Genomic DNA, 230,686 nt, shown 5'->3' on the forward strand with positions numbered 1-230,686 from the left:
ACCACGCCCGCCACATTCTGGTGCGCGTGGATGACCAGCAGAACGATGCCGCCGCCAAGGCGAAGATCGATACCCTGCGCGCGCGCATCGCTGGCGGCGCGGAGTTCGAGACCGTGGCCCGCGAATCCTCGGAAGACAACAACAGCCGTGGCCAGGGTGGTGATCTGGGCTGGTTCCCGGCCGATGCCTTTGGCCCGGACTTCGGCCGCCAGGTCACCAGCGTCGCTGATGGCGGCGTCAGCCAGCCGTTCCGCACCGACGCCGGCTGGCACATCCTGCAGCGCGTGGAAACCCGCCAGACCGATGTCGGCGTGGACAACCAGCGTGCGCAGATCCGCGAGACCATCGGCCGCCGCAAGTTGGAAGAAGAGTACAACCGCTTCCTGCAGGAGCTGCGCGGCGAAGCCTACGTGAGCTTCCGCAGCGGCGATCGTGCCGAGAGCACGGCAACGCCGCCGCAGGCCTGAGTCATGCGTCCCGAGCTCGGGCTGGTCCCGGGCGAACCGGCCGGTATCGGCCCGGAGCTCTGTGTCAGGCTGGTCCAGCAGCCGCGGCAGGATTGCCGCCTGCTGGCCTTCGCCGACCCCGACACCCTGCAAGCAGCGGCAGCCCAGCTGGGCCTGCCGCTGCAGCTGCTGGGCGAAGATGAGCAGGCACGTCTGCCAGGCGACCTGCGGCTGCGCGCCGTTCCCAATGCCCGCCCCTCGCGCTTCGGTGCAACCGACCCGGCCAATGCCCGCGCGGTGATCGACGCCCTGCTGGGCGCCGGACACGCCTGCCTGTCCGGCCAGCTGCATGGCGTGGTCACCGGACCGGTGCACAAGGCGGTGATCAACGATGGCGGCATTGCCTACAGCGGCACCACCGAGCTGCTGGCCGACCAGGCCGGCGTCTCCGTGGTGATGATGCTGGCCAATGACATCGTGCGCGTGGCACTGGCGACGACCCATCTGCCGCTGCGCGAGGTGGCCGATGCCATCACCGCACCCGTGCTCGAACACGCCCTGCGCACCGTGCACCATTCGCTGCGTGCGCGGTTCGGCGTGGACCGACCCCGCATCGCGGTGCTCGGCCTGAACCCGCATGCCGGTGAAGACGGCCACCTCGGCCGTGAAGAGCTGGACCTGATGATCCCGTTGCTGCAGCGCCTGCGCGCTGAAGGCATGGACCTGATCGGGCCGCTGCCAGCGGACACCGCCTTCCTGCCGTCGCGGCTGAGCGGTTTTGACAGCGTGCTGGCGATGTACCACGACCAGGGACTGCCGGTATTGAAGTACTCCGGGTTCGAGCAGGCCGTGAACCTTACGCTGGGCCTGCCCTACCCCCGCGTGGCGGTCGACCATGGCACCGCTCTTGAGCTGGCAGGCCGTGGCGTGGCCGATCCTTCCAGCCTGATGGCAGCCACCACGCTGTGCGCTCAGCTGGCAGCGCAGGGGCTGGCACCAGGCTGAGCACGTCTATCGCGCTGGAAAGGTGACGGGCACCGGCGTCGCGCATAAACTGAGCGCATGAATCCGCATTCCCCCGCTGCGCCGGCGTTCACCGCCCCGGCCAAGAAGCAGCTTGGCCAGCACTTCCTGGCCGACCGCCATTACATCGACAAGATCGTCATGGCCGTCAATCCCAAAGGCGACGACCGGCTGGTCGAGATCGGGCCGGGCCAGGGCGCCATTACCCTGCCGCTGCTGCGCCAGCATCCGCGGTTGACCGTGATCGAGTTCGACCGTGACCTGATCGAGCCCTTGACCGCCGCCGCCGCTCCGCTGGGCGAGCTGACCATCGTCCCCCGCGACGTGCTGCGCGTGGACTTCACCGAGCTGGCCGCCGGCGAGCCGATCCGTCTGGTTGGCAACCTGCCCTACAACATTTCCTCGCCCATCCTGTTCCATGCGCTGGAGCATGCGGCGGTGATCACCGACATGCACTTCATGCTGCAGAAAGAAGTGGTCGACCGCATGGCGGCAGGCCCGGGCAGCAAGGTCTACGGGCGCCTGAGCGTCATGCTGCAGGCGTACTGCCAGGTGATCTCGCTGTTCGTGGTGCCGCCGGGCGCGTTCCGGCCGCCGCCGAAGGTGGATTCCGCCGTGGTGCGGATGATCCCGCGCGACCCGGCCACGGTGGGCATTGACGATCCGCGCCGTTTTGCCGACGTGGTGCGTGCCGCGTTCGGCCAGCGGCGCAAGACGCTGCGCAATGCGCTGAACACGGTGGTGTCGGCCGAGCAGTTCGCTGCCGCCGGCGTGCGTCCCGATGCGCGTGCCGAGCAGTTGGAAGTGGCCGAATTCATCGCCCTCGCCAACGCCTCCTGATCAGATTGCCAAGATTGCCCGAATGCAAGACGCCGAACCCTATGCCATCGCCGTGGAAGTCGCGCCACGGTTTCTCGACGACCAGTCCGCCCCGGAAGACGGGCGCTATGCGTTCGCCTATACCATCGTCATCCGCAACCGTGGACGCGTTGCCGCGCGTCTGGTGAGCCGCCACTGGCGCATCACCGATGCCAACGGCCGTGTCGAGCACGTCGACGGCGATGGCGTGATCGGCGAGCAGCCCCGGCTGCGGCCAGGTGAAGACTTCCGTTACACCTCCGGCGTCATGCTGGGCACCGAACATGGAACGATGCAGGGACATTACGAGATGGTTGCCGACGACGGTACCGAGTTCACCGCGCCGATCGCAGCCTTCGTGCTGTCCATCCCACGAACCCTGCACTGAGACGGAGGCCGGAACATGAGTGTGTGGGCCATCGGTGACCTGCAGGGTTGCTATGACGTGACCCAGCGGCTGCTGGAAAAGATCCGCTTCGACCCCGCGCAGGATACCTTGTGGTTCGCCGGTGACCTGGTCAACCGGGGTGGCCAGTCGCTGGAGACCCTGCGTCTGGTGCACTCTTTGCGCGAGCACAGCGTGGTGGTGCTGGGCAATCACGATCTTTCGCTGCTGGCGGTGGGTTCGCGAACCGAGGAGGAGCAGCGCAAGGTCAACCCGGACCTGCTGCGCATCGTCCAGGCCGAAGACCGCGACACGCTGCTGGAGTGGCTGCGCATGCAGAAGCTGGTGCACGCCGACCGCGAGCTGGGCTGGATGATGGTCCACGCCGGGCTGGCCCCGAAATGGACCACACAGCTCGCCGAGAAGCACGCACACGAAGTGGAAGTGCAGCTGCATGGCAACGGCTACCGCAAGCTGTTCCGCAACATGTACGGCGACAAGCCGAGCTGGACCCCCGGGCTGGCCGGCCATGACCGCAGCCGCGCGATCATCAACGTCCTCACGCGCATGCGTTACTGCACCCCGCGCGGCCGCATCGGCATCGAAGACAAGGGCACCCCGGGCACGCAGGAACAGGGTCTCTACCCTTGGTTTGAAGTGCCGGGCCGGGTCGAGCGTGACCTGAAGATCGTCTGCGGACACTGGTCCGCGCTGGGCCTGACCATCACCCAGGGGGTGCATGCCATCGACACCGGTGCCGTCTGGGGGGGCAAGCTCACCGCACTGCAGCTGGACACCGACGAACTGCGCGTGGTGCAGGTGCCCGGCCGCGACGTGCCGGCACCCTCCAGACCGGCCCCGCGCCCGCCGCGCGCAACGCAGGAGCGCGGTGGTGCAGCGGCACCGGCAGGCACACCTGCCGCATCGCGCGGCCCTCGCCGCCGCCGTGGCCGCGGTGGTGGTGGCGGTGGCAACAAGCCGACCCCACCCGCAGCATGATGATGCCGGGCGTTGCCCGGCGAGCGCTGACCGGACGGCAGCCACGTAGCGCCGGGCTCTGCCCGGCGAGCGCGCAGCGCGGCTTCAGCGTAACCCTGACCGAAGAGCAGCCACGTAGCGCCGGGCTCTGCCCGGCGAGCGCGAAGCGCGGCTTCAGCGTGACCTGACCGAAGTGCAGCCACGTAGCGCCGGGCTCTGCCCGGCGAGCGCGAAGCGCGGCTTCGCCGTGACCTGACCGAAGTGCAGCCGGGCAGAGCCCGGCTCTACGGTCGGCGACCGCGAAGCGTCGAGGTTTGCAGGCCGCCTCAGCGGCGGGTGTAATGCACGAAGCGGAACGCGTAAGCGTGTCGCTCGTCCGCAGGATGCAGCTGGCTGTCCTGTTGCTGCCACTGCGTCAGGTCGATCGGGGGGAAGTGGGTGTCGGCGATCACCTCCGCGTCCACTTCGGTCACATACAGATCGGTCGCCTTCGGCAACAGGTGGCGATAGACCTCGCCGCCGCCGATCACGCACAGCTCCTGCGCACCTTCGGCCTGCGCCGCATCCAGCGCCTGCTCGAACGATGCCACGGCCTGCATGCCGGCATACGGCACCTGCCCGCTGCGGGTCAGCACCAGATTGGTCCGCCCCGGCAAGGCGCGGCCAAGCGACTGCGCGGTCCTGCGCCCCATCAGGATCGGTCTGCCCAGAGTGAGCGCCTTGAAGTGCCGGAAGTCGTCAGGCAGGTGCCACGGCATGGTGTTGCCCTGGCCGATGCCCAGGTTGCGATCAACCGCCACCACCATGGAAACCTTCATCGCGTTGCTCATACCGCAACCGGCGCCTTGATCGCCGGGTGCGGGTCATAGCCGTCGATGCGGATGTCATCGAAGTTGAACGCGAACAGGTCATCGACTTCCGGGTTGAGCCAGAGCGTCGGCAACGCCCGCGGTTCGCGCGCCAGCTGTTCGCGCGCCTGCGCGTAGTGGTTCGAATACAGATGGGCATCGCCGAGCGTGTGCACGAAATCGCCCACGCCCAGCCCGGTGGCCTGCGCCACCATGTGGGTGAGCAGTGCGTAGCTGGCGATGTTGAACGGCACGCCGAGGAAGATGTCACCGCTGCGCTGGTACAGCTGGCAACTCAGCTTGCCGTCCACCACATAGAACTGGAACAGGTTGTGGCAGGGCATCAACGCCATCTGCGGAAGCTCGCCCACATTCCAGGCACTCACCACCAGCCGACGCGAATCCGGGTTGCGCTTGATCTCCTCCACCAGCCATTGCATCTGGTCGATGACCTGGCCGTCGGCCGCTTCCCAGCGCCGCCACTGCTTGCCGTAAACCGGGCCCAGATCGCCGTTCTCATCGGCCCACTCGTCCCAGATGCGTACCTGGTTTTCCTTGAGATAGGCGATATTTGTGTCGCCTTTGAGGAACCACAGCAGTTCATGGATGATCGACCGCAGGTGCAGCTTCTTGGTGGTCACCAGCGGGAAACCTGCATTGAGGTCGAAGCGCATCTGCCAGCCAAACACGCTGCGCGTGCCGGTGCCGGTGCGATCGCTTTTCTCCGCACCATGCTCGAGCACATGCGACAACAGGTCGAGGTAGGCTTTCATGCCTTGCCCTCGACAACCGTCGCCGGCTGCAGGACCGGCGCGCGACGCGACATCGCCAGCAGCACCAGGCCCAGCGCCACCAGCGGCAGGCTCAGCAGCTGGCCCTTGGTGAACCAGCCAAAGGCGAGGTAGACGCCGTTGTCCGGCATGCGCACGAACTCGACCGCGAAGCGGAACACGCCATACAGCAGGGCGAACAGACCCGACACCAGGTAGCGATGACGTGGCCTGGCCGACACCGTCCACAGCACGACGAACATCACCAGCCCTTCCAGCAGCGCTTCGTACAGCTGCGAAGGATGGCGGGCGTAGGGGTTGAGCGCACCGGTGGCGAACTGCGCCTGCAGCGTGGCGGTGTCGAGCTGGTTGAGCGGTGCCGGCAGACCCGAGGGGAACACCACGCCCCAGGTACCGTCGGTGTACTTGCCCCACAGCTCGGCGCCGATGAAGTTGCCGATGCGGCCAAAGCCCAGGCCCAGCGGTACCAGCGGCGCGACAAAATCCATGGTGTCGGCAAAGTGCGTGCGGTGTCGGCGCGACCACCACCAGCTGGCGACCAGTACACCCAGCAGGCCGCCATGGAAGCTCATGCCGCCGTCCCACACCTTGAACAGCAGCAACGGATCGTGCAGCACGTCGCCGAGCGCATAGAACAGCATGTAACCGACACGGCCACCCACGACCACGCCCAGCATCGCGTAGAACAGAAGGTCGGAGAAGCCGTTGGCATCCACCCCCGGCAGGCGGCCGGCCGCGACCCGGCGCTTGCCCAGCCACCAGGCCGACGCGAAGCCGAGCAGGTACATCACGCCGTACCAATGAACAGAAAGCGGACCCAGCTTCAGCGCGATGGGGTCGATGTCGTGGAAGTAGATCATGGGGTTGGCACAGGACCGGGGGATACCCCGCCCATTCTAGACGCTGCGTCAGCGCAAGCGCGCGGGCGGCCCTGCCAGGCACGTGACGACAAACGGCTGGCATTCACTGGAAGCAGCGGCGAAGGCTCTCTCCGCCCATCCGGGTGCATCAACGGCGGGGCTGCGCGGGCGCAGCCCCCGCCAGCCTCACCAGTCGCCGGCACCGGCCACGTGATGCGCGCGCGCACGGCGTCGCATCAGCAGGTTCAGCCACTCCACCAGCACCGAGAACCCCATGGCCGCATAGATGTACGGCTTGGGCACGTGCACGTCCAGGCCATCGAGCACCAGCACCGCACCGACCAGCAGGATGAACGCCAGCGCGAGCATCTTCACCGTCGGGTTGGCATCGATGAACCGGCCCAGCGGGTTGGCCGCCAGCAGCATCACCGCCACCGACAGCAGGATCGCCGCCACCATCACCGGGATATGGTCGGCGATGCCGACTGCGGTGATCACCGAGTCCAGCGAGAACACGATGTCGATGATCGCGATCTGCAGGATCACCATCCCGAACACGCCCGATGCCTTGGTCGTGGTCGGGTCCTGGTCCTCACCGCCGGAGATCATCTCGCGGATCTCCATCACACCCTTGATCAGCAGGAACAGTCCACCAATGATCAGCACCAGGTCGCGGATGGAAATGCCCATGCCCGCCACCGTGAACAGGTTGGCCGACATGTGGGCCAGATAGGCCAGCGACACCAGCAGCAGGATGCGCGTGATGCACGCCACCGCAATGCCGAGCTTGCGCGCGAACGGACGGCGCTCTTCCGGCAGCTTGCTGACCGCGATGGAAATGAAGACCAGGTTGTCGATGCCCAGCACGATTTCCAGCGCGCTGAGCGTGAACAACGTCAACCAGACATTCGGATCGGCGAGAAACTCAAGAGACATGGCGGATAGACCAGAAAGTAAGGGAAATCAGAACAGGCGCGGGAGCAGGATCAGGCTCCAGCACAGCACCACATTGACCATCATCACAAACACCGCGGCCGACCCCATGTCCTTGGCCCGGCCAGCCAGCTCGTGGATCTCGCTGCCATAGCGCTCGATCACCGCCTCCACGGCGGAATTGAGCAGCTCCACGGCCAGCACCAGCAGCAGCGAGCCGACCATCAGCACGCGCTCCACCGCGGTGTCGCCCAGCCACAGCGCCAGCGGCGCCAGCACCACCAGCAGACAGACCTCCAGCCGGAACGAGGATTCGTACAGCCAGGCCGCGCGCAGCCCCTGCCATGACCAGCGTGCGGCCATCAGGATCCGCCGCGGCCCGCGCGGCATGTGCCCGAAGTTATCAGCCACGGCTACGCGCTCCGGCAAGGAAGGACGGCCCCTCACCGGTGGGCGACAGGCGTGGAAGGACGTGACTGGACATCATGGCAGGCAGCAGAGCATCAAACCGCCATTTTGCCACATCTGGTCCAAGCGCCCTGCCAGGCGTCCGTTTCCGCCAGCGCGCTCTATGATGGAAGGCTGATCCCCTGCTGGAGAATGCGATGAACCGTTCCGCCCCGCTGCTGGGCCTGTGCCTGGCGCTGTCCCTGGCCCCGGCAGCCTTCGCGCTGACACCCGCCCGGCAGCCGCAGGTCCCCGAACAGGTTTCCAACGTGGCCTGGGCCGGCGACATGCAGGCGTTTGCCGCCGCCGACCGCACCGCGCCGCCGCCGAAGGGTGGCATCGAGTTCATCGGCAGCTCGTCGGTACGCATGTGGGAATCGCTGGCGCAGGATTTTGCCGGCCAGCCGGTCTTCAACCGCGGCTTCGGGGGCTCGGAGGTGCGCGACAGCACCTGGTATGCCGGCCAGATCGTGGTGCCTTACGCGCCCTGCAAGGTGTTTCTGTACGCCGGCGACAACGACCTCAACAGCGGCCGCAGCCCGCAGCAGGTCCGTGACGATGTACTGGCCTTCGTCGAGCGCGTGCACCGTGACCTGCCCGCCACCGTGGTGGAGTACATCTCGATCAAGCCAAGCCCGTCGCGCGAGCATCTGCTGCCGGGCATCGTGGAGGCCAACGCGATGATACGCAGCGCCCTGGCGACGCTGCCCAACACCGGCTACACCGACATCTATACGCCGATGCTGGGCGCCGAAGGCAAACCCGATCCGTCCCTGTTCCAGGCCGACATGCTGCACATGACGCCGGCCGGCTACGCCATCTGGACGCGCACGTTGGCGCCGAAGGTGAGCTGCCCGGCGCCGATCAGCGGAACCTGATCGACGCCTCGGTGCCCTCGCCCGGCTGGCTGGTCACCTCGACCTGCCAGCCGAAGCGGGTGCACAGACGCTGCACGATGGACAGGCCCAGCCCGGTGCCCTGCGGCCGGCTGGGCTCAGCGCGGTAGAACGGCTCGAAGGCCCGCGCCAACGCATCGGGAGACATCCCGATGCCGGTATCGCGTACGCGCACGCGGTCCGGCTCGACAAACACGTCGATACGGCCGTCGTCGGTGTAATTGCACGCATTGCGCACCAGGTTGCTGACCACCACCTGCAGCACGCGTGGCGGCCCGTGCAGCTCCACCGGACCATCATGGTGCAGCTCGACGTGGACCGGGCGCCCGACCATCAGCTCGATGGCATTGTCCACTTCGTAGCGAACCAGTTCGACCACATCGAACCGTTCCATCTGCGGGGCTACATCGGCCTCGCGTGCCAAGATGAGGAAGGCATCGATCACAGCTTCCATGTCCCGCCCGGCGCGCTGGATCCGCTCCAGACTGCGGCGCTGCCGCTGGCCGGTGGACTCATCGGCCAGGGCCATGTCACTGGCCACCCGGATCACCGTCAGCGGCGTGCGCAGCTCATGGCTGGCATCACGGGTGAAGTTGCGCTCGCGGGCCACCTGCTCGCTGACCCGCGTCGCCAGCGAGTGCAGCGCGGCCGCCAGCTGCCGGGTTTCACCCTGCACATCGGCGGGCAGGTGTTCGGGCGCCAGGTCCTGTGCATCAGGATGGCCGGCGTCCCAGCGCGACACCCGTCGCGCCAGCCAGTCCACGGGTGAGACCAGGCGTCGGGAGGCGCGGTAACCAATCCAGCTGGCGCCATACACCGCCAGAAGTGTAAGCAGCACAGGGACGATGCCGAACCAGAACGCCAGCAGCTCGGCGCGTGAGCGCAGGAAGACCAGATACAGGCGCCCCTGCGGCTGCTCGTCAACCCAGACCAGCTGGTCATCCTCGGCCAGTTCGTGGAAGCCAGGCGCCAGAGCGCGCAGGTTGGGCGGCAGGGTCAGGCTCGACTGCCCCGCTTCCACCAGATACCCGCGGATGTTGCGCGTGTTCGGCGGCGGTTGGCTGGCTGACGCGTCGTGCAGGGTCCAGTAATACGCCGCCTCCTCGCGCAGTACCGAACCGACCAGGCTGTGCTTGATCACCAGCGACACCAGCCATGCACCGAGCACGATGCCCAGGCTGGCCAGCAGGGCCTGCATGATGAAGGTGAGTCGGATCTTGCGCGGCAGGCCGTGCGGCATCAGGAAGGGGTCACTGCGGGGAACGCTGGGGGCCGATTATAGGCAGCAGCCATGTCAGCCACCCGTGCACGGCCCGGAGGACGGCAGCCCATCGCTTCAGGATGGGCTGCCGACTGACTTCAGGACATCGGCTGGGCGATATCGGCGATGCGGTAACCCGCGCTCTGCACGGTATGCAGCAGCGGCCGGTCGAACGGCTTGTCGATGATCTTGCGCAGGTTGTACAGGTGGCTGCGCAGGGTATCGGAGTCCGGCAGGCCGTTGCCCCAGATCTCGCGTTCGATCTCCTGCCGGGTCACCACCCGCGGCGACTCGCGCATCAGGATGGTCAGCAGGCGCAGGCCAATCGGCGAGAGCTGCAGCTCTGTGCCCGCACGGGTCGCGCGCATGCTTACCGGATCCAGCACCAGGTCGGCGACCTTGAGCACTTCCGAACCTACCTGGCGACGTTCCCGACGGATCAGCGCACGCAGGCGTGCTTCCAGTTCCTGGATGGCGAACGGCTTGGTCAGGTAATCGTCGGCGCCGAAGCCCAGCCCGGTCAGCTTGTCATCCAGCGTGTCGCGGGCGGTCAGCATCAGCACCGGTGTCGACTTGCGGGCGTCGTTGCGCAGACGACGGCAGACTTCGATGCCGTCCAGGCGCGGCAGCATCAGGTCAAGCACCACGACGTCATAGCTGTTTTCGGCCGCCAGGCGGTAGCCATCGAGGCCATCCTGTGCGTAGTCGACCTCGAAGCCGCGGCCTTCCAGGTACTCGCCGATCATCTCGGAAATATTGCGGTTATCTTCCACGACCAGCACGAGGCCGGAGGTTTCCTTCGTCTGACGCATGTTCTTCCCTCTAACTTCAGCTTTGTGAAACATGCACCAGCCGCAGTGCACAGCGCGTGAAGCAAACCGGCACTACAACAACGGCTTCAGCAAGGGCCACACATTGTCCAGAACGTGGGGTTGTGCGGCGGCGGTCGGGTGCAGTCCATCGGCCTGCATCATGCCCGGTTGCAGGGCCACCCCTTCGAGCAGGAACGGCAGCAGCGGTGCCTTCTGCGCAGCGGCCACTTCGCGATAGACCGCCGCCAGACGCTGCCGGTAGGCCGGTCCGTAGTTGGGAGGCACATCGATGCCCAGCAGCAGGACCTTGGCACCAGCGGCCTGGCTCGCCTGCACCATGGCCTGCAGGTTGCTGCGGATCTGCGCAGGACTCAGCCCGCGCAGCGCATCGTTGCCGCCCAGCGCGATGACCACCACCGATGGTTTTTCCCGGTCCAGCAGTGCGGGCAGGCGCGAACGCGCACCGGCGGTGGTCTCACCACTCATGCTGGCGTTGACCACCGTCGCCGACTGCACGCTGAGCCGCCGTTGCAGCAGGTCCACCCATCCGCTGCCGGCCGGGATATTGTGGGCAGCACTGAGGCTGTCGCCGAGCACCAGCACCTTGGCCGTTTGACCTTTGGCACAGGCCAGCGCGGGCAGCAGCAGCAACCATGCCAGCAGCAACGTCGTCGCGCCCCAGTGGCGGGCCGGTTCCATCTTTCGCATTGGAGTCTCCTCATCGACAGTCTGTCCCCCCGCAGCCCGCCCATCGCCATCGCCGTCGAACAGGTCGGCAAATCCGTGTCAGGCCCGGAGGGTGAAGTCCACATACTGGACAACATCAGCATGACGGTCCATGAAGGAACCTCGGTGGCCATCGTGGGCGCCTCCGGTTCGGGCAAGACCACCCTGCTCGGGCTGCTGGCCGGACTGGACCTGCCCAGCCAGGGCCGCATCACCCTGGCCGGCAGCGAGCTGGGCAGGATGGATGAAGAACAACGTGCCCAGCTGCGTGCGCGCGAGGTCGGCTTCGTCTTCCAGAGCTTCCACCTGCTGCCGGCACTGACCGCTGCCGAGAACGTGGCGCTGCCGCTGGAGCTGGCCGGGCGCGAGGAGCCTGCGCGCGTGCAGGAGGTGCTGCAGTCGGTGGGTCTGGGCCATAGGGCCCGCCACTACCCGCGCCAGCTCTCCGGCGGCGAACAGCAGCGTGTGGCGCTGGCCCGCGCCTTTGTCACCCGCCCGCGCATTCTGTTCGCTGATGAGCCGACCGGCTCGCTGGACCAGGCCACGGGCCAGCAGGTGAGCGACCTGTTGTTCGCGCTCAACGCCGAAGCCGGCACCACCCTGGTGCTGGTCACCCACGACCTGCGCCTGGCACAGCGCTGCCAGCACGTGCTGCGCATCGACAACGGCCGGCTCCAGGCCGAGCCCGCGCAGGCCCCGGCATGAACGTCCTGCGCCATGCGCTGCGATCATTACGCCGCGAGGCGCTGGCTGGCGACCTGCTGACCGTGTTTGCCGCGCTGGTGCTCGGGGTGGCCGTGATGACCGCCGTGGGCACGCTGGTCAACCGGGTGAATCTGGCGCTGGCCTCGAGCACGGCCGAGATGCTCGGCGGCGACCTGGGACTGAGCGGGCGCAGCGAACCCCCGCCGGAACTGGCCGCACAGGCACGCGAGCGCGGCCTGCGCACCACCCGCATCGCCAGTTTCGGCAGCGTACTGTTCCACGGCGATGCCAGCCAGATGGCCACCATCAAGGCGGTTGAAGCCGGTTATCCGCTACGCGGCGCGCTGCGCGTGCGGCTGGCCGGGGCCGGCCAGCTGCTGGACGCTGCGGCTGCCCCGGCGCCGGGTGAGGCATGGGCCGATCCCCGCCTGCTGCAGGCGCTTGGGGTGCAGGTCGGCCAGTCGCTGGAGTTCGGCAGCGGCAGCGTGCGCATCGCCGGCAGCCTGGAGTCCGAGCCCGACGCCTCGGCCGACCTGCTGACACTGGCACCGACCCTGATGGTCAATCGCGCCGATGTGGAGGGCACCGGCCTGCTCGGTCCCGGCAGCCGGGTCAGCTACCGGCTGATGTTTGCCGGCGCGCCGGACGCCATTGCCAGCTTCCGCCAGTGGTTGCAGCCGCAGGCCAAGGGGTGGCGGGTGATCGGTCTTGCCGACACGCAGCGTGGCGTGCGCGAGGCGTTTGAGCTGGCAGGCCGCTTCCTGGGCCTGAGCGCACTGCTGGCCGTGCTGCTTTCCGGTGTGGCCACGGCACTGGCGGCCAACCGCTTCGCCCTGCGCCGCATCGACCAGGTGGCGGTGCTGCGCTGCCTGGGCGCCCGTCAGCGCGACGTCCTGCTCGGCCTGGCGCTGCAGTTGCTGCTGCTGGCGATTCCGGCGTGCATCGTGGGCGTGGCCGTCGGCATGGCCGCGCAGCAGGGGCTGGTGCAGATCCTCGGTGAACTGGTGCCGCAGCGGCTGCCCCTGCCCCAGGCGACGCCGGCGCTGACCGGTGCGGGCATCGGCCTGGTGCTGCTGCTCGGGTTTGGCCTGCCGCCGCTGCTTCGCCTGCGCAACGTGGCGCCGATGCGCGTGCTCAACCGCAGCTTCGCCACCCTGCCGCCGACCTCGCTGCTGGTCTATCTCGGCGCGCTCGCCGCCAGCCTGACCCTGACCGTGCAGGTGACCGGCGACCTGAAACTGGCGCTGTGGGTGCTGGGCGGGCTTGCGGCGCTGGCCCTGCTCGCCGCTGCCGGCGGCTTTGCCCTGCTGCAGCTGGTACGCGGCCTGCAGCATCGCCTGCATGGCAACTGGCGGCTGGGTCTGGCTGCGCTGACCCGGCGTCGCCTGCTGGCGGTGATGCAGCTTGTCGGCCTGTCACTGTCACTGTGCGCGCTGCTGATGCTGGCCGTGGTCGGCCCGGGGCTGCTGCAGCAATGGCGCGACCGGTTGCCCTCGGACACGCCGAACTATTTCCTGATGAACATCCAGCCCGACCAGCGCGACACGGTGCAGGCCGCCCTGCGCGCGCAGGGCGTCGACGATGCGGACATGGAGCCCTTTGCCACCGGCCGGCTTGTCGCGCTCAACGGCAGGCCACCGCAGCGCGCGGCGCGCACCGACGCGCAGGCACCGGACAACACGGGCCAGTCAGCACAGGACGGCACCGACGAAGACAACGAGCGCCCCCTCAACTTCAGCTGGCGCGGTTCCTTCCCGCCGGCCAACACCCTGTTGCAGGGGCGCTTCTGGACGGCAGACAGCACCGCGGCCGAAGCCTCGGTCGAAGAAGGCTGGGCCAAGCGCTACCAGGCTGGGCTGGGGGATGTCATCACCGTGCAGGCCGGCGAGCAGCAGCGTGACTACACCATCACCAGCATCCGCAAGGCGGACTGGAACAGCTTCCGGGTCAATTTCTTCGTTCTGCTCAACACGAAGGCGGTCGGCGACACACCGTACAACCTGATCTCCGCCTTCCACCTGCCGCGCGCGCGCGCCGGCGGGCTGGCCGCACTGGTGCGCGAGCTACCCAATCTGTCGCTGCTGGATATCGACAGTGTGATCGGTGAGGTGCGCCAGGTGATGGACCGGGCCACCCAGGCCATCCAGCTGGTGATGGGCTTCAGCCTGCTCGCCGGCCTGCTGGTGCTGCTCGCGGCCCTGCAGTCCACCGCCGCCGAGCGCCGCTACGACAGTGCCGTGCTGCGTACGCTGGGGGCCACCCGGCGCCAGCTGCGCGGCGCGGTGCTGGTCGAGTTCGGTGCGCTGGGGCTGCTGGCGGCGCTGCTGGCCGTGGGCGCGGCGGCCATCATCGGCATGCTTGTGGCACGCGAAGTGTTCGACCTGGCGCTGTCTCCGCCATGGCCAGGGCTGTTGACCGGCGGCGCTGCAGGTATTGCGCTGAGTCTGCTGGCAGGCTGGTGGGGCACCCGCGCCATCCTGCATACACCGCCGGCCCTGGCATTGCGCCAGGCCTGATCCGGGCCCGCTGGAAGGGGACGACCGTTGGTCGTTCCCTTTTCTGGCAGGTGACGAGCGTTGGTCGTCACGCTTTCGACCTTGCGCCGGTCCGCCAGCGCCAATCCGGTCATATCTGACAGCCGACTGCGGCAAACGCCAATGACCCCGCCCAACGCGTCGCGGGAAGATCGGTGCGTCATCAGCTGCCGCTCGAGACCGTCATGCCACTGCCCATCCTTCTGCTGCTGGCCCTGCTGGCGCTGTCACCGCCCGCTCCGGCACGCGCCCAGCCCTCCCCGTTCGTGCATCCTGGCATCCTGCTCGATGCCTCGGCCGTCAACGCCACCCGCGCGGATCTGGCGCGGCAGGAACCGATCAAAACGGCAGCGCTTGCCGCCATGCGCGCCCATCCGCTGGCGTCGCTCGACCACCGCCCACAGCCACACGCGGCCGTGATCTGCGGCCCGTTCGACAAACCCAGCATCGGCTGCCGTCAGGAACGCGATGATGCCAAGGCCGCTTACACCCACGCGCTGTTGTGGGCTTATCTGGGTGAGCCTGCCCACGCCGACAAGGCGATCGCCATCATGGACCAGTGGGCCGATACGCTGGTCGACGGCCACCAGGACAGCAACGCGCCGTTGCAGGCGGCCTGGGCGGCGCAACTGTGGACCCGCGCCGCCGAACTGGTACGTCACACCAGCGACCGCTGGCCGGCCGACCGTGCAGGGTACTTCGGCCAATGGCTGCTGACCCAGTACCTGCCGGACATCGAGCGCATGGGGCCCTGCCCCGGCGGCAACTGGTTCGCCAGTGGCATCGAGGCGCGGATGAACATCGGTGTGTACACCGATCACCAAGACCTCTACGAACAGGCGAGCGTGCAGTGGCAGCAGCGCCTGCCGACCTACGTCTACCTGTCCGCAGACGGCGCCACACCGCAGCCCCGGCCCGGCTGCGGCACACCGCTGGACCGGCTCTGGTTCGGCCAGACGGTGATGGCCGATGGCCTGGCCGAGGAAACCTGCCGCGATCTGGAGCACACGGCCTACGGGCTTGCGGGCTACCTCAACGCGGCTGAGACCGACCGTATCCAGGGAGGCAATCTCTTTGCCCTTGGCGCCGAGCGGCTGACCCGCGCGATGGAGTTCCACACCCGGCTGATGCGCGACGGACAGGTGCCGGACTGGCTGTGCAGGGGCAAGCTGGTCAGCAGCATGGCGGGCACGCTCGAGCTGGGTTACCAGCATTACGCAGTACGCGCGAGGACGTCCCTGCCGGCCACGGCGGCTTGGCTGCGCGGCCAGCGGCCCAGCCGTGGCGACTTTCACTTTCTCTGGGAGACGCTGACCCACGGTGCGCCACTTGCGCAATAAAGCTGCCAGCCGCGCCTGGACAGGCCTATGCTTTGCGCTTCATCCCCAAGGCGCCCCGCCATGCCGTTCACTGCCTACCTGTATCCGGTCCTGCTGCTGATTGCCAGCAACATCTTCATGACCTTTGCCTGGTACGGGCACCTGAAGTTCAAGACCGCTCCGCTGATGACCGTGGTGCTGATCAGTTGGGGGATCGCGTTCTTCGAGTATTGCCTGCAGGTGCCGGGCAACCGGATGGGCAGTGCGGTGTACTCGGCGCCGCAGCTCAAGGGCATGCAGGAAGTCATCACCCTGCTGGTGTTCGCGGTCTTCTCGGCGTTCTATCTGGACCAGCCGCTGAAGTGGAACCACTGGGCGGCATTCGCCCTGATCGTGATTGCGGCGCTGCTGATGTTCAAGGAGTAAGGCCGGCCGTGCTGCAGCACGCTCCGGTGCGCCATGACACGGCCCGCCTGCGTCAGTGTGCGGGCTGCGGTGGAAAGCCGCTCGGGTGCTTCGCGCCGGGTTGCCGCGTTGCTGCAGACCCGGCACCCGGGCCGTCGTCCAACGACATCGCGGCTTCGGCCCCCTCAAGCCGCGCGATGCGCTGCGCCGTGGCAGCGCCCAACGGTGACAGGCGGGTCGCGCTTGCGCCCAGGCCATGGCCCTGCTCCACGGCATGCAGCCGCAGCGCGCGCACACGCCAGCGCTGGCCGCCAAGACTGCCAGCCAGGCGGCGCCACAGCCGCTCGCCGACGCTGGCATCGCCGCTCGCTGGCGCCTGCACGGGCAAACCCGCCACCAGACGGTCCCAGGCGAGGAAATCACTGTCGGGCAGCAGATACAGCCGCCACACACAGCGTCCGCGGGCATCCGCAAAACAGAGGCTTTCGTACACGCCCTCGCTGTCCACACGGTGACAGGCGTGCACGGCGACGGCCTGCTGCCATCCAGACAGTTCACCGCCCTCCGCGCGGAACAGGCACAGCACACTGCCCAGCTGAGCGAGTTGGGCGGAGGCAGGCCATCCCGCCGCCTTGGGCAGTGGCAAGGCGGCGGACACAGGCGGACGCAAGGCGGACAGGGCTCGGCTCATGGGATCACCCGGGGCTGATGCGGCTGGCCAGCACGCGATGGCCAACCACGATGAGGCAGGCAGGGTCTGCGGGAAGCAGCGCAGGCACCGCCAGCAACAGGGCAGGAGCCCCCGGCCGCCGGCGCCGCCAGAGCGGCACACCGGAAGCCGAGGGGGAGAGAACAGTGGGGGCGGCCGCCCGCTTCGCGTTCCCACGTAGGCCACGCGGGGTCGCCGGGAGGGGGAAAGGCAGCCGCCCCGTTTACTTGGTCAGGATCAGCTTGTCGTTGCTGGTATGGCGCAGGCGATAGAAGCGGTCGCCATGCTGGATCAGGATTTCGCGCCGCCCCTTGAGCAGGGCTTCACTGTCGATTACTTCCTCGGCGGGTACCGGGCGGATCGGACGATCACGGAGGGTCAGGGTTGCAGGACGCAGCAGCACAGCTTGAGCGGTCATGGTCTGGACTCGTGCGAGGGACGATTCAAATGATAACGATTCTCAGTTCGCAATCAACAACCATTCTCGATTCCATTGATCAGATTTATTATCGCCGCGCCGCTTTCGATAGTCCCTGCCTATTAGCGCGGGCGGGCGCCGGTCTCATGCGCCCGCCGCATGCCTCATTGCGCGAACACGGCTTCGACCCTGGCCCACACCGCAGGCTCCAGCGTGTCGACCAGGTCCAGGGCCTGCAGGTTCTGCAGCAGCTGCTCCACCCGGCTGGCGCCCAGGATGACGCTGGAAACCTGCGGGTTGCGCAGGCACCATGCGATGGCCAGTGCGGCCGGCGGCAGATCAAGCTCGGCGGCCAGCGCACTGTATCGGCGCAGCTGCGCCAGGCGGGTATCGCCGTCACTGCCCAGCACCAGCTCCTGCAGCCACGCCATCGACGCCAGGCCCAGACGTGCATCGTCAGGGAAGCCCTCGTTGTACTTTCCGCTCAACAACCCGGAGGCGAGCGGTGAGAAGGTGGTGGTGCCCAGCCCGGCGCGCTCGTACAGCGGGGCATATTCCTGCTCCACGCGCTGGCGGTGCAGCAGGTTGTACTGCGGCTGCTCCATCGACGGCCCCTGCAGGTTGTGCCGTTCGGCGATGTCCAGCGCCTGCTGGATCTGCACGGCCGACCATTCCGAGGTGCCCCAGTACAGCACCTTGCCCTGGCGGACCAGCGTGTCCATCGCATGGACGGTCTCGGCGATCGGCGTCGTCGGATCCGGGCGGTGACAGTAGTAGAGGTCCAGATAGTCCACCCGCAGGCGCTTGAGCGCGCCGTGGCAGGCGTCGGTGATGTGCTTGCGCGACAAGCCCTTCTGGGTGGGTCGCGGGTCGGCCGCGCTGCCGAAGAACACCTTGCTCGATACGCAGAAGCCGTCGCGCGGCAGCCGCAGGTCGGCGATCACATCGCCCATCACCTGTTCGGCGCGGCCGTTGGCATAGCTTTCGGCGTTGTCGAAAAAGTTGATGCCATGGTCCCACGCCGCCGCCACCAGATTGCGTGCCTGGTCCCGCGCGATCTGGCTGCCGAAGGTGACCCAGGCACCAAAGGACAGGGCCGAAAGGTGGAGCCCGGTGGCGCCCAGACGTCGATATTGCATGTCCAATCTCCTGCTGCAGCCCCGCATCGAGGGGCCATGGGGCGCCCATTCTAACCGTCGGCGCAACCTGCCTCAGGCCCCGCCGTTGCAGGCCCGATCGCCGTTGATCGGTGCCCGCGGGATGCTTTTTCCTTGCCCCGGCCCCTGCCCTGCACTAGGCTTCCCGTTTTTCGCGCCCCCAGGGGAAGTCAGATGGTCGAGGGTTTGGGCAGGATCGGCTTCGGCCTGTTCGGCCTGGTGGTGCTTGTGTGCATCACCTGGTTGTTCTCCAACAACAAGCGTGCGGTGGACTGGAAACTGGTCATCACCGGTATCGTGCTGCAGATCGCATTCGCGGCCCTGGTGATCCTGGTGCCGGGCGGCCGCGATGTGTTCGACGCCCTGGGCCGCGGCTTCGTGAAGGTGCTGAGCTTCGTCAACGAAGGCTCGGGCTTCATCTTCGGCAGCCTGATGAATGTCGAAAGCTACGGCTTCATCTTCGCCTTCCAGGTGCTGCCGACCATCATCTTCTTCTCCGCGCTGATGGGCGTGCTGTATCACCTCAACGTGATGCAGGCCATCGTCCGCGTGATGGCCTGGGCCATCACCAAGGTCATGCGCGTGTCAGGTGCGGAAACCACCAGCGTCTGCGCCAGTGTGTTCATCGGTCAGACCGAGGCGCCGCTGACCGTGCGCCCCTATATTCCGAAGATGACCCAGTCCGAGCTGCTGACGATGATGATCGGCGGCATGGCCCACATCGCCGGCGGCGTGCTGGCCGCGTATGTGGGCATGCTCGGCGGCAACGACCCGGTGCAGCAGGCCTTCTATGCCAAGCACCTGCTGGCTGCCAGCATCATGGCCGCTCCCGCCACGCTGGTCGTGGCCAAGCTGCTGATTCCGGAAACCGGTACCCCGTTGACCCGTGGCACGGTGAAGATGGAAGTGGAGAAGACCTCCAGCAATATCATCGACGCCGCCGCCGCCGGCGCCGGCGACGGCCTGAAGCTGGCCCTGAACATCGGCGCCATGCTGCTGGCCTTCATCGCGCTGATCGCGCTGATCAACGCCCCGCTGACCTGGCTCGGCGATGTCACCGGCCTGGCCGCTGCACTGGGTCGGCCGACCAATCTGTCGACGATCTTCGGCTACCTGCTGGCCCCGATCGCCTGGGTGATCGGTACGCCGTGGGCCGACGCCACCACCGTTGGCTCACTGATCGGCCAGAAGGTCGTCATCAACGAATTCGTCGCCTACAGCGAGCTGTCGCGGATCATCGGCGGCCAGGTGCCCGGCGTGACCCTGTCCGATGAAGGTCGCCTGATCGCCACCTACGCGCTGTGCGGCTTCGCCAACTTCAGCTCGATCGCGATCCAGATTGGCGGCATCGGTGGCCTGGCTCCGGAACGCCGTCACGATCTGGCCAAGTTCGGCCTGCGTGCGGTACTGGGCGGTACGATCGCCACCTTCATGACCGCCACCATCGCCGGCGTGCTGACCCACTTTGGCTGATACCTTCCTGTACCAGCCCCGTTTCACTGAGAACAGTTCCCCTATGAGCAGTAATGTCGTCGTCGTCGGTTCCTTCAATGTCGATCACGTGTGGCGGTGCGAGAACCTGCCGGCACCGGGTGCGACCATTGCCGGTCGCTACAGCACCGGCCCGGGCGGCAAGGGGTTCAACCAGGCCGTCGCGGCCCACCGTGCGGGTGCACAGACCACCTTCGTCTGCGCCCTCGGTGACGACGCCGGTGGCGCCATGGCGCGTGATCTGGCGGCCAAGGACGGTTTCGCGCTGGCCGCCGAGGCCAGTGCCGAGCCGACCGGTACCGGTGGCATCTACGTGGACGCGCGCGGCCGCAACACCATCGTGATCGGACCGGGGGCGAACGCAGCGCTGAGCATCGACTTCATCGGCCAGCAGCAGCCGCTGCTGTCGACGGCCAAGGTGGTGCTGGCGCAGCTGGAATCGCCGGTGGAAACCATCGAGGCGGCGCTGGCATTGGCCCGTGAGGCCGGCGCGACCACGGTGCTCAATGCGGCCCCGGCCGATGCGCCGTCGAGCATCGGTCTGCTCAAGCTGGCTGATGTCATCACCCCGAACGAGACCGAATTTGCTTCGCTGCTGGGCCGCCATGTCGGCGAGCGCGTGGAAGCCGACGATGTGGCCGCGCTCGATGGTGCCAGCCTGCACGCGCTGTGCCGCAAACTGGTCGGCAATGGCACCGTGGTGGTGACGCTGGGTTCGGTGGGCGTGTTTGTGTCCCATGCCGAAGACACCCTGCGCGGCGATACGCAGCCGTATTACCGCGTGGGTGCCGAGCAGGTGCAGGCGATCGACACGACAGGCGCAGGCGATGCCTTCAACGGTGCTCTGGTGGCCTCGATGGCGCAGGACCCGGAGGCCCCGTTCGCACGCCACGTGCGATTCGCCAACCAGTTCGCCGGCCGGTCGACCGAGAAGGAAGGCGCCGCCGAAGCCATGCCGCACTTCACCCCGGCAGACGTCTGACGGCAGGCGTCCCCGGTAGGTGACGACCGTTGGTCGTCACGCTTCTGGCCCTGCTCACCCGCTCCCCCGGTAGGTGACGATCGTTGGTCGTCACCCTCCCTGGCCGGCTGCAACGGTGTGACGACCGACGGTCGTCACCTGCCCGGAGCCGCCCTCCTCGTCCGGCGGTCGTCCCCGGCCCGGTCAAGCATCTGCTGATGCCGGTATGGCATGAGCTCGGTGCCGATAGGCCTGAACAGGCCCCTCGCTGGCGCCGCCGCGGCGGGCCCTGCAGCCTACAATGGGCGGATGCAGATCGGCCCCTACACCATTGCCCCCAACGTCGTGCTCGCGCCGATGGCCGGCGTCACCGACAAGCCCTTCCGCCTGCTGTGCAAACGGCTTGGCGCGGGGCTTGCCGCTTCGGAAATGACCATCAGCGATCCGCGCTTCTGGAACACACGCAAGTCGATCCACCGGATGGACCACGCCGGCGAGCCCGACCCGATCAGTGTGCAGATCGCGGGCACCGAGCCGCAGCAGCTGGCCGAAGCGGCGCGCTACAACGTCGACCATGGCGCGCAGATCATCGACATCAACATGGGCTGCCCGGCCAAGAAGGTCTGCAACGCCTGGGCCGGCTCGGCGCTGATGCGCGACGAGACACTGGTGGCGCGCATTCTCGATGCGGTGGTCAAGGCCGTCGAGGTGCCGGTGACACTGAAGATCCGCACCGGTTGGGACTGCGACCACCGCAATGGCCCGGCCATCGCCCACATCGCCGAGGACAGCGGCATCGCCGCGCTGGCCGTGCATGGGCGCACCCGCGACCAGCACTACACCGGGCAGGCCGAGTACGAAACCATCGCGGCGATCAAGGCCGCCCTGCGCATCCCGGTCATCGCCAATGGTGACATCGACTCCCCGCAGAAGGCGGCGCGGGTGCTGGCGCTGACCGGCGTGGACGCGGTGATGATCGGCCGCGCGGCACAGGGCCGGCCGTGGATATTCCGCGAGGTGGCCCATTATCTGGCCACCGGCAGGGAGCGCGCGCCGCCGACCCTGTCCGAGGTCCGCGACATCCTGCTCGGGCACCTGCGGGCCCTGCACGACTTCTACGGTGAGCCCCAAGGTGTGCGCATCGCGCGCAAGCACCTGGGATGGTACGCCAAGGACCGTCCGGAAAATGCCGCGTTCCGGGCGGTGGTCAACCGCGCCGAGGACCCGGCCAGCCAGCTGGCCTTGACCGCCGATTACTTCGACCAACTGATCGCCGCCGACGCGGCGGTTTCCTCTGCTGCCTGAGTGCTGGACATGACCCCGCCGATTTCTTCGCCTACTTACCTGCATGGCTTCTCCGGCACCGAACAGGAGCGCCTGGTGACCCAGGCGCGCCTGCTGGAGCCGACCCTGTTCGGCCAGATCGATTACAGCGGCGCGCGCCGGCTGCTGGAAGTGGGCAGCGGCGTGGGCGCACAGACCGAGATCCTGCTGCGGCGCTTCCCCGAGCTGCATGTGACCGGCGTCGACCTGAGCGAGGCGCAGCTGGCCGCCGCCGCCGCCAATCTGTCACGCACCCCATGGTGCAGCGACCGTTACACCCTGTTGCAGGCCGATGCGGGCGAGCTGCCGTTCGGCGCGCGCGAATTCGATGCCGCCTTCCTGTGCTGGGTGCTCGAGCATGTGCCCTCGCCTGCCCGCGTGCTCAGTGAAGTGCGCCGCGTGCTGGCACCGGGTTCGCCGGTCTACATCACCGAGGTGATGAACGCCTCGTTCCTGCTGGACCCCTATTCGCCGAACATCTGGCGCTACTGGATGGCCTTCAATGACTTCCAGTACGACCACGGCGGCGACCCCTTCGTCGGCGCCAAGCTGGGCAACCTGCTGCTGGCCGGCGGGTTCCGCGATGTGGACACGCAGATCAAGACCATCCACCTGGACAACCGCGAGCCGGCCCGGCGCAAGACCATGATCGCGTTCTGGGAGCAGCTGCTGCTGTCGGCGGCCGAACAGCTGCTGCAGGCCGGGTCGGTGGATGTGGAGACGGTGGAAGGCATGCGCCGCGAGTTCCGGCTGGTGCAGAACGACCCCAACGCGGTGTTCTTCTTCTCGTTCGTACAGGCGCGCGCGATCGTTTACTGAGGCCTGCGTACAGGTCGCGGCGGCCCTGCCGCGCTGCGCGCGGGACCCGACCGTAGGGTTGGCTCTACCCTGCACCGATCGTGCCTACGCGGGCTCGTGCCACATCCGCTGCCACAGGGCCACCAGCCGCGCACGCAGCGCCGCCCGCGCCTGCGGGCTGCTGTAGTCACTGCGTACCTGCTCAGGCACGACGGCGTGCCATTGCCCATCGCGCCACTCGGCGACGATGAAGTTGAAGGTGTAGTCCGGCTCCAGCCCCATGCGCAGGTCGCTCAGCAGCAGCCGGCCGTCCACCACCTGGGCACGCATGAAACCCCGGTTGAACCAGTGCAGCCGCTGCACGGCAGGCAACCCGGCGACCTGTTGCAGTGCCGATGTATCCGATGTGTACGCCTGGAACAGCATCGGGCCGCGGTCGGCCAGCACCGAGCGGTCGCCCACCACATAGCCTTCCGGGGTCATCGCCACCACGCGCCACAGCACGGTAGTGAACGGCATCGGCACCGAGAACCGCGGCGCGTCAGCCAGCCCCATCGCGGCCAGACGCTGTTGTGCAGCCTCGTCTACCTGCGCCTTGGCGACCAGACTCCAGCCCAGATAGCCGGAGCTGATTGCCAGCGCGGCCACCAATGCCTTGCCGGCCAAAGGGCGGGACCGCGCGAACCAGGCCACCGCACAGCCGACCAACAACCACACGGTATAGAGCGGATCGATGATGAATACACTGGAGACCATCGTCGGCGACGGCGTCAGCGGCCACCACAGCTGCGTTCCATAGACGGTCAGCGCATCCAGCAACGGATGGGTGACCAGCGCCAGCTGCATCGCCCAGAACCAGCGCTGCGGCGCCTGCGCCACCCGGCCGTGGCCGAAGCGCTTGAACAGCCACCACAACGCCGCTGCCACCCAGGGCAGCACCAGCAGCGAGTGGCTGAAGCTGCGGTGCTCGGTCATCACGGCCACCGGGTCGGCTGCGCGCAGGCCCAGCCACAGCGCATCCAGATCCGGCAGCGTGCCGAGGGCGGCACCGGCGAGCAGGGCCGCGCGGCGATGGCCAGGCGGGGCGATGGCGGCGGCAACCGCGCCGCCCAGTACGATCTGGGTCAAGGAGTCCATCGACCGATGCTAGCAGCCCCGGGGGCCAGACCAGTCGCCGCGCGGGAACGCGGGCGTCATGCCCGTGGAACGCTGGCCTGCAGCACACGCATCAATGCGCGGTAACCCCTTGTCGGCAAAGGCACGCCACCTTAACCACGGGCAACCCGTTGGGGTACACAATGCACAGCGGGCCCACCCCGTGTATCATTCGCGCCCATCTTTCCATCCGAATCAAGGGATATTAGCCTGATGTCGAGCTTCCTGTTCACTTCCGAATCGGTCTCTGAAGGCCATCCGGACAAGATCGCCGACCAGATTTCCGACGCGGTTCTGGACGCGATCCTTACCCAGGATCAGCGCGCACGCGTGGCGTGCGAAACCATGGTCAAGACCGGCGTTGCCATCGTGGCCGGCGAGATCACCACCAGCGCGTGGATCGACCTGGAAGCCCTGACCCGCAAGGTCATCCTGGACATCGGCTATGACAGCTCCGACGTCGGCTTCGACGGCGCTACCTGCGGCGTGCTGAACCTGATCGGCAAGCAGTCGCCGCACATCGCCCAGGGCGTGGACCGCAAGAAGCCCGAAGAAATGGGCGCTGGCGACCAGGGCCTGATGTTCGGCTATGCCACCAACGAGACCGACAGCTACATGCCGGCGGCGATCCACCTGTCGCACCGTCTGGTCGAGCAGCAGGCCAAGGTGCGCAAGAAGCGCAACTCGCCGCTGTCGTGGCTGCGCCCGGACGCCAAGAGCCAGGTCACCCTGCGCTATGACGAAAACGGCCAGGCCAGCGCCATCGACGCGGTGGTGCTGTCGACCCAGCACGCCCCGGGCATCAAGCAGAAGGACCTCATCGAGGCCGTCCGCGAAGAGATCATCAAGCCGGTGCTGCCGGCCAAGTGGCTGCACAAGGGCACCAAGTTCCACATCAACCCGACCGGCAAGTTCGAGATCGGCGGCCCGGTGGGCGACTGCGGCCTGACCGGCCGCAAGATCATCGTCGACACCTACGGCGGCTGGGCCCGTCACGGTGGTGGTGCCTTCTCCGGCAAGGATCCCTCCAAGGTCGACCGTTCGGCCGCCTACGCTGCCCGTTACGTGGCCAAGAACGTGGTCGCCGCCGGCCTGGCCGACCGTTGCGAAGTGCAGGTCTCCTACGCCATCGGCGTGGCCGAGCCGACCTCGATCTCGGTCACCACCTTCGGTACCGGCAAGATCGCCGACGACAAGATCGAGAAGCTGATCCGCAAGCATTTCGACCTGCGCCCGTACGGCATCATCAAGATGCTCGACCTGGTCCACCCGATGTACCAGCAGACCGCCGCCTACGGCCACTTCGGCCGCAAGCCGAAGGAGTTCAGCTACATCAATGGTGCCGGTGAGTCGGTGACCGCGACGGCCTTCTCCTGGGAGAAGACGGACCGCGCCGCCGCCCTGCGCGCCGACGCCAAGCTGAAGTAAGCAGGATGAAGGGCCGCGCAAGCGGCCCTTCTCTTTGTGGTGGAGCCGACCCCATGGTCGGCTTTCTTTTTGCCTGCACGCCGAGGCAATGCAGTCAGGCATCGCTCGGCTCCACAGCCACGCGGCGCGGCCGATACAATCGACGCATGACCACCGATTTCAAACCCCACCAGCTGTCGATGACGGTACTGATGTCACCGGAGATGGCCAATTTCTCCGGCAAGGTGCACGGCGGTGCGATCCTGCGCCTGCTCGACCAGGTCGCCTATGCCTGTGCCAGCCGCTATGCCGGGCGCTACGTGGTCACCCTGTCGGTGGACCAGGTAATGTTCCGGCAGCCGATCGCGGTGGGCGAACTGGTGACCTTCCTGGCTTCGGTCAACTACACCGGCACCTCGTCGATGGAGATCGGGGTCAAGGTGGTTGCCGAGGACATCCTCAAGCGCAGTGTGCGCCATGCCAACAGCTGCTTCTTCACCATGGTGGCGGTGGACGAGGACGGCAGGCCAACCGCCGTACCGCCGCTGCAGGTGGAAGGCAGCGACGAGCGCCGCCGCCATGCTGCCGCGCTGATCCGGCGGCAGCTGCGCCAGGAGATGGAACAGCGTCATCTGGAGCTGCTGGCGTCCAATCCGCCGGCGCCGCAGGAGTAGCCGCCATGGCCGGGCAAAGCCCGGCTTGATGAGCAGTCGCTGCCAGGCAGAGCCCGGCACCACGTCAGCCGGTGTTCTGCACGCCCTGCGAGACACCGTTGACGCAGGCCACCAGCGCGCGCAGCAGGGCGTCATCCTCACCGCCACGGGCACGCCAGCGTTGCAGCAGATCGACCTGCAGCACACTGATCGGATCCACATACGGGTTGCGCAGCCGGATCGACTGCGCCAGCCGGGGATCGTGCTGCAGCAGTGTTTCCTGCCCGGTGAGCGCGAGCACCCAGCGTTCGGTGAGTGCCCACTCCCGCTGCACCTGCGGGAAGAAGTCGGCATGCAGCTCGCCGGCCAGCAGCGAGAACTGCTCGGCGATGGTGATGTCGCCCTTGCTCAGCACCATTGCGATGTCGTCCAGGAAGGTGCGGAAGAACGGCCAGTCGCGGGCCATCTGCACGAGCACCTGCTCATGGCCTGCGTCGACGGCGGCCTGCAGGCCGCTGCCCACGCCGAACCAGCCGGGAATCACCGAGCGGGCCTGACTCCATGCAAACACCCAGGGAATGGCGCGCAGGTTGGACAATGCCGCGTCCTGGCCCAACCGCCGCGAGGGCCGCGAGCCGAGGGTCATGCGCTCGATCACATCGATCGGTGTGGCGCGGCGGAAATAGTCCATGAAGCGCGCCTGGCCGACAAACCGCCGGTACGCCTCGCTGCTCGATGTGGCCACCTGGTCCATCACCGGGCGCCACTGCGCCTCGCGCGCGTCCGCCGCACGGGGGCGCAGACTGGAACGCAGCACCGCGCCAGCGGCTTGCTCGAGCGAGCGCAGCGCCAGCGCGCGGATACCGTACTTGCGATGGATCACCTCGCCCTGCTCGGTCACGCGCAGACGGCCATCGATGCTGCCCCGCGGCGAGGCATCCACCGCGTGGGTGGTCTTGCCACCGCCGCGGCTGATCGAGCCACCGCGCCCGTGGAAGAACGTCAGCCGGATGCCGGCGTGGCTGGCCACTTCCAGCAGTTCCACCTGCGCCCGCTGCAGGCCCCAGCGCGAGGCGGCGATGCCACCGTCCTTGCCGCTGTCCGAATACCCCAGCATCACCATCTGCACATCATCGCGGGCGCGCAGGTGGGCTCGGTAAACGGGGTCCTGCAGCAGATCGGTCAGCGTCGCGGTGCCCTGCCTGAGGTCGTCAACGGTTTCAAACAAGGGCGCGATGTCCAGGGGCACCTCATCGTGCTCATCGACCAGGCCGCCGCGGCGTGCCAGCGCCAGCACGGTGAGCACGTCACCCCGGTCGTGCGCCATGGAAATGATGTAGCTGCCCAGCGCGTCCGCGCCGTGCCGCCGGCGGGCATCGGCCAGCGCGGCAAACACCGCGTCCAGCCGTTGATTGCCCTCCTCGTCAACCTTCGGCAGCGGCGTTTCGCCGCTGGCATACGGGCCCAGCAGCGCAGCGCGCTCGCGCGGTGCCATGGTTTCCCATTCCGCTTCATCCAGCGCCAATGCCAGCGCACGTGCATGCACACTGGACTCCTGCCGCACGTCCAGTCGCGCCAGATGGAAGCCAAAAGTCTTCACCCGCCACAGCAGACGCTGCACGGCAAAACCACCGGCGTGCTCGCCACGGTTTTCCAGCAGGCTGTCCAGCATCAGCTGCAGGTCATCCACCAGCTCCTGCGGGCCGGCGTAGGCGGCCTCGGCATCATCGATGGTGGCCTGCAGCCGCGCGCGCATGCGGTCATTGAGCAGCCGATAGGGCATGTCGGCGTGGCGCGGCCGCGACTGCACCTGCGGCAGACGCTGCATGTACTCGTCCACGCGCTGCTGCAGCGCGCGGCTTACACCGACCCGTTCGGTCGACTGGCTGAGCAGGCTGGCCAGCTGCAGCAGGTCCTTCTGGTAGCGGCCCAGCACCGCCTGCCGCTGCGCCTGCAGCGTGTTGGCAATGGTGTCGGCATCCACGTTCGGGTTGCCGTCCATGTCGCCGCCCACCCAGGTGCCGAAGCGCAGCAGCCGTGGCAATGCGAGGCGCTGGCCGTAGGTGTCCTGCAGCGCCTGCTGCAGCGATTCGTAGAACACCGGAATGACCCGGTACAGCACCTGCACCAGATAGAAGCCCACATGCTCGCGCTCGTCGTCGACGGTGGGCCGCACCGGCGAGGAATCGGTGGTCTGCCACGAGGCGGTCAGGGCCATGCGGAAACGCGCTGCGTCGGCAGCGGCTTCGCCCGGCGTGCGCTGCCCATCCAGGTTGTCCACCAGGCTGGCGACCATCAGCTGCTCTTTTTCCAGCAGCGCGCGGCGTACCGCTTCGGTGGGATGGGCGGTGAACACCGGCTCGATGTCGATGCGCGGCAGCCACTGCGCCAGTTCGTCCAGTTCGACGCCCTGGGCTTTGAGCTGCTGCAGCGCGTCCTGCAGGCCATCGGGCTGCGGCGCGGCGGTGCCGGCGCGCTGGTAATCCCGACGACGACGGATGCGGTGTACCCGCTCGGCGATGTTGACCACCTGGAAGTAGGTGCTGAATGCACGCACCAGGGTTTCGGCATCGTGCGGTGCACGACCGGCCAGTCCCTGCGCCAGATCGGACAGGGGCGCCTGCTGCTCACGTCGCGCGATGGCGCGGGTGCGGACCCCTTCCACGTCGTCGAACAGGGTCTGCGACACCTGTTCGACCAGCAGGTCACCAACCAGCGCGCCCAGACGGCGCACATCATCGCGAAGCGGAAGATCGGGGGAAGCAGATTCGATGCTGCTGCGGAACTCGTTCATCGACAACGCACACGCCTCACGCAGGGGAGCTGGCTCCAGCCTACCCCAGTTCCCGTGACAGCCCGCAGGTGGTTTCAGCGGTAACGCCACACCATCGCGCTGCCGGGCCCTGCGGCCCGGCAGCACAGGCGGTCAGCGCTTGGCCTTGGCCTTGATCGGCGCGCCCGGACCGATGGTCTGCTCCAGCCAGCGCTCGCTCTCGGCCAGCATGGTCATGATCGACTCGCGTGCGCGGTAGGCATGCGACTCATTGGGCAGCATCACCAGCCGCGAGGTGCCACCGAGCCCCTTGACCGCCGCGAACATGCGCTCGCTCTGCATCGGGAACGTACCGGAGTTGTTGTCGTCCACGCCGTGGATGAACAGGATCGGGTCCTTGATCTGGTTGGCATAGTTGAACGGCGACATCTTCTGGTAGATGTCCTGGGCCTGCCAGTAGTTGCGTTCCTCGGCCTGGAACCCGAACGGCGTCAGCGTGCGGTTGTAGGCACCGCTGCGGGCGATGCCGGCCTTGAACAGACGCGTATGCGCCAGCAGATTGGCGGTCATGAACGCACCGTAGGAATGGCCGCCGATCGCGATGTGGTCGCGGTCGGTGACACCACGCCGCACCACTTCGTCCACCGCCGCCTTGGCATTGGCGACCAGCTGTTCGATGTAGGTGTCGTTGGGCTCCTTGTCACCCTCACCGATGATCGGCATCGACGGACTGGCCAGCACCACGTAGCCCTTGGCCAGGAATGCCTGCGGGCCCCAGTAGCTGACCGCATTGAAGCGATAGGGCGAATCGGTGACCTGGCTGGCCGCAGCCGCGCTCTTGAACTCGCCCGGGTAGGCCCACATCAGCAGCGGCCGCGGCCCTTCGCGCCTGGGGTCGTAACCTGGCGGCAGCAGCAGGGTGGCGGTGAGCTCCACGCCATCGGCGCGCTTGTAACGGATCTGCTCCTTGCTGACCCCGCGCAGGGCCGGCAGCGGATGGCTGACCTGGGTAAGAGCACGCGCCGCGGCGGCCGGATCGGCCAGCGACTGTACGTAGTAATTGGCTGGCTGCTCGGGGCTTTCGCGGGTCAGCAGCAGCGCACTGGCATCGTCGCCGAGCAGGGCCAGCGGCAGTGCATAGTCCGGTGCCTGCGAGTGGAACAGACGTTCGGTTTTTCCGCTGGCCAGGTCCATGCGGTCGACAAACGGGCGGTCGCCCTCCGGCGAGGCACCAGCGCCATACAGATAGATGCTGCCGCCGTCGGTGCTGGTCTGCAGCAGCGCGCGACCGTTGTCGTCACGCAGCACCGCCGGCCGGCCCGGATCGTTGTAGCGATCCTGCGCATCGCGGTCAAACAGCAGCCGCGGCTCGGCGCTGCCGCCCGGCGCGATCACCCAGGTCTTCGTGCGGCGGGTCTTCCACCAGCTCTCATTGAGCAGGGCCAGGTCGTCGTGCCCCCAGGTGATGCCGGCATAACGGCTGCCCAGCTGGGCCAGGGTAACCGGGGCGGTGTCGAATGGCGCGGCCTGCATCATCACCGCATCGCGGATCTTCGCCTCACGGTTGGGATCGCCGCCGTCCTGCGCTTCAGCCCACACCAGCGTCGCCGGCGCGTCGCCGCGCCAGCTGATGTCGCGGACCCCGGTTACTTCGGCGTCGTTGCCGGTCGGCAGACCTTCCACCAGCGGGCGGTTGGCGACCGTGTGCACCAGCTTGCCGCTGCTGTCGAGCACCTCGATACGGCGCGGGAAGCTGCTCACCGGCACCACGTACGAGTACGGACGCACCGCACGCTGGCTGAGCAGGTAGCGACCATCAGGCGAGAGGCTCAGGTCCAGGTAGATACCGGCCATGCCGACCGGGCTGCTCTGGCCGTCAAGGCCGATGCGCATCGGCTGGGCGGTGGCGTAATAATCAAACAGCGCGGCATCGGCCTGGTTGCGCAGCAGATCCTGATAGGTACGGATGGATACCACGCCGCTGCCCTCGGTGGTCTGCTGCACGGCCGGCCCGGTGGGGGTGGCGTCGCCCGGGGGCGGTGCGCCGGCATTGGCCACCCGGCTCATCACCAGCAGCCCACGGCTGTCGGGCAACCACTGGAAGCCATCGCCGAGCACGGTGTTGAGCTCGCCGCGCAGGCGCCGCGCGCTGGCAGCCGCCACGTCCACCAGCCACAGTTCGTTGGCGCCGGTAGCCGCATCGACCTGGTTGAAGGCCAGCCACTTCTGGTCGGGCGACCACGCCAGGCTGGCCACTGCCAGCTTGCCGGGCAGGCCGCTGATCTGCCGCGGCGCGCCGTCGGCGATGTCCAGCAGCCACAGTTTCTGGCCATAGCTGAAGCGGCTGTCGGAGAACGTGCGCGGATTGATCCGGCGGCCTGCCAGCTTCAGCTCGGGCTGCGCCACGACCTCGATGGAGGGCAGCGAAGGCATCTGCAGCATCGCGCCGACATCACGGCGCGGCGACAGGTACAGCGTCGGCGAGCGGGGCTGATCGACCACCGCCTGCAGGGCGGCCGAGGGCAGCTCATAGCCCGTTGCGCCGTTGGCGACGACCACCCCTGGGGTATCGGCCAGCACGGCCGGGGCCACCGCGAGCAGGGCCATCGACAGGACCAGACCGGACCAGAGGCCAGGCCGGCGGCGCATACGCTTGTTCATCTGCTATCCCTTGGATGCGTGCAAACCACCGACCTTAACAGCCCCTGCGCGCGCGCCCACCTGCCGATGGTTGGGGGCGGGCCCGAAGGCGATATACTGGCGGTCTTCCCTCACCGAGGGGCGCTGCGACCGGAGCCTTGGGCCCGGCCAGGCTCGGTGGGCGGTGACGTGACAACGGCGCCCGGCCAGACGAACCCTCTCGTCCTAAACCGGAGCAATGAATGAACGCTGTTGCAAAGACCTTCTCCACCGAAGGTGATTACAAGATCCGCGACATCGGCCTGGCCGACTGGGGCCGCAAGGAACTGGACATCGCCGAGCACGAAATGCCGGGCCTGATGTCGATCCGTCGCAAGCATGCCGCCAGCCTGCCGCTGAAGGGTGTGCGCGTGACCGGCTCGCTGCACATGACCATCCAGACCGCGGTGCTGATCGAAACGCTGAAGGACATCGGCGCCGACGTGCGCTGGGCCTCGTGCAACATCTTCTCCACCCAGGACCACGCTGCCGCGGCCATCGCCGCCACCGGCACGCCGGTGTTTGCCTGGAAGGGCGAGACGCTGGAAGAGTACTGGGACTGCACGCTGGACGCGCTGACCTTCACCCTGCCCGACGGCACCCTGACCGGCCCGGAACTGGTGGTTGATGATGGCGGCGATGTCACCCTGCTGATCCACAAGGGTTACGAGCTGGAAAACGGCAGCGACTGGGTCAACACCGCGTCCTCCTCGCACGAGGAACAGGTCATCAAGAACCTGCTCAAGCGTGTGGCCACCGAGCGTCCGGGTTACTGGGGCCGCGTGGTGAAGGACTGGAAGGGCGTCTCGGAAGAGACCACCACCGGCGTGCATCGCCTGTACCAGCTGGCCCAGGCCGGCACCCTGCTGATCCCGGCGATCAACGTCAACGACTCGGTCACCAAGAGCAAGTTCGACAACCTCTACGGCTGCCGCGAGTCGCTGGCCGACGGCCTCAAGCGCGCGATGGACGTGATGCTGGCCGGCAAGGTTGCCGTGGTCTGCGGCTACGGTGACGTCGGCAAGGGCTGCGCCGCGTCGCTGCGTGCCTACGGCGCGCGCGTCATCGTCACCGAGATCGACCCGATCTGCGCCCTGCAGGCGGCGATGGAAGGCTACGAGGTCAACACCCTGGAGTCGACCCTGGGCCGCGCCGACCTGTACGTGACCACGACCGGCAACAAGGACATCATCCGCATCGAACACCTGAGCGCGATGAAGGACCAGGCCATCGTCTGCAACATCGGCCACTTCGACAACGAGATCCAGGTCGATGCGCTGGTGGCCTTCCCGGGCGTGCAGCACGTCAACATCAAGCCGCAGGTGGACAAGTACGTGTTCCCCAACGGCAATGCGATCTTCCTGCTGGCCGAAGGCCGCCTGGTCAACCTCGGCTGCGCAACCGGCCACCCGAGCTTTGTGATGTCCAACAGCTTTGCCAACCAGACCCTGGCACAGATCGACCTCTGGGCGAACAAGGACAGCTACGAGAAGAAGGTCTACCTGCTGCCGAAGAAGCTGGACGAGGAAGTGGCGCGCCTGCACCTGGAGAAGATCGGCGTGAAGCTGACCACCCTGAGCCAGGAACAGGCCGACTACATCGGCGTGCCGGTGGAAGGCCCGTTCAAGCCGGACCACTACCGCTACTGATCGAACCCGCATGCCGGTCCATGGCCGGCAGCGCGGCGCGATGTACCACGGAACGGGCGCCTTCGGGCGCCCGTTCTGCGTTGGGCGGCCGCTCTGCAGATGCGGTCAAGGCACCGCGCATCCGGTGCGTTAGCATGCCCGCATGACCCCCGCCATCAACCTGCTCAAGCGCGAGAACATCCTCCATCACGTGCGCAGCTATGCGCACGATGCTGCGGCCGCCTCCTACGGCAGCGAGGCGGTGGAGGAACTCGGCCTGGACCCCGCGCAGGTATTCAAAACCCTGCTGGCCAGTACCGAAACCGGGGAGCTGCTGGTGGCCATCGTGCCGGTGGCCGGACAGCTGGACCTCAAAGCCCTGGCCGACGCCGCCGGCTGCCGCAGGTGCGCGATGGCGCCAACCGATGCAGCACAGCGTGCCACCGGCTACCTGGTCGGCGGCATCAGCCCGCTCGGGCAGAAGAAGCGCCTGCGCAGTTTTCTCGATGCCAGCGCGCAGGCCCTGGCGACCGTGCACGTGAGCGCAGGCCGTCGCGGACTGGAAGTGGAACTGGCCCCTGCCGACCTGCTGCGCCTGACCGCAGGCCGTTACGCGCCCATCGGCAAGGCCCGTTGATGGACACAGCCGATGCCCTGCTGCAGGACCTGCTCAGCGGTGATACCACGCGCATCCATGCGTCGACCTGCGCGGTCGCGGTGACCTTCGATGCGGCGCTGCTGGATGCGCTGGCACCGCATGCCGACCGCATTGAAAGAGCCTGCGAACGGGTCGCGCTGGGCGGCGCGCTGGTGACCAACCAGGTGCATCTGCAGGCTGCGCTGCAGCGCCTGCGTTACTGGCACGCGAGGACCGGCTGCCTGTGTGCGCTGTTGCCCGGCTATCTGTTCTTCAATCCCCAGCGCCTGATCGAGCAGGGTCAGATGCAGCTGCTCTGTGCAGGCGAGGCGGAAGATGGCTGGGGTCAATGCCATCAGGTGGCATGCGCACGCTGTGGACAGCACTGGCAGGCCACCGACCGCGAATACCATTACCGGTGGTGGGAGTGGAAAGCGCGCTGAGGCTCGCCGCGATGCCGGCGCGTCAGGGCCGCCAGTTGGCGTTGTTTTCCCAGAACTGCACCGCACGCTGGTAAGCGGCGCGGTCCAATGGCACGCCCGACCCGCCCTCGTCCACACCCAGCGCATTGCGCATCATGGTGATGGGCGCCATGGGGATCTCCTCCGGCTCGGCGGTGTAGATGCAGCCCACAACGCCCCACTCCCCGTCGATCGGCGAGCCCTCCCTGGCCAGCTGCTCAGCGCTGTACAGGATCACCACCAGATAGTTGGCCCGCGGCGCCTGGACGCCCTCGAACCAGCGCACCAGCACGGGCAGCTCATCGCGGTTGCGCGCCTCATAGCCGCTGCGCAGCAGATGCCGGTTCTCGTCGGTGATCGGCACCGTCAGACACCGCGTGCTGGTCCAGTTCTCGTAGACGAACAGTTTGCAGAACGGCGCGTAGCCATCGAGCACCTTCAGCGGCGCATGCGCATTGAGGTGCGCCTGGAACTGCTCGGCAGTGATGTCCTGGATCGTATTGGCGCGCGGCACACGCGGAAACAGGCGCGGACGGGCGAACTCGGTGAGGATGAACGACATGGCGTGCTGCAGGAAACAAAGGCGGCCACAGGATGCCATGCAACGCCGCCGCACAACCAGCCTGACGGTGTTCCGCAGCAGCGGGCCCAGAGGCGGCGCACACCGATCGGGCCGTCGAGGTGACAGGGCGCGCGGCACGGCGCAGGCCACCTGTGCGAGGTCATTACATCCATCTTGATGTAGCGATATACTGAGTCCGGACCCGCCGCTGTCGATGCTGCCATGACGCCCCTGAGTTTCGAGTTCTACCCGCCCAAGACCGATGAGCAGCGCGCCCAGCTTGACCGCACGGCGGCCCGGCTCAAGGCTTACGCCCCGGAGTATGTGTCCTGCACCTTCGGCGCGGGCGGCTCCACGCTGAGCTATACCTCCGAGACGGTACGCCACCTCAAGCAGCACCACGGATTCGACTCCGCCCCGCACCTGTCCTGCGTCGGCGGCACCCGCCAGGAGATCCGCGAGCTGCTCAAGCTGTACCGCGCGATCGGCTGCCATCGCATCGTCGCCCTGCGCGGCGACCTGCCCTCGGGCATGGGCCACCCCGGTGACCTGCGGTATGCAGCAGAACTGATCGACTTCATCCGCAGCGAGCACGGCGATGCCTTCCACATCGAGGTCGGCGCCTATCCGGAAACCCACCCGCAGGCCGTCGACGCACTGGCAGACCTCAACTACTTCAAGGCCAAGGTGGACGCGGGTGCCGATGCGGCGATCACCCAGTACTTCTACAACGCTGACGCGTACTTCCACTTCGTCGACCAGGTGCGGCGGCTCGGTGTGGAGATTCCGATCGTCCCGGGCATCATGCCGATCTCCAACTTCAGCCAGCTGCGGCGCTTTTCCGAGCAGTGCGGCGCCGAGATACCGCGCTGGATCAGCCGCCGCATGCAGGCCCATGGCGATGACAGCGAATCGATCCGCCGCTTTGGCGCCGAGGTGGTGGCCCAGCTGTGCCAGCGTCTGCTTGAGGGCGGTGCCCCCGGCCTGCACTTCTACACGTTGAATCTGGCCAAGCCGACAACGTCGGTGCTCAAGCTGCTGCGCAGCTGACGGCCTGCCTCAAGCCGGCCATAATCCGGAAATCGCAGCGATACCCTGGGCGCCGTTCCTGCGGGCGGTGGTGATGTCGTCCACGCCCAGACCACCCAGCGCATAGATCGGCAGGGAAACCTGGGCGCGCAGTGCGGCGAACGCCTCCCAGCCCATCGGCACCGCGCCGGGATGCGAGGCGGTCGCCTGCACCGGCCCCAGCACCGCAAAGTCGCAGCCCAGGCGCTGCGCGGCCTGCAGCGCTGGCAGGTCATGGCAGGAGGCGGCCACCAGCTGGTCCGCAGGCAGGGGCCGTGCGGCCAGCGTATGCAGCTGCTCGCTGCCCAGGTGCACGCCGATGCCCAGTTCGCGGGCCAGGGCGATATCGCGGTTGAGCAGCCACTGCACGGGCCTGCGCTGGCCTTTCACTGCATCGGCGACGAGCGCCGCCCACTCGGGGTGGTCCTGACCGGGGCGCAGCTGGATACGCTGCAGGCCACTGTCCACGGCGCGCTGCAGTTGCTGCTGCCATTGCAGCGCATCGACTGCGTTAGCGCCAACCGCTGGGGTGATCAGATAGCGGTCGGGATGACGCAGTGCGGCGACCACCGGCAGGTCCGCCGGTGGCATGGAGTAGCGGCCCAGCTTCTCCGGTGCCACCCACGTGATGGCCTGGCCTTCGCGGCCACGCGGGCTGCCCTTCCAGCTGCGGATGTGCCGTACCTCCAGCACCAGATGCTTGTCCGGGTAGCGCTGCGGCACATCCATGATCCAGTTGCCGACGTCAGCCTCGATGCCCAGCTCTTCGCGCAGTTCGCGCACCAGCGCCTGCTCGGAGCTTTCACCGGGCTCACGCTTGCCACCTGGAAACTCCCAGAGGCCCGCCATGTCGCGGTTGTCGGTACGGCGGTTGAGCAGGATGCGGCCACGGGCGTCGGTGATGACGCCAGCCACTACGTGGATCGATCGTGTCGGGGAAGGCATGGTGGGAGGATAAAACAGAAACGCCCCGCACTGGGCGGGGCGTCCGGCGGAAGCACGAAGCTCCCGCAACAGAGGCCGGACAGACCCGGCCCTGCCTGCGTTGGGTCAGTTCAACTGGCCGTGGCAGTGCTTGTACTTCTTGCCGCTGCCGCACGGGCAGGGATCGTTGCGGCCGATCTTCGGCTCGTCGCGCTGCGCCTGGCCAGCATGCTGCGCCGCTTCCACCTGTGCAGCTTCCTCGTCGGCACTGTAGCTGCCGGCGTCCTGGTGCTGGAACTGCGACTGGCTCAGGCGCGCCTGCGCCTGCTGGCGCTCGGCGGCTTCCAATGCGGCCACTTCCTCGTCGCTGCGGATGCGCACACGCGAGAGCAGGGTCACCACTTCGCGCTTGACGTCTTCCAGCATGCCCGAGAACAGCTCGAACGCTTCCTTCTTGTACTCCTGCTTGGGCTGCTTCTGCGCATAGCCGCGCAGATAGATGCCCTGGCGCAGGTAGTCCATGCGCGCCAGATGCTCCTTCCAGCTCTGGTCGAGCACGGTCAGCATGACGTGCTTTTCCAGTGCCCGCATGGTGTCCTGGCCCACGCCGGCTTCCTTCTCGGCAAAGTGCGCGTCCACACGCTCCTGCACCTTCTGGACGATGCCTTCGGCGTCCAGTTCCTCGTGTGACTTGACCAGCTCGGTCAGCGACATCTGCAGGCCGAACTCGGATTCCAGGGTAGCCTCCAGCCCGCGCAGATCCCACTGTTCGTCGATGGAGTTGGGCGGCACGAAGCGAGCGACCACGTCGTAGATCACATCGCCGCGGATACCCTCGACGTTCTCCTTGAGCGACTCGGCGTCGAGAAGTTCGTCGCGCTGGCCGTAGATCACCTTGCGCTGGTCGTTGTTGACATCGTCGAAATCCAGCAGGTTCTTGCGGATATCGAAGTTGTGCGCTTCGACCTTGCGCTGGGACTTCTCGATGACCCGGCTTACCAGACGATCCTCGATGACGTCGTCATCCTTCATGCCCATCATGCGCATCATCTTCTGGACACGCTCACCGCCGAAGACACGGATGAGGTTGTCTTCCAGCGACAGATAGAAGCGCGACGAACCAGGGTCGCCCTGGCGGCCCGAACGGCCACGCAGCTGGTTGTCGATACGGCGGGATTCGTGGCGCTCGGTGCCTACGATATGCAGACCACCGGCCGCCTTGACCGCGTCGTGGCGTTCCTTCCAGGCCGCCTTGACCGCCGCCTTCTGTGCTTCGGTGGCGTCCTCGCCGAGCTCGTGCAGTTCGGTTTCCAGCGAGCCGCCCAGCACGATGTCGGTACCACGACCGGCCATGTTGGTCGCGATGGTCACCGCGCCAGGACGGCCGGCGTTGGCCACGATGGTCGCTTCGCGGTCATGCTGCTTGGCGTTGAGTACCTCGTGATGCACGCCGGCCTTGCGCAGGTGCTCGGAGAGCATCTCCGAGGTTTCAATCGACGTGGTACCCACCAGCACCGGCTGGCCACGCTTGTTGCAGTCCTGGATGTCGGCCAGCACGGCGTTGAACTTGCCTTGGCGGTTGAGGAACACCTGGTCCGGTGCGTCCTTGCGCAGGGTCGGCCGGTTGGTGGGAATCACCACCACTTCCAGCCCGTAGATGCTCTGGAACTCGAACGCTTCGGTATCGGCCGTACCGGTCATGCCGGACAGCTTCTTGTACATGCGGAACAGGTTCTGGAAGGTGATGCTGGCCAGGGTCTGGTTCTCGCGCTGGACCGGCACGCCTTCCTTGGCCTCCACCGCCTGGTGCAGGCCGTCGGACCAGCGGCGGCCGGACAACGTGCGGCCGGTGAACTCATCGACGATGACCACTTCGCCGTCGCGCACGATGTAGTCCACATCGCGCTGGTAGATCGCATGCGCGCGCAGCGCGGCATTGAGGTGATGAACCACTGCCAGGTTCTGCGGTGCGTACAGGCCGTCGGTCTCGGCGTCGAGAATGCCCGCTTCGACCAGCAGACGCTCGGCGTGCTCCATGCCCGCCTCGGAAAGATGGACCTGCTTGCCCTTCTCGTCCACCCAGAAGTCGCCCTCGCCGTCTTCGGCTTCCTGCTTGATCAGGTTGGGCACCACCCGGTTGACGCGGATGTACAGCTCCGGGGAATCGTCGGCCGGACCGGAAATGATCAGCGGCGTGCGCGCCTCGTCGATCAGGATCGAGTCGACTTCGTCGACGATGGCGTAGTGCAGCTCACGCTGGTAGCGGTCGGCCCGCGACAGCGCCATGTTGTCGCGCAGGTAATCGAAGCCAAATTCGTTGTTGGTGCCGTAGGTGATGTCGGCGTTGTAGGCCTCGCGCTTGTCGCTGTGCGGCATGCCCGGATACACCACGCCCACGCTCAGGCCCAGCCAGTTGTACAGCTTACCCATCTGCGCCGAGTCACGGCGGGCCAGGTAGTCGTTGACGGTGACCACGTGCACGCCCTTGCCTTCCAGCGCGTTGAGGTACACCGGCAGCGTCGCCACCAGGGTCTTGCCCTCACCAGTGCGCATTTCGGCGATCTTGCCCAGGTGCAGCACCATGCCGCCGATCAGCTGGACGTCGTAGTGGCGCATGCCCATGACGCGGCGGCTGGCTTCGCGGCAGACGGCGAAAGCTTCCGGCAGCACCTTGTCCAGGGCCTCACCGTCGGCGATGCGCTGCTTGAACTCCGGCGTCTTGGCCTGGAGCTGCTCGTCGCTGAGCTTCTCCATCTCCGGCTCCAGCGCATTGATCTTGGCGACGATGCGGTTGAGCTGGCGCAGCTGTCGTTCGTTACGACTGCCGAAGACGCGGGTAAGCAGGCTGTTGATCATTGAAGGAACCGGGTTGTCAGGTGAACGCCGCACGGTTCCAGGGGGGGATCCGTCCGCCGCAAACGAAACAGGGCGCCTGGCGCCCTGTCGGTGGCTACATCCATTGTAGCTTGGGACGGCCCCGCGGGGTTTCAACCTCCGCAGGCACCGTCTGTCCTGTTCTGGCCGTATCAGCCGCGCGAGACGCGACCGACCGGTGTATTGCCACCGTCGCCGAGGAACTTGCGCGGGTTGACCACGCGACCGTTCTCCCAGACCTCGAAGTGCACGTGGGCACCGGTGGAACGACCCGTCGAACCGGCCTTGGCCACTTCCTGTCCGGCCCGCACCAGGTCGCCCGGCTTCACCACCAGGCGGGAGTTGTGCGCGTATCGCGTCACATAGCCGTTGCCATGATCGACGTCGACCACGTTGCCGTAGCCGCCCTTCACGCCCGAGAAGCTGACCACGCCATCGGCCACCGACATCACCGGGTCGCCGACGCGGGCATGGAAGTCGATGCCCTTGTGGCTGCCCACACCGCGACCGAACGGGTCGGCGCGGTTGCCGAAGCCGGAGGTCACGTAGCTGTTGCGGATCGGCATGCGCGAGGGCACCGCGTTCTGCTGCAGCTGGTGGTCGAACATCAGCGATTCCATCACCGACAGCTGGCGGCCTGAAGCAGCAAAGCGCTGCTCCAGCACCTGTAAGTCGGCGTTGACGTCGTTGACCGGGATATCGGCCACCGGACCGCCGGCATCGCCGTCACCCAGACCCGGAGTCTCGTTGAAGTCGAACTCGCCGTCTTCCAGCTTGCCCATGGCGGTCAACCGCTCGCCCAACGCATTGAGCCGGGTAGCCTGCGCCTGCAGCTCGCCCAGCCGGGCGGCCAGGGCGTTGACCTGGGTCTGCGCATCGGCGCGGACCTTGGCCAGCTCCTGCTCCTGCTGCGCGACCTGGCTGCGCAGGTGCGCATCGCCGAGCAGGTTGGCGCCCATGCCACCGGCAAAGCCGATAATGCAGCCGACGCCGAGCACGCTGCCCAGCAGCGCGCGCGGACGGTCCTCGAAGTAGTGCTGTAGACGCGTGAACGCCGTTTTGTTCCTGCTTTCACGCGTTTTGATTACGATCTTTTTGAATGCCATCTGTGAGTTTTCATGTCAGAGCCGAAATCCAGCGTCCGTACCGCGTCAGCACCGAAACCGGCGCTGGATGCGGTCATGGCGGACAAATCCGGGAATCCGCTGCGTCGGGCCTTGTGGCTCGATGCGCTGGACCGGCAGTTGCGCCCCCACTTGCCGCCTGCGCTGCGCAACCATTGCCGGCTTGCGAACACACGCGACGAACACCTCGTTTTTCTCGTCGACTCCCCCGTCTGGCACGCCAAGCTGAGGCTTGCCGAGGCGCAGTTGATCGACGCGGCCCGCTCCATCGGGCTGAAGGCCACCAAGGTGACCATCAAGACTGCGTCCCCCGTTCCCGTGCGCTCCCCAGCACATGACAACCAGAACGGACCCCACGCAGTTTCAGCCGCCACGCACAAAGGGCTACGCGACGCCTTGGCAAGCCTGCAGGACGTTCTCCCCAAGGGAAAACGCTGACGACCACGGGTGCATCCTGCCCCGCTCCCCGCGCGTCACGGCGATGTAGCCGTGGCGTGAAACTTTTACGAGTGCCGGGGGGCATCCTAACGGGCTCACCCCGTCCAGTCGTTAGGGTTTTGTTATTTATTTGTTAAGTTCAGGCTTTACATGCCCGGGGTTCACGAACTGTGACCTTCATCCGCGCCGATGTTCCCTACACCTCGTGAAGACCAGAAACGACGACGCCGCCCTGCGGCGGCGTTCGTTTCACGCTGGGCCATCCCCTTTCTTTCAGGCGTAAGCGGGGCTGCCGTAGGCCACCGGCTCGGCTGCGGTCGGGGCTTCGTAGCTCACCCATTCCCACGCGCTGGCGTCGGCGATCAGGGCGCGAACCAGCTTGTTGTTCAACGCATGGCCCGACTTGAAGCCCTCGTAGGCGCCCAGCACCTGGCCGCCGGCCAGATAGAGGTCGCCGATGGCATCGAGAATCTTGTGGCGCACGAACTCGTCCGCATAGCGCAGGCCGTCTTCATTGAGCACGCGGAACTCGTCCAGCACGATGGCGTTGTCCATCGAGCCACCGAGGCCGAGATTGCGCTCGCGCATGTATTCCAGGTCGCGCATGAACCCGAAGGTGCGGGCGCGCGAAATTTCCTTGGCGTAGGCCGTGGTCGAGAACTCGATCTCCTGGCGCGACTGCTTGGCCGGAATCATCGGGTGGTCGAACTGGATGGTGAAGCCCAGCTTGAATCCTTCGTACGGACTGAAACTGGCGACCTTGTCGCCTTCGGTGACTTCCACTTTCTTCAGCACGCGGATGAAACGTTTGGGCGCGTCCTGTTCCTGGATGCCGGCCGACTGCAGCAGAAACACGAACGGACCGGAGGAACCGTCCATGATCGGCAGCTCGGCCGAGGACAGCTCGACGATGATGTTGTCCACGCCCAGACCGGCCAAGGCCGACATCAGGTGTTCGACGGTCTGGATCTTGGCATCGTGGCAGGTCAGGCCGGTACACAGGGTGACCTCGGTGACCAGCTCGGCTTTGGCTGGTACTTCCACCACCGGCTGCAGATCCACACGGCGGAACACGATGCCATGGTTGACCGGTGCCGGGCGCAGGGTCATGTAGACCTTGTCGCCGCTGTGCAGGCCAACGCCGGTGGCGCGGATCGTGTTCTTGAGGGTGCGTTGCGGGATCATGGATGTGCCAGATGCAGGCGGCCGGCCGCTATGGCCACGCCAGAAGAGTTGCCTAGATTAACACGGGGCCGCCCCTACCCTGGCTGAAACCCGGCAGGACGCAGCAGCGCACCTTGCGGCGCACGTCGGCAGGGCAGCCGGGCCGATCCTGGCCCGGCGCCTGCAACAAGGACATGGTGACCGTTCACCGGGGAGGACAAGCCCCGGTGGCGGCGATCAGTCCGCCTGGCGGCGCAGGAATGCCGGGATGTCCAGGTAATCGTTGGGCAGTTCGGCCGCGGCCGGTGCAGCGGCCGGGCTGCTCGATGCGGCCGGGCTGGAGGCTGCCACGCTGTCGCTGCTCGCGCGGCGCAGACCCAGGCCCACGCCGCCGACGGCCTTGGCCACAGCGTCGCCACCGTTGTCGAAGTCGGCGAACTCCGGCTGACCGGTGGTGGCATTGCGCACCAGCTTGATCGGTGCACGCTCGCCCGGACGCTGGCTCTTGGTGGCGGCCACGCGGTTCAGGCCGGTAGCCACCACGGTCACGCGCACTTCGTCCTGCATGTCCGGGTCGAGCACGGTACCCACCACCACGGTGGCGTCTTCCGAAGCGAAGCCATCGATGGTGCGGCCGATCTCGTCGAACTCGGCCATGGTGAAGTCGGCGCCGGCGGTGATGTTGACCAGGATGCCGTTGGCACCGGCCAGGTTCACATCGTCCAGCAGCGGGTTCTGGATCGCCGATTCGGCAGCCGCCTGCGCACGGTCGTCGCCGCGGGCGGTGCCCGTACCCATCATCGCCAGCCCCATCTCGGACATCACGGTGCGCACGTCGGCGAAGTCGACGTTGATCAGGCCCGGACGCACGATCAGATCGGCGATGCCCTGCACGGCGCCCTGCAGTACGTCGTTGGCCGCGCGGAACGCCTGCACCATGGTGGCGTTGCGGCCGAGCACGGTGATCAGCTTCTCATTGGGGATGGTGATCAGCGAGTCGCAGTGCTGGCTCAGCTCCTCGATGCCCTTCAGCGCCACCTGCATGCGGCGACGGCCTTCGAACGGGAACGGCTTGGTGACCACGGCAACGGTGAGGATGCCCATTTCCTTGGCAAGCTGTGCCACCACCGGCGCCGCGCCGGTGCCGGTGCCGCCGCCCATGCCGGCGGTGATGAACACCATGTCCGCACCCTGCAGCGCATCCATGATGCGCTCGCGGTCTTCCAGTGCAGCCTGGCGGCCGACTTCCGGGTTGGCGCCTGCGCCCAGACCCTTGGTCACGTTGGTACCCAGCTGCAGCTGCAGCTTGGCACCGCAATTCTTGATGGCCTGCGAGTCGGTGTTGGCGGTGATGAACTCCACGCCATCCACACTGGAGTTGACCATGTGCGCTACGGCATTGCCGCCGCCGCCGCCCACGCCAACCACTTTGATCACCGCATTGGGTGCCATCTTTTCGATCAGTTCAAAATGCGCCATGTCCGTGTCCTCGTTGTATCCGCTTATCGGTGGCATGGGCGGTCTGGCCTCCTGCCTCTGCGCGCCATGATGCCGATGCGGCTGTGTGGGTTGTGTGTTGCCGGTGAAACTTTGTGGTGCCGGTGTTGCCGCCGGGCGAAGCCCGGATGAAACAGATTCCGCGTCAGAACTCGCCACGGAACCAGGTCTTGAGTTTTTTGAACATGCTGCCGGCGCGGCCGGTGGGCAGCGACGGGCGTCGGGGGTGTTCGATCTGGCTGCCCATCAGCAGCAGGCCGACGCCGGTGGCGTGCACCGGGTTGCCCACCACTTCACCGAGCCCGGTGACGTGCTGCGGAATGCCGACACGCACCGGCATCTGCAGCATTTCCTCGGCCAGTTCGACCACGCCTTCCATCTTCGAAGCGCCACCGGTGAGCACCATGCCGGCACGTACCAGTTCCTCGAAGCCGGAGCGACGCAGCTCGGCCTGGACCATCTCGAAGATTTCCTCGTAGCGGCCCTGCACTGCCTGGGCGAGCGAATGGCGCGGCATCCGGCGCGGCGGGCGGTCCCCCACCGACGGCACCTGGATGCTCTCTTCGGCAGTGGCGAGCTGGGCCAGCGCGCAGGCGTAACGCACCTTGATCTGTTCGGCTTCCGGAGTCGGCGTGCGCAGCATGTGCGCGATATCGTTGGTGACATGGTCACCGGCAATCGGCAGCGATGCGGTATGGCAGATCGCGCCCTGCACGAACACCGCGATATCGGTGGTGCCCGCACCCATGTCGACCAGCACCACGCCCAGCTCGCGCTCGTCGGCGGTGAGCACGGCCACGCTGGAGGCCAGCGAGGACAGCACCAGGTCGTCCACCTGCAGGCCGCAGCGCTGCACGCACTTGCTGATGTTGGCCGCTGCCGACTGCGCGCAGACCACCAGGTGCGCGTGCACTTCCAGGCGCACGCCGGTCATGCCGACCGGATTGCGGATGCCTTCCTGAGAATCGTCCAGCACATACTCGCGCGGGATGGCATGCAGGATCTTCTGGTCGGCGGGGATGGCCACGGCCTTGGCCGCATCCAGCACCCGGTCCAGATCACCCCAGGTCACTTCGCCGTCGCGGATCGGCACGATGCCGGGCGAATTCTTGCACTGTACGTGGTTGCCGGAAATGGAGGCGTAGACCGAGCGGATCTCACAGCCGGCCATCAGCTCCGCCTCTTCGACAGCACGCTGGATCGACTGCACCGTCGACTCGATGTCCACCACCACGCCACGCTTGAGCCCGCGCGACTCGTGCGAGCCGATGCCGATCACCTCGATCGGGTTGCCCGGCGAATACTCGCCCACCAGCGCCACCACCTTGGAGGTGCCGATGTCCAGGCCGACGATCAGCGATTTATCACCCTTGCGATTCATGTTCTTTCCTGCGTGTTCTTCGGCGCGTCAGCCGGCGGGGTTCCCCAGCTCAGCGTGAAACCGTTGGTATAGCGAAGGTCGGCGCGCTCGATCGGCGCCGGCTGGTTGGCCAGCTGTGGCAGCACACGGACGAAGCGCTGCAGCCGCGAACGCGCATCGTCGCGGCCGACGACCACCACCGTGCCGTTGCTCAGCAGCAGCGACCAGCTGCCGCGCGCGTCCATGCCCAGCCGCGTCACGTCGACACCGACCGGGGCGAACATGGCGCGCGCGTCGTTGTAGAGCTGCACCACTTCTTCGGTCTGGCTGTCCGGGCCATCCAGCTCGGGCAGCTTCAGGTCGGCGAGCTTGCGCGGGGTCGGGAACAGCTTGCCCTGCTCGGAGAGCAGCCGGTCCTGGCCCCAGCGGGCGAACGGCTTGTGCTCGACCAGGGTCACCTCCAGCACATCCGGCCACTGCTTGCGCACGCGCGCGCTCTCCACCCATGGCAGCGCTTCGATCGCGTCCTGCGCATCCTGCAGCTTCACCGCGAAAAAGCCGCTGCGCGCGTAGGGCATCAGCACTTTCTGCAGCTGTTCGGCCGGCACCCGCTTGAACTCGCCATGCACACGCAGTTTCGCCAGCGGCCAGCGTTCTGCGCCGACCCAGCCGTTGAGCACGGCCACGACCGGCAGCGAGACCAGGGTCAGCGCCAGCAGCCAGACGAAGATGCGCAGCACCACGTTCATGCGTGCGTGCTCTCCCCGTCAGCCGTCACCAGCGTCTGCTCCAGCACGCGCCAGACCAGCTCCTCGAAACCGATGCCAGCCTGCGCAGCCGCCTTGGGCACCAGCGAATGGCTGGTCATGCCCGGCGCGGTGTTCACCTCCAGCAGATAGAACCCGCCGCTGGCGCGGTCGCGCATCACGTCCACACGTCCCCAACCACGGCAGCCGGCGGCGCGGAAGGCGGCCAGTGCGATGCGGCCGATCTCGGCCTCATCCTCGCCGTCCAGGCCGGGGCACAGATACTGGGTGTCTTCGGCGATGTACTTGGCGTTGTAGTCGTACCACTGGCCCTTGGGCACGATGCGGATCGACGGCAGCGCCGTGTCGCCCAGGATGGCCACGGTCAGCTCATCACCGACCACCATCTGCTCCATCAGCAGCTGGCCGTCGTAGCGCGCAGCCAGCGCGACCGCCTCGTCCAGCCCGGCATCGTCGGTGACCCGGCTGATGCCCACGCTGGAACCTTCGTTGGCCGGCTTGACCACCACCGGCAGGCCAAGCTCGGCGGCGTTGGCGTGCACGTCGGCGGCGGTGACACGGCGGTACTGCGGAGTCGGCAGGCCCAAGGCCAGCCACACCTGCTTGGTACGGATCTTGTCCATGCTCAGTGCCGAGCCCAGCACCGGCGAGCCGGTATACGGCACACCGAAAGCCTCAAGCAGGCCCTGCACCACGCCGTCCTCACCACCGCCGTTATGGCCGTGCAGGATGTTGAACACGCGATCCACCGTGCCCGCGGCCAGGGCCTTGGCCAGTGCGGGAATGCCATCGATGGCAACCGCATCGACACCGCGCGCCTGCAGTGCCTGCAGGACGTTGCGGCCCGAGTCCAGCGAGACCTCGCGCTCGCTGGAAGTACCGCCGAGCAGCACACCGACGCGGCCGAAGGCCGCCGGATCGGTGCTGCGCAGCGGAGCGGAAACGGCAGCGCTCATTGCGCGTCCTCCACGATGAAACCGTCCACGGCGATCTGGCTGGCCACGGCGCCGATGTCACCGGCCCCCATCATCAGCAGCAGGTCGCCGTCCTGCAGCACGTCCGGCAGCATCTGCGCCAGTTCACTGGCCTTGCCGACCACCACCGGCTCACTGCGGCCGCGGGCACGGATCGCCCGCGCCAGCGCATGCGAGTCGGCACCGGCGATGGGCTCTTCGCCGGCCGGGTAGACCTGGCTCAGCACCAGTGCATCGACGCTGGAGAGCACGGCGGCGAACCTGTCGAACTGGTCGCGGGTGCGGCTGTAACGGTGCGGCTGGAAAGCAACCACCAGACGCTTGTCGGCCCAGCCGCCACGCGCGGCGGCAAATACGGCCTCAAGTTCACTGGGGTGGTGGCCGTAATCATCAATGATGCGCACCTTGGCGCCACTGGCGGTGGTGACTTCGCCGAGGTCGTTGAAACGACGGCCAACGCCGGCGAAACCTTCCAGTGCCCGGGCAATGGCATCCGGCGCCACCCCCAGCTGCCAGCCCACCGCGGCGGCGGCCAGTGCATTGAGCACGTTGTGCCTGCCCGGCAGCGCCAGCACGACTTCCTGGCTGGTGCCTTGCGGCAGGCGCAGCGTGAAGCGCATGCGCGGACCTTCCTGCACCACGTTCTCGGCGCGCACGTCGGCCTGTGGGCTGAGGCCATAGCTCATTACATGGCGCGGCGTGCGGCTGGCAAGTTCGGCCACTTCCGGGTCGTCGATGCACAGCACCGCCAGCCCGTAGAACGGCAGACGCTGCAGGAACTCGGCAAATGCAGCCTGCACGCGGGCAAAGTCGTTGCCGTAGTTTTCCAGGTGATCGGCATCGATGTTGGTGATGACCGACATCAGCGGATTCAGGCGCAGGAAGCTGCCATCGCTTTCGTCAGCCTCGGCTACCAGCCACTGCCCGCTGCCGAGCCTGGCATTGGCGCCAGCGGCCAGCAGCTGGCCGCCGATGACGAAGGTCGGGTCCAGACCGCCCTCGCTGAGCACCGCGGCGGTCAGGCTCGTCGTGGTGGTCTTGCCATGGGTGCCGGCCACCGCGATTCCGCGGCGGAACCGCATCAGCTCGGCCAGCATCGCGGCGCGCGGCATGATCGGAATGCGCTGGCTGCGCGCCTCCATCAACTCCGGGTTGTCTTCGCGGATCGCACTGGAGACCACGACGCAGTCGGTACCGAGCACATTGGCCGCCGAGTGACCGCGCATGATGCGCGCACCGAGACCGGCCAGACGGCGCGTGGCCGCGTTGTCCGCGTTGTCCGAACCGGACACCTCGTAGCCCAGGGTCAGCATCACTTCGGCAATGCCGCTCATCCCGGTGCCGCCGATGCCGACGAAGTGCACGCGCGGGAAAGCGCGCACCAGGTCGTTGGTGTCCTGCAGGCGGCGGATCATGCGCGTGCCCCCGGGAGCTCCAGGTGGCGGTGCGGGCGGTACGTCATACGGCTTCCTCAAGAATGATATCGGCGATGCGCTCTGCGGCATCGACCTTGGCCAGCGCACGCGCGGCCTGTGCCATCTGCATGCGGCGGGCGGCATTTTCGGTCATGTCGCGCAGCAGTGCCGCCAGCCCGTCGGCCAGCGTTGTGTCCTGCTTCAGCAGAACGGCCGCACCGCGCTCGACCAGATACTCGGCATTGCGCGTCTGGTGGTCATCCACCGCCGCCGGGAACGGCACCAGCACGCTGCCAACGCCGACCGCGCACAGTTCGGCCAGCGTGGAGGCGCCGGCACGGCAGACCACCAGGTCGGCCCATGCGAACGCTTCGGCCATGTCGGCGATGAACGGAGTGACCTCAGCGTGCACGCCTGCATCGGCGTACGCCTTGAGCGCCTCGTCATGCATCTTCTCGCCACTCTGGTGGCGCACCTGGATCTGCGCGTGCGCGCCCAGCGCCGCGATGGCCTGCGGCACGCCGCTGTTCAACGCGCGTGCGCCCTGGCTGCCACCGACCACGAGCAGACGCAGAGGGCCTTGACGGTCGGCCAAGCGCTGCTCTGGCGGGGTGATCGCTGCGATCTCGGCGCGCACCGGGTTGCCGACGGCCTCTTCGCGCTGGGCGAAGCTGCCCGGGAAGCCGGTCAGCAGGCGCCGCGCATAGCGCGAGAGAATACGGTTGGTCAGACCCGGCGCACGGTTCTGTTCGTGCACGATCAGTGGCAGTCCATGCAGCCGCGTGGCCAGCCCGCCCGGCCCGGATGCGAAGCCGCCGAAGGCGATCACGGCGCGCGGTTGCCGGTCACGGATGATCATGCCGGCCGCGCGCAGGGCGCGCATCAGGCGCCAGGGCGCAGCCAGCAGGGCCAGCTTGCCCTTGCCGCGCAGGCCGGTGATGGCCAGCGTGTCGAGCGGGATGTCGTGCTGCGGTACGAGCCGCGTCTCCATCGCGCCGGCCGCGCCCAGCCAAGTCACCGGCACGCCCCGCTCGCGCAGTACGCGCGCCACGGCCAGGCCGGGGAAGATGTGGCCGCCGGTGCCGCCGGCCAGAATCATCACCGGTCGGTTGGAGGTGCGCACAGCGCTCATCCCAGCCTCCCGAAGGTCGGTTCGATGCGTGCGTTGAGGCGACTGGTACCGCGGGTAGTGGCGTGCGGCTGTACAGCGGCGTGCTGTGCAGCGGCGGCCACGGCGCTGGCACTGGCCGCTGCCGCCGCCGGGGCGGCCGCGCGGCTGGCGCTTGCCGGCTCGGCACGCTCGTCAGCGGCGTCGCCGTATTCGTCGACGCTGCTCATGCGCACCGCCTGGCGGCGCTCGGCGCGCTCAAGCTCGTAGGACACGCGCAGCAGCAGACCCATGGCCACGCAGGTCATCAGCACGCTCGAACCGCCAGAGGAGATCAGCGGCAGGGTCAGGCCCTTGGTCGGCAGGATGCCCAGGTTCACACCGATGGACACAAAGCTCTGCATGCTGATCCACAGGCCGATGCCGAAGGCGATGTACCCGGAGAAATGCCGTTTCATTTCCACGCAGCGCATGCCCAGCCAGAACGTCCGGCCGACCAGCAGCGCATACAGCGCCACGATCAGGCAGGTGCCGGCGAAGCCAAGTTCCTCGGCGGTCACCGAGAAGATGAAGTCGGTGTGCGCTTCGGGCAGGTAGTACAGCTTCTGCACCGAATTGCCCAGGCCCACGCCGGTCCATTCGCCGCGGCCGACGGCCATCAGCGCGTTGGACAACTGGTAGCCGTCACCCTGCTGGTCCGCCCAGGGATCCAGGAAGGAGGTGATGCGGCGCATGCGGTAGGGCTCGAAGATCGCCAGCAGGGTCATGCCGATCATGCCGAACACGATGGGCATCGACATGCGCGGCAGGTTGACGCCCCCCAGCACCAGCATGCCTGCGGTGATCGCCAGCAGCAGGGTCGACGAACCGAAGTCGGGCTGCAGCAGCAGCAGCAGGACCAGCGCGCCGGCAACGCCCAGCGGCTTGAGCATGGCCGGCCAGGTGGCGTTGACCTCATCGCGGAAGCGCACCAGATAGCTCGACAGCCAGACGATGTAGAGCACCTTGACCGCCTCGACGGTCTGGAACTTGGAGATGCCGAGGTTGACCCAGCGCCGCGCACCGTTGACCGTGCTGCCCAGACCCGGCACGAACACTGCAAGCAGCAGCACGAAGCAGGCCAGCAGCAGCATCTGGTTCCACTGCTCGATGGAACGCAGTTCCATGCGCATCACCGCTGCTGCCAGCACCACGCCCACGGCGAGGAAGATCAGGTGCCGGTTGAGGTAGTAGAACGGACTGCTCATCAGCGCGATCGAGCTCGACGCGACCATCACCACGCCCAGTCCGGTCAGCGCGACGATCGCGCCGAGCAGCCACGGGTCAAAGCGGCCGCCGATGGCTTCCAGACGGGTGGCCTGGCGCGAGAGGTCGGTCATCAGCGCACCTTCAACGTGGCAAGGCCGATCAGCACGAGGACCACCGAGATGATCCAGAAGCGCACGATCACGCGCGGCTCGGGCCAACCCTTGAGCTCGAAGTGGTGATGGATCGGCGCCATGCGGAACACGCGCTTGCCGGTCAGCTTGAACGATGCGACCTGGATCATCACCGACAGGGTCTCGATCACGAACACGCCGCCCATGATTACCAGCACCAGCTCCTGGCGGACGATGACCGCGATGGTGCCGAGCACGGCGCCAAGCGCCAGCGCACCGATGTCACCCATGAACACCATCGCCGGGTAGGTGTTGAACCACAGGAAGCCCAGGCCGGCCCCGGCGATCGCCGCACAGATGATGACCAGCTCACCGGCACCGGGGATCTGCGGAATCTGCAGGTAGTTGGAGAACACCACGTTGCCCGAGGCGTAGGCAAACACGCCCAGCGCGCAGGCCACCAGCACGGTCGGCATGATCGCCAGGCCATCCAGGCCGTCGGTCAGGTTGACCGCGTTGGAGAAGCCGACGATCCAGAAGTAGGCAATGGCCACGAAACTGATACCGGCCAGCGGCAGCGCCACCGACTTGAACATCGGGATGTAGAAGGTCAGCGCCGAGGGCACGTCGGCGGTGTACAGCAGGAACAGACCCGCGGCCAGGCCGAAGATCGACTGCAGCAGGTACTTCCAGCGCGACTTCAGACCGTTCGGGTCGCGGCGCACGATCTTGATCCAGTCGTCATACCAGCCGATCGCACCGAAGCACAGCATCACCGCCAGCACGAGCCAGACGTAACGATTGCCCAGATCGGCCCACAGCAGCACCGACAAGGTCACGGTGAGCAGGATCAGCGATCCGCCCATGGTCGGCGTGCCGGCCTTGGAGAAATGGGTCTGCGGCCCGTCCTTGCGGATCGGCTGGCCACCCTTGAACTGGGCGAGGCGGCGGATGACCGCAGGGCCCATCCACAGCGACAGGAACAGCGAGGTCAGCGCCGCCAGGATCGCGCGGAAGGTCTGGTAGTTGAAGAGGCTAAAGGCGCTCTCCAGCTGCTGCAGCCAGCGGGCCAGTTCATACAACATGGGGTGATTCCTCTCCTTGCGCGAGCAGCGCGTCGACGATCAGGTCCATGGCACTGCCACGGGAACCCTTGACCAGGCAGCGCACACCCGCGTGCAACTCGTCCTGCAGCGCCTGTACCAGCGCGTCATGGGTGGTGAAAGCATGGCCGCCATCGCCGAAGGCGCTGGCGGCGGCGGTGCTGAGCGGACCCAGCGCGTAAAGACGCTTGATGCCTGCGGCGCGCGCGCGCAGGCCCGCCTGCGCATGCAGCGCCTCCGCCTCCGGACCCAGCTCGCGCATGTCACCGAGCACCAGCCATCCCTCGTTGCCGCTGCTGGCCAGTGCATCAATGGCGGCGGCGAGCGAGCCGGGGTTGGCGTTGTAGCTGTCATCGACCAGCACTGCGCCGTTGGCCAGGGTGTGGGCGATCTGCCGACCCGGTACCGGCTCGGCACGGGACAGTCCGGCTGCCACCCTGTCCAGCGCGATGCCGGCGGCCAGCGCAAGCGACGCGGCGGCCAGCGCATTGCTGACGCTGTGCCGGCCCGGCAGGCCGAGCACCACCTGCGCCTCGCCCTGCGGCGTGGACAGCACAAACTGGCTGCCGCCCTGCGCTAGACGGATCTGCCGCGCGGTGACGTCGGCAGTGTGCTCCAGGCCGAAGCGCAGCACGCCACAGCGCGGCGGCTGGCCGATCAGTGCCTGCTCGAACCAGGGCGCAAAGGCGTCGTCGGCATTGATCACCGCCACGCCATCGGCGGGCAGTGCGCTGTAGATCGCGCCCTTGGTTTCAGCCACGCCGCGCAGACTGCCCATCCGCTCGAGATGGGCAGCGGCGATATTGTTGACCAGCGCATAGCGCGGGCGTGCGATGTCGGTGAGGTAGGCAATATCGCCGGGCTTGCCCGCGCCCATTTCATAGACGGCGTAGTCGGCGTCTTCCGGCGCCTCGATCACCGCCAACGGCAGGCCGATCTCATTGTTGCGGTTGCCGGGATTGGCATAGACCACCTTGGCCTCAGCCTGCGCCACCTGCTGCAGGATCGACAGCAGCAGCGCCTTGACGCTGGTCTTGCCGTTGCTGCCGGTGATGGCAAAGATCTGCGTGGCGCGGTCACGCTGCATGCCTGCGGCGATGCGGGCAAGCGCGCGTTCGCTGTCAGCCACCAGCACCTGCGGCAGATCCAGCGGCAGCAGCCGCTCGACCAGCAGAGCACTGGCACCCTGTGCCTGTGCGGCATGGGCAAAATCATGACCGTCGAACCGCTCCCCGCGCAGCGCCAGATACAGGCTGCCGTGGCCCAGGGTGCGGGTGTCGTTGCTGATCGCATCGATGGCGACATCATCACCATGCAGTTCACCGCCGGCCCAGTGGGCGATCAGCGAGAGCAGCGTGCGCTTCATGCCCTGCCCTCCGCCGCCAGCACACCGGCCTTGGCCGCCAGCGCGGCCGCGGCAACCTCGGTGTCGTCGAAATCGTGGCGCACGCCGTTCACTTCCTGATATGGCTCATGGCCCTTGCCGGCCACCAGGATGATGTCACCGGTACCGGCGCGTTTGACGGCCAGACCGATCGCGCGGGCGCGGCTGCGCTGCACCGTGACCCCGTCCTGCCCGGTGAAGCCGGCCAGGATGTCAGCCACGATACGGTCACCGTCTTCGCCGCGCGGATTGTCGTCGGTGACGATCACCTCGTGGGCAAGACGCTGGGCGATGGCGGCCATCTGCGGGCGCTTGCCGGCATCGCGTTCGCCGCCACAGCCGAACACACAGAACAACCGGCCCTGCAGATGGCCCTGCAGACTCTGCAGCGCCTGCTCCAGCGCGTCGGGGGTATGCGCGTAGTCCACCACCACCGTCGGCAATCCATCCAGACCACCAAGGCGGTTCATCCGCCCGTGAATCGGCTGCAGCGCCGAAAGCACCTGCGCGATCGCGGCGGTTTCGTGGCCCAGTGCGTGCAGCGAACCGGCCACGGCCAGCAGATTGTCAACGTTGAACCGCCCCAGCAGCGAAGAACGCACCGGTTCGCGCGCATCGCCGATCACCAGGGTGAAGCCGATGCCACGTCCGTCGAGCACCAGTTCCTCGGCGCGCACCCGGGCGGCGGTCGCGCCGCGCGAGCTCAGTCCGATGCCCTGCACCTGCGGCGACAGCCCCGCCAGCAGACGCATACCGAACGGATCGTCGAGGTTGACCACGGCCGCCTTCAGGCCCGGGCGGTGGAACAGACGCGCCTTGGCACCGCCGTAGCTGGCCATGTCGCCGTGGTAGTCCAGATGATCGCGGGTGAGGTTGGTGAACACAGCCACGTCGTAATGCACCGCATCCACGCGACCCTGATCGAGCGCGTGCGAGCTGACTTCCATCGCCACGGCCTGCGCCCCCTGCCCGCGCAGGTCGGCCAGCAGCGCATGCATCTGCAGCACCAGCGGCGTGGTGAAACCGGTTGGCTGCACCGCCCCCACCAGCCCCGCGCCCAGCGTGCCGATGCTGCCAGCGCGGGTACCGAGCCGGTCCCATGCCTGCGCGAGCAGCTGCACGGTGGAGGTTTTACCGTTGGTGCCGGTGACGCCGACCATGGTCATCGCGCGCGACGGGGCGCCATGGAACTGGTCGGCCAGAGCGCCCATGCGCGCCCGCAGGTCGGGCACGGCGATGGCATCGGCCGGGGCGGGCAGCTCGTCCGGCGCCGGGGCCTCAAACAGGATGGCGCTGGCACCGGCCGCGCGCGCCTGGTCGACAAAGCCCAGCCCGTGTGCGCCGAAGCCGGCGATGGCAACGAAGGCATTGCCGGGGCGCACGGCGCGGCTGTCCTGCACCAGGCCGGTCAGAACCGGGTCGTGGCCCGCCAGGGCCACATCGGGAAGCAATTGCGAAAGCAGCATGGTCGGGCTCATTGCGTGCCTCCGGTCGGCGCCGGCGCCGTCGCGGGGGCGGGCGCCTGCACGTGCGGCACGGCGGCGTCGAATTCGGCGGCGGCGTCAGCCGGCAGCGGGGTGTTGGCCGGCGGCGCGGGCAGCACCGATGCCGCGTGGCCGGTCTTGCCGGACTGCTGGGCGACCAGCCAGGACTGGATGTCGTCCGGTGGCACGTCCATCAGGCGCAGCGCGCCTTCCATCACGTTGTGGAAGACCGGCGCCGAGACAAGGCCACCGTAGTACTTGCCGCCCTGCGGGTCGTTGATGACGATCACCGTGGCAAAGCGCGGGTTGGTCGCCGGCACGACACCGGCGAACAATGCGTTGTAATGGCCACGCTCATACCCGTTGGGGCCGGCCTTGCGCGCGGTACCGGTCTTGCCCGCCACGTGGTAGCCGAGCACGGCTGCCTGTTTGGCGCCGCCCTGGGTGACCACGGTCTCCATCATGGCCACTACGTCGTGCGCCACCTGCGGATCGATGACCTGGTGGCTTTCGTTGCGCTGGCCCTTTACGAAGGTCGGCGGGATCAGACGGCCACCGTTGCCCAGTGCCGAGTAGGCGGTGGCGATCTGCAGCGGGGTCACCGACAGGCCATAACCGTAGGACATGGTCGTCTTGGTCGCGCCATCCCAGTTGGTCGGGCGCCGCAGCGAACCGGCCGACTCGCCCGGGAAGCCGCTGCCCGGCCGGCTGCCATAGCCAAACGAATGAATCGAATCGTAGAACGACTGGTCCGGCATCTTCGCCGCGATCTTGGCCGCGCCGATATTCGAGCTGCGGGTAATCACGCCGGTCACGTTGAGCACACCGTTGTTGCGCGGCACATCGCGGATGGTGAAGCGCCCTACCGGCATGTAGCCCGGGTTGGTGTCGACGATGGTGTCCTTGGTGACCGCACCGGTCTGCAGCGCCGAGGCGATGGTCAGCGGCTTCATCGTCGAGCCCGGCTCGACCAGGTCGGTCACCGCGCGGTTGCGGCGCGTGTCGGGCACCGCACCCTGCAGCGAGTTCGGGTTGTACGTGGGCAGATTGACCATGGCCAGCACTTCGCCCGTGGCCACGTCCATGATGACGATGGAGCCACCGGCCGCCTTGTTCTCCACCAGCGCGTTGCGCAGCTCGCGGTAGGCCAGGAACTGGATGCGGCGGTCGATGCTCAGGGTCAGATCCTTGCCTGGCGTTGCCGCCCGCACCAGATCGCTTTCCACCGTTTCGCCCTTGCGGTTGCGGATCACCCGCTTCGCACCGGGCTCGCCACGCAGCCATTCGTCAAAGGCCAGCTCCAGCCCTTCCTGTCCACGGTCGTCGATGTTGGTGAAGCCCAGCACGTGCGCCATCGCCTCACCCTGCGGGTAGAAGCGGCGGAACTCGCGCTGCGAGGCCACGCCGGGAATGCCCAGCGCGACCACTTTCTCGGCATCGTCGGGATTGATCCGGCGGCGCAGGTACATGAACTCCTTGTCCGAACGCTGCGACAGGCGGCTGCTCAGGTCATCCACCGACAGCCCCAGGGCCTGGGCCAGTTCGGGAATGCGTTCGGGCACGCGCAGCAGTTCCTGCGGGTTGACCCAGATCGAGGCCACCGGCGTGGATACCGCCACCGGCTCGCCGTTGCGGTCGGTGATCATGCCGCGCGAGGTCTTGATCGGCAGCTCGCGCAGATAGCGCGCTTCGCCCTGGCGCTGGTAGAAGTCGCTGTTGATGATCTGCACGTAGGCCGCGCGACCGACCAGCGACACCGAGCACAGGCCAAGCGCCAGCGCGACCCAGCGCAGACGCTGGCGCAGGTTGAAGCTGTTGCGGGCGCGGTTGCGGCCGGACTTGCTCATGGGCGGACCACCACGACGTCGGCCGCCTCAGGGAACTTCATGCCCAGCTTTTCGCGGGCCACACGATCCACGCGGGTGGCTTCGGCCAGAGTGGCCTGCTCCAGCTGCAGACGACCGAACTCGATGTTCAGCTCGTCACGCACGCGCTCGGCACGCGCCAGTTCGATGAAGGTCTGGCGGTGACGATGGCGCACGAAGACCACACCAATCGCCGAGGCGATGGTGCTGGCCAGCAGCACGATGAGCAGCAGACGACTCACCCGGCCTCCCCGCACTTTTCCGCCACGCGCAGCACAGCACTGCGCGCGCGCGGATTGACCGCCAGCTCGTCCTCGTTGGCCTTCACCGCTCCGGTGACAAGCTGCAGGGTCGGCACGAAGGCCTGCTGCTCGGGCAGACGGCGGTTGCTTGGCGGCGCCTTGGCCAGCCGGTTCATGTACTGCTTGACGATGCGGTCTTCCAGCGAATGGAAGCTGATCACCGCCAGCCGGCCACCGGGCTTGAGCCGCTGCACAGCCGCGTCGAGGCCGGCCTCGAGGTCGGCCAGCTCACGGTTGATGTGGATGCGGATGGCCTGGAAGCTGCGCGTGGCCGGATGGATCTTGTCCTTGCCGCGCGGCATCACCGAAGCGATCAACTCGGCCAGCTCGGCGGTGCGCGCAAAGGCCTGCTTCTGCCGGCGGGCGACGATGGCACGGGCAATGCGCCGGCTCTGCCGCTCTTCGCCGTAGGTCCACAGCGTGTCGGCGATCTCGTTCTCTTCGGCACTGTTGATCCACTGCGCCGCACTGATGCCGCTGTCCGGGTCCATGCGCATGTCCAGCGGGCCGTCCTTGCCGAAACTGAAACCGCGCTCGGCGACATCCAGCTGCGGCGAGGACACCCCCAGATCCAGCAGCACGCCATCGAGCCCCTGCGCGGTCTGCTCCCACGCCAGCAGCTGGGCGAAGCTGCCGCGGAAAATGGACACGCGCGCGTCCGGCGCGAAGTCGCGCTCGGCAACGGCGATGGCTTCCGGATCCTTGTCCATGACCAGCAGACGTCCCTGCGGCCCCAGCTGCTCGAGCACGCCGCGGGCGTGGCCGCCACGGCCGAACGTGCCATCCAGATAGCATCCGTTTTCGATCACCCTCAGGCCCTCAAGGACCTGGGTGTACAGCACCGGCAGATGCACCGCCGGCGACTGCGACACCGGAAGGTGACCGGTCTGCGCTGTTGCGCGCACCCGGGCACCCCGGCTCACAATTTCAGGTCGAGCAACCCATCGCCCAGATCCTCGTCAGACAATGTCTGCTGGATCAGTGCGCGATGCGCCTGCTCGCTCCAAAGTTCGAATTTGTCGCCCATACCGAGCAGCACCGCCTTTTTTTCGATGCCAACAGCACCGCGGTGGCTGGCAGGGATGCTGATACGGCCATTGCCGTCCAGCTCCAGGTGCGCGGCCGAACCGACCAGCTTCTGCTGCAGCAGCCGGACCACGCGTTGGGTATTGGGTTTGGCCATGACATCGTCACGGACACGCTCCCACTCGCTTTCCGCGTACAGCCAGAGGCAGCCGGACTCGAACGGGTTGTACGTCAGGACCAGGCGATTGCTGCTCACGCGCGCGACAAGGTCGCGATATGCGGTGGGAACCGCCATGCGCCCTTTATCGTCAACTGTGATGGCCGTCTCGCCCTGGAACACGACGCCTGCACCTTTCCTTCGCCCGGTGAAACATTGAACCACGAAAACCCACAAAAAACCCGGTTTTCCCTCTGATGCCCACCTTAGCAGCGGCGGTTGGGTTGTCAACAACTTTGAGAAGACAAAATCGCCTTCGGCATCAATGGCTTGCAGCAATGTTTAGAGACTTGTTCAAGGCTTATCCACAAGTTGCTGTTTCGTCTCAAATTTTGAGATTGGGAAGTGATTCAGGCGCGTGCAGAGGGCGTGAAACCTTGGCCGCGCATTCATCCGGCGGTGACGCCCTGATGACATCGGCATGCGCAAAACGGCACACTGACGCGCATGTGCCTTCTTGCTATCGGCTGGTTGCGTCACCCGCGCTGGCGCCTGGTGATGGCAGGCAACCGCGACGAGTTCCACGCGCGCCCCACGCGGACGCTGGGTCGCTGGGACGACACCCCAGCGGTCATCGGCGGGCGCGATCTGCGCTCCGGCGGCGGCTGGGCGGGCATCGGACCGGAAGGCCGCGTTGCGGTGGTCACCAATGTGCGCGACCCGCAGGCCATCCAGGCCGGCCCGTCGCGTGGCGCCCTGGTCGCCGACTACCTGCGCGGGAGCGCCACCGCACCGGCGCATGCGGACCGTCTGGCGGAGGCCGCATCGGCCTACGCGCCGTTCAACCTGCTGCTCGCCGACCGCGACACCCTTGCCTACCTCGCCAATCACCCCGACGAGCGTCGCGATCTGCCGCCCGGGGTGCATGGGATGTCCAACGGCGCGCTCGACGCGCCCTGGCCCAAGACCGAGCGCCTGACCAGCGCTCTGCACCGTTGGCTTGCCTGCGGCAATGACGACCTCTCACCGCTGTGGGAGGCACTGGCGGACGAGCATCGGCCAGCGGACAGCGCACTGCCCGACACCGGCATCGGCCTGGAACGCGAACGTTGGTTGAGTGCCGCGTTCATCCGTGGCGACGACTACGGCACACGGGCCAGCACGGTGTTCCTGGTCGACCACGATGGGCACGGCCACGCCTGGGAACGTCGCTGGGGACCGCAGGGCCGGGCCGTTGGCCAAGAGCACGTCGCCTTCTGAGTGCAGGTGCCGGCGCGCGGCGCGGCATCGTGCTGTCCTGCAAACGCGTGGATGTGGGACAATGCGCGCGGCGGAGTCGGCCAGACAGTCGCGTCACCCCTTGCGGGTGCCGAGGAAAGTCCGGGCTCCACAGGGCAAGGTGCCAGGTAACGCCTGGGCGGCGCAAGCCGACGGAAAGTGCAACAGAAAGATACCGCCTACGTCTTCCTCGGAAGGCCGGTAAGGGTGAAATGGTGCGGTAAGAGCGCACCGCGAGTCTGGCAACAGACCGGCACGGCAAACCCCACCTGGAGCAAGACCAAATAGGGATCCATTGGCGTGGCCCGCGCTGGATCCGGGTAGGTTGCTTGAGCGTCGCGGTGACGCGGCGCCTAGAGGAATGACTGTCCACGACAGAACCCGGCTTATCGGCCGGCTCCGCCACTTTCTCCCCCGCCGCAGGTAGGTGACGACCGTTGGTCGTCACGCGTCTGCCTGCCGTGCTGCCGGGCAGAGCCCGGCACTACGCGCCGTCGGTAGGTGACGACCGTTGGTCGTCACACGTCTGCCTGCCGTGCTGCCGGGCAGAGCCCGGCACTACGCGCCGTAGAGCGCCTTGCGCGGGGCGCCGGTCAGTTCGGCAGCCAGCTTGGCCGCCGTCGACGGCGGCAGATGCTCGCTGAGCCTGGCATACACGCGGCGCCCGTATGCCAGCTGCGCCTGCTCATCGTCGGCCGCGCCCTGCACCATCACCACAAACTCGCCTTTGCGCTGGTTCTCGTCGGCCTGCACCTTCGCCAGCAGACCTGCCAGGTCGCCGTCGAGCACGGTCTCGAACAGCTTGGTCAGCTCGCGCGCGAGCACTGCCGGGCGCTCGGCACCGAACGCCTGCACCATGTCGGCCAGCGATTCGTCGATGCGGTGCGAGGATTCGTAGAACACCATCGTGCGCACTTCGGCGGCCAGCGCCTGCAGCCGCTCGCGGCGAGCACTGGCCTTGGCCGGAAGAAACCCTTCAAAGGTGAACCGGTCACTGGGCAGCCCGGCCACGCTCAGCGCGGCGATCAGCGCGCAGGCCCCGGGCACCGGGCTGACCTTGATGCCGGCCGCGCGTGCGGCGCGCACCAGCCGGAAACCCGGGTCACTGACCAGCGGCGTCCCGGCATCGCTGACCACCGCCATCGACTCGCCCGCCTGCAACCGCGCGACGATGCGCTGCGCCAGCGCCTCCTCGTTGTGCTCATGCAGGGCAACCAGCGGCTGCTGGATGCCAAAATGCGCCAGCAACTGACCCGTGCGGCGGGTATCCTCTGCACAGATCGCTGCCACCGTACGCAGCACCTCCAGCGCCCTCGGGCTCAGATCGGACAGGTTGCCGATCGGGGTGGCAACTACGTACAGCGTGGCAACAGTCATTTCAGCGGCGCTCCAGGGTCAAGGGTAGAATCCTAGCGTGTACCTGGCCACGGCCGCTGCCCCATCCGCATGGACCCGAACATGAACAAGCCCGTTGCACGGATTTCCGCCCTTTCGCTTTCGCTGCTGCTGCTCGCCGGTTGTGCCACCACCAGCCTGACCAGCACCCCCGAACCGGCGGAGCAGGCCCAGGCCCTGCAGCTGATCGAGCAGGGGCGTGCCCGCGATGCCGCCATGCAGCTGGAGGCCCTGGCCGGCACGCTGCGCGGCGGCGCCAAGGCCAACGCGCTGGCCGACGCGGCCTTTGCCTGGCACGAAGCCGGCGATGCCACGCGCGCGCGCAGCCTGCTGGGCCAGGTGACCCCGCGCCAGCTCAGCGGCAACAGCCGCCAGCGCTACCATCTGGTCACCGCCGAACTGGCGTTGGCCGACAAGCAGCCCGCCGCCGCGCTGGCCGCGCTGAGCGAAGCCGACAGCGCCGTGGCACCGGCCCTGCGCACGCGCTGGCAGCTGGCCCGCGCCGCCGCTCTTGCCGCCAACGGCGACGCCTTCGGCGCTGCCGCAGAGCATGCGCGGGCCCACCCGGCCCTGCAGGGCGAAGCACGTGCCGACAACCAGAACCGGATCGCTGCGCTGCTCGGCAGTCTGGACGACCGCACCCTGTCGGCGCGCGCCGCTGCCCTGGCCGCCAACGACCCGCTCTACAACTTCGCCGGCCGCGCCCTGCTGGCGCGTGGTCTTGCGCTGCCGCGTCCGTTCGATCGTGATGGCAGCAGCCAGTTCGACACCAGCAAGCGCCCGCCGGCAATGAGCGATGGCTACCGTCCGCCGGCGAAGATGGCGGTGCTGCTGCCGCTCACCGGCCGACTGGCCACCGCAGCCCAGCCGGTCCGCGATGGCCTGCTGACCGGTTACTACGGTGAGACACGGCGCCGACCGCAGATCGACTTCATCGATACCGCCGGCTCGCCGGCCGGTGCGCTGGCAGCCTACGACAAGGCCGTGGCCGCCGGTGCGGATTTCATCGTCGGCCCGCTCAGCCGTGAGGAAGTGGACGCGGTCTACGGCCGGGCGCAGCTGCCGGTGCCGGTGCTTGCCCTGAACCGCGGCAAGGATGCACCGCCCAGCGGCAGCGCCGGTTTCTCCCTCGCGCCTGAAGATGACGGCATCCTCGCCGCCGAGTACATGCGCGGACGCGAGCGCAGCCGCGTACTGGTACTGCACAGCAACGACGATACCGGCCGGCGCACCGCTGCGGCCTTCGCAGAGCGGTTCGGCCAGCGTGGTGGCGCCGTGCTGGCCACGGTACCGGTCTCGGAAAGCGTGGCCGACATCAGCGCGCAGCTGCGTGCCGCAGGCCAGGCCGATGGCGTGCTGCTGGCGGTGCGTGCGCCGCAGGCGCGGCAGCTGGCACCGCAGCTGGCCCTGGTCGGGCTGGGCGGCGCCAGCCGCATCGGCACTTCGCAGCTGGCCATCGGCAGCGGCAAGCCCGAGGAAGACGCTGCGCTGGACGGCATCGTGTTCCCGACCGAAAGCTGGAACGTGCGCAGTGTGGCCGGCCTGCCCAACGCGGCCAGCGTCGGCCAGATGCTGCCCAGCGCGCGCGGCGCGGCCGGCCGCCTGTTCGCCTTCGGCTTCGACGCGTGGAAGATCAGCGCCTACCTGGACACGCTGACCGAACAGGGTGGCATCGCCGGTGCCACCGGCACCCTGTATCTGGACGGTACCGGCAACGTGCTGCGTGTTCCGGCCTGGTCGACCTTCAATGGTGGCCGACCACAACCGGTCGCCAATGCCTACTGATCCCGCTTCGCGCGGAGCGGCCGTGGAAGCGGCCGCCGAACGGTATCTCTGCCAGGCGGGCCTGCAGCTGCTGGCCCGCAACGTCCGCTACCGGGGCGGTGAGCTGGACCGGGTGATGGAGGACGACGGCACCGTGGTGTTCGTCGAAGTCCGCTACCGCGCCGGCACCCGGTTCGGCGGCGGCGCCGCCTCGGTCGACCCGCGCAAGCAGCAGCGCCTGCAGCTGGCCGCCGCATTGTTCCTGCAGGCCCATCCCGAGCTTGCGGCGCGTCCCTGCCGGTTCGATGTGATCCACGCCTCCGGCGAGCCACCGCAACTGTACTGGCTGAAGGACGCGTTCCGCGCCGACGGCTGAGCCCCCCTGCTGATCCGGATCCACCGCGATGAACTCTCTGCTGCCCCAGGCCTTTGTCGAGCACCTTTCCCACCTGCTGGGTCCAGCAGGCTGGCGCACCGACGCGGCCAGCCTGCAGGCCCATGCACAGGACAACTCCTGGCGAAGCCAGCTGCCGCTGGGCGTGGCGCTGCCAGAGAACCGTGAGCAGGTGCAGGCGCTGGTGCGAGCCTGCCGCCAGCACGGTGTGGCCCTGGTCGCGCGCGGTGCCGGTACCGGCACCACCGGCGCGGCGGTGCCGCTGCCCGGCTCGGTGGTGCTGTCGTTCGCGCGCATGAACCGCATCCTCGCACTGCGTCCGGGCGACCGCTGTGCGGTGGTGGAACCGGGCGTGCTCAACGGCGAACTTCAACATGCGCTCGCGCCGCACGGCCTGTTCTGGGCACCGGACCCCTCCAGCGCGGAGATCTGCAGCGTGGGCGGCAATCTGGCCTGCAATGCCGGCGGGCCGCGCGCGGTCAAGTACGGCACCAGCCGCGACAACGTGCTTGGGCTGTTGGCGGTCACCGGCAGCGGCGAGCTGATCGAGTGCGGCGGCGCCTACACCAAGGACGCCACCGGCTACGACCTGACTCACCTGCTGGTCGGCAGCGAGGGCACGCTGGCCTTGATCGTGGAAGCGACCTTGAAGCTGACCGCGCTGCCGGTCGCCCAGGCCGGGCTGCGCGTGCTCTATCGCGACGCCGATGCCGCCGCGCAGGCGGTATCGCGGGTGATGGCACAGCCGGTGGTGCCGACCCGGCTCGAGTTCATGGATGCGCGCAGCCTGCAGCTGCTGCGCCTCAACGGTGCCGACGTGCCCGAGGCCGGTGCGATGCTGCTGATCGAGGCCGACGGGGACCACGACACCCTGCCCTACCTGCTGCAGGCCCTGGCCAGTGCCGCAGAGGGCGATGGCATGCTGGCGCTGGACGTGGCGATGGAAGGCAGCGCGCGCGAGAAACTTTGGGCAGCGCGCAAGGCGCTGTCACCGGCCCTGCGCAGCATTGCGCCGGGCAAGATCAATGAGGACGTGGTGGTGCCGGTCTCGCGCATTCCCGATCTGGTGGCCGGCGTGCAGGCGCTGGCAGTGCGCTATGCACTGACCATCGTCACCTTCGGCCACGCGGGCAATGGCAACCTGCATGTGAACATCCTGTACCACCCCGACGATGCCGATGAAAATGCGCGCGCACACGCCGCACTGCCGGAGATCTTCGCGCTGACGCTGGCCCTGGGCGGCACACTGTCCGGTGAGCATGGCATCGGTCTGGCCAAGCGCGACTTCATGGCCGAGGCCTTCACCCCGGCCACGCTGGCCACGATGCGCGCGATCAAGCAGACCCTGGACCCGGACGGCATTCTCAACCCGGGCAAGGTGCTGCCACCCGCATGAAGCGGGGCTCTGCGCGCTCGCCTCGTAGTGCCGGGCTCTGCCCGGCAGCTTTTAAAGCCGCGCTGCGCGCTCGCCGGGCAGAGCCCGGCGCTACGACGCCGGCCGAACGCCGATGAAGCCGCGCTGGTCAGCCGGCAAAATGCTGGTAGCCGCCCGGCCCCTGCACGCCATCGCCCTGCACGCCGCTGCCGGCCTGCATGACGCCGATACGGGTCAACGGCAGCTGCAGCTGATCGGCCAACACCTGCAGCACGCTACGCCGGGAGGGGGCTGCGGTGAAACACAGCTCGTAATCGTCGCCGCCGCGCAACACGCAGTCGCGCGCCTGCTCTTCATCGAAACTGCCTCGCAACGCGGCCGACAGGGGTAACGCGTCCAAGGCCAGCTGCGCGCCCATGCCACTGCGCGCCGCGATATGACCCAGATCCGCCAGCAGACCATCGGAGACATCAACCGCCGCGCTGGCGATGCCGCGCAGGGCAAGCCCCAGCGCTACCCGCGGCGTCGGACGCAGCAGGCGCTGACGCAGCTGCTCGTGGCCCGCGTCGGCGGCTGCCCGCTCGACGGCCAGCGCGCCGCGCTGCCACAGTCGCAGGGCCGCCGCAGCTTCGCCCGGTGTTCCGCTGATCCAGATGTCATCGCCGACCTGCGCGCCATCACGGCGCAGCGCGGCCCCGTGCGGCACCTGGCCGAATGCCGTCACCGACAACGACAGTGACCCGCGTGTGGTGTCCCCGCCCACCAGCCTCCAGTCATGCAGGTCAGCAAGAGCGAAGAAGCCGTCGGCGAACGCGTCGATCCATCCGGCGTCGGCCTGCGGCAGCGACAACGCCAGCGTTCCCCAGCAGGGCTCGGCGCCCATGGCGGCGAGGTCGGACAGATTGACTGCCAGCGTCTTCCAGCCGATGTCCGCCGGTTCGGTCTCCACAGGAAAATGCACGCCGGCGTTGAGCGTGTCTGCGGTGACGGCCAGCCACTGGCCCGCGGCGGGCTGCAGCAGGGCCGCATCGTCACCGATGCCGAGCACCACATCCGCGCGCGCTCCACTGCGCGCACGGATACGGTCGATCAGGGCGAATTCGGCCAGGGACATGGGCTCACCGCAGGGAGGCCGGGCCAGGCCCGGCACGAAGTCAGTGGCCAGATTCGGCCTTGCGCCACTCCACTGCCGCACGGTCGAGCACGCCGTTGACGTAGGTGTGGCCGTGTTCGGAGCCGAAACGCTTGGCCGACTCGATGGCTTCGTTGATCACCACGCGGTACGGCACGTCGGGACGGAAGCGCAGCTCATACGCGGCCAGCCGCAGTACCGCCCGTTCGATGGCGTCCACTTCCTCGATGGCACGGTCCAGATACGGTGCCAGCGCTTCATCCAGGTCGCGACGGTTGTCGAGCACGCCATGCACGAGATTCTCGAAGTACCCGAGGTCGGCGATTTCGCGTGCCTGCTCGTGGGCGAACTGCGCGGTCAGCGACTGGCCGTTGCCACCGGAAATCTGCCAGGCGTAGATCGCCTGCACAGCGCGGCGACGCGCGCGCGAGCGCAGCACCGGGTCAACGCCATCGCGGCGGACCGGCTTGCCGGAGGGCCTGCCCTGGGTGTTCTTGTTCATGGCAGTTTCTCCAGTAGGTTGACCATTTCCAGTGCCGCCAGCGCGGCCTCCTCGCCCTTGTTGCCGTGGCTGCCACCGGCGCGCACATGCGCGTCCTCGGCCTGTTCCACAGCCAGCACGCCATTGAGCACCGGCACGCCGAAGTCCAGCTGCACGCGCATCAGGCCCTCGGCACAGCGGTCGGCCACGTGTTCGTAATGGCGGGTATCGCCGCGGATCACGCAGCCCAGCGCAATGATCGCCGCATGCTGGTGGTTGGCCGCCAGACGTGCGGCCACCAGCGGAATCTCCCATGCTCCGGGCACGCGGATCACATCTACCGCTTCTTCAGCGATGCCATTGGCAGCCAGACTCTGCCGCGCACCGCTCACCAGCGCGTCGGTGATCGGGGTATTCCAGCGACTCACCACAATGGCAAAACGTGCCGGACCAGGAGTGCGGAGATCGCCTTCGAAATAGCTCATAGGGGGCTTGGGGTATTCAATAGAGGGAGATTCTAGCGTGGATGGGCCCCGGTCGTCGGGACCGGGACCCTACGGGCCTGGGCAGGCCCTGCTTCCGCTGCTTACAGGGTGACGGTTTCCACCACCTCAAGGCCATAGCCGGCCAGCCCCACCTGCCGGCGCGGCGTGCCCAGCACGCGCAGCTTGCCCAGGCCCAGATCGGACAGGATCTGCGCACCGGCGCCATTGCGCCGCCACTGGCCCACATCCTTGTCCTTGCCCGGCACCTGCGGCGCCGGCTGCTGGCGCAGGCGGGCCAGCAGCGCCTCACCGTCGCGCGGGGCCGACAGCACCACCATCACACCCGCCCCCTCGGCGTCGATCGCACGCAGCGCATCGGTGGCGGCCACGCCGAAATCATCGCGGCGCCAGTGCAGCAGGTCCGCCAGCGGGTTCTCCACCTGCACGCGCACCAGGGTCGGCGTGTCAGCGTCGGGCGTGCCGCGGACCAGTGCGAAATGCAGGTCGTGGGCGATCCGGTCGCGATAGGTCACCAGCGTGAACGCACCGAACTCGGTGTCGATGGGACGCTCGTCCACACGCTCGACGGTCTTCTCGGTGGCCAGCCGGTAGGCGATCAGGTCCGCGATGGACCCCATCTTCAGGCCGTGTTCGCGCGCGAAGACTTCCAGCTCGGGACGGCGTGCCATGCTGCCGTCGGGGTTGAGGATTTCCACCAGCACGCCGGCCGGCTCCAGCCCGGCGAGCATGGCCAGATCAACGCCGGCCTCGGTATGGCCGGCGCGGGTGAGCACGCCACCGGGCTGGGCGATCAGCGGGAAGATGTGGCCCGGCTGGTGCAGGTCGGCCGGACGCGCGTTGGGCTTTACCGCGGTGCGTATGGTATGCGCACGGTCATGCGCGGAGATGCCGGTGGTCACGCCCTCGGCGGCTTCGATGCTGACGGTGAAATTGGTCTGGAACTGCGCGGTATTGGCCTGCACCATCGGCGCAAGCCCCAGGTCGGCCGCGCGGCTGCGGGTCAGCGGAAGACATACCAGGCCACGACCATGGGTGACCATGAAGTTGATGTCGCTGGGCTTGACCAGCTCGGCGGCCATGATGAGGTCGCCCTCGTTCTCGCGGTCCTCATCGTCGACGATGACCACCATGCGCCCCTGGCGGATGTCCTCGAGAATCTCCGGGATGGGCGCAAAGTTCATGCGAAACCTCCTCGCTGCGACGCCGCTTCGGGCAGGGCGACAAGACGCTCCACATAGCGGGCGACCAGATCGATCTCCAGGTTCACCGCACTGCCCACCCCGGTGACCATGAACGCCGTATGCGCGACGGTGTGCGGAATCAAGGCCACTTCAAAGCCCTCCGCATCGACCTCGTTGACCGTCAGGCTGACGCCGTCGACGCAGATCGAACCCTTGCGGGCGATGTAACGCAGCAGCGACGCCGGCGCGGCAAAACGCCAGCGCTGCGCGCGCGCATCGTCATGGATGGACAGCACCTGGCCGAGGCCGTCGACATGGCCGCTGACCAGATGGCCGCCCAGCCGGTCGGTCGGACGCATCGCGCGTTCCAGATTGATCATTGCCCCGTCGGCCAGCTGGCCCAGCGTGGTCAGGCCCAGCGTCTCGGTGGAGGCATCGGCCTGGAAGCTCTGCGCGTCGAAGCCAATGACGGTCAGGCAGACGCCGTTGACCGCGATGCTCTCGCCCAGCTGCACATGCTCGAACGGCAGCGAGCCGACGTGGAAGGTGAAGCGGACATCGCCGCCGATGGGTTCACGTGCGGCCAGACGGCCAACACCTTCGATGATTCCAGTAAACAAGAACGTTCTCCGCGATGAGTGAGCGAAAAACGCCGCAAGGCAAACAGGCGGGCGCAGGGCCAGCAAGGCCCTGAAGCACCGTCTTCTTTCATCCGGACTGTGACCGTCGGCTCCGGCATTGGACCGGATCTGCTGACCCCCGGCGATGGACCGGGGCGCTCGCGGGCTCATGCAGGCGTCCGAAGACCCCCGCATCTACCGCCGGTGGGGAATCGCACCCCGCCCTGAAGACGTTTGATTGATGCCGGCAACCCGGCACGCGTATTGTAACAGCCCGGTTCCGACAGGGCTGAATGATCACCCGGGCTGGCCCCGGAGCAGAAGGGCCCGGCTAGACCGGCCGCAACCGCAGCCGCAGATCCTCACCCACCCAGCGCTGGTCCAGCACCTGCAACCGCCGCTGCTGCTGCATGCGCTCAATGCCCAGCCCGTCCAGCAGCGGCCGCCCCTGCTCACCCAGCAGCGTCGGCGCCTGGTACAGCAGCAGCTCATCCACCCAGCCGCCACGCAGCAATGCGCCGGACAGTGTCGCCCCCGCCTCGGTATGCACCTCGTTGACGCCGCGTGCGGCCAGCAGCGCCAGCATCGCCTCCAGATCCAGCCGACCGTCCACGCTCGGTACCGACGCAAAAGCGGCATCGGCGGCGTCCGGCGCGGACACCGCCGCATCGTGCAGATACAGGGTCGGTGCGCCACCCTGGCGCACGCGCGCACACTCCAGCGAACGCAGACGCGCATCCAGCACCACGCGCAGCGGCGGCATCACCTCGGCCTGCGCCAGCCGCACGGTCAGATGCGGGTCGTCGGCCAGGACCGTGCCGGCACCGGTCAGGATCGCACCGGCGCGCGCACGCCACTGCTGCACGTCCTCGCGCGCCGCCGGACCGGTGATCCACTTCGAACTGCCGTCGGCCATCGCGGTACGCCCATCCAGACTGCAGGCCAGCTTGACCCGCAGCCACGGGCGGCCGCGCTCGATGCGGGACAGAAAACCCTGATTCAGTTCACGTGCCTGCGCCGCGAGCAGACCCTGTTCAACCTCGATCCCGGCCTGGCGCAGCAGGTCAAAGCCGCCGCCATCGACCTGCGGAAAGGGATCGCGCAGGGCCGCCACCACCCGCCCGACGCCGGCCTCGATCAGGGCCAGCGCGCAGGGCGGCGTGCGTCCATGGTGGGCACACGGCTCCAGGGTGACGTATGCGGTGGCACCGCGCGCCTGGGCGCCTGCCTCGCGCAGGGCGAAAACCTCGGCATGGGGACCACCGGCACGCTGGTGCCAGCCCTGCCCCAGCACCTGCTCGCCCCGGGCGATCACGCAGCCCACCATCGGATTGGGCCGGGTCGTCCATCGCCCTCGTTCAGCCAGACGCAGGGCGTTGGCCATGTGCAGGTGATCAACAGCGGAAAAAGCGGTGCTGTCAGCGCGCATGCGGGCTCCTTGTCGCGGCAGGCCGCACGCGGCGAGCTCAGCCTTTCTTTTTCTTGGTCAGGGCGATCACGCCGCCCAGCAGTTGCAGCTGGTCGGTGCTGGCAGGGAGGTCGCGCTCAAGCTTCTCGATTTCCTCGCGGAAATCGGCCACGTCCTCGAAGCTGCGATACACCGAGGCAAAACGCACATAGCCCACGTGGTCGAGCTTGCGCAGTTCGTTCATCACGAACTCGCCGACGCGGATCGAGGGCACCTCGCGCTCGCCGCAGATGCGCAGCTGGTGGACCACTGCGCGCACCGCTGCCTCGATCTTCTCTTCGGCCACGGGACGCTTCTGCAGCGCGCGGTCAAAACCGGCCCGCACCTTGCGTATCTCGAAGATCTCCCGGCTGCCATCACTCTTGATGATCGCCGGCAGCTTCAGCTCGATCGTCTCCAGCGTACTGAAACGCTCGCTGCACGCCTCGCACTCACGCCGACGCCGGATCGTCGCGCCATCTTCAGAGACGCGCGAATCGATGACCCGGGTATCGGCATGTTGGCAGAACGGACAGTGCATGGAGCAGCCTTGCAGCGGAAGGACGTCATACCGTTGTCACGGCAGCGTCGCAACGGTACCTGACAAGCAGGATGGCAGCAAATCAACGCCGCCTGTGGTCACGTGCCTGCCCGCGCCCGGCATGCCGGGCGCGGAGCCGTGCTCAGCCGTAGACCGGGTACCTGCGGCACTGCGCGCTGACCGCATCGCGCACGCGTGCGATCACGGTCTCGTCGCTGGGGGCGTCGAGCACGTCGGCGATCCAGTTGGCCAGATCGACGCAGTCCTGCTCCACGTAGCCGCGCGTGGTCACCGCAGGCGTACCCAGACGCAGGCCCGAGGTCACAAACGGTGAACGCGGATCATTGGGCACCGAGTTCTTGTTGACCGTGATGTGGGCCTTGCCCAGCGCGGCCTCTGCATCCTTGCCGGAAACGTCCTTGCCGATCATGTCCACCAGCATCAGATGATTCCGGGTGCCGCCGGACACGATCCTGTAGCCGCGCGCTATCAGCGTGTTGGCCATTGCCTGCGCGTTCTTCACGACCTGGGTCTGGTAGGCCTTGAACTCCGGCTCCAGCGCTTCCTTGAATGCCACTGCCTTGGCTGCGATCACGTGCATCAGGGGGCCGCCCTGGATGCCGGGGAAGACGATCGACTGCAGTTTCTTCTCGATCTCCTCGCCAGCGCCCTTGGCGATGATGATGCCGCCGCGCGGACCGCGCAGGGTCTTGTGTGTGGTCGAGGTCACTACATGGGCATGCTCGATCGGGTTGGGATACACACCGGCGGCCACCAGACCGGCCACGTGCGCCATGTCCACGAACAGGTAGGCGCCGACCTTGTCGGCGATCGCGCGGAAGCGCGCCCAGTCGATCACCTGCGAGTAGGCCGAGAAACCGGCGACGACCATCTTCGGCTTGTGTTCGACGGCCAGTCGTTCGACCTCGTCGTAATCGATCAGGCCCTGTTCGTTCACGCCATACTGCACGGCGTTGAACAGCTTGCCCGACGCGTTGACCTTGGCCCCGTGGGTCAGGTGGCCGCCGTGGGCCAGGCTCATGCCCAGAATGGTGTCACCCGGCTGCAGCAGGGCGAAGTACACCGCCTGGTTGGCCTGCGACCCGCTGTGCGGCTGCACGTTGGCATAGTCGGCGCCGAACAGCTGCTTGAGACGCTCGATGGCCAGCTTCTCGGCCACGTCCACGTACTCGCAGCCACCGTAATAGCGCTTGCCCGGGTAGCCTTCAGCGTACTTGTTGGTCAGCTGGCTGCCCTGGGCCTCCATCACGCGCGGGCTCGCATAGTTCTCGCTTGCGATCAGCTCGACATGGTCCTCCTGGCGCTGGGCCTCGTCGGCGATGGCCTTGGCCAGGTCAGGGTCGTAGGTTTCGATGCGGGCGTCGCGCGGGAACATCGGGGTACTCCGGCAGGCAGGGAAGAAGACGGCAGCCTCCGATTGTAGGCCCTGCGGCCGAACCCGGCCAATGTCGCCCTGCCTGCCCCGCCATGCGGCGACGCATGGCAGGGCAGGACGCCGATCACCAGCGCGCGATCACCTTGAGGTCGGCAACGTCGCTGTCGGTCACCACCAGATAGGGCGTCTGACCCGTGCTGTCGATCTCGCACTGGCGCCAGCTGTCGCCGACGCTGTTGCAGACCTGCCGGCTTGCATGGCCGGCGCGCCATTCGTAAACGCGCAGCGTGGCGCCGCCGTTGCCGCCCCAGGTGCTGACGGTGGCCTTGCCTGCACCCGGGCGGATCATCGCGGCGAAGGGGCCCTTGCTCGCCACATGGCGATGGGCGCGTCCGTTGCGCAGCACCGGGTGGCGGTCGACCAGGCTGAACCGCAGCGTCATCGGCCAGCCTCCTGCCTGCAGGATGTAGCGGTCACGGCCCCCCTCGGGAAGCGGATTGCCGTGGAAGGTCAGATCGCTCAGCCCGTCAAGCAGCAGCTGACGGCGCACCGCGCCGGTGTCGGGGTCGACGATGGACAGCGTGCCGGACAGCTTCTGGCCGCGCCGGGCAGCCAGCACCAGCGTGGCGGCATCGTCGCCGCCGCTGCGGTCAACGTCGAATACGTGCCGGGCATGTGGCTGCAGGGTCAGCGGCCCGAACACGGCAGGCATCGGCAGCAGGGGCACCCCGGCGGCCGGGACCTGCCCCTCGGCGGTGACCGCCAGCGCAGGCATGGCCGAGAGGGTCAGAGGCAGGAGCACGCTGGCCATCAGGGCATGGACGGAAGACTTCATTCGGTGGACTCCGGGTTGTTGGAAAGACGAAGCAAGCATCCGCTGCCACGCGGTCCGCCCCCATCGCCGCCCCCCGCTGTCCTGCGTCAGGCCATGCCGTAAAAGACCGTCCGTCTCAACCCGCCGGTGCCGGCCCGCGCGAGCCGGAACCGGCCCGTTCAGCCACCGCGCCGCTGGCCACGTGCCTCGGTGAACGCGCCACGCCGCTGCAATGGCAGTGCAGGAAGCGATCGGCGATAATGGGAGGTCGCTGCGCGCCGCTCACCCGGTGACGCCCACTGCATCCAATCCCGCGGGTCCCGGCAACGGGTCCCGGCGCGTTGTCCTTCTGGGAGACTCCATGTCCTCGCAATACATCTACACCATGAACCGCGTGTCCAAGGTGGTCCCGCCCAAGCGGCAGATCATCAAGGACATCTCCCTGTCCTTCTTCCCGGGCGCCAAGATCGGCCTGCTGGGCCTGAACGGCGCCGGCAAGTCGACCGTGCTGAAGATCATGGCCGGCGTGGACACCGACTTCGAGGGCGAGGCCCGCCCGCAGCCGGGCATCAAGGTCGGCTACCTGGCCCAGGAGCCGGAGCTGGACCCGACCAAGACCGTGCGTGAAGCGGTCGAGGAAGGCGTGGGCGAGGTGCTGCAGGCACAGGCGGCGCTGGACGCGGTGTATCTGGCCTATGCCGAGGAAGGTGCCGATTTCGATGCGCTGGCCAAGGAACAGGAGCGCCTGGAGGCGATTCTGGCTGCCGGCGACGCCCACACCCTGGAAAACCAGCTGGACGTGGCCGCCGACGCACTGCGCCTGCCGCCGTGGGATGCCGTGGTCGGCAAGCTCTCCGGCGGTGAAAAGCGCCGTGTGGCGCTGTGCCGCCTGCTGCTGCAGAAGCCGGACATGCTGCTGCTCGACGAACCGACCAACCACCTCGACGCCGAGTCGGTGGAATGGCTGGAACAGTTCCTGGCCCGCTACACCGGCACCGTGGTGGCGGTCACCCATGACCGCTACTTCCTCGACAACGCGGCCGAATGGATTCTGGAACTGGACCGCGGCCGCGGTATTCCGTGGAAGGGCAACTACACCGACTGGCTGACCCAGAAGGACGAGCGCCTGAAGCAGGAAGACAACCAGGAGAAGGCACGCCAGAAGGCAATCCAGAAGGAACTGGAATGGTCACGCCAGAATGCCAAGGGTGGCCGCACCAAGGGCAAGGCGCGTCTGGCCCGGCTGGAAGAACTGCAGTCGGTTGATTACCAGAAGCGCAACGAGACCAATGAAATCTTCATCCCGCCGGGCGAGCGCCTGGGCAATGCGGTGATGGAGTTCAAGAACGTCTCCAAGAAGTTCGGTGACCGCCTGCTGTTCGACAACCTGAGTTTCCTGGTGCCCTCGGGCGCCATCGTCGGCATCATCGGTCCGAACGGTGCCGGTAAGTCGACCCTGTTCAAGATGATCACCGGCCAGGAGAAGCCCGACACCGGCGAGATCGTGGTCGGCCCGACGGTCAAGCTGTCCTACGTCGACCAGAGCCGCGACGCGCTGGAAGGCAATCACAACGTGTTCCAGGAAATCGCGGGCGGCCTGGACATCCTCAACATCAACGGTGTGGAGATCCAGTCGCGGGCCTATATCGGCCGCTTCAACTTCAAGGGCCAGGACCAGCAGAAGATGGTCGGCTCGCTGTCCGGTGGTGAGCGCGGTCGTCTGCACATGGCCAAGACCCTGCTGCAGGGTGGCAACGTGCTGCTGCTCGATGAACCGTCCAACGATCTGGACATCGAAACCCTGCGCGCACTGGAAGACGCGCTGCTGGAGTTCCCCGGCAACACCTTCGTCATCTCGCATGACCGCTGGTTCCTGGACCGCATCGCCACGCACATCCTGGCGTTCGAGGGCGACTCGCACGTGGAGTTCTTCCAGGGCAACTACCGCGAGTACGAAGAGGACAAGCGCCGCCGGATGGGCGACGACGCCGCGCCCAAGCGCCTGCGCTTCAAGGCGCTGAAGTAAGGCAACCGGAAAGGCCGCGCTCGCGCGGCCTTTCTCCTTTTACGGCCACCGTGCCGATGGTGACAGGCTGGCGCCCGGATCGGCCCGGTTGCCTGCCCCCCGTACCGGCCAACGACCGTCCTCCACCGATAGGCTCCACCATGTCCTTGTTTGAACGCCTGTTCCAGCTGCAGCAGCACGGCACCACCGTGCGCACCGAACTGCTGGCCGGGGTGACCACCTTCCTGACGATGTCCTACATCGTCTTCGTCAATCCGGAAATTCTCGGAACCACTGGAATGGACGCCGGCGCGGTGTTTGTTGCCACCTGTCTGGCCGCTGCGCTGGGCTCGACGGTGATGGCGCTGGCCGCCAATTTCCCGGTGGGCATGGCGCCGGGCATGGGCCTTAATGCCTTCTTCGCCTTTACCGTGGTCGGCGCGGCCGGGCTGCCGTGGCAACAGGCGTTGGCAGCGGTGTTCATCTCCGGCCTGGTGTTTCTGGTGCTGTCGCTCACTGGCGTGCGTGCCTGGCTGGTCTCGGGCATCCCGGCATCGCTGCGCTCGGCGATCGTGGCCGGCATCGGCCTGTTCCTGGCGATCATCGCGTTGCAGAAGTCCGGCGTGATCATCGGCAACGAGGACACGCTGGTCGCGTTGGGACCGTTGAACACCGCGCCGCCGCTGCTGGCGCTGGCCGGCTTCCTGCTGATCGCCGTGCTGGAAGCCCGCCGTGTCCGCGGTGCCATCCTGATCGGCATCCTGGCGGTGACCGGCGCCGGCTGGGCGCTGGGCGACGTGCAGTACCAGGGCCTGGTGTCGCTGCCGCCGAGCCTGGCCCCGACCTTCCTGCAGCTGGACCTGCCGGGGCTGCTGCACCACGACGGCGGCGCGCCGCTGGCGGTGCTGCTGCAGGTCGTGCTGGTGTTCGTGCTGGTGGAGGTGTTTGATGCCACCGGCACGCTGTACGGCGTGGTCGGCCGTGCCGGCCTGCTGAAACTGCCCGGCGGGCAGAAGCGCTTCGGTCGCGCCCTGCTGGCCGACAGCACCGCGATCGTCACCGGCTCGCTGCTGGGCACCAGCAGCACCACCGCGTTCGCCGAAAGCGCCTCGGGCGTGCAGGTGGGCGGACGCACCGGGCTGACTGCCCTGGTCGTGGCCGGCCTGTTCCTGGCCGCGCTGCTGTTCTCGCCGCTGGCCTCGATGGTACCCAGCTATGCCACCGCACCGGCTCTGCTGTTCGTGGCCGGACTGATGCTGCGCGAGCTGGTCGAGGTCGATTGGAGTGACCTGACCGAATCGGTACCGGCAGCGCTGTGTGCGCTGGCGATGCCGTTCACCTACTCCATCGCCAACGGTCTCGCGTTCGGCTTCATCGCCTATGCCGTGCTCAAAGCCGGTACGGGCCGCTGGCGCGACGTGCATCCGGCGGTATGGCTGGTGGCCGTGCTGTTTGCGCTGCGCTACGCATTGGAAGCCTGACCCTTCTGTAGTGCCGGGCTCTGCCCGGCTGCTGCCCCCCGGTTCAACATGAACCGCCGCGCTGCGCGCTCGCCGGGCAGAGCCCGGCGCTACAACAGCGCATCACGCGCGTGCCGTCGCGCAGGGCAAAGCCCGCCATCACGCTGCATCACAGCCCGCTGGCGAACGGTGACTGCAGCACCTGCGGTGCTTTGCCCAGACCGGCGCCGAGACGGTCCAGAAGGAAGCGCAGGTACAGGCTGGTGCCGAACTGGCGGTAGTCACGCGCGTTGTTGAACTCCATCCGCCCGCCAAGGAACAACTGATTGGACAGCTGCCACTCCGCGGCCGCGCTGAGGTTGTACGAGACCCCGGTCTTGGTCTGGCCGGTGTATACCGGATCGACGTACTCGGGCACCAGGCCCAGCAACGCCGCCATCGACGCGGCGTCATACGCGGCCTGCTGCATGGCCGCACTGGTGGGGAAGTAGTCGGCCGGCTTTTCCTCGAAGTGCTGCACGCCGACGCTGGCGTCCACCTGCCAGGTCAGCCCGGCGCGGGTGTTGCGGCCATTCCAGTGCACCGGGAAGCCGACGTCCACATACCGCTGCGGGCTGAAGTAACCGCCATGGCCATACGTGAAACCGCTGAGATTGCGGTCGTACTGCAGCGCGGTCACGTTCAGGCCTGCGGTCAGCGACTGGTCTTCGGTTTCCAGGGCGTGCACGTACACACCCACGCCCAGTTCCTGACGCTCGTTGCTGGCCACGTTCTCGCCTTCCAGCCGATGCCAGGACAGGCTCGCGTAGCCGCCGATCAGGCCGTTGTCCAGGGTGCCGCCCAGCTTGGCACCGGTGGCGGTGACCCCGCCCCAGCGCATCCCGGTGCGCGCATCCTCGACACCAGCGAAGGACAGCACGCTGTCGGTCACCGCGCGACGCGATGCTTCGCCGGAGTAGTTGAAACTCTCACCGATGCGTCCCTGGTAGCCCACGCCACCCACCACCTGGTTCTCATCAAAGCCCAGAGGCGAGGTGCCGACGTCCACCGCGAAGCCGCCGCGCTGGTACCCGACCGCCACTCCGACGCCAGTGGCGTCCTGCGGCGACATGCGGCGCGCGCCAGCCGCGTTGGCCACCATCGAATACAGCGTGTCCTGGAACGCCAGCGGACTCTGCCCGGCACTGCCGCCAGATGCCAGCGCCTGCAGCTGCGCCTGCTCGGCGGCGGTGAGCCCGCGCGCCAGATTGGCATTGCCCAGCACCTGCCGGGCGATGTCACTGATCGGCGTATTGGCCAGATCGCGCGACAGCACGAAGGCCGGCAGCGGATCGGCAAACACCAGCTGCAGCGCCTGGGCGCGGCGTTCGGCGGCCGTCAGCGCGCCATCGGTCTGGTTGTACAGCTCCTGGTAGCGCCCATTGTCCAGCGCGCGCTGCTCAAGCAGGTTGCGCGTGGCATTGCTGGCACCGTTGGTCAGCAGGGTCTGATACAGCGACGAGCCCACCAGCGAATCCACCGGCGTCCTGTCGGCGGCCAGCGCACCGGCCAGCGCGGCCTGGGGGCCACCCCCGAAGCGGCTGGTGGTGGCGTATTCGTCCTTGGCACGGCCCGCATCGAGGATGGTCGGGGTCACCGCCACGATCAGCTTGCCGTCGCCCACCGCAAAGCGGCCCTCCATCGGCACCTGCAGGTCATCGACCGCGCCCAGCCCGGCCTCGCCATCGCGGCTGCGGAAGCTGGCACCCACCGACAGGCTGCTGCTGTTTTCCGCGCGCAGATCACGCAGCTCACCCAGCACGCCCTGGCTGGCCACGTCGGCGCCGCGCTCGGCGCGCACGCGCCGCGATGCACCCGTGCCCGGCACCGGCAGGGCGAAGCCCGCTTCGCTCATCGGGGCCGGCAGACCGTCGGCATCGAACAGCGGTCCCATCGGCGCAGCGGCATACGCGCCGGCGGGCACCGTGGTTGTGGGCACGGACGAGGCCGTCCCACTGTCGAGCATCATCGCTGCCGGCAGCGGCTGCGCGCTGCTGCGCAGTGCGCGGCTGGGCTGTCCACGGTTCATGCCCGCAAACGGATTGAAGGCACCCGCTCCTCCGGCCAGACGCGCACCCGGCGCCGTCGGCAGACCATTGTCGTGGTAGCCGGACTGGCGTGCGGCCGCAGCCAGCGAGGCCTTGAAGTAACTTTCGGCACGGCGGTTCTTGCCCGCTGCCCGATACACCCGTCCGGCTGCTGCCAGCACATCCGGCGACTGCGGCGCCTGGGCCAGCGCTCGCTGCAGATAGGCCTCGGCACTGTCCATGTCGCGCAGCGCGGCGGCGCTGCCAGCGGCGGCCACCAACGCATCGGTATCGCCCGGCGCGCGCAGCAGCTGCTGCTGGTACAGGGCCAGCGCCTGACCGTGGTCACCGGCAGCCGAATAGAGCCGCGCCAGCGCGGCGATATTGCCCGGATCATCCGGACGCTCGGCCAGCGCGGGGGCCAGCACCGCATAGGCGCCTTCAAGATTGCCCTGTTCGCGCAGCGCATCCACCTGGCGCAGCACATAACCGCCGCGCAGGGTCTGCAGCTGTGCCTGCTGTGCAGGCGTCAGCTGCGCCTGGCCGAGCTGGCGCAGCAGCGAGGCCACCTCGCCATCGCGACCGCCACGCAATGCGATGCCGGCATACATCAGCTGCGCATCGGCGTTGGTCTCATTGCCTTCCAGCAGCTGGCGGGCCAGCACCATGGCGCGCTGCTGGCCACCGATTTCGGCGTAGCCACGGGCCAGTGCCACGATGGCCTGCGGATCGCGCGGCTGCGCGCCCAGCGTGGCTTCGGTGCGCGCCAGCAACAGCTGCGCTTCACCGGCGCGCGCCTGTTGGAACAGGGTGCGTGCCTGTGCCACCTGCCCTTCCACCCAGGCCTGGTTGCGCAGCGCGGCGATGGCCGGATCCCGCGCGGTCTCCGGGATGCGCTCGAGCAGCGCCTGCACCTGCGGCCACTGACCGCGTTCCTGGGCGTACAGGGCCTGCGCGTGCAGCGAGGCCACCGAGCTGTCGTCCAGCTCGCGCAGATCGGCCATTACCCGGTCCGCCTCGGCTGTACGGCCCATGCGCTGGTACAGCCGTGCCGTCTCCAGCCGCAGCCACGGATCGCGCGGCTGCGCCAGCAGTGCGCCTTCCAGCTCGATCTGCGCCATCTGCAGGCTGCCCGATGCCAGCGCTTCCTGGGCGCGCGCACGCGCCACGTTGGCACGCAGCGCCGACTCGCCACCGGCGCGCTCGCGCTGGGCCGGGGTCATACGTTCAAACAGCACCGCAGCCTCTTCAGCGCGGCCCTGCCGGCCGAGCAGCCCCACCAGCCCCTGCAGGGCGCCGGCATTGCCGGCGTCCAGCTCCAGCGCGGCGCGGTAGCCCTTCTCCGCCGCAGCCGGGTCGCTGGTCTCCTGCAACTGGGCCAGCGCGACCAGTCCAGCAGGTTCCTTCGGCAACAGGGCCACCGCTTCACGCAGGCTGGCAATGGCCTGGCTGCCAGACTGCTTCTGCGCCTGGGTCACCAGTGTCCAGTAGCGCGCTGCATTGGCGGCCTGCCGCCATTTGCCATCGCGGGCCACCGCCTGCCGCAGCAGTTCGTTGGCTTCTTCGAAACGTTCCTGGCGCAGGCGGACCGACCCCAGCCCGCCCAGCGCCTGCGCATCGCGTGGACGCGCGCGCAGCACCTGCGCGAAGCGCGCCTCGGCCTGCGCCAACTGGTTGTTCTCCAGCGCGCGGAAGCCTTCGCCGAGCAGCCGCTCGTTCGGGTCGGCCGCAGGCGCGGCCGCCTGCTCGCGCAGCTGCGCCTGCTTGGCGGCGACCTCGCGGTCGTTGGGCTGCACCGCCAGGAAGCTGGCATACAACGGGGCATCGGCGGTGGTGGCGTTGAGCCACAGCAGGGCCTGCCGCCATGCCGAACGCGCCGGGCCCGCAGTATCCTGGCGCTGCGCCAGCGTGCTCAGCTGGGCGATGCCCTCGCGACGGCTCGGCTCGCGATAGGTGAGCACCTGGGCCAGCGCCAGGCGCGCAGACGGCGAATCGACGCGCGCCACCAGCGCGCGCAGGCCATCGCGCGCGCGCGCCCAGCCCTCGGGCGTGCCAGCCAGCACCTGGTAATACTCCAGCGCCACATCGTCGGTGGGCCCACTGCCACCAAAGGCCTGGTCGTAGGCGCGCACGGCTTCTGCGTAACGACCGGCGGCTGCCGCCCGGCGCGCCACCTGCAGCGGATTGCCCCCCCCACTGCTGGAGCTGCCACCTAATGCGAGACGCAGACGCGTCGTCTGCGGTGCGCTCGGGTGACGCGCCTGCAGCAGCTGCAAGCGGCGCTGCGCATCAGCACGGCGACCCTGGTTGATGTCGATCAGGCCCAGCCCGAGCAGCGCATCAGGCTGATTGGCATCGGTGGCCAGCAGCTTGCGCCACGTGTCGGCCGCCAGATCCTCGCGGCCCTGGTCCTGCCAGTAATTGCCCTGGCTGACCAGCTGCTGGATCGAGGCGCTCTGCGCCCACGCCGGTGCGGAAAGCACGGACAATCCGGCCAGACCGACCAGGCACAGGGGCTTCAGGCGTTTGCGGAACATGCAGTACTCCAGGCGGGCTGCAGGCGCCCGTCAGCAGAAAAACGGTAACGCCCGTCGTGCCAGCCCTTTCCATACAGGATCAGCACGCGGTCGTAGTAATTGAGATCAGCGTCCGCAGGAATGCGCGCCAGCTCGTTGCGCAGCAGCGTCGGCTCGCCGGCAGCGGACAGGTACGGCAGCAGTGCGGCCGAGAACCCGACCGGTGCGGTACCGGTGCCAACGCCCTGCTTGACGTCGACTTTTTCGGCCAGCCGGCCCTGTGCGCGCAGCATCGACAATGGACCGGACAGCGCCTGCAGCATGCGCGCACGCAGCGGATCAGCGGGATGAATCATGCCCGCCCACAGGTAGCAGCGTATGGCGTCGTAGCTGCCGGTGCTGCCCTTGTCCGGATCGGCGACGAAGGCGCGACCGTTCCACGCCACCCAGTCCGGCGCGAAACCATTGGGCGCACTCTGCTCCATCAGCACCACGCTGCGCTCGATCAGGCGCCGCCACGGGCCCTTGGCATCGACCATGGCGAAGCGGCGCAGCACGAACAGCGGCAGATAACTGGGATTGAGCGTCCAGCGTTCTTCCTTGACGAAGCCCTGCACACCGGGCAGCAGCATCGTGCCAAAACCGGGCAGATCGACGATCTCGGCTTTGCGCATCAGGGCCAGGATGTCCTTGCCTGCCGCGGTGAAGCCCGGGCGGTTCCACAACCGACCCGCCTCGAGCAGCGCATAGGCGATCCACAGTTCGCCATCGGAGGCGGTGTTCGGGTCCAGTACCCGCCAGCTGCCATCGGCGGCCTTGCCCCACAGCCACGCCGGCAGGTTGATGTCGGCGCGCCCGGCGCTGAGGTTCTGCCGGGTCCAGGCCAGGATGCGGCCGAACAGCACTTGGTCGTTGGCCACCAGTGCAAAGAACAGACCGTAGGACTGCGACTCCGAGGTGCTGCGCAGATCGGTGTTGAAGAAGTCGATCACGCGTCCGCTTTCGTCGATGTTCCGCTGCACGAAGCTGGACCATTCGCGCCAGCTGTCCGGGCACGGCCGCGGCAGTGGCACGGCCTGCAACGGCAGCGGCAAGGCAGCCGTTGCCGCCGCAGCGGCGAGAATGCGCAGGAAGGCGCGGCGGGTGCCCGGTGCTGAATCGTTGGGCGAACTCATGCTCAACCCCCTCCTTCGATCAGACGCTTGCGGGTATGGCGCATCAGCATCCAGCGCGCCAGCAGCGCAAGCAGCAGGCTGCCGATGCCGACGATCAGCGCCAGCAGCAGCGGGTTGTGCGAGAAGTACCAGCGTGCCCAGGTCAGCGGCGGCAGGTGACCCACGTAATAGGTCTGGTTGCCGGCCAGGCTCAGCACCTTGCCTTCCTGCAGCAATACCACGCTGCCCTGGAACTGGCGCAGGGTGGCCGGCTTGAACCACGCGTCGAACAGGTCACTGACCCGGGCCGGATCGTCGGCGAGGATCGCCACCACGCTGCGGGCGCTGTCCAACGGTGACTGGAAGCCCATCATCACCACGTCGCCCGCACCCGGACGCACCGACACCTCGGCAGTGGTCTTCAGGTCGGTGCGGCGGGCATCGCTGGCAAACAGCAGCGGCATCTCGCGCGCTGCCCAGTCGGAGAGCGAGAACCGGCGCTCGCGCCCTTCGCCGATCGGCATCCTGCTGGCCCACTCACTGAACAGCGGCTGGTTGTTTCGCGAGCCCAGCACGATCAGGTCCAGTCCTGCATTGGCCTTGACCTCGGCCGCGCGCAGCACCTTGTTGCCCAGTGCGGGGTAGCCGGTGGAGGCCCCCATGCGGCCGAACAGCGTCAGCGCGTTGGCAACATCATCCACCGTGGCGTTGTCCGGCAGCACCAGGCCGGTTTCGGACAGGTCGGCCATGCGCGTGAACGGGAAGCCGGCATTGCCGAATGCGGCCAGGTTGGGCATCGCCATGTAATGGGCAAAACCGGACAGGTCGATGGTCGAGTCCTGATCGATGGCCGCCGATACGTCCGGGAAGGTGTTCTTGCACTCACCTGCCTGCGGACGGTCGAAGAAGAAGTGGAAGCGCAGCTGGCTGTTGGCCGAGAACGGGCCGGTGGGCAGCATCACCTTCTGCTCGATCGGCATCTCACCGCGCACACGCATCTTGTTCCACAGCATGCCGGCGGCCGAACTGGCATACGGCAGGCCGTTGAGCGGCAAGGTGGTGACGAAGGCGTCGTTGATGCTGATATTCAACTTCGATTCGTCGGCACCCTCGGGCAGGGTGTAGCGGTAACGCAGGTTCATCGGAATGCCCTGCTCCTGCCAGGTGAACAGGTCCGGCGGCAGCTGCAGGCCCACCCGTACCAGATCAGGATTGTAACCGCGCACGTTCAGTTCGCTGGGGCGCTCGACCAGCTCGCCAAACGGCACGGGGCGATCGCTGGGCACCCAGTTGGGCGCATCGTGCGGTCTGCGCGGGGCGATGGCCTTCAGCTCGGCGATGGTGGCACTGGCACCGGACAGCGGCGTGCCCAGCGTCAAGGCGGTGGCCGCCTTGCGCAGCTCCTCGGCATCGCGGCCCAGCACCAGCAACAGCTTGCCGTCGGGGTCGTTCGGGTTGTTCGTCACCGCCAGGGTCGGTCCATTGACCTGCGGCAGCTCCACCCCCTGCGGCACGTTGCGCGGCGTGGCCATCACCACCGCGTTGCCCTGCAGCGGAATGGCGTCGATGGCAGCGGAGAAACGCGCACCGCGGTAGCCGGCCAGGGCACCGAACCAGGAGGCGACGATGCCGGCCGACTCCAGCGTCGCGGTTTCCGGCTGCCCGGCGAACACGAACGGCAGCTGCAGCGTGCGGGTATCGCGTGCGTCGAAGAACGGTACCGGCAGCAGGGCCAGGTCGTTGTTCAACTGCAGCGGCACCCAGCCCAGCTGCAGCGTGCTGCCGCTGTCGATGTTGGCCCACAGGCTGGTGTGATCCGGGTCCTCGCACTCGCGGGTGTAGTGGCCGATCAGCTGCAGGTTGATCCGGTTGTAGTCGATGATCAATCGCGGATCGATCTCGATGTCACGCTCCAGTACCTGCCCTGCCTGCTCGGTGGGCACCGGGATGGTGGCCACGGTGACATCGTTGACGGTCACCTTCAGGTGCGACAGGTCGGGCAGCAGCGCGGGCGAATAGCTGTACTTCAGCTTGAGCGATGCCTGGTCGACCACCTGGTCATTGCGGATGGAAAACGGTACGCCTGCCACGCCCTGGATGCCGCGCAGGGTCATCTCATAGTCGATGCCCAGGTCACGCAGCGTCTGCTGGCTCTGGCGGCTGCCGCTGCCCGCCGCAACCGGCGGGACAGCCAGCGCATCCTGTGCGGCCGGCGCGGGGGTGACGGACATCCCGGCCGCATCGGCCGGTGGCTGCTGCGCATGCGCAGCGCCGAACCCCAGGGTCAGAGCGAACGCCAGCGCAGCACTGCGCGGCGGCAGCCAACGGCCGGCCAGAGCGGAACGGTTGCCACGAACGATCATGCCGAATCTCCGGAACGCGGGGTGGCAGGCGCGCTGCGGCGACCACCGGTAATGATGAAATGACCCAGACGGGCAAACCCGCGCGCACTGGCACGGGACACGTCGGCGAACGAACGCAGCAGGGTGTCGCGGTCATGGCGTCCCCACAGCTGCACCCAGATGTCGGCGCGGGCAAAGGTCGAGGTCACCAGCCAGCGCTCCTGTTCCAGGTCCAGCTTCTGGAACTGCAGGCTGATGCCCTGCCCGTCGCGGTCATGGCGGATCACCGCCGGCAGGCGCTCACTGCGACCGCGATTGCGCAGTTCGATCTGCACCTCGGTACCCGGCTGCAGCGGCTCGGCCTGCTCCAGCTGCACGGCCATGCCGCCGGTGGAGAAGTTGACCGTCCGGCAGGCAAGCGCGCGCCCGTCGGGCAGGTGCAGATGGGCCGGCATCGACAGCGGTACGCGGTGCGAGCGGCGGATCTGCCGCTGCTCGCTGGAGGTGGCGATGACCGCACCGAGCATGATCATGTTGTAGAGCGTCCAGCCCAGGTTCAACCAGATGGTATTGGTCTCACCGCTGGTGTCTGCCATCACCAGACGGACGATGCCGGTGATCACACCGGCCAGGTTCAACAGCAGCAGCAGCAGGTACGGACGGGCGATCTGCGCGTCGAAGTAGCTCTGCTCGACCAGGCCGCCCTTGGCGGTAACGTTGAACTTGCCGAGCTTCGGATTGATCACCGCCACCATGGTCGGGCGCAGGATGTACCACGCCAGGCAGGTCTCGTAGACCTCGTTCCACAGCAGGTGACGGTGCTTGCCCTGCACACGGATGTTGGTCAGGTTCGCCTGCAGGATGTGCGGCAGCGCGTAGGCCAGGATCATCAGCGCCGAGGCATGGATGACGTGCGCGCCAAAGAACAGGTAGGCCAGCGGCGCGGTAAGGAAGATGATGCGCGGCAACCCGTAGAAGAAGTGCAGCATCGCGTTGGTGTAGCACAGCCGCTGCGCCAGGCTCAGGCCTTTGGCCAGCATCGGATTGTCCACCCGCAGGATCTGCGCCATGCCACGGGCCCAGCGGATGCGCTGACCCACATGCGCGGACAGGCTTTCCGTGGCCAGCCCGGCGGCCTGCGGAATCGGGATGTAGGCACTGCGCCAGCCGGCCTTGTGCAGGCGGATGGCCGTATGCGCATCTTCGGTCACCGTTTCCACGGCCACGCCGCCGATGGCTTCCAGCGGCGCACGCCGGATCACCGTGCACGAGCCGCAGAAGAAGGTGGCATTCCACTGATCGTTGCCGTCCTGCAGCAGGCCGTAGAACAGCTCACCTTCGTTGGGCACGCGGCCGAAGGTGTCCAGGTTGCGCTCGAACGGGTCGGCGGAGAAGAAGTAGTGCGGGGTCTGCACCACAGCCAGCTTGGCATCACGCAGGAAGCCGCCCATCGACATCTGCAGGAACGAGCGGGTCGGTACGTGGTCGCAGTCGAACACCGCGACGAACTCACCCTCGGTTTTCTTCAGTGCGGCATTGATGTTGCCGGCCTTGGCATGACTGTTATTGGTCCGGGTCACATAGTTGACCCCGACCTCCGCACAGAACTGACGGAACTCCTCGCGGCGTCCGTCATCGAGCAGATGCACCCGCAGCTTGTCGGCCGGCCAGTCCAGCACGGTGGCTGCCAATACGGTGGTACGCACCACCGAGAGCGGCTCGTTGTAGGTGGGAATGAACACATCCACCGTGGGCCAGGTCGAGCGGTCTTCCGGCAGGGGAACCGGGTCGCGGTTGAGCGGCCAGGCCACCTGGAAGTAACCCAGCACGAGCACCACGTAAGCGTAGATTTCGGCCATCACCAGGCCGCTGCCCAGCACCAGGTCGAGAATGTTGCCGAACCCCAGCGTTTCGGTCAGCCGCCAGTACATGTAGCGGGTGGACATCACCAGCGACAGCCCCATCAGGATCAGCGGAATCAGCCGCCCCGGACGGTTGCGCAGGCACAGCGCGATGGCGAACACCGCCGCCGAGAACAGCAGCTGCTGGGTGACATCCAGCGGCACGGTGATCACGAAGGCGGTGAGGAACACCATGCCTGCGACCAGCACCGGCATGGCCAGCCGCGCAGGCAGTGAGGAGGGGGCCGACTTGGGGGGCTTGGTCATGTCACATCCACTTCAGCCGCGTACGCAGCCAGTCTTGATCGGGCATGCCTGGCCAGCGCCACCGTCGAGGTGACGCGCAGGCGGACGGGTTCAGCGCTGTCGCAGGCGCGCAAGCGGGCTCTGCGCGGCCGCGGGCAACGGGGCCGCCGCCAGCCGCGCGAACAGTGCGGATAGCGGTGTGGCCGGCGCATCAGCGGCCGGCAGGATGGCCTCGGCCACAGCCTTCCCTGCGACCTCCACCCGGCCCTCAGCCGACGCCGTTACGGCCGCTCGAGCCGCTTCGGTGGGGGCAGCGGCCTCGGCTGCAGCAGGCGCCACCTCGGGCACCGGCGGCGCGGCTGCGCGGGGCGCTGATGCAGGGGGCGAGAAATCGTGGTACTGCGGCGTGCTGTCACGCCGGCCCAGGCGCTTGAACAGGCCGGCAACATCGTCATGGCTTTCTGCATCGGTGGGCATGGTTGAGCTCATCGCAAAAGCGGAAGAAGAAGGCCGGTCAGGCCACGCGGGACAGCACGTAACGCTGCAGGTCGGCGGTGCCATTGCCCGCGTGGCCCACGTCCAGAGCGGGCAACATGCCAGCAGCGTTGAACCAGTGCCGGTAAGCGCCCTCGAGGAAGCCGCCGGCCCAGTCCGCGTCGGTGCCCAGCAGCGCCGACAGCGGCGATCCCAGATGCTCGATGCTGACCTGTGCCGATTGCTCGACGAAGCACACACTGCCCCATTGAGCCGCAGCCCAGACCTGATTGCAGGCCTGCTGCAGCTGGTCCAGATCGTCGCAGTCGGGCAACGGGTGCGACTGGGCAAAGCGTTCGCCCATGCGCGCCATCAACCGATGCAGCTCCGCGCCCGGCAGGGCGTCAGCGAACTCGGCTGCCATGGCCCGCAGAAAGCCGCGCCACTGCGGTGCGCACACCTGCGAACGGTAGTAATCCAAAGCTGCTGAAGTGCTCATCCCCAATTCCCAAGTCACCGGCCCGGCGACCTGCGAAGGTCCCCTACGCCGACTGGCGGCCCAAAGCGAGAAATGCTGACGCCATTGTTGCATAGGCCCCGCCACGCAACGATCACGTGTCCCATACAGCAACCTCGTGGCCGCAGGGTACGGCATCGCACGCGCACGCGCCAACAAGTGTGATGACCATCGCATTTCACTGGACCGAAACCCGAGGCAGGATGCCCTGCTGCGTCAGTTTCAGCCGTCCTGCGTCACCGGCAACTCGAACACCTGCCGCAGATAGGCCAGGTAGCCAGGGTCGTCACACATGCTCTTGCCGGGTGAATCGCTCAGCTTGGCCACCGGCTGCCCATTGCAGCGGACCATCTTGATGACGATGTTGAGCGGCGTGGGGCCGAGATCGTTGGTGAGATGGGTGCCGACCCCGAACGCTACCTGGCAGCGCCCGCGGAAGTAATCGAACAGGCGCATCACTTTCTGGATGTCGAGACCATCGCTGAAAACCAGCACCTTGCTACGGGGGTCGACACGACGGTGCTGGAAGTGGGCAAGCATGCGATCGCCCCAGTCGAAGGGATCGCCCGAGTCGTGGCGCACGCCATCAAACAGCTTGCAGAAATACATGTCGAAGTCGCGCAGGAACGCCTCCAGACCGACGACATCGGACAAGGCGATACCCAGATCACCGCGATACTCGCGGGCCCATGCTTCCAGTGCCGCCACCTGCGAGTCACGCAGCCGCGGCCCCAGCGCCTGGAACGCCTGCAGGTACTCATGGGCCATGGTGCCATGCGGGGTCATGCCGTACAGGCGGGCGAAATGCACGTTGCTGGTGCCCACCAGCTGCGGGCCCAGCGCATCGCGCAGCAGGGGCAGCAGACGCGCGTGCCAGTCACGCGAGTACCGTCGCCGCGTTCCGTAGTCGGCGATGCGGCAGTTCTCGAAGCCCGGCGTATCGCGCAGCAGCGCTGCCTTGGCCTGCAGCCGACGTTCGCCTTCGGCGATGTCCGCCGTCCCGGTATTGCGGAACCAGACCTCGTTGATGATCGCCAGCAGCGGCACCTCGAACATGATGGTGTGCAGCCACGGGCCGGTGATGTCCAGATCGATCTCGCCGGGCACGGTGGTCGACGGACGCAGCGAGATGTATTTGCGGTCAAGATGGAACAGGCCGAGAAAGTCGACGAAATCCGGCTTCACGAAGCGCAGCCCGCGCATGTAGTCGAGCTCGGCCGCGGTGAAGCGCAGGCTGCACAGGTGATCGATTTCCTCGTTGATCTGATCGATGTAGCGCGCCAGGTCGATTCCCGGGTTACGGCACTTGAACCGGTATTGCACCAGTGCGGCGGGGTGCTGGTGCAGCACCGCCTGCATCATGGTGAACTTGTACAGGTCGGTGTCGAGCAGGGATTGGATGATGGCCATGGGCTGATTATGCCCCCCGGCGCGTGAACCAGCGAACGGCACAGCCCCTTGTGGCTGGGGATGGTTGGCGACAGCCGAAGGCAAAGGCAAGGGCCAGGGCAACAGCGGGGGCGCTGTGAGCGGGCCGGGCGGGGCGGGTTTGTGGGGGACGGCAAAAACTGCATCCATGCGTGCCTTGTTTCGCGCCGTCCTGGCGCTCGACACCCCCACAAACCCGCCCCGCCCGGCCTGTGACAGTCCTCGTGGGCGTCAGCCACAGAAAAAAAGAAAAAAGAAAAAAGAAAAAAGCAAAAGCAAAAGCAAAAGCAAAGGCAGAAGCATCCATCTCCGGGGAGGGTGCCAGCGCAAAGGCGTGACGACCAACGGTCGTCACCTACCAGGAGCGGGGCAACAGCGCCTGTGCCGTCCGTCCATCGGGCTGTGTGCCGGTGGGCCGGGGCAGGTTTGCGGGGGTGTGGAGCGCCAGGACGGCGCGAGACAAGGCCCGCATGGACGCAGCTTTTGCCGTCCCCCGCCAACCTGCCCCGGCCCGCCTCACCAGCACAGAACAACAGCCGACGCTCTCAGCTGTTGCTGTTGCTGTTGCTGTTGCTGTTGCTGTTGCTTCTGCGGGGTGCAGGGGCGCAGCCCCTGCGTTACCTCATCAACAGTCGGGGGACCTGCAGCAGCGCGTGGGCCCAGATCGCCCCCCACACCGCCACCCGTACCGGCACGCTGCGCCGACGCGCTTCGAACTTGCAGAAATACCGCCACAACCCCCGATGCTTGTGCCATTCCACAAAGAACGGCCGCGACCGGCTGGATACCCCGCGCACGTGCAGCACCTGCAGATCATTGGCTACCGCCACCACCGCGCCGGCCTCGACCACACTGCGGCACAGGTCCAGGTCCTCTACATGCAGCCGGTAGCCCGCGTCCCAGCCGCCGACCCGCTCGAACAGCGCGCGCGGCATCAGCAGCAGTGCACCGGAGAGTGCCGGCACGCGCTGCAGCGGCTGGGTCGGATCACGGACGATCGCCAGCTTCCCGCCCTGCCCCGGCGAACGCAGCATCTGCAGGAAATCCGGCGCGCGGCGCCGTACCGCCGGGTCCGGCACGCCCTGTTCGTCGACCTGCTCGACGCCCAGCAGACAGTCCCCGAGAGACATCGCCCGCTGCTGCAGGTGAGCCAGCGTGGTCGGCGGCAGCATCACATCCGGATTGACGAAGGCCAGCCAGTCACAACTGGACGCGGCCACGCCCTGGTTGTTGGCCGTGGCAAACCCCGGGTTATCCGGATTGGCGATGAAACGCACACGCGGATCGGCACTGGCGTGGCGCTGCAGGATCTCCACGGTGCCATCGCTGGACGCGTTGTCGACCACACGGATCTGGGCGATGCCCTCGGCGGCACGCAGGTGCTGCAGGCAGGCGTCGAGCGTGCTGGCGCTCTGGTAGGTCACCACGATGGCGGCAATGCCGTTGTTCAAGCAGAAGGCTCCGGAGGCAGGAGGGCAGCAGCGGCGAACAGCTCGCCCTGCGACGCCGGCATTATCGTCTGTTGATAGCGCTGCTGCAGGGACTGCCGCGTTTCGTGCAGAGGGTCGCGCATCAGCATGCCGGCCAGCCGTGCGGTCCAGGCCGGCCAACGCGTGGCCAGGGCCTCCATGTCACCGGGCGCAGTGATGCCTTCGCCGGCACGGGCGACGAAGGCGGTCTCACACAGTACATTGCGCCAGCCAAGGCCGGCCATGCGCAGACTCAGATCGATAAGCGCTGCGGTCCAGCCTGCATAGCTGTCCACGTCCAGACGTCCGGCACGCCGGCGTGCGTTGCCGCGTACAAGCACCGCGTGGGTTTCCGCAGCCGGCAGCTCGGGATGCCGCGGCGGCAATCCGGCGCAGGCTGCCGCCAGCGCATCAAGCTGCGCAGGCCGCGGATTGACCTCGCCCAGACGCGGCCATGCCGCGCTCTGTCCGGCGTTGCTCCATGGGGTGGCGGTGGCGACCGCGGCATCGCGCTCAAAGCACGCGTGCAGGTGCGCGAGCCAGCCGGGTGCCGGCTCGCTGTCCGGCGCCAGCACCGCCACATCCAGCCCCTGACAGGCCTGCAGCATTTCATCCAGGTGGGCGACCTCGCCGAGCGGACGCGCCCGTCGGGTGTATTCGGCCTGCAGGGGGGTCTGCGCCAGCCAGTGCGCGATGACGTCCTGCGCGCGCGGTCCGGCCTGCGCGTCATCGGCAAGCCAGACGGCGGTGCCGGCAGGTGTGGACCGGTCCAGCGCAGCCAGGCACCGGTCCAGCGCGGTATCGTCCACGCCCAGCGGTAACAACACGATCGCCCCCATCCGGCCTCCCCTGCTGGCTGCGCGACCTGCCCGAAGCGACAGGTGCGATGCGCGCAAGGGTAGCAAAGCGCGACCTCCGGCGGAGGTCGCAGGGACTACAGAACCTTGCGCGACGGCTTGATCGGCTCCATGGCGCGGAACCGGCTGCTGTACTCGTCGGTCAGGTCGCGTGCCTCCTGCGGGTTGCGCACGATGGTCGGCGTCAGCAGGATGATCACCTCGGAGCGGTTGCTCACCCGGCTCTTCTGCCCGAACAGCGCGCCCACCAGCGGGATGCGGCTCAACCCGGGGATGCCGTTGTGGCCATCGGTCCCCGAGTCGGTCATCAGCCCGGCCAGCATGATGGTGTCACCGTTCTGCACCGCCGCCTCGGTGGACAGCTTGCGTGTGGCAATGCGGGGGTTGCAGTTGCGCTCCTGCGGGTTGCAGTTGGCCGGCACGTCGTCGGCGGTACTGACCTCCTGCACGATGTCCATGAACACCGTGCCATCGCGGGTGACGCGCGGCCGCACCTTGAGGATCACACCGGTGTCGATGTACTGCACCTGGCTGTAGGTATTGGTGCCAACCCCGGCGTTGATCGTGGTCGAGCTGATCGGCACCTTGTTGCCCACGTTCAAGGTGGCCTCGGCGTTGTTGCGCACGAAGATCGACGGCGTCTGCAGCAGGCGCACGTCGGTCACCGAGTCCAGTGCACTGACCACGGCGGCCGCGCCGTGGCGGGCCACCGTCCAGCTGGCGTTGCTGCCGGTGATCACACCAGCCAGGCTCTGCCAGCCGCCGCTCGGCCGCGCATCCAGGCCCAGGCCCGGCCCCTGCGGTCCAATGCCATCGCCGGCAAACGGCCGCGTCAGTGCGTTCTCGAAATACCAGTTGACCCCGTACTTGAGATCACCGCGCAACGCCACCTCCGCCACCTGCGCCTCGATATGGACCTGCATCGGCATCACGTCGAGCTTGTCGATCACTTCGCGGATGGAGCGCCAGGCCTGTGGCGAAGCGCGCACCAGCAAGGCGTTGGTTTCCTCCACTGCCGAGACCCCGACGGTGTCGCCGGCGATTTCCAGGCTGACGCTGGCATTGCCGGACTGGCGCTGCGGCAACTGCATGCCGCCGCCACTGCTTCCACTGCCACCTGTGCTGCCGCCGAAGCTCGAATCGCCGTCGTTGGACAGCTCACCACCGTTCGAATCGATGCGCGTGCTGCGCGCGCCCGGGGCCAGCGACGCACTGCTGTCGCCGCGCCCGGCCTGGGTCGAGAACGCTTCTGCCAGCCGCTCGGCCAGATCACGTGCCTTGATGTAACGCAGCTCATAGGTGAACAGCCGCGGCGCGCCGCCCGCCGTATCGATGCGATCAAGCCACTGCTGGATCTGGTCCAGGTAGCGCGCCTGCGGGGTGATCACCAGGACCGCGTTGGCGTTTTCCAGCGGCAGGAAGCGCAGCATGCCGGCACTCGGGGTACCGCTTTCCTCGCCGAAGATCTTCTCCAGATCGGCCGATACCTGTTCGGCGCGACCGGACTGGATCGGAAACACACCGACGGACATGCCCGACAGCCAGTCCACATCGAAGATCTCCACCGTGCGCAGGTAGTTCTCCAGCTCGTTGCGGGTACCGCCCAGGGTGATGACATTGCGGCCGCTGTCCACGTTGACGATCGCATTGGGGCGCGCATACGGCTCAAGCACCTTTTTCATCTCGCTGGCAGAGATGTACTGCAGCGGTACCACGCGCACCTCGAAGCCGCGTGCGCTGGACGCGGGCGCGGTGCTGGGCGCGACCGTGCCGGCCAGTGCCTGGTCGGCAGCCACGATGTTGTAGCGACCGCCGCTGTAGACCATGCGTGCGTTGTTCCAGCCCAGCACCATTTCCAGCAGGTTCATCGCCTGCGCCGAGGACACTGGCTTGGGCGTGGCCAGGGTCACCGTGCCCTGCACACCCGGCGCGATCACATAGTTCTGCCCCAGCATGTCGCCGAGGATCGCCTTGATCACGGCATGCAGCGACTCACCCTCGAAGTTGAAGGTGGCCGAGCCGCTCCCGGCCTGCGCCAGTGAGGGGGACGCAGCGGCTGCGGCAGGACGGTTGATCATCGTGCCACTGCCCCGGCGGATCACGGCCTGCGGCGCACCCCGGGTGTCTTCCAGCGCGGCGTCGCTGGCCGCGCTGCCGGCGGCAGGTGCGGTCACCGGTGCGGGACCGCGGTGCAGCTGAGGCGAGGACATGGAGGCGCACCCACCCAGCAGGGCAAGTGCGAATGAACAGACCACGTAACGCAGGCTCATGCTTTTCACTCTATCGGTTGGCGGCGCCGCCGGCAGGCGACCCCGACTGCTGTTTCTGTTGCTGTTGCTGTTGCTGAAGCTGCGCGCGGCGGGCACGGATGCGCTCGCGGATCGCGTTCATCTGCTCCTCGCTGGGTCCATTGGTCACGGCGGGCGCCGGTGCGGCGGCCGGCCCGGGCATCGCCGGCTCGGCGCGACCAGCGCCAGCGGCCGCGTCGCGGCGCTGGGTCCGCGCCGCATCCGGCAGCGGCGGCAGCGCGCGCTGCGCATCCTGTGCTCCCAGCACCGTCGGCGGCTGCCCGCCCTTGCCGTCGAACACCGCCAGCTCCAGCACCACAGCGCCTTCCGGGCCAAGCAGGGTGGCCCGCCGCGGCTCCAGCGCCAGCAGCTGCCAGCCCTCCACCGCCTCGCCGTTGACGTGCAGCCGCAGCGAACGGTCCTGCTCGTCGGTCAGCGTGGCCATGGCGAAGTCGCCCGCGAGCAGCACGCCGGTCAGGCGCACGCGTGAGGCGGAGGCCGCGTCGTCGGCACGCAGGCGGAACGGATGCGGCCGGCGATCCTCGCTGAACAGAGAACGCGCGCTGACCGCATCGAAACTTCCCGGCTCGGCCATCGGTGCCGCCTGCAAAGGGGGCAGCGTGGGCAACGGCGGCGGAACAACGTCACCGCGCCCCTGCGGTGCCACGCCTCCGCCCAGACCGAGCAGCGCGGCAACCCAGCACAGCGCGGAGACCACGGTGATCGCGGCGACGATCCAGGTACGCGGGGTGGAGGACTCAAGGCGCATCGCCCGTCTCCTCCAGCGGCACGTCGACCACCTCGGCCGCGTCCTCGACCACGTTTGGCGCAGCAACGTTCTCTTCGTCCCCCACCGACCCCGCCGCTGCGGCACCGGGCGAATCCAGCATGCCCGCCGGCGCAGGCGCAGGGGTGGCCGGTTCGGACGCGGCGCCTTGCAGCATCGGCTGCAGATAGCCCACCAGTTCGAAAGACACATCCAGCCCGGTACCGGTCTCCTGCGCGGAGGCCTGATAACGCTGCGCGAGTACGTTCAGGTTTTCCACGAACAGGCGCGGTGCGCCGGTTTCCAGCCCATGCAGCACCTGCGCCATCTCGGCCACACCGCAGCGCAGCCGCACCTGCAGGGCGACACGCGCGAATTCGCCGTCACCCCGGTTACCCGGCAGGGGCGTGCGGTTGCTCACCACACAGGCGCGGTTGCCGGGGCTGGCCTGGGCCACGGCCTCCTGCAGGCGTACGCCCAGGGTGGCAGCGGCGCTCTCTTCGGTGGCAGCGGTCAGCAGGCCGGGACGGGTGCGCAGCTCCTCCTGCACCTGTTGCAGGCGCTGGGCTACTTCGGGCCCCTGCTCCAGCTGCGCGGCAACCCGCTGTCCGCGCTCCTGCAGGGCCTCGATGTCCTGGTTGATCGCCATGAGCGGCGCGGTGAACCACGGGTGGATCAGCAGCAGATACGCCAGCGCCAGCAGCGCCAGCAGCAGACCCAACGCCAGCCAGCGGTCACGGCTGTTTGGCAGATGCCGCATCGGCAGTCTCCTGTACCGGTGCCGGACGGGTCGGCGCAGCCTGCAGCTCGGCGGTGAGGGTGAACCGGTCGCGGCCGTTGGCGGCCTGGTCCGCCTGCAGCACGCCGGTGAGGTTCACCCGCCGCCACAGTGGCGAGGGTTCCAGCAGTGACACCAGCTGATTGGCCTCGCGGGTCAGCCCGATCAACTGCAGGCTGCCGTTCTCGATGCCCATCTTTTCCAGATAGGTACCGGCAGGCAGCAGCTGGCTGAGTTCATTCCATACCTGGAGCGCGCCGGGTTGACGCGCACTCTTCTCGTCCAGGAACCGGGCGCCGTTCACCAGCGACTGCAGCAGGGCCCGCTGGTCGGAGACCTCGCGCGCCTGCCGCGCGCTCTGTTCGACCTGCGCGCGCAGACGGTCCGCCGCCGCTTCGCGGTTGTCCACCACGCGCTCGCCGGCCAGCATCAGCAGCACGGTGCTGACGGCAAGCAACAGAAGCTCGCGGCGGCGCTGCGGATTGACCTGTCGCCGCCGTTGGGCCGGCGGCAGCAGATTGATCTGCAATGCCGCGCCCTCATCGCCTGCCACGTCAAGCCCGGCAAGATCGGCGGCCAGTGGCCCCAGTTCCTGTTGCCACTGCTCAAGCTGTGGGCGCGGCAGGACCACCAGCTCGACGTCCACCTGTGAGTCTCCCACCGGCGCCAGTACCCGGACGTCGTGGACCACCTGATCGGCACGAAACGGCGTCTGCCGGTCAATCTCAAAACCCACCACATCGTGCAGGCGGGTCAGCGCGGCTGCCGGCAGGCGCAGGGGGCGACGCAGCACCTGCGCAGCAGGCAGCAGCCAATGGCGCGGCAGACGTCGCAATGGCGTCTCCAGCGCGGCTTCCAGCACGGCCGGCGGCGTTGGCCAGGGCAAGCGCGCGACGTCACTGCACACCGCAGCTATCTCGCGCTGCACGATCAGTTCCTCGCCCTGCCGACGCAGCAGCAGGCGTGCCGGCGACCATCCCAGCGCCCATTTCCAGCGCGCCGGCAACCAGGCCAGCAATGCCTCGCGCCACCAGCGCAGAAAACGGGACGTACGCAACGCGCCCTGCCCTGCCAGCTGGCTGATCCGTTCCTTCGGCCCAGTCATTGCGTTGCCATTCCCTGCTCCCAGTGAAGCACCGTAAACGCCTGCCCCAGGGCAGCATTCTGTGAATCGCGCACCACGGCACGTGTGACCGTCGTCCGGCCGGTGCCGTCAACGATGCTGCACTCGATACTATAGGTGCCGCTGCCGCTGGCAAGAGCCGGTGTCGCCGCGCCGTCCTGTTCGGCCGCCTCGGCCTGCCTGCGCTGGGCCAGAACCTGCTCGGCGTCCAGGCCCATCGCGGTAAGTACCGGGCCCGCCGCGACACGCGGATCGGGTTGTGCCGAGCGCCCGTGCACGGTGAGCATGGGACGCATGCTTGCGTAAAGCGATGCACGCATGCCCAGCACGCGCTGGAGCTCACCGGGGGTCTCGAAATTGCGGTTGCGCGGGCCATACGGCAGGCCGGCGGCGACATAATCGCGCACCTCGGCACCGCCGCCAGGCGGGCTGAGGTCGTCGGCGTCGCGCCAGTCAACGATGGCACCGGCCAGCTGCTGCGCCTGTGCGGGCGGCTCGCCGAGTGCGACCAGGAAGGCCTGCAGCAGAGTGAGATCGGCCAGATTGAGATTGATCTTGCCGGCCTCATCCTCGATGCGTATGTCCACCTGCATGTCATCGAAGCGCCACCGGTACCGCCTGCCATCGGCCTGCCATGCAGGACGCTGGGGATCGGCGCGCAGACGTGACACCGCATAGGCCACCCCCGCGCGCGCCACTTCCTGGCTGCGTGCGGCGTCGTCCTGCACCCGCTGCTGCAGATGTTCGGTGCGCGCACTGACCGCGAACGCGCCGACCACGGCGGTCAGCAGCGCGATCAGCCACAGCACCAGTACCAGCGCCGCACCGGCCTGGCGTGCCGCGCGCTTCATCGCCCACCAGCCTGGCCGGCGCGCTCGAGCGCGACCTGCAGCTCCGGCCAGGCTTGGCCGCGCTCGGGTACCACGTGGATCGACACCAGCACCGGCAGACGGCGGGTATCGTCCCAGCGCGGCAGCCAGTCGGTCCATTGGCCTGTTGCCGGATCGAGTCCGCGATAACGCATCGTGACCTCGCGCAGCTGCCCGACCAGCAGCTCGGGCCGGCGCGGCGGCTGTTCCGGGAAAAGCTGGCCGTCCTGCACCATCACCAGCCCCAGCTCCAGGCGCAGACCATCGGCACCTTTGGCAACCTGCAGGTCATGAAGATAGGGACCACCGCGCCCGAGATAACCGGGCAGGTCGGCGACAAAGCGCATGCCCTGCTCATCGCCGACGAAATACTGAGGCTCCCGGCCCGGGTCCAACGGCTGCAGCGGGCTGCGCAACGCCGCGCCGAGCTGGCGCCGCAACAGGCCCTGGACCGCGCGCATGCGCTCGCTGTCGGTAGCCATGACCTCACCGCGCTGGCTGATGGTCATCGCCGAGCGCACGGTGACAAAGGCCAATGCCAGGCCCGCAGCCAGCAGCACCGTGGCCACCAGCACCTCGATCAGGGTGAAGCCGGCAGCATGGCGCCTCACGTGCCCTGCTCCAGCGCGGGCGGCAGCAGCCGCAGGGTGCGCCACTGCAGCCGGCCCGCGCGCGCTCCCTGCCACTGCACCTGCAGCTCCAGCTGTACCAGCTGCGGCCCAGCCAACGGGGGCGCGGCAGCGGCGGCGCCGGCCTCCGGGCGGGGCTCCACATACGGGCTCACCTGCAGGGTCCAGCGGTAGGTCCCCTGCTCCCACTCCCCCTCGCGGCGGCCCACCGCCAGCGGTTCCACCACGCCGGCACTGGCCAGCAGTGACTGTGCGTGCAGCACCGCCCGCGCGCGCTGCGCGGCCATGCCGACCTGGCTGGCGGCCGAGGACAACGCCCCCAGCAGCAGGGTCAACGCCACGGCCAGCAGCGCGAACGCCACCAGCACCTCAAGCAGAGTGAAACCGCGGGCGGCGCGCTTCATGGCATCGCCTTCGGGCCGGATTCAACCTGCCCGGTCAGCCAGCCCACATCGATGCGCCAGCCGGCAGCGCCACGCTGCAGCTCGATGCGGCCCCCGCTGGAACCGCCGTCGGGGTGGAACTCGATCACCCCTTCGCCACGTGCGTCCTGCAGCTGCCCGGCGCCCTCGAAGTGGATCTGGAGCGCTTGAGGCAACGTGCCTTCGCGACCGTTGGCGGCGCGCCAGCGATGCTGCGCAGGTACGATCACAAAGCGCTGCGGCTGGCCGCGGGCAATGGCATGGGCGCGGGTGAAGCGCAGCTGGTTGGCCAGCTCCTTGCCCGCCGTGCGCAGTTGCAGGCCGGGCAGGCCCCGTGAAAACGCACTGGCGGTCACCAGCCCGATCGCGGCGATCAACGCGATGACCAGCAGCATTTCAAGCAGGGTCATGCCACCGGCACGCCCGCGCGCCGGCAGGCGCGACCTGCGATGTGGCACCCCCACCGGCATCGGCATTACTGCTCGTAGCGGATATCCGCATCGACGCTGCTGCCACCGGCCTTGCCGTCCTTGCCGAGGCTGATCAGCTCGTAATCCTGCCCTTCGCCAGGGGTGCGGTATTCCAGCGGATGGCCCCACGGGTCATTGAGGTCGGCACTCTTGGCATACGGGCCCAGCCAGCCCTGCACGCCCGCGGGAGCGTCGACCAGGTCCTGCAGCTGCGCCGGCAGCCGGTTGGTATCGAGCCGGTAGGTGTCGATCTTGCTGGCCACGGTCTGCACCTGGGCCTTGGCGATGTTGGCTTTGCCCCGGTCGGCACCACCGAGCACGCGACTGGCCACCAGGGTCAGCACCGCGCCGATCAGCACGATGACGATGATGATTTCCAGCAGGCTCATGCCCGACTGGTTGCGGGGAGAGGAAAAGCGGCGGAGAGAGCGTCGTTGCATCGTCGTAGATCCTGGGGTGACGGGGCCGTCGGTCAACCGATGGCGTTGGTGAGGTCATACAGGGGAACCAGTACCGCAATGATGACCACGCCGACCACCGAGGCCAAGACGAGGGTGATCATCGGGACCATCGCCGACAACAGGCGGTCGATGCTGCGCGCGGTGTCCTGTTCGAATGTGTCGGCTGTCTTGAGCAGCATGGTGTCCAGCGCACCGGACTCCTCGCCGACCTGGATCATCTGCAGCGCAAGCCGGGGAAAGCGCTGCCCACGCGACAGCGCCGTGGCCAAACCGCTGCCGTTCTTGACCGCCTCGGCGGCGGCATCGACGTCGGCGGCCAGCGCGCGGTTGCCCAGCACATTGCGTGCGATGCCCAGCGCCGCCAACAGCGGCACACCGTTGCGCAACAGCGTGCCCAGCGTGCGCGCCAGCCGCGCGCTCTCCAGCTTGCCGAGCAGCGGGCCGATGCCGCGACGCTGCAGCAGCCAACCGTCCAGCGTCAGCCTTGCCTGTGGCTGGCGCAGGCGACGCTCCACCAGCCAGACAACCGCCACCGGCACCGCCACCAGGTAGAACCAGCCATCGCGCACGACGCCGCCGGCCAGCAGTACCGCCTGGGTGAACCACGGCAGCGCCACATCCAGGCTTTCGTACATCTGCGCGAACTGCGGCACCACGTAGCCGAGCAGGAAAAGCAGCGCGGCACCCACCACCAGCAGCAGGATCGCCGGATAGATCAACGCGTTGACCACCCTCCCCTGCAGTTCGCGGCTGCGTTCGAGGTAATCGGCCAGCCGCTGCAGCGTTTCGTGCAGGCTGCCGCCGGCTTCACCGGCGCGCACCATGTTGACGTAGAGCCGGGAAAACAGGCCGTGCTGACGCTCCAGCGCGGTGGACAATGCCGCACCGCCGCGCACCGTGTCGCGGATCTCCTCGACCACGCGCCGGCTACGTTCGTCCTCCGGCGCGGCCAGCAGGATGGTCAGCGCGCGGTCCAGCGGCTGGCCGGCGCCCAGCAGGGTCGACAGCTGCTGGGTGAACTGCAGCAACGCGGCGCCCTGCATCGGGCGCGGCCTGAACAGCCCGCGCCAGGGCGCAGCACCTGCCACGCCCTCGGCGGCCAACGCGGTTTCCATCGGCAGATGACCCTGCTCCTGCAGGCGCAGCACCAGCTCGGCCTGGCTGGGCGCTTCCATCTGCCCGTCAACCAGTTCGCCACGGCCATCCAGCGCCTTGTAGCGGTACAGCGGCATGCTCAGCTTTCCTCGGTCACGCGCAGCACCTCTTCCAGCGTGGTCTGCCCTGCCAGCGCTTTGGACAACCCGTCTTCATACATCGTGCGCATGCCGGCCGCGCGCGCCAGCCGCTCGATCTCGCCCATGCCATCGCGGCGCATCACCGCCCGCCGCAGTTCATCGTCCATCACCAGAAACTCCATGATGGTGGTCCGACCGAGGTAACCGGTCGGCGCCAGCGCGGAAGGACGCGGCCGGTACAGATGGATCTCGCCATCCGGCTGCAGCCGGCGCAGATCGAAGCGTTCGATCTCCTCCGGCGAGGCCAGGTAGCGTTCGGCGTGCGTGGGCTCGAGCCGGCGTACCAGACGCTGGGCCAGGATGCCGTTGATGGTGGAGGTCAGCAGATAGTCTTCCACCCCCATGTCGAGCAGCCGGGTGATGCCACCGGCGGCATTGTTGGTGTGCAGGGTGGACAGCACCATGTGCCCGGTCAGGGCGGACTGGATGGCGATGCGCGCGGTTTCAAGATCGCGCATTTCACCGATCATGATGATGTCCGGGTCCTGGCGGACGATGCTGCGCAGCGCATTGGCAAAATCCAGGCCGATCTGCGGCTTGGCCTGGATCTGGTTGATGCCTTCGATCTGGTACTCGATCGGATCTTCAACCGTGATGATTTTGACATCGGCCGTGTTGAGCTGGCTCAACGCGGTGTACAGCGTGGTGGTCTTGCCGGAGCCCGTCGGCCCGGTCACCAGCAGGATGCCGTGCGGCAGGTCGAGCACCTTGCGGAACTGCGGCAGGAAGGCATCGGTGAAGCCGAGTCGATGGAAGTCGAACACCACCGTCTCGCGGTCCAGCAGACGCATCACCACGCTCTCACCGTGGGCAGTGGGAACAGTGCTCACGCGCAGGTCCAGCTCCTTGCCCTGCACACGCAGCATGATGCGACCGTCCTGCGGCAGGCGTCGCTCGGCGATGTTGAGCCGCGCCATGATCTTGATGCGGCTGATCACCGCGGCGGTGAGATTGGCCGGCGGGCTCTCGCCTTCCACCAGCACGCCGTCAACCCGGTAGCGCACCTTCAGGCGGCTCTCGAACGGTTCGACATGAATGTCCGACGCGCGCAGCTCCACGGCGCGCTGCATCACCAGGTTGACCAGCCGGATGACCGGCGCCTCCGAGGCGAGGTCACGCAGATGCTCGATGTCATCGATGGCGGCGCCTTCGCCGTCAGCGGTCTCCAGAATCGCGCCCATCGCGCTGCGGCCCTGCCCATACCAACGTTCGATCAGGTCATCGATCTCCGAGCGCACGCCGATGCGCGGCAGCACGGCCAGGCCGGTGGCGAGCGCCACCGCCTGTCGCGGATACGGATCGTGCACATCCGCCTGCCAGAGCTGCAGGCCGTTCTCGTCCAGCGCAACCGGGCAGACATGGAACTGCTTGAGGAAGCGCAGGCTCACCGGCAGGCCATCGGCGAGCGCCGGCGGCGGTGCGTCGGGCAGCGCTTTACCATCAAGCACCGGCAGATCGAACACCTCGGCACTGACCTGCGCCTGGTCGCGCTCGGACACCAGGCCCAGCCGCACCAGCAGCGCCACCAGGCTGCCACCGGCTTCGGCATGCAGCGCGCGCGCCTTGGCCAGGTCGTTCTCGCGAAGACGGCCACGCGCCAACAACGCGTCGATCAACGGCGCATCGATGCCATCGGGCAAACCGGGTTCAGCAACCGCGTTCACAGGGATCCTCCGCAAAGCCACGCTGACTGTAGCAGTTCGTCTGCAGGCTGACGCGCGCATGGGCTGTGCGCAGGCGTGTGCACGGCAGCACAGATCGCGCGGGACTGCGGCAAGCGGGACATTGACGACAACGGAAGATCTGCAGGACGGGACGGGGTGGTGAAGACGACACTGGCCCGCCGGCATGCAGCCGGCGGGCCAGCGCAGTGGCCTGCCTTACTGGGTCGCCATCAGGCTGACGCCGCTGTAGGCCGCCTCACCCACCACGCGGACGTAGTAGGTGCCTGCCACCGGCGCGGTGAAGCGCACCGACTCGGCATTGCCGGCACGGGTCGACCTGGCATCGTGCGCCGCAGCGGTGGGCTCCTGCCCGGCGCTCACATACAGCGAGATGTTGCCGGTACCACCGTAGGTGACGAAGCTGACCGGCTTGCCAGCGGCGGCTTCGAAGCTGTACAGCGTGCCGCTGCCGGCAGCACCGCTCAGCCCACCCAGCGCCACCTTGTTGGTCAGCGCGATGGCACTGGGACCGCAGTCTTCGGTGCACGGCTCGGCCAGGGCAAGGTCGAGTGCGGCCTTGGCATCGACGATGCCGGTGCCGATCGGGGTGGCGGCGGGAATGGCCACCGGGAACCGACGTGCCGAGTCCTTCAGCAACTGGCGCAGTGCCACCGGAGTCAGCGGCTGCTTGCCTTCGGCAATCAGCGCGCTCTGCACCAGCGCGGCCACCGCGGCCACGTGCGGCGCCGCCATCGAGGTACCAGCCTTGCCGCCGATGCCGTAGCCGGTGGTGGAACCGGCCGGCGGCGGTGCCGTGGTGCTGCTGGACACCGCCTGCCACACATAGCCGTTCGGGTTGCCTTCGTTGACACCGCCACCCGGGCCGGCCAGGTCCACGCCCGCACCGTAGTTGGAGTAGTAGGCGATGTTGCCGGTGATGCCGGTGGCGCCGACGGCGATCACGCCGCTGCAGTTGGCCGGGCTGGCGTTGGCCACGTTGCCGCCGTCGTTGCCGGCGGCCACCACGACCACGGTGCCGCGGCTGTTGGCAGCGGTGATCGCCTCCTGCTCTTCCGGCGAACAGGCACCGGCACCGCCGAGGCTCATGTTGATGATCTCGGCCGGGTTCTGGTTGGCCGGAATGCCGGGGACATCGCCACCGGAAGCCCAGACGATGGCGTCGACGATGTCGGCCGTGGTGCCGCCGCAGTAACCGAGCACGCGTACCGGCAACACGGTGGACTTGTACGCCAGGCCCGCTACGTCGATACCGTTGTTGGTCGCCTCGGCAATCGTGCCGGCAACGTGGGTGCCGTGCCAGGAGCTGTTGCGCACCGGCTGGCCGTTGTAGCAGTAGTTGGCGGTCGGCATCCAGTCACCGTAGTCGAGCGCACCCGGCACCCGGTCATCGGTGGGGCGGCGGGAAATCTCGGCATGGCTGATGAAGTCGTAGCCTTCCAGCAGGGTGCCAGCAGCAAAGTCCGGATGGTCCGGCAGGATGCCGGTGTCGAGCACGGCGACCACGATGCCCTCGCCCTGTGAGATGTCCCACGCCGCTTCGGCGTTCACACCGCCGACCGGATTGTGGAAATGCCAGTTGTACTGCTGGTAGCGCGGGTCATTGGGAACCAGGTTGGGGGTCACATCGTTGTCGGCGCGTGCTTCCACGGCCCAGCCCGGGCTGGAGGGCGCATCCACGGCGTACATGCGGCGGTTCGGCACCGCGCGCTCGACGCTGGGATCTGCACGCAGCTCGGCAAGCAGCTTGTCCAGGTCGGCGCCGCCGATGCCACGCTTGAGGCTGATCAGGTCCGAACCGGTGGCCAGACGGCGGGTCACCGTCGGCGCAAAGGCGGCGGTGCGCACCGATGCGTTGGCATTGAGCCCAGCCAGCGGAGCACGTGCCAGCGCCGAGTTGACCACCGCCAGTTTGGCCGAGGCATCACGCGAAGCCGCACTGCCGGCTCGGTACTTGACGATGATGCCGTCGACCTGGGCCGTGGCCGGGCCGGAGATCGGCCCGGTCGCCCTGGGCTCGGCAGCATGCACAAGACCGGTGCCGCACAGCGACAGCATGGCCACGGCCAGCACGTTGGTGCGGAGGTTCTGCTTGTTGATCACGTCGAAATCCTCTTCTGGGTAGATGTTGGAACCACCATCGGCCATCACTCCTTGCGACTACCCCTGGCCGGCCCAGCCAGGGTTGCCGTGACCCGCCCCCTCAGGCCTCTCACGAGTACGCGGTGCCGGTGCCTGCAACTGCAGGCACCGGCGTTGTCCACTTACCAGCCAAAGCCGGCGCCGACGCCGACCGAGCTGTCATCACTGCTGAACGCACCACCGAGGGTCACCGTGGCGCGGTCGCTGAGCGCACGCTGGTAGCCCAGCGACAACGCCGACTCTCCGCCCTGGAAACCGACACCGACGCCGACGCGGTTCTGCGTGCGGATGCCGGCAGCACTGGTGGCCATGTTGAGCATGGCCGCGCTCATCGCCCCCTGACGGTCGATGCGGCGGTCCATGTGCCGCAGGCGGCCGTCCACTTCGCCCTTGAAGATGTCGAAGCTGTCGGCCACCGCCTGCACGCGGGTGTCGGTATACCCGTTCGCCGTGGCCACGCCCTGGTCCAGCTGGCCCTTGTTGACCGCATCGGTGGCCTGTACACCGGCGGCCACGTTGGTGACCTGGCGTTCATTGCCGACGCTGCCAACCGAGACCGTGTCGGCACGGTCGGCCACCGAGCCCTGCCCCAGCGCCACCGAATTGGCCGCCGTGGCCGTGGCACCCTGGCCGACGGCGGTGGCGGAGGCGCCGCTGGCCACCGCACCATCGCCGATGCTGACCGCATCGACCGGTGCCACCGCCACCTGCGCGGTGCCCACCTTGGCGGCGGTCGGCGTGCCGGAAACGCGGGCATCACTGACCGGCGCGGCCTCGGCCGTCACCGCTGCCGGTGCCGCCGCCATCGCCATGCGCGACCGGCTGGCCACCGTGGCGGTGCCGCCGCTTCCTTCGGCCAGCTCGGTGACCTTGCGGTCGAGCGCGCCCAGTGCATCGCCGACGTTGCTGTAGCTGCTGCCCTGGATCACGTAGTTGGGCGCCACGAACACGCCCTGCAGGCCCACACTGGCCCCGCCGCCGAGGAAGCTGGCGATGTCGGTGAGCGACTGGAACAGCTGGCCGCCGTTGACCGCCTGACGGCTGCCACTGGCAATGCTGCCAGCGGCCACGTTGTCCAGCCGGGTGCCGTCCAGACCGGAAAGGGTCAGCGACTCGCGGTTGGCATCGTCATAGGCCACCGCATTGGCCGCTGCCGATTCGACGCTGCCGATGCGGTTGTCGAAGTCGCCCACCCGCGTCTCCACACTGCTCACGCGCTGGTTGGTGACATTGAGCTGCGAGCCGGTGACCGCATCGGTGCTGCCAGCGGCGATGCGCCCGTCGGCCACGTTGACGATGCGGCGCGTGGCCGGTCCGTTGCTGCCGTTGCCACCGCCCACCGACACCACGTTGGCCTCCACCGCCCGCGCGCCGGCGCCGAGCGCCACCGAGTTCGCACCGGATACCCCCGCCGAAGCGCCGATGGCGATGCTGTTGGCCCCGTTGCTGGCAAACGCGCCGTTGCCGATGGCCACGCCGTTGCTGGCGTTGGTCGAGGCCTGGCGTCCAATGGCGGTGCTGTTGGCGCCGCGTGCGGACGCCTCGGCACCCACGGCAGTCGCACCGGTGGCGTTGGCCACGCTGTTGGCGCCCAGCGCGGTGCTGCGCGTCGCACTGGCCTGCGCCGCTGAACCGGCGGCCAGCGCTTCGCTGCCGCTGGCACTGGCCACGCCCTCGCCACTGGCCTGGATGTGCTTGCCGGTGGCTTCGGCGGTGGCCGCCAGTGCCTTGAGCTGGCCGACGTTGGCCGCATCGGTGTCTTCGGTACCCGCCGCGACATGGGTGATCTGACGCTGGGTGGCCGCGTTGCCGACCGAGACCGTGTTGGCACGGCTGGCCTGCGAACCGGTACCGAGCGCCACGCTGTTCACGCCGCTGGCGGTGGTGTTGGCACCCAGGGCCACCGCATCTGCGGCGTCAGCCCAGGCGTTCCAGCCCACGGCGGTGGTCTGCGTATCGGTAGCCCAGGCACCGGCGCCGAAGGCCGCGGCACCGTCACCGCTGGCACGGGCCGCGATCTGCCCACCGGCCGCGCCGCCGACCGCCACGCTTTCGGTACCGCTGGCCTCGGCCTCGATACCCACGGCCACCGCCGAAGTGCCCGCTGCCACCGCGCCGAATCCGACCGCCGTGGTATTGGCCGCGTTGGCCACCGAGCCGTAACCCAGCGCAGTGGACAGCCGGCCGCTGGCCTCGCTGTAACCACCGTAGGCAGCGCTGCCATCGGCGGTGGCCGCCGCGCGGAAGCCGCTGCTGGTGGCCTGCGCACCGCTGGCAAGCGCTTCGGCACCGACCGCGCTGCTGTAGACCCCCGATGCCTCGGCTGCAGTGCCCAGTGCGGTGCTGCTTACGCCGCTGGCCTGGCTGTTGCTGCCCACCGCCACGCTGTCCACGCCGCTGGCCTGCGCAGCGCTGCCCAGCGCCGCCGCGTTGTCGGCGGTGGCCAGCGCGTTGAAGCCCACGGCGGTGGCGTTGCTGGCCACTGCGGTCGCGCCGCTGCCCAGCGCGGTGGTGCCGTCGCCGATCGCATTGCTCGCCTCACCGGCCGCCAGCGCGCTGTCACCCTCGGCCAGTGCACCGGCATCGCTGCTGTCACTGCCGGTTGCCTGGAAATAGCGGCTGGTGGTTTCGGCTGCAGCCGCCACCGCATTGAGCTGGTTCACGTTGACCGCATCGGTGCCTTCGACACCGGCGGCCACATGGGTGATGCCGCGCTCGCTGCCGGCTGCGCCGACCGACACCGTATCTGCTCGGTCGGCCACCGAGCCGGCGCCCAGTGCCACGCTGTTGTCAGCCTGGGCGCGGGCAAAGTAGCCCATCGCAACGCTGTCAGCGCCGGCGGCCGAGGACAACGTGCCGCTGGCAAGGCTGTAGTCGCCGCTGGCACTGGCACCGGCACCGACAGCGGTGGCGGCTTCGCCGGTGGCCTCGGTCTGGATCAGCAGGCCCCACCCCGGGATCAGGTCGACCGGGCCGCCGATGGCGGTGCTGCTGTTGCCGGTGGCCACGGTCTGCGTACCGATCGCGGTGGCGTAGTCGCCGATGGCATTGGCTACCGCACCGAAGGCCGCCGACTGGGCACCCACCGCATGCGCACCGACGCCGAACGAGGACGCGGCAAAGCCGCCCGCCGTGGCACTGGCACCCACCGCAGTACCCCCCACGCCGGCACTGGTGGCGCCGGTATCGACCGGGACGCCACCGCTGGTGATCAGCGCATTGCCCTCTTCATCGACCGCCACGCCACCGACCGCGACGGCGGCCGGTCCGGTGGCCTGCGCATTGTTGCCGAATGCCGCGCTGTTCTGGCCTGCCGCCAGCGCATTGAAGCCCACCGCCGTGGCATTGCTGGCCACAGCGGTGGCGCCGCTGCCGAAGGCCGAGGCACCGTCTGCCAGTGCGTTGCTGGCTTCACCTGCCGCCACTGCATTGGCGCCTGTGGCCAGGGCCCCGGCATCACTGTCGTCGCTGCCGGTGGCCTGGAAATACCGGCCGGTGGTCTCGGCGACCTCGGCCACCGCGTTGAGCTGGTCAAGATTCACCGCGTCGGTGCCTTCGCTGCCAGCGGCAACGTTGGTGACCACGCGCTCGGCGCCGGCGCTGCCCACCGACACACTGTCGGCACGGTCGGCCAGCGAGTCCGCACCCAGCGCGACGCTGTTGGCCGCCTGCGCGATGCTGGCGTTGCCCAGCGCGGTGCTGTTGGTGCCGGCCGACCACGCACCGCCGCCCAGCGCGGTGGAGTAATTGCCGGACGCTTCGGTCGGCAGCAGGCCGAGGAACGCGCCACCGACGGCCACGCTGTTGGTGCCGCTGGCCACACTGCCTTGGCCGGTCGCCGTGCTGTACGCACCGCTGGCCACGGCATCACCGCCCAGCGCCACACTGTTGGATCCGGAAGCGTCGGCGAAGCTGCCCAGCGCGGTGGCGTTGAATGCCGATGCGTTGGCATAGCCGCCCACTGCGGTGCTGTAACCGGCGGTGGCTTCAGCGGCGAAGCCGAAGCTCGCCGCCGTGGTGCCGGCGGCGATGCTTTCGGCACCGACCGCTACCGCACCATCGCCCTGGGCGCTGGCGAAATAGCCTGCCGCAAGCGACTCCACACCCGCTGCTTCGGAGAGGACGCCGCTGGCGGTGCTGCCGTCGCCGCTGGCCACACTGGCCGCACCAAAGGCCGCACTCTGCTCGCCGCTGGCCAGGCTTTCCGCACCGCTGGCGGTGGCGTACTCGGCAGTGGCCTGTGCGTTGGCGCCCTGGGCAAGCGCATTGTCCGCGCTGGCCACCGCATTGAAGCCGACCGCTGCGGCGTTGGTGCCCACCGACGTGGCACCGCTGCCAAGCGCGATGCTGCCATCGCCGATCGCATTGCTGGCTTCGCCGGCAGCCAGCGCGTTTTCACCTTCGACATAGGCACCGGCGTCGCTGGCGTCGCTGCCGTTGGCCTGGAAATAGCGGCCCGCCGCATCGGCCACTGCATTGAGCTGATCCAGGTTCACCGCGTCGGTGCCTTCGCTGCCGGCAGCGACATGGGTGATGACCCGTTCGTTGCCGCTGCTGCCCACCGCGACGCTGCCGGCGCGGGTGGCCTGCGAGCCGGCACCCAGCGCAATGCTGTTGCCAGCCGCTGCAGTGACCGTGGCGCCTGCGCCGAGCGCTATCGCGCTTTCACCCAATGCCTGCGAGTTGGTACCGGCGGCGATGCTGTTGATGCCGTTGCCCAGCGCCTGGTAGCCCAGCGCCACGCTGTAGTCACCGTAGCCGAACGCACCGCGACCAACCGCCGTGGAACTGTTGCCATTGGCCCAGCTGTTGTAGCCGATGGAGGTGGCGCCACTGGCAGCAGCCCATGCCGCCAGACCGAACGCGGAGGCATTGGCACCGGTAGCCCATGCGCCCTGACCGAAGGCACTGGCCCCGGCTGCGGTGGCGAAGCTGTAGCCACCCACCGCCGTGGCGCTGTCACTGCTGGCCCATGCACTGTCACCCAGCGCTACGGCATAGCTGCCGGTGGCCCGCGCTTTGTTGCCGCCAGCAAAACTGTTTTCAGCGGTGGCCTGCGCGCCTGCGCCGAACGCGTTGCTGTCAGCGCCGGTGGCCTGCGCCGCGTTGCCGACCGCTGTGCTGTTGGCCGCGGCGGTGGTGCCGGTCAGCAGCGGGCTGCCATCGGTGTCCACCAGCGGCTGGTTGTACTCGTCATAGGCCTGCCCCAGGCCACCGATGGCCACACTGCCATCGCCCTGCGCCGAGGTGTTGCGGCCCACTGCCACCGCGTCGTCACCGAAGGCGGCCGCACCGGCGCCCTGTGCCACCGCACCGGCGCCGATGGCATTGCTGGCCGAACCGGCCGCCAGCGCACCTTCGCCGTCGGCGAAGGCGCCAACATCGCTGCCCTCCTCGCCGATCGCAGCAAAGTAGCGCGCACCGCCCACGGCACTGGCTGCGACGGCGTCGAGCTGCGCCTTGTTTACGGCATCGGTGGCTGCACTGCCGGCGGCCACGTGGGTCAGCTGGCGCTCGCTGCCCACTGCACCGATGGAGACACTGTTGGCACGTTCGGCTTCCGAGCCCGCCCCCAGCGCCACACTGTTGCTGGCCACCGCATAGGCGTTCGCACCCAGCGCCAATGCGTTTTCCGCATCGGCCCAGGAGTTCCAGCCGATGGCCGTGCTGTAGGCCTCGGTGGCCCATGCACCCGCGCCGAGCGCGGTGGCACCGCTGCCGGCGGCCTGCGCCGCGTAAAGCCCGCCGGCCGAGCCGCCGACGGCCACGCTTTCGGCACCGGTAGCCTCGCTGTTCAACCCGACCGCCACCGCCGAGGTACCGGCCGCACTGGCGCCGAAGCCAACAGCGGTGGTGTTGGCGCCGGTCGCCGCCGCGCTGTAGCCCAGCGCGGTGGACAGCCGCCCACTGGCCTCGCTGTAGCCGCCGTAGGCCGAGCTGCCATCGGCCGAGGCCAGCGAACGGAACCCGCTGCTGGTGGACTGCGCTCCGCTGGCGACCGCCTCGGCGCCCAGTGCGCTGCTGTAGACGCCGCTGGCCTCCGCTGCGGTACCCAGTGCCGTGCTGCTGACCCCGCTGGCTGCGCTGTTGCTGCCAGCGGCAAGGCTGTCCTCGCCGGTGGCCTGCGCGCTGTCGCCCAGCGCAGCCGCGCTCGCGCCGCTGGCCAAGGCGTTGTAGCCGACCGCGGTGGCATTGTCGGCGACCCCGGTGGCGCCGCTGCCCAGTGCCGAGGCGCCGTCGGCCAGCGCGTTGGCGGCCTCGCCGATGGCCACTGCGTTTTCGCCCGCGGCCAGGGCACCGGCGCTGCTGTCATCGCTGCCGCTGGCCTGGAAATAGGTGCTGGTGGTCTGTGCCACCTCACCGACTGCATCGAGCTGCGCCTTGTTCACCGCGTCGGTGGCTTCGGTACCGGCAGCCACGTGGGTCACCTGGCGCTCGTTGCCATCGCTGCCCACCGCCACGGTGTTGTCGCGCACCGCCTCGGAGTTGGCGCCCAGCGCCACGCTGTTGCTGCCGCGTGCGGTGGCGTAGTAACCCACCGCCGTGCTCTGCGCGCCGCTGGCCCAGCTCTGCGCGCCCAGCGCGCTGGACTGCTGGCCGGGGGCGTAGGCGAAGTAACCCACGGCGACGGACTCATCGCCAGCGGCTTCGGTCAGCGTGCCGGTCGCGGTGCTGTTGTCACCACTGGCAATCGCGCCGGCGCCGACGGCGGTGGCGGCCTCACCGCTGGCCTGGGTCTGCACGAAGAAGCCAAGGCCGGGCAGCAGGTCGGCCGGACCGCCGATGGCCGTGCTGCTGGTGCCGGTGGCCACCGTCTGCGTGCCGACGGCGGTGGAGTAGTCGCCGATCGCATTGGACACCGCGCCCAGTGCGGCCGACTGCGCGCCTGCCGCGTAGGCGCCAACCCCGTAGGACGAAGCGGCAAACCCGCTGGCTTCAGCACTGGCACCGACAGCGGTGCCGCCGATGCCGGCGCTGGTCGCACCGGTGTCCACCGCCACGCCGCCATTGGTGATCAGCGCATTGCCGTCAGCATCCACGGCCACGCCGCCCACTGCGACCGCGGCCGGACCCAGCGCCTGCGCGTTGTTACCCAGCGCGGCGCTGTTCTGTCCGGCCGCCACCGCATTGAAGCCGACCGCCGTGGACTGGCCGCCTACGGCCGTGGCACCGCTGCCCAGCGCTGACGCGCCATCGGCCAGCGCGTTGGCGGCCTCGCCGATGGCCACTGCGTTCTCGCCGGCGGCCAGAGCACCGGCGCTGCTGTCGTCGCTGCCGGTGGCCTGGAAATACGTACTGGTGTTCTGTGCGACCTCGGCCACTGCATTGAGCTGGCCGACGTTCACCGCATCGGTATCCTCGGTGCCTGCGGCCACACTGGTGATCTGACGGGTGAGCCCGTATTCCACATCGCCCACCGAAACCGTGTTGACGCGCTCGGCGTAGGAGCCTGCACCCAGTGCCACGCTGCCGGTGGCCACCGCGCCTGCATTGGCGCCCAGCGCGGCGCTGTAGTCGGCGGTGGCGATGCTGAAGGCACCGACTGCAACCGAGGCTTCGCCACCACTGCCGGCGCCACGACCGACCGAGGTGCTGCCCTCGCCGACCGCCAGCGCACCGGCGCCCACCGCAGTGGCACCGTCATTGCGTGCTTCGGACAAGGCCCCCAGCGCGGTTGCCGCGCCGTTGGCGCTCTCGGCCGATGCGTGCGCCCCGAGTGCGGTATCGCCCAGCCCGTAAGCCGAGGCGCTCTGCCCCACCGCAACCGCGGCATCACCGAAGGCTGTCGCCGCCTGGCCGAAGGCGCTGGCGCCGATACCACCAGCGATCGCTTCAGTGCCGATCGCCGTGGTGGCGTTGGCCAGCGCCTGCGCGCTGCTGCCGGCCGCCAGCGCGCCTGCGCCATCGATCACCGCCGCATCGCTGTCATCGCCATTGCCATCGGCCTTGAAGTAGCGACGGCCCTCTGCTGCCGCACGCGCGATGGCCTGCGCCTGCGCGGCATTGGCCGCATCCAGCTGCGCCTTGTTGATCGCATCAGTGGCGGTCACCCCCGCCGCCACGTTGGTGATCTGCCGCTCGCTGCCTGCTGCGCCGACCGAGACCGTGTTGGCGCGGTTGGCGCGCGAACCCGCGCCCAGTGCCACGCTGTTGGCCGCACTGGCGGTGCTGCCACTGCCGATGGCCACCGCGTTGCTGCCCGACGCATTGGCGCTGCCATCGACCACGCAGTGGTCAACCAGCCCACTGTTCAACACCACGCAGTTGGCATTGCCACCGATCTCGACCGACTGCGCTTGCACAGCCGGCGTTGTCACGCCCCACCCCAGTGCCGCAATGATCGCCGCTCCCAGCAGCCCCGGAACCAGCCGCGGCTGACGGCGTTGGTCGGTGAGGCTGCCCGGCTGGTCCGAACTAGCCAGCTCCGATGCCACAACCAGCTGACCGAGTGCTTTGTTCCAGACCTTGCGATAAATCCGATTCATCGATACGACTCCTGTTTTGGCTGGTAGTGGCTGGCTTTGGGCAAAGCGACGCCAGCGCCGGGCGCATGGGCCCAACGTCCCCGAGGGGCGTGGTTTCGAGTGATTTACTGCGTTTGCCGGACGGCGGGCAGGTATCCAACAGCGGTGCGCGCAATCCTGCGGGAACGACTGACTGAACAGAAATGGAATGAGCGTTCAGTGTTAACGCGATTAGCTGAAAGCGTCAACAACTTGACGCGTGAAACTTCCCGAACGTGACGCACACCCCACTTCGGCTCGTTCATGTGAAGGCACGCTTTAGACGGCGTGATCGCGACATTAAGCCAAGATCGGCACAGTTACCCAAGCGTTACATGCTTTTCGCGCGCACCGCCTCGGTGCTGGTTGCAGGGTCGATGACCATCAACCTACGGCCACGTATTGACGCATGCGCGAGCGCGCGCGTGCCGAGGCGCTGTTTTTGTTCCAGTCACCATGAACTATGTGCGCAGCTGGCTGGCCCCAGCGAAGAGCGTGATGACCAACGGTCATCACCTACCGAAAGCAGGAGCGTCAGCGCTGTCAGTGTCCGTCAATGGGGATTGTCGCGGGCGGGCCGGTGCGGGTGTGCGGGGGCGTGGAGCGCCAAGGGCCCGCCCAACGCAGAACAGCGCAGAGCCGACGCTCTGCGCTGTTGCGGTTGCTGTTTGCTTGCCTGCGCTGCCGGGCAGAGCCCGGCACTACGTAGGCCTGTGTTGCCGGGCAGAGCCCGGCACTACGTACGCATGCGGGGTGCGGGGGCGCAGCCCCCGCAGAACACTCAACCGCACCAGACCCGGGCATTGCGGAACATCCGCAACCACGGTGAATCCCCCTGCCACTCAGCCGGCGCCCAGCTCATGTTCAACGCCCGCGGCGTCCGCTCCGGGTGCGGCATCATGATCGTGACCCGCCCATCATCGCTGGTCAGCCCGGTGATACCGTCTGGCGAACCGTTCGGGTTCAGCGGGTACTGGCTGGCGACGTTGCCATCGCCATCCACGTAACGCAGCGACACCCGGGCCGCCGCCTGGTCCACCGCACTGCCGAACACCGCGCGACCCTCACCATGCGCCACCGCCACCGGCAGGCGCGAGCCGGCCATCCCACGCAGCAGGATCGACGGCGACTCCACCACCTCCAGCAACGCCGTGCGCGCCTCGAACTGCTCGCTGGCATTGCGGCGGAACTGCGGCCAGTGCTCGGCGCCCGGGATGATGTCCTTCAGCTGGCTGATCATCTGGCAACCGTTGCACACACCCAGCGCAAAGCTGTCCTGGCGCGCAAAGAAGGCCGCGAACGCATCACGCAGCGCACTGCGCTCCAGTACCGAGGTCGCCCAGCCGCGGCCGGCGCCCAGCACGTCGCCGTAGCTGAAGCCACCGCAGGCCACCAGGCCATTGAAGTCGGCCAGCGACACCCGCCCTTCCACCAGATCACTCATGTGCACATCGAACGAGCGGAAGCCCGCACGTTCGAACACATTGGCCATCTCGATCTGACCGTTGACGCCCTGCTCGCGCAGGATCGCCACCTTCGGACGAGCCCCGCTGGCGATGAAGGGCGCGGCCACGTCATCGTCCAGCGCGAAGGCCAGCTTCGGCTTCAGACCCGGCGCGTTGAAGCTGCGCGCCAGCGCATGCTCCTGGTCGGCGCCTTCCGGGTTGTCACGCAGCTTCTGCATGGCATGGGTCACCGACCACCAGGCATCGAACAGCACTTCCCAGCGCCACTCCACCAGGTTCTCGCCGTGCAGCGACACCCGGACCACCGGCGCGGTGGTCGGACGGGCAATGCGCTGCGCACATTCGGTCAAGGCATGGCGTTCGATCAGGTCGGCAAATGCCGCGCGGTCCTCGCGCGCCACCTGCACCACCGCCCCCAGCTCTTCGTTGAACAGGCTGCGGAACGGATCATCGCCCCACGCATCGAGCAGGATCTCCAACCCCATGTGCGAGGTGAACGCCATCTCGCACAGGGTGGCAAACGCACCGCCGTCGCTGCGGTCGTGATACGCGCGCAGCAGGCCAGCCTGGCGCGCATCGCGGATGAGTTCGAAGAAGCTCCGCAGCCGCTGCGGATCATCCAGATCCGGCGCTGCACCGGCGAAGGCCGGCAGATCACTGTGATCGGCATGGACCTGCGCCAGGATCGAACCACCGAGCCGCTGCTTGCCGGCGCCCAGGCCGATCAGCCACAGCTCGCTGTCGATGTCACGCACAAGCAGCGGGGTCAGCTGCTGGCGAACGTCGGCCACCGGTGCGAATGCCGAGATCACCAGCGACACCGGTGACACGCTCTTGTGCGCCTGGCCCTGATCGTGCCACTGCGCCTGCATCGACAGCGAGTCCTTGCCCACCGGGATGCTGATGTCCAGCTGCGGGCACAGCTCCATGCCCACCGCCTTGACCGCGTCGTACAACAGCGCATCTTCACCGGGGTGGCCTGCGGCCGCCATCCAGTTGGCCGACAGCTTCACCGTATCCAGTGCATCGACCGGGGCCGCGCACAGATTGGTGATCGCCTCGCCAACCGCCATGCGCGCCGACGCCGCCGCATCAAGCAGGGCCAGCGGGGTGCGCTCGCCGATCGACATCGCTTCGCCGACCACGTCGTCGAACCCGGCCAGGGTGATGGCAACGTCGGCCACCGGCATCTGCCACGGGCCGACCATCTGCTCGCGCGCGGTCAGACCGCCCACGCTGCGATCGCCGATGGTCACCAGGAAGTTCTTCGAGGCCACCGTCGGATGTGCGAGCACGCGCAGGCCGGCCTCATGCAGGTCCAGGCCACCAGTCTTCAACACCGGCCAGCGCGGCGCCGGCGGATGCGCGGCGTCACGGTGCATCTTCGGTGCCTTGCCGAACAGCACGTCCATCGGCAGATCGATCGGCGCGTCGGCGGGGATGTTGCCCGGGGTCGCGCCGTAGGCAACCACCAGCCGCTCCTCGGCGGTGGCCACGCCGACTGCGGCGAACGGGCAGCGCTCGCGCGCGCAGAGTGCGGCGAACTCGGCAAGACGCTCCTGCGCCACGCCCAGCACATAGCGTTCCTGCGACTCGTTGCACCACAACTGCATCGGCGAGAGCGAGGGATCGTCGGTGGGCACCTTGCCCAGGTCGATCACACCGCCCACGTCCGAGTCGTGCAGCAGCTCGGGAATGGCATTGGACAGACCGCCGGCACCGACGTCGTGGAAGAACTTGATCGGGTTGTTGGTACCCATCGCCACGCAGCGGTCGATCACTTCCTGGCAGCGTCGCTCCATTTCCGGGTTGTCACGCTGCACGCTGGCAAAGTCCAGGTCCTCGGCGCTCTCACCGGAGGCCACCGAACTGGCCGCGCCACCACCCAGCCCGATCAGCATGGCCGGACCGCCCAGCACGATCACCGCATCGCCATCGCCAAGCCGGATCTTGTCCACCTGCACGCGGTCGATCGCGCCCAGACCACCGGCCAGCATGATCGGCTTGTCGTAGGCACGGGTGATGCCACCTTCAGGCAGCTCGAAGCTGCGGAAGTAGCCGAGCAGGTTGGGTCGGCCGAACTCGTTGTTGAACGCGGCGCCGCCCAGCGGGCCGTCCAGCATGATGTCCAGCGCCGGCGCCATGCGCGGGTTCAGCGCGCGCGGCGCTTCCCACGGCTGCGGCAGGGTCGGGATGCGCAGGTGCGAAACCGAGAAGCCGGTCAAGCCAGCCTTGGGCTTGCCGCCACGGCCGGTGGCACCCTCATCGCGGATCTCGCCGCCAGCACCGGTGGACGCACCGGGGAACGGCGCGATCGCGGTCGGGTGATTGTGGGTTTCCACCTTGATCTGGAAGGCGCTGGGCTGCACTGCTTCGCTGCGGTACTCGCCGCTGGCCGGATCGGGGCGATAGCGCGCCGCCGGCAGACCCTCGATCACCGCCGCGTTGTCGCTGTACGCGCTCAGCGTGTGCTGCGGGGTCTGCTGATGGGTGTTCTTGATCATCCGGAACAGCGAACGGTCCTGTTCCTGGCCGTCGATGGTCCAGCTGGCATTGAAGATCTTGTGCCGGCAGTGCTCGGAATTGGCCTGCGCGAACATCATCAGTTCCACGTCCGACGGCCTGCGGCCGAGCTGGCCGAAGCGCTCGCGCAGATAGTCGATCTCGTCCTGTGCCATGGCCAGGCCGAGGCGCTGGTTGGCCGCTTCCAGATCGTCCAGCGCGATACGCTCGAGTTCACCCCGCGCAGGGCTGTCGAACAGCGCCTGGCCCTGTGCCAGCGTCTCCAGCAGCGACTGGGTCATCGGGTCGTGCAGCGCCCTGGCCAGCGCCTGCTGCTGCGCCGGGTCGGCCGGCCAGCCCAGCACGTCGATGCGCATGCCGCGCTCTACCCGGCTGACCGGTTGGCCTGCGCCGCGCACCAGCTCGGTGGCCTTGCTCGACCACGGCGAACGGGTGCCCAGCCGCGGCACCACGAAGCGGCTGGTGGCACCGGCCGCAGCCGGCTCGGACGCGGTGCCCGCCTCGAGAATGCGGCACAGCGTGGCCGTATCGGCCGACGCGCTGCCTTCGGGCTGCAGGAAGTAGACGTGCCAGGCACCGCTGATGCGCAGATCGGGGGCGATGGACTGCAGGCGGGATTCAAGACGTTCGCGGCGGAACGGCGACAGGGCAGGCGCGCCCTCGAGGACCATCATGTCCGGGGAACCGTGGTTGGTAACGGGCCCGCTATTGTACCGGAAGCGTCGGCCCTGCCCTGTGCCGGGCGTCACCCGGCAGGGCGGGACCGGCGGCCCCTGCCCTGCCCAGGCCGTCGCTGCCTCAGCGACTGCCGCCGGCGGCGCGGGCGGCGCTGCGCTCCAGTGCGGCGCGCAGCTGCGCCGGGGGCAGGTAGCCGCCGAGCTGGCTGCCATCCGGGGCGAAAATCGCCGGCGTGCCGTTGACCCCCAGCTGCTGGCCCAACCGGTACTGCATGGCCACCGGGTTGGCGCAGTTGCGCGCCGGCACGGCCTTGCCCTGCTTGGCCGCGGTCAGCGCCTGGCGGCGGTCGCTGGCACACCAGACCGAGATCATGTCGGTGTAGTCCTTGCTGCCCAGCCCCATGCGCGGGAAAGCCAGGTACTCCACGGTGATGCCGTTGCGGTTCAGCTCCGGGATGTCCTGATGCAGGCGCCGGCAGTAACCGCATTCGATGTCGGTGAACACGCTGATGGTGTACTTGGCATTGGGTGCGGCGAACACGATGCGCTCGCCGTGGTTGGCGGTGTCCAGCAGCTTGCGGCGGTAGCCCAGCAGGCCCTCGCTGTTTACCAGCGCCTTGGCCTGGATGTCGTAGGGCTGGGACTGCATCAGGTAGCGGCCGTCGTCGGACACGTACATCACCTGGCCGGTGACCACGACCTCACGGAAGCCCGGGAACGGCGCCGCGCCGATGTAGTCGGGATTGAAGTTCGGGTCCAGCTGCTGCAGGGCGGAGCGCACGTTCTGTTCTGCATTGCCGCTGGCCGCGCGCGGGGCGGAAGCCGCTGCGGCCGGACCGGCAGGCGGGGCCGGCTGCGCGCAGGCGCTCAGGCTGAGGGCACCGAACAGGGCGGCAATGGCAACTCGAAGCATCGGGACATCCGCAGGATCATGAGGAGCGCCGATTCTCGCATATACCCCTTGCCGCGCCGGTGCGCTGCCGTGGCCGACGGTTCAGCCACGCGGGTGATGGCGGGCGTGCAGCTTCTGCAGGTGTTCGCGCGCGACCAGCGTGTAGATCTGCGTGGTGGACAGCGAGCTGTGCCCCAGCAGCATCTGCAGCGCGCGCAGGTCCGCGCCCCGGTTGAGCAGGTGGGTGGCGAAACTGTGCCGCAGCCCGTGCGGGCTGATTCGCTGGGGGTCGATGCCGGCCACCGTCGCGTGCCGCTTGACCAGATGCCAGAAGGCCTGCCGGCTCAGCGGGCGCAGACTGGGCTCGATGAACAGCGGCACCTGGCCATCGGCCGCGGCCGGGACCGGTCGTGACCCGGCCAGCTGCGGCCGCGCCTGCTGCAGGTAGCGCTCGAGCCAGTGCTGGGATTCCTCGCCGAGCGGCACCAGCCGTTCCTTGCTGCCCTTGCCGGTGACGCGCAGCACACCCTGACGCAGGTTGACCGCCGTGGCGGGCAGCCCGACCAGTTCACTCACGCGCAGGCCGGCGGCGTACATCAGCTCGAGCATGGCGCGGTCGCGCAGGCCAAGTGCGTCATCCACCGGCGGCGCGGCCAGCAGGGCGTCGATCTGGCTTTCGGCCAGCGCCTTGGGCAGCAGCCGGGGCAGCCTGGGCGGGTCGAGCAGCGCGGTGGGGTCCTCTTCACGCTGGCCCCGGCGTACCGCGTCGGCGAAGAACGCGCGCAGCGCCGAGAGCAGCCGCGCATTGCTGCGCGGCGACCAGCCATGGCGGGTGCGCCAGGCCAGATAATCGAACAGACCGGCACGGTCGATACCCTCCAGCCCGCCACCGGCACCGTCGCGCCAGCGCGCCAGTCCCTCCAGGTCGCGGCGGTAGCTGTCCAGGCTGGCACGGGCCAGGCCATGTTCGGCCCAGATCGCATCGAGAAAACGGCTGATGGCGCTGGCGTCGGCCGCGCGCAGTTCGGGCAGCTGCTGCACGAGCTGACGGCGCTGGGCCGGGGTGGTGACGGAAGACATGCGCGCAGCATACGAGGCGGGCGACGCCGACGACCAGCATTGCGTATGCTCCCGCCATGACCTCGACCCCGCCTGCGGCAGCACCGCGCCCTTCGGCCCTGCTGGGCTGGCGACTGCTGGCCCTGTTCTACGACCTGCTACCAGTGCTGGCGCTGTGGATGCTGGCCAGTTCGCTGTTTGTGGCCGCCTATCTGCTGGCCGGACATGCGGCGCGCGAGAACATCGCACCGTTCAGCACGTGGCAGTGGCTACTGTGGGCCTGCTGCTGGGGGCTGACCGGGGTATACGCCACGGTGAGCTGGCGCCGCGGTGGGCAGACGCTGGGCATGCGGCCGTGGCGCCTGTACGTGGTCACTGCCGACGGCGCTGTGCCAGGCTGGCGGGCGCTGTGGCTGCGCTTCGCGGTTGCGACGGTGTCGTTGCTGACGTTCGGGCTGGGGTTCTGGTGGGCGTGGCTGGACCCGGCGCGGCGTACCTGGCACGACCGCGCCAGCGGGACGCGGGTGTACCGCGGGCGGCCCGGGAGCCGCGCACGCTGACAGCAACGGAGCCCGGCACTACCCGGATTTGCGGCGGAACAGCAGGCCGGAGACCACCAGCATCACAATCGGAGGCAGCGCATAGGCGATGCGGTAGTCGAACTTCAGCGCACCGGCCATGCGGCCGAAGAACAGCTGCAGCAGCCAGAAGCCGAGCGCGAACAGCATGCCCAGGAACAGACGCTTGCCCATGCCGCCACTGCGCAGTGAGCCGAAGGCGAACGGCACGGCGGCCAGACACAGCGCCAGCACGTTGATCGGGTAGAACCAGCGACTCCAGTACACATCCTCAAAGTCGCGCGCATCCAGACCATTGCGCTCGCGGTACTCGATGCTGTTGCGCAGGTCGCCGACGCTCAGGTTGCGCGGCTTGGAGATACCCGTGGCCAGCGCGCCGGCGTCGAGCTTGGAATCCCACTTTTCCTGCGCAATCACTTCGCGGGTGACGCTGCGCTCACCGATCACATCGCGGCGTGCGTTCTTCAGCGTCCATCCCTGCGTCGAATCGTGCTCGACCGTGTCGGCATGGGTGATGCTGGTGACATCGCCGGCTTCGTCGACCTTGTACAGGCGCACGTCGTGCAGGATCAACCGCGTTCCACCGTTGTCCTGCAGCTGCTCTTCACCGGTCTTGGCGTTGAGGAAGGTGTCGCCCTCGCGCGCCCACAGGCTGTTGTAGCGGATCTGCGAGAGGCCATAGCCGTAGCGCGCACTGACCCGGATGTTGTCGGCGCGCTGTTCGGCCCACGGACCCAGCGTTTCGGCACTGATGGCCATCATCGCGGTCAGCAGAGAAAGGGCAATGGCCACCGAGACACTCAGCCGCTTGCGCGACAGCCCGAGTGCGCGCAGTGCGGTCAGCTCGGAGGTGGCGGCCATCTGGCCCAGCCCGAGCAGCGCGCCGATGACGGCAGCGGTGGGGAACATCGTATAGGCACGTCGCGGGACCGTGTACAGCACCCAGGCCGCCGCGTGGCCGAGCGTGTAGCCGCCCTTGCCCACGTCCTTGAACTCGCCGGAAAACGCCATCACCACGTCGAGCCCCACCAGCACGGCCCAGGTCAGCAGCACGGTGCCGAACACCGCCCGGCCCAGGTAGTAATCAAACCGCATCGGCCGCGCGATCATGCCTGGGCTCCCTGCTTGCGGCCGGGCAGGCGGCCATCACGTGCGTACATCCAGATGGCAAGCCCCAGCAACGGCAGGGTCAGCCACCACAGTCCCAGTGCCGCCGGAATCCTGCCGTTGGCAATCCAGCCGGTGCCGATGAAAGTCATGTTCATGCCGACCATGTAGGCCAGGAAGGCCAGCATCATCCGACCGTAGCGCTGCTGCCGTGGCGAGCTGCGCGCCAGCGGCACGGTCAGCAGGGCGAAGGCCAGCGCGATCAGCGGCGGTGCCAGCCGGCCATGCAGCTGCGCCTGCGCCTGCGGCCGCGGGTCGCCGAACAGCGCCGTGGTCGGCAGCAGCTCGGGGTCGTCATTGCTGCGGGTCTGGGCCCCGTCAGGCATGGCCACATCGTTGCGGGCGAAGGTCACCAGCCGATAGTCCAGCCCTTCACCGACCGGCCCCTCGATCTGGTGCCCGTCATTGAGCTGCAGGTAGCGCTGGGTGGCGCCCTCGAAGGTGAGCTGGCCATTGGCGGCCGACACCACTTCCAGCCGACCGTCACGCTCGCGCTGCATGAACACCTTGCCAAGCCGCGTCCCGTCGGGCGAGACCGCGCTGAGGTAGACCACGCCGCCATTGGGCAGGTTGGTGAAGCGCCCGGCTTCCAGCCCGGCCATCAGCACGCTGCGGTTGGCCTCGTCGATCAGCCGCTCGCTGGTGCGGTCGGCCCAGGGGCCCAGCCACAGCGAGCAGGCCGCCACCAGCACCACCACCGGCACCACCAGCATCAGCAGCGGCCGCAGCAGGCGGCGCGGGCCGACCCCGATGGCGGTGAGCACCGCCATTTCCGAGTCCCGGTAGAGCCGGGCCACGGCCAGCAGCAGGCCCAGCATCAGCGCCAGCGGCAGGATCAGCGGCATGTAGACGATGAACTGCAGGCCCAGCTGCGAGAACAGCAGGCGAGCCGGCAGCCGGCCATCGGCGATGTTGCCGAGGATATCCACCAGCACACCGCCCACGCTGACCACCAGCAGGACGATCAGGGTGGCCAGAAAGCTTTGGACGAAATCGCCCAGCAGGTAGCGGTCGAGCTTCAACATGGGGCGGTGGTTTAAACTCTCGGGTTCGTTCGCGTCGAATGCCCAGTCTAACGGCTGGACGTAAATGCTTCGCGATTGTACGGATTTGCCAACGGAATCTGATCAATGGCCCTCGAATTCACCCTGAACCACGTTGCGCCCACCTCGGCCGAGGTGGATTGTCTGGTCGTCGGCGCCTATGCCGACCATACCCTGTCGCCCGCCGCCCAGGCCGTCGATGCGGCCAGTGGCGGCCGCCTGGCCGCTCTGGCCCAGCGCGGTGACCTGCCCGGCAAGACCGGCGCCACCACCCTGCTGCACGATGTCCCCGGCGTCGCCGCCAAGCGCGTGCTGGTCGTCGGCCTGGGCGAGTCCGCCCGTTTCGGCGTGGCCCAGTACATCAAGGCCGCCGGCGATGCGGCCCGCGCCCTGAAGACCGGTGCCAGCCGCACCGCGCTGTTCACCCTGACCGAGCTGCCGGTAAACGACCGCGACGCGGCCTGGAACATCCGCCAGGCGATCATCGCCGCCGACCACGCCAGCTACCGCTACACCGCCACCTTCGGCAAGAAGAAGAACGACGAGGCCGGCCTGGCGCAGCTGGCCATCGCCGGTCAGGACGATCAGGCGCTGGCGCAGGGCCAGGCCATTGCCGCTGGCGTGGAATACGCCCGTGAGCTGGGCAACCTGCCGCCGAACTACTGCAACCCGGCCTACCTGGCCGAGGTGGCGGTCAAGTTCGCCGGCGAGCATGCCGGCGCCGAAGCCGAGATCCTCGACGAACAGCAGATGGAAGCGCTGGGCATGGGCTCGCTGCTGTCTGTGGCCCGTGGCTCGGCCAACCGGCCCCGGCTGGTGGTGCTCAAGTGGAACAACGGTGGCGATGCCAAGCCGTACGTGCTGGTCGGCAAGGGCATCACCTTCGATACCGGCGGCGTCAACCTGAAGACCCAGGGCGGCATCGAGGAAATGAAGTTCGACATGTGCGGTGGCGCCAACGTCATCGGCACCTTCGTCGCCGCCGTCAAGGCACAGCTGCCGCTGAACCTGGTGGTGGTGGTGCCGGCGGTGGAAAACGCCATCGACGGCAACGCCTACCGTCCCTCGGACGTGATCACCTCGATGTCCGGCAAGACCATCGAAGTGGGCAACACCGATGCCGAAGGCCGCCTGATCCTGTGCGATGCGCTGACCTATGCGCAGCGTTTCGAGCCGGCCGCGCTGGTGGACGTGGCCACCCTGACCGGTGCCTGCATGGTGGCCCTGGGCCATCAGACCGCCGGCCTGATGACCAAGCACGACGACCTCGCCAACGAGCTGCTGGCCGCCGGTGAGCACGTCTTCGACCGCGCCTGGCGCCTGCCGCTGTGGGACGAATACCAGCCGATGCTGGATTCGAGCTTCGCCGACGTCTACAACATCGGCGGCCGCTGGGCCGGTGCGATCACCGCTGGCTGCTTCCTGTCGCGTTTCGCCGAAGGCCAGCGCTGGGCGCATCTGGACATCGCCGGCGTGGCCAGCGACGAAGGCAAGCGCGGCATGGCCACCGGTCGCCCGGTCGGGCTGCTGAGCCAGTGGCTGCTTGACCAGGTCGCCCGCGCCTGATGCTGTCCCCGTTCCCGGCCGGCGCCTGCCGGCCGGAACGCTGCCGGCCCCGCCGGCTCCCTGCCCGCTTCGGACCCTGCCATGCCCCGCGCCGATTTCTACCTGATTGCCAAGCCCCGCTTCCTGACCGAGCCGCTGCGCCTGGTCTGCGAGCTGGCCCGCAAGGCCAATGACGCCGGGCTGCAGACGCTGGTGCTGGCCCGCGACCAGGCCCAGGCCGAGGAACTGGACGAGCTGCTGTGGGCGTTCGATGATGACGCCTACATTCCGCACCAGATCGCCGGTGAGGACATGGACGAGGACGAAGCGCTGGTGCTGATCGCCGCACCCGGCAGCGAGGCACCGGCCCGTCCCCTGGTGATCAACCTGCGTGACCAGCCCTGGATGGGCGAGTGCGAGCGCGTGCTGGAGGTGGTGCCGGCCGATCCGGCCGCCCGCGAGCCGCTGCGTGAGCGCTGGCGGCAGTACAAGGATGCCGGTTACGCGCTGTCCAAGCACGACATGTAAGTCACTTCTGATTCCACGGAGCTTCCTGATGCGCCTTCTGATCGCCCTGCTGCTGCCCTGGCTGGCCTTTTTCACCATCGGCCGTCCGCTTGCCGGCATCGTCTGCCTGATCCTGCAGATCACCGTGCTGGGCTGGATCCCGGCGGCCATCTGGGCCGCCTACGCCGTCAGCCAGTACCACACCGACGCGAAAATCCGCCGCGCCTTCGGCCCGCGCTGATTCCCCACTGCCCCCATCTGGTTTCCCCGCATGACCCAACTCGCCTCCAGCTACGACCCCAAGTCCTTCGAGACCGATCTTTACCAGGCCTGGGAGGACGCCGGCCACTTCAAGCCGTCCGGCCAGGGCGAGCCCTACACCATCCTGCTGCCGCCGCCGAACGTGACCGGCACGCTGCACATGGGTCATGCCTTCCAGCAGACCCTGATGGACGCGCTGGTGCGCTACCACCGCATGCGCGGCTACGACACGCTGTGGCAGGTGGGTACCGACCATGCGGGCATCGCCACCGAGATGGTGGTCAGCCGCAACCTGGCGCTGGAAGGCAAGGGTGAAACCCGCGACTCGCTGGGCCGCGAGGGGTTCATCGGCAAGGTGTGGGAGTGGAAGCACCAGTCCGGTGACATCATCGAGCGGCAGATGCGCCGGCTGGGTACGTCGGCCGACTGGTCACGCAGCACCTTCACCATGGACCCGCAGCCGTCGGCGGCGGTGGTGGAGGCCTTCGTGCGCTGGCACGAGCAGGGCCTGATCTACCGCGGCCAGCGTCTGGTCAACTGGGACCCGGTACTGAAGACCGCCATTTCCGACCTGGAAGTGGAAGGCGCCGAGGAAGACGGTTTCCTGTGGTCGATTGCCTATCAGCTCGATGAAGGGCTCACCTACGAGCACATCGAACGCGATGCCGACGGCGTGGAAACCCTGCGCGAAACCCGCGACTACCTGGTGGTGGCCACCACCCGGCCGGAGACGCTGCTGGGCGATACCGCGGTGATGGTGCATCCGGAAGACGAGCGTTACCTGCACCTGATCGGCCGCAGCGTGGTGCTGCCGCTGACCGGCCGCCGCGTGCCGGTGATCGCCGACGATTACGTCGACCGTGCCTTCGGTACCGGCGTGGTCAAGGTGACCCCGGCGCACGATTTCAACGACTACCAGGTCGGCGTGCGCCATGGCCTGCCGATGATCAACCTGTTCACTCCGGTGGCCGCGTTGAACGAGAACGCGCCCGAGCGCTTCCAGGGCCTGGACCGCTACGCCGCGCGCAAGGCCGTGCTGGCCGAGCTGGAAGACCTGGGTGTACTGGTCGAGACGCGCGCGCACAAGCTGCAGGTGCCGCGTGGTGACCGCACCGGCCAGGTGATCGAGCCCTACCTCACCGACCAGTGGTTCGTGAAGATGGACGCGCTGGCCAAGCGCGGGCTGGAGCTGGTCGAGAGCGGGGCCATCGGCTTCGTGCCCCCGAACTGGATCAACACCTACCGCCACTGGATGACCAACATCCAGGACTGGTGCATCAGCCGCCAGCTCTGGTGGGGCCACCGCATTCCGGCCTGGTTCGACAAGGCCACCGGTGCCTGCTACGTGGGCCGCAGCGAAGACGAAGTGCGTGCCACCCACGCGCTCGCAAGCGATGTCGTGCTCGAGCAGGAAAGCGATGTGCTGGAGACGTGGTTCTCCTCGCAGATCTGGCCGTTCTCCACCCTCGGCTGGCCCAATGTCGAAGCGATGGCCGAGCGTGGCTTCGACCGCTACCTGCCCTCGTCGGTGCTGGTCACCGGCTTTGACATCATCTTCTTCTGGGTGGCCCGCATGATCATGGCCACCGACAACCTGACCGGGAAGATCCCGTTCAAGGACGTCTACTTCACCGGCCTGATCCGCGATGGTCAGGGCCAGAAGATGTCCAAGAGCAAGGGCAACGTGCTCGACCCGCTGGACATCATCGATGGCATCAGCATCGACGACCTGGTGGCCAAGCGCACCGGCGGACTGATGCAGCCGAAGATGGCCGAAAAGGTCGAGAAGGCCACCCGCAAGGAGTTCCCGGACGGCATCATCGCCCACGGTGCAGACGCCCTGCGCTTCACCATCGCCGCGCTGGCCACCCATGGCCGCGACATCAAGTTCGACATGAGCCGCGCCGAGGGCTACAAGAACTTCTGCAACAAGCTCTGGAATGCCAGCCGCTTCGCGCTGATGAACACCGAAGGCGCCGCTTTCACCGGTGCACCGAAGCCGCGCACCGATGCCGAGCGCTGGATCCTCGCCCGCCTGGCCGCCACCACTGCCGAAGCGCAGGGGCACTTTGCCGCCTACCGTTTCGACCTGCTCGCACAGTGCCTGTACGAGTTTGCCTGGAATGCGTTCTGCGACTGGTTCCTGGAGTTGAGCAAGCCGGCGCTCAACGGCGGTGACGCCGCCGATGCGGACAGCACGCGCCACACCGTGCTGTACGTGCTGGAAGCGCTGCTGCGCCTGCTGCATCCGCTGACCCCGTTCATCACCGAGCAGCTGTGGCAGCAGGTGGCCCCGCGACTGGGCCTGAGCGAGACCACGCTGTCGCTGCGTCCTTACCCGAGCGCCGACGAGTTCGCCGGTGACTACGCCCACGCCGAGGCCGACGTCGAGTGGCTCAAGGCGATCATCAGCGCAGTGCGTCGCGTGCGCAGCGAACTCAATGTCGCCCCGTCCAGGCTGGTACCGCTGCGCCTGCAGGCAGGTCTGGCACAGGACCGCGTGCGCATCGAGCGCTTCAGCGCATCGCTCGCCTTCCTGCTGAAGCTGGAAAGCATCCAGTGGCTGGACGAAGCGGAAAGCACCCCGCCGGCCGCCGCCGCGATCGTCGGTGAGCTCAAGCTGCTGGTACCGCTGGAAGGGCTGGTTGATCTCGACGCCGAGCGCGCACGCCTGGACAAGGAAATCGGCCGGGTGGAAGCGGAGAAGGAAAAGAGCGAGACCAAGCTCGGCAAGTTCACCGACAAGGTGCCTGCCGCCGTGGTCGAGCAGGAGCGCGTTCGTCTGGCCGACTGGAACACCCAGCTGACCGGCCTGCGCGAGCAACGCGCCAAGCTGTAACCCACCGGCCCCAGTAGAGCCGACCCCATGGTCGGCTCCGCGCGCTGCGCGGCAGGTTCAGCGCAACCTGATCGAAGAGCAGCCGACCGCAGGGTCTGCTCTACGGCCACGCGCGGCCCTACAACGGCGGCATCACCTGGATGTCATCGTCAACCAGCTCCATCGCCATCACCAGCGCGTCCTCGCGGCCGTCGGCGGCCGGGTAATAGCGCGGACGCCGGCCGATCTCGTTGAAGCCTTCGCTCTCGTAAAGCGCCAGTGCGGGCGTGTTGGACGGCCGCACTTCAAGAAAGATGCGCTGCGCACGGCGGTCGCGCGCCAGCGCCACCATCGCGCGCAGCAGTTGCCGTCCAAGCCCACGGGTCTGGCTCAGCGGATCCACGCAGATGTTCAACAGGTGCGCCTCATCGGCGGCAATGCTGAGCAGCGCGTAGCCGACCAGCAGCCCGTCCTGCTCCATGGCCAGGCCGGGGTAACCGGCGCGCAGGCAGTCGATGAAGATGCCGCGTGTCCATGGGTAAGGATACCCGCGCACCTCGATCGCCATCACCGCATTGAGATCACTCTCGCGCAATGGACGCAGCGCAGCCCGCGCCGTTCGACCCGCCGCGCTCATCCGCGCGCCTTGCGCCGCAGCGCGCGCAGGCTCGGCCACAGCGCGCGCTTGGCAGCCGGATCGCGGCGCAGCTGCTCAAGCGGCCAGCTTTCCATCAAGGCCTGGGTCGCCGGGTCGTTGGGATTGCAGCCCGACGCACGCAGCAAGGCGATCTGCAGGCGGTCCGGCAGGCGCACGGCAGGCTGTCGGGTGCCGGTGCCCGACGTCAGGCTGGCCCCTCCTCGACCCTGCGCTTCTCGCTCGGTCGACGGCGCGGCAGGTGCGCTGCGCCGTGGCGCTGCCTGCACCAACGGCGCGCGTGCTGCCGGCGGCACGACCTCGGCCGCCGGTGCCTCGGCCATCGCCGGCGCCGGTGTGGCCTCGGCCACGCTCAACTGCACGGCAGCCTCCAGCGCGGCAGCCAGCTCACCGTCGTGGAAGACGGTATAGCCCATGGCCTGCAGCCAGGCCTGCTGGGCCGGGGTCCACAGCACGGGCAGGGTCTCGCTCACGCCTGCTCCGTCTTCCGGCGCATCCGCTGCATCACCCACATCGTGGGGCCCGACAGCGCATAGACAACGCCGACCGCCAGCAGCACGCGCGGCAGATCGATGACCGCGATGGCAATGAAGATGGGCAGCAGCGCCAGCACCAGGAACGGCACACGGTCGGCACCGGGGCCCCGGCCGCCGCCCTTGAAGCTCCAGAAACGGATGCGGCTGACCATCAGAAGGGCAGAGACCAGGGTGACGCCCAGCGCCACGTAGCGCAGCTGCTCCCCGCTCCAGCCCAGGTTGCCGTCGGCGAAGGCCCAGACGAAGGACATCATCAGGCCGGCAGCCGCAGGACTGGCCAGGCCGATGAACCAGCGTTTGTCGACCACGGCGACCTGCGTGTTGAAGCGCGCCAGGCGCAGTGCCGCGCAGGCGGCATAAAGGAATGCGATCGACCAGCCCAGCCGGCCGGCCAGCTCGCCGTCGAACTTCAGCGAGGACAGTGCCCAGTGATACATCACCAGCGCCGGGGCCATGCCGAAACTCACCAGGTCGGCCAGTGAGTCGTACTGCACGCCGAACTCGCTGCTGGTACCGGTGAGGCGGGCAACCCGGCCGTCGAGCCCATCCATCACCGCCGCGACGAACACGGCGATGCTGGCGTTGACGAAGTCACCGTTGGCGGCGGCGATGATGGCGTAGAAGCCGGCGAACAGGCCGGCAGTCGTGAACAGGTTCGGCAGCAGGTAGATCGCGCGCGAACGGGGCGGGGGTGAGATCGGATCCATGCCCCGAGTTTAATCGACTTGCCAGCCGACGGCGCCGGTGCTGCAATCGGCACACTTCCGAGCCGGCCGAGCCCCATGCGTCTGATGAGCTGCCTGACCCTGCTGTTGCTGACCAGTGCGCCCGCGGTGGCCGCACAGGTCTACAAATGGAAGGACGCCAATGGGGTGACCCAGTACAGCGCGACCCCGCCGCCCGCGCGGCCCTACGAAACCCGGCCGCTGACCCGCGATCCCGTCGAGGGCGCAACGGCGGCGCCGGCGACCCGCACCGTACCGGCCGAGCCGCCGCAGTGCACGACCGCGCGGCAGAACCTGACCGCGCTGCAGGGCAGCGGGGCCGTGATGCAGGACCTGGATGGCGACGGCATCGCCGAAACGGAGCTGGGCAGCGCACAGCGCGACAACCAGCGCGCCCTGGCCGAGGCGGCAATCAAGGCCTGGTGCACCGTGCCGGGCTGAGCCGGCACCGGCCGCTGCGCCCCATGAAGGCCGCCAGGCTGGCAGAATAGCGGCTCTCTGCCTGACCGAATGCCGCCATGCGCCTGTCCAAGTTCCATCTGCACACCACCAAGGAAACCCCCAGCGATGCCGAGCTGACCAGCCACCGGCTGATGCTGCGCGCGGGCATGATCCGCAAGCTGGCCTCGGGGCTGTACACCTGGTCGCCGCTGGGCCTGCGCGTGCTGCGCAAGGTCGAGCGCATCGTGCGGGAGGAAATGGATGCCGCCGGCGCGGTGGAGCTGCAGATTCCGACCATCCAGCCGCGCGAGCTGTGGGACGCCACCGGCCGCTGGGAGAAGTTCGGCGGCCAGCTGCTGAAGATCAAGGACCGCAAGGAGCAGGAGTTCTGCTACAGCCCGACCGCCGAAGAAGCCGTCACCGAGTTCGCGCGTCAGGAGCTTTCCAGCTACAAGCAGCTGCCGGTCAATTTCTATCAGGTACAGACCAAGTTCCGCGATGAGATCCGCCCGCGCTTCGGCGTGATGCGCGCCCGCGAGTTCCTGATGAAGGACGCCTACTCCTTCCACCTGCACGACGCCGACCTGGTGCGCGAGTACGAGAACATGAAGGCGGCCTACAACCGCATCTTCACCCGTCTGGGGCTGGAGTTCCGCATGGTGCAGGCCGACTCGGGCGCCATCGGCGGCGATGCCTCGCAGGAGTTCCACGTGATCGCCGATTCCGGCGAGGACGCGCTGGTGTTCTCCACCGGCTCGGACTACGCCGCCAACATGGAGGCGGCGATCGCCGCCGACCCGGCCCCGCGCCCCGCCGCCGCCGAAGCCATGCGCAGGGTCGAGACCCCGACCCAGAAAACCTGTGCCGACGTGGCCGCCCTGCTCGGTATTCCGCTCCAGCGCACGGTCAAGTCGGTGGCCCTGATGACCGACGAAGGCTTCGTGCTGGCACTGGTGCGTGGCGACCATGAGGTCAACGAGATCAAGCTGGCCAAGGTGCCTGGCCTGGCCGAGCACCGTCTGGCCAGCGAGGCGGAAATCGCCGATTACCTGGGGTGCGCGCCCGGTTTCCTCGGCCCGGTCGCGCCGGCCCGGGTGGTGCGCGTGGTGGCCGACCGCGAGGTGGCCGCGATGGCCGACTTCGTGGTGGGCGCCAACGAAGCCGGTTTCCACCTTGCCGGTGTCAACTGGGGTCGCGATGTGGCCGAACCCGAAGTGGCCGACCTGCGCAACGTGCTCGAGGGCGACCGCGCCCACGACGGCGGTGAACTGAAGATTGCCCGCGGCATTGAAGTGGGCCACGTGTTCCAGCTGGGTCGCACCTATGCGGCCGCGCTCAATGCCACCGTTCTGGACGAGAACGGCAAGGCCGCCGTCATGAGCATGGGCTGCTATGGCATCGGTATTTCGCGCATTGTCGCGGCGGCCATCGAACAGAACCACGACGAGGCCGGCATCATCTGGCCCGATGCGATGGCCCCGTGGCAGGTGGTGGTCTGCGTCATCAACCCGAAGGGCGACGAAGCAGTGAACGCCGCGGCCGCCGAGCTGCTGGACACCCTGCGTGCGGGTGGTCTGGATGCGGCACTGGACGATCGCGGCCTGCGTCCGGGCGCGATGTTCGCCGACATGGAACTGATCGGCGTACCGCACCGGGTGGTGGTATCCGAACGCGGCCTGACTGCCGGAACGTTCGAATACCGCGCACGTACGGCCAGCGAGGCCGAAAGCCTCGATCGCGACACACTGCTGCGCAAGCTGCTGGGTTGAACAGAATCAGGCCGGGGAAACCCGGCCTGATTCGTTCTCGCCGCCTTCACGAAAACAGATGATGTTTGTGCTTGGAGATAATGCGCATTATCCTCCCTGCAGCGCCAAGGATTGGGCGTCCCCGTCCAACATTATCTGGAGCATTGAATGAGCATTGATCTGTCCACGCTGTCTGCCCGTGAACTCGGCGCGCTGATCCGCAACGCCAAGAAGCAGCAGACCATCGTTGCCAAGCGCCGCCCGCTGGCCAAGGTCCGCGCCCAGCTGATGAAGCTGATCAAGGCCGAAGGCTACAGCGTGGAGGAAGTATTCGGCGCCGCCCCGGCACCGCGTGCGCGCAAGGCAGCCAAGGCCCCGTCGAAGACCGCCGGCCGCAAGCTGGGCAAGGTGGCACCGAAGTACCGCAACCCGGCCAACCCGAAGGAAACCTGGAGTGGTCGTGGCAAGCAGCCGCGCTGGCTGGCGGAACTGACCTCCAAGGGCAAGAAGGTCGAGGATTACCTGATCAAGAAGGCCTGATCCTTTCGTCCTTCAGAAACGCCGGCCTTGCGCCGGCGTTTTTCTTTTACGCGGTTGACCAGAGCGCAGGCAGAGGGTCGATCACGAGCGCCCCCTTACGACGGCAGATTCAGGATCAACAGCGTGACGACCAACGGTCGTCACCTACCAGGTTCAAGACACACAGCAGGCGCACGCAGCCGCCGCTCCGGCCGTCGATGGGAACATGTCAACGGTGGGCCGGGGTGGGTTTTCGGGGGTGTCGAGCGCCATGGATGGCGCGAAACAAGGCACGCAGGACGCAGTTTTTGCCGTCCCCCGCAAACCCACCCCCGCCCGCCCCCCGCATGACAAGCCAGCAGCCGACGCTGTTGCTGTTGCTGTTTCTGTTGCTGTTGCTGCGGCGGTAAAGCTCCACCACTATCGACAGCCCGTTCCCCGATGCACACACCAGCCTGGCGCTGCCCTTGCCCTCACAACGTCTTCCGGGCCGGTACCAGCAGGTTGCCGAACAGCAGCCCGGCCACCAGCGCCATTACCACGTTCAATACGGTCAACAGCACCGTCTGGCCGGCCGCCATGTCCTGCTGCTGCACCAGGGTCAACACCCCGCGCAGACTGGTACTGCCCGGCACCAGCATGATGATGCCGGGCAGGCGGATGATCGCCCCCGGGCGCTGCACGATGCGGCCAAACAGATTGCCGGCCGCCGTCAACAGCATCGCCGACAGAAACACACCGGCCGGCATGCCCCAGGCCAGCCCACCGAATTTGGAAATCGCATAACCGGCCACCGAGGCCGCGATGACCCAGGGAATGTCACGCCGGCTGGCCTTGAACAGCATCGCAAAGGCGAAGGCTGCAAGCAGCAGTGCCCCCCACTCCACCCAGCCGGCCTGCGGCCGTGAGGCCCGCACCATCGGCTCCAGCCCGAAAATACCGGCCAGGGTCACCGCAATCACCGCGCCCACGGTGAGCTTCATGATCGTGGTCAGCGCACCGGCCAGCCGCGCCGTGCCCGACACCCAGTGCTGGCTGGCCAGTTCATTGACCGCGTTGGTCAGCGACATACCTGGCAGCAGCACCACCAGCGAGGCGATGATGACCGTATTGAGGTTCAACGGCGCCACCAGGCTGGCCACCAGCACGGCCACCAGACCCGCCAGCAGGGCCGCCAATGCCTCGGCCGCCTCACGGGTTGCCGCGCGCCGGTTGGTGAACATGCCCAGCACGCCGATCAGCAGGCCGATGACACCGGCCGTGGCGATATCCACCCACGGCAGCTTCCACAGCCCGGCCACGCCGGCCGCGCCGAGACTGAAGGACAGGATGGTGCGCACCTGGCCGGCGCGGCCCGGATCGCGGTCAAGCTGGCGCAGCGCGGTGTGCCCCTGGGCAATGCTCAACCGGCCATTGGCCACCTCTTCGGTGATCTGGTCGGCCACGCTGAGCTTGTGCAGGTCGTTCTCACCCGGCGCCAGCCGGATCACGCGGGTGATGTCGCTCGAGCCGATGGCCTGGGTCGGGTCGCTGAAACTCAGGATCAGCCCGGTCGGATTCGACCACGGCTCACAATCCAGATCCAGCCGTTGTGCCAGGGCCACCACGGCGGCCTCCAACCGCTGCGCGGTCGTCCCATAGCCATGCAGGCGGCCGGCGATCTCGCAGACAAACGCCACCCGTTGCGCATAGGTGGCCTGGGGCGAGGTGATGGGAGTGGCGTCGCTGGACATGCCCGCTAGTATCACCCAGTGCAGGCCCGGGCAGTACGGTCCCGGCGATAGATTCAGACTGGACTTACCGCTGCATGCGACATGCACACGCTATGCTGCATCATTGATGCCGACCATGACCCCAACCAACGCTCCCCAGTTGCAGCCCGCCCCGGACAACCCCGGCTGGATCGTGCTGTCCGGCAGCTGGACGCTGCGCACGGCCCTGCAGTCCGCCGAGACGCTGGGCGCCATGCCCAAGCCGTTGCAGGGCATCGATGCGACCGGCATCGACCAGCTGGACTCGGCCGGTGTGCTGCAGATCCTGCGCGTGGCGCATCAGGCCGATCTGGCTGAGGACGCGCTGCAGTTCCGCAGCGATCACCAGGCGCTGGTGAGCACCATCGAGGAAGTAGCCGACGACCGCCCCAAGGGAAAGCGCGATTTCGGCGTGCTGGCCGCATTGGAACGCCTGGGTGCCAGCGTGCATGCCACCGCGCGCAACATCGTGGCCCTGTGCAGCTTCCTCGGCGAGAACCTGGCCAAGGGCCTGCGTCTGGTGAAGCAGCCGCGTCGGTTCCGACTGACTGCCACCGTGCACCAGATGGAACAGGTCGGCCTGGACGCCGTACCGCTGGTGGCCCTGCTGTCCTATCTGGTGGGTGCCGTCATCGCCTTCCTCGGCTCGACGATCCTGCGCGACTTCGGTGCGGAGATCTACGTGGTGGAGCTGGTGAACATCGCCTTCCTGCGCGAGTTCGCCGTGCTGCTGACCGCCATCGTGCTGGCCGGTCGCACGGCCAGTGCGTTCACCGCGCAGATCGGTGCGATGAAGGCGCGCGAGGAAATCGACGCCATGCGCACGCTCGGTCTGGACCCCATCGACCTGCTGGTGCTGCCACGGGTGATCGCCCTGCTGATCACCCTGCCCTTGCTGACCTTCATCGCCATGGCGGCCGGTCTGGCCGGCGGCATCACGGTGGGCGCGTTCGATCTGGATATTCCGCCGCAGATGTATATCGCGCGCATGCACGAAACCATGGAAGTGCGCCATCTGCTGGTCGGCCTGGCCAAGGCACCGGTGTTCGCGCTGGTCATCGGCCTGATCGGCTGCCTGGAAGGCCTGAAGGTCGAAGGCACCGCGCAGTCGGTCGGTGAGCGCACCACCTCCAGCGTGGTGCAGACCATTTCGCTGGTGATCATCCTCGACGCGTTCGCCGCGTTGTGGTTCATGCACATGGGCTGGTGAGCATGCGCGATATCCAAACCCCTGCCGACGACGTCGACACGCAGCCGATGGCCATCCGCGTGCGCGGACTGATCAACCGGTTCGGCAGCCAGACCGTGCATGACGAGCTTGACCTGGACGTACGTCGCGGGGAAATCCTTGGCGTGGTCGGCGGATCGGGTACCGGCAAGTCGGTGCTGATGCGCTCCATCCTCGGGCTGCGCACGCCCGATGCCGGGCAGATCGAGGTACTCGGCCGCAACGCCCGCGATGGCGACGAGGAAAGCCGTCTGCACATCGAGCGCAACACCGGCGTGCTGTTCCAGGACGGCGCCCTGTTTTCTTCGCTGACCGTGGGCGAGAACGTGCAGGTGCCGCTGAAGGAACACCACAGCGAACTGCCCGAGCGCTGGCATTACGAACTGGCCCTGTTGAAGGTGAAGCTGGCCGGCCTGCCAGCCGATGCGATCAACAAGCTGCCCTCCCAGCTCTCCGGCGGCATGCGCAAGCGCGCCGGGCTGGCACGGGCGCTGGCCCTGGACCCGCCGCTGCTGTTCCTGGACGAGCCCACTGCGGGTCTGGATCCCATCGGCGCGGCCGCCTTCGACCGCCTGATCAAGACCCTGCAGGAAGCGCTGGGACTGACCGTGTTCCTGATCACCCACGACCTGGACACGCTGTATTCGATCTGCGACCGCGTGGCGGTGCTGGCCGACCGCAAGGTCATCGCCAACGCCCCGCTGGCCGAGCTGGAAAAGCTGGACCATCCCTGGATCCAGGAATACTTCCACGGACCACGCGCACGTGCTGCGCGCGGCGAACCGACCGAGAGTGCATGACGCATGGAAACCAAAGCCAACTACGTGCTGATCGGCGCGTTCACCCTGATCACCGGCCTGGCCCTGCTGGCCTTCGGCCTGTGGGCAGCCAAATACTCCTCCGACCGCACCTGGCAGGAGTACCGCGTGGTCTTCCGCGAAGCCGTCACCGGCCTGTCGGTCGGCAGCCCGGTGCAGTACAACGGCATCGCGGTCGGCTCGATCACCGAGCTCAGCCTGGTACCCGATGACCCGCGCCAGGTGGTCGCGCGCATCCGCCTCAACTCCACCACCCCGGTGAAGACCGATACCCGCGCCAAGCTCGCGATCACCAGCCTGACCGGCCCCTCGATCATCCAGCTCAGCGGTGGCACGCCGCAGTCGCCCGCGTTGACCTCGGTCAACAAGGACGTTGCGCCGATCATTCCGACCACGCCGTCGGCGCTGCAGAACATCACCGATGTGGCCAACCGCATCGTCGAGCGCATGGACCAGATCCTCAGCGACCGCAACGTGGCCTCCATCAACGCCACCCTGGCGAACCTGGAGACCATCAGCGGCGGCCTGGCCGACCGCGACCAGGGCACCCAGGCGCTGCTGCTCAGCGCGCGTGATGCCGCACGCAGCCTGGACACCACGCTCAAGACCACCAACGGCACCATCCAGCGCCTGGACCAGAACCTGGTGCAGCAGCTGCCGGGCATCCTGGACAAGCTGGACACCACCCTGACCAAGCTGGACTCGGCCGCCGGCAACGCCGACTCGATCCTTGGCGAGAACCGCGCGGCGATCAACAGCTTCGCCAGCGACGGCCTCGGCCAGCTGGGGCCGACCTTGAATGAACTGCGTGGCCTGATCCGCGACCTGCGCCGGGTCAGTGACCGCCTGGAAAACAACCCCGCGCGCTACCTGCTCGGCCGCGACGCACCGAAGGAGTTCGAACCCGAATGAAGATGATCCTTCCCCGCCTGCTGGTGCCCGCCGTCATGCTGGCTGCCTTGACCGGATGTTCGGTGCTGTCCGGCAGCAGCCGCGACCCGGTGACCATCTACGCACCGTCGGTGCAGATCAAGGCCGATCCCAGCTGGCCGCAGGCGGACTACCAGCTGGTGATCGCCAAGCCCAGCGCAGCCCGCATGGTCGACAGCCCGCGCATCAACGTGCGGCCGACGCCCTCGGAACTGGAGGTCTACAAGGGCGCCACCTGGGCCCAGCCGGCCACCGATATGGTCGAAGAAACCGTGCTGCGCGGTTTCGAGGATTCCGGCCGCATCCAGGGTGTCGCCCGGTCGGCCACCGGCATCCGCGCCGACTACAAACTGGCGCTGGATGTACGCCGCTTCGAGGCCGACTATGCGGGCCAGACCACGCCGACGGGGATCATCGAGATCAACGCCAAGCTGGTGCATGTGGTGGACCAGCGCGTGGTCAGCGACCGCACCTTCCGCCAGTCCGTGCCGGTAGGCAGCACCGCCGTGCCGGCGGTTGCCGCCGCGCTGGAGCGCAGCCTGGCGCAGGCCACCACCGAAATCGTCGGCTGGACCCTGATCAACGCCCGCAACGACCGCCAGACCCCGTAAGCGCGGCAAACCCGGCCTGCTCTCGTAGCGCCGGACTCTGCTTTCGTAGCGCCGGGCTCTGCCCGGCGAGCGCGAAGCGCGGCTCTTCCTCCACCGCGCACACCAACCCACCTCCCCATCCTCACCCGATGATGTGACGGAAGGTCAGGTTGATACGCTCACCCACGGCCTTGGCGGTCTTGGGCAGCGCGTGCTGGCACAGCTGCTGGGTCGCGCCAGCCATGACCAGCAGATCGCCATGCTGCAGCAGGTATTCCTGCTTCACCGCCGGTGCAGCGCGCTGGCGCAGCACGAAGCGGCGCGCGTCGCCCACACTGAGCGAGGCAATCACCGGTGCCGGGCCCAGTTCGGGCTCGTCATCACTGTGCCAGCCCATGCCATCGGCGCCGTTGCGGTAGCGGTTGAGCAGCACACTGTTGAACGGCACGTGCAGCGCGTCCTGCAGCCGGTCACGCAGCGGCAGCAGGGCAGGCAGCCACGGTGCCGCCTCGAAGGTCGCACCCGAATAGCGATAGCGCGCCTGTGGGTCGCCCATCCAGCAGCTCAGCCGAGGCGAGTCGACCCAGCGCCCGAACATGCGGATGCGATGGACCTGCCAGGGCACCTGCTGCAGCAGCTGCTGGTGCAGCGCCGTGGCCTGCTCGGCCGAAAGCCAGCCGGGCAGATGACGGACGTCGGCGCCGGCCAGTGGAGGTGACGGGAAAACAGACATGCACAAGGACTCCTGGACAGACTGGACGGATGACCTGCATTTGCCGGAGGCTGGAACACGCAGGACAATGCGCTGATGGCCTGCCCTGCTTCTTTCCCGCGCGACCTCGTCGCCCGCCCCTTGCCCTCCTCCGCGACACGTCACAGGAGAACAGCATCGTGAGCCTGCGACGTTACCTGCAAGCGGCCCAGCGCTCAATCCGCCGTCACGGCGGCGGCCTGCGTGGCCTGGCCTCGGTGCTGAAACGCGCGCTGGCCGTGCTCTCGGCACTGGGCGTACGCGGTCTGGTGCAACGCCTGCGCAGTGCCAGCACACCCCGCCGGCACGTGCCGCTCCCTGCGCATGCGGTCCCGCTGCCCGCGCCGGTTCCGGTGGCCGACATCACACTGAAGGTCGGCGTGATGGCCCACGTGTTCTATGCCGATCTCATCGACGAGTTTGCCGAGGCTCTGGCCGCCATGCCGGTGCCCTACACCCTGCTGGTTTCGGTCGTTGATGAGCACACCGCACAGCTCGCGCGCGATCGTTTTGCCGCGCTGCCCAACCTGCAGGCACTTCGCATCCTGCAGGTGCCCAACCGTGGCCGCGACATCGCCCCGCTGCTGGTGGGCTTCGCTGACGAGGTCAGGGCACTGGATGTCGTCGCCCACATCCATACCAAGAAGTCGCTCTACACCGGCAGTGGGCAGGATCCCTGGCGGCGCTACCTGCTTGACTCCCTGTTCGGTGACAGCGACCGGCTGGCCTGGCTGCTGGGCACCCTGCAGGCCGCCCCGACGCTGGGCATGATCCATCCCGAGACCTACGAGGCGCTGCCGGCCTGGTCCCACACTTGGCTGGGCAATGCGGCAGCGGCTGACGCACTCGCGGCCAGGATGGGCCTGGTGCTGGAGCAGGGCCGTTATTTCGACTATCCCGCAGGCTCGATGTTCTGGGCGCGTGTCGATGCGATCCGCCCCTTGTTCGACCTCGAACTGACGCTGGACGACTTCCCCGAGGAGCGCGGCCAGACCGACGCCACGGTGCAGCATGCAATTGAGCGGCTGCTGGGCCCGGTGGTGCAGCATCGTGGCTACCGGCTGGGCGTCCTCGCCGCCGATGGCAGCCGTGAGATGGCTGCCGAAGGCGAGCGCAACGTGGCTGCCGCACTGCACGCACCGCTGGCGGCACAGTTGCAGATGGCGGCTCTCCAGGCCGAGCTGGTGACTGTGGATGTGTTCGATACGCTGGTTACACGCCCCTTTCTGAGCCCCCAGGGCGCGCGCTCGTTCCTCGCCCATCGTGTAGCGGCGACATATCCGCAGCTCGATTTCATCGCATTGCGGGATGACGCCGAGAGTGCAGCGCGGCAACGGGCGCAGCGCGACCCTGCGCTGCCGGAGATCTATCAGGAGCTGGCGCGACAGGCCGGGTTGGACGAAACAGTGGCTGCAGAGCTGATGGCGTTGGAGCTGAACGTCGAACGCGCGTTGCTGCGCCCACGCCAGACCGTACTTGATGCGCTGCCGCTGCTGCACGGACGCCGCGTCGCCGCGTTGTCGGACATGTACTTGCCCGCTCCACAACTGCGGCAGGTCCTGCCCCCCTCGGTCTGGTCACAGTGCGACACCTGGTGGATTTCCTGCGAGACCGGCCTGCGCAAGGACAATCCAGAAAGCTGGGCCCAGTGGAGCGCACGGCATGGGGTTGCCACGGCGCAGTGGCTGCATGTGGGCGACAACGAGCTGTCCGACATCCAGCTGCCGCAGCGCGCGGGCCTTATCAATCCGGTGCATGTGCTGCGCCCGGCTGCCGTACTCGATCTTGTGCCGGGGCTGCGTGGTCTGGCCGCGCCGCACGGCAGCCAGGCATCATGGCCGGAACAGCTCTGGCGAGGCCTGCTGGCCAACCGCTTTGCCGCCATTGCCGACAGCGCGCCGCAGCGCCTGCTGCCGCGTCCGCTGCTGGACGCTGCAGATGCCGGCTACCTGGTCCTTGGACCATTGCTGCTCGATTTCCTGTTGGCTACGGTCAACGTCGCGCTCGCTCGGCAGCATCCATCGCTGCTCATGCTGGCCCGCGAAGGCTACCTGCTGGAAAAGGCATGGCGGGTGCTGGCACAAGTGCATCCGGGCATGCAGGCGGTGCAAGCGCATTATTTCCTTGCCTCGCGACGGTCGACGGCACTGCCGGCACTGGCTGCGGACGGCGACCTGACGCGCGTGCTGTCATCGCCCTTCAACGGCACCCTGGGTGCCCTGCTCCAGGCGCGACTGGGCGAGCAGGTCTGCGCGATCGTGGCCGGCACCGACGGCAGCCTGCTGGAGCGGAACGTGTTCCTGCCGGAGATGGCCGAAGAGGTCGTGCAATGGCTGCAGCCCGCGCGGCCAGCCATCATGGCGCTCGCCAGTGCAGCGCGTCACGACTGGCAGCAGGTGTGGACCGAGGTCACCGGTGACCAGCCCGCGATGGTGATCGATCTCGGCTACGCAGGCACCATCCAGTGCAACCTCGCACGCATCAGCGAGCGCCAGGTGGGCGGCATGTACCTGGCACTGCGCGCCGGCGCCCAACAGGTCGCCCCGTTCGGCTGGGCCGAAGCGCGCTACTTCGACGGCCGCAACCAGGCCGGCGAGGATTCGCCGATCCTGCAGCACGACCTGCTGCTGGAAGCACTGCTGACTGCGCCTGACGGGCAGTTCAACGGCTACGCCCGCGATGCTGCAGGCAAGCTGCAGCCGGTGTTCAACCCCCACACGCTCGACACGGCGGGACTCGCCGTCCTCGACGAGGTACACGGCGGCGCCCTGACCTTCCTGGAAGATGTCTGCGCGGCGGTAGGCGGCGATGTGGCGGCGATCGAACTCGACCCGAAGGCGGTTCTGCTGCCACTGCAGCTGCTGGCCGAAGGTCCGTGGCAGGCAGGCAGCTGGTTGGATGCCCTGGCCACTGAAGACGACTTCAGCGGCCGTGGGCGGGTGCAGGCACGGCCGGCCTAGTGCCGGCGGAACGCCACACCGGTCTTCTGTTCCAGCTCGGCATCCTCGACCCCCGGCGCAGCCTCCACCAGCACCAGACCCTGATCGGTGACATCGAACACGGCAAGGTCGGTGATGATGCGGTCGACCACGCCCACGCCGGTCAGCGGCAGGGTGCATGCCGGCAGGATCTTGTGCTCACCGCCCTTGGCGGTGTGTTCCATCAGCACCACCACGCGCTGCACGCCGGCCACCAGGTCCATCGCGCCGCCCATGCCCTTGACCATCTTGCCCGGCACCATCCAGTTGGCCAGATCGCCCTTGTCGGTGACCTGCATCGCGCCGAGGATCGCCAGGTTCACGTGGCCGCCGCGGATCATCGCGAAGCTGTCGTGGCTGCCGAAATAACTGGCACCCGCGCGCGCAGTGACCGTCTGCTTGCCGGCATTGATCAGGTCGGCGTCGATTTCGGCTTCGGTCGGGAATGGGCCGATACCCAGCAGGCCGTTCTCCGACTGCAGCCAGACATCCACCCCATCGGGAATATGGTTGGCCACCAGGGTCGGCAGGCCGATACCGAGGTTGACGTAGGCACCATCGGTCAGCTCGCGCGCCGCGCGCGCGGCCATCTCATCACGGGTCCACGCCATGTCAGTTGCCCTCCGCACGCACGGTGCGCTGCTCGATGCGTTTTTCAGGAGTCGGGTTGTGCACGATGCGGTGCACATAGATACCCGGCAGATGCACGTGGTCCGGGTCGATGCTGCCGGTCGGCACTACTTCCTCGACCTCGGCGATGCACACCCGGCCGGCCATCGCACAGGCAGGATTGAAGTTGCGTGCGGTTTTGCGGAACACCAGGTTGCCTGCCTCGTCGGCTTTCCACGCCTTGACCAGGGCAACGTCGGCGCGCAGTGCGGTTTCCATCACGTAGTGCTTGCCATCGAACTCACGCGTCTCCTTGCCCTCTGCCACCACCGTGCCATAGCCGGTAGCGGTGAAGAAGGCCGGAATGCCAGCGCCACCGGCGCGCAGACGCTCGGCCAGCGTGCCCTGGGGGTTGAACTCCAGCTCCAGCTCACCGGCCAGATACTGTCGCTCGAACTCCTTGTTCTCGCCCACATAGGACGAAATCATCCGGCGGATCTGCCGTGTGGTCAGCAGTTGACCCAGCCCGAAGCCGTCGACACCGGCATTGTTTGAGATCACCGTCAGCCCGGACACACCGCTGTCGCGCAGTGCGGCAATCAGCGCCTCCGGGATGCCGCACAGTCCGAAGCCACCGACTGCCAGGGTCTGGCCGTCGGCAACGACCCCCTGCAGCGCCTGCTCGGCACTGTCGAATCGCTTGTTGCCTGCTTTGCCTTGCGCCATTGCACTTTTCCCACCCAAAGGATCAGCCGATTCTAGCGCCCTGCCGCTTCAGCGCAGATTGCAGCGCAGCATTTCCCACATAGGTAGGATGGCAGACGAGCTCGGCCTGTGACCGCGCACACCCCAGCGTGAGACAAGCAGACAGCCATGGGCGACGTGTTCTACAACGACAATGACCTGCTGCGGTGGTTCAACGCGGCAACCCTGGAACGTGCCCGACGGATGCTGGACGATGTGGAAGAACTGGCGCTGGAGGGCGAGCACCTCAGCGGCCGGGTACGCGGTCGCGGCAGGCACCCGTTCCATCTCAGCGTGGACCTCGGCGCCAGTACCCGGAGCCGGCGCAACCGACTGCATGCGCAGTGCTCGTGTGCATTGCCCAATGCCTGCGAGCACCTGGCTGCTGCGCTGATCCAGGCAAAGGTGCTCGCGTTCGACCGACCCGCGCAGGACGTCCAGCCTGCCTCGCCGCCTGCCTCGGCCGCAGCGCGCCCGGACATCCTCGATGTCCTGTCGCAGTGGCATGCCGGGCGCGCCGTGCGGCCTGCTGCCAGCGCGCCGGGGCCTGGCCGCGATGTTGCCTTCCGGCTCTCGGCGGCAGCTCACCGCCTCGGCATCGAGGTATTGAACACCCGCCTCCGGGAGGACGGCCGCGAAGTGCTGGACAAGAAACTGCCGCTGTCGCCGTCGCTGTTTCTTGAGCCGCCCCCGTACATGTCGCCGCAGGACATCGGCCTGCTGTGCCAGCTGTGGCTGCTGCAGCAGGTCCCCGAGCGGGCGCCGCAGGTTCGCCTGCGCGTGCTGCTGCAGCAGATCGTGGACAGCGGCAAGGGCTGGGTGGCCGGCGGCCCACACCCGGTGCGCGCACGGCAGGGTCTACCCCGGCCTGCGGAGCTGCGCTGGACGTCCGGGCAGAGCGGCGAGGCAACGATGCTTGCCCCCGCGCTGCACATCGAGGAAGGGCTGCACGGCATCGTGTTCGACGATGCTGCCTGTTACCTCGATCCGCTGACCGGTGAGGTCGGTGACCTCCAGCTGCCGGTCGACATCGAGCAGGCCGTGGCCTTCCTCGACATGCCTACCCTGCTGCCCGGCGAGCAGACACTTGCCGCGCAGGTCCTGAGCCTGGCCGCGCCCGCGCTGCCGCGCCCGCCCGTTTCCGAGCCGGACATCAAGCTCATCATCGCCCGGACCATGCGCCCGCGGCTGCTGCTTGGCACCCACGACCACCGCCCGCCGTGGCGGGGGGCTGGCGTGCACCGACTGGACCTGGCGACGGTGAGCTTCGACTACGACGGCCATGTCGCACACGCAGGCGATCCGTCGGTGTTCGTCCACGACGCCGAGGGCGAACTGGCCATGCTGCAGCGGGATCCGGTCGCTGAAGCACAGCGGCTGGAGGAACTGCGCACGGTGGGCCTGCAGCCGATGCCGACCGCGCCGGCCGATCTGCCCGAATCGGTGACGGCGTTCCACCTGACCACCTACGACTGGCGCGCCTTCATCCTGGAACGGGTCCCAGCCCTGCAGGCGCTGGGCTGGGAAGTCACGGCCGATGACAGCTTCCGCCATCAGATCGCACGCGTCGAACGTTTCAGCTGGGACGTGGAAGCTGATACCGACGATCCCAACTGGCTCACTGTCGGCCTGGACATCGAAGTCTCGGGGCACCGCGTTGCACTGGCGCCCCTGCTGCAGCAGCTGCTAATCGACGACGCGCGGTGGAGCGCGGGGTCGCTGGACACCATCGAGGACAAGGAAGTCCTGCTGCTGCGTACCGGAGAACATGGCCAGCTCGCCCTCGAAGCCGGCCGTGTGAAGCCGCTGGTCCGGCTGCTGGGCGATCTGTTTGCCGAAGGCAGCGGCATGCTCAGAATCGCAGCGCACGATCGCGGTCGCCTGAGCGCGCTGCAGGACGTGGCAGGCCTGCGCACCGACGGCAACGCGGCCACGCGTGCGCTGGCCAGGCGACTGCGGCAGGCGCCTGCACCAGCACCGGTGAAGGCGCCGGCAGGACTGCAGGCCACGCTGCGCCCTTATCAGCTGGAGGGACTGGCATGGCTGCAGTACCTTCGGCAGCAGGACCTGGGTGGGGTGCTCGCCGACGACATGGGCCTGGGCAAGACCTTGCAGACGCTCAGCCATATCCTGCTGGAGAAGGAAAGCGGAAGGCTGCAGACGCCCGCGCTGGTAGTGGCTCCGACCTCGCTGCTGCACAACTGGCAGAGCGAAGCAGCCCGCTTTACGCCGTCGCTTCGCGTATTGGTCCTGCACGGGCCGGACCGCGCCGACCGCTTCGGACAGATCGCAGAGCACGACCTGGTGCTGACCACCTATCCGCTGGTCTGGCGCGACGAGGCGGCGTTGCAGACCTGCAGTTACCACCTGCTGATCCTGGACGAAGCGCAGCAGGTCAAAAATCCAAAGGCCCGCGCCGCAGTCGCGCTGCGCAGCCTGCGCAGCAACCATCGGCTGTGTCTCACCGGCACGCCGCTGGAGAACCATCTGGGCGAACTGTGGGCGCAGTTTGATTTCCTGTTGCCGGACCTGCTGGGCAGCGAAAAGAGTTTCAACAAGCACTGGCGCCACCCGATCGAGCGCAACGCTGACCAGCAACGGGCCACACTGCTGTCGCAGCGCACCCGCCCGTTCCTGCTGCGTCGGCGCAAGGACCAGGTGGCGCGCGAGCTGCCGCCCAAAACGATCATCACCCGCAGCATTCCGCTGGAAGGCAGCCAGCGCGACCTCTATGAAACCGTGCGTGCGTCGATGGCTACCCAGGTCCAGGAAGCCATCGCAAGCCGGGGCGTGGCGCAGAGCCATATCGTCGTGCTGGATGCGCTGCTGAAGCTGCGCCAGGTCTGCTGCGACCCGCGCCTGCTGCCGGGCACCAACGCCACCGCGCGCCCCGCCTCGGCAAAGCTTGAGGCACTGCTGCAGATGCTGCCCGAGCTGGTGGCCGAGGGCCGCCGCATTCTGGTCTTCTCGCAGTTCACCAGCATGCTGGAGCTCATCGGTGCGGCCTTGGACGCAGCCGACCTGCCCTACGTGACGCTGACCGGCCAGACCCGGGACAGGCAGGTGCCGATCCAGCGCTTCGTCGAGGGCGAGGTGCCGGTGTTCCTGATCAGCCTGAAGGCGGGCGGCGTCGGCCTCAACCTCACCGCGGCCGACACCGTGATCCACTTCGACCCGTGGTGGAACCCGGCTGCCGAGAACCAGGCCAGCGACCGCGCACACCGCATCGGGCAGGACAAGCCGGTGTTCATCTACCGGCTCATTGCCGCGGGCAGCATCGAAGAACGCATTGACGAGCTGCAGCAGCGCAAGGCCGCGTTGGCTGATTCGATTCTGGAGGGAACCGATGCCTCCGCGCCCCGGTTTACCGATGCCGACGTCGAGGCGCTGCTCGCGCCGCTGCCAGACGCCTCTGGAAAGACCAGGCGACGCCCAAAGCGGTCCAAGGACTGATCTTCGCCACGCACTCGCCTCGCGTCGCGGCATGGAAACGATTCCCACACACGCATGCGATTAGACTAGTGAGCTGACATCCATAAGGATACGAGTCGCATGCCCCTGCCCGCTTTCAAAGCCTATGACATCCGCGGCCGCGTGCCGGAAGAACTCAATGAAGAGCTGGCCCGCCGCATTGGCGTGGCGCTGTCGGCGCAGCTGGCGCCCGGCCCGGTAGTGCTGGGCCACGACGTTCGCCTGACCAGCCCGGCGCTGCAGGAAGCGCTGGCCGTTGGCCTGCGCGGCGAGGGTCGCGAGGTCATCGACATTGGTGAGTGCGGTACCGAAGAGGTCTACTTCCAGACCGATCACCTCGGCGCCGCGGGTGGCGTGATGGTCACGGCCAGCCACAACCCGATGGATTACAACGGAATGAAGCTGGTCAAGGAGCAGGCCCGTCCGATCAGTTCGGATACCGGCCTGTTCGCGATCTCCGACGCGGTTGCGGCCGACAACGCAGCCGCCAGGCCGGCCATCGGTGGCCAGACCGCACAGCACGACAAGAGCGCCTACATCGCGCATCTGCTGTCCTATGTGGACGTGGCCAAGCTCAAGCCGCTGAAGCTGGTGGTCAACGCCGGCAACGGCGGCGCTGGCGCCATCATCGACCTGCTGGCCCCGCATCTGCCGCTGGAGTTCATCCGCGTGCACCACGAGCCGGACGGCAACTTCCCCAACGGCATTCCCAACCCGCTGCTGCCCGAGAACCGCCAGGCCACCACCGATGCGGTGCTCGCCCACGGTGCGGACTTCGGCATCGCCTGGGACGGTGACTTCGACCGCTGCTTCTTCTTCGACCACACCGGCCGCTTCATCGAGGGCTATTACCTGGTGGGCCTGCTGGCCAAGGCGATCCTGGCCCGCAATCCGGGCGGCAAGGTCGTGCACGACCCGCGCCTGGTCTGGAACACCCTGGACATGGTCGAGCAGGCTGGCGGCGTGCCGGTGCTGTGCAAGAGCGGCCACGCCTTCATCAAGGAAAAGATGCGCAGCGAGGACGCCGTGTACGGCGGCGAAATGAGCGCCCACCACTACTTCCGCGAGTTTGCCTACGCCGACTCCGGGATGATCCCGTGGCTGCTGATCGCCCAGCTCGTCTCCGAGAGCGGCCGGTCGCTGGCCGATTGGGTCGAGGACCGCATGGCGGCCTTCCCCTGCAGCGGCGAGATCAACTTCAAGGTCACCGATGCCAAGCTGGCCGTGGCCCGCGTGATGGAGCACTTCGCTTCGCATGGGCCGACCCTGGACCATACCGACGGCATCAGCGCCGACTTCGGCCAGTGGCGCTTCAACCTGCGCAGCTCCAACACCGAACCGCTGCTGCGTCTGAACGTGGAAGCGCGCGGTGATGCGGCCCTGATGCAGGCGCGCACCGACGAAATTGCCGCCCTGTTGAACGCCTGACGAGTCCGCCCATGAGCAGCATCCAGCCCGTCATCCTGTCCGGTGGTTCCGGCACCCGCCTGTGGCCCCTCTCGCGCGAGGCCTATCCCAAGCAGTTTCTCGCGCTTGCGGGCGAGCAGACCATGCTGCAGGCAACCTGGAAGCGGGTGGCGCCGCTGGCGGCGCATGGGCCGCTGGTGATCGCCAATGAGGCGCATCGCTTCGTTGCGGCCGAGCAGCTGCAGCAGGTCGGCGCGGAGCCGGCCGCGATCATCCTCGAGCCGGTCGGTCGCAATACCGCACCGGCCATCGCGGTGGCGGCGCTGGAAGCGACCCGCGATGGCGCAGACGCGTTGCTGCTGGTGCTGCCCTCCGATCACGTGATCGCCGACGAAGTTGCCTTCCGCACTGCCGTCGAGCAGGCCACCGTGGCTGCGGATGCCGGCAAACTGGTCACCTTCGGCATCGTGCCGACCGGGCCGGAGACGGGCTACGGCTACATCAAGGCTGCTGAGGGTGAGGGCGCACTTCCCGTGCAGCGCTTTGTCGAAAAGCCCGACCTGGCCACCGCCACCGACTATGTGGCCAGTGGTCAGTACTACTGGAACAGCGGCATGTTCCTGTTCAAGGCCTCGCGCTACCTGCAGGAGCTGGAGCAGTTCAACCCTGTGATGCTCCAGGGCAGCCGCCAGGCCTGGCAGCAGGCGCGCCGCGATGCCGACTTCACCCGGCTGCAGAAAGACAGCTTCAGCGCCATCACCGGCGACTCGATCGATTATGCGGTGATGGAAAAGACCGCCGATGCGGTGGTGGTGCCGCTGGATGCTGGCTGGAATGACGTCGGCTCATGGACGGCCTTGCGCGACGTGCTGCAGCAGGATGCGCAGGGCAATGCCCACCAGGGCGATGTGATCGCCATCGACTGCCGCAACACCTATGCCTATGGCGAGAAGCTGGTGGCGCTGGTGGGGCTGGACGACATCGTGGTGGTGCAGACCGACGACGCCGTGCTGGTCGGACGCGCCGACCGCATGCAGGAGGTCAAGGAAGTGGTGGCCCGGCTCAAGGGGGAGTCACGCAGCGAGGCGAGTTGGCATCGCAAGGTCTACCGCCCGTGGGGCGCCTACGACTCCATCGACAACGGTGAGCGTTTCCAGGTCAAGCGCATCACGGTCAAGCCCGGCGGCACGCTCAGCCTGCAGATGCACCACCACCGTGCCGAGCACTGGATCGTGGTGAGTGGCACTGCTGAAGTCACCCGCGGCGATGAGGTGATCCTGCTCAGCGAAAACCAGAGCACCTACATTCCGCTGGGCGTGACCCATCGGCTGCGCAACCCGGGCAAGCTGCCGCTGGAACTGATCGAAGTGCAGTCCGGCAGCTACCTCGGCGAGGATGACATCGTCCGCTTTGAAGACACCTACGGTCGCAGCTGAAACGCGGGACCCCACGCGTTGTCGGGTAGAGCCGATCCATGATCGGCTGCTCTCCGCTCAGATCGCGCTGAATCCCGCGCGCCCCGCGCGTGAGCCGACCGTGGGGTCGGCTCTATATGCCGGATCAGACTGCCAGCTCGCCCATTACCCGCTTCAGGCCGTCCTGCCAAGACGGCAGGGTGATGCCGAAATCCTGCTGCAGCTTGTGGTTGTCCAGCACCGACCAGGCCGGACGCTTGGCCGGCGTGGGGTACTCGCTGCTGGCGATGGCTTCCACCTGCGGGACCTTGTCGAGCACACCGGCCGCTAACGCCTCGGCAAAGATCGCCTCGGCAAAGCCGTGCCAGCTGGTCTGGCCACTGGCAGTCAAATGCCAGGTGCCGGACAGCCGCCCGGAATGCTGCAGCGCAAGCGCAGTCACATCGGCAATCAGCGCGGCGGGCGTCGGGGTGCCAAACTGGTCGGCCACCACACGAAGCGCATCACGCTCGGCGCCCACGCGCAGCATCGTGCGCAGGAAGTTCGCGCCGTGCGAGGCATACACCCAGGCGGTACGGAAGATCAGATGACGCCCACCTGCAGCACGCACAGCGTCTTCGCCGTCGCGTTTACTGGTGCCATACACCCCCAGCGGTGCGGTCGGCTCGTCCTCGCGGTAAGGCGTGGTGCCCTGCCCGTCAAACACATAATCCGTGGAGTAATGCACGAACGGTATGTCGTGCGCCGCGCACCAGCGCGCGATCACGCCCGGCGCCACCGCATTGGCGGCGAACGCTGCCTCACGTTCCTGTTCCGCGCGGTCTACGGCCGTGTAGGCCGCAGCGTTGACCACCACTGCAGGTCGCAGGCGATCCAGCAGCGCAGCCAGACTGTCGGGCTGGTTGAAATCAGCCACTTCGCACCGGCTGCCATCAGGCAGCTGGCCGCTGCGCGTGGTGGCTACCACCTCGCCCAGCGGCGCCAGCGCGCGCAGCAGTTCCTGGCCCACCTGGCCGTTGCCGCCGAGTACCAGCACCGTCACGGCAGGTAAACCGGCAGGCGGTCTTCGGGGATGTCCTTCAGGAAAGGCGCCGCTTCGTCCTTGGCCGAGAGCTGCGTTGCGCTTACCGGCCAGTCGATGGCGATATCGGCGTCATTCCAACGGATACCCGCATCGGCCTCTTTGACGTACACGTCCGTGCAGAGGTAGTTGAACAGTGCGGTCTCGGAAAGCACGACGAAACCGTGTGCAAACCCCTCAGGTATCCAGAACTGCCGCTTGTTTTCAGCACTGAGGATCACCGCCTCCCAGCGACCGAAGGTGGGTGAACCGCGACGGATATCCACCGCCACGTCGTAGACCTCGCCCTGCAGGACCGAGATCAGTTTGCCCTGCGGACGCGGCCACTGGTAATGGATACCACGCAGGACACCCTTGCTCGAAGAGGAAATATTGCTTTGTACGAAGCTGCTGACCAGGCCCGCATCCGCGAACCGGTCGGCGTTCCATGTTTCAAAGAAAAACCCCCGGGCATCACCGAACACAGCAGGTTCGATGATGCTGCAACCGGGAAGGCTTGTCTCGATTACCTTCAAGGCACCACTCCACGCTGCAGCAGCTTGGTCAGGTACTGACCATAGCCGTTTTTGCTCAACGGTGCGGCCAGCGCTTCAAGCTGCGCCGCATCGATCCAGCCCTGCCCGTAGGCGATCTCCTCCGGGCAGCAGACCTGCAGGCCCTGCCGCGTCTGGATCGTCTCGATGAAATTCGACGCTTCCAGCAGCGACTGATGTGTGCCGGTGTCCAGCCATGCATACCCGCGGCCAAGCGGCTCCAGCTGCAGCATGCCCTCATCGAGGTAACGCTGGTTGAGATCAGTGATCTCCAGCTCGCCGCGCGGCGAGGGCTTCAGTTCAGCCGCATAGTCACTGGCCTTCCCGTCGTAGAAATACAGACCGGTGACCGCATAGTTCGAGCGCGGCTGCGTCGGCTTTTCCACCAGGCCGACCACCTTGCCCTGCGCGTCGAACTCGGCCACGCCATAGCGCTCCGGATCGTTGACCCAGTAACCGAACACGGTTGCCCCGTGCTCGCGCTGGTCGGCGCGCTTGAGTACCTCGCGCAGACCAGTGCCGTGGAAGATGTTGTCGCCCAGCACCAGGCAGCTCGGCTTGCCATCGAGGAACTCGCGGCCGATCAGATAGGCCTGGGCCAGGCCATCGGGGCTCGGCTGCACCGCGTACTGGATGTCCATGCCCCACTGCGAGCCGTCGCCCAGCAGCTGCTGGAACAACGCCTGCTCGTGCGGGGTATTGATGATCAGCACTTCACGGATGCCCGCCAGCATCAGCACGCTGAGCGGATAGTAGATCATCGGCTTGTCATACACCGGCAGCAGCTGCTTGCTGACGCCCTTGGTGATCGGATACAGCCGGGTGCCGGAGCCGCCGGCCAGGATGATGCCTTTACGCTGGGTCATGGTCAGTCGTCCTTGGGTCAGGCGGAGGTGCCGATGCGCTGCAGGCGGTAGCTGCCATCGAGCACGCCGTTCACCCATTCCTGGTTGTCCAGGTACCAGTCGACCGTGAAGCCGATGCCCTGCTCGAAGGTATATGCCGGCTCCCAGCCCAGCTCGTTCTTCAGCTTGGAGGCATCGATCGCGTAACGACGGTCATGGCCCGGGCGATCGGTCACATAGGTGATCTGGCTGCTGCGCGGCTGGCCGTCCTCGCGCGGACGGCGTGCATCGAGCAGCGCGCAGATGGCCTGCACCACTTCGATGTTCTGCTTTTCGGAATTGCCGCCCACGTTGTAGGTCTCACCGACCTTGCCCTTGGCCAGCACGGTCCGGATCGCTTCACAGTGATCGGAGACGAACAGCCAGTCACGGACCTGCTTGCCGTCGCCGTAGACCGGCAGCGGCTCACCGGCCAGCGCCTTGGCGATCACCAGCGGAATGAGCTTTTCGGGGAAGTGGTAAGGACCGTAGTTGTTCGAGCAGTTGGTGGTCAGCACCGGCAGCCCGTAGGTGTGGTGGAAGGCGCGGACCAGATGGTCCGACGCGGCCTTGGAGGCCGAGTACGGCGAGTTCGGCGCGTACGGAGTGGTTTCGCTGAACTTGCCGGTTTCGCCGAGGGTGCCATACACCTCGTCGGTGGAAACATGCAGGAAGCGGAACGCCTCGGCCTTGTCCGCCGGCAGCGCCTTCCAGTAATCGCGCACGGCTTCCAGCAGCGCCAGCGTACCGACCACGTTGGTCTGGATGAACGCGCCCGGGCCATCGATCGAGCGGTCCACGTGACTCTCGGCAGCAAAATTCAGCACCGCGTCGGGCTTATGCTCGGCCAGCAGACGCGAGACGAGCGCACCGTCGCCGATGTCACCTTCCACGAACACATGGTTGGCATTGCCGTCCAGGCTGGAGAGCGTCTTCAGATTTCCTGCGTAGGTCAGCGCATCCAGGTTGACCACCTTGATACCGCGGGCGACCGCTTCGAGTACGAAATTACCGCCAATGAAACCGGCGCCGCCGGTGACAAGCCATGTGGACACTACTCGATCTCCTGATTCAGATGATTTAAGGGGCCGCCGGTCCTAGCGCCCTCTGCAAGGCGACAGCATACATCGGCGGCGAACTGCACATGCCGATCCATGCTCCACCGCAGCTAGTCCCTATGCTGCATTACAGCATCGCATCCTTACTACCATACGCATTCGCATGGTCGCTCCTGTCCCGCTAGAATCAGGGTCCCACCCCCGAACCGGTTGCTGCCCCAGAGCCGGATGATCCCCAGTTAGTGAAGGACCCGTAGCAGATGAAGATCCTCGTCGCATACAAGCGCGTGGTGGACTACAACGTCCGCATCCAGGTCAAGCCGGACGGTTCCGGCGTGGTCACCGACGGCGTCAAGCTGTCCCCCAATCCGTTCGATGAAATTGCGCTCGAAGAAGCTCTGCGCCTGCGCGATAAAGGCGTCGCCAGCGAAGTCATCGTCGCTACCATCGCGCCGGCTGATGCCCAGGCTCACCTGCGCAACGGTCTGGCGATGGGCGCCAACCGTGCGATCCACGTGGTCACCGACCAGCCGATCCAGCCGCTTACCGCAGCCCGGACCCTGCTGAAGCTGATCGAGAAGGAGCAGCCCGACCTGGTGATCCTCGGCAAGCAGGCCATTGACGACGACGCCAACCAGACCGGCCAGATGCTGGCTACGATCTGGGGCCGCCCGCAGGCAACGTTCGCCAGCAAGCTGGACATCGCCGACGGCAAGGCCACCGTGGTGCGCGAAGTCGACGCTGGCCTGGAAACGCTGGAAGTCGACCTGCCCGCTGTGGTGACCACCGACCTGCGCCTGAACGAGCCGCGCTTCATCAAGCTGCCGGACATCATGAAGGCCAAGGCCAAGCCGCTGGAAACCCTGCAGCTGGCCGATCTGGCGGTGGAAGCCACTGACACCCTCAAGACCACCCACTACGCAGCCCCGGGCAAGCGCAGCAAGGGCGTCATGGTCAACGATGCCGCCGAGCTGGTGGCCGCACTCAAGCAGAAGGGGTTGCTGTAATGAGCAGGATTCTGATCATCGCCGAGCACCACGACGGCAAGCTCAACGCGGCCACCGGCAAGACCGTCAGCGCTGCTGCGGCAATCGCCGGGGCGCAGATCGACGTGCTGGTGCTGGCCGCCGACCCGACCGCCGTGGCCGCCGAGGCCGCCAGGCTCGTCGGCGTCGGCAAGGTACTGACCATCGCCAACGCCGCCAACGCCAATCCGGTGGCCCAGGTGCTGGCCCCGCAGATTGCCAAGGCTGCCGCTGGCTACAGCCACGTCTTCGGCCCCTCCACCACCTTCGGCAAGGACCTGATGCCCTGCGTGGCCGCCCTGCTGGGCGTGGCCCAGGTCTCCGACCTGATGGCGGTCGAAGGCAGCCACACGTTCAAGCGCCCGATCTACGCCGGCAACGCGATCATCACCGTTGAAGCGCCGGCCGACCAGACCGTGGTGGCCACCGTGCGTACCGCGTCCTGGCCGGAAGCCGCCCAGGGTGGCAGCGCCAGCGTCGAGGCACTGAGCGTGGAGGCAGCCCTGCCCACCCACACCCGCTTTATCGAACTGGCTGCGGCGCGCAGCGACCGTCCGGACCTGCAGAGCGCCAAGCGCGTGGTCTCCGGCGGCCGTGGTGTCGGCTCGGAAGAGAACTTCAAGGTTATCTACCAGCTGGCCGACAAGCTGGGAGCCGCCGTCGGCGCCTCCCGCGCGGCGGTCGATGCGGGCTATGTGCCGAATGAACTGCAGGTTGGCCAGACCGGCAAGATCATCGCCCCGGAGCTGTACGTGGCCGTGGGCATCAGCGGTGCCATCCAGCACCTGACCGGCATCAAGGACGCCGGCACCATCGTGGCCATCAACAAGGACCCGGATTCGCCGATCTTCGAGATCGCCGATATCGGGCTGGTGGGGGATCTGTTTACCCTGCTGCCGGAGTTGGAAAAGGTACTCTGAGGAACGACCTGGGCGGCCTCTGGGCCTGCTGAAAAAATGAAAGCCAGAACGGCCGGCCCCGCCCAAGGCGCCGGCCTTCTGGACTGAGTAGGACGAGCTGGTTGGTCATACCCGGGAGTCGGCCTTTCGCCTTCGCGCGGACGCAACTGATACAATCCGCTGGTATTGCAGTGCGCGTGACCAGCTGGCGATCCGGGTGTTGCCGGGTCATTGGCGGCCGCGTTCAGCGCCGGTTGACAGCCGGCCCTTCCTGCTCGGATGTTCTTTATCCGGGTACATTTGTTTAAACCCGTTGTACGTGAGCAGCTCGCCCGTCATGGTAGATGGCACCAACGAACGCACGGTCCAGGCACCGGATGTTTCAGTCGTGATCCCGGTTTATGGTTGCCGGAACTGTCTGGAAGAACTCGTCGACCGGGTCGGCTCAGCGCTGCTGCCCGCAGCCGGGTCATATGAGATCATTCTTGTTGATGACAATAGTCCGGACAACTCCTGGGCTCGCATCAAGGAACTTGCAGAACGGCAACCGGCTGTACGAGGGCTGCGTCTATCCCGCAACTTCGGTCAGCACGCTGCAATCAGCGCGGGGCTGAAGTTCGCTGCAGGTCAACGGATGGTGGTCATGGACTGTGATCTCCAGGACGTTCCCGAAGAGATTCCGAATCTTCTCGCCGCCCTCCAGGGAGATGTCGAAGTTGTGCTTGGGCAGCGTATTGATCGCCAGGATACCTGGTTCAAACGCACCGGCTCCATGCTCTTCTATCGGACGTTGGGCTGGCTGACCGATACGCGCTACGACCACACCACTGCCAACTTCGGTGCTTACAGTCGCAAAGTGATTGATGCACTGAACGATATGCCAGAAACCGACAGGTTCCTGCCCTTGCTCGTCCGATGGACCGGGTTCAAGACAGTCAAAGTAGCGGTTTCCCACGGATTGCGGACGGAAGGCAAAAGCAGCTATAGCCTTGGCAAGCTGCTCCAGATGGCGGGGAGAATCGCCCTTTCGTTCTCTGACAAGCCGCTTCGGCTGGTCATGACAGCCGCGCTGATGATCGCAGCCGTGGCGGCAGGCTTTGCGGTTTTCAGCGTCTATCGTTATAGCGCGGGCGATGTTCGCGTGGCCGGCTTCACGAGCATCATCGCCTCGATCTGGCTGGTCGGCAGCATCATCATGGGCTGCATCGGCGTGCTTGGTCTCTACCTGGGGCGCGTGCATGGCGAGACGAAACGCAGGCCTCGGTATCTGGTCTGGCAGGACACAAGGGAACAGGAATAATGGACGAGCTGAAACACCTGCAGGCCGCGCCGTTCGATGCTCGCCGTTTCGGAATCAATGTGTTCCGAAGCACTGTCGATGCCGACATCGACCCCGCCGAGGTCATCAACGAACTGGATCGCAGCGCGGCGGATCTGCTGATCCTGCGGGTGCCCGCCGGTGCCACCGCCCTTCCCACCCGACTGCAGCTTGAGGGGCACGTGGCGATCCACGCGGACACGCTTGTCTATTACGCCACCGACCTCTCGCCGGATACCGCGCCACCGGCCGAACCCAAGGTGGAGCGGGCGGCCGAGCAGCATCGGGAAATGATTGCCGCCATTGCCGAGCATGGCTTTTCCAACTACCGCGCCCATTACGCTGCCAATCCACTCATTCCGAGCGACCTGGTGCTTACCGGCTACGTGGAATGGGCACTGAGCCGTTTGAGTGCGGACACCGGAACCAGCGCAACGTGGGTGGTACGTGACGGCGACACCGTAGCCGGCTTCGCTACGTGCGACGTGGACAACGACAAGGTCGAGATCATTCTCAACGCTGTTCACCCGGACTTCGAACGACGCGGACTTTACGGCATGCTGCTGAGGCATATACAGCACTACTACGCGCATAATGCCGTGAAACAGTTGCTCATTTCGACCCAGATCTGGAATTTCACGGTGCAACGCCAATGGGCCCGTAATGGCCTGCGACTGGTCAAAGCATACGATACGTATCATATAGATCGCCGCCTGCGCCCCGGGGCGGCACGCTGATGACCAACTACTTCGCGTGGTCGATGGTCGCCATGACCATCGTTCTGACAAGCTATGGTCAGCTTGTCATCAAGTGGCAAGCCAATCTCTTCAGGCCGGCAACCGAAGGCCTGCTCTCACGCCTGCCCGGAGTAGTGCAGTTGCTGCTCCAACCCTGGATCATCTCCGCCTTTGTCGCGGCATTCGCGGCATCCCTCTGCTGGATGCTCGCTGTTTCGCGTCTTGAGTTGAGCAAAGCCTATCCTTTCATGGCACTGAACTTTCTGCTCGTGTGCATCGCTGCGGTTCCGCTGTTCGGCGAGTCCTTTACCGTTGCCAGGGGCATTGGCTTGGCGACCGTAGTACTCGGTCTCATCATTCTCAGCCAAGGCTGATTGCCTTAACGGCTCCGTAATTCAAAGGCGTCTACATGATCCGCTTCAATCGTCCATACATGACGGGCACGGAACTTTCGTCCATCGCGCAAGCCCATCAGAACGGCCACCTTTCGGGAGACGGTCCGTTCACGCGCGAGTGCCATGCCTGGCTGCGTGAAAGAACCCAGGCCAAAACCGCGCTTCTGACCCACTCCTGCACTGCTGCGCTGGAAATGGCGGCTCTTCTTCTCAGGCTGGAGCCTGGCGATGAAGTGATCATGCCGTCGTACACCTTCGTTTCTACAGCAAGCGCGTTTGCGCTGCGCGGCGCGGTTCCCGTTTTTGTAGATGTGCGTTCGGATACGCTCAATATTGACGAGGCATTGATCGAGCAGGCAGTTACTGCAAAGACCAAAGCCATCTGCGTAGTGCATTACGCCGGCGTTTCATGTGAGATGGATGAAATCATGGCCATCGCACAGCGTCACGGCCTTCGGGTCGTTGAAGATGCTGCACAAGGCATCATGTCCAGTTACCGCGGCCGTCCATTGGGCACTATTGGCGACCTGGGCGCCTTCAGCTTCCACGAAACGAAGAACATCATTTCCGGGGAAGGTGGCGCCCTGCTGTGCCGAGACGAGGAATACGGCGAGGCCGCGGAGATCATCCGCGAGAAGGGCACCAACCGCAGCCGCTTCTTCCGTGGTCAGGTCGATAAATACACCTGGGTCGATGTTGGCTCTTCGTACCTGCCGGGTGAGATCACAGCGGCATTCCTGTCCGCGCAGATGCAGCACGCCGAAGCGATCACCCAGCGCCGCCTGGCGATCTGGGACCAGTACCACACCTGGGCGCAGAAGCACGAAGAATCCGGGCGTCTACGCCGGCCAGTGATACCTGCGCACTGCACCCACAACGCGCACATGTACTACATGCTGATGCCAAGCCTCGAGCACCGCACTCGTTTCATTGATGGTCTCAAGGAGCGTGGGGTACAGGCCGTGTTTCACTACATTCCATTGCACTCGTCGCCTGCAGGCATGGAATGTGGCCGTGCTCAGGGCGACCTGCCAGTGACGAATGACGTCTCCGAGCGCTTGGTCCGGATGCCGCTCTGGCTGGGGCTGGAACCGGAGATGGGACACGTTCTCAGGAGCGCGGATGAAGCAATTGAGGAGGCGTTCGCTTGATCACCCCAGCGGCTGTACCTGGCGCCGCGATGTTGCCATTGAATAGGCGAAGCCTGTTCACCCTGGCTTACGTCTGCGCATTCCTCAGCTCGAAGTTCATGGGGCTCACAGTGGGGTATGCACTGGATGACTACGCCGTCAGTCATCCCGGCGCTGAGGGCTTGGCCGCATTCTTCATCAGCCAGGGACGCTATACCAACGCTGCACTCGATGCTCTGCTGCATGCGAGCCAGCTGAACATGACCAGTTTTTCAGTCGTGGCATTTCTAGCCACGCTGATCTTCAGTGCCCTGTTCTACCTGGAAGTGTTCAACCCGCGCACGCCCGCGCGACCGAGCATTGTCGTGGCAATGGCCGCACTGCTCGGTGCGCATTCGTATTACACCGAGTACGTAACTTTCCGGCAGTCGGCACTCCCGATGTCGGTAATGTTCGGCATGCTCTTCTTCGCAGCCCGCCAGTATCGGCTCGCCTGGGCGGGTGATCGGCGTGTGTTGAGGTTGACGGGGGCCTTGCTTGCCGCTCTTGTGGCCATGGGTGCCAATCAGCTGGCGCTGTGCTTCGCAGCGATCGGGCTACTCTATATGCACCTGAGCGCTACGGTGGAACTGCCTGGCCATGCTTCGTTCCCGGAGCAGGCGAAGTCAGTCGGCAAGGCAATTGCCCTCACCGGCATCGCTGGCGCGGCACTCAGCATTGGCAACCTGCTTCTTGCAAAAGTCATACGTCTGCTCGCTGGCGTCGAGTCCGACGGTCGCGCCGCTCTGGTGGCCTTCGACCAGTTACCCGAGCGCGCGCATCAGCTGCTTGACCTCATGCCGACGCTGCTGATCAAAGCGGAGCCGATCGCGAGCACGCCAGCTAAAGCGCTGTTGATGCTCGCAGTTCTGACAGTGCTGCTTCCCTTATCGAGCCCGCGTCGGCGCACGGTGCTGGTGGCTCTGGGCTTTGCAATCTGCAGCTGGGGGATCGCGCTGCTTCCACATGCAGTAACTGGCGCATGGTGGCCGGTCCCGCGCACGCTTGTTGCAATTCCGATGGTAATCGCCGGCACTCTTGGATTGTCCACTGGACTTGGTCGCGTGCAGGCTGGCGTCGCGGCAGCTCTGACACTGGCCGCAGCAGTGCTCTTCTGCGCGCATAGCAACGCTATGTTGACAAACCAGCAGCGAGTGAACCGGTGGGATATCGCACAAGCCCAAGAGATCGCCTACCGTGTCGCTGAACGTTACCCCGAAAGCTACAGCAAGCTTGCGGTAGTCGGTGGGACGTGGGCTTATCCTGTAGCTCCGCTCGCAGCGCAAGGCGACATGAATCTCTCGGCATTTTCCATCGGGTGGGCGATCGACCCCCTGTTCGATGAGGCCACGGGGACGGACATGACCGTGCGCGTAGCTCCCGAACTTGCCGAGATGTGCGCATCGAGACCCAAGTTTCCGGCACCCGAGGCGACCATTGAGTCCGGTGGTGAAATAGTAGTCTGCCTCTAGATGTCAAGCCATAAAAACGGCGCCAGATGGCGCCGTTTTTATGTGATGCAACGATTACACGGGTGGTTACCCTCGCCCGCTCACACGTTTCGACACAGGCCCGCAGTTCTGCGTAGCCTGCGCATGATCAGAGCTTGACCGCCGGTGCGATGTGCAGGTTGCACGACCAGTTCTGGTCCGCGTCGTCGGCAAGCGCAATATGCAACTGCAGAGACGATGCGCCTGCAAATGTTTCCGGGGTGATTTCCATCTTCTCCCCCATCTTCGGATCCAGCAGCTTCCCTTCGCCGTCGCCGACGCTCACTTTGATTTTGTAAGCGCAGGCTGCGCGGCCGGCGGTCAGCGAGTACGAACGGGTGGCATCCGTCAGCTCAACGTCAACCGAGCGCTTGAAGAATGGTGGCAGCGGAGCAACGCTGAGCCCCCCCTCCTCGAACTGATAAGAATCGTAGTCGAGGTTCATTTCCTTGGAAGCCATTTCATCCGGGAAGACAGGCTTGATCGACTCCGTGCCCTGCCAAGGGGACTGCGGAGTTGCTTGTTCCTGAGATGCAGGCGAAGCGCTGGGTTCAGTAGTGGCTGCAACGTCGTTTTCCTTGCCGGCTTTGTCACCGCATGCGGCGAGGCCGAGCACGCCCAGCATGAGCAGCGGCAGTCTGGGGTAAAGACGCGGGGACTTCATGAGTTGTATTTTCCTGAGATTTGGATTTTTAAACGATATTGAACGTGATAGAACGCCGATCCTTGACGTAGAAACTCATCCCACCCGGCAATTCCGCCAAGCCTCCGGGCAACGCATGCAACGACAAGCATCCCGGCGGACGCCGATTCTAACGCAGGCTTTGCGGGAACGGCACTGGGCACAGATATCTAGGGTGGCCTCAGAATGGCGGACCAAGTGCTCAGCCAAGGCGTGGGCCCGACCAGGACGATCGCCTACGTCCCGGACCACGTTGGCTCTCGACGATCGCCTACGTCCCGGACCACGTTGGCTCTCGATGTCGCAGCATGAGGCTGCTGCGCTTGCTGGATGAGCAGAGACCAAAGCTCGGCGCCAGACTTCGGATACCCGTGCCTGCCGTGGACTGCCCAACCTCACGCTTGCGCCCCGCGCGGACTCAAGTGCCGGAGCGTCCATCCTTGCTGTAGAAGGGTATCTTCTCCAGAGCCCGGACAAAATCTCCCCAACGGCGCAGTGACAGCGCGTCGGTTTGGCGGCGGAGATGTGCATCCAACATTGCGGGGTTTTCCAGCACCCCGCGGAGCCACGCTGTGCAGGCGACGGCGACATCAACTCCTGCTGGGACGACGTCCTTCACCAATGACAGATCAGAGACACCTTCTGGATCGATAACGAGAATCGGCAGCCCGGCAACAGCTGGCTCAAGCATTACGCTCGGCACCTCATCCGGGCCGCAGGTATAAAGAACTGCGGCGTGCTCTGGACGAATGATGCTATCCCGTGCAGCGGATGGACCCTGCAAGGTTACGTTGACCTGGCTTGCCAGATCCGCCAGCCACGCTGAACGCCGCTCACATCCGGGCGTCACGTGTACATCGAAGTCCAGGTCCGGCATCCTGCGTGCGATTTCCAGAACGAGCTCAGGAGGAGGCTGATGACCAACGCTGCTTGCCCACAGCACGCTGGGTCTACCAGATGCTTGACGTCGCGGCCCCTCCCGCACTGAGGGGGCGACTTCCACGGGAAAATGAACGACGTTGAACAGCTCAGGCGGCACTGGATGAAGACACATGCAATGTTGCCGTGTGAGCACCCCGTCCGCGATAACCGCGTCAATCTTGAACGCGTTGTCCCGCAGATACCCGGGAGTGGATCCGGCGGCAGCTCCACCTTCTTCAAGATCGTTGCAGAACAGCGTCGCATAAAGCCGGGAAGCCCCCCGCAACGCAGCCGCGTGAGTTGCAACGCTTTGCCAGCCAAGGCGGGAGTTCACGAGATGGATTCGCTTGGGCCTGGCCTGCAGCAGCAACCGGCTCAGTACCAGCACCTGCTCCCCCCGCAGAGAGTCCAGCGGCGCTAGAAGCCTGCCCGCGTCAATGAAAGCGACGCCCGCCGGCAGCCTTTCTGCCCACGGTGATTCCCGCGCCTCCGTAGCCATGACTGCAACTGAATGACCGAACGACTCAACGCATGCCCGCACGTAATGCAGTGCCCCGGCAGCCACATCGCCTCCGGCCAGGTCCGGAACCAGGAACAATGTATCGAGATCGTCCCGCAGTTGCGACCGTAGTACTGCAAATGCATGGCCGGCGTCGACGCGGTAGACCGGTGCCGATGCACCCAATGGCCGGCGTCGGATAAATGCTGTGGGATCAAGCTCAGGAGCCATGGTGCGGGAAGCGCTATCCATGTCACTGCGTAACCACTCTGGCAATGCACGCGCCCCCCTGTCATTCGGAGGAGTCAGCAACGCTTCCACTGAGAGACGGGGCACGCGACCGCGTGTCAGCCTGTGGGCAACGTTCATGACCCATTGCTTGCTGCGGCGCTGCGCGCCCAGCGAGAAACGACTCCACAGCGCCCAATCGGCGGCGCGATAAAGACACCTGCCGAGCCGGCCAAGGCTCACGCCAGCATCTCGAGAAGACGGGAAGGCGGCGGAAGCGCGGCCTGGCCGATGTAACGCGTGTTTACCGAGCCTGCGGCTTTGATCCTCACGTACTGGACCGTCTGCGGGGCGATGATGTTCGTAGCCCCAACGGCAAGCGTCTCTGAGTTCCAGTGCCAATCCTCGAAGCCCAATCCAGCACGGTCTTCGGCACGAACCCAGTAGGGCACGGCATCGAACAACGAGCGTCGCGCCATGCAGCCTGTCGTCCAAGGGTTGATCACAACTAGGCAGCACGGATCGAAAGCAGCGTCATCCGAACCGGTCTGCCAGCCGATGCTCGCGGCCTGATCGAACTGTACGATTACCTGCGGACGGATGATCAGCTGCCTGGAGTCGGTTTGCAACATTCTCGCGGCTACCGACAGAAAGTTCTCCGAGAACATATCGTCACCATCACAGATGGCAACCAGCTGACCGCGACATGCCGCGATTCCCGCATTACGGTTTGCGCCGACGTCACCCAGGTGATGATGCAGTATCTGATCCTGCGGCTCCCGGTCAAAGGCGTCGATTACACGACACGTGGTGGCCGATCCATTGTCTACCGCAAGCACGAGCTCGACATGGTGGCCATGCTGGGCGGCGAATTTCCTGGCTCTATCCGCTGCGAGCAACGTAGGCCTCGCCTGCTCGCGCTCGTCGTGAAAAGTGATCAGCAGTGAGATATCAACCATGGCCGCTCCGAATGGACCGCTCCAGCGCTGTTTCACAGCGGCCTGCATCAAGCACCTTCAAGCGGACTGGAACGCCTGAACGGTCGCACGAATGCCGGCCGTGAGCTCAGTTCTTGGATACCACGCAAAATCTCTGCTCGCCCGGCTGACGTCAAGGACAACGCGCGACACATCGAAAGCGCGCGCCGACACGTGCTCGAGCTTCGGCTGCATGTTCAGCGCGCCAGCTACCTCGTCGATGATCTGCCGCACGCTTGTGCCGTGGCCGCTGCCAGCGTTGTAGACGCCGCAGAGTGTCGAGAAGCCCGCTTTCTCCATCAGCTCCACCAGGTCGCAAATATAAACATAGTCGCGTACTGCAGAGCCATCCCCCCAAATCTGCAAGGGCAGCCCGGAACTGATCCTGTCGATGGCCGTGGAGACCAGACCCTGGAGACCCAACTTGCCCTGTCGAGCGCCGTAAGGATTCGATGCGCGCAGAATCACCGGCTTGAGACTGCCTGTGCGCTCATGCATCAGCAGATAGCGCTCGATGGCCAGCTTCACGATCCCGTAGGATGAGATGGGCCGTGTGGGGGCCTGCTCATCCACCTTTTCGAGGTCAAGATCGCCGTAAACGGTCCCACCTGACGAGAGATAGACCAGGCGCTCACAGCCCGCCTGATGCATCGCGTTCACCAGCGCCAGTGTTCCAAGAAGATTCCCCTGAACGTCTGCCACAGGATCAAGGTTTGCGGTACCGGGGACAGTCGTGCTGGCGAGATGGTACACGAGATCGGCACCTTCAAGAGCTCTGGTCAGCAGGGTCGTGTCGTCAAAGCTTCCCTGCAGATAACGGATCCCCGTCCAATCGATGTCCGAACGCGGCGCGCCCCTGTCGATGACAGTCAGTGCGTCCCCGCGCGCAGCTAATTGCAGCAGGAGATGTGAGCCGATGAAGCCGTTGCCACCGGTGATGACGATATTCATGGTGTATGAGCCTCAGCGCGGGGCGCTGTTCTGTGCTCTTGCATTGTCTAGGTTTGCCAGGAAGTTGCCCCAGCGCCGCTGCGTATCAAGCATTTGCCGCTGACGCAGGACAAGGCCGTCGCGCGCCGCGACCGAAGCCCTCAAGGCCTCCAGCGTAGATACGAATGCGTCGACATCTTCCGGGCTCGCGATCAGATCATCTTCGCCAAGGAAATCAACGATGCCGCCTACTGCCGGCGCGCAGATGGGCAGACCAGCAGCCGCGACATCGAAGAGGATGGTCGGTGTGCCTTCCCAGGCGGTGGTATGCAGATAAGCGAAGTGCTCGGGAGTAACGACCTCTTCAAGACGGCGGAACTCACCATGCAAGGTCACGTTGGGCAAATCGTGAAGGACCTTCGCCGAAGACTCACCTTGGCCAGAGATCACCGCGGTACCGTAGACGTCGAACTCAACGTCAGGCATACGAACGGCGATCCGCGCGAGAATGTCCGGACGCTTTTGCCGATCCAGCCTGCCGGCCCAAAGAATCCGACGGGCGTCCAGCCGGCTGATCGCCTTGGCGGGCACAGAGTCGATATCACCGTCATACGGGAATGGAAGCACCGTGAACGTGTCGAGCGGCACGCCGAGATCATGCGACCATATCCGCGGGTACTGCGAATTGTCGCAGAAGATTGTGGAAAACTCCTGGTAGCAATCGCGGAGATAATCGCGCGCGTAGCCGACCGGCACCATGTTCGCATCGTAGTCATCGCAGAACAGCGACGCGAACAACGTCGAATATTGGCGAACCGGCTTTGCGTACTGCCGCACCATCTCCCAACCAACGCGGGAGTTGATCAGATGGATCACAGGGGGCTGGAGCTGCACCATGAGCCGAACCAGGATGGCGACCTGCCGGTCAAAATGCAGGTGACCGGCCAGCAGCCCGAAATCAACGAAGCGAGTGCCGTCTGGCAGTCGATCCGCCCAAGGCGACGGCGTGGGTTCGGTGGCGACCACCAGGATGTTGGCTGATGGAGTCGCTTCAATGATGGCGCGCGCGTGGTAGATGATCCCACGGTCGGCCCCTCCCTGCTTCAACCAAGGCACCAGCAGCACATGGCTGAAGCTACCGTCACCCACCTGCTCAAGCAGCTTGTAGTACGCCTCGCCGGGCGCCGGATCAGCGGGAACCGAATAGAAACCGTACTTGGACAGGTCGCCCCCTGCAGGAATGAGCTCAGGTTCCAGGTGGGCAATCGCACGCATCTCCTCCTCGACCCAGGCCGGCATTGACGGCACGGTCCAGCTTGATGCTTCGGGCGCGGGTGACTGGCCGTTGGCCATCTCAACGCGGTTGGCCACCTTGCGCATGAGGTCGGCAAGCTTGCGCACGAATGCCGTACGGACAAGCCGACGTGCCGCTCGGGTCCGTTCGATGCGCTTTACGAAGGCGGAGTTGGCGATCCGGCGGACAAGATTGTTGCTCATTCCTCTTCCACTCCTGCCGCCGCCACTGGCCTGTCGAACAGAGCCGTGCGCGGCACCAGCGTCTTCAGAGCGTGACTCGCTTCATTCAGTGAGCCGCGCCACTTGCGCCGGTAGAAATAGATCGATCCCCATGCAAGACGATGGACCACGCCTTTGGCGATCGTTTCACAGTTCCAGTACCAGTCCTCGTACCCGAAGCCCGTCGTTCGCGGGTAGCACGCAACGTATGGAACCTCCTCGAACACGCGCCGATGTGCGAACGATGCGCTGATCCACGGGTTGATGCACAACAGGGAATTGCGGTCGAAATACTGGCCCGCCTGATCGACCTGCCAGTTGAAGGCACTGTACATGCCAAAACTCAGCACCATTTCCGGATGCAGAATGAACCGCCCTTCCTGACGCAGCGCCTCCTGCATGTGGGCAACGAAATAACGACCGGAAATAAGGTCATCACCATCAAGGGTGCAGATATACGGCGCCGTGGCGACGGCCACGCCGGCATTGCGCGCAAGCGCAGCATCACCCACGGTCACCTCAACGATGTGCTCAGTGCCATCCAGGTCAGGATGACCTTTTACTATTGACTGCGTGAGCGCGTCGGCGCTGTCGAGAACGATGACGAGCTCAACGCTCAGCCCCGCTTCGCGGGCGATCGCCCGCGAGGCGCTGTATGAGCGAAGCGCTGTATGCGCGAGTACACCTTCCTTGTGCATCGTCACGATCGCGCTCAAGCGCGGAAGGGTCACTGGGACCACCTCTGGCGCGGGTTCTGGCAACGGATATTCAACACGACGCTTCTCCATGTTTACAACGTTTCAACTCACGCAGCTCCCTCACAGTTAAACCTGTCCCGGGGGCATTCCCACCGGCTAGCTTGCCTGCCGATGTGGGTATCGGCCCCCGCATTCTCGTGCTGAGCGTTTACTTCCCTGTTCACCTTGTCCGAGGTGGCTACCCGCTTTCAAGGCGGCAGCAATTGTACCTGAGTTGGTCCGCAGTCGTACCCGCGGTTCTGTCCGTTGGCAGGGTGCGGAAGCTTGGACCAGCAAGCCTCGTGCCGGCCCTGAGGGCGCAGTAGGACCACGGCGACGAAATGGTCAACGGGGCAGGCGTCGGGAGACCCTCCGCCATAACCGGAACATTACACGCAGGACCGGCTTCATCGGCAGCGAATCGATGATCGCTGCAAGACGATCCATCTCACGCGCGAGCTGGTCCCCCTGCAGACCGGTCGTATTCGTATCGCCCAATGCACGACCACACGCCCTGCCCAGTCCGTCGGCCGCTTCAACCAGGCGTGCATGGACATCGCGGTGAGAGTCGTGATCGTCCCCAAGCCGCGCGAGCTGGCGCTGCAGATCATCGGCCCTGCTTCGCTGCTGCTCGACCTGCGTCTGCAGGCCGGCCATTCCACGCTGAGCGTCGTTTCTGGCGGTCCGGTAGGCGGCAATGGCACCGGCGTACCGATCACGGAGCAACGCAATACGTTCATGGTTGTAGCGGTTTGCCAACCTGTAGGCCGCGTAAAGATCCTGGTAGCGTACGTCCTTGCCTGCCATCGCCTGCATGACGCTGGCCAGACGAGCAGCAGCCTCTTCCCGTTCCGTCTCGCAAAGCCGTTCGCGCTGGGCCAACTGCGCTTCCAGCTGCCTGCGCTCCTCCAGCATCTCGAGCCGCAGACGCTGCTTGTCTTCATGAGCGAGCCTGTAGGTCGCGAGCAGATCTCCATAACGGTCCTGCTGGTCGGCGAACTGCCGCTCGGCACGCTGGTAAGCCAGACGATAGGCCGCCGAGAGATCGGCATACAGGCTTCGTTGGCGCTGAAGTGACTCTTCCGCGGACTTGTGCGCCAGCCTTGACGCTGCAAGTGCCCCCTCGTGCTGGCCATGCATTTCAGCATGGTCGGCCGACAACCTGGCAACCTCGGCGGTGAGCACTTCGTACTGCGAGTGCAGCCAGTCTTTGCCTTGTTGCAGCTCGTCCTGCCAAGCCCGGTGCCGCGCCAGTTCCTGCTGCAGCCTGACGATCTGTTGTCGCCATGAGCGGTTGGCCCAATCCCAGACCAGACCGCGGCGTAGTGGCGTTTCTGCCGTCAACCGCAGTGCATTGGCAGCGCTTGCGGCTTCGTCCATGACCGCAGCGAACTCTGGCATGCCGAAGGTCTCCGGACATGCCGGATCGCCAACCACCTCCCGCCAGTCCGAATCATGGGCAAGTCGGCGAGCCTCCTCAATCCCGCGCTGCCATGCGCTGCGCGCGCCGCTGATGTCGCCAAGGGAAAATGCCAGCCAGCCCAGCGAGAGCGCGGCAGAGGTGGTCTTGGTTCCCAACAGAGGACTGAAGGCCAGAACGTCCTGCGCCAATACGCGCTCATACCAGCGTCTGGCACTCTCCAGATCACCTTCGCTCTGACAGCGGCGGCCAAGGACATATGCAATGGATATCTGCCAACGCAATGCGGTGGGATTCGGTGGAATCGCAGCGACATAGGCTTGCGATGCCTGCTGGATGCGCCCCCCGTGCTCACCTGCCATCGCAACGCTGTCGTAGAGCAGTACGCACAGGGCCGCGCCTTGGTCAGCGGAACCTGGCGGCGCGTACTCAAGGATTTCCACTGCGATGGCGCGGCGCTGCGAAACCGACTCGATCCTGTAGCCGATCGCTACAATCAAGCGCACAACGCTCGCATCCAGATAATCACGCTGGAAGGCGACGATGTTCGGCATATCACTGTCAGGCAGCTGCGGGTACGCAGTCCCATCCAGGGAAATGGCCATCAACACCAGCACACCATCGCTGGCCCACTGTGGCGCGATCGGTTGTGTGAGATCGAGCTCGATCCTCTGTGCCGGGCTGACGACATCGCCGCCACGCAGGAGCCATGCGCGATCCACGGCGAATCCCGCAACCTTCAGCTGCTCCTCGTACTTCTCCCAATCTGCTGGCTCGGGACTACTTCGTTCCACCAGCAGGCGGCCGCTGCGCCGTAGCACACGCCCAGCCTGGGCAAACAGCCCAGCGGCCTGCTCACCGGACGGTACGTCAACCAGCAGCAGAAAATCCGTCCGGCGACCATTGACACCCGAAAGCGATGACACCGGCACATAACCATCGGGATCAGGATCCTCGACATCCGCTACGTGTCTACTGACACCCAGCCAGCCACAGCGGGACTGATCCCGGACGATACGCCATGCGTCCGTAGCCCCTGGGGCATGCAGCAGGACATCATCACCCGGCCGAACGAGCGCAGCGGCGAGGCTGAAAACGTTGGCCTGGAGGATCGCCTCGGGCGAATCCAGTCCGACCCCGGCTCGGCCCAATGCAAGCTGCGAATGACCCGCAACCGTTTCCTGCATGACCCATGAGGCGGTATGCAGTGCCCAGCCCGAGGCAGTCGCCGCCTGCCACCAGTTTACCGGCTTGGCAACTCCCCGCGGTGCAAACAGCACCAGAGAGTCGACCGCCAGTTGCAGAACCCACGGCGGTACCTCCTGGCCCGACGAAAGGAATACGGCGACATCAGCCGTAGCGTCGACCAGGGGAGTAAACGTGTTGTCAACAGCCGACGATCCGCTCGTCGTTGCCAGCTCCATCATGGAGACGACCACACACCCGGAGGCACGCAACGGCGCAGCCAATGCGTCCAGCCCTGCCCCGGCCAGAAAAATCCGGCAAGGACCCTGCAGCCGGAGCACGACGCCGGCCATCGCCTCTGCTGTCGCACCATCCAGGACGGACGGTTGCCGGGCGACGTCGACGGTTTGCAGTTGGTCAGCCATCTGAATTACTGCGACGCGTTTCCACTCAACCGTGCGACTTCTGCGGTCAGCTCGTGGTACTGCTCATCCAGCCAGCGGCGCGCACGCTCCAGCTCCGATGCCTGGGACTCCAGATGCGCGATCCTTTCCACATGTTCATGGAACTTGCCGTCGAGCCACTCCTTCGCATCGATCAAGGCCCGGAGCTCGCGAGCGCCGAGATTCACTGGGTCATCACCTTCGGCGGCACCCGCCACGACGGCTCGGTCGTCTACATCCACGCTCCATGGGCCGTCCAGTCCCAGCAGCTGGCATGCGCGGCCGTGCGCGGAGACCAGCCGCCCCAGCAACCCTGCGGTTGCGCGCTCGCCGGCGAGTGCATGCATGGCATCGCTCGAAAGCGCGAGGATGGACGCAGCATCCCGCTCGGCTCCGTCACTGCCCAGTGCCTGCCGCGCTGCGTCACGGGCGCGCGCCCATGCTGCGGTCGCGCCGGCATCGCGCTGCGCCAGCAGCGTCCAGCCGTGCAGCCCATGGGCCAATGCGTGGTCAAGCGGCTCGCCCTCGGTCTCGATTCGTGCAAGTACCTCGTCAACTCCCTGCAGCGCTCCCAGACGGAGCGCCTCGCGCAGGCGCTCCAGGGCATTGAGCTCCTCCCCACCCTTCTTGCGCGCCAGCACAAGCAGCCACTCACCGTCGCAGGCGGGCCCACGCTCGGGATCCACTTCGAGCATGGAACGCGTTGATGTATGGCGCTTCTGACCACCCCCCGCATCCTGCAGCCAGGCACGCTCGATCTCGAACCCGTTACGATTGAACTGGGCCCGAAGCCGCTTCCAGTCGTAGACATGGAAATGGAAGGGGTTCGGATCCTCACCGGACTCATCCGACCAGTCATTGGGGACACTGGCGTAGACGCGGCCCCCAGTCGTGAGTACGCGGTGCAGTTCGGCCAACAGCAGGTCAGGCTCTGGCAGATGTTCGAGCGTTTCCACCGATACAGCAAAATCAGCCGACCCGTCCGCCATGTCCCGCAGATGCTGAGCATCGCCGAGCACGAATTTCATCGGCATGGGCGCTTGCGCGGCGAAATTGAGCTGCGCGTAATTTACCGCGTACTCGCTGGCATCAAGCCCGATGAACGACGCCGCGTCACAGTTGTGTGCGACCTGGTAGGACCCATAGCCCAACCCACAGGCCACATCGATTACACGATCGCCGCTGCGCACAAACCGCGCTGCATGGGCGTAACGGGTCATGTGGGCGTCGGAACGGCGCCCCGGCTCCCGGGTCATATCCGTATGCAGATCGCGCTCTTCAACCAACGCCTGCAGCGGATAAACCTCGCGCGCCTCCGGGTTGACCGACTCGAAGCCGATCAACTGCACCCCTGCGACGGTATCCAGTTCGCCGTAAGGTGCGAGGACCTCGTTCAACGGATGCTTCCGCCAGTCCAGCGCCATCATCGCGCGCTCCCAGAATGCGCGGGATGCGGTAGTGGCCGCGTCGCCTGCTATCAGCAGGCACACCGGACCGGTGAAATCTCCGAGCATGCCCGCAAGCTGCGCAGTGGCCTCGTCGTTGCCCTCGCTGCGGTGGCGGACGAGCACGATCGCTGCGGCGACACTGTCCCGCAGCGGACCCTGATGGATGTCCAACCCCATTGCACGCAAGCCACGCGTGATACCGGTGCCCCCTTCGCCCAGAACGGCCACCTGCCCTGGGGGCAGCCAGTCCAGCAGTCGTAGAGCACTGGCCCGCGCCGCGCCGGGCGAGATGTCAAGGGTAGAGCCTGAGGAAGTCGGTTGCATTGCAAGAGATTCCAAACTAGGTCGGTTCGACGGTGTCTGCGCGCATGCGAAGGTCGCACACGCCACCGAAGGTGTATTCCTTCTGCCGCATGCCGACCTGGAAGAAAGCAGCTTCGTCGCGCCAGTGCAGCATACGCTGCGCGCCGCCGAAACGTTCCACCTCTTCCGATACTGAGGCCTGGATCTCGTAGAAGTTCATGCCAAGGGTGCAGTCGAAGCTGAAACGTATCGTGAAGGGCTGATCGGCCGGGAACGACGTTCCCCATACCCCTGGCGCCTGCGCATCAACCTCAGCCCACGTCTGGACGTCCTGGTTCAAGGTGCCCCACGAGTAGAGCTTGACCCCTTCCTTGTTACGCAGCCGGACATTGACGTTGAGTTTGTCCATGTCACGCGCCGGACGGGAGGTGACCTCGATGACCACTCTGTCGCGCGGCAGGAAGTAGTTACATTCCTCACCCGCATCATCAAGAATTCTGACCCGTTCGATGACGCAGTCGAAGTCGCCGAAGCTGAGTCTGTCTGTCAGCTCGGCCGAAGCGGAGGCAGCTGAGTCAGCCATTGCCGCTGCGTCCTCTTCCACGACAACCGATGCTTCGACCGCTGCGGGGAGCGGCTGGGTGGATGCGTGAGCCTGCGGCGCCACTTTGACGCTCTGCTGCGCATGCAGCACATGCTGCGCGCTCACGGACGCGTAGTAGGCACGCTCGTCCTCGTGCAGCTGCTTGCGGTACTCAAGTACCACGTCCGACGAGGGACCACTCGCATGAACCAGGCCATCACGCAGCAGGATCGAGTGATCGGTCAGCGTACGGATCGACTCCTGGTCGTGTGACACCAGCAGCAGGGTGCATCCATTGGCACGCAACGCCTCCATCTGCTGGAAACAGCGCTTCTGGAACAAGGCGTCGCCCACAGCCAGCGCCTCGTCGACGATCAGAATGTCAGGCTCGACCTGCGTCTGCACGGCAAATGCGAGGCGCAGCATCATACCGCTGGAATAGGTCCGCACCGGCTGGTCGATGAAGTTGCCGATATCCGCAAATCCCGCGATGGCATCGAAGCGCTCCATCACTTCGCGCTCGCTGAGGCCTAGAATCATGCCATTGAGGATGACGTTCTCGCGCCCTGTGAAATCGGGATTGAAGCCACTGCCCAGCTCGAGCAATGCGGCAATGCGGCCGTTGACCTTGGCATGGCCGCTGGTAGGTGCCAGCGTACCGGCGATGATCTGCAGCAATGTCGACTTGCCAGAGCCGTTGCGGCCGATGATGCCTACCGCATCGCCACGACGCACCTGCAGGCTGACATCACGCAGCGCCCAGAACTCGCGGCCGCGCTGACGGTTCGCCCATTCGGCCTTGCCGGGCACGACCTTGCCCAGACGCGGCAGGAGCATCTGCAACAGACGGTCGGACGGGCGCTCGTAGATGTTGAAGACCTTGCTGACCCGGGCGATATCGATGACCATTTCTTCAGACGACATCAGCGAATGCCCTCCTGGTGCGCTGGAACCACCAGTAGCCTACGAAGAAGATAAGCAGGGACCAGCCCACTGCCCAAGCGTACAGGCCCCAGTCCGGCAGCGTTCCAGTCACGATGAGCGCCCGGATCTGCTCCACATACACCGCAAGCGGACTTAACCGCATCCATTTACCGATGGCATCAGGGAAGATGATTGAGGGATAGAGCACGGGAGTCAGGTACTGCAGTACGCGTGCCAGCAACGCGGCGAACTGGTCGACGTCGCGGAAAAAGACACCCAGCGAGGCAAAGAGGTAGGTCACGCCCATGGTCAGCATGAGCAGCGGGATCACCAGAACAGGAAGCAGCAGAAGTGCCCAGTGGAAGCTGAAGCTGCTGAACAGAATGAAGAAGGCCAACGCGATTGCCGCAACGCCCGCATTGTAGAGCGAGGACAGCACGACCACAGGCGGCAGCACTTCCAGTGGGAAAACGACCTTCTTCACCAGATTGGGGTTGTGCAGCACCGCGGTCGGCGCGCGGGTAAGCGACTCGGCGAAGAAGTTGTAGACGATCAGGCCGATGAACAACAGAACGGCATAGTCGACCTTCGAATTGACCTGCACGCCCTTCCATTGCGCGCTGAAGATTGTGCTGAAGATCACCGTGTAGATCCCCAGCATGATCAGCGGGACGACCAGACCCCACAAGGCGCCGAGCATCGATTCCTTGTACTTCTTGTTGATGTCGCGGCTGGTCAGGCTGAGCAGCAACTCAAGGCGTCGACGCATCATGCCAATGCACCAGCCAACGCCCGTTCCAGATCCGCCTGCAGATCCGCAATCTCCTCCACGCCCACGCTCAGCCGCACCAGCGCATCACTGATACCCAGCTGTTCACGGCGCACCACCGGAATCGAGGCATGAGTCATCACCGCCGGATGGTTGACCAGGCTTTCAACCCCGCCCAGCGATTCGGCCAGGGTAAACAGCTCGGTCTTCTCGCAGAACGCCTTGGCAGCGGCAAACCCGCCCTTGACGACGATCGACACGATGCCACCGAAGCCGTCCATCTGGCGCTTGGCCAGCGCATGCTGCGGGTGCGACTCCAGCCCCGGGTAGATCACCTTCTCCACCGCCGGGTGCGACTGCAGCCACTGGGCCAGCGCCTGGGCATTGGCGCAGTGCGCCTTCATGCGCAGCGGCAGAGTCTTCAGGCCACGCAGGGCAAGGAAGCTGTCGAACGGTCCCTGCACACCCCCGATGGAGTTCTGCAGGAAGGCCATCTGCTCGGCCAGCTCGGCGTTGTCACCGACCACCACCATGCCGCCCACCATGTCCGAGTGCCCGTTGAGGTACTTGGTCGCCGAATGCAGTACCAGGTCGGCGCCCAGTTCGAGCGGACGCTGCAGCATCGGCGAGGCGAAGGTGTTGTCGACCACCACGATCAGACCATGGCGCTTGGCCACTGCCGCCACCGCCGCGATGTCGACGATCTTCAGCATCGGGTTGGTCGGGGTTTCAATCCAGACCATGCGCGTGGCCGGCGTGATGGCCGCTTCGAAGGCCGCCAGGTCGGTCAGGTCGACAAAGCTGAAATCCAGCCCCGCGGTGCGCCGACGCACGCGCTCGAACAGACGGAAGCTGCCGCCGTAGATGTCGTCCATCGCCACGACATGGCTGCCGGCGTCCAGCAGCTCGATCACCGTGGAGCTGGCCGCCATGCCCGAGGCGAAGGCAAAGCCGCGCGTGCCACCTTCCAGCGAGGCCACGCCGCGCTCGTAGGCGAAGCGGGTCGGGTTGTGGGTGCGCGAATACTCAAAGCCCTGGTGCTCGCCCGGGCTGGACTGCGCATAGGTCGAGGTCGCATAGATCGGCGGCATCACCGCGCCGGTGCTCGGGTCCGGCGACTGGCCGCCGTGGATGGCCAGGGTGGCCAGCGCAAGCGGGCGCTTGGAGGTATCGGTCATGGTGTTTCCTGCAGGGCGCCGCGCGGGCGGCGCCGTCAAAGGAGCGGGAGTCTACCAGCGCGGGCTTAACGGCCTTTGACACGGGCAGAACGGGTATACGGTGGGCGTCGGGAGCTTACTGCACCCGACGACGCAGGTAGTTCAGCAGATCGATCCGGGTGATCAGGCCGAGGAAGCTCTCCCCGTCCATCACGATCGCCACCTGGCCGCGGTCGAACACCGGCAGCAGCGCCTCGATCGGCGACTTCACATCCAGCCGGTCCAGCTTGCTGACCATCGCGGTGGAGACCGGGTCGCGGAAGCGCGCCTCGTCGCCGTACACATGCAGCAGCACGTCACTCTCGTCGACGATGCCCACCAGCTGGTCGCCGTCCATCACCGGCAGCTGCGAGACGTCGTACAGCTTCATGCGCTGGTAGGCGGTGGTCAGCAGGTCGTTGGGGCCGATCACCACGGTGTCCCGCTGGCCATAGGGGCGCAGGATCAGATCGCGCAGGTCGCCGTGCTGCGGGCGCTCCAGGAAGCCGTTGTCCAGCATCCAGTAGTCGTTGTACATCTTGGAGAGGTACTTGTTGCCGGTATCGCAGACCAGCACCAGCACCTTCTTCGGCGTGGTCTGCTCCCTGCAGTACTTCAGCGCCGCAGCCAGCAGCGTGCCGGTGGAGGAGCCGCCGAGAATGCCTTCCTTGCCCAGCAGCTCGCGCGCGGTGTGGAAGCTCTCGGCGTCGGTGATCGCGTAGGCCTTGCTGACCCGGCTGAAGTCGGCGATCGAGGGCAGGAAGTCCTCGCCGATGCCTTCGACCAACCACGAGCCGGACTTGTCGTTGAGGTTGCCGTCGTTGATGTACTCGGCCAGGATCGAGCCAACCGGGTCGGCCAGCACCAGTTCAGTGGCCGGCGAGAGCTGGGCGAAGGCCCGCGACAGGCCGGTCATCGTGCCCGAGCTGCCACAGCCGAAGACCACCGCATCCAGCTCGCCGCCCATCTGCTGCAGGATCTCCGGGCCGGTGCCGAACTCATGTGCGGCAGGGTTGTCCGGGTTGCCGAACTGGTTGATGAAGTACGCGCCCGGGGTCTGCGCGGCAATCGTCGCGGCCAGATCCTGGTAATACTCCGGGTGACCCTTGGCCACGTCCGAGCGGGTCAGCCGCACTTCGGCGCCCATGGCCTTGAGGTTGAAGATTTTTTCCCGGCTCATCTTGTCCGGGACCACGAGGATCAGCTTGTAGCCTTTCTGCTGGGCCACCAGGGCCAGGCCCAGGCCGGTGTTGCCGGCCGTGCCTTCCACCAGGGTGGCGCCCGGCTTGAGATCACCACGCTTTTCGGCGGCCTCGATCATCGACAGACCGATACGGTCCTTGATCGACCCACCCGGGTTGGCGCTTTCCAGCTTCAGGTACAGCTCGCACACGCCCGTGTCCAGGCGCTGGGCCTTGACGATCGGGGTCTGGCCAATGAGTTCGAGGACGGAAGAATGGATGGACATCGGGGGAGATCGTTTCGCGCCCATGACGGGCCGGACCCCTGATTATCCGTTGTAACCGCGCGAAAGTCAGGCCGCTGCACAGGGCAGTGAAGTGCGCGGGCGACAGGGTCGACGAGGAGGCCCTGCCGCCCACGGCGTAAACGGGGTGGCGGTGGTCAATCAATCATCCGGAGTGCCTCACGGCAGGCACGGCAGCCCGCTGCGAGTTGGCGCCCGGAGGCTGGCCCGGGCAGGCCAGCCTCCACTTGAGGTCAGTGCGAGGGAGAGGATGCGGGAAGCGGGGTCTCGTACATCCGCATCAGGCGCTGCTTGGCCAGCAGTTTCTCGCGCTTCATGCGGCCCAGGGTGACATCGTCGACCGGGAGTACGCCCAACTCGGCATCCATGCACTTCTTGTTCAACTTCCGATGTTGGTCATGAAGAATCCGGAACTCCGGGTCCTGCGCACGGCGCGCGTCGATCTCGCTCTGGGGCTGATCTTCAAACATGATGAACCTCCTTCGGTAGCAAACACGAACGCCCCGGCCTTGCGGCACGGGGCGTTGCAGGAAGGAAGGCAGTCCGGTGCCCGCAGCCACGCCCGAGCTGGCATCCGCACTGGCCATGCGGTACTGCGCCTTCCTCGGTTCGTGCCCTGCACACATCGGCCCGGCCCTCCAATCGCCCGGTCCGCGGAAGTGCGTCCCGGACGATTGACCCTACGCTTGCGCGGAGGGGGGTTCAAGCCCCCCACGACAAAAAAGGTCGCGGCACCGACGAGCGGTTCAGGCTGACTGCGCAGAAAAACAAATAAATAACAAAAACAACGCGTTAGGGCGCGACCACGATCTCCGCCGAACGGGCGCGGGTGGCGGCGGCCTTGCGGCCTACCACCTGCAAGCGATTGCTGCTGACGCCCGCTGCCACCAGTGCGTCACGCAGGGCTTCGGCACGACGCTGGCCCACGCCAGTAGCGTTGTCCCAGGCCTCGATACGCACCCTGCCCTTCCTGCCGATGTTCAGGTATTCGGCCAGCGCCTTGGCCTGGTTGGCAGCACCCGAAGACAGCGCGGCCTGCCCATTGGCAAAGGCGTCACCGGTAAGGGTGAAGACCTCGCCGCGCGCCTCGAAGCGGCTGGCCGGCAGTTTGTGGCCGGACACCAGCTCGGCCTCCTCCCGCGCCAGCTTGGCCGCATTCTGCTGGGCCGCGCTGACCCGGGCCTGCTGCTTGCCGGCCACGCTGGTCAGCGCATTCTCGGCGTCCTGGCGCGCCAGGATCTCGTTTTCGGCGGCCAGACGCAGGCGCTCGGCCTCCTCGGCCTGGATCTGGGCCTGCATGCGCAGGCGCTCCACTTCCTGGCGCGCGCGCGCCGCCTCACGACGGTTGGCCTCGATCAGCAGGTCACTGCGGGTGCGCTCGAGCTGGCTCGACTCGCGCTGGGCCAGCCGGGCGCGCACCGTGGTCTCGGCAATCTCGACCCGGCGCTCGGCCAGGTAGCGGGCCAGTTCCTGATCACGGCGCTTGGCTTTTTCCAGCGCGGCCACCGCCTGCTGGGCCTGCACGCGCTCGAACGCAGCCATTTCGGCAGTGTCCGGGTTGAACTGCAGCGCAGACAGGCGCTGGTTGAGCTGGGCCACCGCGGGGTCATCGGCGGCGACGGCCAGCAGCGGCAGCGCGGCAAGGCCGGCCAGCAGGATCAGCGTGGGTGCGCGCATCAACGGTCCTCCCCGGTCTGCAGCTGGCGTTGCAGCTGCTGTACTTCATTGCGGTGCAGCTGCAGCTGCGCGGCCGCGGTGGATTCCTCGCTGCGGGCGCGGGCCAGGTCAGCGTCGGCGGCCGCACGCAGGGCCAGCGCCGGGGCGTTCTTGCGCTCGCGGCGGTCCTGCGCGGCGCGCTGGGCCTGCTCCAGGCCCTGCCGGGCCATGTCGATCAGGTCCGGGGCGTACTGGTCGGCGTCGGCCTGGGTGGCCTTGTCCACCGCCTGGCGGGCCTGGGCCAGTTCTTGGGCACCATCCTGCGCCAGCACCGGGCTGGAGAAGGCAACTGCGAACGCCATCACATACAGGCTCTGGCGCATTTGTGCGAAGCTACGTCGATTCATTGGGGAGGCCGTGCCGGTTGTCGGTACTGCGGCCATTGTCGTCATGCCGGTGCTCTGCTTGCAACGGGACGCGGCGGATTTGTTGGGGAAATACATGGATATCGGCTATTTCCTGAAGCTGATGACCGAAAAGAACGCGTCGGACATGTTTTTGACCACAGGCGCGCCGGTCTACATCAAGATTGAAGGCAAGCTTTACCCGCTGGGCAATACCGGCCTGCCGCCGGGCATGGTCAGCAAGATCGCGTACTCGCTGATGGATCCCGGCCAGGTCACCCAGTTCGAGCAGGAGCTGGAGCTGAACATGGCCATCGCGATCGCCGACGCCGGCCGCTTCCGCGTCAACGTGTTCAAGCAGCGTGGCGAAACCGGCATGGTGATCCGAGCGATCCGCAGCCAGATTCCCAGCATCGAGGCGCTCAACCTGCCCCAGGTGCTCAAGGACGTCATCATGACCCCGCGTGGGCTGGTGCTGGTGGTCGGCTCGACCGGCTCGGGCAAGTCGACCTCGCTGGCCTCGATGATCGACCACCGCAACAGCACCACCACCGGTCACATCCTCACCATCGAAGACCCGATCGAGTACCTGCACCGGCACAAGCTGTCCATCGTCAACCAGCGCGAAGTCGGCCTGGACACCCGGACCTTCCACAGCGCACTGAAGAATGCGATGCGCGAAGCGCCCGACGTGATCCTGATCGGTGAAATCCTCGACGCGCAGACCATGGAAGCGGCCATCGCCTTTGCCGAGACCGGTCACCTGTGCCTGGCCACCCTGCACTCCAACAACGCCGACCAGACCATCGAGCGCATTCTCAACTTCTTCCCCGAAAGCGCTCACCGCAACGTGCTGATGAACCTGTCACTGAACCTGCGGGCCGTGGTCAGCCAGCGCCTGGTGAAGAACAAGGAAGGCCGCCGCCTGCCCGCCACCGAGGTGTTGATCAACACCCCGCTGATCCGTGACCTGCTGCGCCGCGGCCAGGTTCATGAGATCAAGGCCGCGATGGAAGCGTCGCTGGAGGAAGGCATGGAGAGCTTCGACCAGTGCCTGTTCCGCATGGTCAAAGACGGTACGATCGAGATCGAGGAGGCGCTGCGCGCGGCCGATTCACGCGATGGGCTGGCATTGAAGTTCCGGCTCTCCGAGGGCAGCAGCGGCGAGCATGACCCGTACGCCGACTTTTCCGCCAACCAGCCGCAGATCACCCACGGTTTCTGACCGGTTAGCCCCGACGGGCACGGAAGAGCCGACCCCATGGTCGGCTGCTCTTCGGCCAGCGCGCGACAACCCGCCCGCGCTTAATGCTTCAGATTTTTCGCTGTCGCCCGTCTCATGCGCTGAGACTGGCCCCGGCTAGGGTGCGGTGATGGAAACTGTCCGTAAACTCGCCATCCTTGCCGATGCGGCCAAGTACGATGCGTCCTGCGCCTCCAGCGGCGCAGGTCGCCGCGACTCCCGTGGCACCGGCGGGGTGGGCAGCACCGAGGGGTCGGGCATCTGCCACAGCTACACCCCGGACGGCCGCTGTGTCTCGCTGCTGAAAATCCTGCTGACCAATTTCTGCATCTACGACTGCGCGTACTGCATCAATCGGGTCTCCAGCAATGTCCAGCGCGCGCGCTTCAGCGTCGATGAAGTGGTGGCGCTGACGCTGGATTTCTACAAGCGCAACTATATCGAGGGCCTGTTCCTGTCCAGTGGCATCATCCGCAACGCGGACTACACCATGGAGCAGATGGTCGAGGTCGCCCGCCGCCTGCGCGAGGAGCACCGCTTCGCCGGCTACATCCACCTCAAGACCATTCCTGAAGCCTCCCCCGAGCTGCTGGCCAGCGCCGGCCGGTACGCCGATCGCCTGTCCATCAACGTCGAGCTGCCCACCGAGGCCGGGCTGGCCACGTTCGCGCCCGAGAAGACCGTGCAGTCGATCCGCGGTGCCATGGGCGAGCTGCGCTGGCGCATCGACGAGGCGCGTGAGGCACGCGCCCCGGCCACACCGGCAGCGGTTGCCTCGCCGACGGTCAAGCGCACCGCGCGTCCACGGCCTCCCCGTTTTGCGCCTGCCGGCCAGAGCACGCAGATGATCGTCGGCGCCGACGGCGCCAACGACCGGCAGATCCTTGCCTCGGCCGATGCGCTCTACGGCAGCTACCGCATGCGCCGGGTCTACTACTCGGCCTTCAGCCCGATCCCCGATGCCAGCCGCAAGCTGCCGGTACAGCCGCCGCCGCTGGCCCGCGAGCACCGGCTTTACCAGGCCGACTGGCTGCTGCGTTTCTACGGCTACGGTGTCGAAGAAATCACCAGCACCACCAGCGACGGCATGCTCGACCTGGACATCGACCCCAAGATGGCCTGGGCCATCGCCCATCCCGAGCGCTTTCCAGTCGACCTCAACCGGGCACCGAAAGAACTGCTGCTGCGCGTGCCAGGGCTTGGCGTGCGCAACGTCAAGCGGGTGCTGATGGCCCGCCGCCACGCGCGCCTGCGCGTGGCCGACGTGGCCCGGCTGAAGGCACCGATGGGCAAGCTGCTGCCCTTCGTGCAGCTGGCCGACCACCATCCGCGCAGATCGCTGGATGACCCGGCCGCGCTCCGGGCGCGGTTGGCACCCCCGCCGCGTCAGGGCTCGCTGTTCGACGCGCTGCCGGCGGCATGATGCAGCGTGGCTCGGTGCGCGTGGACCCGCCGTGGTCACTGCAGGCGTGGCGCGATGCCGCGCGCCGCGGGTTGCAGGCCAACGCGGCACCGGCCGAACTGGACTGGCTGCACGGCACTGACGCCTCGCTGCTTGATGCCCCGGCCCTGCCGGAGGCCACCGATGACGGCGCAGCCGGCAGCGTGCCGCGCGCGTTTCTGGAGCTGGCCGAAACCTGCCTGTGCCACCGCGATCCGCAGCGCATGCCCCTGCTCTACCGCATGCTGTGGCGGATCCGCCACGGTGAGCGCGCGCTGCTGTCCAACCCGGCCGACGCCGACGTGCTGCGTGCGATGGCAATGGCCCAGGCGGTGCGCCGCGACAGCCACAAGATGAAAGCATTTGTGCGCTTCCGCGAGATTCCCGGCCAGGCCGATGCCTTCATTGCCTGGTTCGAGCCGGACCATTTCATCGTCGACCGCGTGGCGCCGTTCTTCGCGCGCCGTTTTGCCGGCATGCGCTGGGCGATCCTCACCCCGTATCGCAGCGCGCACTGGGACGGCCGGACACTTTCCTTCGGTCCCGGTGCCAGCCGCCAGGATGCGCCGGACGATGACGCACGTGAGGACCTGTGGCGTACCTACTACGCCAGCATCTTCAATCCCGCACGGCTGAACACCCGCATGATGCAGCAGGAAATGCCGGCCAGGTACTGGCGGCACCTGCCCGAGGCCAGCCTGCTGCCCTCGCTGGTGCGCGACGCCGCCGGACGCGTGCAGGAAATGCACGACCGCCCCGCACAGCCACCGAGCCGTCGCATCCCCGTACGCAGCCAGCTGCCGCCCGCCCCTGCAGGCGACGACCACGCCGACAGCCTGGCCCAGCTTCAGCGCCAGGCCGAAGGCTGCCGCCAGTGTCCGCTGTGGGAGCCGGCCACACGCACAGTGTTCGGCGAAGGCCCGGCTGATGCCCGGGTGATGCTGGTGGGCGAGCAGCCGGGTGACAAGGAGGACCTGTCCGGACGACCGTTCATCGGACCTGCCGGCCAGCTGCTGGACCGGGCATTGCAGGAACTGGGCATCGAGCGCGGCCAGCTGTACATGACCAATGCGGTCAAGCATTTCCGGTACGAGCGTCGCGGCAAGGTCCGGCTGCACCAGCGGCCGGACAGCACCCACGTTCAGGCGTGCCGGCCGTGGCTGATGGGTGAGATCGCGCGGGTTCGTCCCGAGCGCATCGTCTGCCTCGGCGCCACCGCTGCCTCGTCGGTGTTCGGCCGTGGCTTCAATCTCGCACGCGACCGCGGTCGCTGGCACACGCTCGACGACGGCACGCGTGGTTTTGCCACCGTGCACCCGTCATGGGTACTGCGCCAGAGCGATGCGGGCAAGCGCGAGGCCGCTTACCAGCTGCTGGTGGAGGACCTGCGACAGCTGGTGTGACGGGTCGAAGGGCGTTGCCGGGCAGAGCCCGGCAGCTGCTTTACCTGCCGGGCAGAGCCCGGCACTACTCTACGGTGACGCTCTTGGCCAGGTTGCGCGGCTTGTCGACGTCGGTGCCGCGTGCCAGTGCGGCATGGTAGGCCAGCAGCTGCACCGGCAGGGTGTGTACGATCGGGCTGAGCACACCGGCATGGCGCGGGGTGCGGATCACGTGCACGCCCTCGGACTCGCTGAAGTTGCTGTCCTGGTCGGTGAACACGAACAGCTCGCCACCGCGTGCACGCACTTCCTGCATGTTCGACTTCACCTTTTCCAGCAGGCTGTCGTTGGGCGCGATCACCACCACCGGCATGTCCTCGTCCACCAGCGCGAGCGGGCCATGCTTGAGCTCGCCGGCCGGGTAGGCCTCGGCATGGATGTAGGTGATCTCCTTGAGCTTCAACGCACCTTCCAGTGCGATCGGGTAATGCAGGCCGCGGCCCAGGAACAATGCGTTGTGCTTGCGCGCGAACTGCTCGGCCCACACCGCGATCTGCGGTTCCAGGTTCAGCACGTGCTGCACGCTGCCCGGCAGGAAGCGCAGCTGCTCCAGGTAGTCGGCTTCCTGCGCGGCATCCACGCGGCCATGCAGCTTGCCCAGCACTACGGTCAACTGGAACAGCGCTGCCAGCTGCGTGGTGAAGGCCTTGGTCGAGGCCACGCCGATCTCGGCGCCGGCGCGGGTGTAGCAGACCAGCTCGCTGGCGCGCGGAATCGCACTCTCCGGCACGTTGCAGATCGACAGCGTGTGCCGGTGCCCCAGCGACTTGGCGTACTTGAGCGCTTCCATCGTATCCAGCGTTTCGCCGGACTGGGAAATGGTCACGATCAGGTACTTCGGATTGGCGTGCGCCGCGCGGTAGCGGTACTCGCTGGCGATTTCCACGCTGCAGGGCAGCCCGGCAATCGACTCGATCCAGTACCGCGCGGTCAGGCCTGCGTAATAGCTGGTGCCGCAGGCCAGAATCTGCACGCCCTCAATGCCCGAAAGCACCGTCTCTGCATCGCGGCCGAACAGTTCGGCCGGGAAACCGCCGGCATCGATTGCCGCTTCGATGGTGTCACCCAGCGCGCGCGGCTGCTCGTGGATTTCCTTCTGCATGAAGTGGCGGTACGGGCCCAGCTCCAGCGAGGCCAGCGACACGTCGGACAGGTGCACATCGCGTTCGACGGCGGCGTCCTGTGCATCGAACACCTGCACGCCCTCACGGCTGACCAGGGCGGTATCGCCTTCTTCCAGGAAGATCACCCGGCGCGTGGCCGAGACGATCGCCGAGACGTCGGAGGCCACGAAGTTCTCGCCTTCGCCAAGGCCGACCAGCAACGGGCAGCCCATGCGCGCACAGACGAAATGGTCCGGCTCGGCCTGGCTCAGCACCGCCAGCGCATAGGCGCCAGTCAGCTCCTTCACCGTGGCCTGCAGCGCGGAAAGCAGCGTGCTGCCGGCCTGCTTCAGGTGATGATGCATCAGGTGGGCAATCACCTCGGTGTCGGTCTGCGACTCGAACGCGTAGCCCAGCGCGCGCAGTTTCTCGCGCTGTTCCTCGTGGTTCTCGATGATGCCGTTATGTACCAGCGCCACGCCCTCGCTCATGTGGGGGTGGGCATTGGCCTCGGTGACACCGCCATGGGTGGCCCATCGGGTGTGGCCGATACCCACGCGCGTGTCGAGCCCTTCGGCGGCGGCCGCGCCGGCCATTTCGGCCACGCGCCCGGTGCGTCGCACGCGGCGGATCTGCGCGCCGTCGAGTACTGCGATGCCTGATGAATCGTAACCACGATATTCCAGCCGGGTCAGTCCTTCGATCAGTACCGGCACCACATTACGATCAGCGATCGCACCCACGATTCCGCACATGCTGGTGTCATCCATTGTCCAATGGGCGACAGTATATCCCGCGCCATGGGACAGAGATTGACCGTTGCCGACCGGAAGGCGACAGCGCCGTCAGGCTTCTTCGCAGGGACCCGAAGCGACATCACCGCTGCCGCCGCTGGCGCGGCCTTCAGGCCGCGTCAGCCTGGTTTTCGGGCCGCGCACGGTCAAATGCCGACAACGCCAGGCAGGCGGCCTCGATCCGCTGCAGCACCGGGTACGGCGCCAGAGGCAGGGCAAAACGGCGCGCGTTGTAGAGCTGCGGCAACAGGCAGGCGTCGGCCAGCCCGGGCTGGTCGCCGTGGCAGAACCGCCCGGTGTCGGTACTGGTCGCCAGCATCGTCTCCATGGCCGCCAGCCCCTCGGCCATCCAGTGCAGCGTCCATGCGCTGCGCGCATCGGCCGGGACGTCCAGCTCCCGCTCCAGGTACTGCATCACCCGCAGGTTGTTGAGCGGGTGGATGTCGCACGCGATCAGCTGGGCAAGCGCACGCACGCGCGCACGGCCGGGGGCATCAGGCGGCAGCAGGGGCACGTGTGGATGGATCTCGTCCAGGTACTCCAGGATTGCCAGCGACTGGGTCAGCACGTTATCGCCGTGTTCCAGCGTCGGCACCAGCTGCTGCGGGTTGAGCTGCCGGTAGGCCGGCCGGTGCTGTTCGCCCCCGTCGCGCACCAGATGCACCGGCCGCGCCTGCCAGGACAGGCCTTTCAGCTCCAGCCCGATGCGTACGCGGTAGGCCGCACTGGAGCGCCAATAGGTATGCAGCACCAGCGGCGCGGACGCCGCCGCCCCGCGCTGTGCGTCGCCGTGCTGTGTGTCGCCGTGGATCGCGTCCATGCTCAGGGAGCAGCCGCCTGCTCGATGCGCTGCTCGATCGCACCGAAGATGCTTTTTCCTTCTGCATCGAACATCTCGATGCGCACCACGTCGCCGAAGGACATGAAGGGCGTGCTCGGCTTGCCGTCGCGCAGCGCCTCCACCGTACGCAGCTCGGCAAAGCAGGATGCGCCCTTGCTGGTGTCCTCGTTGGCGATGGTGCCCGAGCCGACGATCGTCGCTGCGCCCAGCGGACGGGTGCGGGCCGCGTGGGCCACCAGCTGGCCGAAGTTGAACTGCATGTCCACACCGGCGTCCGGCGCGCCGAACCACTTGCCATTGACGTGGGTGACCAGCGGCAGATGGACCTTGCTGTCCTGCCAGGCCGAGCCAAGCTCGTCGGGCGTCACCAGCACCGGCGACAGCGCCGAGCGCGGCTTTGACTGCAGGAACCCGAAGCCCTTGGCCAGCTCGGCCGGAATCAGGTTGCGCAGTGAAACGTCGTTGACCAGACCGATCAGCTGGATATGGTCGGCTGCCTGCGCGGCATCCACGCCCATCGGCACGTCGTCGGTGACCACCACCAGCTCGGCTTCCAGGTCGATGCCAAAGTCTTCGCTGGCGACCTTGACCGCATCGCGCGGGGCCAGGAAGCCGGCGCTGGTGGCCTGGTACATCAGCGGGTCGGTGTAGAAGCTCTCCGGCACTTCGGCACCGCGGGCGCGGCGTACCCTCGCCACGTGCGGCAGGTAGGCGCTGCCATCCAGAAACTCATATGCGCGCGGCAACGGCGAAGCCAGCGCCACCGGGTCGATGTCGAACACACCGACGGCATCACCGGCCTCCAGCGCGTCGAACAGGGCCACCAGACGCGGGGCCACGCGGCTCCAGTCTTCCAGCGCCTGCTGCAGGGTGCTGGCGATGCCGGTGGCACGCACACCGCGCTGCAGGTCACGCGAGACAACGATCAGACTGCCGTCGCGGCCGCCTTCCTTCAGGGAACCAAGCTTCATGGATGGGTGTCCGGTCTTTGGGCAAACAAGTTTCAAGTGTAATCAAACGCAGATCGCAGCCAAGCTGCACTGCCGCATGACCCTTTATACCTTGGCTGCCTTGGCACACGCTAAAAACTGAACAGGTCCTTTTGCGCGCCGTCTCAAACCCGATTAGAATGCGCGGGTCTGCAGCGGCCGTCCGTTTCCCTCCGGGATCGCCGGCGAGCCCGGTCACCCGACCCCTCGCCCGCCCCCACTCCGACGCCGTTCGTCACGCATTCCAGCCTGCGCTCCGCGCCGGCTGCACCCAATTCTCGCAGCGCGGTTCACGGGAACGCTCCGAGTCAGCCGATCTGAACGATCTGCCCCCGCTTGGCCATTCGGCCAGGCGTTTCTTGTTTGTGGAGCAATCACCCGATGTCTTTTGAATCCCTGGGCCTGGCGCCCTTCCTGCTGCGTGCGCTTTCCGAGCAGGGTTACGAGAACCCGACCCCGATCCAGGAGCAGGCCATCCCGCTCGCCCTGGCCGGGCGCGACCTGCTGGCCGGCGCTCAGACCGGTACCGGCAAGACCGCCGCTTTCGGCCTGCCGCTGCTGCAGCACCTGGGCACCGCCTCGCAGGAAGTGCGCACCGGTGGCCCGCGCAAGCCGCGCGCGCTGATCCTGGCCCCCACCCGCGAGCTGGCCACCCAGGTGCACGACAGCCTGCGCGGCTACAGCAAGTACCTGCGTATTCCCAGCGCCTGCATCTACGGCGGCGTCGGCATGGGCAACCAGCTGGACATCCTGCGCCGTGGCGTGGACCTGCTCGTGGCCTGCCCGGGCCGCCTGATCGACCACCTGGAGCGTCGCAGCGTCGACCTCTCCGGCATTGAAGTGCTGGTGCTGGACGAAGCCGACCGCATGCTCGACATGGGCTTCCTGCCGTCGATCAAGCGCATCCTGGCCAAGCTGCCCAAGCAGAACCGCCAGACCCTGCTGTTCTCGGCGACGTTCGAGGACAACATCCGTCAGCTGGCACTGGAGTTCATGCGCAACCCGGAGCAGATCCAGGTGACGCCGAAGAACACCGTGGCCGAGACCATCGCCCACCGCGTGCACCCGGTCGACGCCGCACGCAAGCGCGACCTGCTGCTGCACCTGCTCGCCCAGGACAGCCGCCAGCAGACGCTGGTGTTCGCCCGTACCAAGCACGGCAGCGACAAGCTGGCCACGTTCCTGGAAAAGTCCGGCATCAAGACCGCGGCCATCCACGGCAACAAGAGCCAGGGCCAGCGTCTGCGCGCCCTCGGTGACTTCAAGGCTGGCCGGGTCACCGTGCTGGTGGCCACCGATATCGCCGCCCGCGGCATCGACATCAACGAGCTGCCGAAGGTGATCAACTTCGACCTGCCGATGGTGGCCGAGGATTACGTGCACCGTATTGGTCGTACCGGCCGTAACGGCGCCACCGGTGAAGCGGTGTCGCTGGTATCCCAGGACGAAGTGAAGCTGCTGCGCGCCATCGTGCGTCTGCTGGGTCGCGACATGGAAATCCGCGACGTGGCCGGCTATGAGCCGCAGGTGCCGATCCGCTGGGGCAACAGCGCCCCGGGCAAGGCCGAGCAGCCCGGTGGCGAGCGCGCCCCGCGCAAGCACCAGCGTCGCCCGCACGGCGAGGCGCCGCGCAGCGCGCATGCCGGCCCGAAGAAGCCGGGCGGCGGTCGTCGTGACGGTGCACCGGGCCAGCAGCGCGCAGGCCAGGGTCAGCGTCGCGGCGGAAGTGGCAACCCAGGCGGCGGCCGCGGCCGTGGTCAGGGCGGCAACGGCGGCGGTAACCGCGCCGGTTGATGTCTGCCGCTGCGGCAGGTTGTGCTGAGAGACCCGGCTGATGCCGGGTCTTTTTTTGCGCGTGCGATCAGGCCGCGACCGTTGCACGTCCGGTAGGTGACGACCGTTGGTCGTCACGCCATTGCTGCCGCCCTCTGACTTTCCCGCAGCAGGTCGCAAAGGCAGCCGCGGAGATTGGAAGCACAGCCGAGCACGCCAGGCCGCTTCCAGCTCCAGATCAACAGCGTGACGACCAACGGTCGTCACCTGCCAGATCAGAAGCAGAAGCGGGTAAGGCAGGGGCGCGGGGGCGCAGCCCCCGCCAACCCCGCTATCCCCGCGGTTTGGCAGGATTGAGCAGGTTGCCGAAGAACAGCGCATTGACCAGCAGGCGCTCCGTGCCGTGCCAGTACTTGCGGTGCGCCGGATCATCGGCAAACAGCACCACGTTGCCCTGCCCCTGCGGCGACACCAGCAACCAGGCCGAACCAGCCACCCGCGACCGGTTGCGCTCGGACAGATAGCCGTTCACCCGAGGCGCTGCATCGATGCGTACCACCGTCGAATACGCGTTGGCGCTTGGCTGCAACACCACCGTGCTTTCCTTGTTCACCGCCAGGGCTGCGCGCGGCACGCCAAAACCCAGTGGATGGCTGGTATCCACGTCGGCACTGAGAATGTTGCCGCTCACCCGTTCGATCGCCGCGATGTCGCGCTGGTCGCCAAATGCATGCCGTTCAGCCGCGCCCGTCTCTTCCTCCACGCCCAGTCTTTCGCCCTCGGCCAGTTTCTGTTCGATGGCCCAGCGCGATGCCGTGCCATAGGTCACCAGCGATCCCCCGGCCTGCACCCAGCGCTTCAGGGCGGCCACCGCCGTCGCATCCACGCCGGCGTAGGTGCCGCCGGCCATTACGATCGTGGTGTAGCGGTCCAGCGGCACCTTGCCCAGCTGCGCAGGGTCGATCTTGCTCGACGGTACCTGCAGATGCTGGTCCAGCAGGAACCAGCTCGACCCGATCTCGGTGGCGCTGACGCCCTCGCCCATCACCAGCGCAACCGTCGGCTTGCGCAGCGCCTTGACGCTGTCGCTGCCCAGATCGATGCCGCTGCGGCTCTGGCCACTGGCCAGGGCGAAGAAGCGCACGCCACTGTCTGCGGCAACCGCCTGCACTGCGGCGTGCAGCTCAGCACCCTGCAGCGGCTGGCCGGCCACCGGCAGCACCACCGTCCCAGCGGCGAACGCACGCTCACCCTCGCCGGTTCCCGCACTGAAACCACGCAGCGCGGCGCGCGTTGCCAGCCCTCTGGCCTGCAGCGCGTACAGCGCGCGCGAAGCGTTCTGGTCGCGCCAGTCCAGCACATAGGCATACGTCGCCGGCCCGTCCACCACCTCGCCCCGCGCCGGTGGCACGGCGGCAACCCGTGCACCCTCGGCGATGCGGCTGCGGCTGCCGGCAAAGGCCAGCCCGTAGGCCGGCGCGATGGCATAGGAGGTGCTGCCGTAGAACACATCACCCTTCACTGGCGGAGTCTCGGCAAAGATCGAATGCACCAGACGGAACTGCGGCTGCGCGGTGGGCACGACAAACGCACTGCCCGGCTCGAAACGCTGGCCGTCCACGGTGACCGCCGAGGCCAACGCATGAACCTGGATCCGGTGCTGCAGCAGCAGGTCCAGCAGACGTCGGGTCAGGCTGGGATCGTGCGCGTCGCCGAATACAAAGCTGCGCACCGGTTGCTGCCCGGCCTGCTTCAGCGCGGACTGGAAGAATGACTTCTGCAGCGCGAACAGCCCTTCGCGCTCGGCCACCGCGCCGCGCACTGTTCCCAGCCCGGTAGCGACCTGGTTGCGGATGGTGAAGGGGAAGGTGAGCAGGCCGTTGGCCGACTCCTGCACCCGGCCGCGCGAGCTCGCCTGTTCCACGGTGACCCCGACCGCACCGTGGAAATCAGGATAGGTCGAGCCGTACACCGGGGAAAAGTTGTCATAGTTCTCACCGGTGTAGTACAGCGACCCCAGTGCATCCAGCGACTGTGCGTGGTACTTGGCCAGAGTCTTGTTGAACTCGTAGGAAGCGGCTGGAATCAGCGGACTGTGCATGCTCTTCGGCGAGGGCTCGAAGTAGTAGGTGCTGTCCTTGCCCATTTCGTGGAAGTCGATCTGGACGTTGGGGTACCACTGGTGGAAGAACGCGATTTTCGGCCGTGTGTCCTGCTGGGTCAGCGCCAGCCAGTCGCGGTTGAGGTCGGTGAAATAATGGTTGGTGCGGCCCTGCGGGAACGGCTCCACATGTTCCTTGTCGGCCGGATCGGCCGAGGCCGGCGAGGACGCCCAGGCGTTGTGCCAGTTGGCTGCGCGATCACGGCCATCAGGGTTCTGCGCCGGATCGAACAACACCACCGACTGCTGCAGCCATTGCTGGGTTTCTGCACTGCGGTTGGCCACCAGGTAGTAGGCGGTAAGCATGGCTGCTTCGCCGCTGGAGGTCTCGTTGCCGTGCACGCTGTAGCCCAGCCACACCACCACCGGGCTGTCCCCGGCCGCGCTGCGTGGCTGCGCCGGGTCGGCCAAGGTCGCATGCTGCTGGCGCAGCTGTTCCAGGCGCTGCTGGTTCTGCGCCGAAGTGACCGTGGCGATCAGCAGCGTGCGCCCCTCGTAGCTCTGCCCGATGCGCTGCACCTTGATCCGGTCCGACAGCCGGGCAAGCTCGTCGAAGTAGGCCACCAGCTGGTCGTGCCGGGTGTAGCGGCTGCCGACCGGATAGCCGAGAAACTGCTCGGGCGTCGGGATGGCCGGATCGAACTGCTCGGCCTGTGGGAAGAACCAGGCGCTCTGCGCCTGTACCGGCTGTACCGGCAATGCCAATGCCGCACCGGCGGCAACGAACAACGACAGCAATACACGACGATGGAAAGACACTGCAGATCCCCGATGATGGAGCGGTGCAGCAGCAAAGACCCTGCTGCTGCACCGGTGTGACAACTCAGAAGCGGTAGTCGAAGCCGACGGTGAAGTAACGTCCGCGCAGGTCGTATTGGCTGAAGTCATATGGCGCACGGATGCCCGGGAACGACGCGTCATACGGCGGTTCCTCGTCGGCCAGGTTCTGCACCTTGGCGTACACGGTCAGCTGCTCGATGCCGCGCCAGGCCAGATACAGGTCGAACTGACTGTACGAATCGACCCGGTCCTGTACGGCGCGGGCGGCGGTACTGGCGCGCTGGTCGTAGCCGCTGGTGTAGTACCAGGTCAGCGCGGTGCTGAAGTCACCCAGCGTCCAGTCCAGGCTGGTGGTGGCCTTGTTCTTCGGCAGGGTGGCACCGAGGTTGCTGCCGGCGTAGTCCACCAGCGGCCCACCCACCACGCTCGGTCGCCGGTAGTCGCGCACATGCGTATAGGCCGAGCCCAGGTTGAACACGCCGAAGCGGTCGGTGGGGATGCGCTGGCGCAGCTCCACGTCGATACCGGAGGTCTTGAGATCGCTGAGGTTCTGGTAGCGGTTGTATACCGCCTGCAGCTTGCCGCGTTCGTCGCGCTGCACGGCGCCGGGCACGTTGCTGGTCACCAGGGTCTGGGTGTTGTTGGTACCGACCAGGTTTTCCAGCTCGATGCGGTAGTAGTCCACGCTCAGGTTGGTGTTCTGCCAGGGGGAGAGCACCACACCAAAGTTGTAGCTGCGGGTACGCTCCGGCTTCAGGTCGGTATTGCCGACGGTGAAGAAGGTCGGATTCTGGCGCGAACCAGGCAGATCCGGGTCGAACGGATCCACCACACTGCCGTAGGAGATGCTGGTGCTGTCTGAGTTCTCCGACAGCGAGGGTGCGCGGAAGCCCTTGGAGGCTGCCGCCCGTACCAGCAGCACGTCCAGCGGCTGCCAGCGCAGACCGATCTTGGGCGAGAACGCGTCGCCGAAATCGTCGTAGTGGTCGGCGCGCGCGGCCAGCGACAGCTCCAGCTTCGAGGCCAGCGGCACGTTGGCCTCCGCGTACGCAGCGCTGACCTTGCGCTCGCCATGTACTTCGGCGATGGCCGGGCGCACCTGCAGGCCGGCGTCGATCTGCCAGGGGTTGTTGGAATCCAGCTTCTCCCGGCGCCACTCTGCGCCGGCGGCAAAGCCGATGTCACCGGCCCAGGTACGGCCCAGCGTGCCGGAGATCTTCGCGTCCACACCCAGCAGCACCGACTCGGCCGGACGCAGGGTGGCGATGTTGATGCCGTCGAGCACGGCCTGCGGCGTGGCCGACGGGTTGAGCAGGTTGTAGCTGCCGCTGGCCAGTGCGTCGGCCAATGCCCAGCGGTTGGCGAAGCCGCCGGAGACGGTTTCCCGCTCGCTGCTGCGTGCACCGAACGCGCCCAGTTCCCAGTCCCAGTTGCCGGTGCTGCCGCGCACGCCGACCAGGCCGCGGTAGGACTGCGAGCGGTTGGTCTTGATGGTGCCGCCGAGGTTGAAGAAGGTGTACTCGATCGGCACCGCAGTCCCATAGGGATTGTAGGGGTTGCCCGCCGGCAGGCTCGAGGAGACCGGCTCGGCCAGCCCGGTTTCAGCGTTGAGCGCGAAACGGCCGCTTTCCAGCGTGAAGAACGGACTGCTGCCGAACCACGAGACACCCTTGACCTCGCTGTACAGCACCTCGCCGAAGGCTTCGACCGTGTCACTTACCCGGAACGTGCCATTGGCGTACGCCTGCCAGCGCTTGGTCGAGGGAATCAGCGTGGTGAAGGGCGCCTGGTTGAAGCCGCAGGTGTTGCCCGCCAGCCCATCAATGGGCGCACTGGCCACCAGCGTGGTGCCTTCCGGGCACTGCCCGTTGGCGTCCAGCATCGGCACGGACGCGCCGCCGACCAGATAACGTGCGCCCTTGGCCGACCAGCCGTTCCAGCGGCCACCGGGCTGGTCGCTGTAGATGCCACTGCGGGTCAGCGCGCGCTCGTCCTGGTCCAGGCGGTCGCGGTTGTAGCCTTCCAGGCTGACCAGGATGTTGTAGCCGTCCGTCTCCAGATCGCCGAGGCCGCCGACGAACTTCAGCTTGGTCTCGTCCAGCCCGCCCTGGTCGGCGGTGCCGACGCTGCCGCCGATTTCGGCGCCCTGGAAATCCTGCCGGGTGATGATGTTGACCACCCCGGCCACCGCATCGGACCCATACACCGCCGACGCGCCGTCCTTGAGTACCTCGATGCGTTCCACCGCAACCAGCGGCAGCGCGTTGAGGTTGACGAAGGTGTCCGACAGGCCATTGGCGGGGAAACCGTAGTTGGCCAGGCGCCGGCCATTGAGCAGGACCAGCGTGTTCTTCTGCGAGAGGCCACGCAGGCCGATGCCGGCTGAACCCGAAGCCCAGCCGCTGTTGGAGGTCTCGTTGGCGGCGTTGCCGGTGTTGGCCGAGATCGAACGCAGTACATCGGCGACGCTCGCTTTACCGGTGGCCTGCAGTTGTTCGCGGCCGATCACCTGCACCGGGTTGGCGGTTTCGGTGTCGCTGCGTTTGATGTTGGAACCGGTCACGCGCACGGCGGCCAGCGTACTGGCATCGCCAGCGGCGTCGGTGGTGGTATCGGCTGCAGCGGACAAAGGCGCGGCCAGGGCGGCGGCCAGAGCCGCCACGAGCAGGGTGTGCTGGGGCATGTCGTTCTTGGGTGGTGGGGGAAGCGTGCTCCGCAGTAATCCATGCCAGGCCATGAACCGGCCAATAACATCTCTTCATACGGATATAAGGAAACCACCATCCCTTCATCGCGATGAAAAGATTTAGTTGCCACTGATACCCTGCCGGTGCCGCCAGCCCCCGGTACAATGGCCACATGGAAATCTTCAAAGTCTTCATGGTCGAGGCCGCCCACCGCCTGCCCAATGTGCCGCCGGGGCACAAATGCTCCCGCCTGCACGGCCACTCCTTCCGGGTGGAACTTAAGGTGGAAGGTGAGCCCGGCCCCGATACCGGCTGGATCCTGGATTTCGGCGACGTCAAGGCCGCGTTCCAGCCGATCTACGATCGCCTCGACCACCATTACCTCAACGACATCCCGGGTCTGGAGAACCCCACCAGTGAAAACCTGGCGGTGTGGATCTGGAACGAACTGAAGCCGGTCCTGCCGGCCCTGAGCGAGGTCACACTGCACGAAACCTGCACCTCAGGTTGCCGCTACCGGGGCCCGTCAGCCTGAGCCCTGCGCCTGAGGCTGAACGGTTTCAGCCGGTGATGGGGTGATGGCGCAAGGCCTGTTGCATTGCAGCAAGAAAGGCGTATGCTGCACTGCATCAAGGCAAACGCGTTCCGGCCAACACCGACCGCACCAGCCACCAGACATTGCGCGGGTCCCTCCCCCCGCGCAATCGCAGGACCCGACAGATCCCTCCCTCTGTCGGGTCCTTTTTTTTGCGGCGCGCGGCGGCGCCCCGCCCATGCACGCTGTGCATCCGCTCGCACACGCAGGTGATGTCCGCTGCCAGCTCCTTCAGGCAGCCCGCTCGCTTCGCTCCCGCTCCTGCGCCTCGAACCACGCCAGATACATCAGCAGCGTCCACAGCAACGGATGCCAGCGCCGCTCGCCGTCCAGCAGCGCCTGCCACATACGCTGTACACGGCCGTCGTCCACCAGCCCGGCCGCCTGCAGCCGCGGCGGGGCCAGCAGTGCCTCGGCCCAGCCGCGCAGCGGGCCGCGCAACCACGCTGCCACCGGCGGGCCGAAGCCGCGCTTGGGCCGATACACCAGCTCCGGCGGCAGATAGCGGCACAACAGCGCTTTGAGAACGGCTTTCTGCTCGCGGCCGCGCACCTTCAGCGCCATGGGCAGCTGCCACGCGTGGGCCACCAGTGTGCGATCCAGAAACGGCGAGATCGTCTGCAGGCCGCAGGCCCGACCGGCGGATTCGACCTTGGTCATCAACCCGTTGCCCAGCTCCATCATGAAGTCCAGGTACTGCACCACCTCTTCAGGACTGCCGCCGATATCCAGCGCGCTCTGGCCGCACAGCGTGGCCGGCTCCTGTGCGCCGGGCAGCAGGTCATGCGGCTGACGCCAGCGCATGATCCGCATCAGATAATGGTGCACCGGGTCGCGGTCACTGCATTCGTCGAGCAGCGCGGCCCAGCCGCCCAGACGCCCTGCTTCACCTTGGAGGGAGGCGCGCCGACGCGCCCGGTCGGCCGCAAACGCTGGCAGCCAGCGGCTCAGCCGTGCCATCGCCACGGCACGACGGTAGGCGCGGTGACCGAAGAAGAGCTCGTCGCCGCCGTCGCCGGTCAGCGCCAACGTCGCCCGCCCCGCAAGTGCCTGGCTGGCCAACAGGGTCGGCAGCTGGGACGCGTCAGCGAACGGCTCGTCCCACACCGCGGTCACCTGCTGCACCAGCGGCAACGCATGATCGGCAGTGCACAGCATGGTCTCGTGCGCCGTGCCCAGTCGCTTGGCAACCGCCTGCATCCAGCGCGTCTCGTCGTGCGCAGCCACCTCGAATCCGACGCCCACGGTCGGCAGCGGTGTCGCGCTCCCCCGCTGCACGATGGCCAGCAGCAGCGAGGAATCCACGCCGCCGGAAAGAAAGCCGCCGCATCCGCTGCCGCTGAAAGGGGCCAGCACCGTGTGCAGGCGTGCATCGAGCTGATCCACCGCCTCGGCCATCGCAGCTCCGCCCCTCGGTGCGACCTCTTCGCACGCGTCGCGCGGGTCCCAGTACCGCCGCTGGTCAAGGTCCGGCACGTGGGCGCCCGCGCCAGCGTCCACGTCCTGCGCGTGCATTGCCAGACTGCTGCCTGCGGCCAGCTTGAAGCTGCCCACATGGATGCAGTGCGGCGCAGGGACATGGCCGTGACGCAGGAACAGGGCGAGCACCCCACGGTCGACCTCATCCACGAAGCCTGGTGCACAGCGCAGGCCGCGCAGGCTGGATGAGAACGCCCACCCTTCTCGCAGCCAGGCGTAGTACAGCGGCCGTTGTCCCGCAGGATCGCGTGCGAGCAGCAGCTGCTGGCGTCGCCCGTCCCACAGCGCCAGAACGAAGGCACCGTCAAGGCGCTTCAATACCGCCGCCGGCGACTCGACGCACATGCGCTCCAGCAACCCAGCGGCATCGAGCAACCGGGCGCTTCCCATCTCATGCACACGCCCTTGCACCACCAGCAGATGATTGCCGCATGCCGAGCGCACTGCTTCGCCATCACTGGCCAGCCACAGCTGCGCTGGCCCGTCCTGCAGGACGGTCGCAGCGGCCCCATTACCCGCTGTCAGCATCTGTCTGATCGCTGCCTCGGCGCGATCAGGCGCCAGATCGCCTCGGTTCCAGAAACCACTGATGGCCATGCATGCTCCGCACTGATCGACGCTGGCCGTGGTGGCCAGCAGGCGCATGAGCATCCGGAGGTGGCGACTGCAGGGTCCATACGGAAAATCAGAATCTGCGGACGCTCTCAGCCGTGGGGCAGCACGAACGCAAACCGGGTGCCGTGCGTGCTGGGCTCGAGCGCCAGCGCGTGCCCGTGCAGTTGCACGATGCGCTGCACGATCAGCAGCCCGAGCCCGCCATTTCCGCCACGCCCGCGCCCACTGCCCGGCGATTGCCGACGCAGGCGTTCGCCGACGCTCGGATCGATCCCCGCCCCATCGTCCTGCACCACCACGCGCACCCCGGCCGGATCGGGCGACAGGATGACCTGCACCATCGAGGCGTCCTGCGCATGGCGCAGCGCGTTGTCCACCAGATTGGTCAGCGCACGGTCCACCAGCCCCACATCCACGCACACCAGCGGCAATCCGGGCGGAAACTCCGCATGCAACTGCACCTGGCGTGCCTGGGCGGCAAGTTCGAACTTCTGCAACACGTCCTGTACCAGCTCAGGCAACGCGAACGTTTCCAGTTCGAGCGCGACGCCCCCATGCTCCAGCCGCGCCAGCTCGAACAGCGAGCGGGCCAATGCGCCGACCTTGCCACTCTGCGCCAGCGCCACGGCGAGGTAGCGCCGACGCTCCTGTTCGGAGAGCGTGGTTTCCTTCATCGCCAGCGTTTCAAGATAGCCGTGCAGCGAGGCCAGCGGCGTGCGCAGGTCGTGGGAGATGTTGGCCACCAGCTCGCGCCGTTGCAGGTCCTGCTCGCGCAGCTGCTGCCACTGATCTGCCAGGCGTTGTGCCATGCGTGCATGGGCATGATTGAGGATGGCCAGTTCGTCGCGCGTGCCGGGCCTCAGTGGCTCGGGTGCCTGCGCGGGCACTGGCGCATCCACATCGAACTGCTCGATGCGCCGCGTCAGCTGACGCAGCGGGCGGGTGATCCAGTAAAAGGTGAGCAGCGCGGCCAGTACGCCTGCCAGCGCCACCAGCGCGGCCGACCACAGCGTGGCGCGCCACTGCCCACTGGTCGCCAGGTCATCGGCCAGCATCTGTCGCTGCTCGCCGACCAGCACCACGTAGATGTAGCCCGCCAGCTGCCCCTGTACCACCAGCGGGGCCACGCTGAATATCTTGCGGCCGCCCGCACTGCGGGGGTCGTCACCGAGGATCGGCAGCGGCGCGCCGTCAAGCAGCGCGCGCAGTGGCCCCAGGTCGACGCGCTGGCGGCGCAGGTGACCCGGCGGCGCATCGTGCCCGATCACCTCGCCGTGGGTGTCGAGCAGGTACACCTCGACACTGGGATTGACCGCCATCAGCTGACCGAACAGGCTGCGTACCGCATCGTTGCGCATGCCGCCGGCGTCCATCAGTTCGCTGCGCCGTGCGATATGCGCGGCGAGGTCCAGCGACAGCCGCTGCACAACCTCCTGCTCGTGGTGCACCGCCTGCCGCGCCTGCATGGCCAGCAGCGCCATGCCACTGAGTACCAGCAGCAGCGCTGACAGCAGGGCCAGCTTCTGCCACAGCCGCAGCCGACTCATGCCGTCCCCACGCTGTCGTCCACCAGCTTGTAGCCGCGTCCCCACACTGTCAGCAACCGGCGTGGCTGCGCCGGGTCGCGCTCGATCTTGTTGCGCAGGCGGTTGATGTGGGTGTTGACGGTGTGCTCGTAGCCCTCGTGCGCATGCCCCCACACCTGGTCGAGCAGCTGCATGCGGGAGAACACCTGGTCCGGATGACGCGCGAAATGCATCAGCAGATCGAATTCCCGCGGGGTCAGCTCCAATGGTTGGCCATCGCAGTGCGCCGCACGCGCCAACGGGTCCAGCTGCAGCCCACCCAGCACCACGGTGCCGGCATCCAGGCGCGCGTTCTGCGCCATCGCATCGGCCCGCCGCAGCAGCGCGCGTACCCGCGCCACGAGCTCGGGCATCGAGAAGGGTTTGGCCAGGTAATCATCGGCGCCCAGCTCCAGGCCCACGATCCGCTGGGTTTCACTGCCGCGCGCGCTGATGATGATGACCGGCACATAACGCGTCATCGCCCGCGCACGCTGACACAGCTGAAGCCCGTCCACCCCCGGCAGCATGACGTCCAGCACCAGCGCATCCCACGGCCCCTGCTGCTCGAGCAGCGCCAGACCCTGGCTGCCATCTGCGGCCAGCTGCACCTGGTAGCCCTCGTCGGACAGGTGCATGCACAGCAGTCTGCCGATGTCGGCGTCGTCTTCGACAACAAGAATGCGGCGGGAATCGGTCATGAGCCGGCCAATCGGGCAGAAGGCCTGATTGTGGTGCAGCCGGTCGACCAATGCATAACGAAAAATTGAACCCTGCGTGAGGACCCGTTGACCTGTGCGGGCGCAGGATGCAGCCATCCCTTCCGTGGAGTAGGTCATGTCGTTCAACCGACGCCAGTTCCTGGGTCTGGGCACCCTCGCCGCCAGCGGCATGCTGCTGGCCCTGCCGGGCTGCAGCCAGGCCAACCCGGCCACGGCCGACGTGGCCGCCAGCCGTACTTTCCCGTTCATGCTCAGCGATGCTCAGTGGCGCCAGCGGCTGTCACCGGCGCAGTATGCGGTGCTGCGCGGCCACGCCACCGAGCGCGCCTTCAGCAGCCCGCTGGACCGCGAGCACCGCCGCGGCATTTTCCATTGCGCCGGCTGCCAGCAGGCGCTGTTCGACGCCGCCACCAAATTCGACAGCGGCACCGGCTGGCCCAGTTTCTATCGTGCGCTGCCCAACGCCACCGGCCAGGATCGCGACCGCAGCTTCGGCATGCTGCGCGTGGAGGTGCACTGCAGCAACTGTGGCGGGCATCTGGGCCACCTGTTCAACGACGGTCCGCGCCCTACCGGCCTGCGCTACTGCATGAACGGCGCCGCGCTGGCGTTCGTGGCCGCCGACGATGACGGCAGCGGCGGCTGGCGCGTGCGCCGCTGATTCCCGCCATTCCTCTTTCTGCGGAGCTTGATTGATGATTCTGCTGCTGCTCGCCTTCTTCGCCGGCATGCTGACCCTGCTCAGCCCCTGCATCCTGCCGGTGCTGCCGTTCGTGTTTGCCCGCGCCGGCCGCCCGTTCCTGCGCAGCACCCTGCCGCTGCTGCTGGGCATGGCCTTGACCTTCACCGTCGTGGCCAGCATTGCGGCGGTGGGCAGCAGCTGGGTCGCCCAGGCCAACCAGATCGGGCGCTGGCTGGCCCTGGTGGTGATGACGGTATTCGCGCTGGCACTGCTGTGGCCTGCGCTGGCCGAGCGCCTGCTGGGGCCGCTGCAGCAGCTGGGCGCGCGGCTGGGCGCACGTGCAGATGCTGCTGATGCGCGCGGCAAGGGCGGTGCGGGCACCTCGCTGCTGGTGGGCATTGCCACCGGCCTGCTGTGGGCACCGTGCGCCGGCCCGATTCTTGGCCTGGTGCTCACCGGCGCGGCGCTCAATGGCGCCAGCGTGGGCACCACCGGGCTGCTGCTGGCCTATGCCGCCGGTGCCGCCTGCGCGCTGGCTCTGGCGGTATGGGTAGGGGGACGGGTGTTCAATGCGCTCAAGGCCCGGCTCGGGGTCGGCAACGTACTTCGGCGGGCCCTGGGCGTGGCCGCGCTGCTGGCCGTGGTGGCGATCGCGCTGGGCTGGGACACCGGCGTGCTGACGCGCCTGTCCAGCGCCAGCACGGCGCGGCTGGAACAGCGCCTGCTGGACGCGGCGCCCGGCGCAGCGCCGGCACCGATGGTCAGCGCACGTCCGGCCGGCAGTGGCCCGTTGCCGGTGGAGGGTGAGCTGCCTTCGCTGGACGGCGCCACCGGCTGGCTCAACAGCCCGCCATTGAACGCGCAGGCGCTGCGCGGCAAGGTCGTGCTCGTCGATTTCTGGACCTACTCCTGCATCAACTGCCTGCGCGCCATGCCCTACGTGCACGAGTGGGAGCGGCGCTACCGCGACCATGGGCTGGTGGTGCTGGGCGTGCACACGCCGGAGTTCGCCTTCGAGCGCGACGTGCGCAATGTGATGCGGGCCGTGGACAAGCTCGACGTGAAGTACCCGGTCGCCCTGGACAACAACTACGCGATCTGGCGTGGCTTCAACAACCGCTACTGGCCGGCGCATTACTTCATCGATGCGCAGGGCCGCATCCGCGCCCATCAGTTCGGCGAGGGCAACTACGCCAACTCCGAGCAGGTCATCCGCGAGCTGCTGCGCGAAGCCGGTCAACGCGACCTGCCCCCCCCTGCCGATCCGGCCGCCGCCACCTTGAAAGGCGTGGAAGTCCAGGCCGACATGGGCAACCTGCGGTCGCCGGAGACCTATCTGGGCAGCGCGCGGGCCGAAAACTTCAACCCGGCCGGTGGGCTGGGGGGACCGACGCCGAAGGACTACCGTGCCGCGGACACGCTCGCGCTGAACCAATGGGCGCTGCAGGGCAACTGGTCGATCACCGACGAAGCCGCGCAGCTGCATCGGGCCGGTGGCCGCATCGCCTTCCAGTTCCACGCCCGCGACCTGCATCTGGTGCTTGCGCCGGGTGCCGACGGCACGCCGGTGCGGTTCCGCGTGTGGCTTGACGGCAAGCCATTGCCTGCCGATGCCGCCGGGATCGACGTCGACGCGCAGGGCCGGGGCCAGGTGGACGAGCACCGGCTGTATCAGCTGATCCGCCAGACCGGCCCGGTCGGCGAACACCGTTTCGAGATCGAGTTCCTGGACGCAGGCGTCCAGGCCTATGCCTTCACCTTCGGCTGAGGAGAGACAGATGAAACTGCCCATCGAACGCGCGGTCGCACTCGGCGTCGCAGCCGCAGTCGCAGCGGGGCTGCTGTTTGCCCTGCCGGCCATGGATGCCGGCCAGGCCATGGCACAGGCGCGGGAAAAGACCGTCCAGCTGCCCGCCGCGCAGGGCGCAGCCAGCTTCCAGGATGATCGTCCGTTGGCCAGCGTGGTGTTTGCCGGTGGCTGCTTCTGGGGCGTGCAGGGTGTGTTCCAGCACGTGAAAGGCGTGCGCAGCGCAGTGTCCGGCTACATCGGTGGCGATGCTGCCAGCGCACATTATGCGCAGGTCAGCAGCGGCCGGACCGCGCATGCCGAAGCCGTGCAGGTGCAGTACGACCCGCGGCAGGTGAGCTACGGGCAACTGCTGCAGGTGTTCTTCTCGGTAGCCCATGACCCCACCCAGCGCGATCGTCAGGGCCCGGACCACGGACGCCAGTACCGTTCTGCGGTATTTGCCGACGATCCACGCCAGCAGCAGGCAACCCGGGCCTACATCGCCCAGATCCAGCCGCTGTTCCCGTCGCCGGTGGTGACCGAACTGGGCAGCGGACAGCGCTTCTACCGGGCCGAGCGCTACCATCAGGATTACATGCGGCTCAATCCACAGGCAGCCTATATCCGGTATTACGACGCCCCCAAGCTGGCCGCGCTGCAGCGCCAGTTCCCCCAGCTCTACCGCGCCCAGCCGGTGCGCACCCCTTGAGCCACGCCGTTGCGGAGCGGTGCCTGACGGCGCTGCACCCTGCTTGCTAGACTCTGCCCCATGTTCGCCTCTTCTACGCTTACCGGCAGCAAGCCGGAACAGTACGCCCAGCTGCTGGAGCAGGCTCGTGCCCTGGTCCATGGCGAAGCCGACCGCATCGCCAACGCGGCCAATCTTTCGGCACTGCTCTACCACGCACTGCCCGACCTGAACTGGGTGGGCTTCTACCTGTTCGACGGCAAGGAGCTGGTGGTCGGGCCGTTCCAAGGACTGCCGGCCTGCGTGCGCATCCCGCTCGACAAGGGCGTGTGCGGTGCTGCGGCGCGCCTGCGCACCACCCAGCGCATCGACGATGTGGACGCGTTCCCGGGGCACATCGCCTGTGACTCCGCCTCGCGTTCGGAGCTGGTGGTGCCGCTGGTGCACGGCGATACGCTGGTCGGCGTGCTCGACATCGACAGCCCACGCCTGGGCCGCTTCGATGCCGAGGACCAGGCCGGGCTGGAAGCCATTGCCCAGGTCTTTCTCGACGCCCTGCGATGAACGCGCCCAAGCTGCGCAACATCGGCCCCAAGAGTGCTGCCTGGCTGCGCCAGGTGGGCCTGCACAGTCGCGAAGACCTGCAGGCGACCGGTGCGGTAGGCGCCTTCGTCAAGGTGCGGCGTGCGGGTTTCAAGCCGAGCTTGAATCTGCTGTATGCACTGGAAGGCGCGCTGCGTAACTGCCACTGGCAGGAGCTCTCCGACAGCCAGCGCAAGGCGCTGGTGGACGATTATGAAGCGCGCATTGCCGCCCAGCCGCTGAAGCCGGCCGGCCCGGCGGCCGGGCCGGTACGCGAACAGCATTTCGACACGTAGTGCCGGGCTCTGCCCGGCACAGCACAGCAACAAAGCCGAGCCCCGTTCTACGGGATGGGCTGCTGCAGCTCCAGCAGCTCACCCCAGATGCGCCCTTCGCTGTTGCGTTCCAGCCACACGCGCAGGCGCGTGCCATGGTCGATACGCAGTGACCAGCACAGCGACATCGGCAGCCCACACACCTGCGACAACACCATGCGCAGCGGTCCGCCATGACTGATCACCACTGTGTCCAGCGGCTCGTCGTCGTCAAACAGGCGGTCGAGCGCGCGGGCGATGCGGCGTTCAAAATGTCCCCAGGTCTCACCATTGGGCGGCGGGTTGGCATGCGGGTCGGCGTGAAAGGCGGCCAGCGCCTGTTCGGGCAGGTCCTGCAGGCTCTGGCCATCCCAGTCGCCGAAGTCCAGTTCGGCCCACTCCTCATCCGGCTCTACCTCCAGGCCACGCGGCGCAGCCAGTGCCATCGCCGTATGCAGCGCACGCAGTCGCGGTGAGCTGATCACCCGCTCCCAGTGCTGGCTCTGGTAGGTCTCCAGCAGCGACTGCGGCACACGCGGCAGCTGCGGAGGGTCGACGATGCCGTCGAGAAAAGCGTCGCGGTCATTGCTGGCGTGGCGGACCAGGTCAAGAATCATCGGCAGGCCCGCAGCCAGCGGCATTGGACACGCGGGCGGGCAGAAAGCAGCAACACACAGGCAGACATCGGCAGCAGGACCACGATGGAACGAGCTGCATTCTAGACCCCTGCGCTGCGCCGCGCCCAGCGCAGCGCGCGTCGTCCGGTCGGATCGCTTAGACTGCGCGCACTTCCAGGTGACCTGTGGTTTCGGCCGGCAGGTTGAAACGGGAAGCCGGTGACGCATCAACCGATGCCAGGCCGGCGCTGCCCCCGCAACGGTAAGCACGCGCAAGACGGACAACTGCCACTGTGCCAATGCATGGGAAGGCGTCCGTCCCGGTGGTCCGCCACCCGCGTCGAGCCCGGAGACCGGCCCGGAAGCCACAGGTTGCGATGCGGTGGGCATCGGCGACAGCCGTTCTGCCCCGTGCAGGACGTGCCTGTCCGTGTCCACTGCCCGCCTCCCATCTCCCAGGGTCCGTGCGGGCGTGCGCGGCGCAAACGAGTTCTCCTTTCCGATGATCAAGCCCCACTGTGTTCTCTCTCTGGCCGTACTGGCCGCCCTGCCCGGCGCTGCGCTGGCGCAGGACACTGCCACCGCGCTGGACCAGGTACTGGTGACCGCCACGCGCACGCCGGTGGCGCTGGAAAACAGCCTCAGCCCGGCGCAGGTGATAGACCGCGCCGAGATCGAGCGCAGCCAGGCCCTGTCCCTGCCGCAGCTGCTGAGCGGACGCGCCGGCATCAACCTGACCAACAGCGGCGGGCTCGGCAAGCAGACCTCGCTGTTCCTGCGCGGCACCAATTCCTCACATACCGTGGTGCTGCTCGATGGCGTGCGCATCAACACCGCCGACATGGGCCTGGCCGCACTGCAGGACCTGCCGCTGGCGCAGATCGAGCGCGTGGAGATCGTGCGCGGCCCGCAGTCCAGCCTGTATGGCGCCGATGCCATCGGCGGCGTGGTGCAGATCTTCACCCGGCGCAACCAGGGCAGCTTCGCTCCCCACCTCACCCTCGGCGGCGGCAGCAACGGGCTGCGCCAAGCCAGCGGCGGCATCGGCGGCGGCACCGAGCGTGGCTGGTTCGGTGCGGACATCGCCTATCAGCACACCGACGGCATCAATGCCTGCCGTGGCGATGCGCTCACCTTCGCCGGCTGCGGCGCCGACGAGCCCGACCGCGACGGCTACCGCAACCTTTCCGGGAGCCTGCGCGGCGGTTACCAGTTCACTCCCCAGTGGGCCGTGGAAGGCAGCATGCTGCGTGCCGACGGCGAGAACCACTACGACGGCTACTACAACTACTCCGAGACGCGCCAGCAGGTCCTGGCCGGCAGCGTGCGCTACACCCCTTCGCAACAGCTGCGCGTGAGCGCCAACGTTGGTCGCAGTGACAACACGTCGGACAACTACGGCCCGGTCCCGGGCAAGGACAGCGCACAGACCCACCGCGACAGTGCCTCGCTGCAGGCCGACATCGGCCTGGCCGAAGGGCAGCTGCTGACGGCCGGCATCGACTGGACCGACGACCACCTGGACGGCAGCAGCACCGCCTACCTGCGCGACAGCCGCGACAACACCGGTGTGTTCGTGCAGTACCAGGCGCAGTTCGGCGCGCACCAGGTGCAGGCCAGCGTGCGCAACGACGACAACCAGGATTACGGCAACCACACCACCGGTGCGCTGGCGTGGGGCATGGCAGTGGGTGCCGGCTGGCGTGTGACGGCCAGCCACGGCACCGCGTTCAAGGCACCGACCTTCAGCGATCTGTACGACCCGTTCAGCGGCACGCCGGGGCTGGACCCGGAAACCGCGCGCAGCACCAATCTGGGCGTGTCCCGGCAGGGCCAGGGCTGGCGTTGGGGCCTGGATGTGTATGAAACCCGCATTGATGACCTGATCACCTTCGACAGCAGCACCTGGCGCATGACCCAGGTCGAGAAGGCCCGCATCCGCGGTGCCGAGCTCACCGGCAGCACGCAGCTCGCTGGCATCGACGTGGCCGCGCAGTTCAGCTGGACCGACCCGCGCAACCGCACCGGTGGCAGCAGCCAGTACGACAACGCGCTGGCCCGTCGCGCGCAGCAGACCGCGCGCCTGGACCTGGACCGCGCATTCGGCGACCTGCGCGTCGGCCTCACCGGCACCGCTGCGGGCAAGCGCTACGACGATCAGGCAAACACCGTGCGCCTGGCCGGTTATGGCCTGCTCGACCTGCGCGTGGAATACGCACTCACCCGCGACTGGTCGGTGCTGGCGCGTGCAGCCAACGTGTTCGACCGCCGATACGAAACGGCGGCCTGGTACAACCAACCTGGCCGCGAGTATCAGCTGAGCGTGCGCTACCAGCCGCGCTGAACGCGCACGGCATCGGTCGCCACCTGCCGTGGTAGGGCCGACCCCACAGTTGGCTGCTCTCCGGTCAGATCACGAGAACGCTGCCGCGCTTCTCGCGGTGAGCCGACCGCAGGGTCGGCGCTACCGGTGCACGCGCGTATTCGCGGTCTCCGCGGTCAGAGACCTGGCAGCTGACGCAGGTCGTCGACCACGCCTACGGCATAGGCGCGGTCCAGGTCCAGGCCGCGGGTATAGCCATAGCGCACCAGCGCAATCGGCATGCCTGCGTCCTGCGCTGCGCGGTAATCGGTCAGCGAATCGCCCACCATCAGGCACTGCGCTGGCACCCAGCCGAACGCGCGCGCGAGATGACGCAGCGGTTCGCCACTGGGCTTGCGCTGCGGCAGCGTATCGCCGCCCACGATCTGCGCAAAGAAACCGTCGATGCCAAGATGCGCAAGCAGCGGCGACACCAGCGCCTCGGGCTTGTTGGTGCAGATGGCCATTGGCACGTCGCGCGCGCGCAATGCCGCAAGCGCTTCGACCACACCGGGATACAGGCGCGGGCTGCGCAGCAGGCAGTCGCGGTAATGCACCATGAAACGCGGCATCACGGCGGCCATGTCGAGGTCCAGGCCCAGATGGTCGGCGGCCTGCTGCACCAGCCGGCCCACGCCGTCGCCAATCCAGCTCACCACCAGCGCTTCGGGCACCCGCGGCTGGCCAAGTTCTTCCAGCGTGCGGTTCACCGCTTCGGCGATGTCGCCGGCGCTGTCCACCAGCGTGCCATCCAGGTCGAACACCACCAGCGGATACGGATACGTGGAACCTTCGCTCACGGCCATGACACCTGCAACGGGGGGAAACCTCCATTGTACGTGTACGCGCGCGGGCGACCCGCAGCGCGGGCACGGGACAACGCTGCGGCATACTGCCAAAGGTGATATCCGGTGCGTGACAGGGACGATGGCCAGCGCCCGGTGCATCACCGCCCCGCCCTGCTGCAAGGAGCCCTGCGATGCGAATCCTGCCTCTGCTGTTGCTTGCGCTGTTGCTCTCGTTCACCGCCCTGCCGGCTGCGCAGGCTGTCGGCTCTCCCCCCTTTGCCAGCACCGGGATCACACGGGCTGCAGTGCTGGTGCACCCGTTCCATCCCGGCCCGGACGCGATGTTCCAGGTGTCATCGGTGGTCATCGAAGCGCGTGACGAGCTCCTGCTGGTCAATGCGCAGTTCGGCCGCTCCGACGCCGAACGGCTGGTGCAATGGATACGCGCGATCGGCAAGCCGCTGCGCACGATCTACATCAGCCACGGCGATCCGGATTACTACTTCGGCCTGGCCACACTGCAGGACGCATTCCCGCGCGCGCGTATCGTCGCCACCCCGGCAACGGTGGCCCATATCCGCGCGACCTCGGCCGACAAGCTCGCGTTCTGGGGGCCGAAGATGGGTACTGAAGCGCCCACCCGCATCGTCATCCCCTGGCGCCTGCGTGGCGACCGCCTGCGCATGAAGGGTGCCGAGCTGCGCATCATTGGTCTGGGCGGACCGGATCGCGCTCGCACCACGCTGTGGCTGCCCGGCCAGCGCGTCGTGCTGGGCGGCGTGCTGGTCAGTGCCGGCGAACACGTGTGGATGGCCGACACCCAGGGGAAGCAATCACATCAGAACTGGCTCGCCGCCCTGCAGCAGCTGCAGGCACTGCGGCCGCTGCAGGTGATTCCGGGGCATTACACCGTCGGCGCAGCGCTTGATGACAGCGCGCTTTCGTTCACCGCCGACTACATCCGCGCCTTCGATGAGGAGACGGCCCGGGCCGCTGACAGCACCGCTTTGATCGCAGCCATGCGCGCGCGCTACCCGGATCTTGCCGGCGTGGAGGGACTGGAGCTCAGCGCCAGGGTCGCCAAGGGTGAAATCCCCTGGCCCTGACCGCCCCCCGGCACGGTGGTAGTGACGGGCCATGCCCGTCACGCAGCCCGTCACGCACCCCGTCAAGTGCCCGTCACCACGCCTACCAGGGCTCGAACAACTGTCCCTGCACCACCGGCTCGCGCTCGCGGAAGCCGCCCAGCCCCACGCCGACCAGGCGATACCGGGTGTCGGCAGGCAGGTCGACCCGCGCGCGCAGCGCCAGCGCGATGTCACGCAGTTCCTGCATCGAGTCAGGCGCGCGCTCCGGAGTGAAACTGCGGGTGACGATGCGGAACTGTGCGGTCTTGAGTTTCAGCACAACGGTATGTCCGATGCGCTCGGTCTTGCGCGTGGCATGCCAGGTCTTTTCAGCCAGCGTGGCAATGGCTTCGTCGAGCTCGTCCAGCAGCAGGTCATCAGCAAACGTGTCTTCCGAAGAGATCGACTGCACAGGCTGATCCGGCTGCACCGGGCGTTCGTCCACACCGCGTGCGCGGTTGTAGAGGCTGCGACCGAAACTGCCAAAGCGCTGTTCCAGCTCGGCCAGCTCCCACCGGCGCAGGTCGCCGCAGGTGGTGATGCCCAGCTCGGCCAGCTTGCCGCCCATCACCTTGCCCACGCCGGGAACCCGGTTGACCGGCAGCGCGGCCAGAAACGCATCCACCCGCTGCGGCGGAATGACGAACTGGCCGTCGGGCTTGCGCCAGTCGGAGGCCACCTTGGCCAGGAACTTGTTCGGCGCGATGCCGGCTGAAGCGGTCAGCCGGGTCTGCTCGCGGATCTGGGCACGGATCGTGCGCGCGATATCGGTGGCCAGCGCAGGTCCGCGCTTGGGCTCGGTGACATCCAGGTAGGCCTCGTCCAGCGACAGCGGTTCCACCAGATCGGTATGCGACAGGAAGATCTCCCGCACCTGCCGCGATACCGCCTTGTAGCGCGCGAAGTCCGGCGGCACGAACACGGCGTCCGGGCACAGCCGCTCGGCGCGCAGCGCCGGCATCGCCGAGCGCACGCCGAACACACGCGCCTCGTAGGAGGCCGCGCATACCACCGAACGCGCGCCGCGCCAGGCCACCACTACCGGCTTGCCGCGCAGCGACGGGTCATCGCGCTGTTCCACCGACGCGTAAAAGGCGTCCATGTCAACGTGGATGATCTTGCGCATCGGGCTCATTGCGGGCGGAATTCGGGTATTCGACGATAGTGGTCCACACGCACAAGTATGGTCTATGCGTATCAACAGGATGCGTGGTTTCAGCTGAAAACACTACGCGGGCGTACGGTCAAAAAGTTTGATTGAAGCTGATTTCCTCGGGCATGCTCGGGCGCTTGCTCCTCGTTTTCAGCCTCAGGATTGTGCTCTCCATGACTCGTCTCAACGCGTTCTCGCGCGACCAACTGCTGGCCAGCGCCCGCGGTGAACTGTTCGGCAGCGCTGCCGGCCGCCTGCCCAACGACCCGATGCTGATGTTCGACCGCATCACCGAGATCAACGAAGACGGCGGCCCGCACGGCAAGGGCATGGTACGCGCTGAGCTGGATATCCGCCCGGACCTGTGGTTTTTCGGCTGCCATTTCATCGGCGACCCGGTGATGCCCGGCTGCCTGGGGCTGGATGCCATGTGGCAGCTGACCGGTTTCTACCTCACCTGGCTGGGGGCGCCCGGCCGTGGTCGCGCGCTGGGCTGCGGCGAGGTGAAGTTCACCGGACAGGTGCTGCCGGAGGCAAAACTGGTGCGCTACGAGGTGGACATCACCCGCGTGATCAACCGCAAGCTGGTGATGGCCCAGGCCAACGCGCGCATGTACGTGGACGATCGCGAGATCTATGTTGCCAACGACCTGCGCGTTGGCCTGTTCACTTCGACCGAGAACTTCTGATGCGTCGCGTTGCCATTACCGGAATGGGTATCACCTCCTGCCTGGGCAATGACCTGGACACCGTCTCCAACGCCCTGCGCGAAGGCCGTGCCGGCATCACCGCCCTGCCTGACCATGCCGAGGCCGGACTGCGCAGCCAGGTCGGTGGACGCGTCGACCTTGACCTGGACGCGCTGATCGACCGCAAGCTGAAGCGTTTCATGAGCGATGCTTCGGCTTATGCCTATCTTGCAACCCGCGACGCCATCGCCGACGCCGGGCTGACGCCGGAGCAGGTGAGCAATCCACGTACCGGTCTGATCGCCGGCTCCGGCGGTGGTTCCAGCCAGTGGCAGGTGGAAACGGCGGACATCCTGCGCAGCCGCGGCGTGCGCAAGGTCGGCCCGTACATGGTGCCGCGCACGATGTGCTCCACCGTGTCGGCCTGCCTGGCCACCTCGTTCCAGATCAAGGGCCTGAGCTACTCGCTGTCGGCCGCCTGCGCCACCTCGGCGCATTGCATCGGCGCAGCCGCCGACCTGATCCGTCACGGCGCACAGGACATCGTGCTGGCCGGTGGCGGTGAAGACCTGCACTGGTCGATGAGCGTGATGTTCGACGCCATGGGCGCGCTGTCCACCAGCTTCAACGACACGCCAGCCACCGCCTCGCGCCCGTATGACAAGGACCGCGATGGCTTCGTCATCGCTGGCGGCGGCGGCATGCTGGTGCTGGAAGACTGGGACCATGCGGTGGCCCGTGGCGCACGCATCCATGCCGAGCTGCTCGGCTACGGGGTGACCTCCGACGGCGCCGACATGGTCGCCCCGTCCGGTGAGGGCGCGGTGCGCTGCATGAAGATGGCACTGGAAGGTGTGGACCGTCCGCTGGACTACCTCAACACGCACGGCACCTCCACGCCACTGGGGGACGTGACCGAACTGGGCGCCATCCGCGAAGTGTTCGGCGAGGCGATGCCGCCGCTGTCCTCGACCAAGGCGCTGTCGGGTCATTCGCTTGGCGCGGCCAGCGTGCACGAGGCGATCTACTGCCTGCTGATGATGCGCGATGGTTTCATCGCCGGTTCGGTCAATATCGGCGAACTCGACCCGAAGGTCGAAGGGTTCCCGATTCTGCGGCAGACCCGTGAGCAGCAGCTGGACGTGGTGATGTCCAACAGCTTCGGCTTCGGCGGCACCAATGCAGCGCTGGTGTTCGGCCGCGCCTGACGCCCGCTCGTAGCGCGGGGCTCTGCCCCGCTGTGACGACCAACGGTCGTCACCTGCCGGGGGCATCCTCACGCGCGCCGAAGCAGCGGCAGCAGCAATGCGTGTGCGTCGGTCAGCGAGCCGACGATGCGATGACCCAGCGCGCGAAGCTCGGCATCCGGCGCCACCAGGTCAGGCACCTGGATCGCGGTCAGGCCGGCCGCCAGCGCCGCGCGCACACCGGCTGGTGAATCTTCCAGCGCCAGGCAGCGCGCCGGCACCTGGCCCAGCCGCTGCGCGGCCAGCAGGTAGATGTCCGGCGCCGGCTTGGGATGCGCCACGTCGCTGGCCGTCACCACCACATCGAAGAACGGCAGCAGCCCCGCGGCGGCCAGCTTGCGGTTGGCCCGCGGCTGCCGGGTCGATGTGGCAACCGCGCGCGGAATCGCATGCGCCTTGAGCAGCTCCAGCAGTTCCATGATGCCCGGTCGCAGCGGCAGGCCCTGCTGGGTGCGTGCCTCGTACAGATCAAAGCTGCGGGCGAACAGAGCATCGAGCAGCACGCTGTCGTCGACATGCTGCTCCAGCAGGCGGCGGCAATCGGCATCGCCCATGCCCACCATGCGCAGGAAGAAGCCTTCCGGCAACGGCACCGCCAGCTCCAGCGCGGCCTCGTTCCAGCAGGCAATCGACACGCGCTCGCTGTCGATCATCAGCCCGTCCATGTCAAACACCACCGCCTCGGGCAGGAACGGCAGTGCAGCCAGTGCGCTCATGGGGTGAACAGCGTATCCAGGTCGGCCTCGGTCAGGATGCGCCACTGGCCCTCGTCCAGTCCCTCCAGACCCAGCCCGCCGACCCGGCTGCGATGCAGGCCCTGCACGTGGTTGCCCACGGCCGCGAACATGCGCCGCACCTGATGGTAACGACCCTCATGCAGCACCAGCCGAGCACGACGCGCGCCCAGCACCTCCAGTTCGGCCGGCAGCAGTGGCGTCTTCTCCGACTCCAGCATCAAGGTGCCGCTTGCGAACAGACCGGTCTCGTCGCCGCGCAGGTCCTGCGCCAGCTCCACTTCATAGACCTTGGGCAGGCGCGCCTTGGGCGAGATGATCCGATGCAGCAGGCCACCGTCGTCGGTCAAAAGCAGCAGGCCACTGGTTTCGCGGTCCAGCCGGCCCACGGTGGACAGCACCGGGTCGCGGTCGCGGAAGCGCGGCGGCAGCAGGTCGTAGATCAACCGCCCGGTATCCTTGGTCGAGCAGGTGTAGCCGGCCGGCTTGTGCAGCGCGATGGCCAGTCCCGCCGGCGGGTCCAGCGGCTCGCCATCGACGCGGATCGCATCGCGATCGACCTGGTCATCGGCATAGAGCACCTCACCGTCTGCATCGGTGATGCGGCCTTCGCGGAACATCCACTGCACCTGCTTGCGGCTGCCGTAGCCGAGGTTGGCGATCAGCTTGACCAGCTTCATCGGCCGCCTCCCCGCACCGCCTCGATGAGTTTGAAGCCATCGCGCTCGGCCAGCACGCGCACGGTACCGAAGCTGTCGTTGAGGATCTGCTCGTAGGGCAGGTGGCGGTTGGCCACCACATACAGCCGCCCGCGCGGACGCAGCGCCTGTGCCGCGACGAAGATGAAGCGCTGGCCGATATCCGGACGATCTTCACGGGCTGGCGTGTGGAACGGCGGATTGCTGACAATGACGTCGTAGCCAGGCTCTACGCCGGCGGTCACGTCGCGCCACAGGAAACGCAGCGGCACCGGGCGCGGCGGCGGTGCCAGATTCAGCTCGGCCAGCGACAGCGCGCGCTGCTCGGCTTCGTAAAGGTCCACCGCGGTGATGTCCGGGCAACGCTCCAGCAGTTCGCGGGTCAGGTAGCCATAACCTGCCCCCAGGTCGGCCGCGCGACCGGCCAGGTCGGTGGGCAGGTTCTCGGCCAGCAGGGCCGAGGCCGGGTCGGTGCGGTCCCAGGCGAACACACCCGGGCGGCTGAGGAAGCGCCCACCGAGAATCGGTCGCACCGCATCCAGCGCGGCCCAGCGGCCCTGCAGTGCCGCGTCGTGCTGGTCACCCAGCGGCAGGCTCCAGTACACGCGGCAGTGGTTCTTGGTCAGGCTGCCACCGAGCCCCGCCAGCAGTTTGAGATCGCCTTCGCCGGAGCGCGCGCCCTCGTTGTTGCTCTGGCCGGCCACCAGCACCCCGCCCGGTGCCAGCAGGCCCAGCGCGCGGGCGAACAGGGCGCGTGCCTCTTCGCGTTGGCGCGGCGGCAACACCAGCACCATGGCATAGCGCCCGGCATGGTCCTCGCCGAGCTGTGAGGCCACGTCCCACCCCGCTGCCTGCAATGCCTGCGCAAACGGGGCGAAACTCTGCTCGCACTGCAGATCACGGCCCTGCGCCTGCTCGCGCAGCGGCCAGCCATCGCGGGCGCGCAGGAAGGCCACCGGGCCTTCGGGCCAGCGCAGGCGGCCTTGAGAGAACGGCAGGAACAGGGTCTTGAGGGGGGCGTCGTCGCTGGCGGCCATCGGGCACGGGAGCCTTGGAACACAGGGGGCCGTCATTGTACCGGCTCACCCGCGCCGGGCCCGTTTTGCGAAAACAGAACATCCTGTTGATCGCCGCACAACACCACACGCGGCACGGTGGAGGCCCGCAACGAATCCAACAGGAGACCCGCATGCGCGCATTGTTCGTCGGTGGCGTGGTGGATAACAGCGAAATGGACCTGGAGGGCGCCCAGCCGCCGGTGCATTACCCCGAGGACACCGGCGGTGGCCACTCCCGCTACCGCCTGCACCAGGTCGGCACCGGCGCCGACGGCAGCGTTGCCTACGCGGTCTATGGTGCGCCGGACATGGCCGACGAGGAAGTCGAGCGGGTTGCCTCTGAACGGGCCTACGCGCGCCGTTTCGACGCCGAGCCGAAGCGTTTCGAGCATTAAGGGAAGCGGGGCATGGCCCCGCTCTACCCTTCGCTGGCCCGGTTATGCCCGTCAGGGCTTGGGGTCGTAGGCGTGTTCCAGCTCACGCACCTGCGCGATCTCATCCAGCCAGATCAGGTGCCACTGCTGCGGCTGGTCAAGGTCGTCCAGCCGCAGCTGGCCGTTCGTTCCCTCATTGCCGGCCTCGTCGCGGTACTGCTGCACCGTTGGCCTGACCGCGACCGTACCGAGCAGGCGACGGCCATCACGCAGGGTCACCTGCACCCTGCGCTCGCCCGGCAGCTCTGGCAGCAAGGCCTCGAGCTTGGCGATTTCGTTGGGATCGGTGTGCAGACGGGGAGCGGTTCGGGACATTACGGGTATCTCCTTGGCGGACGACCGGGGGCCGTCCTGGGTATCAGTGCAGCGGCGCCGCCGGCGGACGCGGGCGCACGTGGCGCACCGCCGAGACCAGCTGCGCCACCGAATAGGGTTTGGCCACGTGTTCCTGGAAGCCGGAGGTCAGCGCACGCCGACGGTCATCGGCCCGCGCCAACGCGGTGACTGCGACGGCCGGCAGCACCCCCGCATCCACGCCCATGTCCTCGCGCAACGTCCGCACCAGCCCGTAACCGTCCATGCCCGGCATGCCGATATCGGTGAGCAGCACGTCGAAGCTCTCCGGGCTGCGCTGGCCCAGCACCGCCAAGGCCTCACCGGCCGATGCCGCCGGAGTCACGGTGGCGCCCTGTTCCTCCAGCATGCGGCGCAGATACTCCAGCACCTCCGGCTGATCCTCGACCGCCAGAACACTGAGGCCACGCAGCGGATAAGGCTCCACCACCGGCGTCATGATCGGCCGTCCGGCCACTACCTCGCGCAGCGGTCGGGCCTGCTCGTGCTGATAGCGCGGCAGGCATACGGTGAACGTGGCGCCATGGCCGTGGCCTTCGCTGGCCGCACTGACCGTGCCGCCATGCAGCTCCACCAGCTGCTGCACAATGGCCAGGCCCAGCCCCAGCCCGCCATGGCGGCGCGTGGTGGTGCCGTCGGCCTGGCGGAAGCGGCCGAACAGATGATTGAGGAACTCCGGGGCGATGCCATCGCCGGTGTCGGTCACGGTAATGACCCAGCCCGCGTCATCCTCGTCCAGCCGCACTTCGATGCGGCCCTCGGCCGGGGTGAACTTGATCGCGTTGGACAGCAGGTTCCAGAACACCTGCTGCAGCCGCGTGGCATCGCCCAGCACGCGACAGGGCTGCTCGGGCATGTGCAGCTGCACGTCCAGGGCCTTGCCTTCGGCCACCAGCTCCTGCGCACCCAGCGCTTCGGCCAGCTGCGCGCGCAGGTCCAGCACCTCCACTTCCAGCTGCACCTTGCCCAGCAGCATGCTGCTCAGGTCCAGCATGTCCGAGATCAGGCGCTTCTGCGCCGAGGCGCTGCTGGCGATCACACCCAGCCCCTTGTACAGCGGGCTGGTGGCATCCACGCGCTGCAGCAGCAGCTCGCTCCAGCCCAGGATGGTGGTCAGCGGCGTGCGCAGTTCGTGCGAGAGCGTGGCCAGGAATTCGTCTTTCAGCCGGGCCATGTGCTCGGCCGCGCTACGGGCCGCGCGCTCGGACTGCAGCAGCTCCTCGCGCGCCAGTTCCACTTCACGGCGCTCGGTGACATCCGGGCTGCTGCCGGCCAGACCGATGAAACGGCCACTGCGCGAAAAGCGCGGCCGCGCATTCATCTCCAGCCAGCGCCACTGCCCGTCGGCGCGCCGCGCACGCACCAGTGCGTGCATGGAGCGTTGCGCGCTCAGCGCCTCGCGCAGCTCGTATTCGAACACCGAAGCGTCGTCAGGATGGACCAGTCCGCGCCAGACATCTTCCGGGACCCGGTTCTCATCACCGCCGAAGAACTCGCTGAAGGCACTGTTGACGAACCGGGCATGCCCCTGCGCATCCAGCACCCACACCGCCATCGGCAGGCCGTCGGCCAGCGCGCTGAAGCGCGCCTCGCTCTCGCCCAGCTCACCCTCGATGCGCTTGCGCATGGTGATGTCGAAGAACAGGACCGCCACATTGTTGTCTTCAGGCGGGCCGATGCGCACCGCGTCCACCGAAAACTCCCGCCCCAGCGCGCGCGCCTCCATCTCGAACTGCACCGGCTCACCGGTGCGCGCCACCCGTCCATAGATGCGGAACCAGTCCGCCTCATGATTGGGTTCCACCTCCGTCATGCGCTTGCCCAGCACGTCGGAAAGGCCGGTGTGGCGACTGAACGCGGCGTTTACTTCGCGGAACACATAGTCCACTGGCTGGCCGTCCTCGAACAACACGTGTATCACGCAGAACGCCGCATGCATGCGCGAAAGGACGTCTCGGTAGGCGTGGTCCGCCGCAAGGGCGGGCACGGCTTCTGGCGGGTTGGGCAGACTGGACAAGGGCGGCATCGGTGAGGGCAGCAGGGGGCTAGGATGGTCCAGACAGCGTAGGCACAGCGTCAAGCACCCTGAACGACATGTGTTGACGCTGCTGAACATGGGGCATAACCAGCGCCCGGACGCTTGTTCCCGCGTGGTGCCGCGCCCACACTGCAGTTCTTCCACAAACCGCGCCTGGTCGCCGGAGCCTGGTCATGAAAAGAACCCTATCTGCCAGCCTTGTGCTGGCGTCTGTGCTCAGTCTGGGCCTGGCGGCGCAAGCGGCGCCGCGGACCGTCACCGATCCGAAGGCGCCGCGGGCACTGGCCGCCGAAGGCCCGGTCAGCGTCAGCTGGAGCGACCCGTCCACCTTCAGCGAAGTGAAGCAGAGCCGTAACCGATTTGAGGCCGAACGCGGCAACTGGGTCCAGCAGCTGGCCGAATACGTGCGTAGCCGGGCGGCCAAAAGCCTGGCACCGGGCCAGACTCTGCAGGTCACCCTGCTGGACATCAAGCGCGCCGGTGACTATGAGCCGTGGCGGGGGCCGGGGGCGAGCGACGTGCGGATCCTTCGCGACATCTACCCGCCGCGGATCTCACTGCAGTACGAACTGAAGGGCAGCAATGGCCAGGTGCTCGACAGCGGCCAGGCCGACCTGCGCAATACGGGCTATCTGCAGACCAGCCCCAGGCTGCAGAGCAGCTCGGACCCATTGCGCTATGAAAAAGGTCTGATTGATGACTGGGTACGGCGCCTGACCGCCCAGCAGCCGGGAAGAGCCCGCCCCTACGGTAGGTGACGACCGTTGGTCGTCACTACGGTTGGCCGCCGCGCGATCTGACCGGAAAGCAGCCCGGCAGAGCCTGGCTCTACGGTAGGTGACGACCGTTGGTCGTCACTGCGTTTGGCCGCCTATGTACTCGCGGGCCACGCGCTTGAGTGCGCAGGGCAGCTGGTAGGCGCTGACGTTGCAGCGCGGTGCCAGCTCGGAAAGGCTCAGCGCCTGCCCGCCCCACAACTCGACCTCGCTGCCGATCGTCGCCTCTGGATGATCGGTCAGGTCCACGGTCAGCATGTCCATCGACACCCGTCCGATCGTTTCCCCGGCCTGCCCGTCAATGATCACCGGGGTTCCGTTGGGGGCGAACTGCGGGTAGCCGTCGGCATACCCCATCGCCACCACGCCGACGCGGGTACGGCGCGGGGCGACAAACCGCGCACCATAGCCCACCGGTTCGCCCGCCTCGATCCAGCGCTCGGCGATCACCTTCGAGCGCAGGTTCATCACCGGCTGCAACCGGCTGGTCAGCGTGCTGTCCTGCGGCAGCGGGTTGGCGCCGTACAGCATCAGCCCCGGCCGCACCCAGTCGCTGCGCACCTGCGGCCAGCCCAGCAGGGCCGGCGAATTGCACACGCTGGTCTGGCCGTCCAGGCCCGCAGTGGCCTCGGCAAAGGTGGCCACCTGCTCGGCGGTGCGGCCGCTGTCGAGTTCATCCGCACGCGCCAGGTGGGTCATCAACACCACCGAACCGACCTGCGGCAGCGCCTGCAGGCGCGCATACGCCGCGCGGAAACCGGCCACGTCCAGTCCAAGCCGGTGCATGCCGCTGTCCAGCTTCAGCCACACGGTCAGCGGCTGCGGGCTGGCGAACGCGGCCAGTGCCTCCACCTGCCAGGGCGATCCCACGGCTGTCCACAGATCATGTTCGGCGATCAGCGGCAGCTCACTGGCCTCGAAAAAGCCCTCCAGCAGCAGAATCGGCGCGCCGATGCCCGCCGCCCGCAGTTCCAGCGCTTCTTCGATCGCCGCCACTGCAAAGCCATCGGCGATGTCCTGCAGCGCCTGCGCGCAGCGCACCGCGCCATGCCCGTAGGCATCGGCCTTGACCACGGCCAGCGCCTTGCCACCACCGAGTTCGCGGGCCAGCAGGTAGTTGCTGCGCAGCGCCGCCAGGTCGATCAACGCGCGGGCTGGGCGCATGCGCGGCTCTCCATGCGGGCGGCGGCGGCAGACCCGCCGTAACGGAAGATGTCCAGCCCTTCGGTGCTGATCTGCGGCTGGCGCGCGCTCATCAGGTCGGCCAGATAGCGGCCCGAGCCGCAGGCCATGGTCCAGCCCAGCGTGCCATGGCCGGTGTTGAGGAACAGGTTGCGCACCGGCGTGGCGCCGATCACCGGCGTACCGTCCGGCGTGGCCGGTCGCAGGCCGGTCCAGAACTCGGCACGCGACAGGTCACCGCCCTTCGGGTACAGGTCGGCAACCACCATTTCCAGCGTCTGCCGGCGCCGCGGCGAGAGCGAAAGATCAAAGCCGGCCACCTCGGCCATGCCACCCACGCGGATGCGGTTGTCAAAGCGGGTGACCGCAACCTTGTAGCTCTCATCCAGGATGGTCGAGGTCGGCGCCATTGCCGGGTCGGTGATCGGCAGCGTCAGCGAATAGCCCTTCAGCGGATACACCGGCAGGTCCATGCCCAGCGGCGCCACCAGCGCCGGCGAACAGCTGCCGAGCGCGACCACGTAACGGTCGGCGGTTTCCAGCACACCGTTGACCATGGCCCCGGTGATGCGGTCGCCTTCGCGGCGCAGCGCCGAAACATCCTGGTCATAGCGGAACTCCACACCGGCCTCGGCCGCCATGGCGGCCAGGCGGCGGGTGAACAGCTGGCAGTCACCGGTCTGGTCGCGCGGCAACCGCAGCGCGCCCACCAGCGTATGCGCCACGTCGGCCAGCGCCGGCTCGGCCCGCACGATGCCCTCGCGGTCCAGCACCTCGTAGGGCACGCCGTACTGGGAGAGCACCTCGATGTCCTGCGCCGACGCATCCAGCTGCTGCTGGGTGCGGAACAGCTGGGTGGTGCCCAGCTCACGCCCCTCGTAGTCGATACCGGTCTCGGCGCGCAGCTGGTTCAGACAGTCGCGGCTGTACTCGGACATGCGCACCATGCGCGCCTTGTTGATCACATAGCGCTCGTGGGTGCAGTTGCGCAGCATCTGCCACAGCCAGCGGTACTGGGCCAGGTCCATGCCCGGGCGGATCGCCAGCGGAGCATGCTTCTCGAACAGCCAGCCGATGGCCTTCTTCGGCACGCCGGGCGCCGCCCACGGCGAGGTGTAACCGAAGGACAGCTGGCCGGCGTTGGCGAAGCTGGTTTCCAGACCCGGACCGGGCTGGCGGTCGACCACCGTGACATCGAAGCCGGCCTGCCGCAGATACCAGGCACTGGTGGTACCGATCACGCCGGCACCGAGAACAAGAACGCGCATGGGGACTTCTCCAACCCGAGTCTTTCCCTGCGAGGGGGCTCGCCGGGACCACAATCGTGGAAGTATAGTCAGCACAATCCAGAGAATTACCCTGATCTGACGGCACTACACAGGGCATTCCTCTGTTATTCACACCCTGAGGTTGATGGCCGTGGCGACCCGTACCCGTGAGCTGGACAAGATCGACCGGAAGATCCTGCGCATCCTGCAGTCCGAAGGCCGCATTTCCTTTACCGAACTGGGCGAGCGCATCGGCCTGTCGACCACGCCCTGCACCGAACGCGTGCGTCGGCTGGAACGCGAAGGCGTCATCACCGGCTACCACGCGCACCTCGACCCGGCGGCGGTAAAAGCCAGCCTGCTGGTCTTCGTGGAAATCAGCCTGGCCTACAAGTCGGGCGACATTTTCGAGGAGTTCCGGCGCGCGGCCCTGAAGCTGCCCAACGTCCTGGAATGCCACCTGATGTCCGGCGACTTCGATTACCTCATCAAGGCGCGCATCAGCGAGATGGCCTCCTACCGCAAGCTGCTCGGCAGCACCCTGCTCACCCTGCCCCACGTACGCGAATCCAAGAGTTACATCGTGATGGAAGAGGTCAAGGAAACCTCCGTGCTGCCCATCCCCGAATAGTGCCGGGCTCTGCCCGGCAATTCTGCTCCCGCCACGGCCGTCCTCTTACCGCACCTGCCCAGGCACGGTGTCGTGGTAGCGGCCGGTGCGGCTGTCGAACACGCGCCCCGGCCCGGCGGGCTTGACGCCGGGAATGATGCGGCCGTCGCGGTCATACACCTTGGTCGGCGCGGTGCTCGGCGGCGGCGCGACCACCGGAGCCGGTCCCTGGCTGCGAATCGGCCCGCTGCTGCGCGGTACCGGCGCGGGCACCGGCGGCGACTGCATCGGCTGCACGACCGGCGGCTGCGGCGGGGCGGGAGGCTGCACCGGCGCCGGCAAGGGCCGTGGCGGGGGCGGTGGTGCGGCCAGGGTGGTGGCACTGCGGGTGCCCGTCGGGCTGCTGGCTGAAACGGGCACCTGTGCCCACGCCAACGCAGGCAGCAGCAGCAACAGAAGCGGTAAACGTTTCATCGCACATCCCTCCTGCATCATGTGTCTCCAGCCTGCGCCCGCGCAGGTGTGCCCGGCATGAATGCCTTGCCTGCTTGCGTGCTGCTGCCCCGCCCCCATTAACAATGCATCCCCACGGAGAAACCGCATGAGCGCCTTCGACCTCTCGCCCCCGACCGGACCGCAACTGCAGGCGCTGGTGGCCAGCCTGTCGGCCGAAGAACGCCGGGTGCTGCTCCAGCACGGCACCGAGGCGCCGTTCTGCGGCGTCTTCCTCGACAACAAGCGCGAGGGCGTTTACTGCTGCCGGCTGTGCGGTCTACCGCTGTTCCGCTCCAGCGCCAAGTTCGACTCGGGCACCGGCTGGCCCAGCTTCTTCGCACCGTTCGCCGCCGAGCACGTGCGCGAAGTGCGCGACATCAGCCACGGGATGATCCGTACCGAAATCACCTGTGCGCGCTGCCAGAGCCATCTGGGCCACGTGTTTCCGGACGGTCCGCCGCCCACGCATGAGCGCCACTGCCTGAACTCCGTCTCACTTTCATTTGCCGGTATCGGCGAGGCTTGGCCCAATCCACTGAGCCGTGGCGGGGCCGAAGCCGGTCCGGTGGCCTGAGCGGCCACCACACCCCCGCTGACGGATTTCACAAAATCCGTACTTCAGAAAACCCGTGAGCGCGCCGACAACGGAGGAGTACCCCCCTCCTGCGTCGCGCGTCCATGCTCATCATCATCGGTTTCCTCGTCGTCATCGCCAGCGTCGTGGGCGGTTATCTCGGCGCCCACGGCAAGTTGGCCGTGCTCTGGCAGCCCTACGAAGTGGTCATCATCGGTGGCGCGGCGCTGGGCGCGTTCCTGGTCGGCACCCCGATGAAGGTCGTCAAGGACACGCTCAAGGCCACCCTTGGCGTGTTCAAGGGCCCACAGTACAAGCGCCAGGATTACCTGGACGTGCTGAGCCTGATCTATGAACTGCTCAACAAGGCGCGGCGCGAAGGCTTCATGGCGCTGGAAGACCATGTCGAGCGGCCCGCTGAAAGCCCGATCTTCGCCAACTACCCGAAGGTGCAGGCCGACCACCATCTGGTCGACTTCATCACCGACTGCCTGCGCCTGATGATCGGCAGCAACATCGAGCCGCACGAGCTGGAGCCGCTGCTGGAACTGGAGCTGGACAAGCACCATGCCGAGGCGCTGGCGCCGTCGCAGGTGCTGACCAAGGTGGCCGACGGCCTGCCCGGTTTCGGCATCGTGGCTGCCGTGCTGGGCATCGTGGTGACCATGGGCTCCATCGGCGGCGACATCGTGGAAGTGGGCGGCCACGTGGCCGCGGCACTGGTGGGCACCTTCCTCGGCATTCTGCTCGGCTACGGCTTCGTGGGCCCGCTGGCGGCCGCGCTGGAAGCACGCGCCGACCAGGACAGCCGCGTTTTCGAGGCGGTCAAGACCGCTCTGCTGGCCTGCCTGCGTGGCTACAACCCGAAGATCGCACTGGAATTCGCCCGCAAGACGCTGCCCACCGAGGTGCGACCGGCGTTCGCCGATTTCGAGCAGCACCTGAAGACGGTCAAGTAAGTCATGGCCGAGACCAAACCCACCGTCATCGTCCGCCGGATCAAGAAGCATGGCCATGGCGGGCACCACGGCGGCTCCTGGAAGGTGGCCTACGCCGACTTCGTCACCGCCATGATGGCCTTCTTCCTGGTGCTGTGGCTGATGGCCAGCACCAGCCAGAAGGACCGCGCGGCCATCTCCGAACTGTTCCGCAACCCGAGCCCGCTCTCCGGTACCAGTTCCACACCGGCCCCGGGCATGGCCGGCCCCGGTGGCGCCAGCACCTCGATGATCAAACTCGGCGGCGCCACCGACATCAGCCGCGGCGACAGCAACGACCCGTTCCAGTCGCAGAAATCGGCGGTGACCGAACCGGTGGACCGCCGCGAGCGCGACAAGCAGCAGCTCGAGGCGCTGATGAAGGAACTGCAGGAAGCGATCAGCCGCAGCCAGGCCCTGGAACCGTTCAAGGACCAGCTGCTGCTGGACCTGACCCCCGAAGGCCTGCGCATCCAGATCGTGGACAAGCAGAACCGCCCCATGTTCGATCTCGGCGGTGCCTCGCTCAAGCCGTACACGCGCGACATCCTGTTCGAGCTGTCCGATTACCTCAACCACGTTCCCAACCGGATCAGCATCACCGGCCACACCGACACCACCGCGTATTCCACCGTGCACGGTTACGGCAACTGGGAACTCAGCGCCGACCGTGCCAACGCCGCGCGCCGCGCGCTGGTGGACGGCGGTCTGGCCGAAGGCAAGGTGACCCGCGTGGTCGGTCTGTCTTCCTCGGTGCTGTTTGACAAGACCAACCCGCAGAACCCGATCAACCGGCGCATCAGCATCGTGGTGATGACCCGCGCCGCCGAACAGGCCGCACTGGCCGATGCCGGCGAACAGGTAGCCCTGTCCGCCCCTTCGACCGATCCGGACGTACAGGCTGGCATGGCACCGGCAGCCCCCCCGGCGCTGGAAGCGGCAGCCGCGCCCACCACGCCCTGAGCCGGGCAGCGCAAGCACGCCGCAGCAAGGCCGCCTACAATGGCGGCCTTATCTTTTCTGCAAGCGAGCATCACCATGTCCAAGCTCTCCAAGGCCAAGCGCGACAAGCGCAAGAAGCACCAGGCCAAGCGTCCCTTCCTGCGCCTCAACGACCAGCAGCAGGTACAGAACCACGCCGTGCTGACCAACGAAGAGGGCCAGGTCGTGGCCGCCATCGGTCTGCAGGGCCGTCAGTGGCTGCTCTCCATCGGCGGCCAGACCATGGGCAACGCCGAGAACCCCGTACCGATGCTGGCCATGCTCAAGCACCTGGCCAACGTGCAGGAAAAGGAAGGCCGCAAGGTCGAGCTGCAGTACTCCGAAGGCCTGAAGGAGCTGGTGACCGCACTGGCGCAGGAGAAGGGCATGGAGCTGGACGCCTACCTGGACGAGCTGACCGCCGAGTTCCAGAGCGTGGACGCCGAAGCCGGCGAAGAAGACCAAGCGCAGGCCCCTGCTGCCGACGCAGCGGAATCCACCGAGGCTGCCGACGCCGACGCTGAAGCCGAAGCAACCCCGGCCGACGACACCAAGCCGCAGGCCTGAGCCTGCCGGTCGCTGCGGTGACGGTCTACGTTGACGATGCGGTACATCCCTGGCGCGACCAGCGCTGGGCGCATCTGATGGCCGACACCCTTCCCGAGCTGCACGCCATGGCGGCGCAGCTCGGCATTCCCCGCCGCGCGTTCCAGAACAAACGCAGCGGCGTGCACTACGACGTCCCCGCTCCCTTGCGCGAACGCGCCATCGCACTGGGCGCCCGCCCCATCTCACGGCACACCGACCGCATCCTGCTCAAGAGCGTGATCGCCAACGCCCGCGCCCAGTACAGCGCCAATGGCTGAGCCGCGGAAGCAGAAGTAGCACAGCCCTCCATCGGCTGCTGCCTTCAAGATCAGCATCAACGGCGTGACGACCAACGGTCGTCACCTACCAGAAGCAGAGGCATATACCAGCAACCTGCCACAGAGCTGCATTCCGCCGCCGTACGATCGCAGTGTATCGAGGTGGGCCGGGGTGGGTTTGCGGGGACCACTTCACCCTGCCCTGACCCCGAAAATCAGAAAGGATCGCTGCCGAGGCGCACTTCCACGTTCAACAGCGAACACAGCGCCAACAACGCATCATCATCGCGCGTCAGCGCCATCCACCCCATGAACCCCTCACCGCCCGCATCCACACTCCACAACGTGTAGTTGTGCTCGCGCAGACGATCGAACGCGGTGGACATCAGCTGCACCCCATCCAGGTCGGCCGCGAAGTCCTCATCGTCCAGATCACCGCCCCAGTCCACCTGCACGTTGAAGCGCGCCGACAGCTCGTTCACCGCCGACTGCAGCGACTCCAGATCATCACGCTCCACATCGAACCCCGACTGCCACGCAATAGCCGTGAACAGTGCCGGCAGCCAGTCGCTGTCAGCCTCCAGCGGCTCCCCCTGCTCGGCCAGATGCTCGCGCCAGCGGTTGAACTGCTGCAGCGCCAGCTCCTCGTCACCGGGGTTGATCAGCACCAGCAGGTTCCACACCCGCGCCTCGAAATCGTCTTCGTCGAAGTCGTGGGCGTCTTCCTCGAAGTCGAAATAGTCGCTGTTGTCGGGCATCGCGCGGTCCTGAGAGGGCAGGCCCGCATTCTACGGTTTATCCTGTCAGGGTGAAGGCGGCCGCGGTGGTCGCCACCGTGAAAACCAAGATGAGCGATACCCCTCCGGACCACCTGGCGATCAACCCGGCCAGCCCCTTCCACGACGCAGCAGCGCTGGAGCGCGGCGTCGGCGTGCGCTTCAACGGCATCGAGCGTGACAACGTTGAAGAGTATTCGGTCAGCGAAGGCTGGATCCGCGTGCAGGCCGGCAAGGCCCGCGACCGCCGTGGCAACCCGATGACCATGAAGGTCAACGGCACCGTCGAGGTCTATTACCTGGCCCAGAAGCCGGAATAAGCCCGTAGAGCGGGGCTCTGCCCCGCTGCGTCACATCGGCGGCAGTCGTGACGACCAACGGTCGTCACCTACCCTTCCTGTCACCTGCCCTTCGTGTCACCCGCCGTTGTCTGCCACCCCAGCCCGCTCAGTCACGCTGACGCGACTCCAACAGGTCGAGGTTGCGGATCAACCGGCGGGAGATCTCATCGCTGATCACCCCGCGCCGGGTCAGCCGGAACAGTTCCTCGCGCTCGGCATTGAGCCCGGCACTGCGCAGCTGGCGGTAGCCCTGCTCCATGCGCCTGACCTTGCCCGGGTCGACATCAGGTCCGTTGTCCTTCTCCAGATGACGCTGGTAGAGCAGGCTCACCCGCGCCGCCGCGTCGTTGTACAGCTGCACGTTCTCGGTGGTCTGGTTGACCACCAGGCTCTGCCGCATGCGCTCCACCCCGGCCAGCGCGGCCTTCGAGGCCAGCCTGCGCGCCAGATCCTCCTCCTTGCGCTCGCCCGAATCGGCCGGCAGCTGCAGGCCTTTGAGCAGCTGCGGCAGGGCGATGCTGGCACCGACCAGAGAGCACATGATCACCGCAGCGGCGAGGAAGATCACCAGATCGCGCGCGGGGAACGGCGTGCCATCGTTGAGGAACAGTGGCAGGGTCAACACGCCCGCCAGGGTGATCGCACCGCGCACACCGGCCACCGACGTGGCCACCACGATGCGCCAGTTCGGTGCTTCCTTGCCTTTCATGCCACGCCGGCGCGCACGCAGCAGGTTCCAGCGCAGCGACAGCCACACCCACAGCAGGCGCAGGGCGATCAGCATCAGGTTGATCACCACCACGTAGACCACCAGCCACCACGGATTCTGGTGGCCCGACTCGCTCATGCTGGCGATGGCCCGCTCGACGATGCCCGGCAGCTGCTCGCCCAGCAGCACGAAGATCACGCCGTTGAGGGTGAACTGCAGCATGTTCCACACCGCCGACCGCTGCACCCGCATGCTGCCCGAAACCCGGCCGGTGAGCTCCACATAGCTCATGCTGATGCCGGCGGCGACTGCGGCGAGGATGCCGGAGGCCTCGATTTCTTCGGCCAGCAGATACGCGGCGAACGGAATGAGCAGGTTGACCAGCATCGCCGCGCCGGGTTCTTCGCCGAAGCGCCGCCACAGCCAGCGCTGGAAGGTGGACACGCCCAGCGTGACCGCCACACCCACCGCCACACCGGCCAGTGCCACCCACAGGAAGGTCAGTGCGGCGGTGCCGAGAGAGAACGTACCAGTGGCCACCGCAGCCACCGCAAACCGGAAACACACCAGGCCCGAGGCATCGTTGAGCAGCGACTCGCCTTCAAGTATGTGCATCAGCCGCTTGGGGATCGGGGCCTTGGACGCGATCGCACCGACCGCCACCGGGTCGGTCGGCGAAATGATCGCCGCCAGCGCAAAGGCAACCGCCAACGGCATGGCCGGAATCATCCAGTGGATCAGCAGGCCGGCGCCAACAACGGTGAACACGACCAGACCGAAGGCCAGTTCAAGGATCGCGCCCTTGTCGCGGAAAAGACCCTGCTTGGGAATGCGCCAGCCGTCGAGGAACAGCAGCGGCGGCAGGAACAGCAGGAAGAACATGTCCGGGTCGAGCGTGTGGCCGCGGTTGAACACACCGGCAATGACCGCGCCCAGACCGATCTGCACCAACGGCAGCGGCAAGGAGAACGGCAGCACGCGGACCAGGTAGCCGCTGGCCACCACGGCCACCAGCATCGCCAGTACGACTTCAATGATATGCATGGGGGCTGGAAACTACGTCGCAGTGCAGCAACGTAGCACACCCACGCCACGCCCTGACCAGTCAACCGCGCACCGGGTTATGCGTTCATTGCGTGTGCCGGCCGCCCGGGGCCGGGCCCCTGCTCATTCCGGCGCGCCGCCGTCGAAGCGGTAGATGTCCATCGCCAGCATGCCCGCGTCGATCCCCGCATCGATCCGCTGCGCCCCCAGCCGCGAACCACCGGCAGCGCCCATCGCGAAGTACAGCGGCAGCAGGTGCTCCTCGGTGGGATGCGCACGCGCAGCGTGCGGCGCCTGGCGGCGGTAGTCGAACAGGGCCTCGGTGTCATCGGCCATGAGGCACTGCTCAACCCACGTAATGAACGGCCGCACATACGGCGCCACCTTGCCCTCGTCGTAGCGGCCGACATCATGCAGGTTGTGGGTGATGCTGCCCGAGCCGATCAGGAGCACCCCCTGCCCGCGCAGCGGTGCCAGCGCACGACCGAGGGCGAACTGATGCTGCGGGCCCAGCATGGGCTGCACCGACACCGGCACCACCGGCACATCGGCCAGCGGTTGCAGCAAGCGCAGCGGCACCCACACGCCATGGTCCAGGCCCCGCTGCGGGTCCACTGCCACCGGCAACCCCGCCGCCGCGATGCGCCCCGCCACCTCCTCGGCCAGAGCCGGATCGCCCGCTGCCGGATATTGCAGATCAAACAGCGCCTGCGGAAAGCCCCCGAAATCATGGACGGTCGGCGGCAGCGGATGCCCACCGACCAACGGCTGCCGCGCCAACCAGTGCGCCGAAGCCACCACGATCGCCCGCGGCCGCGGCAGACCCGCGCCCAACGCCCCCAACCGATCCCCGACCGGCCCCGGCTGCAACGCCGTCATCGGCGAACCATGCGAGATGAACAACGAAGGCAAGCGATCCATGGGTGTGACCAGCGGAGAGGACAAGCCCACACCCTATTACCAACACCAATGGATATAAACACCAGCAACAAACCAATTTGTTGCAATTTTTAGAACACCACCCAAAGCCCAAGATCAACAGCGTGACGACCAATGGTCGTCACCTACCGAAGTCAAAGTCAAAGTCAGAGCCAAAGCCCAAGTCGGCATCGGCATCGGCAGCGAAAGGTTCGGCTTGCGTGTCCGTGGTGGAGATATGTCGGAGGCGGGCCGGGGTGGGTTTGCGGGGGTGTCGAGCGCCAGGGACGGCGCGAAACAAGGCACGCAGGACGCAGTTTTTGCCGTCCCCCGCGAACCCACCCCGGCCCGCCCCCACCCAGCACCCAGCCCGGCCCTGCTGTTGCTGTTGCTGTTGCTGTTGCTGTTGCTGTTGCTGTTGCTCTGGCTTCGAGCCCGCCGCAGGCGCGGGTGCCGGGCAGCGCCCGGCTCAGGAAACCTCCACCGCATCCAACCGCGCAATCACCACCGGCAACGGCGCCGGCCGCCCCAACAGATACCCCTGCACCTGATCACACCCATGCGCCGCCAACCACTGCAGCTGCCCCGGCGTTTCCACCCCCTCGGCAATGATCACCAGCCCCATGCTGTGGCCCAGCGACAACAGCGCCCGGCAGATCGACGCATTGCGCGGATTGGTCTCTACATCCGCCACAAAACTGCGGTCGATCTTCAGGATGTCCAACGGCAGGTGCTGCAGGTAGGACATGCTCGAATAGCCCGTACCGAAATCGTCCAGCGACACGCAGATCCCCTGCTCGTGCAGACGCTGCATGGTCTGCATCGCCTGCGCCGGCTTGCGCATCAGGCTGCTCTCGGTCAGCTCCACCTGCAACGCACCCCGTTCCAGCCCATGCTCCTGCATCGCTCGGGTGAACTCGCCGACCAGGTCGGTATTGAAGAACTGCGCCGCCGACACATTGACCGCGATCGGCAGGCCGCCCCAGCCGGCATCCACCAGCGCGCGCTGCGCACGGGCCGCCGCACGGATCACCCAGCGCCCCAGCGCCAGAATCAACCCGGTGTCCTCGCACAGCTGGATGAACTCGCCCGGCGGAATGAAGCTGCCATCGGCCTGCGGCCAGCGCAGCAGCGCCTCCAGTGCCGCAGGGGTGCCGTCGGCCGCATGACAGATCGGCTGGAAATACAGCTCGAACTCGCTGTCGATGGCGTTGTGGATACGCCCGGCCAGCCGCAGGCGCTCGGCCAGCCGTGTGTTGACCGACGCGTCATACCAGGCCAGCACATCGCCTTCGGCGCGCGCACTGTGCGCCGCCTGCGCCGCCATGCCGATCACCTGCTCGGCGCGCGGCGACTGCCCCGCCTGACCGGTCGCCACACCGATGCACGGCTCGAACTGGTGCAGCGACTCCTGCCCGCGCACCGGCTCGGAAACGATCTGCACCAGCGCGTCCAGCGCCGCCTGCGTCTCGTGCGTATCACTGAAGGCGAACACGAAGTCTTCGGCCGGCTGGAACGCCAGCCAGCCAAAGCGCGCACCGAGCCCCCCCAGGCGGCTGGCCACCGCCTGCAGCACGGCCTCGCCGATATCGCGCCCCAGCGCGTCGGCCACCAGCTGCAGCCCGCGCATCTGCACATAGGCCACCGTGTAGCCAGCGCCGCTGGCATCGAGGGCTTCGGCCAGCGCACGCGTGTTGAGCAGGCCGGTGTCGGGGTGATGACTGGCGTGGTAGGCCAGCTCACGCTCGTAGGCCAGCCGTTCGCTGACATCCTCGGCCAGCACCAGGCAGGCGGCACGACCATCGAAATCCAGCTTGGCCAGGTGCACGCGCACCTCGAACACCGAGCCGTCCTTGCGCTGGTGCAGGCGCACCGTGGCATCGGGCTGGTCACCCACGCGCGCGTCCATCACCGCCTTGCGGATCTCATCCCAGCCTTCGCGTGGACGGATGTCCAGGATGCTCATGGCCAGGAACTCTTCGCGACTGTAGCCGTACTGCTGCACTGCGGCCTGGTTCACTTCCAGGAAGCGCAGCGTGTCCGGGTCGAACACCCAGAACGGGGCCGGGTTGCGGTCGAACAGCAGGCGGAACTGCCGCTCCACCTTGTCCACGCGTTCGCGTGCCAGGTAGCGTTCGCTGATGTCGATCAGCGCACCGATCATGCGCCGTTGCCGGTTGCCCACCGCCGCCAGACGCGCGCGCGCGGTCACCCAGCGTTGTTCGCCGCCGGGCAGCACCACGCGGAAGGTTTCGTCCAGCGTGGCATCACCGGCAAACGCTTCGCCCAGCGCGTGCTGCAGGCGCACGGCGTCATCGTGATGCACGCGCGAGAAGAACACCGCCAACGGCACCGTATCGACCTTCAGGCCGAAGATCTCCCGGCACAGTGGCGACCAGTGCAGGCTGCTGGCGTCCTCATCCACGTACCAGGTGCCGACCCGGCCGACCTGGTGGGCCAGGCGCAGCTCGGCGTGGCCGGCGCGCAGTTCCTCGGCCATCTCGAACTGGCGCGTGCTGCTGCGCCGTGCCATGTGCAGCAGCCCCAGCAGCAGCAGCCAGTACAGCAGGAACAGGCCGCCGCCGGCATAGACAAACGTCCACCACGGCGCCAGTACATCGCGCCGCCCGAGTCCGGCGTATACCGCCAGCGGATACTGCTCCAGCGAGGACATCGTCGAGATGCGCACGATGCCATCGATGATGCTCTTCTCCTTGCCCAGCGCGATCAGCCCCGTGGTCGCCAGCGCGTCGCGGTGCGGCAGCGTGAAGCGCTGGCCTACGTGCCGGCCGTTCGACTCCGCGCGGGCCAGCACATAGCCCTCGCGGTCGGTGATGGAGACCACGCCCTGCGTGCCGATGTCCAGCCCACTGATGAGGGCCTGCAGTTCGTCGGTGCACAGCCGCGCCAGCAGCCAGCGCCCCTGCGGCATCGGCAGCGCCAGTGGCACCACCCAATGCTGGTCGGGAAGTTGCTGCGGCGGGCCGATGTACAGCGCGCTGTCCCGACCACGGCGGTCGGCGGTGGTCCACAGCGGCAGCGTGAGATCACTCCGGCCGCGTCCCAGCGCGCGCCCGTGCGCGTCCGCCACGACGATGCTCTCCAGCTCGCCGTGCCGTTGCAGCACCCCGTCGATGCTCTCGGCAATCAGCTCGGGGGCCTGCTCGGGCACGCTGGCCAGCAGCTGCGCCGCGTCACCGGCGATGCCGTGCATGGCGCGCTCAAGGTTGCGCAGCTCCAGCCACAGCAGACGCTGGGTGCCCACCGCCACGGTCCGGCTCTGGCGCTGCGCGCCTTCTTCGCGGCGTTCCAGGTCCGCCACCAGCATCAACCCCAGGCATGCCGCAAACAGCACGCCCAGCAGCACCCCGCCCAGCCGCAGGGAGCGCTGGCTGCGCAGCAGCATGCGCTTCAGCGCAGGCATGGCGGCAGACGACGGGGAAGGCCGGGGGTGCTCATGACTATCCTGTTCAGTGATCCAAGACCAAAGCGGCCGACAGCGGCGATTCTTGACGCCGCCGTTTCCCCCGCTGCCGAAGGACGACCCGGCAGCGGCCCCAGCATGCAACAGGTTGATCGCGACAGATAGCCCGGATAGCCCTGTTCAGCCAGATCCGGCACGTGCAACCCCATCGTCCGGCACGGCGGCACGCCCTGTCGGGGCCGACGCGCGGGTTTAGACTGGTGCTTTCCGTTCCGTCGAGATCCCGATGCCCACGCTGCGCCGTTCTCCCCTGCTGTTGGCCCTGGCGGCCAGCCTGTCCCTGACCCTGTCCGGCTGCGGCGACGACGCGCCACAGGCGGCGGCCCCGGCCGCGCCGGCCCAGGGCGCCGCCCCGGCGGCCAAGCCGATGCTGGGCAGCTTCGGCTTTGATGCCACCGGTATGGACCGCAGCGTGGCCGCCGGGGACAACTTCTTCGATTTCGCCAACGGGCAATGGGTGAAGACCACCGAGATTCCGGCCGACCGCTCACGCTTTGGCAGCTTCAACGTCATTGCCGAGAAAACCCAGAACGACACCCGTGCCATCCTCGAAGGCGCCGCCGGCAACGCCCAGGCCACCGGTGAGGACAAGCTGATCGGCGATTACTACGCCGCCTTCATGGACGAGGCTGGCATCGAGCAGCACGGCATCGCCCCCCTCAAGCCGCAGCTGGCCGCGATCGACGCCATCGCTGACAAGGCCGCGCTGGCCAC

Annotated in this window: 192 protein-coding genes, 1 other RNA gene, 1 pseudogene and 3 riboswitches (2 of these 197 running past the window's edge); of the genes and pseudogenes, 75 read left to right on the forward strand and 119 right to left on the reverse strand. The window is 67.1% G+C overall.

The window, feature by feature from the left end; translation table 11 throughout:
* The 5 genes and pseudogenes from RZA67_RS12610 to RZA67_RS12630 all read left to right on the forward strand — a co-directional run.
* A pseudogene (locus RZA67_RS12610) lies at nt 1-440 on the forward strand (peptidylprolyl isomerase); its annotated part reaches 877 nt to the left of the window's first position; the annotation flags it as partial.
* A gap of 30 nt (nt 441-470) precedes the next feature.
* Nucleotides 471-1,451, forward strand: a complete 981-nt coding sequence (gene pdxA, locus RZA67_RS12615; protein WP_317213072.1) for a 4-hydroxythreonine-4-phosphate dehydrogenase PdxA — start codon at nt 471-473, stop codon at nt 1,449-1,451.
* 57 nt (nt 1,452-1,508) lie between these two features.
* Nucleotides 1,509-2,309: a 16S rRNA (adenine(1518)-N(6)/adenine(1519)-N(6))-dimethyltransferase RsmA gene (rsmA, locus tag RZA67_RS12620; RefSeq protein WP_317213073.1), complete on the forward strand. Its 801-nt coding sequence runs from the start codon at nt 1,509-1,511 to the stop codon at nt 2,307-2,309.
* 22 nt (nt 2,310-2,331) lie between these two features.
* The gene (gene apaG / locus RZA67_RS12625; RefSeq protein WP_317213074.1) at nt 2,332-2,715 is read left to right on the forward strand and encodes a Co2+/Mg2+ efflux protein ApaG; all 384 of its coding nucleotides are present in this window, start codon (nt 2,332-2,334) and stop codon (nt 2,713-2,715) included.
* Between the two features lie 15 nt (nt 2,716-2,730).
* A complete protein-coding gene (locus RZA67_RS12630; RefSeq protein ID WP_317213075.1) occupies nt 2,731-3,711 on the forward strand; it encodes a symmetrical bis(5'-nucleosyl)-tetraphosphatase in 981 nt (326 codons plus the stop codon).
* Nucleotides 3,712-4,016: 305 nt separating this feature from the next.
* Here RZA67_RS12630 and RZA67_RS12635 read toward each other — a convergent pair whose 3' ends face one another.
* The 5 genes from RZA67_RS12635 to RZA67_RS12655 form a co-directional block, all read right to left on the reverse strand.
* Complete coding sequence (locus tag RZA67_RS12635; protein WP_317213076.1) at nt 4,017-4,508, reverse strand: dihydrofolate reductase; 492 nt, start codon at nt 4,506-4,508, stop codon at nt 4,017-4,019.
* A gap of 8 nt (nt 4,509-4,516) precedes the next feature.
* The gene (locus RZA67_RS12640; RefSeq protein ID WP_317213077.1) at nt 4,517-5,311 is read right to left on the reverse strand and encodes a thymidylate synthase; all 795 of its coding nucleotides are present in this window, start codon (nt 5,309-5,311) and stop codon (nt 4,517-4,519) included.
* Nucleotides 5,308-6,189, reverse strand: coding sequence for a prolipoprotein diacylglyceryl transferase (gene lgt, locus RZA67_RS12645; RefSeq protein ID WP_317213078.1), 882 nt, complete (start codon nt 6,187-6,189; stop codon nt 5,308-5,310). Before lgt ends, RZA67_RS12640 begins: the two co-directional genes overlap by 4 nt.
* A 186-nt stretch (nt 6,190-6,375) precedes the next feature.
* Complete coding sequence (locus RZA67_RS12650; protein WP_317213079.1) at nt 6,376-7,125, reverse strand: TerC family protein; 750 nt, start codon at nt 7,123-7,125, stop codon at nt 6,376-6,378.
* Between the two features lie 27 nt (nt 7,126-7,152).
* Nucleotides 7,153-7,533 carry a diacylglycerol kinase gene (locus RZA67_RS12655; protein WP_317213080.1) on the reverse strand — a complete coding sequence of 127 codons (381 nt, stop codon included), beginning with the start codon at nt 7,531-7,533 and terminating at the stop codon, nt 7,153-7,155.
* Between the two features lie 194 nt (nt 7,534-7,727).
* Here RZA67_RS12655 and RZA67_RS12660 point away from each other — a divergent pair, with 194 nt between their 5' ends.
* Nucleotides 7,728-8,447 (forward strand): SGNH/GDSL hydrolase family protein, encoded by a 720-nt coding sequence (locus RZA67_RS12660; RefSeq protein WP_317213081.1) that lies wholly within the window; start codon nt 7,728-7,730, stop codon nt 8,445-8,447.
* On the opposite strand, the gene RZA67_RS12665 is transcribed toward RZA67_RS12660, so the two are convergent.
* The 3 genes from RZA67_RS12665 to RZA67_RS12675 form a co-directional block, all read right to left on the reverse strand.
* On the reverse strand, nt 8,434-9,705 hold the full coding sequence (locus tag RZA67_RS12665) for a HAMP domain-containing sensor histidine kinase (RefSeq protein ID WP_317213082.1): 1,272 nt from the start codon (nt 9,703-9,705) through the stop codon (nt 8,434-8,436). The genes RZA67_RS12660 and RZA67_RS12665 overlap by 14 nt on opposite strands.
* Nucleotides 9,706-9,824: 119 nt before the next feature.
* A complete protein-coding gene (locus RZA67_RS12670; protein WP_019182442.1) occupies nt 9,825-10,538 on the reverse strand; it encodes a response regulator transcription factor in 714 nt (237 codons plus the stop codon).
* Between the two features lie 72 nt (nt 10,539-10,610).
* A complete protein-coding gene (locus RZA67_RS12675; protein ID WP_317213083.1) occupies nt 10,611-11,246 on the reverse strand; it encodes an arylesterase in 636 nt (211 codons plus the stop codon).
* A gap of 75 nt (nt 11,247-11,321) precedes the next feature.
* Here RZA67_RS12675 and RZA67_RS12680 point away from each other — a divergent pair, with 75 nt between their 5' ends.
* The 4 genes from RZA67_RS12680 to RZA67_RS12695 all read left to right on the forward strand — a co-directional run bounded on the left by RZA67_RS12680 (nt 11,322) and on the right by RZA67_RS12695 (nt 16,248).
* On the forward strand, nt 11,322-11,969 hold the full coding sequence (locus RZA67_RS12680; protein ID WP_317213084.1) for an ATP-binding cassette domain-containing protein: 648 nt from the start codon (nt 11,322-11,324) through the stop codon (nt 11,967-11,969).
* Nucleotides 11,966-14,485 (forward strand): FtsX-like permease family protein, encoded by a 2,520-nt coding sequence (locus RZA67_RS12685; RefSeq protein ID WP_317213085.1) that lies wholly within the window; start codon nt 11,966-11,968, stop codon nt 14,483-14,485. The genes RZA67_RS12680 and RZA67_RS12685 overlap by 4 nt, the downstream gene beginning before the upstream one ends.
* A gap of 203 nt (nt 14,486-14,688) precedes the next feature.
* Nucleotides 14,689-15,843: an alginate lyase family protein gene (locus RZA67_RS12690; RefSeq protein WP_317213086.1), complete on the forward strand. Its 1,155-nt coding sequence runs from the start codon at nt 14,689-14,691 to the stop codon at nt 15,841-15,843.
* Nucleotides 15,844-15,903: 60 nt separating this feature from the next.
* A complete protein-coding gene (locus RZA67_RS12695; protein WP_317213087.1) occupies nt 15,904-16,248 on the forward strand; it encodes a DMT family protein in 345 nt (114 codons plus the stop codon).
* A gap of 52 nt (nt 16,249-16,300) precedes the next feature.
* Here the strand turns inward: RZA67_RS12695 and RZA67_RS12700 are convergent, their stop codons facing one another.
* The 3 genes from RZA67_RS12700 to RZA67_RS12710 all read right to left on the reverse strand — a co-directional run bounded on the left by RZA67_RS12700 (nt 16,301) and on the right by RZA67_RS12710 (nt 18,493).
* Nucleotides 16,301-16,918 (reverse strand): Hemin transport protein, encoded by a 618-nt coding sequence (locus RZA67_RS12700; RefSeq protein ID WP_317213088.1) that lies wholly within the window; start codon nt 16,916-16,918, stop codon nt 16,301-16,303.
* A gap of 241 nt (nt 16,919-17,159) precedes the next feature.
* Entirely contained in the window at nt 17,160-17,354 is a 195-nt protein-coding gene (locus tag RZA67_RS12705) for a hemin uptake protein HemP (protein ID WP_317213089.1), read from the reverse strand.
* Nucleotides 17,355-17,518: 164 nt separating this feature from the next.
* Nucleotides 17,519-18,493 (reverse strand): aldo/keto reductase, encoded by a 975-nt coding sequence (locus RZA67_RS12710; RefSeq protein ID WP_317213090.1) that lies wholly within the window; start codon nt 18,491-18,493, stop codon nt 17,519-17,521.
* Nucleotides 18,494-18,685: 192 nt separating this feature from the next.
* Here RZA67_RS12710 and RZA67_RS12715 point away from each other — a divergent pair, with 192 nt between their 5' ends.
* The 4 genes from RZA67_RS12715 (at nt 18,686) to RZA67_RS12730 (ending at nt 23,105) form a co-directional block, all read left to right on the forward strand.
* Nucleotides 18,686-19,984 (forward strand): nucleoside transporter C-terminal domain-containing protein, encoded by a 1,299-nt coding sequence (locus tag RZA67_RS12715; RefSeq protein WP_317213091.1) that lies wholly within the window; start codon nt 18,686-18,688, stop codon nt 19,982-19,984.
* Between the two features lie 43 nt (nt 19,985-20,027).
* Nucleotides 20,028-20,984 carry a ribokinase gene (locus RZA67_RS12720; protein ID WP_317213092.1) on the forward strand — a complete coding sequence of 319 codons (957 nt, stop codon included), beginning with the start codon at nt 20,028-20,030 and terminating at the stop codon, nt 20,982-20,984.
* A 288-nt stretch (nt 20,985-21,272) separates the two neighbouring features.
* Nucleotides 21,273-22,268 (forward strand): tRNA dihydrouridine synthase DusB, encoded by a 996-nt coding sequence (dusB, locus tag RZA67_RS12725; protein ID WP_317213093.1) that lies wholly within the window; start codon nt 21,273-21,275, stop codon nt 22,266-22,268.
* A gap of 9 nt (nt 22,269-22,277) precedes the next feature.
* A complete protein-coding gene (locus RZA67_RS12730) occupies nt 22,278-23,105 on the forward strand; it encodes a methyltransferase domain-containing protein (RefSeq protein ID WP_317213094.1) in 828 nt (275 codons plus the stop codon).
* Between the two features lie 84 nt (nt 23,106-23,189).
* Here the strand turns inward: RZA67_RS12730 and RZA67_RS12735 are convergent, their stop codons facing one another.
* Nucleotides 23,190-24,221, reverse strand: coding sequence for a metal-dependent hydrolase (locus RZA67_RS12735; protein WP_317213095.1), 1,032 nt, complete (start codon nt 24,219-24,221; stop codon nt 23,190-23,192).
* A gap of 231 nt (nt 24,222-24,452) precedes the next feature.
* Between RZA67_RS12735 and metK the strand changes: the two genes are divergently transcribed.
* Nucleotides 24,453-25,667 (forward strand): methionine adenosyltransferase, encoded by a 1,215-nt coding sequence (gene metK, locus RZA67_RS12740; protein WP_317213096.1) that lies wholly within the window; start codon nt 24,453-24,455, stop codon nt 25,665-25,667.
* Nucleotides 25,668-25,813: 146 nt separating this feature from the next.
* A complete protein-coding gene (locus tag RZA67_RS12745; RefSeq protein ID WP_317213097.1) occupies nt 25,814-26,320 on the forward strand; it encodes an acyl-CoA thioesterase in 507 nt (168 codons plus the stop codon).
* 64 nt (nt 26,321-26,384) lie between these two features.
* Here the strand turns inward: RZA67_RS12745 and ppc are convergent, their stop codons facing one another.
* Nucleotides 26,385-29,093, reverse strand: coding sequence for a phosphoenolpyruvate carboxylase (gene ppc, locus RZA67_RS12750; RefSeq protein ID WP_317213098.1), 2,709 nt, complete (start codon nt 29,091-29,093; stop codon nt 26,385-26,387).
* Nucleotides 29,094-29,225: 132 nt separating this feature from the next.
* Nucleotides 29,226-31,733 carry a prolyl oligopeptidase family serine peptidase gene (locus tag RZA67_RS12755; RefSeq protein ID WP_317213099.1) on the reverse strand — a complete coding sequence of 836 codons (2,508 nt, stop codon included), beginning with the start codon at nt 31,731-31,733 and terminating at the stop codon, nt 29,226-29,228.
* A gap of 109 nt (nt 31,734-31,842) precedes the next feature.
* A riboswitch (S-adenosyl-L-homocysteine riboswitch) is annotated at nt 31,843-31,923 on the forward strand.
* A gap of 31 nt (nt 31,924-31,954) precedes the next feature.
* Between RZA67_RS12755 and ahcY the strand changes: the two genes are divergently transcribed.
* The 3 genes from ahcY to RZA67_RS12770 all read left to right on the forward strand — a co-directional run bounded on the left by ahcY (nt 31,955) and on the right by RZA67_RS12770 (nt 34,459).
* Nucleotides 31,955-33,400, forward strand: a complete 1,446-nt coding sequence (ahcY, locus tag RZA67_RS12760; protein ID WP_317213100.1) for an adenosylhomocysteinase — start codon at nt 31,955-31,957, stop codon at nt 33,398-33,400.
* A gap of 142 nt (nt 33,401-33,542) precedes the next feature.
* Nucleotides 33,543-34,016, forward strand: coding sequence for a Cys-tRNA(Pro) deacylase (gene ybaK / locus RZA67_RS12765; protein ID WP_317213101.1), 474 nt, complete (start codon nt 33,543-33,545; stop codon nt 34,014-34,016).
* A complete protein-coding gene (locus RZA67_RS12770; RefSeq protein WP_317213102.1) occupies nt 34,016-34,459 on the forward strand; it encodes a hypothetical protein in 444 nt (147 codons plus the stop codon). The genes ybaK and RZA67_RS12770 overlap by 1 nt, the downstream gene beginning before the upstream one ends.
* 22 nt (nt 34,460-34,481) lie before the next feature.
* Here RZA67_RS12770 and RZA67_RS12775 read toward each other — a convergent pair whose 3' ends face one another.
* Nucleotides 34,482-35,039: a DUF3228 family protein gene (locus RZA67_RS12775; RefSeq protein ID WP_317213103.1), complete on the reverse strand. Its 558-nt coding sequence runs from the start codon at nt 35,037-35,039 to the stop codon at nt 34,482-34,484.
* A 222-nt stretch (nt 35,040-35,261) separates the two neighbouring features.
* On the opposite strand from RZA67_RS12775, the gene metF reads away from it, so the two are divergent.
* The gene (metF, locus tag RZA67_RS12780) at nt 35,262-36,089 is read left to right on the forward strand and encodes a methylenetetrahydrofolate reductase [NAD(P)H] (RefSeq protein WP_317213104.1); all 828 of its coding nucleotides are present in this window, start codon (nt 35,262-35,264) and stop codon (nt 36,087-36,089) included.
* A gap of 9 nt (nt 36,090-36,098) precedes the next feature.
* On the opposite strand, the gene RZA67_RS12785 is transcribed toward metF, so the two are convergent.
* The 3 genes from RZA67_RS12785 to RZA67_RS12795 form a co-directional block, all read right to left on the reverse strand.
* Complete coding sequence (locus RZA67_RS12785) at nt 36,099-37,052, reverse strand: Nudix family hydrolase (protein ID WP_317213105.1); 954 nt, start codon at nt 37,050-37,052, stop codon at nt 36,099-36,101.
* A gap of 105 nt (nt 37,053-37,157) precedes the next feature.
* Nucleotides 37,158-39,887 carry a preprotein translocase subunit SecA gene (gene secA, locus RZA67_RS12790; RefSeq protein WP_317213106.1) on the reverse strand — a complete coding sequence of 910 codons (2,730 nt, stop codon included), beginning with the start codon at nt 39,885-39,887 and terminating at the stop codon, nt 37,158-37,160.
* A 170-nt stretch (nt 39,888-40,057) separates the two neighbouring features.
* The gene (locus RZA67_RS12795) at nt 40,058-41,011 is read right to left on the reverse strand and encodes a M23 family metallopeptidase (RefSeq protein ID WP_317213107.1); all 954 of its coding nucleotides are present in this window, start codon (nt 41,009-41,011) and stop codon (nt 40,058-40,060) included.
* A 12-nt stretch (nt 41,012-41,023) separates the two neighbouring features.
* Here RZA67_RS12795 and RZA67_RS12800 point away from each other — a divergent pair, with 12 nt between their 5' ends.
* Nucleotides 41,024-41,467, forward strand: a complete 444-nt coding sequence (locus RZA67_RS12800) for a DUF721 domain-containing protein (RefSeq protein WP_317213108.1) — start codon at nt 41,024-41,026, stop codon at nt 41,465-41,467.
* A 273-nt stretch (nt 41,468-41,740) separates the two neighbouring features.
* On the opposite strand, the gene lpxC is transcribed toward RZA67_RS12800, so the two are convergent.
* The 15 genes from lpxC to mraZ form a co-directional block, all read right to left on the reverse strand.
* Complete coding sequence (gene lpxC / locus RZA67_RS12805; protein ID WP_317213109.1) at nt 41,741-42,652, reverse strand: UDP-3-O-acyl-N-acetylglucosamine deacetylase; 912 nt, start codon at nt 42,650-42,652, stop codon at nt 41,741-41,743.
* A gap of 216 nt (nt 42,653-42,868) precedes the next feature.
* Nucleotides 42,869-44,110: a cell division protein FtsZ gene (gene ftsZ / locus RZA67_RS12810; protein WP_317213110.1), complete on the reverse strand. Its 1,242-nt coding sequence runs from the start codon at nt 44,108-44,110 to the stop codon at nt 42,869-42,871.
* 163 nt (nt 44,111-44,273) lie between these two features.
* The gene (gene ftsA / locus RZA67_RS12815) at nt 44,274-45,509 is read right to left on the reverse strand and encodes a cell division protein FtsA (protein ID WP_005408083.1); all 1,236 of its coding nucleotides are present in this window, start codon (nt 45,507-45,509) and stop codon (nt 44,274-44,276) included.
* Nucleotides 45,506-46,237: a cell division protein FtsQ/DivIB gene (locus tag RZA67_RS12820; protein WP_317213111.1), complete on the reverse strand. Its 732-nt coding sequence runs from the start codon at nt 46,235-46,237 to the stop codon at nt 45,506-45,508. Before RZA67_RS12820 ends, ftsA begins: the two co-directional genes overlap by 4 nt.
* Nucleotides 46,234-47,211 (reverse strand): D-alanine--D-alanine ligase, encoded by a 978-nt coding sequence (locus tag RZA67_RS12825; protein ID WP_317213112.1) that lies wholly within the window; start codon nt 47,209-47,211, stop codon nt 46,234-46,236. The genes RZA67_RS12820 and RZA67_RS12825 overlap by 4 nt, the downstream gene beginning before the upstream one ends.
* The gene (gene murC, locus RZA67_RS12830; protein WP_317213113.1) at nt 47,208-48,644 is read right to left on the reverse strand and encodes a UDP-N-acetylmuramate--L-alanine ligase; all 1,437 of its coding nucleotides are present in this window, start codon (nt 48,642-48,644) and stop codon (nt 47,208-47,210) included. The genes RZA67_RS12825 and murC overlap by 4 nt, the downstream gene beginning before the upstream one ends.
* A gap of 43 nt (nt 48,645-48,687) precedes the next feature.
* A complete protein-coding gene (murG, locus tag RZA67_RS12835) occupies nt 48,688-49,776 on the reverse strand; it encodes an undecaprenyldiphospho-muramoylpentapeptide beta-N-acetylglucosaminyltransferase (RefSeq protein ID WP_317213114.1) in 1,089 nt (362 codons plus the stop codon).
* Entirely contained in the window at nt 49,773-51,131 is a 1,359-nt protein-coding gene (gene ftsW, locus RZA67_RS12840) for a putative lipid II flippase FtsW (protein WP_317213115.1), read from the reverse strand. Before ftsW ends, murG begins: the two co-directional genes overlap by 4 nt.
* A complete protein-coding gene (gene mraY / locus RZA67_RS12845; protein WP_317213116.1) occupies nt 51,131-52,216 on the reverse strand; it encodes a phospho-N-acetylmuramoyl-pentapeptide-transferase in 1,086 nt (361 codons plus the stop codon). Before mraY ends, ftsW begins: the two co-directional genes overlap by 1 nt.
* The gene (murF, locus tag RZA67_RS12850) at nt 52,206-53,600 is read right to left on the reverse strand and encodes a UDP-N-acetylmuramoyl-tripeptide--D-alanyl-D-alanine ligase (RefSeq protein WP_317213117.1); all 1,395 of its coding nucleotides are present in this window, start codon (nt 53,598-53,600) and stop codon (nt 52,206-52,208) included. Before murF ends, mraY begins: the two co-directional genes overlap by 11 nt.
* On the reverse strand, nt 53,597-55,096 hold the full coding sequence (locus RZA67_RS12855; RefSeq protein WP_317213118.1) for a UDP-N-acetylmuramoyl-L-alanyl-D-glutamate--2,6-diaminopimelate ligase: 1,500 nt from the start codon (nt 55,094-55,096) through the stop codon (nt 53,597-53,599). The genes murF and RZA67_RS12855 overlap by 4 nt, the downstream gene beginning before the upstream one ends.
* Complete coding sequence (locus RZA67_RS12860; RefSeq protein WP_317213119.1) at nt 55,093-56,949, reverse strand: penicillin-binding protein 2; 1,857 nt, start codon at nt 56,947-56,949, stop codon at nt 55,093-55,095. The genes RZA67_RS12855 and RZA67_RS12860 overlap by 4 nt, the downstream gene beginning before the upstream one ends.
* Nucleotides 56,946-57,209 carry a cell division protein FtsL gene (gene ftsL, locus RZA67_RS12865; protein ID WP_317213120.1) on the reverse strand — a complete coding sequence of 88 codons (264 nt, stop codon included), beginning with the start codon at nt 57,207-57,209 and terminating at the stop codon, nt 56,946-56,948. Before ftsL ends, RZA67_RS12860 begins: the two co-directional genes overlap by 4 nt.
* On the reverse strand, nt 57,206-58,174 hold the full coding sequence (gene rsmH / locus RZA67_RS12870; protein ID WP_317213121.1) for a 16S rRNA (cytosine(1402)-N(4))-methyltransferase RsmH: 969 nt from the start codon (nt 58,172-58,174) through the stop codon (nt 57,206-57,208). Before rsmH ends, ftsL begins: the two co-directional genes overlap by 4 nt.
* A gap of 14 nt (nt 58,175-58,188) precedes the next feature.
* Nucleotides 58,189-58,635, reverse strand: coding sequence for a division/cell wall cluster transcriptional repressor MraZ (mraZ, locus tag RZA67_RS12875; RefSeq protein WP_317213122.1), 447 nt, complete (start codon nt 58,633-58,635; stop codon nt 58,189-58,191).
* 324 nt (nt 58,636-58,959) lie between these two features.
* Here mraZ and RZA67_RS12880 point away from each other — a divergent pair, with 324 nt between their 5' ends.
* Both RZA67_RS12880 and rnpB read left to right on the forward strand, forming a co-directional pair.
* Nucleotides 58,960-59,712, forward strand: a complete 753-nt coding sequence (locus RZA67_RS12880) for an NRDE family protein (RefSeq protein ID WP_317213123.1) — start codon at nt 58,960-58,962, stop codon at nt 59,710-59,712.
* 72 nt (nt 59,713-59,784) lie between these two features.
* Nucleotides 59,785-60,135, forward strand: an RNA gene (rnpB, locus tag RZA67_RS12885) — RNase P RNA component class A.
* Between the two features lie 153 nt (nt 60,136-60,288).
* Here rnpB and rsmI read toward each other — a convergent pair.
* A complete protein-coding gene (rsmI, locus tag RZA67_RS12890; protein WP_317213124.1) occupies nt 60,289-61,107 on the reverse strand; it encodes a 16S rRNA (cytidine(1402)-2'-O)-methyltransferase in 819 nt (272 codons plus the stop codon).
* Between the two features lie 81 nt (nt 61,108-61,188).
* On the opposite strand from rsmI, the gene RZA67_RS12895 reads away from it, so the two are divergent.
* From RZA67_RS12895 to RZA67_RS12905, 3 genes are read left to right on the forward strand one after another with little or no spacing between them, the layout of a single operon-like run.
* Entirely contained in the window at nt 61,189-62,910 is a 1,722-nt protein-coding gene (locus RZA67_RS12895) for a penicillin-binding protein activator (RefSeq protein ID WP_317213125.1), read from the forward strand.
* The gene (locus RZA67_RS12900) at nt 62,900-63,265 is read left to right on the forward strand and encodes a YraN family protein (protein ID WP_317213126.1); all 366 of its coding nucleotides are present in this window, start codon (nt 62,900-62,902) and stop codon (nt 63,263-63,265) included. The genes RZA67_RS12895 and RZA67_RS12900 overlap by 11 nt, the downstream gene beginning before the upstream one ends.
* Before the next feature lie 28 nt (nt 63,266-63,293).
* Entirely contained in the window at nt 63,294-64,679 is a 1,386-nt protein-coding gene (locus RZA67_RS12905) for an FAD-linked oxidase C-terminal domain-containing protein (RefSeq protein ID WP_317213127.1), read from the forward strand.
* 127 nt (nt 64,680-64,806) lie between these two features.
* On the opposite strand, the gene thiL is transcribed toward RZA67_RS12905, so the two are convergent.
* From thiL to RZA67_RS12950, 9 genes are all read right to left on the reverse strand, one after another.
* On the reverse strand, nt 64,807-65,766 hold the full coding sequence (gene thiL, locus RZA67_RS12910) for a thiamine-phosphate kinase (protein ID WP_317214012.1): 960 nt from the start codon (nt 65,764-65,766) through the stop codon (nt 64,807-64,809).
* A 46-nt stretch (nt 65,767-65,812) separates the two neighbouring features.
* Nucleotides 65,813-66,292, reverse strand: a complete 480-nt coding sequence (nusB, locus tag RZA67_RS12915) for a transcription antitermination factor NusB (RefSeq protein ID WP_317213128.1) — start codon at nt 66,290-66,292, stop codon at nt 65,813-65,815.
* Entirely contained in the window at nt 66,289-66,756 is a 468-nt protein-coding gene (ribH, locus tag RZA67_RS12920) for a 6,7-dimethyl-8-ribityllumazine synthase (RefSeq protein ID WP_317213129.1), read from the reverse strand. Before ribH ends, nusB begins: the two co-directional genes overlap by 4 nt.
* Before the next feature lie 101 nt (nt 66,757-66,857).
* Nucleotides 66,858-67,958 carry a 3,4-dihydroxy-2-butanone-4-phosphate synthase gene (ribB, locus tag RZA67_RS12925; RefSeq protein ID WP_317213130.1) on the reverse strand — a complete coding sequence of 367 codons (1,101 nt, stop codon included), beginning with the start codon at nt 67,956-67,958 and terminating at the stop codon, nt 66,858-66,860.
* On the reverse strand, nt 67,955-68,578 hold the full coding sequence (locus RZA67_RS12930) for a riboflavin synthase (protein ID WP_317213131.1): 624 nt from the start codon (nt 68,576-68,578) through the stop codon (nt 67,955-67,957). Before RZA67_RS12930 ends, ribB begins: the two co-directional genes overlap by 4 nt.
* A gap of 76 nt (nt 68,579-68,654) precedes the next feature.
* Nucleotides 68,655-68,814: riboswitch (FMN riboswitch) on the reverse strand.
* Nucleotides 68,815-68,909: 95 nt separating this feature from the next.
* The gene (ribD, locus tag RZA67_RS12935; RefSeq protein ID WP_317213132.1) at nt 68,910-70,007 is read right to left on the reverse strand and encodes a bifunctional diaminohydroxyphosphoribosylaminopyrimidine deaminase/5-amino-6-(5-phosphoribosylamino)uracil reductase RibD; all 1,098 of its coding nucleotides are present in this window, start codon (nt 70,005-70,007) and stop codon (nt 68,910-68,912) included.
* A 37-nt stretch (nt 70,008-70,044) separates the two neighbouring features.
* The gene (gene nrdR, locus RZA67_RS12940; protein ID WP_317213133.1) at nt 70,045-70,566 is read right to left on the reverse strand and encodes a transcriptional regulator NrdR; all 522 of its coding nucleotides are present in this window, start codon (nt 70,564-70,566) and stop codon (nt 70,045-70,047) included.
* A gap of 142 nt (nt 70,567-70,708) precedes the next feature.
* Nucleotides 70,709-71,962 (reverse strand): serine hydroxymethyltransferase, encoded by a 1,254-nt coding sequence (glyA, locus tag RZA67_RS12945; protein ID WP_317213134.1) that lies wholly within the window; start codon nt 71,960-71,962, stop codon nt 70,709-70,711.
* A 124-nt stretch (nt 71,963-72,086) separates the two neighbouring features.
* Nucleotides 72,087-72,797, reverse strand: a complete 711-nt coding sequence (locus RZA67_RS12950; RefSeq protein ID WP_317213135.1) for a hypothetical protein — start codon at nt 72,795-72,797, stop codon at nt 72,087-72,089.
* 340 nt (nt 72,798-73,137) lie between these two features.
* On the opposite strand from RZA67_RS12950, the gene ettA reads away from it, so the two are divergent.
* Together ettA and RZA67_RS12960 are read left to right on the forward strand one after the other, a co-directional pair.
* Nucleotides 73,138-74,802, forward strand: a complete 1,665-nt coding sequence (ettA, locus tag RZA67_RS12955; protein WP_317213136.1) for an energy-dependent translational throttle protein EttA — start codon at nt 73,138-73,140, stop codon at nt 74,800-74,802.
* A 140-nt stretch (nt 74,803-74,942) separates the two neighbouring features.
* Nucleotides 74,943-76,262, forward strand: a complete 1,320-nt coding sequence (locus RZA67_RS12960; RefSeq protein WP_317213137.1) for an NCS2 family permease — start codon at nt 74,943-74,945, stop codon at nt 76,260-76,262.
* Nucleotides 76,263-76,410: 148 nt separating this feature from the next.
* Here the strand turns inward: RZA67_RS12960 and RZA67_RS12965 are convergent, their stop codons facing one another.
* The 25 genes from RZA67_RS12965 to xerD all read right to left on the reverse strand — a co-directional run bounded on the left by RZA67_RS12965 (nt 76,411) and on the right by xerD (nt 119,278).
* Nucleotides 76,411-80,844 carry a cellulose synthase subunit BcsC-related outer membrane protein gene (locus RZA67_RS12965; protein WP_317213138.1) on the reverse strand — a complete coding sequence of 1,478 codons (4,434 nt, stop codon included), beginning with the start codon at nt 80,842-80,844 and terminating at the stop codon, nt 76,411-76,413.
* Nucleotides 80,826-81,998: a cellulose synthase complex periplasmic endoglucanase BcsZ gene (gene bcsZ, locus RZA67_RS12970; RefSeq protein WP_317213139.1), complete on the reverse strand. Its 1,173-nt coding sequence runs from the start codon at nt 81,996-81,998 to the stop codon at nt 80,826-80,828. The genes RZA67_RS12965 and bcsZ overlap by 19 nt, the downstream gene beginning before the upstream one ends.
* Nucleotides 81,999-82,000: 2 nt before the next feature.
* Entirely contained in the window at nt 82,001-84,340 is a 2,340-nt protein-coding gene (gene bcsB / locus RZA67_RS12975; RefSeq protein WP_317213140.1) for a cellulose biosynthesis cyclic di-GMP-binding regulatory protein BcsB, read from the reverse strand.
* Nucleotides 84,337-86,436 (reverse strand): UDP-forming cellulose synthase catalytic subunit, encoded by a 2,100-nt coding sequence (gene bcsA / locus RZA67_RS12980; protein ID WP_317214013.1) that lies wholly within the window; start codon nt 86,434-86,436, stop codon nt 84,337-84,339. Before bcsA ends, bcsB begins: the two co-directional genes overlap by 4 nt.
* 141 nt (nt 86,437-86,577) lie before the next feature.
* Nucleotides 86,578-86,943: a hypothetical protein gene (locus tag RZA67_RS12985; protein ID WP_317213141.1), complete on the reverse strand. Its 366-nt coding sequence runs from the start codon at nt 86,941-86,943 to the stop codon at nt 86,578-86,580.
* Between the two features lie 37 nt (nt 86,944-86,980).
* A complete protein-coding gene (locus RZA67_RS12990; RefSeq protein WP_317213142.1) occupies nt 86,981-87,439 on the reverse strand; it encodes a cellulose synthase in 459 nt (152 codons plus the stop codon).
* Between the two features lie 240 nt (nt 87,440-87,679).
* Complete coding sequence (gene pncB, locus RZA67_RS12995) at nt 87,680-88,867, reverse strand: nicotinate phosphoribosyltransferase (protein WP_317213143.1); 1,188 nt, start codon at nt 88,865-88,867, stop codon at nt 87,680-87,682.
* A gap of 635 nt (nt 88,868-89,502) precedes the next feature.
* Complete coding sequence (locus RZA67_RS13000; RefSeq protein ID WP_317213144.1) at nt 89,503-90,336, reverse strand: glycosyltransferase family 2 protein; 834 nt, start codon at nt 90,334-90,336, stop codon at nt 89,503-89,505.
* Entirely contained in the window at nt 90,333-91,193 is an 861-nt protein-coding gene (locus RZA67_RS13005) for a glycosyltransferase (RefSeq protein ID WP_317213145.1), read from the reverse strand. Before RZA67_RS13005 ends, RZA67_RS13000 begins: the two co-directional genes overlap by 4 nt.
* A gap of 95 nt (nt 91,194-91,288) precedes the next feature.
* Nucleotides 91,289-93,481: a type II secretion system secretin GspD gene (gene gspD, locus RZA67_RS13010; protein WP_317213146.1), complete on the reverse strand. Its 2,193-nt coding sequence runs from the start codon at nt 93,479-93,481 to the stop codon at nt 91,289-91,291.
* A 10-nt stretch (nt 93,482-93,491) separates the two neighbouring features.
* On the reverse strand, nt 93,492-94,268 hold the full coding sequence (locus tag RZA67_RS13015) for a hypothetical protein (protein WP_317213147.1): 777 nt from the start codon (nt 94,266-94,268) through the stop codon (nt 93,492-93,494).
* Nucleotides 94,258-95,016, reverse strand: a complete 759-nt coding sequence (gene gspM / locus RZA67_RS13020) for a type II secretion system protein GspM (RefSeq protein WP_317214014.1) — start codon at nt 95,014-95,016, stop codon at nt 94,258-94,260. The genes RZA67_RS13015 and gspM overlap by 11 nt, the downstream gene beginning before the upstream one ends.
* Nucleotides 95,000-96,148, reverse strand: coding sequence for a PilN domain-containing protein (locus RZA67_RS13025; RefSeq protein WP_317213148.1), 1,149 nt, complete (start codon nt 96,146-96,148; stop codon nt 95,000-95,002). Before RZA67_RS13025 ends, gspM begins: the two co-directional genes overlap by 17 nt.
* Entirely contained in the window at nt 96,145-97,017 is an 873-nt protein-coding gene (locus RZA67_RS13030) for a type II secretion system protein GspK (RefSeq protein ID WP_317213149.1), read from the reverse strand. Before RZA67_RS13030 ends, RZA67_RS13025 begins: the two co-directional genes overlap by 4 nt.
* Nucleotides 97,014-97,646 (reverse strand): prepilin-type N-terminal cleavage/methylation domain-containing protein, encoded by a 633-nt coding sequence (locus RZA67_RS13035; protein WP_317213150.1) that lies wholly within the window; start codon nt 97,644-97,646, stop codon nt 97,014-97,016. The genes RZA67_RS13030 and RZA67_RS13035 overlap by 4 nt, the downstream gene beginning before the upstream one ends.
* Entirely contained in the window at nt 97,643-98,068 is a 426-nt protein-coding gene (locus RZA67_RS13040; RefSeq protein WP_317213151.1) for a prepilin-type N-terminal cleavage/methylation domain-containing protein, read from the reverse strand. The genes RZA67_RS13035 and RZA67_RS13040 overlap by 4 nt, the downstream gene beginning before the upstream one ends.
* A complete protein-coding gene (locus tag RZA67_RS13045) occupies nt 98,065-98,556 on the reverse strand; it encodes a GspH/FimT family pseudopilin (protein ID WP_317214015.1) in 492 nt (163 codons plus the stop codon). Before RZA67_RS13045 ends, RZA67_RS13040 begins: the two co-directional genes overlap by 4 nt.
* A 5-nt stretch (nt 98,557-98,561) precedes the next feature.
* Nucleotides 98,562-98,996 (reverse strand): type II secretion system major pseudopilin GspG, encoded by a 435-nt coding sequence (gspG, locus tag RZA67_RS13050; RefSeq protein ID WP_317213152.1) that lies wholly within the window; start codon nt 98,994-98,996, stop codon nt 98,562-98,564.
* A 32-nt stretch (nt 98,997-99,028) separates the two neighbouring features.
* A complete protein-coding gene (locus RZA67_RS13055; protein ID WP_317213153.1) occupies nt 99,029-100,249 on the reverse strand; it encodes a type II secretion system F family protein in 1,221 nt (406 codons plus the stop codon).
* A gap of 2 nt (nt 100,250-100,251) precedes the next feature.
* A complete protein-coding gene (gspE, locus tag RZA67_RS13060) occupies nt 100,252-101,976 on the reverse strand; it encodes a type II secretion system ATPase GspE (RefSeq protein ID WP_317213154.1) in 1,725 nt (574 codons plus the stop codon).
* A 216-nt stretch (nt 101,977-102,192) separates the two neighbouring features.
* Complete coding sequence (locus RZA67_RS13065; protein ID WP_317214017.1) at nt 102,193-104,097, reverse strand: S8 family serine peptidase; 1,905 nt, start codon at nt 104,095-104,097, stop codon at nt 102,193-102,195.
* 161 nt (nt 104,098-104,258) lie between these two features.
* Nucleotides 104,259-112,622: an ESPR-type extended signal peptide-containing protein gene (locus RZA67_RS13070; protein WP_317213155.1), complete on the reverse strand. Its 8,364-nt coding sequence runs from the start codon at nt 112,620-112,622 to the stop codon at nt 104,259-104,261.
* 799 nt (nt 112,623-113,421) lie between these two features.
* Nucleotides 113,422-117,303: a phosphoribosylformylglycinamidine synthase gene (purL, locus tag RZA67_RS13075; RefSeq protein ID WP_317213156.1), complete on the reverse strand. Its 3,882-nt coding sequence runs from the start codon at nt 117,301-117,303 to the stop codon at nt 113,422-113,424.
* A gap of 124 nt (nt 117,304-117,427) precedes the next feature.
* Entirely contained in the window at nt 117,428-118,219 is a 792-nt protein-coding gene (locus RZA67_RS13080; RefSeq protein ID WP_317213157.1) for a DsbC family protein, read from the reverse strand.
* 81 nt (nt 118,220-118,300) lie between these two features.
* Nucleotides 118,301-119,278 (reverse strand): site-specific tyrosine recombinase XerD, encoded by a 978-nt coding sequence (gene xerD, locus RZA67_RS13085; RefSeq protein ID WP_317213158.1) that lies wholly within the window; start codon nt 119,276-119,278, stop codon nt 118,301-118,303.
* Between the two features lie 56 nt (nt 119,279-119,334).
* Between xerD and RZA67_RS13090 the strand changes: the two genes are divergently transcribed.
* Nucleotides 119,335-119,817 (forward strand): RDD family protein, encoded by a 483-nt coding sequence (locus RZA67_RS13090; protein ID WP_317213159.1) that lies wholly within the window; start codon nt 119,335-119,337, stop codon nt 119,815-119,817.
* An 18-nt stretch (nt 119,818-119,835) separates the two neighbouring features.
* Here RZA67_RS13090 and lptG read toward each other — a convergent pair whose 3' ends face one another.
* Both lptG and lptF read right to left on the reverse strand, forming a co-directional pair.
* Nucleotides 119,836-120,945, reverse strand: a complete 1,110-nt coding sequence (gene lptG / locus RZA67_RS13095) for an LPS export ABC transporter permease LptG (RefSeq protein WP_317213160.1) — start codon at nt 120,943-120,945, stop codon at nt 119,836-119,838.
* Complete coding sequence (lptF, locus tag RZA67_RS13100) at nt 120,942-122,027, reverse strand: LPS export ABC transporter permease LptF (RefSeq protein ID WP_317213161.1); 1,086 nt, start codon at nt 122,025-122,027, stop codon at nt 120,942-120,944. Before lptF ends, lptG begins: the two co-directional genes overlap by 4 nt.
* 105 nt (nt 122,028-122,132) lie before the next feature.
* On the opposite strand from lptF, the gene RZA67_RS13105 reads away from it, so the two are divergent.
* From RZA67_RS13105 to RZA67_RS13120, 4 genes are all read left to right on the forward strand, one after another.
* Complete coding sequence (locus tag RZA67_RS13105; RefSeq protein WP_317213162.1) at nt 122,133-123,611, forward strand: leucyl aminopeptidase; 1,479 nt, start codon at nt 122,133-122,135, stop codon at nt 123,609-123,611.
* A gap of 81 nt (nt 123,612-123,692) precedes the next feature.
* Nucleotides 123,693-124,118 carry a DNA polymerase III subunit chi gene (locus RZA67_RS13110; protein ID WP_317213163.1) on the forward strand — a complete coding sequence of 142 codons (426 nt, stop codon included), beginning with the start codon at nt 123,693-123,695 and terminating at the stop codon, nt 124,116-124,118.
* Between the two features lie 28 nt (nt 124,119-124,146).
* Nucleotides 124,147-124,338 (forward strand): YqaE/Pmp3 family membrane protein, encoded by a 192-nt coding sequence (locus RZA67_RS13115; RefSeq protein WP_317213164.1) that lies wholly within the window; start codon nt 124,147-124,149, stop codon nt 124,336-124,338.
* A 30-nt stretch (nt 124,339-124,368) separates the two neighbouring features.
* The gene (locus RZA67_RS13120) at nt 124,369-127,197 is read left to right on the forward strand and encodes a valine--tRNA ligase (protein ID WP_317213165.1); all 2,829 of its coding nucleotides are present in this window, start codon (nt 124,369-124,371) and stop codon (nt 127,195-127,197) included.
* Nucleotides 127,198-127,315: 118 nt separating this feature from the next.
* Here the strand turns inward: RZA67_RS13120 and rimI are convergent, their stop codons facing one another.
* The 3 genes from rimI to pssA are packed head-to-tail and all read right to left on the reverse strand — an operon-like array spanning nt 127,316 to nt 129,074.
* On the reverse strand, nt 127,316-127,813 hold the full coding sequence (gene rimI, locus RZA67_RS13125) for a ribosomal protein S18-alanine N-acetyltransferase (protein ID WP_317213166.1): 498 nt from the start codon (nt 127,811-127,813) through the stop codon (nt 127,316-127,318).
* Nucleotides 127,810-128,304 carry a hypothetical protein gene (locus RZA67_RS13130; RefSeq protein ID WP_317213167.1) on the reverse strand — a complete coding sequence of 165 codons (495 nt, stop codon included), beginning with the start codon at nt 128,302-128,304 and terminating at the stop codon, nt 127,810-127,812. The genes rimI and RZA67_RS13130 overlap by 4 nt, the downstream gene beginning before the upstream one ends.
* On the reverse strand, nt 128,301-129,074 hold the full coding sequence (gene pssA / locus RZA67_RS13135; protein ID WP_317213168.1) for a CDP-diacylglycerol--serine O-phosphatidyltransferase: 774 nt from the start codon (nt 129,072-129,074) through the stop codon (nt 128,301-128,303). The genes RZA67_RS13130 and pssA overlap by 4 nt, the downstream gene beginning before the upstream one ends.
* A 75-nt stretch (nt 129,075-129,149) precedes the next feature.
* Between pssA and RZA67_RS13140 the strand changes: the two genes are divergently transcribed.
* The 3 genes from RZA67_RS13140 to RZA67_RS13150 all read left to right on the forward strand — a co-directional run bounded on the left by RZA67_RS13140 (nt 129,150) and on the right by RZA67_RS13150 (nt 131,821).
* A complete protein-coding gene (locus tag RZA67_RS13140) occupies nt 129,150-129,533 on the forward strand; it encodes a DUF4124 domain-containing protein (protein ID WP_317213169.1) in 384 nt (127 codons plus the stop codon).
* 77 nt (nt 129,534-129,610) lie between these two features.
* Nucleotides 129,611-131,302, forward strand: coding sequence for a proline--tRNA ligase (locus tag RZA67_RS13145; protein WP_317213170.1), 1,692 nt, complete (start codon nt 129,611-129,613; stop codon nt 131,300-131,302).
* Between the two features lie 147 nt (nt 131,303-131,449).
* Nucleotides 131,450-131,821 carry an H-NS histone family protein gene (locus tag RZA67_RS13150; RefSeq protein ID WP_317213171.1) on the forward strand — a complete coding sequence of 124 codons (372 nt, stop codon included), beginning with the start codon at nt 131,450-131,452 and terminating at the stop codon, nt 131,819-131,821.
* A 452-nt stretch (nt 131,822-132,273) separates the two neighbouring features.
* Here RZA67_RS13150 and RZA67_RS13155 read toward each other — a convergent pair whose 3' ends face one another.
* On the reverse strand, nt 132,274-133,533 hold the full coding sequence (locus RZA67_RS13155) for a threonine/serine exporter family protein (RefSeq protein WP_317213172.1): 1,260 nt from the start codon (nt 133,531-133,533) through the stop codon (nt 132,274-132,276).
* A 115-nt stretch (nt 133,534-133,648) separates the two neighbouring features.
* On the opposite strand from RZA67_RS13155, the gene RZA67_RS13160 reads away from it, so the two are divergent.
* Genes RZA67_RS13160 through RZA67_RS13175 form a run of 4 tightly spaced genes read left to right on the forward strand, consistent with a single transcriptional unit; the run spans nt 133,649 to nt 137,138 of the window.
* Nucleotides 133,649-134,761 (forward strand): ABC transporter permease, encoded by a 1,113-nt coding sequence (locus tag RZA67_RS13160; RefSeq protein WP_317213173.1) that lies wholly within the window; start codon nt 133,649-133,651, stop codon nt 134,759-134,761.
* Between the two features lie 2 nt (nt 134,762-134,763).
* On the forward strand, nt 134,764-135,579 hold the full coding sequence (locus RZA67_RS13165) for an ABC transporter ATP-binding protein (protein WP_317213174.1): 816 nt from the start codon (nt 134,764-134,766) through the stop codon (nt 135,577-135,579).
* 3 nt (nt 135,580-135,582) lie between these two features.
* Nucleotides 135,583-136,509, forward strand: coding sequence for an MlaD family protein (locus tag RZA67_RS13170; RefSeq protein WP_317213175.1), 927 nt, complete (start codon nt 135,583-135,585; stop codon nt 136,507-136,509).
* A complete protein-coding gene (locus RZA67_RS13175; RefSeq protein ID WP_317213176.1) occupies nt 136,506-137,138 on the forward strand; it encodes an ABC-type transport auxiliary lipoprotein family protein in 633 nt (210 codons plus the stop codon). The genes RZA67_RS13170 and RZA67_RS13175 overlap by 4 nt, the downstream gene beginning before the upstream one ends.
* A 121-nt stretch (nt 137,139-137,259) precedes the next feature.
* Here RZA67_RS13175 and RZA67_RS13180 read toward each other — a convergent pair whose 3' ends face one another.
* Complete coding sequence (locus RZA67_RS13180) at nt 137,260-137,850, reverse strand: alpha-ketoglutarate-dependent dioxygenase AlkB (protein WP_317213177.1); 591 nt, start codon at nt 137,848-137,850, stop codon at nt 137,260-137,262.
* Between the two features lie 158 nt (nt 137,851-138,008).
* On the opposite strand from RZA67_RS13180, the gene RZA67_RS13185 reads away from it, so the two are divergent.
* Nucleotides 138,009-140,828, forward strand: a complete 2,820-nt coding sequence (locus RZA67_RS13185) for a rhamnan synthesis F family protein (RefSeq protein ID WP_317213178.1) — start codon at nt 138,009-138,011, stop codon at nt 140,826-140,828.
* Here the strand turns inward: RZA67_RS13185 and RZA67_RS13190 are convergent.
* Nucleotides 140,825-141,457: a CoA transferase subunit B gene (locus RZA67_RS13190; RefSeq protein ID WP_317213179.1), complete on the reverse strand. Its 633-nt coding sequence runs from the start codon at nt 141,455-141,457 to the stop codon at nt 140,825-140,827. The two genes, RZA67_RS13185 and RZA67_RS13190, sit on opposite strands and share 4 nt — an antisense overlap.
* Nucleotide 141,458: 1 nt before the next feature.
* On the reverse strand, nt 141,459-142,181 hold the full coding sequence (locus RZA67_RS13195; RefSeq protein WP_317213180.1) for a CoA transferase subunit A: 723 nt from the start codon (nt 142,179-142,181) through the stop codon (nt 141,459-141,461).
* A 147-nt stretch (nt 142,182-142,328) separates the two neighbouring features.
* On the opposite strand from RZA67_RS13195, the gene RZA67_RS13200 reads away from it, so the two are divergent.
* The 3 genes from RZA67_RS13200 (at nt 142,329) to RZA67_RS13210 (ending at nt 148,513) form a co-directional block, all read left to right on the forward strand.
* Complete coding sequence (locus RZA67_RS13200) at nt 142,329-145,652, forward strand: DEAD/DEAH box helicase (RefSeq protein ID WP_317213181.1); 3,324 nt, start codon at nt 142,329-142,331, stop codon at nt 145,650-145,652.
* Between the two features lie 99 nt (nt 145,653-145,751).
* Complete coding sequence (locus tag RZA67_RS13205; protein WP_317213182.1) at nt 145,752-147,098, forward strand: phosphomannomutase; 1,347 nt, start codon at nt 145,752-145,754, stop codon at nt 147,096-147,098.
* Between the two features lie 11 nt (nt 147,099-147,109).
* Nucleotides 147,110-148,513, forward strand: coding sequence for a mannose-1-phosphate guanylyltransferase/mannose-6-phosphate isomerase (locus RZA67_RS13210; RefSeq protein ID WP_317213183.1), 1,404 nt, complete (start codon nt 147,110-147,112; stop codon nt 148,511-148,513).
* 124 nt (nt 148,514-148,637) lie between these two features.
* Here the strand turns inward: RZA67_RS13210 and rfbD are convergent, their stop codons facing one another.
* From rfbD to rfbB, 4 genes are read right to left on the reverse strand one after another with little or no spacing between them, the layout of a single operon-like run.
* Nucleotides 148,638-149,534: a dTDP-4-dehydrorhamnose reductase gene (gene rfbD / locus RZA67_RS13215; protein ID WP_317213184.1), complete on the reverse strand. Its 897-nt coding sequence runs from the start codon at nt 149,532-149,534 to the stop codon at nt 148,638-148,640.
* Nucleotides 149,531-150,088: a dTDP-4-dehydrorhamnose 3,5-epimerase gene (gene rfbC, locus RZA67_RS13220; RefSeq protein WP_317213185.1), complete on the reverse strand. Its 558-nt coding sequence runs from the start codon at nt 150,086-150,088 to the stop codon at nt 149,531-149,533. Before rfbC ends, rfbD begins: the two co-directional genes overlap by 4 nt.
* Nucleotides 150,085-150,972: a glucose-1-phosphate thymidylyltransferase RfbA gene (gene rfbA / locus RZA67_RS13225; RefSeq protein ID WP_317213187.1), complete on the reverse strand. Its 888-nt coding sequence runs from the start codon at nt 150,970-150,972 to the stop codon at nt 150,085-150,087. The genes rfbC and rfbA overlap by 4 nt, the downstream gene beginning before the upstream one ends.
* Before the next feature lie 17 nt (nt 150,973-150,989).
* Nucleotides 150,990-152,045, reverse strand: coding sequence for a dTDP-glucose 4,6-dehydratase (gene rfbB, locus RZA67_RS13230; RefSeq protein ID WP_317213188.1), 1,056 nt, complete (start codon nt 152,043-152,045; stop codon nt 150,990-150,992).
* 263 nt (nt 152,046-152,308) lie between these two features.
* Here rfbB and RZA67_RS13235 point away from each other — a divergent pair, with 263 nt between their 5' ends.
* The 7 genes from RZA67_RS13235 (at nt 152,309) to RZA67_RS13265 (ending at nt 159,063) form a co-directional block, all read left to right on the forward strand.
* Complete coding sequence (locus RZA67_RS13235) at nt 152,309-153,055, forward strand: electron transfer flavoprotein subunit beta/FixA family protein (protein ID WP_317213189.1); 747 nt, start codon at nt 152,309-152,311, stop codon at nt 153,053-153,055.
* Nucleotides 153,055-153,993: an electron transfer flavoprotein subunit alpha/FixB family protein gene (locus RZA67_RS13240; RefSeq protein ID WP_317213190.1), complete on the forward strand. Its 939-nt coding sequence runs from the start codon at nt 153,055-153,057 to the stop codon at nt 153,991-153,993. The genes RZA67_RS13235 and RZA67_RS13240 overlap by 1 nt, the downstream gene beginning before the upstream one ends.
* 298 nt (nt 153,994-154,291) lie before the next feature.
* Complete coding sequence (locus tag RZA67_RS13245; protein ID WP_317213191.1) at nt 154,292-155,272, forward strand: glycosyltransferase family 2 protein; 981 nt, start codon at nt 154,292-154,294, stop codon at nt 155,270-155,272.
* Nucleotides 155,272-156,027, forward strand: coding sequence for a GNAT family N-acetyltransferase (locus RZA67_RS13250; protein WP_317213192.1), 756 nt, complete (start codon nt 155,272-155,274; stop codon nt 156,025-156,027). Before RZA67_RS13245 ends, RZA67_RS13250 begins: the two co-directional genes overlap by 1 nt.
* A complete protein-coding gene (locus RZA67_RS13255) occupies nt 156,027-156,401 on the forward strand; it encodes a hypothetical protein (protein WP_317213193.1) in 375 nt (124 codons plus the stop codon). The genes RZA67_RS13250 and RZA67_RS13255 overlap by 1 nt, the downstream gene beginning before the upstream one ends.
* Nucleotides 156,402-156,436: 35 nt before the next feature.
* Nucleotides 156,437-157,573: a dTDP-4-amino-4,6-dideoxygalactose transaminase gene (gene rffA / locus RZA67_RS13260; RefSeq protein WP_317213194.1), complete on the forward strand. Its 1,137-nt coding sequence runs from the start codon at nt 156,437-156,439 to the stop codon at nt 157,571-157,573.
* 29 nt (nt 157,574-157,602) lie between these two features.
* Complete coding sequence (locus RZA67_RS13265) at nt 157,603-159,063, forward strand: hypothetical protein (protein WP_317213195.1); 1,461 nt, start codon at nt 157,603-157,605, stop codon at nt 159,061-159,063.
* A 127-nt stretch (nt 159,064-159,190) separates the two neighbouring features.
* Here RZA67_RS13265 and RZA67_RS13270 read toward each other — a convergent pair whose 3' ends face one another.
* The 15 genes from RZA67_RS13270 to RZA67_RS13340 form a co-directional block, all read right to left on the reverse strand.
* Nucleotides 159,191-159,745: a hypothetical protein gene (locus RZA67_RS13270; protein ID WP_317213196.1), complete on the reverse strand. Its 555-nt coding sequence runs from the start codon at nt 159,743-159,745 to the stop codon at nt 159,191-159,193.
* Nucleotides 159,746-160,181: 436 nt separating this feature from the next.
* Nucleotides 160,182-161,654, reverse strand: a complete 1,473-nt coding sequence (locus RZA67_RS13275; RefSeq protein WP_317213197.1) for a hypothetical protein — start codon at nt 161,652-161,654, stop codon at nt 160,182-160,184.
* Nucleotides 161,651-162,370: a glycosyltransferase gene (locus RZA67_RS13280; RefSeq protein WP_317213198.1), complete on the reverse strand. Its 720-nt coding sequence runs from the start codon at nt 162,368-162,370 to the stop codon at nt 161,651-161,653. Before RZA67_RS13280 ends, RZA67_RS13275 begins: the two co-directional genes overlap by 4 nt.
* 57 nt (nt 162,371-162,427) lie before the next feature.
* Entirely contained in the window at nt 162,428-163,339 is a 912-nt protein-coding gene (locus RZA67_RS13285) for an NAD-dependent epimerase/dehydratase family protein (RefSeq protein ID WP_317213199.1), read from the reverse strand.
* A gap of 12 nt (nt 163,340-163,351) precedes the next feature.
* Nucleotides 163,352-164,815 carry a glycosyltransferase gene (locus RZA67_RS13290; protein WP_317213200.1) on the reverse strand — a complete coding sequence of 488 codons (1,464 nt, stop codon included), beginning with the start codon at nt 164,813-164,815 and terminating at the stop codon, nt 163,352-163,354.
* The gene (locus RZA67_RS13295) at nt 164,812-165,621 is read right to left on the reverse strand and encodes a glycosyltransferase family A protein (protein ID WP_317213201.1); all 810 of its coding nucleotides are present in this window, start codon (nt 165,619-165,621) and stop codon (nt 164,812-164,814) included. The genes RZA67_RS13290 and RZA67_RS13295 overlap by 4 nt, the downstream gene beginning before the upstream one ends.
* A 294-nt stretch (nt 165,622-165,915) precedes the next feature.
* Nucleotides 165,916-168,600: a hypothetical protein gene (locus RZA67_RS13300; protein ID WP_317213202.1), complete on the reverse strand. Its 2,685-nt coding sequence runs from the start codon at nt 168,598-168,600 to the stop codon at nt 165,916-165,918.
* Between the two features lie 5 nt (nt 168,601-168,605).
* Entirely contained in the window at nt 168,606-170,390 is a 1,785-nt protein-coding gene (locus tag RZA67_RS13305) for a methyltransferase domain-containing protein (protein ID WP_317213203.1), read from the reverse strand.
* A 16-nt stretch (nt 170,391-170,406) separates the two neighbouring features.
* Nucleotides 170,407-171,876 carry an ABC transporter ATP-binding protein gene (locus RZA67_RS13310; protein ID WP_317213204.1) on the reverse strand — a complete coding sequence of 490 codons (1,470 nt, stop codon included), beginning with the start codon at nt 171,874-171,876 and terminating at the stop codon, nt 170,407-170,409.
* A complete protein-coding gene (locus tag RZA67_RS13315; protein ID WP_317213205.1) occupies nt 171,866-172,648 on the reverse strand; it encodes an ABC transporter permease in 783 nt (260 codons plus the stop codon). Before RZA67_RS13315 ends, RZA67_RS13310 begins: the two co-directional genes overlap by 11 nt.
* The gene (locus RZA67_RS13320; RefSeq protein WP_317213206.1) at nt 172,645-173,823 is read right to left on the reverse strand and encodes a cystathionine gamma-synthase; all 1,179 of its coding nucleotides are present in this window, start codon (nt 173,821-173,823) and stop codon (nt 172,645-172,647) included. The genes RZA67_RS13315 and RZA67_RS13320 overlap by 4 nt, the downstream gene beginning before the upstream one ends.
* A 115-nt stretch (nt 173,824-173,938) precedes the next feature.
* Nucleotides 173,939-175,309 carry a pyridoxal-phosphate dependent enzyme gene (locus tag RZA67_RS13325; protein ID WP_317213207.1) on the reverse strand — a complete coding sequence of 457 codons (1,371 nt, stop codon included), beginning with the start codon at nt 175,307-175,309 and terminating at the stop codon, nt 173,939-173,941.
* Between the two features lie 251 nt (nt 175,310-175,560).
* Entirely contained in the window at nt 175,561-175,797 is a 237-nt protein-coding gene (locus RZA67_RS13330; RefSeq protein ID WP_317213208.1) for a YdcH family protein, read from the reverse strand.
* 322 nt (nt 175,798-176,119) lie between these two features.
* Nucleotides 176,120-177,004: a hypothetical protein gene (locus RZA67_RS13335; protein ID WP_317213209.1), complete on the reverse strand. Its 885-nt coding sequence runs from the start codon at nt 177,002-177,004 to the stop codon at nt 176,120-176,122.
* Entirely contained in the window at nt 177,004-177,366 is a 363-nt protein-coding gene (locus RZA67_RS13340; RefSeq protein ID WP_317214019.1) for a DUF4398 domain-containing protein, read from the reverse strand. Before RZA67_RS13340 ends, RZA67_RS13335 begins: the two co-directional genes overlap by 1 nt.
* A gap of 118 nt (nt 177,367-177,484) precedes the next feature.
* Here RZA67_RS13340 and RZA67_RS13345 point away from each other — a divergent pair, with 118 nt between their 5' ends.
* The 3 genes from RZA67_RS13345 (at nt 177,485) to RZA67_RS13355 (ending at nt 181,474) form a co-directional block, all read left to right on the forward strand.
* The gene (locus tag RZA67_RS13345; RefSeq protein ID WP_317213210.1) at nt 177,485-178,612 is read left to right on the forward strand and encodes a PilT/PilU family type 4a pilus ATPase; all 1,128 of its coding nucleotides are present in this window, start codon (nt 177,485-177,487) and stop codon (nt 178,610-178,612) included.
* A 148-nt stretch (nt 178,613-178,760) separates the two neighbouring features.
* Entirely contained in the window at nt 178,761-180,053 is a 1,293-nt protein-coding gene (locus RZA67_RS13350; protein ID WP_317213211.1) for a putative DNA modification/repair radical SAM protein, read from the forward strand.
* Nucleotides 180,053-181,474, forward strand: coding sequence for a UdgX family uracil-DNA binding protein (locus RZA67_RS13355; RefSeq protein ID WP_317214021.1), 1,422 nt, complete (start codon nt 180,053-180,055; stop codon nt 181,472-181,474). Before RZA67_RS13350 ends, RZA67_RS13355 begins: the two co-directional genes overlap by 1 nt.
* A gap of 64 nt (nt 181,475-181,538) precedes the next feature.
* Here RZA67_RS13355 and glmS read toward each other — a convergent pair whose 3' ends face one another.
* The 3 genes from glmS to RZA67_RS13370 form a co-directional block, all read right to left on the reverse strand.
* Nucleotides 181,539-183,371: a glutamine--fructose-6-phosphate transaminase (isomerizing) gene (gene glmS, locus RZA67_RS13360; protein WP_317213212.1), complete on the reverse strand. Its 1,833-nt coding sequence runs from the start codon at nt 183,369-183,371 to the stop codon at nt 181,539-181,541.
* A 148-nt stretch (nt 183,372-183,519) separates the two neighbouring features.
* The gene (gene maiA / locus RZA67_RS13365) at nt 183,520-184,230 is read right to left on the reverse strand and encodes a maleylacetoacetate isomerase (RefSeq protein ID WP_317213213.1); all 711 of its coding nucleotides are present in this window, start codon (nt 184,228-184,230) and stop codon (nt 183,520-183,522) included.
* A 2-nt stretch (nt 184,231-184,232) separates the two neighbouring features.
* Nucleotides 184,233-185,222: a fumarylacetoacetate hydrolase family protein gene (locus RZA67_RS13370; protein WP_317213214.1), complete on the reverse strand. Its 990-nt coding sequence runs from the start codon at nt 185,220-185,222 to the stop codon at nt 184,233-184,235.
* A 399-nt stretch (nt 185,223-185,621) separates the two neighbouring features.
* Between RZA67_RS13370 and RZA67_RS13375 the strand changes: the two genes are divergently transcribed.
* Nucleotides 185,622-187,034 carry a DEAD/DEAH box helicase gene (locus RZA67_RS13375; RefSeq protein ID WP_317213215.1) on the forward strand — a complete coding sequence of 471 codons (1,413 nt, stop codon included), beginning with the start codon at nt 185,622-185,624 and terminating at the stop codon, nt 187,032-187,034.
* Between the two features lie 310 nt (nt 187,035-187,344).
* Here the strand turns inward: RZA67_RS13375 and RZA67_RS13380 are convergent, their stop codons facing one another.
* Nucleotides 187,345-189,933 (reverse strand): M14 family zinc carboxypeptidase, encoded by a 2,589-nt coding sequence (locus RZA67_RS13380; RefSeq protein WP_317213216.1) that lies wholly within the window; start codon nt 189,931-189,933, stop codon nt 187,345-187,347.
* A gap of 64 nt (nt 189,934-189,997) precedes the next feature.
* On the reverse strand, nt 189,998-192,637 hold the full coding sequence (locus RZA67_RS13385; RefSeq protein ID WP_317213217.1) for a TonB-dependent receptor: 2,640 nt from the start codon (nt 192,635-192,637) through the stop codon (nt 189,998-190,000).
* Between the two features lie 176 nt (nt 192,638-192,813).
* Here RZA67_RS13385 and queD point away from each other — a divergent pair, with 176 nt between their 5' ends.
* Nucleotides 192,814-193,176, forward strand: coding sequence for a 6-carboxytetrahydropterin synthase QueD (queD, locus tag RZA67_RS13390; RefSeq protein WP_317213218.1), 363 nt, complete (start codon nt 192,814-192,816; stop codon nt 193,174-193,176).
* 291 nt (nt 193,177-193,467) lie between these two features.
* Here queD and RZA67_RS13395 read toward each other — a convergent pair whose 3' ends face one another.
* The 3 genes from RZA67_RS13395 to RZA67_RS13405 form a co-directional block, all read right to left on the reverse strand.
* Nucleotides 193,468-195,312 carry an asparagine synthase C-terminal domain-containing protein gene (locus RZA67_RS13395; protein WP_317213219.1) on the reverse strand — a complete coding sequence of 615 codons (1,845 nt, stop codon included), beginning with the start codon at nt 195,310-195,312 and terminating at the stop codon, nt 193,468-193,470.
* Between the two features lie 107 nt (nt 195,313-195,419).
* A complete protein-coding gene (locus RZA67_RS13400; protein WP_317213220.1) occupies nt 195,420-196,877 on the reverse strand; it encodes a HAMP domain-containing sensor histidine kinase in 1,458 nt (485 codons plus the stop codon).
* Nucleotides 196,874-197,596, reverse strand: a complete 723-nt coding sequence (locus tag RZA67_RS13405; protein ID WP_317213221.1) for a response regulator transcription factor — start codon at nt 197,594-197,596, stop codon at nt 196,874-196,876. The genes RZA67_RS13400 and RZA67_RS13405 overlap by 4 nt, the downstream gene beginning before the upstream one ends.
* Nucleotides 197,597-197,732: 136 nt before the next feature.
* Between RZA67_RS13405 and msrB (RZA67_RS13410) the strand changes: the two genes are divergently transcribed.
* The 5 genes from msrB (RZA67_RS13410) to RZA67_RS13430 are packed head-to-tail and all read left to right on the forward strand — an operon-like array spanning nt 197,733 to nt 201,654.
* Complete coding sequence (gene msrB, locus RZA67_RS13410; RefSeq protein WP_317213222.1) at nt 197,733-198,278, forward strand: peptide-methionine (R)-S-oxide reductase MsrB; 546 nt, start codon at nt 197,733-197,735, stop codon at nt 198,276-198,278.
* A 34-nt stretch (nt 198,279-198,312) separates the two neighbouring features.
* A complete protein-coding gene (locus tag RZA67_RS13415; protein WP_317213223.1) occupies nt 198,313-200,067 on the forward strand; it encodes a cytochrome c biogenesis protein DipZ in 1,755 nt (584 codons plus the stop codon).
* A 10-nt stretch (nt 200,068-200,077) separates the two neighbouring features.
* Nucleotides 200,078-200,797, forward strand: coding sequence for a peptide-methionine (S)-S-oxide reductase MsrA (gene msrA / locus RZA67_RS13420; RefSeq protein ID WP_317213224.1), 720 nt, complete (start codon nt 200,078-200,080; stop codon nt 200,795-200,797).
* A gap of 60 nt (nt 200,798-200,857) precedes the next feature.
* Nucleotides 200,858-201,340 carry a GAF domain-containing protein gene (locus RZA67_RS13425; RefSeq protein WP_317213226.1) on the forward strand — a complete coding sequence of 161 codons (483 nt, stop codon included), beginning with the start codon at nt 200,858-200,860 and terminating at the stop codon, nt 201,338-201,340.
* A complete protein-coding gene (locus RZA67_RS13430) occupies nt 201,337-201,654 on the forward strand; it encodes a TfoX/Sxy family protein (RefSeq protein WP_317213227.1) in 318 nt (105 codons plus the stop codon). Before RZA67_RS13425 ends, RZA67_RS13430 begins: the two co-directional genes overlap by 4 nt.
* Before the next feature lie 47 nt (nt 201,655-201,701).
* On the opposite strand, the gene RZA67_RS13435 is transcribed toward RZA67_RS13430, so the two are convergent.
* Complete coding sequence (locus RZA67_RS13435) at nt 201,702-202,289, reverse strand: histidine phosphatase family protein (RefSeq protein ID WP_317213228.1); 588 nt, start codon at nt 202,287-202,289, stop codon at nt 201,702-201,704.
* Between the two features lie 159 nt (nt 202,290-202,448).
* Nucleotides 202,449-202,666, forward strand: a riboswitch (cobalamin riboswitch).
* A gap of 125 nt (nt 202,667-202,791) precedes the next feature.
* On the opposite strand from RZA67_RS13435, the gene btuB reads away from it, so the two are divergent.
* Entirely contained in the window at nt 202,792-204,633 is a 1,842-nt protein-coding gene (gene btuB / locus RZA67_RS13440; protein WP_317213229.1) for a TonB-dependent vitamin B12 receptor, read from the forward strand.
* A gap of 155 nt (nt 204,634-204,788) precedes the next feature.
* Here btuB and gph read toward each other — a convergent pair whose 3' ends face one another.
* A complete protein-coding gene (gene gph / locus RZA67_RS13445) occupies nt 204,789-205,451 on the reverse strand; it encodes a phosphoglycolate phosphatase (protein WP_317213230.1) in 663 nt (220 codons plus the stop codon).
* Nucleotides 205,452-205,630: 179 nt separating this feature from the next.
* Here gph and RZA67_RS13450 point away from each other — a divergent pair, with 179 nt between their 5' ends.
* Nucleotides 205,631-206,545 carry an MBL fold metallo-hydrolase gene (locus RZA67_RS13450; protein WP_317213231.1) on the forward strand — a complete coding sequence of 305 codons (915 nt, stop codon included), beginning with the start codon at nt 205,631-205,633 and terminating at the stop codon, nt 206,543-206,545.
* A gap of 82 nt (nt 206,546-206,627) precedes the next feature.
* Here the strand turns inward: RZA67_RS13450 and dinB are convergent, their stop codons facing one another.
* Complete coding sequence (gene dinB, locus RZA67_RS13455) at nt 206,628-207,701, reverse strand: DNA polymerase IV (protein WP_317213232.1); 1,074 nt, start codon at nt 207,699-207,701, stop codon at nt 206,628-206,630.
* Between the two features lie 191 nt (nt 207,702-207,892).
* Here dinB and fabA point away from each other — a divergent pair, with 191 nt between their 5' ends.
* Nucleotides 207,893-208,408 carry a 3-hydroxyacyl-[acyl-carrier-protein] dehydratase FabA gene (fabA, locus tag RZA67_RS13460; RefSeq protein WP_317213233.1) on the forward strand — a complete coding sequence of 172 codons (516 nt, stop codon included), beginning with the start codon at nt 207,893-207,895 and terminating at the stop codon, nt 208,406-208,408.
* Nucleotides 208,408-209,616, forward strand: coding sequence for a beta-ketoacyl-ACP synthase I (fabB, locus tag RZA67_RS13465; protein ID WP_317213234.1), 1,209 nt, complete (start codon nt 208,408-208,410; stop codon nt 209,614-209,616). The genes fabA and fabB overlap by 1 nt, the downstream gene beginning before the upstream one ends.
* A 68-nt stretch (nt 209,617-209,684) precedes the next feature.
* Here fabB and RZA67_RS13470 read toward each other — a convergent pair whose 3' ends face one another.
* Genes RZA67_RS13470 through RZA67_RS13480 form a run of 3 tightly spaced genes read right to left on the reverse strand, consistent with a single transcriptional unit; the run spans nt 209,685 to nt 212,124 of the window.
* A complete protein-coding gene (locus RZA67_RS13470; protein WP_317213235.1) occupies nt 209,685-210,371 on the reverse strand; it encodes an HAD family phosphatase in 687 nt (228 codons plus the stop codon).
* Nucleotides 210,368-211,069 (reverse strand): pseudouridine synthase, encoded by a 702-nt coding sequence (locus tag RZA67_RS13475; protein ID WP_317213236.1) that lies wholly within the window; start codon nt 211,067-211,069, stop codon nt 210,368-210,370. The genes RZA67_RS13470 and RZA67_RS13475 overlap by 4 nt, the downstream gene beginning before the upstream one ends.
* On the reverse strand, nt 211,066-212,124 hold the full coding sequence (locus RZA67_RS13480) for a class I SAM-dependent methyltransferase (RefSeq protein WP_317213237.1): 1,059 nt from the start codon (nt 212,122-212,124) through the stop codon (nt 211,066-211,068). Before RZA67_RS13480 ends, RZA67_RS13475 begins: the two co-directional genes overlap by 4 nt.
* A gap of 152 nt (nt 212,125-212,276) precedes the next feature.
* Between RZA67_RS13480 and RZA67_RS13485 the strand changes: the two genes are divergently transcribed.
* Complete coding sequence (locus RZA67_RS13485; RefSeq protein WP_317213238.1) at nt 212,277-212,540, forward strand: hypothetical protein; 264 nt, start codon at nt 212,277-212,279, stop codon at nt 212,538-212,540.
* A gap of 51 nt (nt 212,541-212,591) precedes the next feature.
* Here RZA67_RS13485 and RZA67_RS13490 read toward each other — a convergent pair whose 3' ends face one another.
* Nucleotides 212,592-212,894: a DUF3247 family protein gene (locus RZA67_RS13490; RefSeq protein WP_317213239.1), complete on the reverse strand. Its 303-nt coding sequence runs from the start codon at nt 212,892-212,894 to the stop codon at nt 212,592-212,594.
* Between the two features lie 43 nt (nt 212,895-212,937).
* Nucleotides 212,938-214,872: an ATP-binding protein gene (locus RZA67_RS13495; protein WP_317214022.1), complete on the reverse strand. Its 1,935-nt coding sequence runs from the start codon at nt 214,870-214,872 to the stop codon at nt 212,938-212,940.
* Between the two features lie 272 nt (nt 214,873-215,144).
* On the opposite strand from RZA67_RS13495, the gene RZA67_RS13500 reads away from it, so the two are divergent.
* Nucleotides 215,145-215,729, forward strand: a complete 585-nt coding sequence (locus RZA67_RS13500; RefSeq protein WP_317213240.1) for a DUF3016 domain-containing protein — start codon at nt 215,145-215,147, stop codon at nt 215,727-215,729.
* Between the two features lie 96 nt (nt 215,730-215,825).
* Here RZA67_RS13500 and alr read toward each other — a convergent pair whose 3' ends face one another.
* Complete coding sequence (alr, locus tag RZA67_RS13505; RefSeq protein WP_317213241.1) at nt 215,826-216,911, reverse strand: alanine racemase; 1,086 nt, start codon at nt 216,909-216,911, stop codon at nt 215,826-215,828.
* On the reverse strand, nt 216,890-218,197 hold the full coding sequence (locus tag RZA67_RS13510; protein WP_317213242.1) for a D-amino acid dehydrogenase: 1,308 nt from the start codon (nt 218,195-218,197) through the stop codon (nt 216,890-216,892). The genes alr and RZA67_RS13510 overlap by 22 nt, the downstream gene beginning before the upstream one ends.
* A 151-nt stretch (nt 218,198-218,348) precedes the next feature.
* Between RZA67_RS13510 and RZA67_RS13515 the strand changes: the two genes are divergently transcribed.
* Entirely contained in the window at nt 218,349-218,828 is a 480-nt protein-coding gene (locus RZA67_RS13515) for a winged helix-turn-helix transcriptional regulator (RefSeq protein ID WP_317213243.1), read from the forward strand.
* A gap of 45 nt (nt 218,829-218,873) precedes the next feature.
* Here RZA67_RS13515 and RZA67_RS13520 read toward each other — a convergent pair whose 3' ends face one another.
* Nucleotides 218,874-219,281: a classical arabinogalactan protein 4 gene (locus RZA67_RS13520; protein WP_317213244.1), complete on the reverse strand. Its 408-nt coding sequence runs from the start codon at nt 219,279-219,281 to the stop codon at nt 218,874-218,876.
* Nucleotides 219,282-219,408: 127 nt separating this feature from the next.
* Here RZA67_RS13520 and msrB (RZA67_RS13525) point away from each other — a divergent pair, with 127 nt between their 5' ends.
* The 5 genes from msrB (RZA67_RS13525) (at nt 219,409) to RZA67_RS13545 (ending at nt 222,700) form a co-directional block, all read left to right on the forward strand.
* A complete protein-coding gene (msrB, locus tag RZA67_RS13525) occupies nt 219,409-219,876 on the forward strand; it encodes a peptide-methionine (R)-S-oxide reductase MsrB (RefSeq protein ID WP_317213245.1) in 468 nt (155 codons plus the stop codon).
* A 104-nt stretch (nt 219,877-219,980) separates the two neighbouring features.
* Nucleotides 219,981-220,835, forward strand: coding sequence for a flagellar motor stator protein MotA (gene motA / locus RZA67_RS13530; RefSeq protein WP_317213246.1), 855 nt, complete (start codon nt 219,981-219,983; stop codon nt 220,833-220,835).
* 3 nt (nt 220,836-220,838) lie between these two features.
* Nucleotides 220,839-221,816: a flagellar motor protein MotB gene (gene motB, locus RZA67_RS13535; protein WP_317213247.1), complete on the forward strand. Its 978-nt coding sequence runs from the start codon at nt 220,839-220,841 to the stop codon at nt 221,814-221,816.
* A 75-nt stretch (nt 221,817-221,891) separates the two neighbouring features.
* Nucleotides 221,892-222,401, forward strand: coding sequence for a hypothetical protein (locus RZA67_RS13540; RefSeq protein WP_317213248.1), 510 nt, complete (start codon nt 221,892-221,894; stop codon nt 222,399-222,401).
* Nucleotides 222,402-222,418: 17 nt separating this feature from the next.
* The gene (locus RZA67_RS13545) at nt 222,419-222,700 is read left to right on the forward strand and encodes a DUF4031 domain-containing protein (protein WP_317213249.1); all 282 of its coding nucleotides are present in this window, start codon (nt 222,419-222,421) and stop codon (nt 222,698-222,700) included.
* A gap of 215 nt (nt 222,701-222,915) precedes the next feature.
* Here the strand turns inward: RZA67_RS13545 and RZA67_RS13550 are convergent, their stop codons facing one another.
* Nucleotides 222,916-223,458 carry a hypothetical protein gene (locus RZA67_RS13550; protein WP_317213250.1) on the reverse strand — a complete coding sequence of 181 codons (543 nt, stop codon included), beginning with the start codon at nt 223,456-223,458 and terminating at the stop codon, nt 222,916-222,918.
* Nucleotides 223,459-223,547: 89 nt separating this feature from the next.
* Between RZA67_RS13550 and RZA67_RS13555 the strand changes: the two genes are divergently transcribed.
* On the forward strand, nt 223,548-223,796 hold the full coding sequence (locus tag RZA67_RS13555) for a DUF3297 family protein (RefSeq protein ID WP_317213251.1): 249 nt from the start codon (nt 223,548-223,550) through the stop codon (nt 223,794-223,796).
* Nucleotides 223,797-223,923: 127 nt separating this feature from the next.
* Here RZA67_RS13555 and RZA67_RS13560 read toward each other — a convergent pair whose 3' ends face one another.
* From RZA67_RS13560 to RZA67_RS13570, 3 genes are all read right to left on the reverse strand, one after another.
* Nucleotides 223,924-225,570, reverse strand: a complete 1,647-nt coding sequence (locus tag RZA67_RS13560; protein ID WP_317213252.1) for a Na+/H+ antiporter — start codon at nt 225,568-225,570, stop codon at nt 223,924-223,926.
* Between the two features lie 123 nt (nt 225,571-225,693).
* Entirely contained in the window at nt 225,694-226,491 is a 798-nt protein-coding gene (locus tag RZA67_RS13565) for a class III extradiol ring-cleavage dioxygenase (RefSeq protein ID WP_317213253.1), read from the reverse strand.
* A 466-nt stretch (nt 226,492-226,957) separates the two neighbouring features.
* Nucleotides 226,958-229,912 carry an EAL domain-containing protein gene (locus tag RZA67_RS13570; RefSeq protein ID WP_317213254.1) on the reverse strand — a complete coding sequence of 985 codons (2,955 nt, stop codon included), beginning with the start codon at nt 229,910-229,912 and terminating at the stop codon, nt 226,958-226,960.
* Between the two features lie 286 nt (nt 229,913-230,198).
* On the opposite strand from RZA67_RS13570, the gene RZA67_RS13575 reads away from it, so the two are divergent.
* Nucleotides 230,199-230,686, forward strand: the beginning of a protein-coding gene (locus tag RZA67_RS13575) for a M13 family metallopeptidase (protein ID WP_317213255.1). Its footprint extends 1,630 nt past the window's final position; the window shows 488 of its 2,118 coding nt (coding positions 1-488); its start codon is at nt 230,199-230,201; its stop codon lies beyond the right edge, outside the window.

Origin of the sequence: Stenotrophomonas sp. C3(2023) (genome assembly GCF_032911385.1) — a bacterium.
Lineage (GTDB): Bacteria > Pseudomonadota > Gammaproteobacteria > Xanthomonadales > Xanthomonadaceae > Stenotrophomonas.

Coding starts and splice junctions, on each gene's coding strand:
- glmS (WP_317213212.1), bottom strand. CDS start 183,371: ATGTGCGGAATCGTGGGTGCGATCGCTGATCGTAATGTGGTGCCGGTA.
- RZA67_RS13175 (WP_317213176.1), top strand. CDS start 136,506: ATGAAGATGATCCTTCCCCGCCTGCTGGTGCCCGCCGTCATGCTGGCT.
- RZA67_RS13015 (WP_317213147.1), bottom strand. CDS start 94,268: ATGCGCCTTGAGTCCTCCACCCCGCGTACCTGGATCGTCGCCGCGATC.
- RZA67_RS13110 (WP_317213163.1), top strand. CDS start 123,693: ATGCCCCGCGCCGATTTCTACCTGATTGCCAAGCCCCGCTTCCTGACC.
- RZA67_RS13005 (WP_317213145.1), bottom strand. CDS start 91,193: ATGGGGGCGATCGTGTTGTTACCGCTGGGCGTGGACGATACCGCGCTG.
- lptF (WP_317213161.1), bottom strand. CDS start 122,027: ATGTTGAAGCTCGACCGCTACCTGCTGGGCGATTTCGTCCAAAGCTTT.
- rsmA (WP_317213073.1), top strand. CDS start 1,509: ATGAATCCGCATTCCCCCGCTGCGCCGGCGTTCACCGCCCCGGCCAAG.
- RZA67_RS12730 (WP_317213094.1), top strand. CDS start 22,278: ATGACCCCGCCGATTTCTTCGCCTACTTACCTGCATGGCTTCTCCGGC.
- RZA67_RS12795 (WP_317213107.1), bottom strand. CDS start 41,011: ATGGCATTCAAAAAGATCGTAATCAAAACGCGTGAAAGCAGGAACAAA.
- metK (WP_317213096.1), top strand. CDS start 24,453: ATGTCGAGCTTCCTGTTCACTTCCGAATCGGTCTCTGAAGGCCATCCG.
- RZA67_RS12695 (WP_317213087.1), top strand. CDS start 15,904: ATGCCGTTCACTGCCTACCTGTATCCGGTCCTGCTGCTGATTGCCAGC.
- RZA67_RS12710 (WP_317213090.1), bottom strand. CDS start 18,493: ATGCAATATCGACGTCTGGGCGCCACCGGGCTCCACCTTTCGGCCCTG.
- msrA (WP_317213224.1), top strand. CDS start 200,078: ATGAAACTGCCCATCGAACGCGCGGTCGCACTCGGCGTCGCAGCCGCA.
- motB (WP_317213247.1), top strand. CDS start 220,839: ATGGCCGAGACCAAACCCACCGTCATCGTCCGCCGGATCAAGAAGCAT.
- msrB (WP_317213222.1), top strand. CDS start 197,733: ATGTCGTTCAACCGACGCCAGTTCCTGGGTCTGGGCACCCTCGCCGCC.
- RZA67_RS13330 (WP_317213208.1), bottom strand. CDS start 175,797: ATGTTTGAAGATCAGCCCCAGAGCGAGATCGACGCGCGCCGTGCGCAG.
- RZA67_RS13480 (WP_317213237.1), bottom strand. CDS start 212,124: ATGGCCGCCAGCGACGACGCCCCCCTCAAGACCCTGTTCCTGCCGTTC.
- bcsZ (WP_317213139.1), bottom strand. CDS start 81,998: ATGAGTTCGCCCAACGATTCAGCACCGGGCACCCGCCGCGCCTTCCTG.
- RZA67_RS12690 (WP_317213086.1), top strand. CDS start 14,689: ATGCCACTGCCCATCCTTCTGCTGCTGGCCCTGCTGGCGCTGTCACCG.
- RZA67_RS13350 (WP_317213211.1), top strand. CDS start 178,761: ATGGAAACTGTCCGTAAACTCGCCATCCTTGCCGATGCGGCCAAGTAC.
- RZA67_RS13080 (WP_317213157.1), bottom strand. CDS start 118,219: ATGCTTCGAGTTGCCATTGCCGCCCTGTTCGGTGCCCTCAGCCTGAGC.
- RZA67_RS13300 (WP_317213202.1), bottom strand. CDS start 168,600: ATGGCTGACCAACTGCAAACCGTCGACGTCGCCCGGCAACCGTCCGTC.
- RZA67_RS13090 (WP_317213159.1), top strand. CDS start 119,335: ATGACCTCGACCCCGCCTGCGGCAGCACCGCGCCCTTCGGCCCTGCTG.
- RZA67_RS13335 (WP_317213209.1), bottom strand. CDS start 177,004: ATGCGCGCACCCACGCTGATCCTGCTGGCCGGCCTTGCCGCGCTGCCG.
- nusB (WP_317213128.1), bottom strand. CDS start 66,292: ATGAACAAGAACACCCAGGGCAGGCCCTCCGGCAAGCCGGTCCGCCGC.
- RZA67_RS12985 (WP_317213141.1), bottom strand. CDS start 86,943: ATGCCCACCGATGCAGAAAGCCATGACGATGTTGCCGGCCTGTTCAAG.
- lpxC (WP_317213109.1), bottom strand. CDS start 42,652: ATGATCCCGCAACGCACCCTCAAGAACACGATCCGCGCCACCGGCGTT.
- RZA67_RS12785 (WP_317213105.1), bottom strand. CDS start 37,052: ATGCCTTCCCCGACACGATCGATCCACGTAGTGGCTGGCGTCATCACC.
- ribD (WP_317213132.1), bottom strand. CDS start 70,007: ATGCGCGCTGACAGCACCGCTTTTTCCGCTGTTGATCACCTGCACATG.
- RZA67_RS12965 (WP_317213138.1), bottom strand. CDS start 80,844: ATGTTCCGCAAACGCCTGAAGCCCCTGTGCCTGGTCGGTCTGGCCGGA.
- RZA67_RS13120 (WP_317213165.1), top strand. CDS start 124,369: ATGACCCAACTCGCCTCCAGCTACGACCCCAAGTCCTTCGAGACCGAT.
- RZA67_RS13400 (WP_317213220.1), bottom strand. CDS start 196,877: ATGAGTCGGCTGCGGCTGTGGCAGAAGCTGGCCCTGCTGTCAGCGCTG.
- RZA67_RS12950 (WP_317213135.1), bottom strand. CDS start 72,797: ATGAAGTCTTCCGTCCATGCCCTGATGGCCAGCGTGCTCCTGCCTCTG.
- lgt (WP_317213078.1), bottom strand. CDS start 6,189: ATGATCTACTTCCACGACATCGACCCCATCGCGCTGAAGCTGGGTCCG.
- murC (WP_317213113.1), bottom strand. CDS start 48,644: ATGATCCGCCGCCTGCAGGACACCAACGACCTGGTGCGCGCTTTCCCG.
- ribH (WP_317213129.1), bottom strand. CDS start 66,756: ATGAGCTATTTCGAAGGCGATCTCCGCACTCCTGGTCCGGCACGTTTT.
- RZA67_RS12770 (WP_317213102.1), top strand. CDS start 34,016: ATGGACACAGCCGATGCCCTGCTGCAGGACCTGCTCAGCGGTGATACC.
- RZA67_RS13405 (WP_317213221.1), bottom strand. CDS start 197,596: ATGACCGATTCCCGCCGCATTCTTGTTGTCGAAGACGACGCCGACATC.
- RZA67_RS13265 (WP_317213195.1), top strand. CDS start 157,603: ATGTTGCCATTGAATAGGCGAAGCCTGTTCACCCTGGCTTACGTCTGC.
- RZA67_RS13485 (WP_317213238.1), top strand. CDS start 212,277: ATGCGCGCATTGTTCGTCGGTGGCGTGGTGGATAACAGCGAAATGGAC.
- RZA67_RS13430 (WP_317213227.1), top strand. CDS start 201,337: ATGAACGCGCCCAAGCTGCGCAACATCGGCCCCAAGAGTGCTGCCTGG.
- RZA67_RS13500 (WP_317213240.1), top strand. CDS start 215,145: ATGAAAAGAACCCTATCTGCCAGCCTTGTGCTGGCGTCTGTGCTCAGT.
- RZA67_RS13415 (WP_317213223.1), top strand. CDS start 198,313: ATGATTCTGCTGCTGCTCGCCTTCTTCGCCGGCATGCTGACCCTGCTC.
- RZA67_RS13055 (WP_317213153.1), bottom strand. CDS start 100,249: ATGCCGCTGTACCGCTACAAGGCGCTGGATGGCCGTGGCGAACTGGTT.
- pssA (WP_317213168.1), bottom strand. CDS start 129,074: ATGGATCCGATCTCACCCCCGCCCCGTTCGCGCGCGATCTACCTGCTG.
- RZA67_RS13305 (WP_317213203.1), bottom strand. CDS start 170,390: ATGCAACCGACTTCCTCAGGCTCTACCCTTGACATCTCGCCCGGCGCG.
- murF (WP_317213117.1), bottom strand. CDS start 53,600: ATGAAGCGCACGCTGCTCTCGCTGATCGCCCACTGGGCCGGCGGTGAA.
- RZA67_RS13160 (WP_317213173.1), top strand. CDS start 133,649: ATGACCCCAACCAACGCTCCCCAGTTGCAGCCCGCCCCGGACAACCCC.
- RZA67_RS13155 (WP_317213172.1), bottom strand. CDS start 133,533: ATGTCCAGCGACGCCACTCCCATCACCTCGCCCCAGGCCACCTATGCG.
- RZA67_RS13475 (WP_317213236.1), bottom strand. CDS start 211,069: ATGAAGCTGGTCAAGCTGATCGCCAACCTCGGCTACGGCAGCCGCAAG.
- RZA67_RS13280 (WP_317213198.1), bottom strand. CDS start 162,370: ATGGTTGATATCTCACTGCTGATCACTTTTCACGACGAGCGCGAGCAG.
- RZA67_RS12650 (WP_317213079.1), bottom strand. CDS start 7,125: ATGTCTCTTGAGTTTCTCGCCGATCCGAATGTCTGGTTGACGTTGTTC.
- RZA67_RS13510 (WP_317213242.1), bottom strand. CDS start 218,197: ATGCGCGTTCTTGTTCTCGGTGCCGGCGTGATCGGTACCACCAGTGCC.
- metF (WP_317213104.1), top strand. CDS start 35,262: ATGACGCCCCTGAGTTTCGAGTTCTACCCGCCCAAGACCGATGAGCAG.
- RZA67_RS13370 (WP_317213214.1), bottom strand. CDS start 185,222: ATGAAGCTTGGTTCCCTGAAGGAAGGCGGCCGCGACGGCAGTCTGATC.
- ybaK (WP_317213101.1), top strand. CDS start 33,543: ATGACCCCCGCCATCAACCTGCTCAAGCGCGAGAACATCCTCCATCAC.
- RZA67_RS13195 (WP_317213180.1), bottom strand. CDS start 142,181: ATGGCGCAAGGCAAAGCAGGCAACAAGCGATTCGACAGTGCCGAGCAG.
- RZA67_RS13550 (WP_317213250.1), bottom strand. CDS start 223,458: ATGCCCGACAACAGCGACTATTTCGACTTCGAGGAAGACGCCCACGAC.
- RZA67_RS13105 (WP_317213162.1), top strand. CDS start 122,133: ATGGCCCTCGAATTCACCCTGAACCACGTTGCGCCCACCTCGGCCGAG.
- fabB (WP_317213234.1), top strand. CDS start 208,408: ATGCGTCGCGTTGCCATTACCGGAATGGGTATCACCTCCTGCCTGGGC.
- RZA67_RS12630 (WP_317213075.1), top strand. CDS start 2,731: ATGAGTGTGTGGGCCATCGGTGACCTGCAGGGTTGCTATGACGTGACC.
- RZA67_RS12900 (WP_317213126.1), top strand. CDS start 62,900: ATGCCTACTGATCCCGCTTCGCGCGGAGCGGCCGTGGAAGCGGCCGCC.
- purL (WP_317213156.1), bottom strand. CDS start 117,303: ATGATGGTCCTCGAGGGCGCGCCTGCCCTGTCGCCGTTCCGCCGCGAA.
- apaG (WP_317213074.1), top strand. CDS start 2,332: ATGCAAGACGCCGAACCCTATGCCATCGCCGTGGAAGTCGCGCCACGG.
- mraY (WP_317213116.1), bottom strand. CDS start 52,216: ATGTTGTATGAACTGGCCCGCTGGCTGCAGCAGCTGGAGAGCGCCTTT.
- RZA67_RS12635 (WP_317213076.1), bottom strand. CDS start 4,508: ATGAAGGTTTCCATGGTGGTGGCGGTTGATCGCAACCTGGGCATCGGC.
- ribB (WP_317213130.1), bottom strand. CDS start 67,958: ATGAACTTTGCGCCCATCCCGGAGATTCTCGAGGACATCCGCCAGGGG.
- RZA67_RS12880 (WP_317213123.1), top strand. CDS start 58,960: ATGTGCCTTCTTGCTATCGGCTGGTTGCGTCACCCGCGCTGGCGCCTG.
- bcsA (WP_317214013.1), bottom strand. CDS start 86,436: ATGCCGGTGCTGGTCGCAGGCATGGTGTTCCTCACCGCCTTCGTGATC.
- secA (WP_317213106.1), bottom strand. CDS start 39,887: ATGATCAACAGCCTGCTTACCCGCGTCTTCGGCAGTCGTAACGAACGA.
- RZA67_RS13235 (WP_317213189.1), top strand. CDS start 152,309: ATGAAGATCCTCGTCGCATACAAGCGCGTGGTGGACTACAACGTCCGC.
- RZA67_RS12895 (WP_317213125.1), top strand. CDS start 61,189: ATGAACAAGCCCGTTGCACGGATTTCCGCCCTTTCGCTTTCGCTGCTG.
- RZA67_RS12685 (WP_317213085.1), top strand. CDS start 11,966: ATGAACGTCCTGCGCCATGCGCTGCGATCATTACGCCGCGAGGCGCTG.
- RZA67_RS13435 (WP_317213228.1), bottom strand. CDS start 202,289: ATGATTCTTGACCTGGTCCGCCACGCCAGCAATGACCGCGACGCTTTT.
- RZA67_RS12735 (WP_317213095.1), bottom strand. CDS start 24,221: ATGGACTCCTTGACCCAGATCGTACTGGGCGGCGCGGTTGCCGCCGCC.
- dusB (WP_317213093.1), top strand. CDS start 21,273: ATGCAGATCGGCCCCTACACCATTGCCCCCAACGTCGTGCTCGCGCCG.
- RZA67_RS13375 (WP_317213215.1), top strand. CDS start 185,622: ATGTCTTTTGAATCCCTGGGCCTGGCGCCCTTCCTGCTGCGTGCGCTT.
- RZA67_RS12670 (WP_019182442.1), bottom strand. CDS start 10,538: ATGCGTCAGACGAAGGAAACCTCCGGCCTCGTGCTGGTCGTGGAAGAT.
- RZA67_RS12800 (WP_317213108.1), top strand. CDS start 41,024: ATGTCAGAGCCGAAATCCAGCGTCCGTACCGCGTCAGCACCGAAACCG.
- RZA67_RS13205 (WP_317213182.1), top strand. CDS start 145,752: ATGCCCCTGCCCGCTTTCAAAGCCTATGACATCCGCGGCCGCGTGCCG.
- ftsW (WP_317213115.1), bottom strand. CDS start 51,131: ATGACCGACCTCTCGCGCCAGGCCACCCGTCTGGAAGCCATCGGCGGC.
- lptG (WP_317213160.1), bottom strand. CDS start 120,945: ATGATCGCGCGGCCGATGCGGTTTGATTACTACCTGGGCCGGGCGGTG.
- RZA67_RS13210 (WP_317213183.1), top strand. CDS start 147,110: ATGAGCAGCATCCAGCCCGTCATCCTGTCCGGTGGTTCCGGCACCCGC.
- ahcY (WP_317213100.1), top strand. CDS start 31,955: ATGAACGCTGTTGCAAAGACCTTCTCCACCGAAGGTGATTACAAGATC.
- RZA67_RS13045 (WP_317214015.1), bottom strand. CDS start 98,556: ATGCCGGTGGGGGTGCCACATCGCAGGTCGCGCCTGCCGGCGCGCGGG.
- RZA67_RS12715 (WP_317213091.1), top strand. CDS start 18,686: ATGGTCGAGGGTTTGGGCAGGATCGGCTTCGGCCTGTTCGGCCTGGTG.
- RZA67_RS12675 (WP_317213083.1), bottom strand. CDS start 11,246: ATGCGAAAGATGGAACCGGCCCGCCACTGGGGCGCGACGACGTTGCTG.
- RZA67_RS13190 (WP_317213179.1), bottom strand. CDS start 141,457: ATGGCGTGGACCCGTGATGAGATGGCCGCGCGCGCGGCGCGCGAGCTG.
- RZA67_RS13285 (WP_317213199.1), bottom strand. CDS start 163,339: ATGAATATCGTCATCACCGGTGGCAACGGCTTCATCGGCTCACATCTC.
- RZA67_RS12745 (WP_317213097.1), top strand. CDS start 25,814: ATGACCACCGATTTCAAACCCCACCAGCTGTCGATGACGGTACTGATG.
- RZA67_RS12905 (WP_317213127.1), top strand. CDS start 63,294: ATGAACTCTCTGCTGCCCCAGGCCTTTGTCGAGCACCTTTCCCACCTG.
- RZA67_RS13310 (WP_317213204.1), bottom strand. CDS start 171,876: ATGTCGTCTGAAGAAATGGTCATCGATATCGCCCGGGTCAGCAAGGTC.
- RZA67_RS13495 (WP_317214022.1), bottom strand. CDS start 214,872: ATGCATGCGGCGTTCTGCGTGATACACGTGTTGTTCGAGGACGGCCAG.
- rfbA (WP_317213187.1), bottom strand. CDS start 150,972: ATGACCCAGCGTAAAGGCATCATCCTGGCCGGCGGCTCCGGCACCCGG.
- RZA67_RS12960 (WP_317213137.1), top strand. CDS start 74,943: ATGTCCTTGTTTGAACGCCTGTTCCAGCTGCAGCAGCACGGCACCACC.
- RZA67_RS12820 (WP_317213111.1), bottom strand. CDS start 46,237: ATGAACGTGGTGCTGCGCATCTTCGTCTGGCTGCTGGCGCTGACCCTG.
- ettA (WP_317213136.1), top strand. CDS start 73,138: ATGTCCTCGCAATACATCTACACCATGAACCGCGTGTCCAAGGTGGTC.
- RZA67_RS13385 (WP_317213217.1), bottom strand. CDS start 192,637: ATGCCCCAGCACACCCTGCTCGTGGCGGCTCTGGCCGCCGCCCTGGCC.
- RZA67_RS13040 (WP_317213151.1), bottom strand. CDS start 98,068: ATGAAGCGCGCCGCCCGCGGTTTCACTCTGCTTGAGGTGCTGGTGGCG.
- RZA67_RS13325 (WP_317213207.1), bottom strand. CDS start 175,309: ATGTCCATCCATTCTTCCGTCCTCGAACTCATTGGCCAGACCCCGATC.
- RZA67_RS13555 (WP_317213251.1), top strand. CDS start 223,548: ATGAGCGATACCCCTCCGGACCACCTGGCGATCAACCCGGCCAGCCCC.
- rimI (WP_317213166.1), bottom strand. CDS start 127,813: ATGAGCGCGGCGGGTCGAACGGCGCGGGCTGCGCTGCGTCCATTGCGC.
- RZA67_RS13030 (WP_317213149.1), bottom strand. CDS start 97,017: ATGAAGCGCGCGGCACGCCAGGCCGGTGCGGCGCTGGTACTGGTGCTG.
- RZA67_RS13270 (WP_317213196.1), bottom strand. CDS start 159,745: ATGAAGTCCCCGCGTCTTTACCCCAGACTGCCGCTGCTCATGCTGGGC.
- RZA67_RS13490 (WP_317213239.1), bottom strand. CDS start 212,894: ATGTCCCGAACCGCTCCCCGTCTGCACACCGATCCCAACGAAATCGCC.
- RZA67_RS12825 (WP_317213112.1), bottom strand. CDS start 47,211: ATGAGCGCTGCCGTTTCCGCTCCGCTGCGCAGCACCGATCCGGCGGCC.
- RZA67_RS12755 (WP_317213099.1), bottom strand. CDS start 31,733: ATGAACAAGCGTATGCGCCGCCGGCCTGGCCTCTGGTCCGGTCTGGTC.
- RZA67_RS13255 (WP_317213193.1), top strand. CDS start 156,027: ATGACCAACTACTTCGCGTGGTCGATGGTCGCCATGACCATCGTTCTG.
- RZA67_RS13200 (WP_317213181.1), top strand. CDS start 142,329: ATGGGCGACGTGTTCTACAACGACAATGACCTGCTGCGGTGGTTCAAC.
- dinB (WP_317213232.1), bottom strand. CDS start 207,701: ATGAGCCCGATGCGCAAGATCATCCACGTTGACATGGACGCCTTTTAC.
- RZA67_RS13450 (WP_317213231.1), top strand. CDS start 205,631: ATGCGAATCCTGCCTCTGCTGTTGCTTGCGCTGTTGCTCTCGTTCACC.
- RZA67_RS13250 (WP_317213192.1), top strand. CDS start 155,272: ATGGACGAGCTGAAACACCTGCAGGCCGCGCCGTTCGATGCTCGCCGT.
- RZA67_RS13395 (WP_317213219.1), bottom strand. CDS start 195,312: ATGGCCATCAGTGGTTTCTGGAACCGAGGCGATCTGGCGCCTGATCGC.
- RZA67_RS13295 (WP_317213201.1), bottom strand. CDS start 165,621: ATGGAGAAGCGTCGTGTTGAATATCCGTTGCCAGAACCCGCGCCAGAG.
- RZA67_RS12855 (WP_317213118.1), bottom strand. CDS start 55,096: ATGAGCCCGACCATGCTGCTTTCGCAATTGCTTCCCGATGTGGCCCTG.
- queD (WP_317213218.1), top strand. CDS start 192,814: ATGGAAATCTTCAAAGTCTTCATGGTCGAGGCCGCCCACCGCCTGCCC.
- RZA67_RS13565 (WP_317213253.1), bottom strand. CDS start 226,491: ATGGATCGCTTGCCTTCGTTGTTCATCTCGCATGGTTCGCCGATGACG.
- RZA67_RS12660 (WP_317213081.1), top strand. CDS start 7,728: ATGAACCGTTCCGCCCCGCTGCTGGGCCTGTGCCTGGCGCTGTCCCTG.
- RZA67_RS13540 (WP_317213248.1), top strand. CDS start 221,892: ATGTCCAAGCTCTCCAAGGCCAAGCGCGACAAGCGCAAGAAGCACCAG.
- ftsA (WP_005408083.1), bottom strand. CDS start 45,509: ATGAATCGCAAGGGTGATAAATCGCTGATCGTCGGCCTGGACATCGGC.
- bcsB (WP_317213140.1), bottom strand. CDS start 84,340: ATGATCGTTCGTGGCAACCGTTCCGCTCTGGCCGGCCGTTGGCTGCCG.
- RZA67_RS13115 (WP_317213164.1), top strand. CDS start 124,147: ATGCGCCTTCTGATCGCCCTGCTGCTGCCCTGGCTGGCCTTTTTCACC.
- RZA67_RS13345 (WP_317213210.1), top strand. CDS start 177,485: ATGGATATCGGCTATTTCCTGAAGCTGATGACCGAAAAGAACGCGTCG.
- RZA67_RS13165 (WP_317213174.1), top strand. CDS start 134,764: ATGCGCGATATCCAAACCCCTGCCGACGACGTCGACACGCAGCCGATG.
- RZA67_RS13315 (WP_317213205.1), bottom strand. CDS start 172,648: ATGATGCGTCGACGCCTTGAGTTGCTGCTCAGCCTGACCAGCCGCGAC.
- gspG (WP_317213152.1), bottom strand. CDS start 98,996: ATGCAACGACGCTCTCTCCGCCGCTTTTCCTCTCCCCGCAACCAGTCG.
- msrB (WP_317213245.1), top strand. CDS start 219,409: ATGAGCGCCTTCGACCTCTCGCCCCCGACCGGACCGCAACTGCAGGCG.
- RZA67_RS13425 (WP_317213226.1), top strand. CDS start 200,858: ATGTTCGCCTCTTCTACGCTTACCGGCAGCAAGCCGGAACAGTACGCC.
- btuB (WP_317213229.1), top strand. CDS start 202,792: ATGATCAAGCCCCACTGTGTTCTCTCTCTGGCCGTACTGGCCGCCCTG.
- RZA67_RS13290 (WP_317213200.1), bottom strand. CDS start 164,815: ATGAGCAACAATCTTGTCCGCCGGATCGCCAACTCCGCCTTCGTAAAG.
- fabA (WP_317213233.1), top strand. CDS start 207,893: ATGACTCGTCTCAACGCGTTCTCGCGCGACCAACTGCTGGCCAGCGCC.
- RZA67_RS13170 (WP_317213175.1), top strand. CDS start 135,583: ATGGAAACCAAAGCCAACTACGTGCTGATCGGCGCGTTCACCCTGATC.
- alr (WP_317213241.1), bottom strand. CDS start 216,911: ATGCGCCCAGCCCGCGCGTTGATCGACCTGGCGGCGCTGCGCAGCAAC.
- RZA67_RS13240 (WP_317213190.1), top strand. CDS start 153,055: ATGAGCAGGATTCTGATCATCGCCGAGCACCACGACGGCAAGCTCAAC.
- glyA (WP_317213134.1), bottom strand. CDS start 71,962: ATGTTCCCGCGCGACGCCCGCATCGAAACCTACGACCCTGACCTGGCC.
- RZA67_RS13570 (WP_317213254.1), bottom strand. CDS start 229,912: ATGCCTGCGCTGAAGCGCATGCTGCTGCGCAGCCAGCGCTCCCTGCGG.
- motA (WP_317213246.1), top strand. CDS start 219,981: ATGCTCATCATCATCGGTTTCCTCGTCGTCATCGCCAGCGTCGTGGGC.
- murG (WP_317213114.1), bottom strand. CDS start 49,776: ATGAGCGCTGTGCGCACCTCCAACCGACCGGTGATGATTCTGGCCGGC.
- RZA67_RS13340 (WP_317214019.1), bottom strand. CDS start 177,366: ATGCGCCAGAGCCTGTATGTGATGGCGTTCGCAGTTGCCTTCTCCAGC.
- xerD (WP_317213158.1), bottom strand. CDS start 119,278: ATGTCTTCCGTCACCACCCCGGCCCAGCGCCGTCAGCTCGTGCAGCAG.
- ppc (WP_317213098.1), bottom strand. CDS start 29,093: ATGAACGAGTTCCGCAGCAGCATCGAATCTGCTTCCCCCGATCTTCCG.
- nrdR (WP_317213133.1), bottom strand. CDS start 70,566: ATGCACTGTCCGTTCTGCCAACATGCCGATACCCGGGTCATCGATTCG.
- RZA67_RS13025 (WP_317213148.1), bottom strand. CDS start 96,148: ATGACTGGGCCGAAGGAACGGATCAGCCAGCTGGCAGGGCAGGGCGCG.
- rsmI (WP_317213124.1), bottom strand. CDS start 61,107: ATGACTGTTGCCACGCTGTACGTAGTTGCCACCCCGATCGGCAACCTG.
- RZA67_RS12665 (WP_317213082.1), bottom strand. CDS start 9,705: ATGCCGCACGGCCTGCCGCGCAAGATCCGACTCACCTTCATCATGCAG.
- RZA67_RS13470 (WP_317213235.1), bottom strand. CDS start 210,371: ATGAGCGCACTGGCTGCACTGCCGTTCCTGCCCGAGGCGGTGGTGTTT.
- RZA67_RS13145 (WP_317213170.1), top strand. CDS start 129,611: ATGCGCCTGTCCAAGTTCCATCTGCACACCACCAAGGAAACCCCCAGC.
- RZA67_RS12700 (WP_317213088.1), bottom strand. CDS start 16,918: ATGAGCCGAGCCCTGTCCGCCTTGCGTCCGCCTGTGTCCGCCGCCTTG.
- RZA67_RS12775 (WP_317213103.1), bottom strand. CDS start 35,039: ATGTCGTTCATCCTCACCGAGTTCGCCCGTCCGCGCCTGTTTCCGCGT.
- ftsZ (WP_317213110.1), bottom strand. CDS start 44,110: ATGGCGCATTTTGAACTGATCGAAAAGATGGCACCCAATGCGGTGATC.
- RZA67_RS12705 (WP_317213089.1), bottom strand. CDS start 17,354: ATGACCGCTCAAGCTGTGCTGCTGCGTCCTGCAACCCTGACCCTCCGT.
- RZA67_RS13150 (WP_317213171.1), top strand. CDS start 131,450: ATGAGCATTGATCTGTCCACGCTGTCTGCCCGTGAACTCGGCGCGCTG.
- gspD (WP_317213146.1), bottom strand. CDS start 93,481: ATGAGCCTGCGTTACGTGGTCTGTTCATTCGCACTTGCCCTGCTGGGT.
- rffA (WP_317213194.1), top strand. CDS start 156,437: ATGATCCGCTTCAATCGTCCATACATGACGGGCACGGAACTTTCGTCC.
- RZA67_RS13320 (WP_317213206.1), bottom strand. CDS start 173,823: ATGACCGATACCTCCAAGCGCCCGCTTGCGCTGGCCACCCTGGCCATC.
- RZA67_RS13560 (WP_317213252.1), bottom strand. CDS start 225,570: ATGCATATCATTGAAGTCGTACTGGCGATGCTGGTGGCCGTGGTGGCC.
- pdxA (WP_317213072.1), top strand. CDS start 471: ATGCGTCCCGAGCTCGGGCTGGTCCCGGGCGAACCGGCCGGTATCGGC.
- RZA67_RS13140 (WP_317213169.1), top strand. CDS start 129,150: ATGCGTCTGATGAGCTGCCTGACCCTGCTGTTGCTGACCAGTGCGCCC.
- RZA67_RS12720 (WP_317213092.1), top strand. CDS start 20,028: ATGAGCAGTAATGTCGTCGTCGTCGGTTCCTTCAATGTCGATCACGTG.
- RZA67_RS13520 (WP_317213244.1), bottom strand. CDS start 219,281: ATGAAACGTTTACCGCTTCTGTTGCTGCTGCTGCCTGCGTTGGCGTGG.
- maiA (WP_317213213.1), bottom strand. CDS start 184,230: ATGGACGCGATCCACGGCGACACACAGCACGGCGACGCACAGCGCGGG.
- RZA67_RS13180 (WP_317213177.1), bottom strand. CDS start 137,850: ATGTCTGTTTTCCCGTCACCTCCACTGGCCGGCGCCGACGTCCGTCAT.
- RZA67_RS12640 (WP_317213077.1), bottom strand. CDS start 5,311: ATGAAAGCCTACCTCGACCTGTTGTCGCATGTGCTCGAGCATGGTGCG.
- RZA67_RS13355 (WP_317214021.1), top strand. CDS start 180,053: ATGCAGCGTGGCTCGGTGCGCGTGGACCCGCCGTGGTCACTGCAGGCG.
- RZA67_RS12990 (WP_317213142.1), bottom strand. CDS start 87,439: ATGAGCACTTCAGCAGCTTTGGATTACTACCGTTCGCAGGTGTGCGCA.
- RZA67_RS12860 (WP_317213119.1), bottom strand. CDS start 56,949: ATGAGCAAGTCCGGCCGCAACCGCGCCCGCAACAGCTTCAACCTGCGC.
- pncB (WP_317213143.1), bottom strand. CDS start 88,867: ATGGCCATCATCCAATCCCTGCTCGACACCGACCTGTACAAGTTCACC.
- RZA67_RS13070 (WP_317213155.1), bottom strand. CDS start 112,622: ATGAATCGGATTTATCGCAAGGTCTGGAACAAAGCACTCGGTCAGCTG.